Source organism: Rhodanobacter umsongensis, assembly GCF_042654965.1.
Lineage (GTDB): Bacteria > Pseudomonadota > Gammaproteobacteria > Xanthomonadales > Rhodanobacteraceae > Rhodanobacter > Rhodanobacter umsongensis.
On sequence record NZ_JBHSMK010000004.1, the window covers coordinates 112,832 to 343,517 of the forward strand.

195 protein-coding genes, 1 tRNA gene, 2 pseudogenes and 1 riboswitch (2 of these 199 cut by a window edge) are annotated in these 230,686 nt (G+C 67.3%); of the genes and pseudogenes, 115 read left to right on the forward strand and 83 right to left on the reverse strand.

Annotated elements, in window-relative coordinates; genetic code table 11:
- Positions 1-905: the 5' portion of a signal peptide peptidase SppA gene (gene sppA / locus ACFPME_RS07900; RefSeq protein WP_377303897.1), read on the reverse strand. The gene continues 970 nt to the left of window position 1, outside the view; 905 of the gene's 1,875 nt are visible here — the first part of the coding sequence; it begins with the start codon at positions 903-905; its stop codon lies off the left edge, out of view.
- 37 nt (positions 906-942) lie between these two features.
- Positions 943-2,325 (reverse strand): MATE family efflux transporter, encoded by a 1,383-nt coding sequence (locus ACFPME_RS07905; RefSeq protein ID WP_377303899.1) that lies wholly within the window; start codon positions 2,323-2,325, stop codon positions 943-945.
- A 109-nt stretch (positions 2,326-2,434) separates the two neighbouring features.
- Here ACFPME_RS07905 and ACFPME_RS07910 point away from each other — a divergent pair, with 109 nt between their 5' ends.
- The 5 genes from ACFPME_RS07910 to ACFPME_RS07930 all read left to right on the forward strand — a co-directional run bounded on the left by ACFPME_RS07910 (position 2,435) and on the right by ACFPME_RS07930 (position 10,250).
- Positions 2,435-3,634 (forward strand): DUF3667 domain-containing protein, encoded by a 1,200-nt coding sequence (locus ACFPME_RS07910; protein WP_377303901.1) that lies wholly within the window; start codon positions 2,435-2,437, stop codon positions 3,632-3,634.
- A 397-nt stretch (positions 3,635-4,031) separates the two neighbouring features.
- Positions 4,032-6,206 (forward strand): primosomal protein N', encoded by a 2,175-nt coding sequence (locus ACFPME_RS07915; protein WP_377303903.1) that lies wholly within the window; start codon positions 4,032-4,034, stop codon positions 6,204-6,206.
- 149 nt (positions 6,207-6,355) lie between these two features.
- Complete coding sequence (locus ACFPME_RS07920; RefSeq protein WP_377303905.1) at positions 6,356-8,029, forward strand: serine hydrolase domain-containing protein; 1,674 nt, start codon at positions 6,356-6,358, stop codon at positions 8,027-8,029.
- Between the two features lie 198 nt (positions 8,030-8,227).
- Positions 8,228-9,481: a sensor histidine kinase gene (locus ACFPME_RS07925; RefSeq protein ID WP_377303907.1), complete on the forward strand. Its 1,254-nt coding sequence runs from the start codon at positions 8,228-8,230 to the stop codon at positions 9,479-9,481.
- Positions 9,474-10,250 carry a LytR/AlgR family response regulator transcription factor gene (locus ACFPME_RS07930; protein ID WP_377303909.1) on the forward strand — a complete coding sequence of 259 codons (777 nt, stop codon included), beginning with the start codon at positions 9,474-9,476 and terminating at the stop codon, positions 10,248-10,250. The genes ACFPME_RS07925 and ACFPME_RS07930 overlap by 8 nt, the downstream gene beginning before the upstream one ends.
- 102 nt (positions 10,251-10,352) lie before the next feature.
- Here ACFPME_RS07930 and tatC read toward each other — a convergent pair whose 3' ends face one another.
- From tatC to ACFPME_RS07950, 4 genes and pseudogenes are all read right to left on the reverse strand, one after another.
- Positions 10,353-11,135: a twin-arginine translocase subunit TatC gene (tatC, locus tag ACFPME_RS07935; protein ID WP_377303911.1), complete on the reverse strand. Its 783-nt coding sequence runs from the start codon at positions 11,133-11,135 to the stop codon at positions 10,353-10,355.
- A complete protein-coding gene (tatB, locus tag ACFPME_RS07940) occupies positions 11,122-11,559 on the reverse strand; it encodes a Sec-independent protein translocase protein TatB (RefSeq protein WP_377303913.1) in 438 nt (145 codons plus the stop codon). Before tatB ends, tatC begins: the two co-directional genes overlap by 14 nt.
- 24 nt (positions 11,560-11,583) lie before the next feature.
- Complete coding sequence (locus ACFPME_RS07945; protein WP_377303915.1) at positions 11,584-11,841, reverse strand: Sec-independent protein translocase subunit TatA; 258 nt, start codon at positions 11,839-11,841, stop codon at positions 11,584-11,586.
- Between the two features lie 69 nt (positions 11,842-11,910).
- Positions 11,911-12,594, reverse strand: a pseudogene (locus tag ACFPME_RS07950) (lipid-binding SYLF domain-containing protein); the annotation flags it as partial.
- Positions 12,595-12,693: 99 nt separating this feature from the next.
- On the opposite strand from ACFPME_RS07950, the gene hemH reads away from it, so the two are divergent.
- Both hemH and ACFPME_RS07960 read left to right on the forward strand, forming a co-directional pair.
- Positions 12,694-13,830 (forward strand): ferrochelatase, encoded by a 1,137-nt coding sequence (gene hemH / locus ACFPME_RS07955; protein ID WP_377303919.1) that lies wholly within the window; start codon positions 12,694-12,696, stop codon positions 13,828-13,830.
- Positions 13,814-14,656: an alpha/beta fold hydrolase gene (locus ACFPME_RS07960; RefSeq protein WP_377303921.1), complete on the forward strand. Its 843-nt coding sequence runs from the start codon at positions 13,814-13,816 to the stop codon at positions 14,654-14,656. Before hemH ends, ACFPME_RS07960 begins: the two co-directional genes overlap by 17 nt.
- Positions 14,657-14,660: 4 nt before the next feature.
- On the opposite strand, the gene ACFPME_RS07965 is transcribed toward ACFPME_RS07960, so the two are convergent.
- Positions 14,661-14,978 carry a hypothetical protein gene (locus ACFPME_RS07965; protein WP_377303923.1) on the reverse strand — a complete coding sequence of 106 codons (318 nt, stop codon included), beginning with the start codon at positions 14,976-14,978 and terminating at the stop codon, positions 14,661-14,663.
- Positions 14,979-15,259: 281 nt separating this feature from the next.
- Positions 15,260-17,005, reverse strand: a complete 1,746-nt coding sequence (locus tag ACFPME_RS07970; RefSeq protein ID WP_377303925.1) for a dipeptidyl-peptidase 3 family protein — start codon at positions 17,003-17,005, stop codon at positions 15,260-15,262.
- Between the two features lie 154 nt (positions 17,006-17,159).
- On the opposite strand from ACFPME_RS07970, the gene ACFPME_RS07975 reads away from it, so the two are divergent.
- From ACFPME_RS07975 to ACFPME_RS07985, 3 genes are all read left to right on the forward strand, one after another.
- A complete protein-coding gene (locus ACFPME_RS07975; protein WP_377303927.1) occupies positions 17,160-18,494 on the forward strand; it encodes a TCR/Tet family MFS transporter in 1,335 nt (444 codons plus the stop codon).
- Complete coding sequence (locus tag ACFPME_RS07980; protein WP_377303930.1) at positions 18,491-18,997, forward strand: DUF1993 domain-containing protein; 507 nt, start codon at positions 18,491-18,493, stop codon at positions 18,995-18,997. Before ACFPME_RS07975 ends, ACFPME_RS07980 begins: the two co-directional genes overlap by 4 nt.
- Before the next feature lie 176 nt (positions 18,998-19,173).
- Positions 19,174-19,398: a hypothetical protein gene (locus ACFPME_RS07985; RefSeq protein WP_377303932.1), complete on the forward strand. Its 225-nt coding sequence runs from the start codon at positions 19,174-19,176 to the stop codon at positions 19,396-19,398.
- A 21-nt stretch (positions 19,399-19,419) separates the two neighbouring features.
- On the opposite strand, the gene ACFPME_RS07990 is transcribed toward ACFPME_RS07985, so the two are convergent.
- Entirely contained in the window at positions 19,420-19,575 is a 156-nt protein-coding gene (locus ACFPME_RS07990) for a hypothetical protein (protein ID WP_377303934.1), read from the reverse strand.
- Here ACFPME_RS07990 and ACFPME_RS07995 point away from each other — a divergent pair.
- Positions 19,574-21,238 (forward strand): NAD(P)/FAD-dependent oxidoreductase, encoded by a 1,665-nt coding sequence (locus ACFPME_RS07995; RefSeq protein WP_377303936.1) that lies wholly within the window; start codon positions 19,574-19,576, stop codon positions 21,236-21,238. The two genes, ACFPME_RS07990 and ACFPME_RS07995, sit on opposite strands and share 2 nt — an antisense overlap.
- A 75-nt stretch (positions 21,239-21,313) precedes the next feature.
- Positions 21,314-21,964, forward strand: a complete 651-nt coding sequence (locus ACFPME_RS08000; RefSeq protein ID WP_377303938.1) for a DsbA family oxidoreductase — start codon at positions 21,314-21,316, stop codon at positions 21,962-21,964.
- 6 nt (positions 21,965-21,970) lie between these two features.
- On the opposite strand, the gene ACFPME_RS08005 is transcribed toward ACFPME_RS08000, so the two are convergent.
- Positions 21,971-24,928 carry an EAL domain-containing protein gene (locus ACFPME_RS08005; protein WP_377303940.1) on the reverse strand — a complete coding sequence of 986 codons (2,958 nt, stop codon included), beginning with the start codon at positions 24,926-24,928 and terminating at the stop codon, positions 21,971-21,973.
- Positions 24,929-25,195: 267 nt separating this feature from the next.
- On the opposite strand from ACFPME_RS08005, the gene dinG reads away from it, so the two are divergent.
- From dinG to ACFPME_RS08030, 5 genes are all read left to right on the forward strand, one after another.
- The gene (dinG, locus tag ACFPME_RS08010) at positions 25,196-27,316 is read left to right on the forward strand and encodes an ATP-dependent DNA helicase DinG (protein ID WP_377303942.1); all 2,121 of its coding nucleotides are present in this window, start codon (positions 25,196-25,198) and stop codon (positions 27,314-27,316) included.
- Positions 27,313-27,873: a HutD/Ves family protein gene (locus ACFPME_RS08015; RefSeq protein WP_377303944.1), complete on the forward strand. Its 561-nt coding sequence runs from the start codon at positions 27,313-27,315 to the stop codon at positions 27,871-27,873. Before dinG ends, ACFPME_RS08015 begins: the two co-directional genes overlap by 4 nt.
- Before the next feature lie 98 nt (positions 27,874-27,971).
- Positions 27,972-28,169, forward strand: coding sequence for a hypothetical protein (locus ACFPME_RS08020; protein WP_113723606.1), 198 nt, complete (start codon positions 27,972-27,974; stop codon positions 28,167-28,169).
- Between the two features lie 17 nt (positions 28,170-28,186).
- Positions 28,187-28,783 carry a DUF938 domain-containing protein gene (locus ACFPME_RS08025; protein ID WP_377303946.1) on the forward strand — a complete coding sequence of 199 codons (597 nt, stop codon included), beginning with the start codon at positions 28,187-28,189 and terminating at the stop codon, positions 28,781-28,783.
- A gap of 56 nt (positions 28,784-28,839) precedes the next feature.
- Positions 28,840-29,241: a YchJ family protein gene (locus ACFPME_RS08030; RefSeq protein ID WP_377303948.1), complete on the forward strand. Its 402-nt coding sequence runs from the start codon at positions 28,840-28,842 to the stop codon at positions 29,239-29,241.
- 158 nt (positions 29,242-29,399) lie between these two features.
- On the opposite strand, the gene ligB is transcribed toward ACFPME_RS08030, so the two are convergent.
- The 5 genes from ligB to ACFPME_RS08055 all read right to left on the reverse strand — a co-directional run bounded on the left by ligB (position 29,400) and on the right by ACFPME_RS08055 (position 40,974).
- Positions 29,400-31,091, reverse strand: coding sequence for an NAD-dependent DNA ligase LigB (gene ligB / locus ACFPME_RS08035; RefSeq protein ID WP_377303950.1), 1,692 nt, complete (start codon positions 31,089-31,091; stop codon positions 29,400-29,402).
- 106 nt (positions 31,092-31,197) lie between these two features.
- Complete coding sequence (locus ACFPME_RS08040) at positions 31,198-31,971, reverse strand: NRDE family protein (protein ID WP_377303952.1); 774 nt, start codon at positions 31,969-31,971, stop codon at positions 31,198-31,200.
- 9 nt (positions 31,972-31,980) lie between these two features.
- Positions 31,981-33,420, reverse strand: a complete 1,440-nt coding sequence (locus ACFPME_RS08045; RefSeq protein WP_377303954.1) for an FAD-dependent oxidoreductase — start codon at positions 33,418-33,420, stop codon at positions 31,981-31,983.
- Positions 33,417-37,871, reverse strand: coding sequence for a glutamate synthase large subunit (gltB, locus tag ACFPME_RS08050; RefSeq protein ID WP_377303956.1), 4,455 nt, complete (start codon positions 37,869-37,871; stop codon positions 33,417-33,419). Before gltB ends, ACFPME_RS08045 begins: the two co-directional genes overlap by 4 nt.
- A 253-nt stretch (positions 37,872-38,124) precedes the next feature.
- The gene (locus ACFPME_RS08055) at positions 38,125-40,974 is read right to left on the reverse strand and encodes a TonB-dependent receptor plug domain-containing protein (protein ID WP_377303958.1); all 2,850 of its coding nucleotides are present in this window, start codon (positions 40,972-40,974) and stop codon (positions 38,125-38,127) included.
- Positions 40,975-41,385: 411 nt separating this feature from the next.
- Between ACFPME_RS08055 and ACFPME_RS08060 the strand changes: the two genes are divergently transcribed.
- From ACFPME_RS08060 to ACFPME_RS08070, 3 genes and pseudogenes are all read left to right on the forward strand, one after another.
- A complete protein-coding gene (locus tag ACFPME_RS08060; protein WP_377303960.1) occupies positions 41,386-42,618 on the forward strand; it encodes a murein hydrolase activator EnvC family protein in 1,233 nt (410 codons plus the stop codon).
- A gap of 141 nt (positions 42,619-42,759) precedes the next feature.
- Complete coding sequence (locus ACFPME_RS08065; protein ID WP_377303962.1) at positions 42,760-44,166, forward strand: S41 family peptidase; 1,407 nt, start codon at positions 42,760-42,762, stop codon at positions 44,164-44,166.
- A gap of 63 nt (positions 44,167-44,229) precedes the next feature.
- Positions 44,230-44,616, forward strand: a pseudogene (locus ACFPME_RS08070) (FAD-dependent oxidoreductase); the annotation flags it as partial.
- 125 nt (positions 44,617-44,741) lie between these two features.
- Here ACFPME_RS08070 and rpoH read toward each other — a convergent pair.
- Positions 44,742-45,605 carry an RNA polymerase sigma factor RpoH gene (rpoH, locus tag ACFPME_RS08075; RefSeq protein WP_377303964.1) on the reverse strand — a complete coding sequence of 288 codons (864 nt, stop codon included), beginning with the start codon at positions 45,603-45,605 and terminating at the stop codon, positions 44,742-44,744.
- A gap of 193 nt (positions 45,606-45,798) precedes the next feature.
- Positions 45,799-45,899: riboswitch (TPP riboswitch) on the forward strand.
- Positions 45,900-45,973: 74 nt separating this feature from the next.
- Here rpoH and thiC point away from each other — a divergent pair.
- The 7 genes from thiC to thiD are packed head-to-tail and all read left to right on the forward strand — an operon-like array spanning position 45,974 to position 52,128.
- Positions 45,974-47,815, forward strand: a complete 1,842-nt coding sequence (gene thiC / locus ACFPME_RS08080; protein ID WP_377303966.1) for a phosphomethylpyrimidine synthase ThiC — start codon at positions 45,974-45,976, stop codon at positions 47,813-47,815.
- Positions 47,816-47,819: 4 nt separating this feature from the next.
- The gene (thiO, locus tag ACFPME_RS08085) at positions 47,820-48,809 is read left to right on the forward strand and encodes a glycine oxidase ThiO (RefSeq protein WP_377303968.1); all 990 of its coding nucleotides are present in this window, start codon (positions 47,820-47,822) and stop codon (positions 48,807-48,809) included.
- Positions 48,794-48,991, forward strand: a complete 198-nt coding sequence (thiS, locus tag ACFPME_RS08090) for a sulfur carrier protein ThiS (protein ID WP_377303970.1) — start codon at positions 48,794-48,796, stop codon at positions 48,989-48,991. Before thiO ends, thiS begins: the two co-directional genes overlap by 16 nt.
- Before the next feature lie 3 nt (positions 48,992-48,994).
- Positions 48,995-49,765, forward strand: a complete 771-nt coding sequence (locus ACFPME_RS08095) for a thiazole synthase (protein ID WP_377303972.1) — start codon at positions 48,995-48,997, stop codon at positions 49,763-49,765.
- On the forward strand, positions 49,762-50,388 hold the full coding sequence (locus tag ACFPME_RS08100; protein ID WP_377303974.1) for a thiamine phosphate synthase: 627 nt from the start codon (positions 49,762-49,764) through the stop codon (positions 50,386-50,388). Before ACFPME_RS08095 ends, ACFPME_RS08100 begins: the two co-directional genes overlap by 4 nt.
- Positions 50,381-51,367: a ThiF family adenylyltransferase gene (locus ACFPME_RS08105; RefSeq protein ID WP_377303976.1), complete on the forward strand. Its 987-nt coding sequence runs from the start codon at positions 50,381-50,383 to the stop codon at positions 51,365-51,367. The genes ACFPME_RS08100 and ACFPME_RS08105 overlap by 8 nt, the downstream gene beginning before the upstream one ends.
- The gene (thiD, locus tag ACFPME_RS08110; RefSeq protein WP_377303978.1) at positions 51,364-52,128 is read left to right on the forward strand and encodes a bifunctional hydroxymethylpyrimidine kinase/phosphomethylpyrimidine kinase; all 765 of its coding nucleotides are present in this window, start codon (positions 51,364-51,366) and stop codon (positions 52,126-52,128) included. Before ACFPME_RS08105 ends, thiD begins: the two co-directional genes overlap by 4 nt.
- Positions 52,129-52,134: 6 nt before the next feature.
- On the opposite strand, the gene ung is transcribed toward thiD, so the two are convergent.
- The 5 genes from ung to ACFPME_RS08135 all read right to left on the reverse strand — a co-directional run bounded on the left by ung (position 52,135) and on the right by ACFPME_RS08135 (position 57,497).
- Positions 52,135-52,863: a uracil-DNA glycosylase gene (gene ung / locus ACFPME_RS08115; protein WP_377303980.1), complete on the reverse strand. Its 729-nt coding sequence runs from the start codon at positions 52,861-52,863 to the stop codon at positions 52,135-52,137.
- Positions 52,860-53,702: a response regulator gene (locus ACFPME_RS08120; protein ID WP_377303983.1), complete on the reverse strand. Its 843-nt coding sequence runs from the start codon at positions 53,700-53,702 to the stop codon at positions 52,860-52,862. The genes ung and ACFPME_RS08120 overlap by 4 nt, the downstream gene beginning before the upstream one ends.
- A gap of 136 nt (positions 53,703-53,838) precedes the next feature.
- Positions 53,839-54,813, reverse strand: a complete 975-nt coding sequence (gene ftsX / locus ACFPME_RS08125; RefSeq protein ID WP_377303985.1) for a permease-like cell division protein FtsX — start codon at positions 54,811-54,813, stop codon at positions 53,839-53,841.
- A 2-nt stretch (positions 54,814-54,815) separates the two neighbouring features.
- Positions 54,816-55,514 (reverse strand): cell division ATP-binding protein FtsE, encoded by a 699-nt coding sequence (gene ftsE / locus ACFPME_RS08130; protein ID WP_377303987.1) that lies wholly within the window; start codon positions 55,512-55,514, stop codon positions 54,816-54,818.
- 231 nt (positions 55,515-55,745) lie between these two features.
- Positions 55,746-57,497, reverse strand: coding sequence for a DEAD/DEAH box helicase (locus tag ACFPME_RS08135; protein ID WP_417715023.1), 1,752 nt, complete (start codon positions 57,495-57,497; stop codon positions 55,746-55,748).
- Positions 57,498-57,882: 385 nt separating this feature from the next.
- Here ACFPME_RS08135 and trxA point away from each other — a divergent pair, with 385 nt between their 5' ends.
- The 5 genes from trxA to ACFPME_RS08160 all read left to right on the forward strand — a co-directional run bounded on the left by trxA (position 57,883) and on the right by ACFPME_RS08160 (position 62,657).
- Complete coding sequence (trxA, locus tag ACFPME_RS08140) at positions 57,883-58,209, forward strand: thioredoxin TrxA (RefSeq protein ID WP_077515629.1); 327 nt, start codon at positions 57,883-57,885, stop codon at positions 58,207-58,209.
- Positions 58,210-58,663: 454 nt separating this feature from the next.
- Positions 58,664-60,217: a transcription termination factor Rho gene (gene rho / locus ACFPME_RS08145; RefSeq protein WP_377303990.1), complete on the forward strand. Its 1,554-nt coding sequence runs from the start codon at positions 58,664-58,666 to the stop codon at positions 60,215-60,217.
- Positions 60,218-60,340: 123 nt separating this feature from the next.
- Positions 60,341-60,481 (forward strand): hypothetical protein, encoded by a 141-nt coding sequence (locus tag ACFPME_RS08150; protein ID WP_377303992.1) that lies wholly within the window; start codon positions 60,341-60,343, stop codon positions 60,479-60,481.
- Between the two features lie 27 nt (positions 60,482-60,508).
- Entirely contained in the window at positions 60,509-61,141 is a 633-nt protein-coding gene (locus tag ACFPME_RS08155; RefSeq protein WP_377303994.1) for a hypothetical protein, read from the forward strand.
- Between the two features lie 148 nt (positions 61,142-61,289).
- Positions 61,290-62,657, forward strand: coding sequence for a glutamate--cysteine ligase (locus ACFPME_RS08160; RefSeq protein ID WP_377303996.1), 1,368 nt, complete (start codon positions 61,290-61,292; stop codon positions 62,655-62,657).
- 79 nt (positions 62,658-62,736) lie between these two features.
- On the opposite strand, the gene pyrC is transcribed toward ACFPME_RS08160, so the two are convergent.
- On the reverse strand, positions 62,737-63,789 hold the full coding sequence (pyrC, locus tag ACFPME_RS08165) for a dihydroorotase (protein WP_377303998.1): 1,053 nt from the start codon (positions 63,787-63,789) through the stop codon (positions 62,737-62,739).
- A gap of 320 nt (positions 63,790-64,109) precedes the next feature.
- Between pyrC and ACFPME_RS08170 the strand changes: the two genes are divergently transcribed.
- A complete protein-coding gene (locus tag ACFPME_RS08170; protein ID WP_377304000.1) occupies positions 64,110-64,490 on the forward strand; it encodes a tautomerase family protein in 381 nt (126 codons plus the stop codon).
- Positions 64,491-64,967: 477 nt separating this feature from the next.
- Here the strand turns inward: ACFPME_RS08170 and hemB are convergent, their stop codons facing one another.
- On the reverse strand, positions 64,968-65,960 hold the full coding sequence (gene hemB, locus ACFPME_RS08175; protein WP_377304002.1) for a porphobilinogen synthase: 993 nt from the start codon (positions 65,958-65,960) through the stop codon (positions 64,968-64,970).
- 199 nt (positions 65,961-66,159) lie between these two features.
- On the opposite strand from hemB, the gene glk reads away from it, so the two are divergent.
- From glk to ACFPME_RS08195, 4 genes are all read left to right on the forward strand, one after another.
- On the forward strand, positions 66,160-67,176 hold the full coding sequence (glk, locus tag ACFPME_RS08180; RefSeq protein ID WP_377304004.1) for a glucokinase: 1,017 nt from the start codon (positions 66,160-66,162) through the stop codon (positions 67,174-67,176).
- A gap of 54 nt (positions 67,177-67,230) precedes the next feature.
- Complete coding sequence (locus ACFPME_RS08185; RefSeq protein ID WP_377304006.1) at positions 67,231-68,466, forward strand: hypothetical protein; 1,236 nt, start codon at positions 67,231-67,233, stop codon at positions 68,464-68,466.
- Positions 68,467-68,488: 22 nt separating this feature from the next.
- Positions 68,489-69,172, forward strand: coding sequence for an HAD family hydrolase (locus ACFPME_RS08190; RefSeq protein WP_377304008.1), 684 nt, complete (start codon positions 68,489-68,491; stop codon positions 69,170-69,172).
- Between the two features lie 102 nt (positions 69,173-69,274).
- Entirely contained in the window at positions 69,275-69,598 is a 324-nt protein-coding gene (locus ACFPME_RS08195; protein WP_377304010.1) for a hypothetical protein, read from the forward strand.
- Between the two features lie 42 nt (positions 69,599-69,640).
- Here the strand turns inward: ACFPME_RS08195 and ACFPME_RS08200 are convergent, their stop codons facing one another.
- From ACFPME_RS08200 to secB, 3 genes are all read right to left on the reverse strand, one after another.
- Positions 69,641-72,658, reverse strand: coding sequence for a DEAD/DEAH box helicase (locus tag ACFPME_RS08200; RefSeq protein WP_377304389.1), 3,018 nt, complete (start codon positions 72,656-72,658; stop codon positions 69,641-69,643).
- 108 nt (positions 72,659-72,766) lie between these two features.
- Positions 72,767-73,792 (reverse strand): NAD(P)H-dependent glycerol-3-phosphate dehydrogenase, encoded by a 1,026-nt coding sequence (locus ACFPME_RS08205; RefSeq protein ID WP_377304012.1) that lies wholly within the window; start codon positions 73,790-73,792, stop codon positions 72,767-72,769.
- Between the two features lie 7 nt (positions 73,793-73,799).
- On the reverse strand, positions 73,800-74,318 hold the full coding sequence (gene secB, locus ACFPME_RS08210; RefSeq protein ID WP_377304014.1) for a protein-export chaperone SecB: 519 nt from the start codon (positions 74,316-74,318) through the stop codon (positions 73,800-73,802).
- Positions 74,319-74,638: 320 nt separating this feature from the next.
- On the opposite strand from secB, the gene rpmB reads away from it, so the two are divergent.
- The 4 genes from rpmB to ACFPME_RS08230 all read left to right on the forward strand — a co-directional run bounded on the left by rpmB (position 74,639) and on the right by ACFPME_RS08230 (position 76,152).
- Positions 74,639-74,875 carry a 50S ribosomal protein L28 gene (gene rpmB / locus ACFPME_RS08215; protein WP_072759006.1) on the forward strand — a complete coding sequence of 79 codons (237 nt, stop codon included), beginning with the start codon at positions 74,639-74,641 and terminating at the stop codon, positions 74,873-74,875.
- 10 nt (positions 74,876-74,885) lie between these two features.
- Entirely contained in the window at positions 74,886-75,053 is a 168-nt protein-coding gene (gene rpmG / locus ACFPME_RS08220) for a 50S ribosomal protein L33 (protein ID WP_072759007.1), read from the forward strand.
- 144 nt (positions 75,054-75,197) lie between these two features.
- The gene (locus ACFPME_RS08225) at positions 75,198-75,746 is read left to right on the forward strand and encodes a DUF4166 domain-containing protein (protein WP_377304017.1); all 549 of its coding nucleotides are present in this window, start codon (positions 75,198-75,200) and stop codon (positions 75,744-75,746) included.
- On the forward strand, positions 75,736-76,152 hold the full coding sequence (locus ACFPME_RS08230) for a thiol-disulfide oxidoreductase DCC family protein (protein WP_377304019.1): 417 nt from the start codon (positions 75,736-75,738) through the stop codon (positions 76,150-76,152). Before ACFPME_RS08225 ends, ACFPME_RS08230 begins: the two co-directional genes overlap by 11 nt.
- Here the strand turns inward: ACFPME_RS08230 and ACFPME_RS08235 are convergent.
- A complete protein-coding gene (locus ACFPME_RS08235; protein WP_377304021.1) occupies positions 76,142-77,254 on the reverse strand; it encodes a saccharopine dehydrogenase family protein in 1,113 nt (370 codons plus the stop codon). The genes ACFPME_RS08230 and ACFPME_RS08235 overlap by 11 nt on opposite strands.
- Before the next feature lie 82 nt (positions 77,255-77,336).
- Positions 77,337-78,530, reverse strand: coding sequence for a DesA family fatty acid desaturase (locus tag ACFPME_RS08240; RefSeq protein ID WP_377304023.1), 1,194 nt, complete (start codon positions 78,528-78,530; stop codon positions 77,337-77,339).
- Between the two features lie 190 nt (positions 78,531-78,720).
- Between ACFPME_RS08240 and ACFPME_RS08245 the strand changes: the two genes are divergently transcribed.
- The 7 genes from ACFPME_RS08245 to ACFPME_RS08275 all read left to right on the forward strand — a co-directional run bounded on the left by ACFPME_RS08245 (position 78,721) and on the right by ACFPME_RS08275 (position 85,278).
- Complete coding sequence (locus tag ACFPME_RS08245; RefSeq protein ID WP_377304025.1) at positions 78,721-79,467, forward strand: ABC transporter ATP-binding protein; 747 nt, start codon at positions 78,721-78,723, stop codon at positions 79,465-79,467.
- Positions 79,464-80,219 carry an ABC transporter permease gene (locus ACFPME_RS08250; protein WP_377304027.1) on the forward strand — a complete coding sequence of 252 codons (756 nt, stop codon included), beginning with the start codon at positions 79,464-79,466 and terminating at the stop codon, positions 80,217-80,219. The genes ACFPME_RS08245 and ACFPME_RS08250 overlap by 4 nt, the downstream gene beginning before the upstream one ends.
- Positions 80,219-81,574, forward strand: a complete 1,356-nt coding sequence (locus ACFPME_RS08255; protein ID WP_377304029.1) for a GldG family protein — start codon at positions 80,219-80,221, stop codon at positions 81,572-81,574. The genes ACFPME_RS08250 and ACFPME_RS08255 overlap by 1 nt, the downstream gene beginning before the upstream one ends.
- A 3-nt stretch (positions 81,575-81,577) precedes the next feature.
- Positions 81,578-82,069: a hypothetical protein gene (locus ACFPME_RS08260; protein ID WP_377304031.1), complete on the forward strand. Its 492-nt coding sequence runs from the start codon at positions 81,578-81,580 to the stop codon at positions 82,067-82,069.
- Positions 82,070-82,184: 115 nt separating this feature from the next.
- Entirely contained in the window at positions 82,185-83,594 is a 1,410-nt protein-coding gene (gene gndA / locus ACFPME_RS08265) for an NADP-dependent phosphogluconate dehydrogenase (protein ID WP_377304033.1), read from the forward strand.
- Between the two features lie 6 nt (positions 83,595-83,600).
- Positions 83,601-84,428: a bifunctional DNA-formamidopyrimidine glycosylase/DNA-(apurinic or apyrimidinic site) lyase gene (gene mutM, locus ACFPME_RS08270; RefSeq protein WP_377304035.1), complete on the forward strand. Its 828-nt coding sequence runs from the start codon at positions 83,601-83,603 to the stop codon at positions 84,426-84,428.
- Between the two features lie 250 nt (positions 84,429-84,678).
- Positions 84,679-85,278, forward strand: coding sequence for a nitroreductase family protein (locus ACFPME_RS08275; protein WP_377304037.1), 600 nt, complete (start codon positions 84,679-84,681; stop codon positions 85,276-85,278).
- Positions 85,279-85,439: 161 nt separating this feature from the next.
- Here the strand turns inward: ACFPME_RS08275 and ACFPME_RS08280 are convergent, their stop codons facing one another.
- The 3 genes from ACFPME_RS08280 to ACFPME_RS08290 form a co-directional block, all read right to left on the reverse strand.
- Positions 85,440-86,210, reverse strand: coding sequence for a hypothetical protein (locus ACFPME_RS08280; protein ID WP_377304039.1), 771 nt, complete (start codon positions 86,208-86,210; stop codon positions 85,440-85,442).
- 43 nt (positions 86,211-86,253) lie between these two features.
- Positions 86,254-86,886 carry a thymidine kinase gene (locus ACFPME_RS08285; protein ID WP_377304041.1) on the reverse strand — a complete coding sequence of 211 codons (633 nt, stop codon included), beginning with the start codon at positions 86,884-86,886 and terminating at the stop codon, positions 86,254-86,256.
- Positions 86,887-87,044: 158 nt separating this feature from the next.
- Complete coding sequence (locus ACFPME_RS08290) at positions 87,045-88,376, reverse strand: NAD(P)/FAD-dependent oxidoreductase (protein ID WP_377304043.1); 1,332 nt, start codon at positions 88,374-88,376, stop codon at positions 87,045-87,047.
- Between the two features lie 105 nt (positions 88,377-88,481).
- Here ACFPME_RS08290 and ACFPME_RS08295 point away from each other — a divergent pair, with 105 nt between their 5' ends.
- Positions 88,482-90,464: a UvrD-helicase domain-containing protein gene (locus ACFPME_RS08295; RefSeq protein WP_377304045.1), complete on the forward strand. Its 1,983-nt coding sequence runs from the start codon at positions 88,482-88,484 to the stop codon at positions 90,462-90,464.
- A gap of 19 nt (positions 90,465-90,483) precedes the next feature.
- Here ACFPME_RS08295 and gltS read toward each other — a convergent pair whose 3' ends face one another.
- The 6 genes from gltS to ACFPME_RS08325 form a co-directional block, all read right to left on the reverse strand.
- Positions 90,484-91,704 (reverse strand): sodium/glutamate symporter, encoded by a 1,221-nt coding sequence (gltS, locus tag ACFPME_RS08300; protein ID WP_377304047.1) that lies wholly within the window; start codon positions 91,702-91,704, stop codon positions 90,484-90,486.
- A 77-nt stretch (positions 91,705-91,781) separates the two neighbouring features.
- The gene (gene dgcN / locus ACFPME_RS08305; protein ID WP_377304049.1) at positions 91,782-92,831 is read right to left on the reverse strand and encodes an N-acetyltransferase DgcN; all 1,050 of its coding nucleotides are present in this window, start codon (positions 92,829-92,831) and stop codon (positions 91,782-91,784) included.
- A gap of 176 nt (positions 92,832-93,007) precedes the next feature.
- The gene (gene ggt, locus ACFPME_RS08310; protein WP_377304051.1) at positions 93,008-94,729 is read right to left on the reverse strand and encodes a gamma-glutamyltransferase; all 1,722 of its coding nucleotides are present in this window, start codon (positions 94,727-94,729) and stop codon (positions 93,008-93,010) included.
- A gap of 187 nt (positions 94,730-94,916) precedes the next feature.
- Entirely contained in the window at positions 94,917-97,406 is a 2,490-nt protein-coding gene (locus ACFPME_RS08315; RefSeq protein ID WP_377304053.1) for a TonB-dependent receptor plug domain-containing protein, read from the reverse strand.
- Between the two features lie 325 nt (positions 97,407-97,731).
- Positions 97,732-98,634, reverse strand: a complete 903-nt coding sequence (locus tag ACFPME_RS08320; RefSeq protein WP_377304055.1) for a LysR family transcriptional regulator — start codon at positions 98,632-98,634, stop codon at positions 97,732-97,734.
- 144 nt (positions 98,635-98,778) lie between these two features.
- Positions 98,779-99,825, reverse strand: a complete 1,047-nt coding sequence (locus ACFPME_RS08325; RefSeq protein WP_377304057.1) for an AI-2E family transporter — start codon at positions 99,823-99,825, stop codon at positions 98,779-98,781.
- Positions 99,826-99,949: 124 nt separating this feature from the next.
- Between ACFPME_RS08325 and ACFPME_RS08330 the strand changes: the two genes are divergently transcribed.
- The 6 genes from ACFPME_RS08330 to ACFPME_RS08355 all read left to right on the forward strand — a co-directional run bounded on the left by ACFPME_RS08330 (position 99,950) and on the right by ACFPME_RS08355 (position 106,592).
- Positions 99,950-100,837, forward strand: coding sequence for a 5'-nucleotidase, lipoprotein e(P4) family (locus ACFPME_RS08330; RefSeq protein WP_377304060.1), 888 nt, complete (start codon positions 99,950-99,952; stop codon positions 100,835-100,837).
- Between the two features lie 295 nt (positions 100,838-101,132).
- The gene (locus ACFPME_RS08335) at positions 101,133-102,050 is read left to right on the forward strand and encodes a hypothetical protein (protein ID WP_377304062.1); all 918 of its coding nucleotides are present in this window, start codon (positions 101,133-101,135) and stop codon (positions 102,048-102,050) included.
- Between the two features lie 25 nt (positions 102,051-102,075).
- Positions 102,076-104,784 (forward strand): glycerol-3-phosphate 1-O-acyltransferase PlsB, encoded by a 2,709-nt coding sequence (gene plsB / locus ACFPME_RS08340; protein WP_377304064.1) that lies wholly within the window; start codon positions 102,076-102,078, stop codon positions 104,782-104,784.
- A gap of 46 nt (positions 104,785-104,830) precedes the next feature.
- Entirely contained in the window at positions 104,831-105,601 is a 771-nt protein-coding gene (gene ubiE, locus ACFPME_RS08345) for a bifunctional demethylmenaquinone methyltransferase/2-methoxy-6-polyprenyl-1,4-benzoquinol methylase UbiE (protein ID WP_377304066.1), read from the forward strand.
- Positions 105,602-105,697: 96 nt separating this feature from the next.
- Positions 105,698-105,964 (forward strand): DUF2249 domain-containing protein, encoded by a 267-nt coding sequence (locus tag ACFPME_RS08350; protein WP_377304068.1) that lies wholly within the window; start codon positions 105,698-105,700, stop codon positions 105,962-105,964.
- A gap of 13 nt (positions 105,965-105,977) precedes the next feature.
- Positions 105,978-106,592, forward strand: a complete 615-nt coding sequence (locus tag ACFPME_RS08355; protein WP_377304070.1) for an FmdE family protein — start codon at positions 105,978-105,980, stop codon at positions 106,590-106,592.
- A gap of 35 nt (positions 106,593-106,627) precedes the next feature.
- On the opposite strand, the gene ACFPME_RS08360 is transcribed toward ACFPME_RS08355, so the two are convergent.
- Both ACFPME_RS08360 and ACFPME_RS08365 read right to left on the reverse strand, forming a co-directional pair.
- On the reverse strand, positions 106,628-106,927 hold the full coding sequence (locus tag ACFPME_RS08360) for a cupin domain-containing protein (protein ID WP_377304072.1): 300 nt from the start codon (positions 106,925-106,927) through the stop codon (positions 106,628-106,630).
- 10 nt (positions 106,928-106,937) lie between these two features.
- Positions 106,938-107,858 (reverse strand): DMT family transporter, encoded by a 921-nt coding sequence (locus ACFPME_RS08365; protein WP_377304074.1) that lies wholly within the window; start codon positions 107,856-107,858, stop codon positions 106,938-106,940.
- Positions 107,859-107,980: 122 nt separating this feature from the next.
- Between ACFPME_RS08365 and ACFPME_RS08370 the strand changes: the two genes are divergently transcribed.
- The 3 genes from ACFPME_RS08370 (at position 107,981) to pip (ending at position 111,352) form a co-directional block, all read left to right on the forward strand.
- Positions 107,981-108,475: an Lrp/AsnC family transcriptional regulator gene (locus ACFPME_RS08370; RefSeq protein WP_377304077.1), complete on the forward strand. Its 495-nt coding sequence runs from the start codon at positions 107,981-107,983 to the stop codon at positions 108,473-108,475.
- Between the two features lie 189 nt (positions 108,476-108,664).
- Positions 108,665-110,371: an acid phosphatase gene (gene acpA, locus ACFPME_RS08375; RefSeq protein WP_377304079.1), complete on the forward strand. Its 1,707-nt coding sequence runs from the start codon at positions 108,665-108,667 to the stop codon at positions 110,369-110,371.
- A gap of 27 nt (positions 110,372-110,398) precedes the next feature.
- Complete coding sequence (gene pip / locus ACFPME_RS08380; RefSeq protein WP_377304081.1) at positions 110,399-111,352, forward strand: prolyl aminopeptidase; 954 nt, start codon at positions 110,399-110,401, stop codon at positions 111,350-111,352.
- A 14-nt stretch (positions 111,353-111,366) separates the two neighbouring features.
- Here pip and ACFPME_RS08385 read toward each other — a convergent pair whose 3' ends face one another.
- Positions 111,367-113,535, reverse strand: coding sequence for a hypothetical protein (locus ACFPME_RS08385; protein WP_377304083.1), 2,169 nt, complete (start codon positions 113,533-113,535; stop codon positions 111,367-111,369).
- A gap of 233 nt (positions 113,536-113,768) precedes the next feature.
- On the opposite strand from ACFPME_RS08385, the gene ACFPME_RS08390 reads away from it, so the two are divergent.
- The 4 genes from ACFPME_RS08390 to ACFPME_RS08405 all read left to right on the forward strand — a co-directional run bounded on the left by ACFPME_RS08390 (position 113,769) and on the right by ACFPME_RS08405 (position 118,290).
- Positions 113,769-114,410, forward strand: a complete 642-nt coding sequence (locus tag ACFPME_RS08390) for a glutathione S-transferase family protein (RefSeq protein WP_377304085.1) — start codon at positions 113,769-113,771, stop codon at positions 114,408-114,410.
- 74 nt (positions 114,411-114,484) lie between these two features.
- A complete protein-coding gene (locus ACFPME_RS08395) occupies positions 114,485-116,341 on the forward strand; it encodes a M1 family metallopeptidase (RefSeq protein WP_377304087.1) in 1,857 nt (618 codons plus the stop codon).
- Positions 116,342-116,596: 255 nt separating this feature from the next.
- The gene (locus ACFPME_RS08400) at positions 116,597-117,541 is read left to right on the forward strand and encodes an alpha/beta fold hydrolase (RefSeq protein ID WP_377304391.1); all 945 of its coding nucleotides are present in this window, start codon (positions 116,597-116,599) and stop codon (positions 117,539-117,541) included.
- Between the two features lie 206 nt (positions 117,542-117,747).
- Entirely contained in the window at positions 117,748-118,290 is a 543-nt protein-coding gene (locus tag ACFPME_RS08405; protein ID WP_377304090.1) for a sterol desaturase family protein, read from the forward strand.
- Positions 118,291-118,335: 45 nt separating this feature from the next.
- Here the strand turns inward: ACFPME_RS08405 and ACFPME_RS08410 are convergent, their stop codons facing one another.
- The 4 genes from ACFPME_RS08410 to ttcA form a co-directional block, all read right to left on the reverse strand.
- Positions 118,336-119,106, reverse strand: a complete 771-nt coding sequence (locus ACFPME_RS08410) for a M48 family metallopeptidase (RefSeq protein ID WP_377304092.1) — start codon at positions 119,104-119,106, stop codon at positions 118,336-118,338.
- A 115-nt stretch (positions 119,107-119,221) separates the two neighbouring features.
- Entirely contained in the window at positions 119,222-120,139 is a 918-nt protein-coding gene (locus ACFPME_RS08415) for a recombination-associated protein RdgC (RefSeq protein WP_377304094.1), read from the reverse strand.
- Positions 120,140-120,234: 95 nt separating this feature from the next.
- The gene (locus tag ACFPME_RS08420; RefSeq protein ID WP_377304096.1) at positions 120,235-121,437 is read right to left on the reverse strand and encodes an amino acid aminotransferase; all 1,203 of its coding nucleotides are present in this window, start codon (positions 121,435-121,437) and stop codon (positions 120,235-120,237) included.
- 34 nt (positions 121,438-121,471) lie between these two features.
- A complete protein-coding gene (ttcA, locus tag ACFPME_RS08425; RefSeq protein WP_377304098.1) occupies positions 121,472-122,335 on the reverse strand; it encodes a tRNA 2-thiocytidine(32) synthetase TtcA in 864 nt (287 codons plus the stop codon).
- Positions 122,336-122,494: 159 nt separating this feature from the next.
- Between ttcA and ACFPME_RS08430 the strand changes: the two genes are divergently transcribed.
- A complete protein-coding gene (locus ACFPME_RS08430; protein ID WP_377304101.1) occupies positions 122,495-122,650 on the forward strand; it encodes a DUF465 domain-containing protein in 156 nt (51 codons plus the stop codon).
- Between the two features lie 23 nt (positions 122,651-122,673).
- Positions 122,674-123,291: a GNAT family N-acetyltransferase gene (locus ACFPME_RS08435; RefSeq protein ID WP_377304103.1), complete on the forward strand. Its 618-nt coding sequence runs from the start codon at positions 122,674-122,676 to the stop codon at positions 123,289-123,291.
- 55 nt (positions 123,292-123,346) lie between these two features.
- Here the strand turns inward: ACFPME_RS08435 and pssA are convergent, their stop codons facing one another.
- The 3 genes from pssA to ACFPME_RS08450 all read right to left on the reverse strand — a co-directional run bounded on the left by pssA (position 123,347) and on the right by ACFPME_RS08450 (position 128,315).
- Complete coding sequence (gene pssA / locus ACFPME_RS08440; RefSeq protein ID WP_377304105.1) at positions 123,347-124,747, reverse strand: CDP-diacylglycerol--serine O-phosphatidyltransferase; 1,401 nt, start codon at positions 124,745-124,747, stop codon at positions 123,347-123,349.
- Between the two features lie 166 nt (positions 124,748-124,913).
- On the reverse strand, positions 124,914-125,315 hold the full coding sequence (locus ACFPME_RS08445; protein ID WP_377304107.1) for a DUF4156 domain-containing protein: 402 nt from the start codon (positions 125,313-125,315) through the stop codon (positions 124,914-124,916).
- Positions 125,316-125,432: 117 nt separating this feature from the next.
- Complete coding sequence (locus tag ACFPME_RS08450) at positions 125,433-128,315, reverse strand: M16 family metallopeptidase (protein ID WP_377304109.1); 2,883 nt, start codon at positions 128,313-128,315, stop codon at positions 125,433-125,435.
- A gap of 270 nt (positions 128,316-128,585) precedes the next feature.
- Here ACFPME_RS08450 and ACFPME_RS08455 point away from each other — a divergent pair, with 270 nt between their 5' ends.
- From ACFPME_RS08455 to ACFPME_RS08485, 7 genes are read left to right on the forward strand one after another with little or no spacing between them, the layout of a single operon-like run.
- Positions 128,586-128,789 (forward strand): hypothetical protein, encoded by a 204-nt coding sequence (locus ACFPME_RS08455; RefSeq protein WP_377304112.1) that lies wholly within the window; start codon positions 128,586-128,588, stop codon positions 128,787-128,789.
- A gap of 42 nt (positions 128,790-128,831) precedes the next feature.
- Entirely contained in the window at positions 128,832-129,302 is a 471-nt protein-coding gene (gene trmL, locus ACFPME_RS08460; protein WP_377304114.1) for a tRNA (uridine(34)/cytosine(34)/5-carboxymethylaminomethyluridine(34)-2'-O)-methyltransferase TrmL, read from the forward strand.
- Positions 129,303-129,329: 27 nt separating this feature from the next.
- Complete coding sequence (locus tag ACFPME_RS08465) at positions 129,330-129,980, forward strand: ubiquinone biosynthesis accessory factor UbiJ (protein ID WP_377304116.1); 651 nt, start codon at positions 129,330-129,332, stop codon at positions 129,978-129,980.
- Positions 129,977-131,623, forward strand: coding sequence for a ubiquinone biosynthesis regulatory protein kinase UbiB (gene ubiB / locus ACFPME_RS08470; protein ID WP_377304118.1), 1,647 nt, complete (start codon positions 129,977-129,979; stop codon positions 131,621-131,623). Before ACFPME_RS08465 ends, ubiB begins: the two co-directional genes overlap by 4 nt.
- A 49-nt stretch (positions 131,624-131,672) precedes the next feature.
- The gene (locus tag ACFPME_RS08475) at positions 131,673-132,413 is read left to right on the forward strand and encodes a pseudouridine synthase (protein WP_377304120.1); all 741 of its coding nucleotides are present in this window, start codon (positions 131,673-131,675) and stop codon (positions 132,411-132,413) included.
- The gene (arfB, locus tag ACFPME_RS08480) at positions 132,407-132,829 is read left to right on the forward strand and encodes an alternative ribosome rescue aminoacyl-tRNA hydrolase ArfB (protein ID WP_377304124.1); all 423 of its coding nucleotides are present in this window, start codon (positions 132,407-132,409) and stop codon (positions 132,827-132,829) included. Before ACFPME_RS08475 ends, arfB begins: the two co-directional genes overlap by 7 nt.
- Positions 132,826-133,422 carry a 1-acyl-sn-glycerol-3-phosphate acyltransferase gene (locus tag ACFPME_RS08485; protein WP_377304126.1) on the forward strand — a complete coding sequence of 199 codons (597 nt, stop codon included), beginning with the start codon at positions 132,826-132,828 and terminating at the stop codon, positions 133,420-133,422. Before arfB ends, ACFPME_RS08485 begins: the two co-directional genes overlap by 4 nt.
- A gap of 347 nt (positions 133,423-133,769) precedes the next feature.
- On the opposite strand, the gene ACFPME_RS08490 is transcribed toward ACFPME_RS08485, so the two are convergent.
- Positions 133,770-134,798, reverse strand: coding sequence for a LysR family transcriptional regulator (locus ACFPME_RS08490; protein ID WP_377304128.1), 1,029 nt, complete (start codon positions 134,796-134,798; stop codon positions 133,770-133,772).
- Between the two features lie 120 nt (positions 134,799-134,918).
- Between ACFPME_RS08490 and aceB the strand changes: the two genes are divergently transcribed.
- Together aceB and aceA are read left to right on the forward strand one after the other, a co-directional pair.
- Positions 134,919-136,532: a malate synthase A gene (aceB, locus tag ACFPME_RS08495; protein WP_377304131.1), complete on the forward strand. Its 1,614-nt coding sequence runs from the start codon at positions 134,919-134,921 to the stop codon at positions 136,530-136,532.
- Positions 136,533-136,641: 109 nt separating this feature from the next.
- On the forward strand, positions 136,642-137,937 hold the full coding sequence (aceA, locus tag ACFPME_RS08500) for an isocitrate lyase (protein WP_377304133.1): 1,296 nt from the start codon (positions 136,642-136,644) through the stop codon (positions 137,935-137,937).
- A gap of 55 nt (positions 137,938-137,992) precedes the next feature.
- Here the strand turns inward: aceA and ACFPME_RS08505 are convergent, their stop codons facing one another.
- The 4 genes from ACFPME_RS08505 to ACFPME_RS08520 form a co-directional block, all read right to left on the reverse strand.
- Positions 137,993-138,526, reverse strand: a complete 534-nt coding sequence (locus tag ACFPME_RS08505) for an rRNA large subunit pseudouridine synthase E (RefSeq protein ID WP_377304135.1) — start codon at positions 138,524-138,526, stop codon at positions 137,993-137,995.
- Positions 138,527-138,563: 37 nt separating this feature from the next.
- Positions 138,564-139,472: a class I SAM-dependent methyltransferase gene (locus tag ACFPME_RS08510; protein ID WP_377304137.1), complete on the reverse strand. Its 909-nt coding sequence runs from the start codon at positions 139,470-139,472 to the stop codon at positions 138,564-138,566.
- Positions 139,473-139,677: 205 nt separating this feature from the next.
- Positions 139,678-140,796: an S-(hydroxymethyl)glutathione dehydrogenase/class III alcohol dehydrogenase gene (locus tag ACFPME_RS08515; protein WP_377304139.1), complete on the reverse strand. Its 1,119-nt coding sequence runs from the start codon at positions 140,794-140,796 to the stop codon at positions 139,678-139,680.
- Between the two features lie 61 nt (positions 140,797-140,857).
- On the reverse strand, positions 140,858-141,778 hold the full coding sequence (locus ACFPME_RS08520) for a LysR substrate-binding domain-containing protein (RefSeq protein ID WP_377304142.1): 921 nt from the start codon (positions 141,776-141,778) through the stop codon (positions 140,858-140,860).
- A 102-nt stretch (positions 141,779-141,880) separates the two neighbouring features.
- Between ACFPME_RS08520 and ACFPME_RS08525 the strand changes: the two genes are divergently transcribed.
- Both ACFPME_RS08525 and ACFPME_RS08530 read left to right on the forward strand, forming a co-directional pair.
- Positions 141,881-142,063: a hypothetical protein gene (locus ACFPME_RS08525; protein ID WP_377304144.1), complete on the forward strand. Its 183-nt coding sequence runs from the start codon at positions 141,881-141,883 to the stop codon at positions 142,061-142,063.
- Positions 142,064-142,148: 85 nt separating this feature from the next.
- Entirely contained in the window at positions 142,149-143,093 is a 945-nt protein-coding gene (locus tag ACFPME_RS08530) for an aldo/keto reductase (protein ID WP_377304146.1), read from the forward strand.
- A 51-nt stretch (positions 143,094-143,144) separates the two neighbouring features.
- Here ACFPME_RS08530 and ACFPME_RS08535 read toward each other — a convergent pair whose 3' ends face one another.
- Both ACFPME_RS08535 and ACFPME_RS08540 read right to left on the reverse strand, forming a co-directional pair.
- A complete protein-coding gene (locus ACFPME_RS08535) occupies positions 143,145-144,167 on the reverse strand; it encodes a TraB/GumN family protein (RefSeq protein ID WP_377304149.1) in 1,023 nt (340 codons plus the stop codon).
- 161 nt (positions 144,168-144,328) lie between these two features.
- Positions 144,329-146,557: an NADP-dependent isocitrate dehydrogenase gene (locus tag ACFPME_RS08540; RefSeq protein WP_377304151.1), complete on the reverse strand. Its 2,229-nt coding sequence runs from the start codon at positions 146,555-146,557 to the stop codon at positions 144,329-144,331.
- 352 nt (positions 146,558-146,909) lie between these two features.
- Here ACFPME_RS08540 and ACFPME_RS08545 point away from each other — a divergent pair, with 352 nt between their 5' ends.
- Positions 146,910-150,320: an SNF2-related protein gene (locus tag ACFPME_RS08545; RefSeq protein WP_377304153.1), complete on the forward strand. Its 3,411-nt coding sequence runs from the start codon at positions 146,910-146,912 to the stop codon at positions 150,318-150,320.
- A gap of 78 nt (positions 150,321-150,398) precedes the next feature.
- The gene (locus ACFPME_RS08550) at positions 150,399-150,782 is read left to right on the forward strand and encodes a hypothetical protein (protein ID WP_377304155.1); all 384 of its coding nucleotides are present in this window, start codon (positions 150,399-150,401) and stop codon (positions 150,780-150,782) included.
- Between the two features lie 57 nt (positions 150,783-150,839).
- Here the strand turns inward: ACFPME_RS08550 and ACFPME_RS08555 are convergent, their stop codons facing one another.
- The 5 genes from ACFPME_RS08555 to ACFPME_RS08575 form a co-directional block, all read right to left on the reverse strand.
- Positions 150,840-151,376 carry a hypothetical protein gene (locus ACFPME_RS08555; RefSeq protein ID WP_377304157.1) on the reverse strand — a complete coding sequence of 179 codons (537 nt, stop codon included), beginning with the start codon at positions 151,374-151,376 and terminating at the stop codon, positions 150,840-150,842.
- 33 nt (positions 151,377-151,409) lie between these two features.
- Positions 151,410-151,712, reverse strand: coding sequence for a LysM peptidoglycan-binding domain-containing protein (locus ACFPME_RS08560; protein WP_377304159.1), 303 nt, complete (start codon positions 151,710-151,712; stop codon positions 151,410-151,412).
- 176 nt (positions 151,713-151,888) lie between these two features.
- On the reverse strand, positions 151,889-152,719 hold the full coding sequence (locus tag ACFPME_RS08565) for a transporter (protein WP_377304161.1): 831 nt from the start codon (positions 152,717-152,719) through the stop codon (positions 151,889-151,891).
- A 91-nt stretch (positions 152,720-152,810) separates the two neighbouring features.
- The gene (locus tag ACFPME_RS08570; RefSeq protein WP_377304163.1) at positions 152,811-153,551 is read right to left on the reverse strand and encodes a hypothetical protein; all 741 of its coding nucleotides are present in this window, start codon (positions 153,549-153,551) and stop codon (positions 152,811-152,813) included.
- Positions 153,552-153,803: 252 nt separating this feature from the next.
- Complete coding sequence (locus ACFPME_RS08575) at positions 153,804-154,382, reverse strand: DNA-3-methyladenine glycosylase I (RefSeq protein ID WP_377304165.1); 579 nt, start codon at positions 154,380-154,382, stop codon at positions 153,804-153,806.
- Between the two features lie 80 nt (positions 154,383-154,462).
- Here ACFPME_RS08575 and ACFPME_RS08580 point away from each other — a divergent pair, with 80 nt between their 5' ends.
- Positions 154,463-155,350 carry a DMT family transporter gene (locus tag ACFPME_RS08580; protein ID WP_377304167.1) on the forward strand — a complete coding sequence of 296 codons (888 nt, stop codon included), beginning with the start codon at positions 154,463-154,465 and terminating at the stop codon, positions 155,348-155,350.
- Between the two features lie 24 nt (positions 155,351-155,374).
- Here ACFPME_RS08580 and ACFPME_RS08585 read toward each other — a convergent pair whose 3' ends face one another.
- A complete protein-coding gene (locus ACFPME_RS08585) occupies positions 155,375-156,322 on the reverse strand; it encodes a pyridoxal-phosphate dependent enzyme (RefSeq protein ID WP_377304169.1) in 948 nt (315 codons plus the stop codon).
- Positions 156,322-157,332: an aldose 1-epimerase gene (locus ACFPME_RS08590; RefSeq protein ID WP_377304171.1), complete on the reverse strand. Its 1,011-nt coding sequence runs from the start codon at positions 157,330-157,332 to the stop codon at positions 156,322-156,324. Before ACFPME_RS08590 ends, ACFPME_RS08585 begins: the two co-directional genes overlap by 1 nt.
- Positions 157,333-157,399: 67 nt before the next feature.
- Between ACFPME_RS08590 and pepN the strand changes: the two genes are divergently transcribed.
- Positions 157,400-160,054, forward strand: coding sequence for an aminopeptidase N (gene pepN / locus ACFPME_RS08595; protein ID WP_377304174.1), 2,655 nt, complete (start codon positions 157,400-157,402; stop codon positions 160,052-160,054).
- Between the two features lie 63 nt (positions 160,055-160,117).
- On the opposite strand, the gene ACFPME_RS08600 is transcribed toward pepN, so the two are convergent.
- Positions 160,118-160,303 (reverse strand): hypothetical protein, encoded by a 186-nt coding sequence (locus tag ACFPME_RS08600; RefSeq protein WP_377304176.1) that lies wholly within the window; start codon positions 160,301-160,303, stop codon positions 160,118-160,120.
- Here ACFPME_RS08600 and ACFPME_RS08605 point away from each other — a divergent pair.
- The 5 genes from ACFPME_RS08605 to ACFPME_RS08625 all read left to right on the forward strand — a co-directional run bounded on the left by ACFPME_RS08605 (position 160,302) and on the right by ACFPME_RS08625 (position 168,052).
- Positions 160,302-160,580, forward strand: coding sequence for a hypothetical protein (locus ACFPME_RS08605; RefSeq protein WP_377304178.1), 279 nt, complete (start codon positions 160,302-160,304; stop codon positions 160,578-160,580). The two genes, ACFPME_RS08600 and ACFPME_RS08605, sit on opposite strands and share 2 nt — an antisense overlap.
- A 324-nt stretch (positions 160,581-160,904) precedes the next feature.
- Positions 160,905-162,782, forward strand: coding sequence for a tRNA uridine-5-carboxymethylaminomethyl(34) synthesis enzyme MnmG (gene mnmG / locus ACFPME_RS08610; RefSeq protein ID WP_377304180.1), 1,878 nt, complete (start codon positions 160,905-160,907; stop codon positions 162,780-162,782).
- A gap of 80 nt (positions 162,783-162,862) precedes the next feature.
- Positions 162,863-163,633 (forward strand): RDD family protein, encoded by a 771-nt coding sequence (locus ACFPME_RS08615; protein WP_377304182.1) that lies wholly within the window; start codon positions 162,863-162,865, stop codon positions 163,631-163,633.
- Positions 163,634-163,782: 149 nt separating this feature from the next.
- Positions 163,783-166,113, forward strand: coding sequence for a Tex family protein (locus tag ACFPME_RS08620; RefSeq protein WP_377304184.1), 2,331 nt, complete (start codon positions 163,783-163,785; stop codon positions 166,111-166,113).
- Between the two features lie 97 nt (positions 166,114-166,210).
- Complete coding sequence (locus ACFPME_RS08625; RefSeq protein ID WP_377304187.1) at positions 166,211-168,052, forward strand: autotransporter domain-containing protein; 1,842 nt, start codon at positions 166,211-166,213, stop codon at positions 168,050-168,052.
- A 70-nt stretch (positions 168,053-168,122) separates the two neighbouring features.
- Here the strand turns inward: ACFPME_RS08625 and ACFPME_RS08630 are convergent, their stop codons facing one another.
- The 7 genes from ACFPME_RS08630 to ACFPME_RS08660 all read right to left on the reverse strand — a co-directional run bounded on the left by ACFPME_RS08630 (position 168,123) and on the right by ACFPME_RS08660 (position 177,672).
- Positions 168,123-168,998: a YbaY family lipoprotein gene (locus ACFPME_RS08630; protein ID WP_377304189.1), complete on the reverse strand. Its 876-nt coding sequence runs from the start codon at positions 168,996-168,998 to the stop codon at positions 168,123-168,125.
- A gap of 208 nt (positions 168,999-169,206) precedes the next feature.
- Positions 169,207-170,490 (reverse strand): phosphoribosylamine--glycine ligase, encoded by a 1,284-nt coding sequence (gene purD / locus ACFPME_RS08635; protein WP_377304191.1) that lies wholly within the window; start codon positions 170,488-170,490, stop codon positions 169,207-169,209.
- Between the two features lie 80 nt (positions 170,491-170,570).
- Positions 170,571-171,941, reverse strand: coding sequence for an AMP-binding protein (locus tag ACFPME_RS08640; protein WP_377304194.1), 1,371 nt, complete (start codon positions 171,939-171,941; stop codon positions 170,571-170,573).
- 134 nt (positions 171,942-172,075) lie between these two features.
- On the reverse strand, positions 172,076-172,648 hold the full coding sequence (gene tsaC / locus ACFPME_RS08645) for an L-threonylcarbamoyladenylate synthase type 1 TsaC (RefSeq protein ID WP_377304196.1): 573 nt from the start codon (positions 172,646-172,648) through the stop codon (positions 172,076-172,078).
- Complete coding sequence (locus ACFPME_RS08650; protein WP_377304198.1) at positions 172,649-175,147, reverse strand: DNA topoisomerase I; 2,499 nt, start codon at positions 175,145-175,147, stop codon at positions 172,649-172,651.
- Between the two features lie 121 nt (positions 175,148-175,268).
- Entirely contained in the window at positions 175,269-176,450 is a 1,182-nt protein-coding gene (gene dprA / locus ACFPME_RS08655; RefSeq protein WP_377304200.1) for a DNA-processing protein DprA, read from the reverse strand.
- Between the two features lie 94 nt (positions 176,451-176,544).
- Positions 176,545-177,672 (reverse strand): LysM peptidoglycan-binding domain-containing protein, encoded by a 1,128-nt coding sequence (locus tag ACFPME_RS08660; protein ID WP_377304202.1) that lies wholly within the window; start codon positions 177,670-177,672, stop codon positions 176,545-176,547.
- Between the two features lie 189 nt (positions 177,673-177,861).
- Here ACFPME_RS08660 and def point away from each other — a divergent pair, with 189 nt between their 5' ends.
- Genes def through rsmB form a run of 3 tightly spaced genes read left to right on the forward strand, consistent with a single transcriptional unit; the run spans position 177,862 to position 180,688 of the window.
- On the forward strand, positions 177,862-178,371 hold the full coding sequence (gene def, locus ACFPME_RS08665) for a peptide deformylase (RefSeq protein WP_377304204.1): 510 nt from the start codon (positions 177,862-177,864) through the stop codon (positions 178,369-178,371).
- Entirely contained in the window at positions 178,368-179,309 is a 942-nt protein-coding gene (fmt, locus tag ACFPME_RS08670) for a methionyl-tRNA formyltransferase (protein WP_377304206.1), read from the forward strand. Before def ends, fmt begins: the two co-directional genes overlap by 4 nt.
- Positions 179,306-180,688 (forward strand): 16S rRNA (cytosine(967)-C(5))-methyltransferase RsmB, encoded by a 1,383-nt coding sequence (rsmB, locus tag ACFPME_RS08675; protein ID WP_377304208.1) that lies wholly within the window; start codon positions 179,306-179,308, stop codon positions 180,686-180,688. Before fmt ends, rsmB begins: the two co-directional genes overlap by 4 nt.
- A 250-nt stretch (positions 180,689-180,938) precedes the next feature.
- Here the strand turns inward: rsmB and ACFPME_RS08680 are convergent.
- A tRNA-Arg gene (locus ACFPME_RS08680) sits at positions 180,939-181,015 on the reverse strand.
- Positions 181,016-181,185: 170 nt separating this feature from the next.
- Complete coding sequence (locus ACFPME_RS08685) at positions 181,186-183,084, reverse strand: M61 family metallopeptidase (protein WP_377304210.1); 1,899 nt, start codon at positions 183,082-183,084, stop codon at positions 181,186-181,188.
- Between the two features lie 339 nt (positions 183,085-183,423).
- Here ACFPME_RS08685 and ACFPME_RS08690 point away from each other — a divergent pair, with 339 nt between their 5' ends.
- Positions 183,424-184,506 (forward strand): GGDEF domain-containing protein, encoded by a 1,083-nt coding sequence (locus ACFPME_RS08690; protein WP_377304212.1) that lies wholly within the window; start codon positions 183,424-183,426, stop codon positions 184,504-184,506.
- A 9-nt stretch (positions 184,507-184,515) separates the two neighbouring features.
- Here the strand turns inward: ACFPME_RS08690 and ACFPME_RS08695 are convergent, their stop codons facing one another.
- Positions 184,516-186,027 (reverse strand): amino acid permease, encoded by a 1,512-nt coding sequence (locus ACFPME_RS08695; RefSeq protein ID WP_377304214.1) that lies wholly within the window; start codon positions 186,025-186,027, stop codon positions 184,516-184,518.
- A gap of 116 nt (positions 186,028-186,143) precedes the next feature.
- Between ACFPME_RS08695 and ACFPME_RS08700 the strand changes: the two genes are divergently transcribed.
- A complete protein-coding gene (locus tag ACFPME_RS08700) occupies positions 186,144-187,028 on the forward strand; it encodes a class I SAM-dependent methyltransferase (RefSeq protein WP_377304216.1) in 885 nt (294 codons plus the stop codon).
- Between the two features lie 9 nt (positions 187,029-187,037).
- Here the strand turns inward: ACFPME_RS08700 and ACFPME_RS08705 are convergent, their stop codons facing one another.
- The 3 genes from ACFPME_RS08705 to ACFPME_RS08715 form a co-directional block, all read right to left on the reverse strand.
- On the reverse strand, positions 187,038-188,306 hold the full coding sequence (locus tag ACFPME_RS08705) for a sterol desaturase family protein (RefSeq protein ID WP_377304219.1): 1,269 nt from the start codon (positions 188,304-188,306) through the stop codon (positions 187,038-187,040).
- 149 nt (positions 188,307-188,455) lie between these two features.
- Positions 188,456-188,704, reverse strand: a complete 249-nt coding sequence (locus ACFPME_RS08710; RefSeq protein WP_377304221.1) for a hypothetical protein — start codon at positions 188,702-188,704, stop codon at positions 188,456-188,458.
- 164 nt (positions 188,705-188,868) lie between these two features.
- Entirely contained in the window at positions 188,869-190,581 is a 1,713-nt protein-coding gene (locus tag ACFPME_RS08715) for a sulfatase-like hydrolase/transferase (protein WP_377304223.1), read from the reverse strand.
- Between the two features lie 188 nt (positions 190,582-190,769).
- Here ACFPME_RS08715 and ACFPME_RS08720 point away from each other — a divergent pair, with 188 nt between their 5' ends.
- The 4 genes from ACFPME_RS08720 to ACFPME_RS08735 all read left to right on the forward strand — a co-directional run bounded on the left by ACFPME_RS08720 (position 190,770) and on the right by ACFPME_RS08735 (position 195,408).
- Positions 190,770-192,767 carry a bifunctional 2',3'-cyclic-nucleotide 2'-phosphodiesterase/3'-nucleotidase gene (locus ACFPME_RS08720; protein WP_377304225.1) on the forward strand — a complete coding sequence of 666 codons (1,998 nt, stop codon included), beginning with the start codon at positions 190,770-190,772 and terminating at the stop codon, positions 192,765-192,767.
- A gap of 53 nt (positions 192,768-192,820) precedes the next feature.
- Positions 192,821-193,942: a sensor histidine kinase gene (locus tag ACFPME_RS08725; RefSeq protein ID WP_377304227.1), complete on the forward strand. Its 1,122-nt coding sequence runs from the start codon at positions 192,821-192,823 to the stop codon at positions 193,940-193,942.
- A complete protein-coding gene (locus ACFPME_RS08730; protein WP_377304229.1) occupies positions 193,939-194,700 on the forward strand; it encodes a LytR/AlgR family response regulator transcription factor in 762 nt (253 codons plus the stop codon). Before ACFPME_RS08725 ends, ACFPME_RS08730 begins: the two co-directional genes overlap by 4 nt.
- A 186-nt stretch (positions 194,701-194,886) precedes the next feature.
- Positions 194,887-195,408 (forward strand): nuclear transport factor 2 family protein, encoded by a 522-nt coding sequence (locus tag ACFPME_RS08735; protein WP_377304231.1) that lies wholly within the window; start codon positions 194,887-194,889, stop codon positions 195,406-195,408.
- Positions 195,409-195,462: 54 nt separating this feature from the next.
- On the opposite strand, the gene ACFPME_RS08740 is transcribed toward ACFPME_RS08735, so the two are convergent.
- Complete coding sequence (locus ACFPME_RS08740) at positions 195,463-195,777, reverse strand: hypothetical protein (protein WP_377304233.1); 315 nt, start codon at positions 195,775-195,777, stop codon at positions 195,463-195,465.
- Positions 195,778-195,921: 144 nt separating this feature from the next.
- Between ACFPME_RS08740 and ACFPME_RS08745 the strand changes: the two genes are divergently transcribed.
- From ACFPME_RS08745 to ilvA, 14 genes are all read left to right on the forward strand, one after another.
- Positions 195,922-197,067: a homoserine dehydrogenase family protein gene (locus ACFPME_RS08745; protein ID WP_377304235.1), complete on the forward strand. Its 1,146-nt coding sequence runs from the start codon at positions 195,922-195,924 to the stop codon at positions 197,065-197,067.
- Entirely contained in the window at positions 197,064-198,056 is a 993-nt protein-coding gene (locus tag ACFPME_RS08750) for a homoserine kinase (RefSeq protein WP_377304237.1), read from the forward strand. The genes ACFPME_RS08745 and ACFPME_RS08750 overlap by 4 nt, the downstream gene beginning before the upstream one ends.
- Positions 198,053-199,369 (forward strand): threonine synthase, encoded by a 1,317-nt coding sequence (thrC, locus tag ACFPME_RS08755; protein ID WP_377304239.1) that lies wholly within the window; start codon positions 198,053-198,055, stop codon positions 199,367-199,369. The genes ACFPME_RS08750 and thrC overlap by 4 nt, the downstream gene beginning before the upstream one ends.
- Positions 199,370-199,489: 120 nt before the next feature.
- Positions 199,490-199,627, forward strand: coding sequence for a hypothetical protein (locus tag ACFPME_RS08760; RefSeq protein WP_377304241.1), 138 nt, complete (start codon positions 199,490-199,492; stop codon positions 199,625-199,627).
- A 112-nt stretch (positions 199,628-199,739) separates the two neighbouring features.
- Positions 199,740-201,344 carry a 2-isopropylmalate synthase gene (locus ACFPME_RS08765; protein ID WP_377304243.1) on the forward strand — a complete coding sequence of 535 codons (1,605 nt, stop codon included), beginning with the start codon at positions 199,740-199,742 and terminating at the stop codon, positions 201,342-201,344.
- Entirely contained in the window at positions 201,341-202,342 is a 1,002-nt protein-coding gene (locus tag ACFPME_RS08770; RefSeq protein WP_377304245.1) for a branched-chain amino acid transaminase, read from the forward strand. Before ACFPME_RS08765 ends, ACFPME_RS08770 begins: the two co-directional genes overlap by 4 nt.
- Complete coding sequence (leuC, locus tag ACFPME_RS08775; RefSeq protein WP_377304247.1) at positions 202,339-203,754, forward strand: 3-isopropylmalate dehydratase large subunit; 1,416 nt, start codon at positions 202,339-202,341, stop codon at positions 203,752-203,754. The genes ACFPME_RS08770 and leuC overlap by 4 nt, the downstream gene beginning before the upstream one ends.
- On the forward strand, positions 203,751-204,332 hold the full coding sequence (gene leuD / locus ACFPME_RS08780; protein ID WP_377304249.1) for a 3-isopropylmalate dehydratase small subunit: 582 nt from the start codon (positions 203,751-203,753) through the stop codon (positions 204,330-204,332). The genes leuC and leuD overlap by 4 nt, the downstream gene beginning before the upstream one ends.
- Positions 204,329-205,426 (forward strand): 3-isopropylmalate dehydrogenase, encoded by a 1,098-nt coding sequence (leuB, locus tag ACFPME_RS08785; protein ID WP_377304251.1) that lies wholly within the window; start codon positions 204,329-204,331, stop codon positions 205,424-205,426. Before leuD ends, leuB begins: the two co-directional genes overlap by 4 nt.
- Positions 205,427-205,600: 174 nt before the next feature.
- Positions 205,601-207,307: a dihydroxy-acid dehydratase gene (gene ilvD / locus ACFPME_RS08790; RefSeq protein WP_377304253.1), complete on the forward strand. Its 1,707-nt coding sequence runs from the start codon at positions 205,601-205,603 to the stop codon at positions 207,305-207,307.
- Positions 207,304-208,320, forward strand: coding sequence for a ketol-acid reductoisomerase (ilvC, locus tag ACFPME_RS08795; RefSeq protein ID WP_377304255.1), 1,017 nt, complete (start codon positions 207,304-207,306; stop codon positions 208,318-208,320). Before ilvD ends, ilvC begins: the two co-directional genes overlap by 4 nt.
- A 140-nt stretch (positions 208,321-208,460) precedes the next feature.
- On the forward strand, positions 208,461-210,254 hold the full coding sequence (gene ilvB / locus ACFPME_RS08800; RefSeq protein WP_377304393.1) for a biosynthetic-type acetolactate synthase large subunit: 1,794 nt from the start codon (positions 208,461-208,463) through the stop codon (positions 210,252-210,254).
- Positions 210,255-210,266: 12 nt separating this feature from the next.
- Complete coding sequence (ilvN, locus tag ACFPME_RS08805; RefSeq protein WP_377304257.1) at positions 210,267-210,515, forward strand: acetolactate synthase small subunit; 249 nt, start codon at positions 210,267-210,269, stop codon at positions 210,513-210,515.
- Positions 210,512-212,077, forward strand: a complete 1,566-nt coding sequence (ilvA, locus tag ACFPME_RS08810; RefSeq protein ID WP_377304259.1) for a threonine ammonia-lyase, biosynthetic — start codon at positions 210,512-210,514, stop codon at positions 212,075-212,077. The genes ilvN and ilvA overlap by 4 nt, the downstream gene beginning before the upstream one ends.
- Positions 212,078-212,082: 5 nt before the next feature.
- Here ilvA and ACFPME_RS08815 read toward each other — a convergent pair whose 3' ends face one another.
- Positions 212,083-213,198 carry a GGDEF domain-containing protein gene (locus tag ACFPME_RS08815; RefSeq protein ID WP_377304261.1) on the reverse strand — a complete coding sequence of 372 codons (1,116 nt, stop codon included), beginning with the start codon at positions 213,196-213,198 and terminating at the stop codon, positions 212,083-212,085.
- A gap of 367 nt (positions 213,199-213,565) precedes the next feature.
- Between ACFPME_RS08815 and ubiA the strand changes: the two genes are divergently transcribed.
- Positions 213,566-214,459 carry a 4-hydroxybenzoate octaprenyltransferase gene (gene ubiA, locus ACFPME_RS08820; protein ID WP_377304395.1) on the forward strand — a complete coding sequence of 298 codons (894 nt, stop codon included), beginning with the start codon at positions 213,566-213,568 and terminating at the stop codon, positions 214,457-214,459.
- A gap of 3 nt (positions 214,460-214,462) precedes the next feature.
- Here ubiA and ACFPME_RS08825 read toward each other — a convergent pair whose 3' ends face one another.
- Together ACFPME_RS08825 and ACFPME_RS08830 are read right to left on the reverse strand one after the other, a co-directional pair.
- Positions 214,463-215,176, reverse strand: coding sequence for a ComF family protein (locus ACFPME_RS08825; RefSeq protein ID WP_377304263.1), 714 nt, complete (start codon positions 215,174-215,176; stop codon positions 214,463-214,465).
- 13 nt (positions 215,177-215,189) lie between these two features.
- Positions 215,190-215,396, reverse strand: coding sequence for a hypothetical protein (locus ACFPME_RS08830; protein ID WP_377304265.1), 207 nt, complete (start codon positions 215,394-215,396; stop codon positions 215,190-215,192).
- A 150-nt stretch (positions 215,397-215,546) separates the two neighbouring features.
- Between ACFPME_RS08830 and bioB the strand changes: the two genes are divergently transcribed.
- From bioB to bioC, 5 genes are all read left to right on the forward strand, one after another.
- Positions 215,547-216,596, forward strand: a complete 1,050-nt coding sequence (bioB, locus tag ACFPME_RS08835) for a biotin synthase BioB (RefSeq protein WP_377304267.1) — start codon at positions 215,547-215,549, stop codon at positions 216,594-216,596.
- An 86-nt stretch (positions 216,597-216,682) separates the two neighbouring features.
- Positions 216,683-217,951, forward strand: coding sequence for an 8-amino-7-oxononanoate synthase (gene bioF / locus ACFPME_RS08840; RefSeq protein ID WP_377304269.1), 1,269 nt, complete (start codon positions 216,683-216,685; stop codon positions 217,949-217,951).
- A 28-nt stretch (positions 217,952-217,979) separates the two neighbouring features.
- Positions 217,980-218,756, forward strand: coding sequence for a sulfurtransferase (locus ACFPME_RS08845; RefSeq protein WP_377304272.1), 777 nt, complete (start codon positions 217,980-217,982; stop codon positions 218,754-218,756).
- On the forward strand, positions 218,753-219,538 hold the full coding sequence (gene bioH / locus ACFPME_RS08850; protein ID WP_377304274.1) for a pimeloyl-ACP methyl ester esterase BioH: 786 nt from the start codon (positions 218,753-218,755) through the stop codon (positions 219,536-219,538). Before ACFPME_RS08845 ends, bioH begins: the two co-directional genes overlap by 4 nt.
- Positions 219,535-220,416 carry a malonyl-ACP O-methyltransferase BioC gene (gene bioC, locus ACFPME_RS08855; protein WP_377304276.1) on the forward strand — a complete coding sequence of 294 codons (882 nt, stop codon included), beginning with the start codon at positions 219,535-219,537 and terminating at the stop codon, positions 220,414-220,416. Before bioH ends, bioC begins: the two co-directional genes overlap by 4 nt.
- Positions 220,417-220,637: 221 nt before the next feature.
- On the opposite strand, the gene ACFPME_RS08860 is transcribed toward bioC, so the two are convergent.
- The 3 genes from ACFPME_RS08860 to ACFPME_RS08870 all read right to left on the reverse strand — a co-directional run bounded on the left by ACFPME_RS08860 (position 220,638) and on the right by ACFPME_RS08870 (position 228,594).
- Positions 220,638-223,781, reverse strand: a complete 3,144-nt coding sequence (locus tag ACFPME_RS08860) for an efflux RND transporter permease subunit (RefSeq protein ID WP_377304278.1) — start codon at positions 223,779-223,781, stop codon at positions 220,638-220,640.
- 233 nt (positions 223,782-224,014) lie between these two features.
- Positions 224,015-227,254, reverse strand: a complete 3,240-nt coding sequence (locus ACFPME_RS08865) for an efflux RND transporter permease subunit (RefSeq protein WP_377304280.1) — start codon at positions 227,252-227,254, stop codon at positions 224,015-224,017.
- 107 nt (positions 227,255-227,361) lie between these two features.
- Positions 227,362-228,594 (reverse strand): efflux RND transporter periplasmic adaptor subunit, encoded by a 1,233-nt coding sequence (locus tag ACFPME_RS08870; RefSeq protein ID WP_377304282.1) that lies wholly within the window; start codon positions 228,592-228,594, stop codon positions 227,362-227,364.
- Between the two features lie 507 nt (positions 228,595-229,101).
- On the opposite strand from ACFPME_RS08870, the gene ACFPME_RS08875 reads away from it, so the two are divergent.
- Positions 229,102-229,623, forward strand: a complete 522-nt coding sequence (locus tag ACFPME_RS08875) for a c-type cytochrome (RefSeq protein WP_377304284.1) — start codon at positions 229,102-229,104, stop codon at positions 229,621-229,623.
- 258 nt (positions 229,624-229,881) lie between these two features.
- Here ACFPME_RS08875 and ACFPME_RS08880 read toward each other — a convergent pair whose 3' ends face one another.
- On the reverse strand, positions 229,882-230,475 hold the full coding sequence (locus ACFPME_RS08880) for an acyl carrier protein phosphodiesterase (protein ID WP_377304285.1): 594 nt from the start codon (positions 230,473-230,475) through the stop codon (positions 229,882-229,884).
- 48 nt (positions 230,476-230,523) lie between these two features.
- On the opposite strand from ACFPME_RS08880, the gene ACFPME_RS08885 reads away from it, so the two are divergent.
- Positions 230,524-230,686 carry the 5' end (the start) of an alpha/beta hydrolase gene (locus ACFPME_RS08885; protein WP_377304397.1) on the forward strand. It continues 527 nt past the right edge of the window, so the window shows 163 of its 690 coding nt (coding positions 1-163); it begins with the start codon at positions 230,524-230,526; its stop codon lies off the right edge, out of view.

Below are 230,686 nucleotides of genomic sequence, written 5' to 3' on the forward strand. Positions count from 1 at the left end.
ACGCCTTCCTTGCGCATCATCGCGATCAGCTCGGCGCGGGTGGCCAGGCCGTCGACGAGATGCTGGTTCAGGTCCAGCTGGGCCAGGTCGCCACCGGTGCTGGCGATGTGCGCCGGCAGGTTGTCGATGTCCTCGCGCAACACCGCAGGGTCGAGCTTGCGCAACGCCGCCACCTCGGCGAGATAGCCGTCCCACAAGCCGCCCATCCAGTAGCGATCGGCCTCTTTCGATTCAGCCGATGCGTGGTCGAGGATGTACGGCTCGGCCGCACTCTTGAACTCGCCCACACGGAACAGGTGCACGTCGACGCCGAGCTTGTCGAGCAGGTCCTTGTAGAACAGTCGGTAGTTGGCCAGTCCGGTGATCATCACGCCGCCTTGCGGATCCATCAGCAGGCGGTCGGCATGCGCGGCAAGGTAGTACTGGCCCTGATCCAGGTTCACCGCCCACACGATCACCGGCTTGCCCGCCGCACGGAAACGGTCCAGCGCCGCGCCCACCTCGCGCAGGGCGGCAAATCCGCCGCTCTGCAGTTCATCCGGCAGCAGCAGGATGCGGGTGATGCGCCTGTCCTTGGAAGCCGCGTCGATCGCACCGACAAGGTCACGCAGCTGCACCTGGCGGGGTGGCTCGCCGGACAACCCGGCCAGCGCCCGCTGCAGCGGTTCGATGCTGTATTGCTCGACCAGCTGTCCCCGCGGCTTGATCACCAGCACGCTGTCGCTCTGCAGCGCGCGCTGCATCCGGCTGCCAGCCACGCCAGCGGTCAGCAGCAGCAACAGCACGAACAGCACGCCGAAAAACACCAGGTTGATGATCAGCAGCCTGGCCACGTTGATGCCGCGCCCAAACGTGCAAAGGAAGGCCCAGAAGCCGTTGCGGCGGGGCGGGAGCGGTGGCGTCATGCGTGCGATTCCGGGATCGTGGAGCCGGGTCCGGCCATCAGGCCAGCGCGGCAACGGGAGAAGGACGCCAGCGCTGTTTCCACGCGCTGCGCCAGAAACGGGTGAACAACATCGCGGCCGCGACCGACAGGCCCGCGATCAGGCCGATCCACATGCCGCGCGCACCCATCCCGTGGTGGAACGCCAGCCACCAGCCTACCGGCATGCCGATGACCCAGTACGCGAACAGTGTGATCGCCATCGGTACGCGGGTGTCCTTGAGGCCGCGCAGCGCGCCGTTGGCGGCCACCTGGATGCCGTCGGAAAACTGGAACAGACCGGCCAGCATGATCAGCTGTGCCGCCAATGCGATCACCTTCGGATCATGGGTGTACAGCGCCGCGATGTAATGCGGTATTCCCAGCATCAGACCGGCCGACAGCAGCTGGGTGACCAGGGTCAGGCCGATGCCGCAGAAGCCGGCATAGCGCACGCCGCGCTCGTCGCCGCGGCCCACCGCGTTGCCCACGCGCACGGTGATCGCCATGGCCAGGCCGAGCGGGATCATGAAGAACAGCGACGCGATGTTGATCGCCACCTGGTGGCTGGCGATCACGTCCTCGCCCAGCGTGGCGATGATCAACGCGGTGGCCACGAACAGCCCGGCCTCGGCCAGCAGGGTCACCGCCATCGGCAGGCCGATGTGCATCAGTTCGCCGATCCGGCGCAGGTGTGGCCGTTCGAAGCGATCGAACAGGCCCAGCCCGCGATAGTTGCGCCGGCAGATCACGTACACGGCGAAGGCCAGCATCTCCAGCCACAGCACGATCGCGGTGGCCACGCCGCAGCCGTGCGCACCCTGCGGCGGGATGCCCAGCTTGCCGAACATCAGCACGTAGCCCAGCGGCACCAGCAGCACCAGCCCGCCGAGGCTGAAGTACATCGAAGGGCGGGTCAGTGACAAGCCTTCGGACAAGCCACGCAACGCGAAATAGCAGGTCAGCGCCGGCGCGCCCCAGCTGATCGCAAGCAGGAAGCGCTGCACGTCATCGCGCAGGCTGGGCGTGACCCCGATCAGGTCGATCAGCGGCGCCGCGTGACGTACGGCGAACCACAACGCCACGCCCATGCCGAGCGCCAGCCACAGCGCCTGGCGGAATACCGCGCCGACTTCGTGGCGGCGACCGGCGCCATCGAGCTGGGCCACCGACGGCGGCACCGCCATCATCATGCCGATGCCGCTGACGATCGCCAGCGACCAGATGCTGGCGCCCACCGCCACCGCGCCCAGCACGTGGGCGCTGACGTGGCCCGCCAGCACCGCGTCGATCACGTTGCTGCCGACTGCTGCCAGCTGCGCACAGATCAACGGCAACGCGAGGCGCACGGTCGCGCGCATCTCGTGCACGAATCGAGCGCGTTCGGGACGGAAAGGCTTCATCGACACAGCAGACTCCAGGGCCGGCCATTCTACCTGAGCCACAAGTCACGCCTGCTACTCGCAGCGGGCGTATGCGAAGATCGCCCGCTGCAACGGACCGGGATCCACGATGAAGCCGCTCACCAGCTACGACGGACTGCACTGCACCAATTGCGGCGCACTGATGCAAGGCGAGTTCTGCCATCACTGCGGCCAGTCGATCCACAGCGTGCTGCAGCCGATGCATCACATGCTGGAGGAAACCGTCGAAACGGTGCTGCACATCGACGGCCGCATCGTGCATACGCTGCCGCCGCTCCTGCTCAAGCCCGGCTTCCTCACCATGGAGTACTTCGGCGGCCGGCGGGTGCGCTACATCGCGCCGTTCCGGCTGATGTTCGTGTTGTGCCTGTTGTCGTTCTTCCTGATCCATCTGGCTGTCGACCAGATCGCCACCAGAGCCAGCAAGCACAGTCATCCATTGGTGCCCGTGACCAGCGGCATGATCGAGCATGCCGCCACTCCGGCCGAGGTGCGCAAGGCCTTGCAGGAAGAGCTGAGCGGCCTGCAGAGCGCCCGCGATACCGGCCTGCTGGCGCGCAGTGCGCTGGACCAGGCCGACGTCGCAGGAGAACTGCGCCAGAAGGCCAACCAGCGTCTGATCGCGCTCGGTGCGGCACCCATGCCGGCGACCTCTCTCGCCGCGCCAGCGGCAGCCGCGACGGTGAACGTCGCCGGCGACGCCAAGCCGGGAGACGCCCTGCACAAGGCGGCCGAGGGGGAGTCGAAGCCCGTCCAGATCGGCTGGTTGCCGGATGTGGTCAATGCGCGGCTGACTGCGCTGGGCCGGCAGATGCAGCGGAACTGGCGAGCCGTCAAGCATGGCGACCCAGCGGCCAGCGCGGAAGCGAAGCAGCGGATGATCAACGGGGTTTTCGGCGTTCTGCCGCCGATCATGTTCGTGATGATTCCGTTGTTCGCGGTCCTGCTGAAGCTGTTCTATATATTTCGCCGGCGGCTGTACATGGAGCACCTGATCGTCGCCCTGCACAGCCATGCCTTCCTGTTCCTCTGGCTGCTGCTGTGCACGCTGCTGGCCGCATTCGCCCATTGGCTGGAGCCGCACGCGTTATGGACCACCTCGCCGCTGAACTGGCTGGAACGGATCCTGGTGCTGTGGGCGCCGATCTACCTGCTGCTGATGCAGAAGCGTGTCTATCGGCAAGGCTGGCCAATGACCCTGCTGAAATTCTGGCTGGTCGGCTGGTGCTACTTCTGGTTGCTGGCCATCGCGCTCATGGTGGCGGCGGCCTTGGGCATGGCTAATTGACAAGGCATTTCGACGACTTCGGCGATGGTTTTGCACAGCGTCATGAACCTGTCAAGGCAACTGGCGCCTGCTTGGCAATTATGTGAACTGCAACCGGGCGCCATTTGTAAATCGTTGAAGATAAATGGCTTTTTTCCGTGACCAAAACGTCGTCAGACTGTCGTGAAGGGCGTCACGACGCGCTTTGGAAGCCTACTTCCCCGCTGCATCCACAGACTTATCCACAGCTCTTGTGGATAAACGTAAAAACGTCCCGGGGATAGCCACTTATCCCCGATTCCTCGATAGCCGGGCAGCAAGTTCGCGCAACTCGTGAAGCGGTGACCTGCCCCGACATCGAGGCACCGATGTGTGAGCCATCTCGGCGCAGTTACACTGGCCGGCCATGAGGTAATCCATGCCCGCCGTACTCCGCGTCGCCCTGCCCGTACCCCTGCCGAGCCTGTTCGACTACCTCCCCCCCGCCACCGGGGTGGCCTGCGTGGGCAGCCGTGTGCTGGTGCCGTTCGGCCGCCACAAGCTGGTCGGCGTAGTGGTGGCGATCGGCGCCGAGGCGGCGGTCGGCAGCAGCCGGCTGAAGCAGGTACTGCGCTTGCTCGACGACGGCGCGCTGCTCGACCCCGAACTGATGCAGACCCTGGCCTGGGCTGCCGACTACTGGCTGGGTGCGCCGGGCGAGGCCTACGCCAATGCCTTGCCGCTGGCCCTGCGCGAGGCGAAGCCGCTGCCGCCGATCGGCGATGAATACTGGTCGCTCAGCGGCGCCGGCCGCAGCGAGCATGACGCCGGCAGCCGCCGCGGCGGCAGCAAGGCCTTGCTGGATTTGCTGGCTGCCGGCGCATTGAGTGCGCAGGAGTTGAGCGAGCGCCAGCCGGGCTGGCGCGACGCGGCGCGCCGGCTGGCCGCAGCCGGCCTGCTCGAACGCAGCGAACGGCCGCCGCTCGATCGTCCGCTGCCGCCCTCGCTGGCGCCGCAACTCAGCGACGAGCAGCAGCAGGCGGTGGCCGCGGTCGGCGCCGACCTCGGCCAATACCAGCCGTTCCTGCTCGATGGCGTCACCGGCAGCGGCAAGACCGAGGTCTACCTGGCGCTGATCGAACAAGTGCTGGCGCAAGGCAGGCAGGCGTTGCTGCTGGTGCCGGAGATCGGGCTTGCCCCGCAGACCGTGCGGCGCCTGCGCGAGCGGCTCGGGGTGATCGTCGAGGTGCTGCACTCGAACCTGTCCGAAGGCGACCGCGCGCGCGCCTGGCTGCGCGCCCGCGCCGGCAGCGCACGGGTGATCCTGGGCACCCGCTCGGCGGTGTTCACGCCGCTGCCGCAGGCCGGCCTGATCATCGTCGACGAGGAACACGACAGCGCCTACAAGCAGCAGGAAGGCTTCCGCTACCACGCCCGCGACCTGGCCCTGGTGCGCGCCCGCGCGCTTGGCGTACCGGTGCTGCTGGGCTCGGGCACGCCATCGCTGGAATCGCTGGCGAACGCCGAGGCCGGCCGCTACCGCACCCTGCACCTGCGCGCGCGCCCCGGCGCGATCCGGCCACCGCAGGTGCAGATCATCGACATGCGCGCGCAGCGGCTGGAACACGGCATGTCGCCGGCACTGCTCGGCGCCGTGGCCGATACGGTGGCGCGTGGCGAACAGGCGCTGGTGTTCCGCAACCGCCGCGGCTACGCGCCGGTGCTGCTGTGCCATGCCTGCGGCTGGCACGCCGGCTGCCCGCGCTGCGACCGGCCGCTGACCCTGCACGCGGGCCGGCGCCAGCTGATCTGCCATCACTGCGACTATCGCCAGCGCGTTCCCGCCGTCTGCCCGACTTGCGGCGCCGGCGACCTGAAGCCGCAGGGCCAGGGTACCGAGCGGCTGGAGGAAGCGCTGCTCGCGCAATTCCCGCAGGTGCCGGTGCTGCGCGTCGATCGCGAAACCACCCGCCGCCGCGACGCGTTCGAGCAATTGCTGGCAACGCTCAGGGACGACCAGCCGGCGATCCTTGTCGGCACCCAGATGCTGGCCAAGGGCCACGACCTGCCCAACCTTACCCTGGTCGCCATCGTCGGCGTGGACGAAGGCCTGCACAGCGTGGATTTCCGCGCCGGCGAACGGCTGGCGCAACTGGTGGTGCAGGTCGCCGGCCGCGCCGGCCGCGCGCGCAAGCCCGGCCGCGTGCTGCTGCAAACCCACCAGCCGGAACACCCGCTGCTGCGCAGCCTGCTGGCGCACGGTTACGCCGCCGCGGCGCGCGAGCTGCTGGCCGAGCGCCGGCTGATCCAGCTGCCGCCGTACAGCCATCAGGTATTGCTGCGTGCCGAGGCGCCGCAGCGCGAACAGGTCGATGCGTTCCTTGCTGCGGCGCACGCCGCGCTACCGGTCAACGCGCAGCTGCAGATCGCCGGGCCGATGCCTGCGCCGATGCCGCTGCGCGCGGGCCGGCATCGCGGCCAGCTGCTGCTGGAAGCCAGCAACCGCAGCACGCTGCATGGCATGTTGCGCTCATGGCAGCTGGCGTTGATCGCGTTGCCGTCGGCGCGCAAGGTGCGCTGGTCGCTGGATGTCGATCCGATCGACCTGTACTGACGCGGCCACATTCAAGCCCGCGGTTTCGTCGCGTCGCACCCACCGTTCGTCGGCGCATACCGAGCTCCATCGCAAGCCTCGCCCAGCCAAGCGCACCCGTGGATATTCTCGCCGTCCACCAGGAACGCCCATCCAGCCGAGGAAAGACAATGCGCCCATTGCTCCTGTTCGTCGCCATCGCCACTGCCTGCCTGCCGCCCACGTCGGCGTGGGCAGGAGCTTCCGCGACCAAAGCCCGCGTCACCCGATATGCCGAGCACATGATGGGGGAGTTCTACCGTCCGGACGCCCCCGGCGCAGCGATACTGATCGCCCGCGGTGATGAGATCCTGTATCGGGGCGCCCGTGGCCTTGCCGATGTCAAAACCGGCACGCCGCTCACGCCGGATTCGGTGTTCCGGATCGGTTCGGTCAGCAAACAATTCGCCGCCGCAGGCCTGCTCAAGCTGGTCGAGGCAGGCAAGCTCTCTCTCGACGATCCCTTGTCGAAATATGTCCCCCACTTTCCGAACGGTGAGCACATCACCGTGCTCGAATTGCTCAACCACACCTCGGGCGTGAAGGATTACACGCACATCGCCGCCTGGCGCGATGGCCCGATCGAAAAGGATCTGAGCACCGCCCAGCTGATTGCGACATTCAAGGACGCCAAGCCTGATTTCGCGCCAGGCGAAGACTGGGCGTATGACAACTCGGGTTACGCGCTGGTCGGCGCGGTGATCGAAGCCGTCAGCGGGCAGCCGTGGCATGCGTACCTGCGCAGCGCCTTGTTCGAGCCACTGGGCCTGACCCATACCGGCTACGGCGCCGATCCGCAGTTCGCTGCGCAGCAGGTACACGGCTATTCGCTGGAAGATGGCAAAGTCGTCCCGGCGAAAGTCATCAGCATGACTATCCCGAATGCCGCCGGCGCCCTGGTCTCCACGGTAGGCGACTTGCTGAAGTGGAACCGCGCCTTGCACGAAGGGCGCGTACTCAAGTCCGAGACTTACAGGCGGATGATCACCCCGGTCGGCAAGGCCGTCGAGGCGAAATACGGCCTCGGTATCGAGCTGGCGACCGTGCAGGGCCGGCTCATGCTCGACCATAGCGGCGGCATCTTCGGCTTCGAGTCCATGCTCGAATACGTGCCGGGGCCGGATATCAGCGTGGTCGTGCTGCAGAACAACGACAGCAACGACGACGACAAGGGGCCGGACATGATCGCGCGCAAGTTGGCCGCAGCGGCCTTGGGAGAACCCTATCCCGAGTCAACGGCCATCGCGGTCGGCGCGACCACACTGAAGCGGTTCGAAGGGGTGTATCGGATCGACGATCACAATGCGCGCGTACTGCGCGTGGTCGATGGCAAGCTCACGGCACAACGCACCGGGGGGCAGCGCAGCATCCTGCTGCCGATCGCTGCCGACGAATTCCTCTACGGCAATGGGCTGGATCGTTTCACCGTGCAACGCGATGCGGCCGGCACGGTCACTGGCATGCGTTTCTTCGCGAATGGCGAGCCACCCGGCGTGCTGGTCGCACGCACCCGGGAACCGTTACCGTCCGAGCGGCAGGAAGTGCCGCTGTCACGCGCGGCGCTCGATCGTGTTCTCGGAACCTATGCGGCTGGCGAGATGAAGATGAAGGTGTTCATGGACGGCAATCGGCTCAAGGCGCAGATGGGCCGGCAAACGCCAGTCGAAATCTTTGCCGAATCGCCGGATCGGTTCTTCATGACTGTCGTCGATGCAGCCCTCGCGTTTGCGGCCGGCAAGGGTAGTCCGAGCGCGGTCACGCTCAGCCAGGGCGGCCACACGATGGTGTTCCGACGTCTGCTGTAGGCATCGTCCAACGGCTACGTCTCTTCTGGCAGGTGCATTGCGATCCGCCAGGGACGGCTGCCTGGCTCGATGGCGGTCCGGCTTTTGTGCCGCTGCGACCGGGTTTCGTCGGCGCATGCCGGCTTGCGTCGAAAGCCCCGACCACCGCGAGCACACCGGCGATATGCTTGCTCCCCATCAGCAACCAATGGAACCAACGTGATCAAAGGCCTGCTCTTCGTGCTGCGCATCGCCATTGCCTGGTTCCTGGTGGTCGTGCTCGCCGCGTTGGCCTGGAGCGAGATTCCATGGCTCGGCAGATTCGATTGGCCGGTCACGGTTGCGGGCATTCTTACCATGGCGTTGGTCGTCGCCGGCGCGCTGTCGCATCTGGCCCGTGTGCGGCTGATCGCTGGCCGCCTCGACAACGGCGCGCTGGCTAACCGGCAGCACCGGCAGATCGAAATTCCCCTGGAAGCCGGCGAAGCCTTCGATCTGCTCGATGCCGCCATCCGCGAGCTGCCGCGCGTCGAGCAGGTTGAAAGCGCGCGTGGCAGCTTGCTGGTGCATGCCAAGGTGCGGCGGGCCACCAACCAGGGCGAGTCTCCGCTGGGCCGCTGGAATCCCCTGTCGTGGTTTGAAACGCCGCGCAACCAGTTGCAGGCCACCGTGACAGCCAGCCACGGTGGCGGCAGCGTGACGCTGATCTGCGAACCAGCCACCCCGGCATGGAGTTACTGGTTCCTGTTGGACGGCGGCAGCAATTTCGAGCATGCCGAAGCCATCACCCGCGCGGTCAGTGAGCGTGTCGCCGCATTGCGCCGTGCCGAAAAAGCCGCCGCCACGCAGACCGAGACCGAGAAGGCACTCACCGTCGCCAAGCTCCGCCTGCTGCATGCTCAACTGGAACCGCACTTCCTCTACAACACCCTGGCAAGCGCGCAGTTGCTGACGCGCAGCGATCCGCCGCGCGCCGACGAGATGCTCGGGTATCTGATCCACTACCTGCGTCATTCGCTGCCGCGCTCTGATGATGAAATCTCGACGCTGGACGCGGAACTTGAACGTGCGGTTGCCTATATGGAAATCCTCAAGATCCGCATGGGCCCGCGCCTCGCAGTGCAGGTCGACGTACCCGAATCGCTGCGCGCCACGCCGCTGCCAACGATGATGCTGCAGACGCTGGTCGAGAACGCGATCAAGCACGGGCTCGAACCGCGGATCGGCGGCGGTACCGTCTGGATCCGGGCACGCCGCAGCCGCGACACCGTGGCGGTGACCGTGGCCGACGATGGCGACGGTTTCAACGCCAGCACCAGTGGCACCGGCATCGGCCTGAAGAACCTGCGCGAGCGGCTGCACCTGGTCTACGGCAGCCAAGCCACACTGGCGGTCGTCGCCAACTTTCCCACCGGCGTCGCGGCAACGATCACCATGCCGGCCGAGTTCGTCCGGGAAAGCCAGCATGTCTGATGCCATCCGCACCTGTGTTGTCGCCGAAGACGAAGCGCTGCTGTGCCAGGCGCTGCTGGACCAACTCGCGCACACGTGGCCGCAACTGCAGATCCTCGCTGCCTGCGAGGACGGCGCCAGCGCCCTGGAGGCACTGGCAGAACACCAGCCCCACGTCGCCTTCCTCGACATCCGGATGCCGGGCCTGAGCGGGCTGGAGGTCGCCGCCGCCGCCGCGCAGGTCAGCCCGGGCACGCAAATCGTCTTCGTCACCGCCTACGACCAGTACGCCGTCGACGCCTTCGAGCGTGGCGCGATCGATTACCTGCTCAAGCCGATCATCGCCGAGCGCCTGGCAGCGACCGTACAACGCCTGCAGGCGCGCACCGTCCGCTCGGATGCCGACGCGCTGGCGACGATACTCGAACATCTCGGCAAACACCTTCCGCGCGTCGGCAGCCCGGAGATGTTGTCCTGGATCACCGCCAGCGCCGGCCGCGAGACGCGGTTGATCGCGATCGACGACGTCGCGTACTTTCGCGCCGACAACAAATACACCACGGTGGTGACTGCAGACGGCGAGGCGCTGTTGCGCACGCCGATCCGCGAGCTGCTGACCCTACTTGATACGAACACGTTCAAGCAGATCCACCGATCGACCATCGTCAACCTCAAGGCCATCGCAGGCATCGTCCGCGACGACAGCGGACGCGGCACCGTGCGCCTCAAGTCACGCCCGGAGACACTGGCTGTCAGCGTGCCTTACATGGCTCTGTTTCGTCATAGGTGAATGGGCCGATGCCATCGCCGTCGGCGCTCGCACCTGTGCGCGCCAAGCTGTTCAACAAGCAAACCGAATTAACCACTCACTGCACGCGGTATCGAGGAATGTTCAGCTCGCGTCGCGCCGCAGCGATCCCGGCTTCACCAGCCAGCGCACCGCCAGCACGCCCAGCTCGTAGAGCAGGCACATCGGGATACCCAGCATCAGCATCGAGGTGATGTCCGGTGGCGTGATCACCGCAGCGATCGCGAACGCGCCGACGATGGCGAACCGTCGCCCGCTGCGCAGCTTGTCCAGATCGACGATGCCGATGGCGGCCAGCACCACGACCGCCACCGGCACCTCGAAGCAAAGGCCAAACGCGAAGAACATCAGCATCACGAAATCGAGGTAGTGGGTGATGTCGGTCATCATCTCCACGCCCTCCGGCGTCACCGCGGTGAGGAAACGGAACGCCGCCGGCAACACCAGGAAATAGGCGAAGGCGCAGCCCAGATAGAACAGCCCCATCGCCGCGATAAGCAACGGCCGCGCCAGGCGCTTCTCGTGCTTGTACAGGCCCGGGCTGACGAAGGCCCACAACTGATAGAGGATCACCGGCATGCTGATGAAAAGAGCCGTATAGAAGGCCAGTTTCAACGGGGTGATGAACGGGCTGGTGACCTCGGTGGCGATCAGGTGCGCACCCTGCGGCAGGCGTGCCACCAGCGGCGCGGCCAGTTCGGAGTACAGGCGGTTCGCGAAGGGCACCAGCGCCAGCAGCACCAGCACCACCGCCGCTACCGACTTGAGCAGGCGCGCGCGCAACTCCAGCAGATGCGAAAACAACCCCTGCTGCAGGGCATCGCCAACATCTTCGGATTCGGGCGCGTCGGGTTCAGGCGTCGTCATGCGGAAGCTTTCTGCTGGATCGGGGCAGCACGGCGGGCTCGCCCAGCGGCAGTTCGGCCTGGAGACTTTCGGACGGCCCGTCGGGACCCATGGCGTCGTCGATGGATCCGGCGGCTGGCGTGGCGCCGGGCGCGTTCATCGCGGCCACAGCGGCCTGCTCGATCGGTTCGCGCACCTGCTGCAGGCCTTCCTTCATTTCGTTCTGCGCCGCCTCGGCGCGAGAGGCGGCCTCGCGCGCGGTGCGCTTGATCTGCTCGATCTCCAGCTCGCGCTCGACCTCGGCACGAACATTGTCCCAGCCACTGCGCACACGCCGTAACAGCGCACCGGCCGTGCGGGCGGCGCCGGGCAACTTTTCCGGGCCGAGCACGATCAACGCGATCAGGGCGAGCAGTACCAGTTTGCCGAGACTGATCTCGATCATCGCCGCGCTCCGCCCGCCGCGCGCCTACTTGGTTTCGCTGGAGTCGCGCTGACTCTGCGTCGTGGCATGGTCGGCCGGCGGATCGGCGCGCAGCTGCTCGGCCGCCTTGCGCTTGGCTTCCTCTTCCTTCTGCTTTGCGTCGTCGTCGCCGCTGAGGTTCTTCTTGAAGTCGCGGATCGCCGAACCGAGATCCGGCCCGAGGTTGCGGATCTTCTTGGTACCGAACACCAGCAGCACGATGACCAGCAGAATGGCCCAGTGCCAGAAACTGTCAAAACCCATAATCAACCTCTGGCCGGACTCCAGCCCAATCAGCATGGCGCGGATCGCGCCGGCAACGCGCGACGATTACCGCGAAGTGTACTCCTCAAGGCGGTCGCGGAAATCGACCACCGGCGTCGGCACGTTGCTCACGCCGCCTTCAAAAATGCGCCGCGGCGTGATGCCGGCGCCATACACGGCCTCGTTGGCGTCGTAGTCGATGCGCAGCGCAGCGCCGTCGATGGCCACGCCGGCAAACAGGCCGCGAGTGCGCGAATAGGAGTAGATCTCGGCCTTCAACTGGCCATCGGTGGCCGCCGAGGCGGTGCGTCCGACCGGGCCGGCCGCGGCCGACGCGTCGGCGCCGAGGGTGAACTTGCCGCGCACGATCGAATCCACGCCGCGCTGGGTGCGAAACACCAGCACCACGTCGGTCGAGGACACACCCGCCTGGAACCCCACGCTGCCGCCGGTCATGCTGATGAAACTGGGGTTGGACCAGGTGCCGTCGGGGCTCTTGATCGAGATCAGGCCCTCACCGCGACGGCCGCCGAAGATGAAGCCGGCCTTGATCATGTCGGGGATCACCGCAATCGCCTTGGCATCGCGCAGCAGATCAGTGGGGATCGCCTTGTCCGGCGCCTGCATGATGTCGTTCAGCACGCGCACCGCGTTCGTGGCGCGCACCAGCGGCGGATCCTCGGCATGCACGCTCATGGCCGGCAGCGACAACGCCAGGCCGATCAGCAGCAAACGATGCAGTGTCTTGAACATGGACAACTCCACTCAGGTTGGGGTGCGGCGTGACGACGCACAGGCGGCGCATGGCGCTTGTGGCAGACTGCACCGCCTGGGTTCAATCGCGATGCCACCATGCCACGCAGCGATCACTATACCGGCCTCGCCGGCGATTCCCACGGACCGCTCGTTCAGCCCGTTCAGGCGGCCGTGCTGCTGGTCAACCTGGGTACGCCGACCGCGCCCACGGCGAAGGCGGTGCGGCCGTATCTTGCGCAGTTCCTCGGTGATCGCCGGGTGATCGACTATCCGCGCTGGCTGTGGTGGCTGATCCTGCACGGCGTGATCCTGCGGGTGCGTCCGCCGCGCTCGGCGCGGGCCTATGCGAAGGTGTGGACCAGCCAGGGTTCGCCGCTGCGCTTCGGTAGCGAAGCGGTGGCCGAGGCGCTCCACCGCGAGCTTGCCCGGCAGCGTCCCGACGGACCGATCCAGGTGGCGCTGGCAATGCGCTACGGTGAGCCGTCGGTGGCGGCCACCATCGCGCGTCTGCAGCACGAGGGCGTGCGCCGGCTGCTGGTGTTGCCGCTGTATCCGCAGTATTCGGCAACCTCCACCGGCTCGGTCATCGATGCGGTCGCCGATGCGCTGAAGACCCTGCGCTGGCCGCCGGAGCTGCGCCTCGTCAACGATTACCATGACGACCCCGGCCATATCGCGGCATTGGCCAGCAGCATCGAGGGCTGGTGGGCAATCAACGGTCGCGGCGACAAATTGCTGCTGTCGTTCCACGGCATTCCCGAACGCTACGTACGACTGGGCGACCCGTACCTCGACCAGTGCCAGCGCACCGCGCGACTGCTGCGCGAGCATTTGCGTCTGGGCGAAGACGAGCTGGTGGTCAGCTTCCAGTCACGCGTGGGTCGCGAGAGCTGGCTGCATCCGTATACCGACGCCACCGTGCGCAGGTTGGCCACCGAAGGCGTGCAACGGCTCGACGTCGCCTGCCCTGGCTTCGCGGTGGACTGCCTGGAGACCCTGGAGGAAATCGCGATGCAGAACCGGGCGTTCTTCATCGCCGCCGGTGGCGGCGACCTGCGCTACATCCCGGCGCTGAACGACAGCGCCGGACAGGTCGACAGCCTTGCCGCGCTGGTCTTGCGCCATACCCAGGGCTGGCCGGAATTCGCCGCCGATTACGACGCGGAGGCCGCGCAACGACGCCAGGCCGATGCCCATCTGCGCGCGCAGCAGCCACGTGCACGCAGCGATTGAGCGACGCATCCAGCTGCCCCATCTGGCGCTTAGCGCGCTGACCTGGGGCGACGAGCACGCGCCCGCGCTGCTGGCGCTGCACGGCTGGCTCGACAACGCGGGCAGCTTCGCCCTGCTGGCTCCGTTGCTGGCCACGCACTACCGGGTGATCGCGCTGGACCTGCCCGGCCACGGCCACGCCGACCATCTGCCGCCGGGCAGCAGCTACCACTACGTCGACTACGTGCGCGCGGTGCTCGCCGCGATCGATGCCCTGCAACTGGATCGCCTCACCCTGCTCGGTCATTCGCTGGGTGCCGGCATTGCCGCGTTGGCCGCCATCGCCGCGCCCGAGCGGGTCGAGCGCCTGTTGCTGATCGAAGGCCTCGGACCGCTGGGCGACGACGGCTCGCATACCTTGCAACGCTTCCGCGACGCGCTCGCATCACGCCCGGAAGGCAGGCCGCTGCGGGTGTTCCGCAGCGTCGAACAGGCGACCAGCGCGCGCAGCATCGTCAGCGGCCTGCGTGGCGAACTGGCCTGGCCCATTGTCGAGCGCGCCCTGATCGAAACCAGCGGCGGCTGGCGCTGGCGCAGCGACCCGCGATTGACCCGCCCCACCCCCCTGCGCATGGCGGAAACCCAGATCCACGCCCTGCTGCACGGCATCACCGCACCCGCCGCCGTGCTACTGGCACAGCCCGCCACCGCCTACCTGCCCAGCACCCTGATGCAGACGCGCGCGGCCTGCGTGCCCACCATCACCGTCAGCCAGATGGACGGCGGCCACCATCTGCACCTTGAGCATCCGCAGGCCGTCGCCGAGTGGATCACGGCGGACGTATAGCGAATCACGGCACGCCACGCGCACGCTTGGCCCCATCCGTCCAGTCACCGAATCTCTCCGTGCGGATGAACTCGAGGAGAGAGTGAATGGATCGCGCCGACACCCGCGACATAGCCGCCCTGCTCGCTGCCACCGATGAGCGGGGCACGTGGCTCGGGTCGTTTTCGAGGCGCACCGGCTGATCCTGCACCACCAGCGCGGTGGCAGCCTCGACAGCGATGGCCCGATGCGCGCCGTGCACCAGCCGCTGCTTCACGGTTCGTCGGACAGAGATCGCCTGATCCGCACCATCGACGGGAACCTCGATACTCCGCTCGACCAACGACGCTTCCGTCAGTCGATGGACAAGTCGTACGTGCTCAACAGGGCCGCCCACGATATCGGGGCTGGCCTACGACGCGGTAAGAATCCGGTCGTTCGCGGCGACCAGGCCACCAGCGACAGGAATGCTTCGGCTTCCCGGGTTGACGCTGATGCGATCTCCATTCGTGAGTTGGTGATCCCGCAGTCTGGAAACGCGCCGGTGCTCGACGCCCCCGGTTGGATGAGGATAAGCGTCGTGAACGGGGGCGCTCCTGCACCTATCACCAACTGCGGGAAAGCTCAGCGCCGCTTCGGAACGGGCGCATCGAGCCCCAGCACGTCGAGCCCCTGCTCGAAGCGGATGTCGACCGGGATCTTCGCCTGGTCGAGTCGCTTCAGGTCGCCGGCCAGTTCGGCGTCGACGGCGCCCATCTGGTCGGTGAGCTGTTTCGCCGCTTCGTAGTCGCCGTCGCCCTGGATGGTCAGCAGCCTGGCCGACAGTGCGTTCATCGCCGCGGTCATCCTGTCGAAGTCGACGCGGTAGCGGCCGCTGTTTTCGTCGCGGCTGAATGCACCCTGCTGCTTGAAGAAGTTGAAGCGCACCATGTTCGCCTTGGCGTGCGCGTCGCTGGCGCCGAAGCGTACCGAGCGCAGGATGCCGGCGAGGAAGGTAACGTAGTTGTTCATCAGCCCCGACTTGTCCAGCTCGCCCTTCTCGGCCAGCCTGCTGACCATGTACAGGCCGAGGATGTCGGCCTTGCCTTCCTCGAAGCTGGAGGCCTGGTCCTTCAGCGCCTTGCGCACGGTGCCCTTGCCGTCCAGCGTGTTCTTGATGCCCAGCCCGTGCGCCACTTCGTGGAACATGGTGTTCTGGAAGAACGCGTCGAAGGTGAGATTGCGCTGCTGGTCCTCGGTGATCAGCTCTTTCGCGATCGGCAGCATGATCTTGTCGAACTTCGCCTGCATCACGTTTTCCAGCTGCAGCCGGCGCGTGCCCTTCTTCAGTTGCACCTGTTCGTCGTTGGGCAGGTTGATCGCGATGGTCTTGGCGCCGACGTTGGCGTCGCCGCCGTAGTAGATCGCGAAGTAGGCGTTGAGGTCGGCGTCGGAGCCGGGCTTTTCCGCCTTGTACCTGTCGGCCACCGGCAGGCCGCGCTGCAGTTCGGGCAGGTACTTGGCGAAGCGCGCCAGCTTCTTGCTCCATGCCTGGTCCTTGATCAGTACGTAGGATTCGTAGCTGGCCTTGTAGCCGTAGAGCTGGTCTTCGTAGGTCTCGATCGGGCCGATCACGATGTCGACCGGGTTGTTCTTCATGTCCATCCAGGCGAGGTCGCTGGCCTGGTAGTCGTCGCTGAGCAGCGCGTCGGCGCGCAGCGCCAGGTATTTTTTGAAACCGGGATCCCTCGCCAGCTTCGCGGCCTGGCGCAACAGGCCGGCGGTTTTCTGCAGCTCGGCCCTGTACGCCTCGTGGTAGGGCACGCTGATCAGCTGGCCCTGCGCGTCGCGGCGCAGCAGGGTGTACAGCGAGGTCTTGTCCTTCAGCGTGGATTTCTCGAACTCCTCCTTGCCCATGTCGGCCGGGTAGAACCGCGCACCGGCCGGGCGCGCGCCGACGCCGTCGACGAACGGGCGGTCGTTGTCCAGCCGGTTCCACGGGCCGTAGTTGAGTTCGGCGAACTCGCGCGTGGACGGGTCGGCGATCTTCTGCAGCAGCGCGTCCTTGTCGCCCCAAGCCTGCTGCCAGTAGATCGCGTTCATGCTGTCGGCCGCGTCGACCAGCAGGGCGATCATTTTCTTCTGTTTCGCGTTGAAGCCGGACAGGTCGGCGCTGAGTTTGACGCTGGCGCAGTCGGCCAGGCGCTGGTTGGTCGACGCGCCATCCACGCCCTCCACCGGCGTGCCGGCCATCGCGGCGGGCGCGCTGCTGGCGGGCGCCACGGGCGCCAGCTCCTCCTTCGATACGGGCGCCATGGGTGCAGCATCGTGGCCGGAGGAACAGCCAGCCAGCGCAACGATCAGGCAGAGCGGGAGCAGACGTCGATACATGGCGGTTCCTTGACGCGGGGATTGCCCATGGTATCGCGCCGTGCCTGCACCGGCCTGTTCGCGCCCGGCGGTGGTGCCCGATATCGGCGACTTCGCACATGCTGCGGCGGCGTCATTCGGCTATCGTGCACGCTTCCCCATCCCGCCGCGCCCCATGGATCAATCACTGTCCCCCACTGCACCGCACCGCCGCGCTGCGCTTACCTTCATCTTCGTCACCGTGATGCTGGACATGCTGGCATTCGGCATCATCATCCCGGTGCTGCCGCACCTGATCGTGGAGCTGATCGGCGGCAGCATCTCGAAGGCCGCGGTGTGGGTGGGCGCATTCGGGGCCCTGTTCATGCTGATGCAGTTCGTGTTCTCGCCGGTGCAGGGCGCGCTGTCGGATCGCTTCGGCCGGCGCACGGTGATCCTGATCTCCAGCTTCGGCCTCGGCATCGACTTCATCGCGATGGCACTGGCGCCGGCGCTGTGGTTGCTGTTCATCGGCCGCGCCGTGTCCGGCGTGTGCGCAGCGAGCTTTTCCACCGCCAATGCCTACATCGCCGACATCGTGCCGAGGGAGAAGCGCGCCGCCGCGTTCGGCACGCTCGGTGCCGCGTTCGGCATCGGTTTCATCGTCGGCCCGGCGCTGGGCGGCTTTCTCGGTGACCTGCATATCCGGCTGCCGTTCTGGGTCGCGGCCGGGTTGTCGCTGATCAACTTCTGCTACGGCTACTTCGTGCTGCCCGAGTCGCTACCGAAAGAAAAGCGCAGTGCGCGCTTCGACTGGCGCCATGCCAATCCATTTGGCGCGGTGGTACTGCTGCGGCGCTATCCGCAGGTGTTCGGCCTGGCCGCAGTGTTCTTCCTGATCAACCTGGCGCAGTTTTCGCTGAACTCCACCTACGTGCTGTACACCGATTACCGCTACGGCTGGGGGCCGCAGGCCGTCGGTTTCACGCTCGGCCTGGTCGGCCTGTGCAGTGGATTGGTGCAGGCGGTACTGGTGCGTCGGTTGATGCCGCAGCTGGGCGAGCGGCGGATGATTCTGGCCGGACTGGTTCTGTGCATCGTCGGCTACTTGTTCTTCGGCTTCGCCTCGCTGCCGTGGCTGTTCCTGCTCGGCATTCCGTTTCTCAGTCTCGGCGGCCTAGCAGGACCGCCGGCGCAGGCGATGATGACGCATCAGGTCGATCCGCATGAGCAGGGCCGTCTGCAGGGCGCGTTGACCAGCCTGGCCAGCCTCGCCGGCATCTTCGGCCCGGCGCTGTTCGCCAACATCTTCGCCTTGTTCATCAGCGACCACGCCCCGGTGCAGCATCTGCCCGGTGCGGCATTCGTGCTGGCCGCGCTGCTGCTGTTTGCCGCCGCGCTGACCGCGGTGCGCGTGATGCGCCACACACCAGCCGAGACGCCATCGGCATCCGCCGACATCGCTCCCCTGCCTTTCAACGAGTTCTCGCCCGAATCGATTCCCCACCTCCCACCGGAGCAATCCCCATGACACTGTCCATGTATCAGGCTGCCGTTCCCGTATTCGTTCGCGCACTCGGCAATCTCGCAGACGTGCTGAAGAAGGGCGAGGAACACGCCAGGTCGAAAGAGGTCTCCGATGAGGTCTTGCTGCAGACCCGGTTGATCCCCGACATGCTGCCCCTGGTCAGGCAGGTGCAGATCGCCTGCGACATGGGCGTACGCGGCACCGCCCGCCTGGCCGGTGTGGAGCCGATGTCGTTCGAGGACAACGAGACCACGCTGGCGCAGGTCTACTCGCGCATCGAACGCGCGATCGAGTACATCAACACGTTCAAGCCAGAACAGCTCGACGGCAGCGAAGGCCGCTCGATCGTACTCAAGATGCGTACCGGTGAAATGACCTTCGACGGCCAGGCCTACCTGCTGGGCTTCGTCATTCCGAACCTGTTCTTCCACTGCACCACCGCGTACAACCTCCTGCGCAAGGCCGGCGTCGGCATCGGCAAGACCGATTTCATCGGCGCCGCATGAGCTGCAGCGCTGGCGGCCGCGCGACCAGCGCCGCCAGCGCCCGGGGTTCGCGAATGCCCGCTGCCGTGCGCACATGTCCCGAACCGTGATGCACAACACATTTGCCCGATTTTGTTGGCCCATGGCCTGCTTGATGAAACTCGACCCCCACGGCTCCAACCATCGAGTGAATCCCCATGGCACCCATCTTTGAATGCATCATCGCCGGCGGCCCGCAGCATGGCCTGATCTGCCGCCGGCGCTGGGACTGCCGGCGCAGCGCGCCGCTGGCGGTGACCAGCGAGGACGGCCAGCTATGTCTCGCGGCAGCACGCAAGCACACCAGCGCCACCCACACCCGGATCATCCTGCTGCACCCGCACGCCACCGGCGAACAGTTTCTGACCCTGCTGGTGGCCTGAACTGCCCCGCAGCGTCAGCTGTCAAAACGCTGACGGGCGCTGAAAGACCGCCGCTGCAGCCGGGTGCGCCACCACCTCCTTGTGGCGCCGCACGATCACCTCGACAATGAACGGCCAGGCCTCGTGGCGACGCGCCTCGATGGCTTCCACCACGTTGATGTATGCCCGGACCCGCATGTTGCGATTGACCGACCTCAAGCTGCCGCTGGATCACAGCGAGGCCGAACTGACCGCCGCGATCCTCGGGCGGCTGGGCATCGAGGCTGCCGCGCTGACCGGCTACAGCGTGGCGAAGCGCAGCCACGACGCCCGCAAGCGCGGCGCGATCGCGCTGATCTACGCGCTGGATATCGACACCCCGCGCGAGGCCGAACTGCTGCAGCGCTTCGCCGACGATCCCCATGTGCAACCCTCGCCGGACACCGACTACCACTTCGTGGCCAAGGCCCCGCCGCGCATGGAGCACCGGCCGCTGGTGATCGGCTTCGGCCCGTGCGGGCTGTTCGCCGGGTTGATCCTGGCGCAGATGGGCTTCCGTCCCATCGTCCTCGACCGCGGCAAGGAAGTGCGCGAGCGCACGAAGGACACCTGGGACCTGTGGCGCAAGCGCCAGCTGCATCCCGAGTCGAACGTGCAGTTCGGCGAGGGCGGCGCCGGCACGTTTTCCGACGGAAAGCTGTACAGCCAGATCCGCGACCCGCTGCACCACGGCCGCAAGGTGCTGACCGAGTTCGTCAAGGCGGGCGCGCCGGAGGAGATCCTCTACGTCAGCAAGCCGCACATCGGCACGTTCCGGCTGGTCTCGATGGTGGAGAACATGCGCGCCACGATCGAGGCGCTGGGCGGCGAGATCCGCTTCAGCCAGCGCGTCGACGACCTGTTGCTGGAGTCGTGCGCGGATGGCCAGCGGCAGATCCGTGGCGTCACCCTGGCCAGCGGCGAGCAGCTCCGGGCCGACCACGTGGTGTTGGCGCTCGGCCACAGCGCGCGCGACACCTTCGAGATGCTGCACGCGCGCGGCGTATACCTGGAAGCCAAACCGTTCTCGATCGGCTTCCGCATCGAACACCCGCAGTCGGTGATCGACCGCGCCCGCTTTGGCCCGCAGGCCGGCCATACGCTTCTCGGCGCGGCCGACTACAAGCTGGTGCATCACGGCAAGGGAAATCAGGGCGGACGCGGGCGTTCGGTGTACAGCTTCTGCATGTGCCCCGGCGGCACCGTGGTCGCCGCCACCAGCGAGCCCGGCCGCGTGGTGACCAACGGCATGAGCCAGTACTCGCGCAACGAGCGCAACGCGAACGCGGCGGTGGTGGTCGGCATCGACCCGTCCGACTTCGCGCCGTACGACGCCAGCGGCAGCCCGCTCGCCGGCATCGCGTTGCAGCGCGCCCTGGAAAGCCACGCCTACGTGCTCGGCGGCGAAAACTACAGCGCTCCGGCGCAACTGGTCGGCGATTTTCTGGCCGGCCGCGCCTCGCGCGAATTCGGCGACGTGCAACCTTCCTACAAACCCGGCGTCACGCTGGGCAGCCTCGACAGCACCCTGCCCGACTACGCCATCGCCGCGATCCGCGAGGCGCTGCCCGCGTTCGAGCGGCAGATCAGGGGCTATGCGATGCACGACGCCGTCCTCACCGGCGTGGAGACGCGCACCTCCTCGCCGGTGCGCATCAAACGCGACGACAGCCTGCAAAGCCTCAACAGCCGCGGCCTGTACCCCGCCGGCGAAGGCGCCGGCTACGCCGGCGGCATCCTTTCCGCCGCGGTCGACGGCATCAAGGTGGCCGAAGCGGTGGCGCTGAGCATCGCCGGCAGCCGCGTTCCGACCGGTGGTTGATTGCGCCGCGTCGCGGCCGCATCTTGATCGGGTCCGCAGCACCCCTGCCGCCCGTCTCACGATGAAGGTATCCCGATGTCCGTCCCCGCCCCGCTCCGCATCGACTTCGTCTCCGACGTCTCCTGCCCGTGGTGCGCGATCGGGCTGGCCTCGCTGCAGCAGGCGCTGGCGAAGCTGGAGGATGAGGTCAGCGCGGAGATCCACTTCCAGCCGTTCGAGCTGAATCCGCGGATGACGCCGGAGGGCGAGGACTCCACCGAGCACCTGGTGCGCAAGTACGGCAGTTCGGCCGAGCAGATCGACGCGAATCGCGCGGTGATACGCGCGCGTGGCGCGGCGCTGGGTTTCACCTTCAACATGGACCGGCGCAGCCGCGTCTACAACACCTTCGACGCGCACCGGCTGCTGCACTGGGCCGGGCTGGAAGGTCGCCAGCTCGCGCTGAAGCAGATCCTGTTGCGCGCCTATTTCACCGACGGCGAGGACGTGAGCGCGCACGCCACCTTGCTGCGGCTGGCCGCCGAAGCGGGCCTGGACGTCGAGCGCGCGCGGCAGATCCTGGCCGGCCACGAATACGCGAACGAAGTGCGCGCGCAGGAGCAGTTCTTCCAGAGCCGCGGCATCCACTCGGTACCGGCAACCATCATCAATGGGCAGCACCTGATTTCCGGCGGACAGCCGCCGGAGGCTTTCGAGCAGGCCCTGCGCGAGATCGCCACCGCGTAGGTCCGTTCACGCGTCGACGGGGTGCGGCTCCCGCCACTGCGCGATCGGCGCGGGATGGCCGAGCAGGTAGCCCTGGCCCATCTCGCAGCCCATCGCCATCAGCGCACGGTACTGGATCTCGGTTTCGATGCCTTCGGCGATCACCTGGATGTTCAGCGCGCGCGCCAGCGCCAGGATCGCCGCCACCACCGTGGTGCTGTTGGTGTTGGCGCCCTTGTCCAGTTCCTGCACGAACGCGCGGTCGATCTTCAGGATGCGCAGCGGCAGCGAGTGCAGATAGCTGAGCGAGGAATAGCCCGTGCCGAAATCGTCCAGCGCCGCGCCCACGCCGATCAGGCGCAGCCGGTCGAGCGTGGCGCGCACGCGCTCGGGGTTGTCCAGCAGCGCGCCTTCGGTCACCTCGACCACCAGCCGCGACGGCGCCAGGCCGGTGTGTTCGAGCAGGCGAATCAGGCGCTCGTCGAAATCCGCGTAGCGCAGATGCAGGGCCGAGACATTCAGCGTCATGAAGGCGTCGGCGCGGCCATGCTGCAGCAGCAGCTGGCAGCTCAACTCGAACATGCGCCAGTCGATCGCCTCGATCAGCCCGCTGTCCTCGGCGATCTTCAGGAAATCGCCCGGTCGCAGCAGGCCTCGCTGCGGATGGTTCCAGCGGATCAGCGCCTCATAGCCCACCACGTGACCGCCATCGAGCCCGCAGATCGGCTGGAAGTACGGCTCGAACTGATCGTGCTGCAGCGCGTGGCGCAGTTCGCCTTCCAGCGCCAGCACGTCGACCACGTTCTTGGCCAGCGTCTCGTCGAATATCTCGAAGCGCTTGCGCCCCAGTTCCTTGGCCCGATACAGCGCGATGTCGGCGTCGCGCAACATTTCGTCGGCCACCTCGTAACGCGCATCACCCACGGCGATGCCCACGCTGGCAGTCACCTGCAGGTCCTTGCCGGCGACCGGCATGGGCTCGCGCAGGGCGTCCATCACCCGTTGCGCGACGAGGGTGGCGCTCGTCGTCAGATCCGCGTCCTCCAGCAGTATCGCGAACTCGTCGCCGGACAGTCGCGCCACCAGGTCGGGATGGCGCACGCAGCCGGCCAGTCGCGTCGCCACCTCTTTCAGCACCTCGTCGCCGGCCAGATGGCCGAGGCTGTCGTTGATGATCTTGAAGCGGTCGACATCCAGATACAGCAGCGCGCAATGACGCTGCGGCTCGCGCCGGATCGCGCCGAGCACGCGTTCGATGCGGTCGCGCAGATAGCTGCGGTTGGGCAGGCCGGTCAGCGAGTCGTGCATGACCTGATGGCGCAGCTGATCCTGCATGCGTTCGCGCTCGATGATTTCCTTGCGCAAGGCCAGAGTGCGTTCCTCCACACGATGTTCAAGCTGCTCGTACGCGCGCCTCAGCGACTCGGCGGAGCGGCGGCGGGTGAGGCTGTTGGCGATCTGCGAGGCGACGAAGGTGAGCAGTTCCTGGTCGGCCGGGCCGTACACAACGGTGGCCCGATAGCTCTGCACAGTGACCAGCCCGATCGCCTCGTCGCCCACAATCAGCGGCACGCCCAGCCAGCACATCGCCGGCGAACCCATGCGACCCGGCGCTATCTCGCCCAGGCGATCGAGCTCCTCGATGTCGGCATTGTCGGCGCGCAGCGCGGTGCCCCGGCGCAGCACGTACTCGCTCAGCCCGCGCCCAAGCGGGCGCTCGGCCGGCGGTGACAGTACGGCGTCCACCGAGTACGGAAACGTCAGGTGCTGGCGATCGTCCGAGAGCAGCGCGATGAAGAAGTTCTCCGCATTCAGAAGTTCGCCGACCACGGCGTGCACGCGCCGATAGAACGCATCCTGGTCGATATCCGCGGTGGCCAGCTCGGCGATCTGGAACAGCGCCGCCTGCAGATGTTCGGCGCGCTGGCGCTCCAGGATCTCCAGCTGCAGGCCGCGATTGGCCTCGGCCAGTTCCAGCGTGCGCAGCTGCACGCGCTGCTCCAGATCCTCCTTGCCCTGCTTGCGTTCCAGTGCAGTGAGGATGTGGCTTCCGACGAATTCCAGCAGGGCCAGATCCTCGTCGGTGAAGCCGATGTTCTGCTCGTAGCTCTGCACCACCAGCGCACCGCCGGGCTGACCGTCGCGCAACATCGGCACGCCGAGCCAATCGTAGCTGTCCGGGCCGATCAAGGTCACCGGCCCCCGCACCTGACTGCGCAACTCCTCGGCATTGCCCATGCGTGCCTTGCCGTCGCGCATCACGTACCAGGTCAATGTGTATTCGATCGCGCTCAGCGGCATGTCCTGGCCGTCGCCGGGCACAGCCGGATCCTTGACGTCGACGAAGTACAGGAACCGGATCGTGTCCCGCTCCGCGTTGTGCAGCACGATGAAGAAGTTCTCCGCGTACATCAGCGTGCTGACGATGGCATGGATGCCGCGCAGCATGTCCGGCATGTCGCGCTCGGAACCGGCCAGGTCGGAGATGGCAAACAACGCGCGCTGCAGCGTCTCGGAGCGCGCCAGCTGCTGATGCGCGCGCTGCAGTTCGATCCATTCCAGCGTCCGCTGCAGATGCTGACCGGCAAGCTGCAACGGTGCCGCCAGTTTTCCAGGAAAGCCGATGTCGTCGTGGTCGGTCTGCAAGGTCAGCAGCAGCAGTGCGGGCTCCGGCTGCCGACACAGGCGCAGCGCGATGCGGCGTTGATCCGCGGGATGTCGGCAGGGCTGGTCCGATTGGCCGGCACGGCGCAACCACGGCTCATCGGCAGGATCCATCCGGATCGGCGGCACGCTGTGATAACCGCCTGGCCGCTCCAGTCCCCACAACACGCAGGTGGCCTCACAGCCCAGCTCGGCCTGGGCCAGGTCCGCAATCACCGCGGCCACCTGGTCAGGCGTATGGGCCGTCGCAAGGCTGGCCAGCCATGCCAGTTGCAATGAGTCGTCGATCGACGTCGCCCCTACAACATCCGCGTCCTTCATCAACAGAGCTCCCCGTGGCAACGAGCGCACCTGCATCCGGGATCAGCATACGCTTTCGCGGCGCGCAACCTGCATCGGCCGGAGCCAGCGTGAACGCACCGCCGGGTGGGTGGGCGCGCAATACCGATAAACTAGCTCTTGGATCCAACCCCTTCGACCCGGCACGTACGCTCGACCCGGCCGCCGGAGCCTCCTGGGTAACGACGGTTTGCCGCCATCGCCACCCAGGTTTCACGCATCGCCCGCGCCACAGGTTCCCATTCATCCATGCTCGCCGACACCACCAAAGACGCCATCCGCGCCGCCTATGCGCGCCTGAAGGACGGGCTGCCGGGCTTTCGCGCGCGCGCCTCGCAGGGAAAGATGATCGCCGAGGTCGCCAAGGCGCTCGGCCAGACCGGCGGCGTGGCGGTGATCGAGGCACCGACCGGCACCGGCAAGTCGATGGCCTACCTGATCGCCGGCGTGGAAGTGGCGCGTTTCCAGAAGAAGAAGCTGCTGATCGCCACCGCCACCGTGGCGCTGCAGGAGCAGCTGGTGCAGCGCGATATACCGCTGTATCTCCAGCTCAACGGCATCGAGGCGAAGGTGGCCCTGGCGAAAGGGCGCGGCCGCTACCTGTGCCCGCGCAACATGGCGATGGCCGCGAACAGCATCAACGACACCGCACAGATGGGCCTGGCCGGCTTCGACGCGGACCTGGTGCTGTGGACGAAGCCGCCGCAGGCGCGCGACAAGCAGGCGCTGGCGAAACTGCGCAGCGCGTTCGACCGCAACGAATGGAACGGCGACATGGATACCGCGCCGGAGCCGGTCAGCGACCTGCTGCGGCCGATGATCACCACCAGCGCCGGCGGCTGCACCGGGCGCAAGTGTGGCCAGTTCATGATCTGCCCGTTCTTCGCCGCCCGCCGCGCGGTGGACGACGCCGAGATCATCGTGGCGAACCAGGACCTGGTGCTGGCCGACCTCACCATGCCGGGCGAAGACGATGGCGGCGGTGTTCAGGCATGGGGTGGAGTCATCCTGCCGCGGCCGGACGAGACGCTGTACATCTTCGACGAAGGCCATCACCTCGCCGGCAAGGCGATCGACCGCGGCGCGGCTGAAGTATTCATGAGCGCCACCGTGCGGCAGCTGAGCCGGCTCGGCCGGCAGGTGCATGCGGCGTATTCGCTGACCGACAAGCCGATGCTGGGCAAGCTGTCGCTCGATGCCGGTGACGCGAAACTGCAGGAGCTGAGCAATACGCTGGAGGAACTGGAGAAGGAAATCCGCCTCGGCTGGCTGCCGGATCCGGCCGAGACCGAGCCGATGTATCGCGGCTCGCTGGGCCAGCTTCCCGAATCGTGGGTGGAGCATGCCCGCGCGCTCGGCCTGTACACCGGCGAGGTGCAGCGATGGCTCACCGCGGTGCGTCGCGCGGTGGTCGAGATGACCGACGGCGGCCCGACGCAAGAGGCGCTGTCGCGCGAGCTCGGCATTGCGCTGGAGCGCATCGGCAAGCAGGCGGCCTGCTGGCGCGCGTGGTCCAGCGACGATCCCGACAACGCGCCGCCGCTGGCGCGCTGGGTCACCCTGGGCGCCGATCAGCAACTGGTCTGTCACGCCTCGGCGGTGTCCGCCGGCGGGCTGCTGCGCAGTGTGCTGTGGGGCAATGCCAGCGGCGTGGTGATGACCTCGGCCACCCTGAGCGCCGGAGGCAATTTTCGCGGTTTCGCCGATGCGGTGGGCCTGCCCGATGATGCGGTGACCCTGAGCCTGCCCTCGCCGTTCGACCTCGCCGCGCAGGCGCGGCTCGAAGTGCCGGCGATGCGCACGCTGCCGGACGCGCGCGAGGCGCACGCCGGGGAGATCAGCGAATGGCTGGCCGAGAACCTCGACTGGGACGCCGGCAACCTGGTGCTGTTCACCTCGCGCGCGAAGCTCGACCGCGTACTGCAGAAGCTGCCCATCGCGCAGGTGCGCAAGGTGCGCGCGCAAGGTGCGCTGGGCAAGTCGCAATTGATCGCCGAGCACTGCGCCGACATCGAGGCCGGCAACGGCAGCACACTGTTCGGGCTGGCCTCGTTCGGCGAAGGCCTGGACCTGCCGGGCAGGCTGTGCGAAACCGTGGTGATCACCCAGCTGCCGTTTGCCGTGCCCACCGACCCGGTCGGCGCCACGTACGCCGAGTGGCTGGAGTCGCGCGGGCGCAACCCGTTCATCGAGGTCAGCATTCCCGAGGCCACGCGGTTGCTCACCCAGTACTGTGGCCGCCTGATCCGCAACGAGACCGACCGCGGCCGCATCGTGCTGCTGGACCGCCGCGTGGTCACCAAGCGCTACGGCAGCGGCATGCTGAAGGCGCTGCCGCCTTTCCAGCGCGTCATCGAGAGGACCGCATGATCATTCGCCTGTCCGACTGTCCACCGCAGCCGTGGAAGAATGGCCTCGGCAACACGCGCCAGATAGCCGTCCATCCGGCCGAGGCGGGTGCCGACGATTTCGTGTGGCGTGTGAGCATCGCCGGGGTCGACAGCAACGCGCCGTTTTCGGCGTTTCCGGGCATCGACCGGCAGATCGCGCTGCTGGATGGCGACGGCTTCACGATGACGCTCGACGAGGACTGCATTCATTCGCTGACGACGCCGTTCGCACCTTTTGCATTTGCCGGCGAGGCGAACGTGGCCGTAAGCCTGGTCGGCGGCCCGACCCGCGATTTCAACCTGATGGTGCGGCGTGCCCGGGCCAGCGGCGAGATACAGGTGTGGGCCGAGCCGGGGAGCTACCTGCCGGATCCGGCGATCGTCCTCGTCCATGCCGCCAGAGGCGATATCGATACCCCCGAGGGCGTGCTTCACGCCGGGGACACGTGGCTCACGGCAGGTCCCGCCCGCGGCGATCACATCACATTGCGCGACCGCGCCGTGGCCTTGGCCATTCGCATCGCGCGCAAGGATTGAAACGCGGCGACCCGGCTGGCGGGATGGCAAGAGTCATCTACGCAGCCGCTGTTCACCTGCGCTAGAGTCGGCGCATTCAAACACCCGAGGACGTGGACATGGCCGCTTTCCTGCTCTGGTTGTTGCTGCTGGTGTTCTGCTGGCCGCTCGCGTTGCTGGCGCTGGTGCTGTACCCGATCGTGTGGTTGCTGGTGCTGCCGTTCCGGCTGGTCGGCATCACCGTCGGCGCCGTGTTCGCCTTTCTCGGCGCGCTGCTGATGCTGCCGGCGCGCGTGCTGCGTGGGCGACCGGCCTGACATTGTCGGATCCGCTCGTGGACAAACCCCACTCGCCCGCCTGCGAGCGCAACCGCGAACCGATCCTGGCCGTGCTGCGGGAGCATTTCGCCGATCGCCGGCGCGTACTGGAGATCGGCAGCGGCACTGGCCAGCACGCCGTGCATTTTGCCGCGGCGCTGCCGCACCTGGTCTGGCAGAGTTCGGACCGGGAGGACAATCTGCCGGGCATCCGCGCCTGGCTGGACGCCGCCGCCTTGCCGAACACCCCGGCGCCGCGGATGCTCGACGTCGCCGGCAACTGGCCCGCCGGGCCGTTCGACGCGGTATTCAGCGCCAATACGCTGCACATCATGGCGTGGAGCGAGGTACAACGGTTGTTCGCGCAACTGCCCGCGGTCACCACCGGCGACGCGCTCGTGATCATCTACGGCCCGTTCAATGACGAAGGCCGCTACAGCAGCGACAGCAATGCCGCGTTCGACCAATGGCTGCAGGCGCGCGGCGCACACATGGCGATCCGCGATGCCGGGGCGGTCGATGCCCTCGCCGGTGCCGCCGGCTTCATCCTGATCGACGATATTGCGATGCCGGCCAACAACCGCTGCCGCGTGTGGCGCCGCAGCCGCGATTGAACATCGACCTGCGCGACGAGCCTGCATGAGCGCGCCGAAGCGGGTACAAAGGCGCCATGGAATCGATCGACACGTTGACGCCATGCCCTTGCGGCAACCCGGCCGGCTACAGCCGATGCTGCGCTCCCCTGCACGACGGCTTGGCCGCGGCGACGGCGGCGCAACTTATGCGTTCGCGCTACAGCGCCTATGTCCTGAAACGGGAGGACTACCTGCTGGCCAGCTGGCATGCCGACACGCGGCCGGCGTGTTTGCGGCTGGCCGGGCAACAGCCGGCGCCGACCTGGCTGGGGCTGGAAATCCGTCAGCAGCGGCAGATCGACGACGATCACGCCATTGTCGAGTTCATCGCCCGCTACCGCCTCGGCGGTGGCCGCGCACAACGCCAGCACGAGACCAGCCGTTTCACGCGCGAAGGCGGCCGCTGGTATTACCTCGACGGCGAGCTCAAGAGCTGAAACCCGGAGTTGCACCTGGGCGACCGCCGGACGAGAGCGTCGCCGGGGCGCATGACGCGGTGCGTCGGGGCACTGCGGGAGCCCGGTGAACTTGTGCCCCGGACCTGACCGCATGACATCGCCGGACGGCCGTGGACGGGCGATTTCTTCTCCAGCTCTCAGAACCCCTGCACGCCGGCGACATGCAGGCGCGCGGCCAGGGCGCGTATCTGGGGATGGCTGAAGAACGCGACCAGCTGATGGGCGCGGCCGGCCTCGACGCCATCGAGCGCCTGCCAGTCGGCCGCGCCCCGGTCGCTCAACGCGGCCCAGCTGGACAGACCGTCGGTATCGGCGGACGGCATGCCGAGTGCGTGCAACCAGCGCGCGAACGGCCGATCGCGCGCAGCGGCGAATGCCTTCGCCAGGGCCGCGCCACGCGTGGCGCCGACACTTGGCAGCCCGGAAAGCTGCGCCGGCGTCAGGTCCATCCAGTCGAGCAGGTGGTGGATCAGGCCTGCGTCGACCAGCGCCTGCCAGGTGTCGGCGCCGAGGCCTTCCAGCTGCAGACCCTGCTTGCCGCCCAGCCACAGAAGGCGTGCGCGGAACTGCTGCTCGCAGCCAGGCGCGGCCTGCCAGCAGCTCCAGCGGTCGTGCGTCAACGGATCCGGTGGCGTCACCGTCGCACGTTGCTGCGTACGCCACGCCACCGACTGCAGGCGCGGAATGGTCAGGCCGGCCAGCACGACTTCCACCTGGTCACCGGGACGGATATCCAGTTGCTTCCAGCGCGCCAGCGAGCCCACGCTGACCCGCTGCACGCGGTGATCGTCCAGCTGCACCGGCTCCAGTTCCAGCACGGGCGTGATGCGGCCGCTGCGTCCCACCGTGAAATCCACTGCACGCACTTCGGCCAGCGCCGATGCGGCCGGATATTTCCACGCCACCGCCCAGCTCGGCGGCGCCGGCTGCCAGGTTGTGGCGGGTGGGCGATGGCCTTGCCGCACTACCGTGCCGTCAGCCGCGAACGGCATCGCACCGCGATACCACTGCTCGCGCCAATGTCGCACTTCGTCCAGGGTGCGCACCGGCTGGATGTAGGTGGCGCTGTCAGCCATGCCCATTGCCTGCAGCCCGGCCACGCGCGCGGGCATGTCGGCCGGGCCGCTGGGCCAGTCCCATACGAACAGGCCGATCTGCGCGGCGGTATCGCCATCCACATCATTGCGCGCCAGCGCGCCGGCCACCGCCGAACGGGCGTTGGCGCCGCCATCGTCGGCCTGCACATGGCCGGGCAGGCGCCAGTACAGCTCGCCTTGCAGCACCACGCGCACCGGCGCATGCGGCAGATGTTTGGGGATGGCGTCGATGCGCTGCGCCAGTGCCGTCCAGTCCGAACCATGCAGGCCGTCGCCGCGGCTGGTGGCCTGGCGCAAACGGCCGTCCAGATAGAGCAGCGTGACCGCCACGCCGTCGGCCTTCGGTTGCACCCACAGGTCGCGATTGCCGCGCTCGCGCATCCATGCCGCCAGTGCCGCCGCATCGGGCAGCTTGGCCAGGCCGGTTTGCGCGACCGGCGAAACGGCACCGCCACGGGCATCGGCCAGGTGCGCGAGCGTGGCCGGCGCCTGCGCCGGAAAGCAGCCGCGCCAGATTCTGAATCGCTGCAACGCCTGGTCGTAGACGGCATCATCGACGGGTGACTGGCCACTGACCCGATACGCGTGATTCCAGCCATCGAGCCGGTCGTGCAGCGCGCCCAGTTCCTGCTTCGCCCGGGCCACCGACCAGTCGGGGCAATCGGCCGCACGCACATTGCCGCCGACCCACGCCGCGATGCCGGCGAGCAACCACCATCCATTCCTGCGCATGAGCTGGTTCCTTCCGTGGACGTCGCAACAGACTAACCAACCCGCGTCAGCGCGTGCAGCCGACGATGCCGATGGCGCGCGTAGGCGCCGGGCGTCCAGCCCCGCGCTACGCCGCGGTCGCGCCGCCAAAGCGCAGCCAGGTCTCGCCCTCGAAGCGCCCGTTCGACCCGAAGCGCCGCTCCGCGATCACGCCGCGGCCGTCGTGGTCGATCGCCACCACGGTGCTGGCGCGGGTGCCGTACTGCTCGCCACGGATGAACGCCGACGACAGCCAGCGCTCGCGCTCCGGCCCCACGCCGGTGTCAGGCAACTGCGTCTCCGGCGCCTGCCGCTCGTCGGCGAGCGCCTCGAACAGCGGTGCGAAATCCGCGTCGCCGCCGGCATCGATCCACTGCTGCAGCCGCTGCATCAGCGCGCGGGTCTTCGGCCACGGCGTGTTGAAGTCGGCGTTCGACAGGCCGTGCACGCCGGGAGTCACCGCCTGCGCGCGCGGCTCCGGGCGGTTGCCCAGATAGAACGCCTCGCGCGCATCGAAGGTAAGCAGGTTGAACGGGCGATAGTCGGCGGCCGTGCGCAGCAGTTGCTGCGCGTGCGTGGAGGTATCGGCGTCGCCACGCAGATAGTCGGTGGCCAGCAGGCCGCGCGAAGTGCCGAGCTGCGGATCGCGCGGGTCGCGCACATTGGTCACCACGCAGCAGCGCCCGCCGTTGGTGACGCCGAGCCAGGTGCCGCCGGCCTCGAGGTCGCGCCCGCCGACGATCGACGCATCGTCCCAGCGCGCCAGCGCCGCACTGGGCCGCGCATGGGACTCGTCGCGATTGCCCGCCAGCAGCAGGCGCCAGCGTGGATGGGTATCCCAGGCGAACGCGATCAGGCACATGCGCAAAACCTACGCCATACAGGCCATCGCTTCCAGGGGAAGCTCGCTGAGCATCCGCGCGATCGAGGCCGCCGCCTCGCGTCCGTCGTGCACGGCACGCACGACGAGGTCGGCTCCACGCATGTTGTCGCCGCCGGCGAAGATCTTCGGATGGCCGGTCTGGAACGGCAGCCGGTCCGCACCGCCGGCGCGGATGCGGCCACTGGCATCCAGTTCGATACCGTACTCGGCGCACCATGCCGGCGGGCTGGGACGGAAGCCGAACGCCTGGATCACCACGTCGGCACGCAATTCGGTTTCGCTGCCCTCGACATGCTGCAGCCGCGCGCGGCCATGCGTGTCGGTACCCACCTCGGTATGGACCAGGCGCACGCCGCGCACCTTGCCCTGCTCGCCGAACAAGGCGAGCGGCTGGCGATGGAACAGGAAGTTCACGCCTTCCTCGCGGCTGTAGCCGACCTCGCGGCGCGAGCCGGGCATGCTGGCCTCGTCGCGGCGGTACACGCAGGTGACCGAGGCGGCGCCGAGGCGCACCGAGGTGCGGTTGCAATCCATGCCGGTGTCGCCGCCGCCGAGCACGACGACGTGCTTGCCGTTGAGGTCGAGCGCGGGCGGCACCGGCTGGTCGTCGAGCAGGCGGTTCGCGTTGGCGACCAGGAACGGCAGCGCGTCGTGCACGCCGTCGAGTTCGCGCCCGGGCAACTCGCCGTCGACGAAGGTGTAGGCGCCGGTGCCGAGGAAGACCGCGTCGTAGTCGGCCAGCAGCCGTTCGAAAGCGATGTCGCGACCGATCTCCACGTCGAGATGGAAGCGCACGCCCATGCCTTCGAGTACTTCGCGCCGGGTGTGGATCACCGTCTTGTCCAGCTTGAACGGCGGGATGCCGAAGGTGAGCAGGCCGCCGATCTCGCGCTGGCGGTCGAACACGTCTACCGCGATGCCGGCACGGCGCAGCCGGTCCGCGCAGGACAGGCCAGCCGGGCCGGCGCCGACCACCGCCACGCGGCGGCCGGTCTCGACCACGCCGGACAGATCCGGCCGCCACCCCTGGCGGAACGCCTCGTCGGTGATCGAGCGCTCGATGCTGCCGATCGTCACCGCGCCGAAGCCGCCCTGCTCCAGCGTGCAGGCGCCTTCGCACAGGCGATCCTGCGGACACACGCGGCCGCAGATTTCCGGCAGCGGGTTGGTTTCGTGCATCAGGGTGGCGGCTTCGAACAGACGTCCATCCTGCACCAGCTTCAGCCAGTCCGGGATGTAGTTGTGCACCGGGCAGGCGTGTTCGCAATACGGATTGCCGCAGTCGAGGCAGCGCTCGGCCTGGCCCACCGCCGCGGGGGGCGCGAAGTCGCCGCTGATCTCGCCGTAGCCGAGCACGCGGATCGCCACCGGCACGGCTTTCGGCGGCTGGCGGGGAAGGTTGAGGAACTGGAACAGCTTGTCGCTCATGCCGCCCTCCGCAATTCGTCGGCCAATGCGGCCAGGCTGGCCGCCTTCGGCTTGACCAGCCAGAAGCGCTGCAGCAGTCCACGGAAGTCGCCTTGCAGATGCTTCGCCCAGGCGCTGCCGGTGAGTTCGGCGTGGCGCGCGATCAGGCCGCGCAGGTGCTGCATGTGGTGTTCCATGCCTTCCGGCGTGATGCGCACGATGTCGACCAGCTCGTGGTTGTAGCAGTCCACGAAGTTGCGTTCGAGGTCGAGCACGTAGGCGAAGCCGCCGGTCATGCCGGCGCCGAAGTTGAGGCCGCAGGCGCCGAGCACGGCGACCACGCCCCCGGTCATGTACTCGCAGCAGTGGTCGCCGGCGCCCTCGATCACCGCCAGCGCGCCGGAGTTGCGCACGCCGAAGCGCTCGCCCGCGCGTCCGGCAGCAAACAGCTCGCCGCCGGTGGCACCGTACAGGCAGGTGTTGCCGAGGATCGCCGCGTCCTGGCTGGCAAATGGCGATTCCGGCGACGGCCGCACCAGGATGCGTCCGCCGGCCATGCCCTTGCCGACGCCGTCGTTGGCCTCGCCGGTGAGTTCGATCTGCACGCCGCCGGCATTCCACGCGCCGAGGCTTTGCCCGGCGCTGCCTTCCAGTTGCAGGGTGATCGGTTCGGGCATGCCGTGGTCGCCCCAGCGCCGCGCGACATCGCCGGACAATCGCGCGCCGATCGCTCGGTCGGTATTGGCGATCGCGTAGCGGAACGTGCCGCCGCTGCCCAGCTCGACCAGCGGCGCGGCATCGTGGGCGATGCGCGTGGCCAGCGCCGCCTCGTCGCGCATCGGGTTGCGCGGCAGCGTGCAGGCGTTGTCCACGTCGACACCCAGACCGTCGCTGGCGATGAGCCGCGACAGGTCGAGCTGCCTCTGCACCGGCGTGCTGCCTTCGGCCTGGTGCAGCAGGTCGCTGCGGCCGACCAGCTCGCCGAGGCTGCGCACGCCCAGCTGCGCCAGATGGCCGCGCACGTCCTCGGCGACGAAGCGGAAGTAGTTCATCACCATCTCGGGCAGGCCGATGAAGTGGTCCTTGCGCAGCGTCTCGTTCTGCGTGGCGATGCCGGTGGCGCAGTTGTTGAGGTGGCAGATGCGCAGGTACTTGCAGCCCAGCGCCACCATCGGGCCGGTGCCGAAACCGAAACTCTCGGCGCCGAGCAGCGCCGCCTTGATCACGTCGAGGCCGGTCTTCAGGCCGCCGTCGGTCTGCAGCCGCACGCGGCCGCGCAGGCCGTTGCGGCGCAGCGTCTGCTGCGCCTCGGCCACGCCCAGTTCCCACGGCGTGCCGGCGTACTTGATCGAGGTGAGCGGACTGGCGCCGGTGCCGCCGTCGTGGCCGGAGATGGTGATCAGGTCCGCACCGGCCTTGACCACGCCTGCGGCGACCGTGCCCACGCCGGCGTGCGAGACCAGCTTCACCGAGATCAGCGCGGTGGGGTTCACTTCCTTGAGGTCGTGGATCAGCTGCGCCAGATCCTCGATCGAGTAGATGTCGTGGTGCGGCGGCGGCGAGATCAGGCCGATGCCGGGCTTGGCGTAGCGCAGCCGCGCGATGGTGGCGTCGACCTTGTGGCCGGGCAGCTGGCCGCCCTCGCCGGGCTTGGCGCCCTGCGCGATCTTGATCTGCAGCACCTCGGCGTTGATCAGGTATTCGGCGGTGACGCCGAAGCGGCCGGAGGAGACCTGCTTGATCTTCGAGCTCTTCTCGGTGCCGTAGCGCGCCGGGTCTTCGCCACCCTCGCCGGAGTTGCTGCGGCCGCCGAGCCGGTTCATGGCGATCGCCAGCGCCTCGTGCGCTTCTGGCGACAGTGCGCCGAGCGACATGCCGGCCGAATCGAAGCGCTTGAGTATCGTCTCGACCGGTTCGACTTCGTCCAGCGCAATCGCGGCACCGGCCGCCTGCGGCAACAGCAGATCGCGCAGCGCGGACGGCGGGCGTGAATCGACGTGTTGCGCGTAACGCCGGTAGTCGTCCATGGCGCCGCTGCGCACGGCGGCCTGCAGCGTGTCGATCACGTCCGGGTTGTACATGTGGTATTCGCCGCCGTGGACGAACTTGTAGAGGCCGCCGGCGCGCAGCGGCTGCGCCTCGTTCCAGGCCTCGGCGGCCAGCAGGCGCGCGTCGTGCTCGAGATCGGCGAAGCCGGCGCCGCCGATGCGCGACGGCGTGCCGGCGAAGCACAGCGCCACCACGTCGGGCGCCAGGCCGACGATCTCGAACAGCTGCGCGCCGCGATAGCCGGCGATGGTGGAGATGCCCATCTTCGACAGGATCTTCAGCAGGCCCTTGCGGATGCCGCGCCGGTAGCTGCGGCCGATCTCGCGCGCCGTGCCGTCGCCGCGCTTGATGTGGCCGTCGCGGCCCAGCTCGAACAGGCTCTGGTAGGCCAGCCACGGGTAGATCGCGGTGGCGCCGAAGCCGATCAGGCAGGCGAACTGGTGCGCGTCGCGCGCGGTGGCGGTTTCCACCAGCAGGTTGCACTGGCAGCGCAGGCCGGTCTCGATCAGGTGCGCGTGGATCGCGCCCACCGCCAGCAGCGCGTGCGCCGGCAGCGTGTCCCGGTTCGGATAACGGTCGGTGATGAAGACCATGCCGGCGCCGTTGCGCACGCCCTGCTCCGCCTCGCGGCAGAACCGGCGCAGCGCCGCTTCCAGCCCTTCCTCGGGCGGGTAGCACAGGTCGATCTGCACGGTGGCATGGACGAACTGCGGCAGCGCCAGCAGCTGACGCAGCTTGCGTTGCGAGCAGATCGGCGAGTTCAGCAGGATCTGCTCCGCGTTGTCGGCCGACAGCTCGAACAAATTGCCTTCGCGGCCGAACTGGGTGACCAGCGACATCACCAGCCGCTCGCGCAGCGGATCGATCGGCGGGTTGGTGACCTGGGCGAAGCCTTCGCGGAAGCGGTCGAACAGCGGCCGCACCTGGCGCGACATCGCCGCCATCGGCGTGTCGTCGCCCATCGCGCCGGTGGCTTCGGCCTCGGTCTCGGCGAGCACTTTCAGCACGCTCTCGCGCTCTTCGCGGCTGAGACCGTACAGCTTCTGGTAACGGCGCAGCACTGGCGCCGGCAACGGTTCGGCGGCGAGGCTGGGATCGATCAGGTCCGATTCGAGATAGCTGACGCCGGCGCGCAGCCAGTCGCGGAACGGCGCGCGGCTCTTGTTGATCGCATCGATGTCGGCGTCGTGCAGCAGACGCTTGCCGGCGAAATCGACCGCCAGCATCTGGCCGGGCCCGAGTCGGCCCTTCGCCACCACGCGCGATGGCGGCACGTCCCACAGGCCGGCCTCGGAAGCGACGATCAGGTGGTTGTCGTCCGACAGCGCCCAGCGTGCCGGGCGCAGGCCGTTGCGGTCGAGCGTGCACGCCGCGTAGTGGCCGTCGCACATCACCAGCCCGGCCGGGCCGTCCCACGGCTCGCTGTGCAGCGCGTAGTACTCGTAAAAGCCGGCGAGGTCCTCGTCCAGGTCCTCGCGCGCCGCATACGCCGGCGGCACCAGCACGCGCATCGCGGTGAGCATGTCGAGGCCGCCGGCCAGCATCACTTCCAGCGCGTTGTCGAGGCTTTCCGAATCGGAACCGTCCTGGCGAACCAGCGGACCGATGTCGGTGAGGTCGACCCGCGACGAACGCAGCACCGCCTCGCGCGCCTGCATCCAGCGCCGGTTGCCGCGGATGGTGTTGATCTCGCCGTTGTGCGCGAGCAGGCGGAACGGCTGCGCCAGCCGCCATTGCGGCGTGGTGTTGGTGGAGAAGCGCTGGTGGAACACCACCGCATCGCTGGCCAATGCGGGATGCATGAGATCGGCGAACACTTCGCGCAGCCGGCCTGGCGCGGCCATCGCCTTGTAACCGATCACGTGGACGGACAGGCTCACCACGTAGAACTGGGGATCGTGGGCCAGCGCGGTTTCGGCGCGCCGGCGCGCACGGAACAGCGCGCGTTCGAACGCGTCATCGTCCATCCCGGCTGCGGCGTTCACGAACACCTGGCGCACGCGCGGACAGGTGGCGCTGGCCAGCGGGCCGCAAGCCTCGGTATCGATCGGCACGTCGCGCCAGCCGGCCAGGGTCAGCCCGGCCTCGGCCAGATGCCGCTCGAACGCGATCGCGTTCGTCTCGCCGCCGGTGGGATCGAGGAACACCAGCCCCGCCGCGAAGCGTTCGCCCGGCACGATGCCGTCCGCTGCCGCGAGCGCGCGCAGCCAGTCCGCCGGGCGATGGATCAGCACGCCGCAACCGTCGCCGCTGATGCCGTCGGCATTCACGCCGCCGCGATGGGAGAGTTTCGCCAGCGCGGCAAACGCGGTGTCGACCAGCGCGGCGCTGGCGCGCCCGTCGATCTGCGCAACCAAGCCGAAGCCGCAGCTGTCGTGCTCGAAAGCCGGGTCGTACAACGTCGCCAAGCCGCTTGCCGCCATCTCACCCCTCCGGGCTGCGCAGGTCGCCGCGATGCCGATGGCACCGTCGGTTTGCGCAGGAGCGACTCCGACTAGAGCACAATTGTTGCGCTGCGTCAAAGATGGTCGGAAAAGATGGATATGGACGTCTAGACTTCCAATCCCCCACTGGCGTCACGGATCACGGCACGCGCCGGCCTCAAGCGAGGCAATGCGCGCCGGGTGCGCGGCGCGCATTGCCTCGCAGGCCGGGGCCAGGTCCCGGCCAGACGACTTACATCTTGTACTTCACGCCCAGCGTGTAGAACCGGCCGACCATGCCCGCCTGCGCCCAGGTCGGGTTGTAGTTGTTGCCCGCGTAGTTGCTCGGGTCGAACGGTGCCTGGCGATTGAAGGCATTCAGGATCGATGCGGTCAACGCGAAGTGGTCGTTGAAGTCGTAGCTTCCGGTCAGGTCGAACGTGGTGAACGAGGCCACGTGGCAGCTTGGCGGGAACGGGTTGCCATTGTCGTCCACCGAGATGCAGCCCTCGCCGTTGTCCGGTGCGGTCATCGTGATGGCGCTGGTGTAGTAGAGCGTGCCGGTGATCGTTGCCTTGCCGAAGGTGAGGCTGTTCGACCACGAGGCGCGATCGCGCGGCGTACCCGCGCCCGACGACAGGGCGTACGGTCCGTGCGTACCGACGAAGCGCTGCACCGTGCCGTCTTGCAGGGTCAGGTTCCACTCGAAGATGCGCGTGGCGTTGAATTCGCTGCGCAGCTTGGCGCCGCCGCCGAGATCGAAATTGCCGATCAGGTCGAAATCGACGCCCTTGGTCTGCAGCGAGTTCTGGTTGACGTACGGCGCCATCACCACGACCGGCTTCGGCAGCAGCGTGGGATTTTCCGGGTCGGGCACGTCGGCGATGATGGCCGAGTTCGGTGGCAACGGCTGGCCGGCGAAATAGGCGTCGAGGACCGCCTGCGTATCCTGCTGACCGATCACGCCGGTCTTCTTGATGTCGTAGTAGTCCAGCGAGGCGCTCAGTTGTTCGATCGGCTGGTAGACCAGGCCAAAGGTCCAGCTCTTCGAGCGTTCAGGCTTGATGTTCGGATTGCCGATGGTGTCGTAGGCGAGGCCGTAGGGCCGCACATAGGCGTTGTTGCCGTGTGCGGCGGCGTAGTCGTCAGGCACCGTGTAGGTGGCGAATCCCTCCGATTCGCTGGATCCGTTCTCGGCGAAGCTCGGCGCACGGAAGCCCTTCGACCACGTGCCGCGAACCGCCAGCGATTCGATCGGCTTCCACTTGAAGCCGACCTTCGGCGAGAAGTTGTTGCCGAAGTCCGAGTAGTGGTCGAACCGACCGGAGACATCGACTTCCAGCGACTCCAGGAACGGCGCATCGAGCTCGGCGTAAGCGCCCGACACGGTGCGCTTGCCGAAGGTATGCGCCACACCCAGGCCCTGTGCCTGCAGGCCCGGGTTGAGGTCGGGATCCTTCTGCTCCTCGTGGCGCACATCGACGCCGGTGGCAAAGCCCAGCGAACCGCCGGGCAGGTCCATCAGCGGACGCGAGACATGGAAGTCGATCGACTGCAGGTCGGTGGTGGACTTCTTGTGCAGCACCGGCGCCAGCTCGGCGAGCAGTTGCGGCGAGTTCTGCGACGGATCGAGGAAGTTGTAGCTGCCGTCGTTCACGACCTGGACGAGCTTGTTGTAGTTGAGGAAGCCGTAGTTGTCGACGGTCAGCTCGTTGTGGTTGAACACCAGCGCGCTGTCGTAGTTCCAGTCGCCCATGGTGCCGTGGATGCCGCCGACCAGCCGCGTGTTGTTGTTGTCCTGCTTCGCTCCGCCCCGGATGCCGCCGAACGCATAGGTGATCAGCGCCGGCTGCGCGAACGGATTGTTCGGGTTGTCCGAACCGTCCGGCAAGGTCGCCGGCAGCACGATCGAACGCGTGTTGACCGGCGTGCCCGCGCGGATCTGCGGCGGCCCGCCGGCAACCTCGGTCTTGTTGCTGTACACGCTGCCGCTCACATAGGCCTCGCTGGTATCGCCGATCTTGATGGTCAAGCGGCCGTAGGCGCCGAGGCGTTTCTCCTTTGGCTGCAGGTCGGTGTACTGGCTGACGAAGTTCTGCTCGCAACCGCTGCCCAGGTCATTGGTCACCGGTGTCGTGTCCGGGCCGCAGGGGCGCAGCGGTTGCCACAGCGAGCCGTCGACCGCCGTACCGGTCAGCATGCCGCCCGGCCCGTTCGGGCCGGGCACGGCCGGCCGGACCATGCCGTAGATCGAGCCGGCGTTGAAACCGGGCTGGCCGTTCGTGGCGTCGCTGCCGCCGATCCGGCTGAGATCGGTGGAGTTGTACGGATAGCCGCGGTCGCGCGCCCAGATGCGGCTGTCGCTCTGCGCCTCGATGCTGCCGTAGGCATTCCAGCCATCCTTCGCGAGATCGCCGCCGCCGAACAGCAGGGTCGCGCGGCGGGTGGTGCCGCCGCCCCTCTGCGATGTGCCGATGTCGGCGGTGGCCTCCAGACCCTTGAAGTCGCGCTTGAGGATGATGTTGACGACGCCGGCGATCGCATCGGCGCCATACAGCGAGGAGGCACCGTCTTTCAGTACGTCGATGCGCTCGATTGCATTCACCGGGATCGTGTTGAGGTCGACGAACGTGCGCTGGCCGTCATCCGCCAATGGGTAGTTGGCCGAGCGGCGGCCATCGATCAGCACCAGGGTGGAGTTCACGGTGAGGCCGCGCAGTGCGACACCGGCCGAACCCGCGGCGAATCCCGCGGTAAACGCAGTGGGAATCGATCCGCTGTTGTCCGCGGAAATCGCACGAACCACGTCGTTGACCGTCTTCAGGCCGCTGCGCTCGATCTGCGCGGCGGTGATCACGGTAACCGGCGAGGGGGTCTCCAGATCGACGCGCGGCAACGCCGAACCGGTGACGGTGATCGCCTGCAGTTGCTGGACTTGTTTCTGATCGGGGGCCTGTTGGCCAGTCTGCTGGCCGGGGGCCTGCTGGTCGGGCGGTCGCTGGCTGGTATCGGCAGCGGAGGGTGGTGCGGTCTGTGCAATGACGGCGGCGACAGGCGTCAACAGCAAACCAGCCAGCGCCAAAGCGAGCTTATTCGGCTTCATCGACTTGTCCTCATTGTGGGGTGCAACGCGCTTGATGGAAGCGGCGGCGTCTGCCAGGCCCAAACAAGCGAGGGGAGTTGCGAGCGAAGTTTTTCACCATTGCGTGGCGACTTCAAGCATTTAATTTTCACGTGAAGCTTATGATTTGTTTCCACGAGAATGTGGCACGCCATATGCTTGATTTACAGGAGAATTGTCAGAAACTATCCTGTTCGCAACCGTATTTGTATGGACTTCTAAACGTCCATATTAGATCAATGGAATAGATGCCTCGGCACCATCAACGCCGCGTCGTGGACCAGCGACGGACGTCAAGGCCAACCAGCGACGGAACCGGCCTTCCTTCCGGTCGGCGCGCGGATGCCGCCCCGCCGTATCGCGCCGGCCGGTGCGCTGGGCGATAATCCCCGCATGCCCAGACCCATCCGCGTCGCCGTCCGCACCCTCCGCTGCCTGATCCTCACCGCAATGCTGGGTTGCCTGGCCATCGCTTCGGCGCAGGCGCGCCAGGACGTCGCGAGCAGGAACGAGCAGGCCGAAGCCAGACAGAAGTTGGCCGACCTTCGGGGGAAGATGGAAGCGCTGGCGAAACAGCAGGCCGATACCGCCGCACGCCGCGACAGCGTCAACGCGGTGCTGGCCCGGCAGGCGAACGCGCTGGCCGGCGCGGCCCGGGCGGTTCGCCAGACCGAAGTCGAACTGGCCGCCAAGCAGCAGCAACTGGAGCAGTTGCAGATCCAGCGCCGCACGCTCAAGCAGACCCTGGACAGCCAGCGCGCAGCGATCGCCGACCTGCTGCGCGCCACCTATGCGCTGGGTCGCGGCTCCGACCTGCGCCTGCTGCTGGGCGATGAGGACGTGGCGCGCATCGCGCGCGCGCTGGTGTATTCGAACTATTTCCAGCAGGACCGTGTGAAGCGGGTGCAGCAGTTGATGGCGGACCTGGCGAAGCTGCAGGAACTGGAGGCCTCGATCACGGCCGAGCAGCAGGCGCTGCGGGCCATCCAGACGCAACGTGAGCAACAGGCGCGGGCGCTCGCGCAGCAGCGCGCCGCACAGCAGAAGCTCGCTGCCGAAACCGACGCGCAGTACAAGGACCAGGCGCAACGACTGGCGGCGCTGAAACAGAACGCACAGTCGCTCAACAACCTGGTCGACAAGTTGCAGAAGGTGATCGACGAGGCCGCGCGCGAAGCGGCGACCCGCGCCGCCGCGAACCGTGCGGCCGCCGCCCGGCGCCCCGGCCACAGACCACCGCCGGCGCTCGAGGTGGGCTCGGCCACTGCCAATATCCGCGGCAATCTGCCGTGGCCGGCCAGGGGCGTGGTCAACAGCTATGGCAGCGGGGTGCTGATCAAGGCCAGCGGCGGCAGCGAAGTGCACGCGGTGGCGCGCGGCCGGGTGATCTACGCCGGCTTCCTGCGTGGCTACGGGATGCTGATCATCGTCAACCACGGCAGCGGCTGGATGAGCATGTACGGCAACAATGAATCGCTTTTGCACGGCGTGGGTGATCAGGTCGATGCAGGCCAGGCGATCGGCACCGCCAGTGCGCCCACCGGGGTGAATACCGGCGTGTATTTCGAGCTGCGCAAGGGTGGCCAGCCGGTCGATCCGCGCAGCTGGCTGAGCCAGCGCCATTGACGTGACCTTCGCCTCACCGCAGGCTGGATTCCTGCCAGGTGGACCCACATCTGGAATTACGACGCCATTCCGCTGTCCCAACCGAAGGTCCATTATTGGTGTCGCGATGTCGCGCGACGCTTTCGCCGTACGGAGTTCCGCATGCGTGTTTCCCTCCATGGCCCGTCCATCGGCCTGATTTCCCTGCTGCTGGCGGTGCCGCTGCTGCTGGCGACGCCAGCCGCCAGGGCGCAGCGCGCGCCGGCGTCGGGCTCCAGCACGGCTGCGCCGCCGGTCGATCTGCCGGCCACCGACAGCCGCGCCGGCGCGCCGGCCAGCGCCAGCTCCACGGACGAGCCGGTAAGCCTGGACGACATCCGGAATTTCAGCCGCGTCTACGAAGTGGTGCGCCAGGCCTATGTGCAGAAGGTCGACAACAAGACCCTGATGAAGGCGGCGATCACCGGCATGCTCAGCGGCCTGGATCCGCACAGCGAGTATCTGGACAAGGAAGGCCTGGCCCAGCTCAGCGAGGACACCACCGGCGAATACAGCGGCCTCGGCATCGAGGTGCTGCAGGTCGACGGCGGCCTGCGCATCGTCTCGCCGATCGACGACACCCCGGCCGCGCGCGCCGGCATCAAGCCGGGCGACAGCATCGTCAAGATCAACGGCACCCTGATCGACCCGCAGAACGTGAACGACATGTTCAAGCAGCTGCGCGGCAAGCCCGGCAGCAAGATCGCGCTGACCATAGCTCACCAGAACAGCGACAAGCTGATCGACCTGCAGCTGGTGCGCGAGAACATCTCGATCAGCAGCGTCAAGGTGCGCGAGCTGGAGCCGGGCTACGCCTATCTGCGGATCAGCCAGTTCCAGGACGACACCGCCGGCGACCTTGATCGCAAACTCGCCGCTCTGGTCAAGAACAGCGGCCCGCAAAAGGGTGCGGTGCTGGATCTGCGCAACAACCCTGGTGGCCTGCTCACCGCGGCGGTGGGCGTCAGCGACGATTTTCTCGACTCGGGCATCATCGTCACCACCCGCGGCCGGTTGCAGGATGCCAACATGAGTTTCAACGCGCACCCCGGCGACCAGCTCGACGGTGCGCCGATGATCGTGCTGACCAACAACGGTACCGCTTCGGCGGCCGAGATCGTTTCCGGCGCGCTGAAGGACAACCACCGCGCACTGATCATGGGCCAGCGCACGTTCGGCAAGGGCGTGGTGCAGACCGTCTTGCCGCTGGATGCCGACCATGCGGTGAAGATCACCACCGCGCGCTACTACACGCCGAACGGCACCTCGATCCAGGCGGAGGGGATCAAGCCCGACATCGCGCTGGCCGACCTCACCGTGAACAAGGCCGACAGCGCGCCGGTGCTGATCAGCTCCGAGGCGGACCTGCCGAACCATCTGGCCAACGAGCACGCCAGGGCCGGCGGCGACATCAATGACGATGGCAGCGCCGCGGACGGCAAGTTGGCCACCAGTGACTATGCGCTGTCGCAGGCGCTGAACGTGCTCAAGGGCATGGCCTTGCGCCAGCCGGCCAGCGTCAGGCGCTGACCCCGATGGGCCGTGCGCTGCCCGCGCGCTCTTCCACGTCGCCCGTGAGCCCTGATCTCGCCGGTGCCGCCTCCACCCCGCGGGTGGGTGATCCTGGGCGGCGGCTTTGGCGGCATGGCGGCGGCGCGGCGACTCGCCGGCGCGAGCGCGCAGGTCACCCTGGTGGATCGGCGCGATCATCATCTGTTCCAGCCGCTGCTTCATCAGGTGGCCACCGCGAGCCTAGAAGCACCCTCGATTGCCGCATTGCTGCGGCACAGGCTGCGTGGTCAGCGCAACCTCACCGTGTTGCTGGATGAAGTGACCGGCATCGACATGGCGGCGCATCGGGTGCAATGTGCACACGGTTCGCTGGACTACGATCTTCTGGTGGTGGCCACCGGCGCCACGCATGCGTATTTCGGACACGATGCCTGGGAGCGTTTCGCACCGGGGCTGAAGACGCTGGACGCGTCGCCTGCGCGGTTTTTCACCCGCGGGAATGACGGAAAAGGAAGACCGCCCCCGAATCCGGCCATCCACATGCAAACGGCCCCTGACGGGGCCGTTGCGGTTCACCGGGTTGAACACGCCGCTCAAGCGGTGGCGAACAGGCCGCGCATCTTCTTCATCGCGTTCGCTTCCACCTGACGGATGCGTTCGGCGGAAACGCCGTACTCATCGGCCAGATCCTGCAGCGTGGCCTTGTTGTCGTCGTCCAGCCAGCGGCGCTGGATGATGTCGCGCGAACGCTTGTCCAAATGGCTCAGCGCATCGGTCAGCGTCTGCATCTGATTGTCGGCGTAGTCCTCGTCGGACACGTTCTCGTACGGATCGGCGCCATCGTCGATCAGGAACGCCGCCGGTGCCGGCTTGGCATCGTCATCGGCATCGGCCGGTGCCTCGAAGCCGATGTCCCGGCCGGACAGGCGCGACTCCATCTCGCGCACGGTCGCCTCGGGCACGCCCAGATCCTTCGCCACCGTGCTCACCTCGGCCGCGTTCATCCAGCCCAGGCGCTTCTTGCTCTTGCGCAGGTTGAAGAACAGCTTGCGCTGCGCCTTGGTGGTGGCGACCTTCACGATGCGCCAGTTCTTCAGGATGAACTCGTGCATCTCGGCGCGGATCCAGTGCACCGCAAAGCTCACCAGGCGAACGCCCTGATCGGGGTCGAAACGCTTGACCGCCTTCATCAGGCCGATGTTGCCTTCCTGGATCAGATCGGCCAGCTGCAGGCCGTAACCGCTGTAACCACGCGCCACATGCACCACGAAACGCAGATGCGACATCACCAGCTTCTTCGCAGCGGCGAGGTTCGCTTCTTCGAGGTAGTCACGCGACAGCGCCTGCTCTTCTTCCGAGCTCAGCACGGGAATGCGGTGGACCGCAGAAATATAGGCATCCAGACTGCCCACTACGCTCGGCAGCGGAAAGTTGGCGGTCACCAAGGCTTGAGACATGGGTGGAACCTCCTGAATGACGTCAAAGTTTAGCACTCGGTGGTTTGAGTGCTAAAGCCCGGAATGGTTCCGAGCTTTAATGAACCAGATAGTACACATATCCGGCATCAATGTCCATGGCTTTGCGCCCAACGGCGCTGCAGCGGCCTTGGCGCAACCTTGACAGGCCCCATTCGTGGACCCCATCCTGCCCGGACATTCCGAGGGGTGCCCCGCAAGGGGCTGAGATAGCGCGAGCTGACCCTTGAACCTGATCCGGGTCATGCCGGCGGAGGAACGGGAATTGCGACGGTCGACTCCTTCGAGGCGTCCGTCCGCCCTTACATCGTCAATCCCGGATCTCCTGTTTTTGTCCCAGGAGGAGATCCATGAATATCCCTGCATCCTTGCCCGGCTCCGCGCCCGCCACGGTCACGACCGGGCCGATCGGCGGATCGAAAAAGGTCTACGTCGAACCGCCATCGCATCCTTCGATTCGAGTACCGTTTCGCGAGATCGCCCTCACCGATTCGCAGACGCCGACCATCCGGGTCTACGACCCGTCAGGCCCCTATACCGACAGCGATATCCGCATCGATCTTGCGGCCGGCCTGCCGCTGGTGCGTGAACCGTGGATCGAGCCACGGGGTTTCCAGGCCATCGAGGGCCGCACGGTACGCCCCGAGGACAACGGCGGCGCCGGCCCGGATCGTCTGGTCGCCCCGTGCCCGGCTCAGCGGACCTTGCGCATGGGCCAGCCAGGCGCGCCGGTCACCCAGCTGGAGTTTGCGCGCGCCGGGATCATCACCGAGGAAATGATCTACGTCGCCCACCGCGAGAATCTGGCGCGGGCCGAGGCGTGGAAAGGCGCGGGCACGCAGATCGCCGATGGAGAGGCCTTCGGCGCCGCCATTCCCGCGTTCGTGACCCCCGAGTTCGTGCGTCAGGAGATCGCGCTAGGACGGGCGATCATCCCCGCCAACATCAACCACGGCGAACTCGAGCCGATGGCGATCGGCCGCAACTTTCTGGTCAAGGTCAATGCCAACATCGGCAACTCGGCGATCTCCTCCGGCGTGGCCGAAGAGGTGGAGAAGCTGGTCTGGGCGATCCGCTGGGGCGCCGACACGATCATGGACCTGTCCACCGGGCGCAACATCCACAACATCCGGTCCTGGATCATCCGCAACTCGCCGGTGCCGATCGGCACCGTACCCATCTACCAGGCGCTGGAGAAGGTGGGTGGCGACCCGGTCAAACTCACCTGGGAGGTGTTCAAGGACACCTTGATCGAGCAGGCCGAGCAGGGCGTGGACTATTTCACGATCCATGCCGGAGTCCGCCTGCACCACGTTCCGCTCACCGCCAAACGGGTGACCGGCATCGTGTCGCGTGGTGGATCGATCATGGCGCGCTGGTGCCTTGCCCACCACAAGGAGAGTTTTCTCTACGAACGCTTCGACGAGATCTGCGACATCATGCGCCGCTACGACGTCGCGTTCTCGCTGGGCGACGGCCTGCGTCCCGGCTCGATCGCCGACGCCAACGACGAGGCCCAGTTCGCGGAACTTGAAACCCTGGGCGAGCTGACCAAGATCGCCTGGGCCAGGGGCTGCCAGGTGATGATCGAAGGGCCCGGCCACGTCCCGATGCACAAGATCAAGCTCAACATGGACAAGCAGCTGGCATGCTGCGCCGAGGCGCCGTTCTACACGCTGGGTCCGTTGACCACCGACATTGCGCCGGGCTATGACCACATCACCTCCGGCATCGGCGCGGCGATGATCGGCTGGTTCGGCACCGCCATGCTCTGCTACGTCACGCCGAAGGAGCACCTGGGCCTGCCCGACCGCGACGACGTCAAGACCGGCGTCATCACCTACAAGATCGCAGCCCACGCGGCCGACCTGGCCAAGGGCCACCCGGCCGCGCAGGTGCGCGACGACGCCTTGTCGCGGGCACGTTTCGAGTTCCGGTGGGAAGACCAGTTCAACCTTTCGCTCGACCCGGACACCGCGCGTGCCTACCACGACGCCACCTTGCCGAAGGACGCGCACAAGGTGGCGCACTTCTGCTCCATGTGCGGTCCCAAGTTCTGCTCGATGCAGATCACCCAGGACCTGCGCAGGGACGTCCTGGCGATGGAAGCGGCGGCACGCGCGGGCATGGCGACCAAGTCGCGCGAGTTCGTGGAGCAAGGCGCCCATCTCTACGTGCCGTCGGCGGAGTAAGTCCATGCGTGTCACCGTGATCGGAGCCGGCGTGACCGGTCTCGTGGCGGCGCTCGAATTGGCCGCGCGGGGCGCCCGCGTCGAGATCATCGAACGTGGCGCGCAACTGGGCGCGCAGGCGTGCAGCTGGTTTGCCGGCGGCATGCTGGCACCCTGGTGCGAGCAGGAAAGCGCGGAACGTCAAGTGGGCCGGCTCGGGCAGATGGCACTCGACTGGTGGCCAAGGCATTTCAGCGAAACCGTCGGCAACGGCACTCTGGTGGTGGCGCCGGCGCGGGACCATGCCGAACTCAGCCACTTCGGCCGACGCACCGAGCGCTTCGAACGGATCGGTGCCGAGCGCATCGCCGAACTGGAACCCGACCTTTCCGGGCGCTTCCGCGATGCGCTGTTCTTCGCCGGCGAGGCGCACCTGGACCCGCGCCGGGCCATGGCAGCGATGGCCGCCACGCTTGGCGACATGGGCGTCGCCATCCACTTCGGCGTGGACGTCACGTCCGTTTCGCCCGATGCGGGGCAAGTGCTGGACTGCCGCGGTTTCGCTGCACGCGACGCGCTGGATGATCTGCGCGGCGTTCGCGGCGAGATGCTGCTGGTCCGCAGCAGCGGCGTCACGCTTTCGCGTCCGGTGCGACTGTTGCATCCACGCATGCCGCTGTACGTGATACCGCGTGCCGATGGCCTGTTCATGATCGGCGGCACGATGATCGAAAGCGCCCATGCCGGCCCGGTCACGGCGCGCTCGGCGATGGAGCTGCTCAACGGCGCGTACGCGCTGCACCCGGCATTCGGCGAGGCGGAGATCGTCGAGATGGGCGTCGGCATCCGCCCGGCCTTCGCCGACAATCTGCCGCGGCTGGTGCGACGCGGCCACACCTGGCATGTCAACGGCCTTTACCGCCATGGTTTCCTGCTGGCACCGGCCATGGCGCATCAGGCCGCGCAGGCCATTCTCGGCACACCCTCCGGAGAGTCTTCATGCAGATCAACGTGAATGGCGTCGAGCAGAAGCTTCGCGCGGCCACACTGGCGCAGGCGCTGGACGAGCTCGACTACGGCGACACGGTCGTCGCTACCGCTCTCAACGGACGCTTCGTCGCCGCCGCCGGCCGCGCCTCGACCGTGCTGGCGAACGGCGACCTCCTCGAGATCCTTGCCCCGATGCAAGGCGGCTGAGCGATGAACCTCTACGGCACCGAAGTCGCCTCGCGACTGTGGCTGGGCACCGCGCGATACCCGTCCCCGGCGATCCTCGGCGACGCCGTGCGGGCGGCCGGCACCGACATCGTCACCGTGTCGCTAAGGCGCGAATCCGCCGCGCAACGCGGCGGCCAGGATTTCTGGTCGATCATCCGCGGACTCGGCGTCCGGGTGCTGCCCAATACCGCCGGCTGCCATTCGGTGAAGGAGGCGGTGACCACCGCGCAGATGGCGCGGGACATCTTCCAGACCTCATGGATCAAGCTCGAAGTGATCGGCGAGGTCGACACGCTGCAGCCTGACGTGTTCGGCCTGGTCGAGGCGGCCGGCGTGCTGTGCGCCGACGGGTTCGAGGTTTTCCCGTACACCACCGACGATCTGGTCGTCGCCGAACGGCTGCTCGAAGCGGGTTGCCAGGTGTTGATGCCGTGGGGCGCGCCGATCGGTACCGGCATGGGCCTCAACAATACCTTCGGCCTTCGCGCGCTGCGCGCCCACTTCCCGGAAGTGCCGCTGATCGTCGACGCGGGCATAGGCCGGCCATCCCACGCCGCCGCCGCGATGGAACTGGGCTACGACGGCGTCCTGCTGAACACCGCCGTGGCGATGGCCGGCGACCCGGTGGTGATGGCCGGCGCGTTTGCCAGAGCGGTCGAGGCCGGGCGGGCCGCGTTTCTCGCGCAGCCGATGGAGCCTCGCGACATCGCCACGCCGTCGACGCCGCTGCTCGGCAAGGCGTGGCTCGAATGAGCCGGCTAGCCCCGTTCTATCCCATCGTCGACAGCGCCGACTGGGTCCGGCGGCTGGTTCCGGTCGGGGTGAAACTGGTGCAGCTGCGGATCAAGCGACGCACTCCCGACGAGGTGCGCCGCGAGGTACGCGCCGCGCTCGCCATCTGCCGGCCCCGGCGCGTGCAGCTGGTCATCAACGATCACTGGCGCATCGCGCTCGATGAAGGCGCCGGTTTCATCCACCTCGGCCAGGAGGACCTGGCCGGCGCCGACCTGAGGGCGATCCGCGCGCGGCATGTGAAGCTTGGTATCAGTACGCACGACGACGCCGAGCTCGACCATGCGCTCGGCGTGTCACCCGACTATGTCGCGCTGGGACCGATCTACCCCACGAGCCTGAAGGCAATGCCCTGGGCGCCGCAGGGACTGGATCGCATCGGTGAATGGAAACGGCGGATCGGCCGCCTGCCGCTGGTGACGATCGGCGGCATCACGCTGGAGCGGGCCGCCGGCTGCCTCGCCGCGGGCGCGGATTGCGTGGCGGTGGTGAGCGACGTGACCGGCCACCCCACCCCGCTGGTCCGTGCCGCTTCGTGGATTACCTCGACACGGACACCTCCACGAGGGCTCCCGCATGAGTGATCGTTACGCTCGCCAGGTCGCGCTGGCGCATGTCGGCGCGGACGGTCAGGCCAGGCTGGCCGCAGCCAGCGTGCTGGTCGTCGGCTCGGGCGGGCTCGGCTGTCCGGTGCTGCAATACCTTGCCGCGGCCGGCGTCGGGCGCCTCGTCATCGTCGATCACGACGTCGTCGAGGCGAGCAACCTGCATCGCCAGCCCTTGTACAGCATGGACGATGTCGGGTCGCCCAAGGTCGCCGCGGCGCGCGCGGCCCTGTTGCAGCTGAACCCCACGATCACGGTGGAAACACTCGCCGGACGCGCAACGCCGGACAATGCCGCGCGCCTGGTCGCCGATGCCGACATCGTGGTCGACGCGGCCGACAGCCTGGCCACCACCTATGTGCTGAACGATGCCTGCCAGGCACTGGCACGCCCCCTGGTCAGCGCTTCGGCGCTCGGCCTGAGCGGCTATGTCGGTGCGTTCTGCGCGGGCGCACCGAGCTATCGGGCGGTGTTTCCCGACATGCCTGCACGCGCGGCGACTTGCAGCAGCGCCGGTGTGCTTGGCAGCGTGGTAGGCGTCATCGGCAGCCTGCAGGCGCAGTTCGTGCTGCAGCTGATCCTTGCCATCATGCCCGCGCCGCTTGGCCGGCTGGTAACCTTCGATGCCGCGCGACTCAGCTTCGGCGGCTTCGCTTTCCACGACGCAGCCGAACCGGACGGTCCCCTGCTGCGCTACATCTCGCCGCGCGAGGTGACGGCCGACGACGTGGTGGTCGACCTGAGGAGCCCGGACGAGGCTCCGGTGTCGCCCTTCGATCATGCGGTGCGGCTTGAAGTCGACATCATCGACACCTTGATGGACGATCATCCACCCTCCGCCGGCCGCATCGTGCTGTGCTGCCACAGCGGCCTGCGGGCCTGGCGTGCCGGCCGCCATCTGCGCGACCGCGGCTTTACCCGCCTTGCCCTCGTCGCCCTGGCGGACGGGACACCATGAGCGTGCCGCCGCGCGCGCCCCCGATGCCGACGGTGCTCTCCATTGCCGGCTCCGACTCCTGCGGCGGTGCAGGCATCCAGGCTGACCTGAAGACGTTCTCCGCGCTGGGTGCCGACGGCGCCACCGTGCTGACCGCAGTCACCGCGCAGAACAGTGCCGGGGTGAGGGCGATACAGATCATGTCCGCGGACATGGTGGCGGCGCAGCTGGACGCGGTGTTCGACGAACTCGATATCCGGGCCGTCAAACTGGGCATGCTCGCGGCGACCGCCACCGTGCTCGCCGTCGCCGACGGCCTGAACCGACGCCGGCCACCGCACGTGGTGCTCGATCCGGTGATGACCGCCACGTCGGGCGCGCTGCTCCTCAGCGAAGACGCCGTCGCTTCGATGCGCTCGCACCTGCTGCCGCTGGTCGACTGCCTCACGCCCAATCTGGCGGAGGCAGCGGTGCTGCTTGGGGTGCCATGTGCGACGGACGAAGCGCAGATGGCCGCACAGGGTCGTGCCCTGCTGGCCCTGGGGCCGCGCGCCGTGCTGATGAAAGGCGGTCACGCACCGTTGGCCGAAGCGGTCGACTTGCTGGTAACGCCCGCCGGCACGCAACGCTTTGCGGCGCGCTGGGTGGAAACCGGCAGACTGCATGGAACCGGTTGCATCCTGTCGGCCGCCATCGCGGCATGGCTCGCTCGCGGAGCCGCACTGGCTGATGCCGTCGCGCAGGCCAAGGCGCACCTGACCGCGACGCTCGCATGCCGATGACCCGCGCTACGCGCGGGCCCCGCGAAAAATTGCCGGCAGCGTGGCCGCGGGCGGTAGCGACCAGTCGATGGGCGCCTGACCATGCGACTCCAGATAGCGGTTGGCCGCGGAGAAATGCCCGCAGCCGATGAAGCCGCGGTGGGCCGACAGCGGCGACGGATGCACTGAAGTCAGCACGCAGTGGCGGCTGGTATCGATCAGCTGTCCCTTGCGTTGCGCGTACGAACCCCACAACAGGAACACCAGACCCTCGCGCTCGCGGTTGAGCGCGTCGATCGCGGCGTCGGTGAAGCCTTCCCAGCCCTTGCCCTGGTGCGAACCGGCACGGCCTTCCTCCACCGTCAGCACGCTGTTGAGCAACAGCACGCCGCGATCGGCCCACGCTGTGAGGCAACCATGGTCGGGACGCGGGATACCGAGGTCGCGCTGGATTTCCTTGAAGATGTTCTCCAGCGACGGCGGCACCCGCACGCCGGGGCGTACCGAGAAGCACAGGCCGTGGGCCTGGCCGGGTCCGTGGTACGGATCCTGGCCCAGAATCACCACGCGGACGGCATCGAACGGCGTGTGCTCGAATGCCGCGAAAATTTCCGGGCCAGGCGGATAGATCCGTTTGCCGGCTTGTTTCTCCGCGCGCAGAAACGCCGACAGCGCCTGCATGTCGGGGCGCTGCAGGTAGTCACCGATGCGAGCCATCCACGATGGCTCCAGCCTGATCCGTGTCGCGTCGTTCATGCCTCGGCCGCGTGCTCACGCAGATGACGCGCCACGCGCAACTGGAACAGCAGCTTGGTCACCAGCAGTTTCTCCTCGACCGGCTTCTCGACCAGGTCGTTGGCGCCGGCCCTGATCAGCGCGGCCTGGTTGGCCGGATTTTCGTCGCCGGTCATCACCAGCACCGGCAGCCGGCCCTTGCCATATCCGAATTCGCCACGGATGTGCTTGAGCAGATCGCCGCCGGTCAGCTCGCCCTTCAGGCTGACGTCGGTCAGCACCACGTCGGCGCCGACCCAACCCAGCGCCCGGTCGGTTTCCAGCATCGCCAGTGCATCCTCCACGCTGACCACATGACGCACGGTGAGGCCGATCTTCTCCAGCATGCGCCGGGTCGCCAATGCCACCACGCGGCTGTCCTCGACGTACAAGACGGTACCCTGGGCGGTCGTCTGCACGCTCACGTAGCCGCGAATGAACTCGGCCAGCGCCTGGAAGCCCAGCGCCTTGTCGAAATAATCGGTGACATGTTCGCCCAGCGAGCGCCGATGCAGGCGATCTTCGACATCGCCGGACACCACCACGATCGGCACGTAGATCTGCGGCGCCGATTCGCGCACGAAGCGCGCCAGCTCCAGCCCGTCCATGTCGGGCAGGCGCAGCGCGATGGTGATGAAATCGAACACGCCTTCGCCGAGCATCCGTTGCGCGTCGGCGCCCGTGCCGCAACCGACCACCTCGACGCCGGGCAACTCGGCCTGCAGCACGCGGGTGATCAACTGCCGCACCACGCGCGAACCGTCGACCACCAGCACGCGCGGCGCCTCGGTCAGCAGGCGGCTGCTGATATTTGTACTCATTCCTTAGCTCACCCACCGATCCGCGGCGATCCCTGCCCATCAACCCGCGGACGCACCCCCTGCATCCGCTTCACCGAGATAGTGCACCGACCGCGCCTTCAGCTGCTGCGGTTCACGTCACTCCGTCGAAAAGTCGCTACACCGCCTTGCGCAGTTGCCATGCGCTGACCAGCCGCGCACCCAGCCAGCCGAGTGCGGCAGCCGCCAACGGCACCGTCAGCAACAGCCACAGCGGCAAACCGCCGACTTGCAGTTTGCCATCATAGGCATGGCTGAGGCGGGCCATCGGCTCGGCCAGGGCCAATTCGATCGCGACCGCCAGCAGCGCCGCCAGCATGCCGCTGAAAAGACCGTACCAGAGGCCGGCATACAGATAGGGCCGCCGCACGAATGCGCCGCTGGCGCCGATCAGCAGCAGCACACCGATTTCCTCGCTGCGGCTGGCGATGTCGACCCGCACCGTGTTGCCGACCACCAGCAGGGCTGCCAGTGCCAGCAGCGAAGCAAGCACCAGCACGGCGCGGTTGCCGACCGCGAGCAGCGCATCCAGCCGCTGGCGCCAGCTGCCGGCATCCTGCACCAGGTCGACGGCGCGCATCGCGCGCACGTCGGCGACCAGCAGTTCAAGCGCCGAGGCACTCGCCTCCGCACGAGGCTGCAACTGCAACACGTACGGCAAGGGGTTGTTGTCCAGCGCTTCAAGAGCGCCGGAGAAGCCCTGCATCCGGGCCAGCTCGTCCATACCCTGCTGCGGCGTCTTCACCGTGACCGCGGCCACTTCGGGGCGGTCGGCGAGCTGGCCGGCGATCATCTGCGCCTGCTGCGCGGTCTGGCCCGGCTGCAGAAACACGCTGATCGCCTCGCTCTGGCCCAGCGCGTCGCCCAGTTTCTGCACGTTGCCCAGCAGCAGGAAGAAGGCCAGCGGCAGGGCCAGCGCGAGGCCCATCACCGCAATGGTCAGCAGGCTGCCGAGCGGTCGCGAAGCAAGCCTGCGGAAGCTCGCCGCGGCGCTCCAGCCGTGGTGCTCCTGCCAGCTGCCGAAACGGCGGCCATGGGTGTGTCCGTTGCGCGGCGAGGCATCCGCAGGCGCACGAATGGTTTCCGGCGGCATGTTCACAGCACCTCCTGCGCACTCAGATCGGCCACCAGCCGGCCATGATCCAGCACGATCACGCGCTTCTTCATGCGCTTGATCAGAGGCAGGTCGTGACTGGCGATCAAGACCGTGGTGCCAAGCTGCTGAAACTCGGCGAACAGGCCCATGATTTCCACCGCGAGCTGCGGATCGAGGTTGCCGGTAGGCTCGTCGGCGATCAGCAGGGTCGGCCGCGCCACGATCGCCCGGGCGATGCCGACGCGCTGCTGCTCACCGGCAGACAATGTGGCAGGCAGTTGTCGTTCGTAGGCGAGCAGGCCGACCTTCTCCAGAGCCGCGCGCACCCGGCGCGCGCGTTCCGGCCGCGCAATGCCGCCAATCACCAGCGGAAGCTCGACGTTCGCGAACACGGTGCGCTCCATCAGCAGCCGGTGATCCTGGAACACCATGCCGATCTGCCGCCGCCACTTGGGAATGCCGCTGCGGCGGATCTTCGCGAGACTCTTGCCGTCCATGCTGATGAGCCCGTGCGAAGGCCGCTCGATCAGCCCCAGCAACTTGAGCAACGTGCTCTTGCCGGCGCCCGAATGTCCGGTGATGAAGGCCATCTCGCCGGTCGGCACCTCGAAGGAAAGCTGCGAGAGCGCCTCATGGCCGCCCTCATAGCGCTTGCTGACTTGATCGAACTGGATCACTGCGTATCCCCGAGCCTGCATGCCGTCGTACCAGCGGCAAGGATAAGGGAAGCCGGCTGCGTTAGCTCTCTCTCCCGCGCGTAGCAGGCCGGGGCGAGGCCAATCTCGCGGCAGACCGTCCAGAATGCGCGCTTGCTCACGCAGCGATGGTGCGGACACCACGTCGCACCCGCCCTTCCGGCACCTTCCTCGCGCCCCGGCGGGCGCCGTCCATGGCGACCCCGCGTACTTCCTGGGGATTGAGCAACGAACCTATCGGCCGGTGAACAAGCGGGTCAGCCGGCGGAACAGGCCCGGCTTCTTCGGATGAACATGCTCGGTCTTGCCGGACGTCACCGCCACCTGGCGCGACGGCCGGTTGTGGGCGCCGCCGGCGGACTCGGCCGCGCTGCGTTCGCGCGGCGGACGACGCTCGCCCCGCGGCGCGCGATTGCCCTCGGTGGCGCCGGCATTCTGGCCGGGGGTCTCGACGCCGTCGGCGGGCGCGCCTTCGCGACGGCGATTGCGACCACCACGACGGCGGCGCGGCTTGCGCGCGCCTTCGACGTCGCTGCCGTCAGCCGCGGCAGCGGGTTCGGTCACGTGCACCGATACGGCGACCGGCTGCGCGGCCACCGCTTCGACGCCGCTGTCGACCACCGGCACGAACGGTTTGCGCTCGCGCGGCGGGCGCGAACCGCTGCGGCCGGAACCGCTGCGCTCGCCACTGCGGTCGGCACCGCCGGAACGGCGCGGCTTTTCACCGGGGCGCGGGGCCACCACATCGCCGAAAGCGGCGCTGTCGGCGGCGGCGTTCGCGGCGAACTCGGCATCGATCGCGCGCGGCTTGGGCATGATCAGCAGATCCGGGTCCATCTGCGCCACCGGGATGCTCTGGCCGATATAGGCTTCGATCTCCGGCAGCGACATCGCATACAGGTCGCAGGCGAAACTGATCGCGTCGCCTTCGGCGCCCAGCCGCGCGGTGCGGCCGATGCGGTGCACGTAGTCCTCGGCCTCGTGCGGCAGGTCGTAGTTGAAGACGTGGCTGACCGCGGGAATGTGCAGGCCGCGCGCGGCCACGTCGGTGGCGACCAGGATGTCCAGCTGGCCGTCCTGGAAGCGCTGCAGCAGCTTCTGCCGCTTCAGCTGCGGCACGTCGCCGGAGATCGCGCCGACGCGGCAACCGTGGCGCTTGACCCGCTCGGTGATGCGCTCGGCGGCGGCCTTGGTGTTGACGAAGATGATGCTGCGGCTCGACTTGGCGCGGTCGAGCAGGTTCAGCAGCAACGGCATCTTCTCTTCCTTGGCCGGGAAGTAGACCAGCTGGCGTACGTGGTCGGCGGTGACGTTGTCGCTTTCCACCACCAGCTTCTCGGCTTCGTGCATGTGCTCGTAGGCCAGCTCCAGCACGCGATGGCTCAGCGTGGCAGAGAACAGCAGTACCTGGCGCTGCTCGCGTGGCGGCAGGCGGCGGAAGATGAAGCGCACATCCTTGATGAAGCCGAGGTCGAACATGCGATCGGCCTCGTCGATCACCATCACCTCGACGCTGTTGAGGCTGAACACGCCTTGCTTGTGATAGTCGAGCATGCGGCCGGGGGTGGCGATGATGATGTCGCAGCCGTCTTTCAGCTGCTGGCGCTGCTTGTCGTAATCGACGCCGCCATAGATCAGTGCGGTCTTCAGACCGGTATGGCGCCCGATCGCCTGGGCATCCTTGTCGATCTGGATCGCCAGCTCGCGGGTCGGCGCGATGATCAGCGCGCGCGGGTCGCTGTCCTTGCGGTCGGCGACGGCCGGGGTGGTCAGCAGGCGGTTCATCAAGGCGACCAGGAACGCACAGGTCTTGCCGGTGCCGGTCTGTGCCTGGCCGGCGACGTCGCGCCCGGCCAGCGCCAGCGGCAGGGTCATCTCCTGGATGGGCGTGCAGCGGGTGAAGCCGCTGTCGTCCAGCCCCTGCTGCAGCAGCGGATGAAGATCGAAGTTGGTGAAGAAGGTATCGGTGAGTACGGTTTGTGACATATGCGGATGGTTGACCTTGCCTGACGGCGGCGTGATGCGCTGCACTCGATTCAGGCGCCGAACGTCGGCGGGAAACGGTGCAGGACGGGGTGCGCGATGCGCAGCGAAGCGGTTCAATCGTCAGGGTCAACAAGGTCGCGCCGCGGCTGGCGACGCCGTATTTGCCGGCGGTCTGACGGGCGGCTGTGCAAGCCGCCCTTGAATCGTGCCCGGAGTTGCGCTGGAATGAGGACCTGCCGCCATGGCACGGCCCCCGCCCCGCACAACCCGCGCTTCATGGGCGCCCGAGTGTAGCTGATGAGGGGCTGTCAAGTCGCCATCTCCTTGTTTTCCCCCGTTTGCCACCCCATTGTCTTGCACCCTGCCCCAGCCACGGAGATTCCCGGTGAGCGACCTGATTACCCATGTGAATGACGACGCCTTCGACGAGCAGGTGCTCAAGTCCGAAACCCCCGTATTGCTGGATTTCTGGGCGGAATGGTGCGGCCCGTGCAAGGCGATCGCGCCGATGCTCGACGAGCTGGCCGTTCAGTACGAAGGCAAGCTGCGCATCGTCAAGGTCAATATCGATCAGAACCAGCAGACGCCGCGCGCCTATGGCGTACGCGGCATTCCGACCCTGATGGTGTTCAAGAACGGCAAGGTCGAAGCCACCCAGATCGGCGCCGTCAGCAAGGGGCAGCTGACCCAGATGATCGACAAGGCCATCTGATCCACCCGTTGCAAATATGCTGCGCGGAGCCGGCTCGGCTGAGCACGGCCGGCTCATGAGGCTTTACGCCGCCACGCAGCGAGTGCTAGATTCAACGCGTCCGTCGGGACAGTCCTGTCCCCTTGCGCCTTCCGCGCGACGCACACCCTCCCTCCTGTAATTCAACGGCGCCCCGCGAGGATAGCCCGTGTCCGATACCGATAATAAAGTTCCGAACGACGCCAAGAGCGCCGATACCAAGCCTGCAGGCGAAGGCAAGGCCGAGCCACGTGCACGCGCGCCGCGTCGTACGGCGGCGGCCATCGCCGCGGCGAACGCCGAAAAAGCCGCTCCTGCCGACCGGCCGGCGCCGGCATCGGCATCGGCTGAACGACCGGCGCCGGTACAGGCCAGCCTGCCCGTGACATCGCCCCCGCAAGGCGGCGAATCATCGCCTCCGCACCACGGGTCGGAGATGCGTGAATCAAACGTGCAGCCGCAGCAGGGGCAGCAGCAAGAGCAGGCTTCGGGCCAGAACCCCGCGCCCACGCCGTCGAATGCGCCCCAGCAGCAGAGCCCTGGACAGAACCCGAACGCCGGGCAGAACAACGGCGGTCGCGAAGGTCGCGATGGACGTGGCCGGCGCCGGCGCAACGAGCGCGGCGGCAATCCCAATCCGCAGCAGCCACGCCCGCAACATCCGCGCCCCAACCCGAACGGCCTGCCGGTGGACGACGACAACGCCGATCCGGGCAGCAACGACCGCGTCATCAACCTCACCGAACTGAAGCGCAAGAACGCGATCCAGCTGCTGGAGTTCGCCGAATCGCTGGGCGTGTATGAAGGCGTGGCCCGTGCGCGCAAGCAGGACGTCATCTTCAACGTGCTCAAGGCGCACGCCCGCTCCGGCGGCGGCATCTGGGCCGAAGGCGTGCTGGAAATCCTGCAGGACGGCTTCGGCTTCCTGCGCTCGGCCGACGAGTCGTACCTGGCCGGCCCGGATGACATCTACGTGTCGCCCAGCCAGATCCGCCGCTTCAACCTGCGCACCGGCGACTACATCACCGGCCGCGTGCGCCACCCGAAGGAAGGCGAGCGTTACTTCGCGATGCTGCGCGTCGACGACATCAACGGCGATCCGCCGGAAGCGTCGAAGAACAAGATGCTGTTCGAGAACCTCACCCCGCTGTTCCCGCGCAAGGCCTTCAAGCTCGAGCGCGGCAACGGTTCCAGCGAGGACATCACCGGCCGAATCCTCGACCTGATTGCGCCGATCGGCAAAGGCCAGCGCGGCCTGATCGTCTCCCAGCCGAAGTCCGGCAAGACGATGATGCTGCAGAACATCGCCCAGGCCATCCAGTACAACCATCCCGAAGCGCATCTGATCATGCTGCTGATCGACGAGCGCCCGGAGGAAGTCACCGAGATCGCCCGCACCGTGCGCGCCGAGGTCATTTCCTCGACGTTCGACGAGCCGGCCGTGCGCCACGTGCAGGTCGCCGAGATGGTGATCGAGCGCGCCAAGCGCCTGGTCGAGCACAAGAAGGACGTGATCATCCTGCTCGACTCGATCACCCGCCTGGCTCGCGCCTACAACACCGTGATCCCCAGCTCCGGCAAGGTGCTAACCGGCGGTGTGGACGCCAACGCCCTGCAGCGTCCGAAGCGTTTCTTCGGCGCCGCGCGCAACGTCGAGGAGGGTGGTTCGCTGACCATCATCGCCACCGCGCTGACCGAAACCGGCAGCAAGATGGACGAGGTGATCTACGAGGAGTTCAAGGGCACCGGCAACATGGAAGTGCACCTGAGCCGCCGCATCTCCGAGAAGCGCGTGTACCCGGCGATCGACATCAACCGCTCCGGCACCCGCCGCGAGGACCTGCTGATCGAGCCGGACATGCTGGCCAAGATCTGGATCCTGCGCAAACTTCTGCACCCGATGGACGAGCTCTCCGCGATGGAGTTCATGCTCGACAAGATGAAGAACACCAAGTCCAACGACGAGTTCTTCAATTCGATGAAGCGCTGATCGGACGACCGCTTCCTCCTGCAAGGCCGGCACATTGCCGGCCTTGTTGCTTTGCGGGCACTTGCCGATCGCCGTCGCCTGGATTGAAATCGGCGGCACGCCATGCAAGCGAAGGAGACAAGGATGCTGCCACGTATCGCACTGCTCGCCGCCATGCTGCTGGCCGCTCACCCCGTGTCCGCCACGGATGACGTACCGTCGATGCCGACCTTGTGCCGCCAGAACACACCTTTGGTTCGCCAGCTATGGCAACAGGGCGCCTAAGACACATCCCCCGGCGCGGCCGCGCTGATGGTCGTCGCGATCGACGGCAAGCTACCGCAGGTACGCCAGCAACTCGTCGCACTGAAACCCGGCGATTTGGCATTCTGGCGCCAGACCGCGATGCTCACCGCCGTATGGGCCGGTCAGGCTGCCGTCGTGGACGGGCTGCTGAACGACGGCGCCGCTGTCGATGGCATGGGTTGGCTGCCTCCACTCAAGCACGACTTCTACCAGCAGACCGTGGGCACGATGGAGCAAGACCCGCGCTTCGGCGGTCCGGCAGCAGTGAACCAACTCGAGGCCGCCGGCCTCGTGAGCAATCAGCGCACGCAACTCGGACCCGCCTTGCCGATCGCCACCGAGTGCGGCGACGTGGCCATGCTGGATGTCCTGTTGCGCCATCATGCCGATGTGCAGGCGCGACAAGCTCCCAACACCGCCGACGCCCTGGACATGGCGACCGTAGAAGGTAATGCCGCCATCGTGCGGCGCCTGCTCGATCACGGCGCCAATGCGTGCACGCACGATCGTCTTGGACGAGAACGCATGCTCAAGGCCAGCCGCAAATTCATTCCACTCGCAGAGGTCGGCCGACGCGCGGGCCTGCCCGCCGACCTGGCCGCGCGGCTGATCTGCCCTGCCGTGGCGTCCACGCACTGAAGCAGTTTTTGGCGAGCTGGCCGGACAAGCCGTGCAGGCGATCACTCGGCCGCGGCTGTACCACTACGTACAATTATTTCCCGTCACCCCCTTTTCGTGGTCGTCCAACACCCCCATAGTGACTCGCTCACCCAGCGAGGCTTTGCCCGTGTCCATACCCAGTGCCGTCAAGAGCACCCCGATTGCGGGTCGCCAGCAACTGGCCGACTACCTCGCCGCCGGCGAGAAGCCACGCGAGGCCTGGCGCATCGGCACCGAGCACGAGAAGTTCGGTTTCCGCACCGACGATCTGCGCCCGCCCACGTTCGAGGGCGACCGCGGCATCAAGCTGCTGCTGGAGACACTGGCCGCCCGCTACAGCTGGGACGTGGCCCGCGAAGGCGAGAATCCCGTCGCGTTGTCACGCGACAAGGCATCGATCACGCTGGAACCGGCCGGCCAACTGGAACTCTCCGGCGCGCCACTGGAAACCGTGCACCAGACCTGCTGCGAAGTGAACCAGCACCTGGAGGAAGTACGCTCGATCGCCGACGGCATGGGCCTTGGCTTCCTCGGCATGGGCTTCCAGCCGAAGTGGCGCCGCGACGAGATGCCATGGATGCCGAAGGGCCGCTACAAGATCATGCGCGAGTACATGCCCAAGGTCGGTTCGCTGGGCCTGGACATGATGACGCGCACCTGCACGGTGCAGGTGAACCTGGATTTTTCCAGTGAGGCGGACATGGTGAAGAAATTCCGCACCAGCCTTGCGCTGCAGCCGATCGCCACCGCGCTGTTCGCCGACTCGCCGTTCACCGAAGGGCGTCCAAACGGCTATCTGTCCTACCGCTCGCAGATCTGGACCGATACCGACCCCGACCGCACCGGCATGCTCGACTTCGTCTTCGCCGACGGTTTCGGCTACGAGCGCTACGTCGACTACATCCTCGACGTGCCGATGTACTTCAGCTACCAGGACGGCCGCTACATCGACCTGGCCGGGCAGGACTTCAAGCGCTTCCTCGCCGGCGAGCTGCCCACGCTGCCGGGCGTCCACGCCACCATGAAGGACTTCGCCGACCACCTCACCACCGCCTTCCCCGAGGTGCGCCTGAAGCAGTACCTGGAGATGCGCGGCGCCGACGGCGGCCCGTGGAACCGGCTGTGCGCGCTGCCCGCGTTCTGGGTCGGCCTGCTCTACGACCAGCAGGCGCTGGACGCGGCGTGGGACCTCGTCAAGGACTTCAGCCGCGAGGAACGCCACGCGCTGCGCGACGGCGTGCCGAAGCACGCGCTGAAGCTGCCGTTCCGTGGTGGCACGGTGCGCGACCTCGCCGAGGAAGCGCTGAAGATCGCAGGCCATGGCCTGCGGCGACGTGCCCGCCTCAACAAGAACGGCGCCGACGAAAGCATCTTCCTGGAACCGATGATCGAGATCGTGCAGGCCAACCAGACCCCGGCCGAGCGCAAGCTCGAATTGTTCCATGGCGCGTGGAACGGCAGCGTGGATCCGGTGTTCCGCGAGTTTGCCTACTGAAGGCAGCTACTGCCCGCAATTTCCGAACTGCTCCAGCGGTCTTGCGACGCATGCGTCGGAAGACCTGGCTCCAGCCAAATCAGGGCGACGCCGTTTCCACGAGCGACCACGCAATGGACTCGCCAGCGCGCATCGGTTTGCAGGTGGATCCGGCCAACGGGTATTCGTCCGGCACGATCCACGGCATGCGTTCGAGCGCGACGCGTTCCTGGTTGCGCGGCAAGCGATAGAAGTCCGGGCCATGAAAGCTGGCAAACGCTTCCAGCCGATCCAGCCGGCCGACCTGATCGAAAGCCTCGGCATACAGTTCCAGCGCCGCATGCGCCGTATAGAGCCCCGCGCATCCGCAGGCTGTTTCCTTCGCCTCGCGGGCATGCGGTGCGCTGTCCGTGCCGAGGAAGAAATGCGCGTCGCCGCTGGTGGCTGCCTGCAGCAACGCCGCGCGGTGCGCCTCCCGCTTGAGGATCGGCGCACAATAATTGTGCGGGCGGATGCCGCCCTCGAACAGCGCGTTGCGGTTGAGCAGCAGATGGTGCGCGGTGATCGTGGCCGCCATGTTGGCTGGCGCCCCACGCACGAACTCGACCGCGTCGAGGGTGGTGATGTGTTCCAGCACCATGCGCAGCGCCGGAAACCGCTCACGCAGCGGCATCAGGTGGCGCTCGATGAATACGCGCTCGCGGTCGAAGATGTCGATGTCCGGATCGGTGACCTCGCCATGCAGCAGCAGCGGCAGTTCGTGCTTCTGCATCGCTTCGAGCACGGCATGCACGCGCGACAGCTCGCGCACACCCGAGTCGGAATTGGTGGTGGCCCCGGCCGGGTAGTACTTCACGGCAAACACGCTGTCGCTCGCCGCGGCGCGGACAATTTCCTCGACCGGCGTGTTCTCGGTGAGGTAGAGCGTCATCAGCGGCTGGAAGCGCGAGCCTGCCGGCAGGCTTGCCATGATCCGTCGCCGATAATCCTCGGCCTGCGCCACCGTGGTCACCGGCGGCTTCAGGTTCGGCATCACGATGGCACGCGCGAAGCGCTCGGCGGTATGGCCGATCACCGAGGCCAGCGCATCCCCATCGCGAAGATGCAGGTGCCAGTCGTCGGGGCGGGTGATTTCTATGCGCTTGGGGGGCATGGCTGGCGAACTCGGGCTTGCGGTCGGAGATGACAATGGTATCGCGCGAGCGTGGCTGGGGCCTTCGCTGCATCCCATCATGCTAAATAGCAGAGCTTTCACCCTCCTTCGGAGGGCGAGGTACTTCTCTTTTGCTTGTCCAAAAGAGAAGTACCCAAGAGAAAACGACACCCCGGGCGCCGCAGGCGCACGAAAGCTCTTGCTTCTGCGACGCATGTCGGGCCACATCACGATATCGCGAGCGTCGACTTCGGCAGGCTGGCGTTGGAGTTCGCACCGCTCACCCCATCTACCGTGCTTCATCCTCGTGGAGAATCCCCATGCCACTGGTTCGCATCTCGCTCCGCCGCGGCAAGTCGTCCGCCCACATCGCCGCCCTGCGCAACGGCATCTACCAGGCCATGCGCGAAAGCTTCAACGTGCCGGAGGACGACCGCTTCATCCTGGTCAGCCAGCACGACGCCGACGAGTTCGACTACGACCCGAACTATCTCGGTATCGCCCGCAACGACGATTTGGTGATCGTGCAGATCACCTGCAACAGCGGCCGCACGGTGGAACAGAAACAGGCGTTGTATCGACGTATCGCCGAGAATTTTTCCGTCGATCCGGGTCTAAGGCCCGAAGACGTGTTCATCAATCTTGTCGAAGTGGCGAAGGAGAACTGGTCGTTCGGCAATGGGATTGCGCAGTACGCATGAAGCGCATGCTCATCTGCCAGCGGATAACCACTTCCGACTACAAACGGACTTCAAATCACAGCCACGTATTTAAGGGCTCTTGGTCGAATCAAAGATCACTTCGCCTTTTGCAAAAAAAAATTGCAAGCATGGCGACGACGAACAAGAGGCCGCCGACTGCGCTCCCACATCTGCTTGGAGACCTCGGAACAAGTGCCATGAGAGCAGACAAAATAATGAGCGTTTCGGATGTACCCATTAACGGCGGAGGCGCCGCCATTCATATAGTTCACAATCCACGATGAGACAAAATTCAGCCCGGCAAGAACCACTGTGACGCCAACGATCCACTTCGCGCGCTTTGACTGACAACGAATGGTAAAGCTAGTCACAAATCCGGAAGGCATCTTGTCACCCATGGTGATTTAAATCTTCGCGGAGCCAATTTTTAGAGTAGCTATGCCGGGTCGAAAGCAGCCATAACAAAGCTGACCTCCCCTACTCCCCGCGCAACCATCGCGCCGCATCGATCGCATAGTAAGTAAGAATCGCATCCGCCCCCGCCCGCTTCATCGAAGTCAGCGACTCCAGCACCACGGCCTTCTCGTCCAGCCAGCCATTCTGCGACGCCGCCTTCAGCATCGCGTACTCACCGCTGACCTGATAGACGAAGGTCGGCACGCCGAAGGTGTCCTTCACCCGGCGCACGATGTCCAGGTACGGCAGGCCCGGCTTCACCATCACCGCATCGGCGCCTTCGGAGATGTCCAGCTCGACTTCGTGCAGCGCCTCGTCGCTGTTGCCCACATCCATCTGGTAGGTGTGCTTGTTGCCCTTGCCGAGGTTGGCCGCCGAACCGACCGCGTCGCGGAACGGGCCGTAGAACGCGGAGGCGTACTTAGCCGAGTAGGCGAGGATGCGGGTGTGGATGTGGCCGGCGTCTTCCAGCGCGTCGCGGATGGCGCCGATGCGGCCGTCCATCATGTCCGACGGCGCCACGAAATCCATGCCGGCTGCGGCCTGGGCCAGCGACATCCTGATCAGGGCTTCGACGGTGGGCTCGTTCATCACGTAGCCGTCGTCGTCGATCAGGCCGTCCTGGCCATGGGTGGTGTACGGGTCCAGCGCCACGTCGCCGATCAGGCCCAGCTCGGGATACTTCGCCTTCAGCGCGCGGGTGGCGCGGTGCATCAGGTTGTCGGGATTCCAGGCCTCGGCGGCATCGAGCGACTTCACGTCGGCACCGGGCGAGGGGAACAGCGCCAGTGCCGGGATGCCCAGGCGCACGCATTCGCCGGCCAGCTTCAGCAGCTCGTCGACCGACAGCCGGTCCACGCCCGGCATCGACGGCACCGGCTCGCGCCGGCCTTCGCCCTCGATCACGAACGCGACCATGATCAGGTCGCTCGGAAGCAAGGTGTGCTCGCGCATCAGCGCGCGGGAGAAGGCGTCGCGGCGCATGCGGCGCATGCGGGTGGCGGGAAAGCTCATGGCGGAATCTCGTGGGGCGATATCCGGACATTTTACGCCGCTGCATGCCGTGCCCGTCGCGGCCGGACACTTTGCCACGGTTCGGCGGCAGGCCAGCCCGCGGATACCGCGGCACATTCCACGCCGTACGGACGGCAAAACACTGGACTAACCGCTGTTACGTCGGCAGGCTTGGCGCTTCACGTCGCCAGGAAGTTACATGAGCCAGTCCAGCAGCGCCCCCACCTTGCTCGTCGATCTCGGTGGCACCAATGTCCGTTTCGGAGTGGCCGATCCGGCGCGCGACAAGCCGTTGCTCGGCGACAGCATCCGCCGCTATCGCGTGGCCGAGCACGAGTCGCTGGTCTCGACCGCGAAGCAGTATCTCGCCGATACCGGCCTGAAGGTGCACCGCGCCATCGTGGCCGCCGCGGGGCGCATCGTCGATGGCGAAACGGTCAAGGTCACCAACAACCCCTGGGCGATTTCGGCGCAGCAGACCGCCAGCGCGCTCGGCCTGGAATACGTGCACCTGGTCAACGATTTCGCAGCGCAGAGCATGGCGGTGACCCTGCTGCAGGGCGACGACCTGGTCGACGTAGGCAAACTGGCGCGACCGATCATCGGCGCCGAGGACGAGCAGACCTTCGCCATTGTCGGCCCGGGTACCGGCCTGGGTGTCGGCGGACTGCTCGTGCGGGGCGGACATTGCAGCGTGCTGCAGACCGAAGGCGGGCACGCCGGCTTCGCCGCCCATACGCCGGAAGACATCGCCATCCTCGGCTATCTCAACCACAAGTACGGGCGCGTCTCCAACGAACGGCTGATCTGCGGCCAGGGCCTGGTCAACCTGTACGACGCGATCTGCCATATCGTCGACGCCCAGCCGGACGACCTCAAGCCCGAGGACATCACCGCCCGCGCCAAGGACGACAGCTGCCCGCTGTGCACGCGCACGGTGGAAACCTTCGCCGGCATCTTCGGCAGCGTCGCCGGCGACCTGGTGCTCACGCTCGGCGCGTGGGATGGCGTCTACCTCACCGGCGGGCTGATCCCGATCCTGCTGCCGTGGCTGGAACGCGGCCGTTTCCGTGAACGCTTCGAAGCCAAGGGCCGCTTCCGCGACATCATGGAGAAGGTACCGACCCAGGCGATCATGAATCCCGAGCCGGGCCTGCTGGGTGCGGCGGCACTGGCGGTCCTGGAATCGGGGCGCTCGTTGTTGCCCTCGCGCTAGCCCGCTGACGCAACGGGCCGGCGCGGATCCTTTCGATGGAATGCGGGGAACGCTATGCCGTACACCACCATTGGCCGCCTGCTGTTCCTGCTGGCGCTGGCGCCGCCGCTGGCGGCATGGGCGGCGTCAGCGCCCGATGACGGCGTCACCCGCAACGCAACGCTGGCCATGCCGGCCAAGCCGATCACCTCGCGCGCGGAGCTGGATGCCTACCTGCGCGACACGCCGCCGGCAAACTCGCCGCTGAGCTGGCTCACGCCCGGCGCCAGGCGCCGCTTCCTCGACAGCCTGGTGTACGGCGAGCACGGCCTGGGCGGCATGAACCTTGGCGACCTGCGCTACGCGCTCACCCGCGAGCAGGCGTATACCTTGCTGCGCCTGTTCGGCGCGCAAGACTACGCCGTCGACCTGGATGCGCTGACCACGCCGCGCCCGGCCACGCATGATGACGCAAGCACGCTGGAAGCCGCCTACGATCGCCTGCTGGCCGCCGCCGAACACGCCGAGGGCGGCGCACAGGGACAAGCCATCTCGCGCAGCTACGCTGCCGACTTCGCGCCTGCGCAGACCGACGCACGACGCCATGCACTCGGCGACCGCGACGCGGAGTTCCTGTTCCGCGCGGCGACGCTGGCGTTCAACACCACCAGCCAGCAGGTCTACCTCACCGACCTGCGCCGCGACTTCGCCGAACTGGAGCGTCGCCACCGCGTCGACCGCCCGCACGCCAGCGACTTCCACGACGCCCTGCTCGTCGCGCACCGCGACGACGAGGCTCGCGCCCTGCTCGCCGCCTATCCCGTGGTCGAGCGCAGCCCGCCGCCGTTGATGCGTTCCTTCAGCCGCATCCGCAACGGCCAGCCCAGTCTGTGGGTGGTCACGCCCGGCACGCGCAAGCGCGAACTGGTGCGTTTCCGCTTCAATATCCGCGCCCCGGCGCAGGTGATCGTGCTGGCCTCGACCGGCTGCCATTTCTCCGCGAAGGCCGCGCGCGACATCGAGACCGATCCGCTGCTGCGCGACCTGTTCCGCGAGTACGGGCAATGGGTGGCTCCGCCCAGCGAGGTCACCGCCTTCGATGCCGTGCGCGAGTGGAACGAGGCGCATCCCGCACTGCGGCTCGGCATCGCCTACGACAACGCTGCGCTGCCGATGGTCGAGCGCGTCGAGACCCCGGTGTTCTACTTCCTCGACCACGGCACGGTCGTCGACACCGTGGTCGGCTGGCCGCCCGGCGGCAATCTCGACGCGATCCGGCGCGGCCTGCGCAAGATCGATCTGCTGCGCTGACGCAGCTTCCACGGAGAAGCCCATGCCCCGCCACGACACCGCCTTCCTGTTCGATCTCGACGGCACCCTCGTCGACAGCGTCTACCAGCACGTGCTGGCCTGGAAGGAGGCGCTGGATCGTGAAGGCGTGGAGCTGGCGGTGTGGCGCATCCACCGCAAGATCGGCATGAGCGGCGGCCTGTTTACGAACATCCTGTTGCGCGAAACCGGGCTGGAAATCAGCCCTGAACGCCTCGCGCGACTGGGCCAGTGGCATGCGGACGCGTTCAATCGGCTGCACGCCCAAGGCTCGGTGCGGCCGTTGCCGGGCGCGCGCGAACTGCTGGATTACCTGACCGAGCAGGATATTCCCTGGGCCATCGCCACCAGCGGACGCATGCAGACGGCCGCGGCCAATCTGGAAGCGCTGGGCGTCGATCCCTCGAAGGTCGCCGTGGTGACGCGCGACCAGGTGCGCCACGCCAAGCCGGACCCCGACCTGTTTCTCGCCGCCGCCGCACGGCTGGGCGTGGACATCCATCAATCGCTGGTGATCGGCGACAGCGTGTGGGACATGCTCGCGGCGCAGCGGGCGCGGGCGCTCGGCGTCGGCGTGCTGTGCGGCGGCTACGGCCGGGCCGAGCTGGAGCAGTCTGGCGCCTTCCGCGTCTATGACGATCCGGCCGACCTGCTGCGTCACATCGACGAGGTCGCCGCACGCGACTGAGCAGGCTCGTACTCCGCGCTGCAGCGGCGGCCGCACGAAAAATTAATCCCCCCCATTCGCGCAAGCGCTAGGCTTGATGAACCTCTCGTCCAGGAGCCCTCAATGCGCCGACTCGTCGCCAGCCTGCCACTCGCCTTGCTGCTCGCCGCATGCTCGCCCACCCCGGCGCCGCCGCAGCCCGCCACCGGCCAGGCCGCTCCCGCCGACGCCACGCTGGGCTCGGCGCAATGGTATGCGTGGGTCGATCAATCGTTGGGTATCGACGACAGCCAGGGCCACGACCCCGAACGCGGATCGCCCGCATGGAACCAGCTGGTGCAGCGCAAGCTGGGCCAGGAAGCACCGCAATCGAAACCCGGCTCGCCGGAGTGGCAGCAGTCGGTGGACGCACTGCTGCGCACGCGGGTAACCGCGCCATCGCCCTGAGCGACGCGTCGTTGCCGCGGGATGATCCGGCGCGGGCCGGCGTCAGCCCGGCGCCAGCAAGCTGTCCAGATCGACCTGATCGAAGCTGAGCTTCTGGCGGCTGCCGCCGCCTTCGAGTACCGCTGCCGCCAGTTCGGCCTTGCGCGCCTTGAGCTCCTCGATGCGCTCCTCCACCGTGCCGGAGGTGATCAGGCGGAACACGAACACCGGCTTGTCCTGGCCGATGCGGTGGGCGCGGTCACTGGCCTGCGCCTCGGCGGCGGGATTCCACCACGGATCGTAGTGGATCACGGTATCGGCGGCAGTGAGGTTGAGGCCGACGCCACCGGCCTTCAGCGAGAGCAGGAACAAGGGCACTTCGCCGTTCTGGAACCGCTGCACCGGCTCGGCCCGATCGCGCGTCTCGCCGGTGAGGGTCACGTAGCGGATGCGGCGGCGATCGAGTTCGGCGGCGATCAGCTTGAGCATGCCGGTGAACTGCGAGAACAGCAGTACCTTGCGGCCTTCATCGAGCAGCGCCGGCAGCATGTCCATCAGCAGTTCGAACTTGGCCGACTCGTGCACGCCGCGCGCCACCTCGAGTTTCACCAGCCGCGGATCGCAGCAGACCTGGCGCAGCTTGAGCAGCGCGTCGAGCACCACGATGCCGGAATGGGCAATACCGCGCTGGGCGATCACCTCGCGCAACTCCTCGGCCAGCGACAGGCGCAGGCCTTCGTACAGTTCGCGCTGACGGCCTTCCAGCACCACGCGGCGGGTGATCTCGGTCTTCGGCGGCAATTCCTTCGCCACCTGCGCCTTGGTGCGGCGCAGGATGAACGGCGCGAGGCGCAGGTTCAGTCGCTGCTGGCATTCCTCGTCGTGCTGTTTCTCGATCGGCACGCGGTAGTAACGGCGGAACGCGCCTTCATCACCGAGCAGGCCGGGCACGGAGAGATCGATCTGTGACCACAGCTCGCCCAGGTGGTTTTCCAGCGGCGTGCCGGTGAGGCAGACGTAACGCAGCGTGCGCAGGCTGAGCAGCGCGCGGCGGGCCTGCGTGCGGGGGTTCTTCACCTGTTGCGCCTCGTCCAGCACGATCAGCGCGAACTGCTGCTTTCTCAAGGTGACCACGTCGCGCGGCAACAACGCGTAGCTGGTCAGCACGATGTCCTGCGCGCCGAGCTGGGCAAACTCCTCGGCGCGTTGCGGGCCGTGCAGGGTCAGCACCTGAAGCATCGGCGCAAAGCGGGCAATCTCCGATTGCCAGTTCGGGATCAGGCTGGTCGGCACCACGATCAGCGCCGGCTGGGTCAGCGCGCCGCCCTGCTTCAGCGACAGCAGATGGGTGATCAGCTGCAGCGTCTTGCCCAGGCCCATGTCGTCGGCCAGCACGCCGCCGACGCCGGCTTCGGCCAGCGCGTTCAACCAGCGCAGGCCTTCGCGTTGATACGGCCGCAACTCGACGGTCAGGCCATCCGGCACCACGTCGCTGGCGCGTTCGGCGGCGTCGCGCAGGCGCGCGGCGAAGCCGAGCAGCGGTTCGGCCGCTTCCAGGGTGCTGCCGCCGGGCATGGCTGCCGCCAGCTCCTCCAGTCGACCGGCCTGTACCCGCGGCAGGTGGAGTGTCTTGCGGGGCTTCTCCAGGTATTCGGCCAGCGGCGCCAGCAAGCCGCGCAGTTCCTTCAGGCGCACTGGCACGCGCCGACGCGCATCGACCGGCGCATACCACACGGCGTCTTCCGGTTCGTTCGGCGCCGGGCTGAGGTTCAACTGATGCTCGGCCAGCGCCTGCACCACGGCCGGCAGCAGGTTGTGCCGCTGGCCGTCCAGCTCGATGCCGATTTCCAGATCGAAGGCGTGGTCGTCATGGTCTTCCACCGCCTGGCCGTACCAGCGCACCGGGCCTTCCAGCACTTCGAACGGAAAGCTCGGCGCGTACTCGACCTGGAAATTTTCCGTTTCGAGTTTCGGTCGCAGTGCCAGCCAGCGCGCGGGCGTATTGACCTCCAGCGCGCCGGCGTAGCCGGTGCCGGGAAACAGCCATGCGTCCTCGGGCAGGGTTTCGGCGACGTCCCACGGCAAGCCTTCGGTGTCCACGCCAGGCGTGAGGCCGGCGCGTTCGAGCTGCTCCATCGCGGTGAGTTCTTCGGCGCGGCGGCGGGTGATCTCGACCAGTTGGCCGTTGCGCACGCGCCGCACCAGAGGTTCGCCGCCGCGCCCGGGCAGGCGTTCGCCGGCGTAGTCGAAAGCGAGCCGTGCATAGCCCAGCGGCGGCGTGCCGGCGGCCAGCCGGGCGTGCCGGGTCAGCGCGTGCAGGGTCAGCACGGGCTTGGGCGCGAGTTCGGAGCGACGCACCTCGCCGAACACCTGTGGCAGGGGTACTCGCGTGGCCAGCCGGCTGCCCGGCAGACGGCTGCGCAGGCGGCGTCCGTGCTCGTGCTTCAGCGGCGGCAGTTCCAGCCAGCGGGTTTCCTCGGCATCGGCGTCGAACGGCCCGATCGTGACGCGCTCGGCATCGAGATACCACAGGCCATCGATGCGCAACAGGCGCTGGCTATGTGGCATCAACGGCAGCAGGCGCTGGCTGCCGTCAAGCTCCATCTGCCAATGCCAGTTGAGCTGATGCGACTTGCCGCGCGACAACCGCAGCCCGGCCAGGCCTCCGAGGAAACACGGGGCAGTGTCGAGGATCTCGGCCAGCAAGGTGTCGCCGACATGGCCACTGAGCCGCGCGTAGCTGCGGCCCTTGCGCACGCCCTGCGGCAAACCCAGCATCGTTGCGGCGAGTCGTTGTTCATGGGGTTGCAGTGGCGACTGCGCCAGATGCCGGCTGTCCAGCGGCACCGGCCGTGCATAGCGGCCGTGCTCGGCCACCGCCAGCAACACCGGCGCCACGTCGAGCCGCGCGAACGCAGCGCCCTCTTCGGGGATCACTTCCAGAAAGAACCCGAGCACGGCGTGGTCGTCGACCGCCGCCGGCTTGGGCGCGGCGAGCAAGCGTCGCCAGGCCAGCGGCAGACTTTCCTCCTCGCCGGAGGGCGGCGTGACGTCGCGCTGTTTCTCGTCCGGTTGCTGCATGCGCATGCGATCCGTGGCGACAACCAAAACACTGAGCTTAGCAGCGCCGGAGCGGCTTGCGACGCCGCCGCGCAGATGGGTTTGTGAAGCTCGCGCAACCGGCTTGATTCAGGCGTTGCCGAACAACCCTCGCGGATATTCCGGCTTCTGCTCGCGCGCCATCAGGGCCTTCAGTCCATCCGCCGGGGTAACCTCGCCGTGCAGCACCGCGCGCACGCCGGCACTGATCGGCAGATCGAGTCCGTGCTTGTCGGCCAGCCGCGCCACCTCGTCGGCGGTGAGCACGCTCTCCACCACCTGGCCGATCTGCCGCAACGCTTCGTCGATGGCGACGCCACGGCCGAGCGCCAGCCCGAGCCGGCGGTTGCGCGACAGGTCGCCGGTGCAGGTCAGCACCAGGTCGCCGAGGCCGGACAGGCCGATCAGCGTTTCCGGCCGCGCACCCAGCGCCACGCCCAGGCGCAGCATCTCGTTCATGCCCCGGGTGATCAGGCCGGCGCGCGCGTTCAGGCCCAGCTCCATGCCGTCGGCAATGCCGGTGGCAACGGCCAGCACGTTCTTCATCGCGCCGCCGAGTTCGGCGCCGAGCACGTCACTGCCGGAGTAAGCGCGCAGGTTCGGCGCGTGCAGCAGGCTGGCCAGCTGCTGGGCAAACGCCTCGTTGTCCGAATGCACGGTGACCGCACTGGGAAGGCCGGCGGCGACTTCCTTCGCGAACGACGGCCCGGTGACCACCGCCGCTGCGCGACCGGGCAGCCGTTCGGCCACCAGTTCGTGCAGGAAGCGGCCGGTGCCGGGCTCGAAGCCCTTGGTCGCCCACGCTATCGCGGTGCCTGCGTCGAGCAACGGCGCCAGTTCCTCCAGCATCGCGGCAAACGCGTGGCTGGGCACCACGATCAACACGATGGTGGCGCCGCGCACGGCGCTGCCCAGATCCGGTTCGTAGACCAGCTCGGCGGGCAGTTCGATGTCGGGCAGATAGCGCTGGTTGCAATGGCTTGCGGCCATCGCCGCAAGCGCCGCGGCATCGCGACCCCACAGTCGGGTCGGCACGCCGTTGCGCGTGCTCAGCGCCGCCAGCGCCGTGCCCCAGGAACCGGCACCGAGGACGGTCAGCGTCGGGTTGTCAGGCATGGCCGGCTCAGCTGTTGAGCGTGACCGGAGCCTCGTCGCCGCCACCCATCGCGCGGCGCTGCTGTTCGGCGAACAGTGCATCAAAATTGATCGGCTGCAGCAGGAACGGCGGGAAGCCGCCTTCCAGCACCAGCGACGAGATCACCTGGCGCGCGTACGGAAACAGCAGGTTCGGGCAATAGCTGCCGATGATCCCAGCGTGGTCCATCTCGTTGAAGCCGGCGATGCCGAACAGGCCGGCCTGCTCCACTTCAGCCAGATAGGCGGTGCGCTGGCCGATCGTGCAGGTCAAGGTGAGGCTGAGCACCACTTCATACATGTCGTTGCCCAGATCGGTGGCCTTCTGGCCCAGGTTCAGCTGCACCTGCGGCTGATCCTTCTCGCCGATGTCCTGGAAGATCTGCGGCGCGTTCGGCGCCTCGAAGGAAACGTCCTTCACATAGATCTTCTGCAGCATCAACTGCGGCTGACCGGCCTGGCCGTTGCCCTGGCCGTTGCCCTGGTCGTTGGTGATCTCTTGTGCCATCGGGAGTTCCTCGCGTCCGGGACGCAGCAGATAAAGAGGACGATTGTTCCATACATCCCCGCAGCACGCACGCCAGCCACTGCCCGGACGGACGGCAAAGATTGCGCACTGCGTTGTTTTTCTGCGAGAATGCGCGGCTCGCCTCTATCGACCCGGTGTTTCCGGGCGGTCCGCCACGCGGTACGGACCCAACGACATGCGCTGCAACAACCTCCAGCATCGCGTGGCGCACAGCGCCGCTGGGCCGATGTCACCCTGGCTAACGGGTGTTAACCGACTTTCAAGGCCACGGCTTCTGAAGTCATTCAACGGAGGTCCTCATGGCCCGTGTATGTCAAGTTACCGGTAAAGGTGTGCAGAGCGGCAACAACGTCTCGCACGCCAACAACCGTACCCGTCGTCGCTGGTTGCCGAACCTGCATGAGCGTCGTTTCTGGGTGGCCAGCGAGAATCGCTGGATCAAGCTGCGTGTATCCAACAACGCCTTGCGCACGATCGACAAGAATGGCATCGAAGCCGTGATTGCCGAAATGCGTGCCCGCGGCGACAAGGTCTGAGGAATAAATCATGGCTAACAAGACCCAAGACAAGATCCGCATGATCTCCTCGGCCGGCACCGGCCACTTCTACACCACGCAGAAGAACAAGAAGAACACGCCGGAAAAGTTCGAGTTCAAGAAGTACGATCCGGTCGTGCGCAAGCATGTGATCTACAAGGAAGGCAAGATCAAGTGACCAGCGGCCCACGCGCGCAGCGCGTGGCATGCCGTTGGCCATCCCGGCGAAAGCCTGGATCGAACGCCTCGAGAAAACCCGCCTTCGTGGCGGGTTTTTTTTTGCCTGCTTGCCGGAACGACGACCGCCCCGCATCATCGCCGGATGAGCATCGCCCTGTTCCCCGACCTGCTCGGCGACGAGACCTGGCAGTGTCTGCCGCCTGCCGTGCAGGCGATGCACGGATCCGCGCCGCGGCTGCATGCGAGCGGCATGGCCGACGTCGCCGGCAATAGCCGTCTGCCCGCACGCTGGTTGCGCCGGCTGCTCGGCCTGCCGTCGCCCGGAGCCGCGCAGGCGCTGGCGCTGACCATCGAACGCCGCGGCTCACGTGAGCTGTGGACGCGCCGCTTCGCCAACCGATGCATGCAGTCCGTGCTCGATCGCCGTACCGGTTCCGCATTGCTGTACGAGCGGCTGGGTCCGGCCACGCTGGGCTTCGCGCTATGCCGCGACGGCGACGCGATCGACTGGCAGCTGCGCAGCCTGCATGTGCTCGGCCTGCCATTGCCGCGCGCGTTGCACGGCAAGGTGCTGTCGCGCAGCGGCATCCGCGACGGCCGCTACCACTTCAGCGTCGACGTGCGTCTGCCATTGCTGGGGCAGCTGATCGGCTACCAGGGCTGGCTGGAGCCGCTGCCGGATGGCCGCTGAATCCACCGCACCGGTGATCGTGTTCGACGGCGTCTGCCTGCTGTGCAGCCGCTGGGTGCGTTTCCTGCTGAAACACGATCGGGCGGCGCGCTACCACTTCGCCTCGATGCAATCGGCCAGCGGCCGCGCCCTGCTGCTCGCGCACGGACTGGACCCGGATTCGCCGCTGTCCTTCCTGCTGGTGGAAGGCGGCCGCGGTTACACCGACAGCGACGCGATCGCCCAGGTGCTGCACGGCCTGGGCGCGCGCCGCTGGCGCTGGCTGGGCCGCGCAATGCGGCTGGTGCCGCGCTGGCTGCGCGACCCGATGTACCGCTTTGTCGCCCGCCATCGCTACCGCATCTTCGGGCAAAGCCGCGCCTGTTTCCTGCCCGCGCCGGAGCAGCGCGCACGCTTCATGCCGTAAGCACGTCCAGCTGCGTGCCGACCGCGAAATTATCGAGCGCGGCCAGGGCCTCATCCAGCGTGAACAGGCCCATGCACGGCATCGCGCCCTGCGCGGACAACACGCCTTCGGCAAGCTTGCGCGCCAACACCACCGCCGGCGTGGCGGGAATCTGCGGGCCATCCCCCGCCGCCGCACTCAGCGACCAGCGCAAGCGCAGCGGCTTGCCCTGCATGTCGCGGCCGGCCAACTCCACCACCATGCCGCCCACGTCGCTGCCGGCGCCGATAAACCATTCGCTGACCCGGCGCAAGCGCGGCGCCTGTCGCGCCAGATCGCGGATCAGGCCCAGCCGTACCAGCCACGCCGCGGCCAGCGTGCCGAAGTGCAAGCGGCGCAGTTCCAGCCCGGCGCGGAACGCCACCCCGCGCACACCGGGATAGCGCGGCGGAAACAGTTCAAGATCCGGCACGTCGCACAGGCCGACCCAACGCCGGCCAAACGGAAACGCCTGCCGGCGCGTCGACATCCAGCCATGGCCGCGCTGCCAGCGGCCGTCGCGCCACAGCCGCAGCGGGCGACCGCAATAGCCGAGGATCGCCGCTACCGTGGCATCGCCGCGCGGCGTGCGGTTGCCCGGGCTGATCGCATGTTCGATGGTTTCCAGCGCACGGAACCGCGGCAGCAAGGCATCCACCACCGCACTGCTGAACGCCGGTACCGTGGATGCACCACTGACCAGCAGCCGACCGGCCGCTCTCGCCTGGCCGTCCAGACGTCCGATTCCGCCGACGAAATCACGGCCGTCGGCGAGATCGACATAGTCGCTGCCGCAGGCAAGGCAGGCCTCGGCCACCCGATAGTCCTGCGCCTGGAACGGACCGGCGGCGTGGATCACCAGTTGCGGCCGCAGCGCCGCCAACGCCTCGGCCAGCCCGGTCGCGGCCACGTCGAGTGTGGCCAGCCGCACTGACGGATCACCCAGGCTTTCGCGGAGCGCCGCCAGGCTTGCCAGCCGCCGCCCGGCAAGCGTCAGCCGAAAGCGCGGATCGCCGGCCAGCTGGCGGGCAATGCGCGAACCGAATACGCCGCTGGCACCGATCAGCAGTACGCGCAGGCTCACCTACTTCCCCAGTCATTCAGGTCCCGGAAAACAAAACCCGCCATCGGCGGGTTCTGCTGGTGCTTGGACTGTCGCCGCGACGTCAGGCAGTCGCTACGGTGTAGCCCTTCAGCCGCTGCGCGAAATCCTGCAGGGCGCGAATGCCGCTTTCCTCCGCCTCATGGATCCACTGCTGCAGGCCCTTCAGCGCCTGCTCCGCGCCACGCTGCTCCATCAATGCCGCAAGACGGTTACGGAAATCGCACACGGTGCGCAGCGTGGGACGCTTGGCCAACACGGCCTGCATGCGTTCACGGCCTTCGTTGTCGAGCCAGCGACCGCCGTCGGCCATCGCCAGGCGGATGCGCCGCGGCATCGACTTCAGGCTTTCGCCGGCATGCTGTGCCTCGTCGCTGAGCGTCGGGATGATCACGCCGCGGTAGTAGTCGGTCATCGCCTGGAAGCGATGGGTGAGCACTGCCTTCAGCGTATCGGCGTCAGGCAGGCGCACGTTGGGACGCACGTCCAGCGACGGCGCCACGCGCAGCACCTTGGCCAGGCCGACCGCGCGCAGGCCACAGATCGCCGCCCAGCCGATGTCGAACTCCCACTTGCGCAGCGCGAACTTGGCCGAGCTGGGGAAGGCGTGATGATTGTTGTGCAGCTCCTCACCGCCGATCCAGAAGCCCCACGGGATCAGGTTGCGCGCGGTGTCGGCGCTTTCGAAGTTGCGGTAGCCGGCCCAGTGGCCGATGCCGTTGACGAAACCGGCGGCCCAGAACGGGATCCAGATCATCTGCACCGCCCACAGCGCCGCGCCGATCACGCCGAACAGCGCGATGCTGATGAACAGCATCAGGGTCGGGCCCCAATACGGATGCGCGCCATAGACCTTGTGCTCGACCCAGTCGTCCGGCGTGCCCCGGCCGTACTGCGCCATGTCCTGCTTCGACTCGCAGGCATCGCGGTACAACGAGACACCATCCCAGAACACCTTCTTGATGCCGTAGATCATCGGGCTGTGCGGGTCTTCCTCGGTCTCCACCTTGGCGTGGTGCTTGCGATGCACCGCCACCCACTCGCGGGTGACCATGCCGGTGGTCAGCCAGCCCCAGAAACGAAAGAAGTGCGCCAGCACCGGGTGGAAATCCACCCCGCGATGGGTCTGGCTGCGATGCAGGTACAGCGTCACCGTGAAGATGGTGAGCTGGGTCACCACCAGCATGTAGACCACGATCTGCCCCCAGCTTGCGCTGGTGACACCGTTGTTCAGAAAGTTGAGTACTGCATCGAGCATGGAAAGCACCGGATGGGAAACGGATGAAGTCTAATCGAGGGGTTTCCATACCCGCCAGCATGGCTGGCCCACAATACTAACAGGCCGTCAAGAGGGGAGCTGATCGCATGACAGTTCGCGGCGCCAGCGATCGCCTGTTGTTTAACAATGGGGGCGCCGTGACAATCAGGCAATGACCTTGCCAAATCCCATGAATGCCGAGCCCATACTGCAGCTGGACCAGCTGAGCCGTCGCCGCGCCGGCCGACCGGCCGTGCAGAATCTGAGCCTCCACTTGGCGTCTGGCCAGGTGCTGGGCCTGCTGGGCGTCAACGGCGCCGGCAAATCGACCACCTTGTCGATGATCGCCGGGGCGCTGCGGCCGGACAGCGGCAGCATCAGACTGAACGGCACCGATTTCCTGGAGCACCCGGAACTGGCGCGCCAGCTGATCGGCTGGTTGCCGGAACGTGCCCCGCTGTGGCCGGAACTGACCGTGAGCGAGCACCTGGTTGCGCATGGTCGGCTGCGCGGCCTGCATGGCGTCGCACTCAAGCAGGCGCGCGAGGCGATCATCGAGCGGCTGGAACTGCAGCCGCTGGCGCGCCGTCTGGCCGGCGTGCTGTCGCAGGGCCAGCGCCAGCGCCTCGGGCTCGCCTGCGCACTGCTGCATCGACCGGCGCTGCTGGTGCTGGACGAGCCGGCCAACGCGCTCGATCCCGTGCAGGTCGCCGCCCTGCGCACGCTGATCCGCGCAGAAGCCGCCGCTGGCACCGCGGTGATCCTGTCCACTCATCTGCTGGCCGAAGTCACCGCCGTCTGCGATCGTGTAGCGATCCTGCATGAAGGCACGCTGCGCCACGATGGCGTGGTGCAGGCCGACGATCATGCGGCACTGGAAAGAACTTTCTTCCAGGTCGCGATGCAGGGCGCCCCTCAACCGGCGCGGGCCGCATGAGCGTGCTGGCGGTGGCACGACTGGAATGGCGCCGGTTGCTGGTGCGTCCGCTGGCCTGGGTGCTGGCGGCGCTGACCCTGGTGTGGCTGGCGTGGAACTTCACCTTGCTGCTGGGCGGTTTCCTCGCCGGGCAGATCCAGAACGCCGCGCGGGCCGACGGTCCTGGTTTCACCGATCTGGTCGGCGTGCCGCTGCTGGGCCAGCTGGCCCAGCTGGCGTTTCTGGTGGTGCCGCTGCTGAGCATGTCGGTGATCGCCGGTGACCGTCGCAACGGCACACTGCCGCTGCTGTTCGCCGCCGGCGTGCCGGCCTCCCGCATCGTGCTGGGCAAGTATCTGGCCGTACTGGCCTGGCTGCTGCTGTGGTTGGTGTTGACGCTGGCGATGCCGCTGGCGCTCGCGCATGCCACCCATCTGGATTGGGGCAAGCTGGCCGCCGCCACGCTGGGCATGGCGCTGATGCTGGCGTCCCTGGCTGCGCTGGGCGTGGCCTGCTCGGCCTTCGCCTCGCATCCGGCGATCGCTGCGGCGGTCGCCCTGATCCTTGCGCTGGCGCTGTGGAGCGTGAACCTCGGTGCGCAGATGGCGGGCATCAACGGCGGCGCCATCAACTGGCTGGCCATGAGCACCCATCTGCAACCCTTGCTGCGCGGACTGGTGTCGAGCATCGACGTCGTATGGTTCGGGCTGGTGATCGCGCTGGCGCTGGCGTTGGCCACGCGCCGGCTTGGCGCCGACAGGGAGCGTGGCTGATGGGCCATCTATTCAGACGTCTGGACGGCTGGTTGTTCGCGCTGCTGCTGATACTCGCGGCCGCGGCGATCGGTTACCTCAGCACGCGCTACGCGCATCAGGCCGACTGGACCGCGAACGGCCGCACCAGCCTGTCGGCGGAAAGCCGCGCGGTGCTGGCCAGGTTCGACGGCCCGGTGGAAATCGTCAGCTACGCGAACCCGCAGGGCGACCTGCGCCAGACCGTGGCCGGTTTCCTGCAACGCTACCAGGCGGTGAAGAGCGACCTCACGCTGCGCTTCGTCGACCCCCAGCTGGACCCGGCGAAGATGCGCGAGCTGGGCATCACCGTCGACGGCGCGCTGATCCTGCATTACAAGGATCGCGAGCAGCGGCTGGACGAGTTGTCCGAGCGCAGCCTCACCAATGCGCTGGAACGGCTGCTACGCGGCGGCGACCGCATCGTCGCCTTCGTCACCGGCGACGGCGAGCGCCGCGCCGATGGCCAGGCGAATGCCGACCTCGGCACCTTCATCGGCCAGCTCGAAGCGCGCGGCATGCGCGCGGTGCCGCTGAACTTCGCCCAGGTCAGCGCGGTGCCCGAGCACACCGACCTGGTGGTGCTGGCCAGCCCCAGCCTGGCGCTGGCGACGGGCGCGGTACAGGCGTTGACCGGCTACGTGCAGAACGGCGGCAACCTGCTGTGGCTGACCGAGCCGGCGAACGACGACCTCGGCCTCAAGCCGCTGGCCGACGCGCTGGGCGTGCATGTGCTGCCGGGCGTGCTGGTCGACGGCAGCGGCACGGCGCTGGGCCTGCACGACCCGCGCATGATCGCGCTGGGCGATTACCAGCCGCAGGCGATCACGCAGGGCTTTGCGCTGACCACGCTGTTCCCGCAGGTATCGGCGCTGGCGCAGACAGCCACCTCCGGCTGGACGGCCACACCGTTCCTGCGCTCGGGCGTGCAAAGCTGGACCGAGTTCCAGCCGATCGACAACAGCAAACCGTCCGACATCCGCTTCGACGCCGCCGCGGGTGAATTGAAGGGGCCGCTCGATTTCGGCTATGCGCTGAGCCGCCTGTCGCCCAGCCCGGACAAGAGCGAGCAGCGCGCGGTGGTGATCGGCGACGGCGACTTCCTCTCCAACACCTTCCTCGGCAACGGTGGCAACCGCGCGCTGGGCGAACGCGTGTTCGACTGGCTGCTGGGCGACGACAAACTGGTCGATCTGCCGCCGCGCGGCGCCCCGGATCGCCTGCTGCAGATTTCGCAGGCCGAGCTGAACATGCTGAGTGTCGGCTTCCTGGTGGCGCTGCCGCTGCTGCTGTTGCTGATCGGCGGCCTGATCGTCTGGCGCCGGCGCCGGCACTGAACGATGAAACGAGCAACCTCTCGGCGCCTGCTTCTGCTGCTCGCCGTGCTGGCGCTGCTGGTGCTGGCCGGCTGGCAACTGCAGCGCGACGCGCGCGATGCAGCCGGTCCGCTCACATCGCTGGATCCGGCTGGCATTACGCGCATCTCGGTCGCCCTGCCTGGCACTCCCGTCATGCATTACGAGCGGCGTGACGGCCACTGGTGGCGTACCGATGGCGCTCCGGCCCGCGCCAACGACGCGCGGCTAAGCGACCTGGCCGACACCGCCGCGGCGCATGTACTGAGCTGGCGACCGGCCGGTGATTTCGATCCCGCGAAAATCGGGCTGGCACCACCGAAGGCCGTGCTCGGTCTGGACGGCCAGATGCTGGAGTTCGGCGAAAGCTCGGTCACCGGGCCGCAGCGCTACGTGCGCGTCGGTCGGCGGGTGGCCCTGGTGTCGTCGCGCTACATGCCGCGATCGCCGGCCACCCGGACTACCGAGCTGCACTGACTTCGGGGTCTGCGAACGATGGCGCCGTCATCACGCCCGGACGCGTATCCAGCATCCTGGATGGCATCTCCCGTCCTCATCGGTCTAGCATGGTTGCTCCCGGGAGTGGATCAAGATGAGTCAGCAAGCGATCGGCGTGGTCGGCATGGCCGTGATGGGCAAGAACCTCGCACTCAACATCGAAAGCCGCGGTCACGCGGTGTCGATCTTCAACCGCAGCAGGGCGAGGACCGACGAGGTCATCGCCGAGCATGGCGACAAGCGCCTGGTTCCCGCCTACACGCTGCAGGAGTTCGTCGATTCGCTGGAGAAGCCGCGCCGCATCCTGCTGATGGTGAAGGCTGGCGAACCGACCGACGACACGATCGAACAGCTCAAGCCGCTGCTCGACAAGGGCGACATCCTGATCGACGGTGGCAACACGAATTTCAAGGACACCATCCGGCGCAATCAGGAACTGGCAAGGATCGGCCTGCATTTCATCGGCACGGGAGTTTCCGGCGGCGAGGAGGGTGCCCTGCATGGGCCATCGATCATGCCCGGCGGCCCGCGCGACGCATATGACCTGGTGGCGCCGATCCTTGCCGAGATCGCTGCCCGCGCAGAAGACGGCACCCCGTGCGTGGCCTACATGGGCCCGGACGGCGCCGGTCACTACGTGAAGATGGTCCACAACGGCATCGAGTACGGCGACATGCAGCTGATCGCCGAAAGCTACGCCGTGCTCAAGCAGGTGCTGGGCCTGTCCAACAGCGAGCTGGCGAGCGTCTACAGCGACTGGAACACGGGGGAACTGGACAGCTACCTGATCGGAATCACGGCGAAGATCTTCAGCAAGAAGGATGAGAAGACCAATAGGGATCTGGTCGACGTCATTCTCGATCGCGCGGCGCAGAAGGGCACCGGCAAGTGGACCTGCCAGAGCGCCCTCGACCTCGGCGTGCCGTTGCCGCTGATCACGGAGTCGGTGTTCGCCCGCATGCTGTCTTCGCTGAAGGACGAACGCGTCGCCGCCAGCAAGCAGCTGGCCGGCCCCCGGCCAAAGGCGTTCGGTGGAGAACGCGATGCCTTCATCATCGCGGTAGGCCGCGCGCTGTACCTCAGCAAGATCGTGTCCTATGCGCAAGGCTTCGCCCAGCTGCGCGCGGCCTCCGGCGAATACGGCTGGGCCCTGGACTACGGCACCATTGCGCAGATATGGCGCGGCGGCTGCATCATCCGCGCGCGCTTCCTGCAGAACATCACCGACGCCTACGCCGGAGACAGCTCGCTGGCCAACCTGCTGCTGGCGCCGTACTTCCGCGGCATCGCCGCCGAGTATCAGTCGGCGTTGCGCGACGTCGTCAGCGCGGCCATCGCAGCCGGCGTTGCGGTGCCGTGCTTCTCCTCGGCCATCGCCTACTACGACGGTTACCGCAGCGAACGCCTGCCGGCCAACCTGCTGCAGGCCCAGCGCGATTTCTTCGGCGCCCATACTTTCGAGCGGATCGACGAGAAGGGCAGCTTCCACGAGGCATGGAACTGAGCCCGCGTGCCTGAACTGCCCGAAGTCGAAACCACCCGCCGCGGCATCGCGCCGTATCTGATCGGCCGGCGTGTGACCGGTGTGATCCTGCGCCGGCCCGACCTGCGCTGGCCGATTCCGCCGGAGATCGGTGCACTGTTGCCGGGACAGCGCATCGACGCGGTGGAACGTCGCGCGAAATATCTGCTGCTGCATACCGAAGCCGGCAGCGCGCTGCTGCACCTGGGCATGTCCGGCGTGCTGCGCGTGCTGCCGCCGGATGCGCCGGTGGGCAAGCACGATCATGTCGATATCGCGCTGGAACGCACGAGCACGCAGGCACCACGCATCCTGCGCTTCACCGATCCGCGCCGCTTCGGCTGCCTGCTGTGGCAGCCACCGGGCGAGACCCACGAACTGCTGGCGAAACTGGGCCCCGAACCGCTGACCGACGCGTTCGGCGGCGACCTGCTGTGGCGGCTGTCGCGCGGCCGCACGGCGGCGGTGAAGCTTTTCCTGATGGACAACGCGGTCGTGGTCGGCGTGGGCAACATCTACGCCAGCGAAGCGCTGTTCGCCGCCGGCATCGACCCGCGTCGTGCGGCCGGCGCCGTCGCGCGCGAACGCTACGTGCGGCTCGCCGGCGAAGTGAAGCGCATCCTGGCGTGGGCGATCGAACGCGGCGGCACCACCTTGCGCGATTTCCTCAGTCCCGATGGCCTGCCCGGCTACTTCTTCCGCGAGTTGAACGTATACGGCCGCGCAGGCGAACCCTGCCGCGTGTGCGGCACGCCGGTCCGCCAGGCCGTCCTGGGCCAGCGCTCGACGTTCTGGTGTCCACACTGCCAGCGCTGAAGCGGTGCCGGAATTTGCCATCCATCGTTTCCGCACGGAAACAGACTGACTTCATGTCGGCGGCTAGCCAAGTCGCCATGTGCGCCTAACATGGTTGCCATGAATCGCGATGCTGAGCGAACCGGGCAATCAGGCGAGAGCTCCCGACCGGCCATCCGGTAGAAGCCGGCCCGATGCCGACTGTTTCCTGAAACGCCCGTTCCCGCGCCGCGATGCCGACGTATCGAACCCACATGCCCGAGGTATCCCCATGAACAGCACCCTGATCGAATCGCTCAAGCAGCGCCGCACCCAATACGCGCTGGGCAGGAATGTGTCGCTGGACAACGACGCCCTCACCCACCTGATCAAGGAAGCGATCCGCCATACCCCGTCGTCGTTCAACTCGCAGAGCTCGCGCGCGGTGATCCTTTTCGGCGGGCAGAGCGAGAAGTTCTGGTCGCTGACCAAGCAAGAGTTGAGCACGATCGTACCGGCGGAGGCTTTCGCCCCGACCGCCGCCAAGCTGGACAGCTTCGCCGCCGGCGTTGGCACCGTGCTGTTCTACGAGGACCAGGCTGTGGTGGACGGCATGCAGAAGCAGTTCGCGCTGTATGCCGAAAACTTCCCGGTATGGTCCGAACAGTCTGGCGGGATGGCCCAGTTCGCCGTGTGGCTGGCGCTGACCGAGGCCGGCCTCGGCGCCAGCCTGCAGCACTACAACCCGGTGGCCGACGATGCGACCCGCCAGGAATGGAACGTGCCGGTGTCCTGGAAGCTGCGTGCGCAGATGCCGTTCGGCTCGCACGAGGCCGGCTTCGGCGACAAGGCCTTCATGGCGGACGAACAGCGCTTCATCGTCAAGGGCTGACCCTGCGCGGACGATCACGGACAGGGGGTGACCTGAAGGTGTCGCCCTTGGTCGCGCTGGCGGCGACCATGGCTTCGGCCCGTCGGGGCGGCGCCGACACCGTGCGCCGGCTCCCCGCCCGCCGCGATTCGCCCCGCCGGGGTGCGCGGCGTGACCGGCCCTTACTCCGGCCAGCGGAACGCGATGTGGGTGTTGTTGAACTCCGGATCGTCGAGGCTGCCGCCGGGCCGGGCCACCAGGCCCTCGGGCACGCCGTCGACCTCCAGCTTATGGCCGGCGCCGAAATTCGCACCCAGCGACAACAACTCGACCAGCCGTTCGCAAAGCACGCCGGCACGATCGACATCGCGCTCGGGCACGTGGTGCAGGCTGATGTCGGGACGGCCGAACTTGCGCATGCCGCGGGTGTGGACCCACGAACGGTCGGCGGCCTCTTCGCCGCTGCACAGGATCAGCACGTGGTTGCGCGGCGGTGCGCCGTCCTTCACCAGATAGTGCCGGCGCCACTGCTCCGCAGTGAACAGGGTCAGGATCTGCGGATCCAGGATCGCGGTGCCGCCCACGTCGAGCATGCCGGCCAGCACGCCCATGGTGTCGCGCAGGTAGTCGAGGCTGGCGCCATCCTTCAGCACGCCACGCACCACCAGCACCTCGGGCGCGATGCGCGCCTGTTCATACGTCCCGGAGGCATCCTCCTTGAGCAGGGCACCCAGCGCGCCATTCAGCGGATAGCCCTCCCACTGGCGCAGCACCGCGTTCTGGAAGCGCTGGATCTCGACGCCGGCGGGCAAACCCGGGCTGCCATAGCGCGGCGAAGGAATCAGCAGCTCCGCATCGAACTTGCCGAATACGTAGAACTGCAGCACGGCGTCTTCTTCACCAGGCTGCCAGTACGGCCGCGGCCAGCTGGCGGAGGGGGGGGTGTCGCTCATGCGGATTCCTTGTGGACCTTGACTGGATCGATGGACGTTCGGTTCATTCGCTCTCGCCGAGCGGCAGCACGGCTTGCTGCAGTTCGATGCGCCCGCTGCCTTCGCTGATCTTCTTGAACTCGGCGCGACTCACCGAGACATAGCGTTCGTTGCCGCCGATCTCAACCTGCGGGCCCTCGGTCACGGCACGGCCTTGTTCATCCACACGCACCACCATGGTGGCCTTGCGGCCGGTATGGCAGATCGTCTTGATCTCTTCCAGGTTGTCGGCCCAGGCGAGCAGGTAGCGGCTGCCTTCGAACAGCTCGCCGCGGAAATCCGTGCGCAAGCCGAACGCCAGCACCGGAATGTTGAGCTTGTCCACCACGTCGCTGAGCTGCCACACCTGCAACCTGGTAAGGAACTGCGCCTCATCGGCGAACACGCAGTGCAACGGGCCGTGCGCGGCGATGTCGGCCTCGACCAGGGCGAACAGGTCCTCATCGCCGCCGAAACGGCGGGCGTTCGCCTTCAGGCCGATGCGCGAGGCGACCACGCCCTCGCCATGACGGTTGTCCAGCGCCGGGGTGAGGATCAGCGTGCGCATGCCGCGCTCGTGATAGTTGTACGCGCTCTGCAGCAGGGTGGTGGTCTTGCCGGCATTCATCGCCGAGTAATAGAAATAGAGCTTGGCCATGGGCGTGCGTTCGGGTCGTGACCGTGCATGGTAGCGCGAGCACGCAGGGCAGAGCCGTGCAGCCGTCTTGCGCCAGCCCGCTGGCGGCAGGGCTCTTCGGGTTCCGGATCCCGATGCGAGGGCGACGCCCGCCAGCGGCTACTGCAACGGGTTGGCGCTCACGCCTTGTCCAGGGGCGTATTGCCGCCGGTGAATTGCGCGCGTGCCTGGGCCAGCCGGTACTTGTGCTCGGCGCGGCTGCGGCGCCAGTCGCGCAGCACGCTGATCGCGTAGACCAGCTTGAACAGGCGCAACTTGCGCAATACCAGCGGCGTGTCGAACAGGTCGCCGGCGAGCATCGAGATCACGCCCTGCTCCAGCTGCCAGGTGTTGCGCGGCTGGCGGAACATCTGCTGCATCACCGGCCCGTTGAAGCGGTAGATGAAGAACGAGAAGCGCGCCATCGCGGCGCGCTGGCGCTTTTCGAGCTTGCGCTGCAGCGTCGTCTCGCGACGCGGCTCGCGCAGGGCCTGATCGACCACCTCGACCGCCTGCTCCGCCCCGCTCATCGCCAGATACACGCCGGAGGAGAACACCGGGTCGAGAAACGCGAACGCATCGCCGACCAGGATCCAGCCGGGGCCGGCCATGCAACGCGAATCGTAGGAGTAGTTGCCGGTGACGCGCACCTCGTCGTCGATCAGCTCGGCGTGCTGCACGCGGCCCCACAAGGCCGGGCTCAGCTTCAGCGTGTCGAACAGGAACTCGAGCGTGCGGCCCTTGCGCTGCTTCAGGTAATCCGGTCGGCACACCGCGCCTACGCTCATCACGCCGTCGGGCAGCGGGATCATCCACATCCAGCCATGGTCGAAGCTGTAGATGCTGATGTTGCCGGCGTCCTCGCCCACGCGGCGCTCGGCACCGCGGAAGTGGCCGAAGATCGCCGCACTCTGGTGCTGGTCGTTCTTGCGGCGCAATTTCTTCTTTGCCGAAAGCAGCGCGTCGCGGCCGCTGGCGTCGACCACATAGCGTGCCTGGACGCGGTAACTGCGCCCGTCATCGGTTTCCACGTCCAGCCAGCTTTCGCGCGGGCCGCGCTGCTCGACCTGGGTGACCTCGTGTCCTTCGCGCGCATCCGCACCGCTTTCGCGCGCGTGCTGGTAGAGCATCCTGTCGAAATCCTGCCGCCACACCTGGTACGCATGCGGCGGGCTTTGGCCGATCGCGCGGGCGAACGCGTAGGTGTTGTAGCCGCGCTCGTTGTCCGCCTCGAAATCCGCGCCGGGCTTGAACACGCCGAGCGCACGCACCTTGTCCAGCACGCCGAGCCGCTCGAACACCGGCAGGTTCATCGGCAGCAGCGACTCGCCGATATGGAAGCGCGGGTGATGCGCCTTTTCCAGTGCGATCACCTTGTAGCCACGCCGCGCCAGCAGCGCCGCGGCGGTACTGCCGCCCGGGCCGCCGCCAATCACGGCCACATCGCACTGCTCGACTTCCTGCTCCGCCATGCCACTCCCCCGCTGACTGTCGTATGGCCGATTATGGCCGAAGCCGGCGAGTGCGCCAGCGGTGCTCTGTTACCATCGACCACCGCCTCGCCCGTCTTTCGATCCATGCTCAATCCGCAACAACTGGCCGCCGTCGAACATTGCGACAGCCCGCTGCTGGTGCTCGCCGGCGCCGGTTCCGGCAAGACCAGCGTGATCACCCAGAAGATCGCGTACCTGATCGCCCGCAAGCATCTGGCGCCCTCGAAGATCGCCGCCATCACCTTCACCAACAAGGCGGCGAAGGAGATGCGCGAACGCGTGGCCAAGCTGGTCAGCGCGGAGGACGCGGCTGCGCTCACGGTCAGTACGTTCCACGCGCTGGGCCTGAAGTTCTTGCAGATCGAGCACGCGCGCGCCGGCCTGCGCCGCGGCTTCTCGGTACTGGACGCGGACGACAGCGCCGGCATCGTCAAGGAACTGGCACCCAAGGGCATCAAGAACGACGTGCTGTTCGGTCTGCGCAACCTGTTGAGCCGCGCGAAGAACGGCGGGCTGTCGCCGGAGGAAGCACTGGCTGCGGCGCGCAGCCCGCGCGAACTCGAAGCAGCGACCATCTACGACCTGTACCAGCAGCGCCTGGCCGCGTTCAACGCGGTGGATTTCGACGACCTGATCCGGCTGCCGCTGCGCATCCTCGAGGCCGACGCCGAGTGCCGCGATGCCTGGCGCGAGCGTTTGCGCTATCTGCTGGTGGACGAGTACCAGGACACCAACGACGCGCAGTACCGCCTGCTGAAAGTGCTGACCGGCGAGCGCGGCGGGATCACCTGCGTGGGCGACGACGACCAGTCGATCTACGCCTGGCGCGGCGCCAACCCGGAGAACATCGACCAGCTCGGCCGCGACTGGCCCAGCCTGCGCGTGATCAAGCTGGAGCAGAACTACCGTTGCGGCAAGCGCATCCTGCGCGCGGCCAACGCGCTGATCGCGAACAACCCGCACCTGCACGAAAAGAAGCTGTGGAGCGAGCATCCCGAAGGCGCGCCGATCCGCGTACTGGAATGCAAGGAGGCCGAACACGAGGCCGAACACGTCGCCGCGATCGCCACCACGCTGGCGGAGAAGCACAAGGCGCGCTGGCACGACATCGCGATCCTCTACCGCGGCAACTTCCAGGCGCGTCCGCTGGAGAAGGCCCTGCGGCTGGCACGGATCCCCTATCACCTCACCGGCGCGCTGAGCTTCCTTGACCGCGCCGAGGTGAAGGACCTGTTGTGCTACCTGCGCCTGCTGACCAATCCCAGCGACGACGCCGCGTTCCTGCGCGTGGTCAACGTGCCGAAGCGGGAGATCGGCGCGACCACGCTGGAGAAGCTGGGCCAGATCGCGCAATCCCGTCAATCGTCCCTGCTCGATGCCACCCGCAGCGACAGTGTGCTGCGCCAGCTCACCCCGCGCCCGGCCGCCGCGCTGGCCTCGTTCGCCAACCTGCTGGATGAGCTGCGCAGCGCTTCGCTGCACGAGAACGCGGCCGACCTGGTCGAGCTGATCCTGAAACGCACCGGCTACGCCGCGCAGATCGCGGCCGGCACACCCGACGCCAGCGCGCGCGAGCGCAAACTGGGCAACCTGAAGGAACTGGCCGACTGGTTCCGTGCAATGCAGAAGGGCGGCAACAGCGCCGGCGACCTCGCTTCGCAACTGGCCCTGCTCAGCCACGCCGACCGCGACGAGCCGGGCAACGCGGTGCGCATGATGACCCTGCACGCGGCCAAGGGGCTGGAGTTCCGCTTCGTCTTCATCGTCGGCTGCGAGGACGGCACGTTGCCGCATGAAGGTGCGATCGACGAAGGCCGCATCGACGAGGAGCGCCGCCTGATGTACGTCGGCATCACCCGCGCGAAGGAACTGTTGACGTTGTCCTGGTCATCGAAAACCAAGCGCTACGGCGAAGTCCACACCAACCAGCCCAGTCGCTTCCTGCACGAGCTGCCGCAGGTGGACCTGCACTGGCAGGGCAAGGACCCCGAGGCGGACAAGGAAGTGACTCGCGAGACCGCGCAGTCGCACATGGCGAAGATCGCCGCGATGCTGGCGGGCGGGTAGGCGCCTTCGCCGTTGCGCCTCAGCTCCAGCCGTTGAGGAAGACCGTGATGACGATGGCGTTGGTGAAGTCGATCAGGAACGCGCCCACGATGGGCGCCACCAGGAAGGCGCGCGGCGCGGGCCCGAAGCGCTCGGTCAGCGAGCTCATCACCGCCACGGCGTTGGCCGTCGTGCCGAGCATGAAGCCGACGAAGCCGCTGGCCATGACGGCGGCGTCGTAGTCGCGCCCCATCAGGCGCAGCAGCGGCCAGCAACAGAACGCCATGACCACGATCGACTGCGCGCCGAGGATGACCAGCAGCGGCGTGGCCAGCCCGGCAAGATCCCACAGGTGCAGATCCATCAGGGCGACCACCAGGAACAGCGAGAGCGCGGCGCTGCCGATCACGTCGATGCTGCGCGGCGACAGGCCGAACCAGCCGAAGCGGTCGTCGACGTTGCGGATCAGCGCACCCACCAGCATGGCGCCGATGTAGCTGGGCAGGGTCAGCCCCAACGCGCCCAGCCCACCGCTGATCCACGCACCGATACCCATCGCCAGCAGGATGACCACGAAACTGCGGAGCCCGGCGTAGGCCTGCTCCTCGGCGCTAACGACAGGTGCCGTGACGGCGAGCGGCACCGCTTGCGGCGCCGCCGGCACGCCATCGGCGAGGTCCAGCGAGCGCGGCGTGCGCAACCTGAGGCGCTCGATCAGCATCGTGCCCAGCGGCGCGCCGATCACCGAGGCAAAGACGATGCCGGCCATCGCGTTGGCCAGCGCCACGCTCGGCGCACCTTGCACGCCGGCGGCGGTGAACAGCGGCGCGAACGCCAGGCCGGTGGCGGGGCCGCCGGCCAGCGTGACCGAGCCGGTGATCACGCCGAACAGTGGCGGCAGCCCGAACACCGTGGCCAGCGCCATGCCCACCACGTTCTGCACCACGGCGAGCGCGGTGGCGAGGCCGAGGAACAGCACGATCTGGCGGCCGCCGACCTTGAGCAGCGAGGTGCTCGCGTTGAAGCCGATGCCGGTGAAGAACGCAATCATCAACGGCTGCTTGAACGTCGTATCGAAGCGCACCGGGGTGATGTCCCACTGGCGGCAGACGAGCAGCGCCAGCGCCACCAGCAAGCCGCCGATCACCGGCGCCGGGATGCTGAAGCGCAACAGCAGCGGCACCCGCGCCCGGATCGCGTAGCCGACGATCAGGAACACGCCGCCGCAGGCCACGGTCTGGATGGGGTCAAGTGTCAACACGCTGATGCTCCCCTCGGCTGCGGCGGCTTGCCGTCGACGCGCGACCACCCGGGGTGCGCGTGTGCACGGCGATCATCTCATCCGCCCCGGAACGCCGGCGCGAGCAGGTTGTCCACGATGTCCTCGACGCCCATAGCGACCGGGTCCTGGCAGGGCAGCTGCAGCAGATCGCCGATCCGTTGACAGGCTGCCAGCGCCTCCGAGGCCGGCAGGCCGGAAGTGTTGAGCGCGACGCCGACGGCCTTGACCGCAGGGTTGGTCAGACGTGCTGCAACGAGGTTGGCCTCCAGACAGCGTTTCAGTTCCGGCAGCGGATAGCCGGACAGGCCGCGCATGTGGCGCCGGGTCGGCTCATGGCACAGCACCAGCGCATCGGGCTGGGCCCCATGCAGCAAGCCCAGCGACACGCCGGCGTAGGACGGATGGAACAGCGAGCCCTGGCCCTCGATCAGGTCCCAGCCGCCGTCGTTGCGGGCCGGTGAAATCCATTCGACCGCGCCGGAGATGAAGTCGGCAACCACCGCATCGACCGGCACGCCGGCACCGGCGACGAAGATGCCGGTCTGGCCGGTGGCACGGAAATCCGCCGGGCAGCCGCGCCGCCGCAGGGCGCGCTCCAGCGCCAGCGTGGTGTACATCTTGCCGACTGAACAGTCGGTGCCCACCGTAAGCAACCGTCGACCGGCGCGCGGACGGCCATTGCCGACCGGTATGCCGGGCGCCGGGTCGCGGGCATCGAACAACATGCGGCCGTTGCGTCGTGCCGCCGCCACGATGTCCGCGTTATCCCGCAGCTTCTGATGCAGGCCGGCGACCACGTTGAGGCCGGCGTCGAGCGCCGCGACGGCATCGGCCACGATGTCCGCCGCCATCGTGCCGCCGGCGTTCGCGGTGCCGATCATCAGGGTGTTCGCGCCCCGGGCCCTGGCTTCGGCCATGCCGATGTCGGGCAGGCCCAGCGTCAGCGCGCAGTCGCGATGGCGGTATTGGCCCACGCACCATTCGGGGCGCCAGAAAGCCACGCCTCTGGCCGTCTTGATGGCCAGATCGTCGGCCGGATTGCCCAGGTACAGCAGATAAGGCGGTCCCCAGTGGGCAGGCAGGGTCGCATCGCCATGGTTCGACATGAAAGAGGTACTCCACTTGACGGCTGCGCCGTCGAATAGATGAGGGATGTCGTGTCGACCGCCGTGCGGCAAGGCCGTGGTCCAACCGGACCGGGACCGAGCCGTGTCGGCGATCCGCAAGCCAGCCGGATCTCCGGTTTGCCGGACTCGGCCTTCCGGCACCGCCGGCCGATGCGTCAATGCATGGCTTCGACCTTGCCGAGGCCGGCGGGGTTGCGCGGATCGCTGGCGGCCGCCTTGATGTTCGTGGCCTTGTCCCACGTCACCACATTCATGTTGCCCCAGGTGTCCTTGTCGTTGATCTCGTAGCCCATGGCCTTGAGCTGGTCGACCACGCCGGCGGAAAGGCTGCCCGGCTCGATGTCCACGCGGTCGGGAAGGTACTGGTGGTGAAAGCGCTTCTGCGCGGTGATCTCGCTGGCGGTCTTGCCGTCGACGAACGCGAGAATGCCTTCCAGCACCTGGGTGATGATGGTGGAGCCGCCGGGCGAGCCGATCACCAGCAGGCGGTCCTTGCCGATCACGAAACTCGGCGACATCGAGGACAACATGCGCTTGCCGCCGACCGGCGCGTTGGCGGACCCGCCGATGAGGCCGAACGCATTCGGCTTGCCGGCGACCAGGGCGAAATCGTCCATCTCGTCGTTCAACAGCACACCGGTGGTTCCGGCGACGAACTTGGAGCCCAGCGTGGTGTTGACCGTGGCGGTCATGGACACCATGTTGCCGTCCTTGTCGATGATGGAAAAATGCATGGTGTGCATGCCCGGCTGCGGCGCATGCGCGGCCGGCAACCACGACGACTGGGTCGCCCGCTCCGGCAGGATGCTCTGCCGCAGGCCATCGGCGTAATACGGCGATAGCAGCATGTCCAGCGGCATCTTCACGAAGTCCGGATCGCCCAGGTATTCGTTGTGGTCGCGGAACGCGCGGCGCATCGCCTCGACGGTGTAATGGATCCGATGCACCTGATCCATGTTCTTCAGGTCGATGCCCGCCAGGATGTTCAGCATCTCCGCGATCGCCACGCCACCGGACGACGGCGGCGGCGCAGTGACGATCTTGTAGCCGGCGTACTGCAGCTCGATCGGCGCGCGCTCCCTGGCCTTGTAGCTGGCCAGGTCGGCCATCGTCCAGGTGCCGCCGGCCGCTTTCACCGCGGCGACCATTTCCGCGGCCACCGGGCCCGTATAGAAACCCCTGGCGCCCTGCTCGGCAAACGCCTTCAACGTGCGCGCCTGATCCCTGTCGCGGAACAGATCGCCGACCGCCGGCACCTGGCCGCCGGGCAGGAACTTGGCCGCCGATGCCGGATAGCGCTGCAGTACATCGCGGGTGTGCGCGATCGAATGCACCAGCGCGCCGGTCGGATGAAAACCATCCTCGGCGAGCCGGATCGCCGGACGCACGGACACGGTCAACGGCAGCTTTCCGTATTTCGCCGACATGAAGGCAAGGCCGGACGGCAAGCCCGGGATGCCGGCCGCCAACGGGCCATTGAGCGAGGTGTCGCGATTGGGGCTGCCGTCCTTGTTGACGTAGTCCGCGCTGCTGACGGCCTTGGGCGCCATCTCGCGCGCATCGATGAACGTGTTTTTCCCGGTGGCCGCATCGTGGATCAGCGCAAGAAAGCCGCCACCCAGGCCGGAGGCTTCGGGCTGCACCACCGACAGCGAGGTGGCCACGGCAACCGCGGCATCGACCGCGTTGCCGCCCTTGGCCAGGGTTTCGAAACCGGCCTCGGTGGCGAGGGCATTGGCGCTGGCGATCGCGGCGGTTTTCGATGGTGCGGCGTCGCGCGCAAACGTCAGCACGCTGAACGTCGCGATCGCCATCACCAGGACGGGCCGGCACCAGCGCAACGCGGGCCGGTGCGCGGTTGTCCGGCAGGCGCTCATGGCAGGGGATCGCGGCGTGTTTCGATCGGACATTCGTGCATCTCCACGGGATGGTTGAGCATAGTCACTGGTGGCCAGGCGCCACCAATGAAAAGACCGCTGCGTTGCATAACTGGCGGTTGTGAACGGCTGCAGGAAAGCGAAAGCCCCGGTATCGCCGGGGCTTTCATGGCGGGCGGACCCGGGCCTACCAGTGGTACATGACTTTGCCGTACACGAACGCGCCCTGGAAACCGAATGGCGAGCTCGACGAATACGGAAAGGCGCCGTTCTGATCGCTGTCCTGCCGGGTCTTCGCCGGGTAGGTGTCGAGCACGTTGTCGCTGCCGACGGTGAACGTCCACTGGTCCAGGTTGTAGTTCAACGCCAGGTCGATGATCCACTTGTGCGGATACACCTGATCGTTCAGATAGCTGGTCGAACCATACGAGGTGATGCGGCCGTATCGCGTGGCGGTGCCGGTCACGCCCCAGCGGCCGAAGTTGTAGGTCTCGGTCAGGATGACCTTGCTGCGCGGCGCGGTATCCGCCAGCAGGCCCTTGGTGGCGCTGCGGTTGAGGCGCAGGAAGATCGCACCCAGCGAATCGAGCACGGCCGGGTTCGGCCGCACGCCGGTGACCTTGTTCTTGTTGTACGTCGCCGAGAGTGTCGTCATCAGCGTGCCGCCGTTGCTGAAGTCGCTGCGGTAACTGGAGACCCAGTCGACGCCCTGGCTGCGCACATCGCCGGCGTTGGTGAAGTAGGCGATGCCGCTGTATTGCAGGTTGGTGACGCCGTTGGCGGCGAGATAGTCCTTCACCGCCGGCGTCGACGTGGAGATCGAGCTCGACAACGCGATGCGGTCGCTGACGCTGATCTGGTAGGCGTCGATGCTCAGGCTAAGCGCATCGCTCGGATTCCACACCATGCCGAAGGTGTAATTGCGCGATTTCTCGGGCTTCAGCGGTTCGCTGCCAAGCAGCACGGCGATGGGGTTGCCGACCGGCACCAGGCCGCGCAGGTAGATGCCCGGCGGCAGGCCCAGCGAATTGCCGGCGCCGAAGGAGGCCGAGGTGGTTTCCGAATAGTGCTGCTGCCCAAGCGTCGGTGCGCGGAAACCGGTCGAGGCGCTGCCACGCAGGGCGAACGTATCGGTGAAGTCGAAGCGGGCCGACAGCGCGCCGGAGGTGGTGGTGCCGAAGTCCGAATAGTCCTCGTGGCGCGCGGCCAGCGAAACGCCCAGCTTGTCCGTGAGGTTGGTTTCCAGTTGCACGTACTCGGCCAGATCCCTGCGCGCCACCGACATCGCATCCTGCGGACCCCAGCCGGCAAAGCCCTGCGCGCCGCCGCGCACGCCCGAGGTGCCGACGTAGTACGAGCCCGGCTCGCCGGCCTCGACGTTATAGGCCTGGCGCAACCATTGCGTGCCGAAGGACACGGTGACCGGGTTGGGCAACCAGCTGGCGCGCATCTCCTTGGAAATGTCGATATCGAACGTCTGCTGCGTTGCCGTCAGGGTGCCATCGTGGAAGCCGGTCGGGCTGCTGCCGAAATCGTTCAGCAGCGCGTAGTTGGTGGTGTTGAGGGTGCTGTAGAAGACCCGGTTGCCGCCGTAGTTCGCGCTGACGTCCCAGTGCCAGCCGTTCGCCACCCCGCGCAGCCCGGCGACCAGCGAGCGGTCGATCGAGACGCCGTGTTCCTTCGGCAGGAAGCCGTCCGGATAGACCAGCCCGATCAACGCGTTGTTCGGGCTCGGCGTATTGGTGCCGTAGCGGAAGAATCCGCGCGGTTCGCCGACGCGGCGCCCATAGTGTCCGAACGCGTAGAACTGCACGCCGGGGCTGATGTCGTACTGCGTGTTGAGCAGCAGGTTCTGGTTCTTGAACGACACCGCGCCGAACTGGAATTTCGGGCCCAGCTGGCTGAAGCCGGGGCGGCGGTCCACGCCGGCGCGATTGGTCGGGCTCTGGTTGCTCTTCTCCATGGCGAAGCGCATCCAGCCCTTGTCGCCGCCCAGCGGGAAACCGAGATTGGCCGAGCCCTGCCATTGCCGTCCGTCACCGGCCGAATACTGCCCGCCGGTGGCCTGCACGTCGCCGCCTTTGGCACCTTTCTTCAGGATGATGTTGATGACGCCGGCCAGTGCGTCCGAACCGTACTGCGCCGACGCGCCATCCCGCAGCACCTCGACATGATCGATGGCGGACATCGGGATGGTGTTGAGGTCGATGCCCTGCGAGCCCTGGCCGATCTGGCCGAGGCTCAGCAGCAGCGCGCCGGAATGCCAGCGCTTGCCGTTCACCAGCACCAGCACCTGGTCCGGCGACAGACCGCGCAACTGGAATGGCCGCTGGAACGCAAAGGTGTCCGAGGCTGGCGCAAACGGAAAGTTCAACGAGGGGATCGCGCGCGCAAGCGCCTGGGTGAGGTCGATCGTGCCGGTCTGCTTCAGCACGTCGGCGGAGATCACGTCGATGGGCGTCAGCGACGAGCTTTCCGTGCGGTTGCCCGCACGCGTGCCGGTGACGACCACCGGACCCAGGTTCCTCACCCTGGCCGGCGTTTCGGTCGGGGTCTGCGCAGGCACCGCGCCGGACGCCGGCGGACTTGCGTTCTGCGCCGCTGCGGGGCGGACGAGCGCAAGCAGCACAGCCGCAGCCAGCAAGGTCGGAGTGATCCGGCCGGGACGCTTGTTCATGGCATTCCCCCAGTGTTTTGCCGCTATGTCATCGTGGATCAGGGCGGTCGCCTGGCTCGGTCCGTCGACGAATATCCGCCTGCAGATCATCCCGAAGCCCCTTCGATGCTGCGATACGGTGAAGCCGTGCAGGGTGGCTCGCTCGTGGTCGCGGTGCGGTTCGGCCGGACATCCGCCCACCCCACGACCGCGGGTCGAGCATAGTCACAGGCGCGCGGGCGTCACCAATGAAAAGACCGGCACATTGCATAACTGAAGGTTGTGGGTGCGCTGCGGGTTTCTCGACGAGCCCCGCAGCATGGGCTGACCGGGGAAATGCATGCCTTCAGGCCGGCGCCAGCATCTGCAGGGCCAATTGGCGCACCAGATCGAGAAAATGTTTCTGCAACGGATTCAGCGGGCTGTCTTGCCGGTAGACCGCATAGAGCACGACGTCCAGCTTCAGCTTCAAGGGACGCGTCTGCACGATCTCCCCGCCACCGCGCGTTGCGGTGAAGGGGTCGACCAGGGCCAGGCCGGCACCTTGCGCGACGAGCGAATAGGCCAGCTGATAGGTCTGCACCCAGACCGAGGTCTGCGGCGCCGGAATCACCTGGGTCAGGTGGCTTTGCAGCATGCGGCCAAGCGCATCCTGCATCGCGATGCCGACCATGGGCTGGCCGGCCAGCGCGGCCACTGGCAACGGCTGCGCCAGCTCTTCGGCCGACCACCAGCCGGGCGGAGCAATGACCATGACGTGGCCGTGGCACAGCGGTTCCTGTCGCAGCCCCTGGTGACTGGCCGATTGCAGCGTGAGGCCGATGTCCGCCTCGTGCAGCATCAGCGATTCGCACATTTCCGCCGAGTGCTGGGTAAACAACTGGGCCGTGCTGCCCGGAAATGTCTTGCGCAACTGCGTCGTCGCATCGGGCACCAGTGCATGCGCCAGCGTGGGCGTGCAGGTCACCCGCAACGGCTCGCTTTCCGGACGGCCGATGTTGGCGGTGAGACGCTGCAGATCGTGCAGGTCCTGGATGATTCTCTCGACGCGATGGCGCAGCAGCAGGGCTTCCGGCGTCGGCTGCAGACGGCCGCGCACGCGACAGAACAGGGCAAAGCCAAGTTGCGTTTCGGCGTGCTGCAGCGCCTTGCTGGCCGCTGGCTGCGAAACATTCAGCAGATCCGCGGCGCCGGTGAGGCTGCCGGTGGTGAGCACGGCATGAAACAGCTCGATATGGCGCAGACGCATGTCGGGTTTTCGCCCCTCGAAAAGGCCTGAGTCATTTCGACGCTGGTGCCCGAGTGCACCATACGAGCCAGGGCGGCGCAAGTTTCGCGATGGCCGCGCGGCCAGCAGATGCCCGGCATGGCGCGATCGCGCGGATCGACCGCTCTACAACAGCCGCTCCGCTTCCAGTTCACTTTTCAGATAAGCGTAATAGATCGGTGCGGCGATCACGCCGGGCAGGCCGAAGGCGGCCTCCATCAGCAGCATGGCAACCAGCAGCTCCCACGCACGGGCGCGGATCTGCGTGCCGACGATGCGCGCGTTGAGGAAGTATTCCAGCTTGTGGATCAGGATCAGGAACACCAGCGCGGCGATGCCCACGCCCAGCGACACCGACAGCCCGGCGATCGCGATGGCCGTATTGGAAATCAGATTGCCCAGCACCGGCAGCAGCCCGACCACGAACGTCGCCACCACCAGCGTCTTGGCCAGCGGCACGTGAATGCCCAGCAGCGGCAGCAACACGAGCAGGAAGATCGCCGTGAACACGGTATTGATCAGCGAGATCTTGATCTGCGCGAACACGATGTTGTGGAACGCCACGGCCAGATGCTGGCAGCGCATGCCCAGCGCCATGGCGAGCGGGCCGACCTGGTGCGCCGGGCGCGCCCGGCTGAGCGCGATGATGGCACCCAGGATCAGGCCGATGATGATGTGCACGAACCCCCGCACCGCCTCCTTGCCGGCCAGTTGCAGTGTGCCGGCATGCTTGCGCATCAGCTCGGCGGCGCCCACCCGCAAATCCTCGACGCTGTCCGGCAGGTTGTTGACCAGCATCGGCGGCAATTGCTGGCGTGCCTTCTCCACCAGTGGCATCAGCTGTTGCTGCCACAGCAATTCGGGGTTGCCTATCTCGTTGTGGAAAAGGCTGATGGCGCCGAGGATCAGCAGGATCAGCAAACCCACCACGATCGCACCAAGCAACGCCACCACCACCACGCGCGCGCGCGCGCCGGAAATGCGCCGGCCCAGCAGGGGCGTCATCGCCCGCACCAGTTCGTAAACCAGCAGCCCGGCCAGCAACGCCGACAGCAGATGGATGGCGAGGATCGCCGTCAGGGCCAGCGCGGCCAGCACGTAGCTCGCATAGCGTATGGCGGGCGTGGGCTCGCTCGAAGCAGGGAAACTCGAGGCGGGCAAGGGAGAATCCATGCGGGCGGGACCGTGGGGCGGAAGCCGCAGTCTGTCAGCAGCACGCGAACGCTGCCAGCCCTGCCACACGGCTGTCGTAAACTCTGTTCATCGTTTCGCAACGCCCCGCTCAAAGGATCACTGCATGCCATTGCGCTTCTCCGCGATCCTGCTCGCGTTCGCCCTGTTGTCCGGTTGTGCGGCTGTGCCTTCCGGGCCCGTTGTTGCGCCCCGGACTGCCGCCGCACCGCTGGCTGCGGTTGCCGCCAATGACAATCTCAACGCCGTGCTCTGGACCCAGACTGCGATCGAGCACGACCTGATTTACCTGCAGACCTATCGCGACGCCCAGTCGCGTCTGCTGGCCGCCTTGAAGGACCCGCATTGGAACGCGCTGGCCGCTGACGACCGTGCACCGTCAAGCAGGCGTCTCAAGCCGGCGGTGGTGCTGGACGTCGATGAAACCGTGCTGGACAACTCGCCCTACCAGGCCGGGCTGGTCCGCAGCGGCGGCGAGTTCAACGAGGCCGACTGGGCGGCGTGGTGCAAGGAGGAGCGGGCTCGCGCGCTACCGGGCGCCGTCGAATTCACCCGGTTTGCCGCCAGCCATGGCATCGCCGTCATCTACATTTCCAACCGCGCGAAGGATCTGGATCAGGTCACCCTGGCGAACCTGCGCAAGGCCGGCCTGCCGGTGTCCGGGCCGGAGGCATTTCTGGGCCTCGGTACGTTCGTCGAAGGGTGCGAGCAGGTCGGCACGGAAAAAGGCTGCCGGCGCCAGCGGGTGGCCCGCGCCTACCGCGTGCTGATGCAGTTCGGCGATCAGATCGGCGATTTCGTGACGGTGACCGCCAATACCCGCGACGGTCGTCGCAAGGCGATGGCGCCGTATCTGGACTGGATCGGCACGCGCTGGTTCGTGCTGCCGAACGCCGCCTACGGCTCGTGGGAGCCGGCGTTGTTCGGCAACGACTGGAGCGCGACGCCCGAACATCGGCGCCGGCAAAAGATCAACGCGTTGCGCTACCCATAGAATGGTGGAATATTTCTCTTTTAAATCATTCAATTACAGTGCATAACAAAAGTATTGCCTTAATGTTAACGAACAAGTAATATTTCGTCTGCCAACACCTGCTGACCAACCTTTTTGCGGGCGAGGCCATTTCCCTTCCGGCTCTGCCGGATTTCCCCGCGCGGCCCAGGCCCGCGGGGTTTTCTTTTTGCGGCTTGCCCTGCGCTTGTTTCCGGGCCATCGTGGCGCTTACGCTGCGCGATCACGCCCCTGCGCGACCTCCGTCGCCATGCAGCCCATTACCGCGAGAACCCCCATGCGTCCTGCCCCCCTGCGACACCTGCTGCTGCCGCTGCTCGCCGCGCTGTTGCTGAGCGCCTGTCATGGCAGGGACGAAACCGCCCAGTCCGGTGGCAGCACGCCAGAGGCCGCGCTGCAGGCTTCGGTCGACCTGCTGAAGGCCGGAGACTTCAACGGCCTGTGGAAGCACGCGCTGCCGCCGGCCGACTACGCCAACCTGCGGGCCGACTGGAGCCGCCACCAGCGGGATCCACGGCCGATCTCCGCCGAGGATCGCGTCCGCTTCAGCGAGACGATGCAGAAGCTCACCGGGGCTGACGCCGAAGCCAAGCTGTACGCCGAATTGCAGCCGAAATTGGCCAGCATGCAGCAGCAGTATAAGGATCAACTGCCGGTGCTGGTCAGCGTGGGCGAAGCACTGGTGAAAAGCGGCGTGTCGCAGAGCAAGAGCCTCAGCGACGCACAGAAGGCGCAGGCCGGCAGCGTGATCGACGTACTCGCGCCGTGGGTACGCCAGACGCCATGGTTCGACCAGGCCAAGGCGAAGCAGGCCATCGGCGTGGCGGTGGCGACGGCGCGCAAGCTCGACCTGAAGACCCCGGAGCAGCTGCGCACGATGGATTTCGACGCCGCGATGGGCAAGTACGCCACCGGCTATGCGGGGCTCAAGCAGCTGCTGGGCATCTATGGCCTGCCAGTGGATGAGACGTTGAACTCGGTCCGGTTCACGCCCGTGTCCAGCGGACATGGTCACGCCGTGGTCAGGGTCGACTACACCTTGCTCGGCAAGCCGCTGTCGACCGAATCCAAGCTGGTGCAGCAGGATGGCCGCTGGTATAGCGAGGACATGCTGGACAACGCGCGCAAGGCACACCTGCAGGCGACCCAGCCGGCACCGGCCGGGACTGCCGGCAGCGCGGTCACCGTGGACTGAACGGCGCAACCGTTAGAATAGACGGATGCAAACAACCTCCACCGCGGATTCCACCGCCCGTCCACGCGCTCCCTGGTGGTTCAACCTGGCCGGCCAGTTGCTGCAGCCCTGGGTGCGCATCCGCCGCGACCCTGCGGAGCCGGCCACGTTGCTGCAGCCGGGCGTGCCGGTCTGCTACGTGATCGAGCGAGACGGCTTTTCCGATGCGCTGATCCTGCAGCGCGCCTGCCGCGAAGCGGGCCTGCCCAACCCGATGCGACCCTTGGCCGGCACGCGTCGGCGCCGCTCGGTATTCGCGCTGGCGCGGCGCGATGGCCGGCTGCTGGGCCGAAACCGCAAGCGCGCTCCGAACGAGCCGCTGCGGCAACTGGTGCGTTCGCTGGAAGGCATGCCCGAGCGCGACATCCAGATCGTGCCGGTGTCGATCTACGTCGGCCGCGCGCCGAGCCGCGACAGCGGCTGGTTCCGCGTGCTGTTCTCGGAAAACTGGGTCATGGTCGGCCGCTTCCGCCGGCTGCTGGCGCTGCTGTTGAATGGCCGCGACACCGTGGTGCATTTTTCCGCGCCGGTGTCGTTGCGCAGCGTGCTGGCCGAATCCGGCGAGATCGCGCCGGAACGCTTCACGCGCAAGATCGCCCGGGTACTGCGCACCCATTTCCACCGCATTCGCGCTGCAGTGATCGGGCCCGACCTTTCGCACCGGCGCACCGTGGTCGATGCCGTGCTGAATGCCGAACCGGTGCGCGCGGCGATCGCCGCCAGCGCGGCCAAGGAGAAGATCAGCCACGCCAAGGCCTGGCGCAAGGCGCACACGCTGGTGCTGGAGATTGCCGCGGATTACTCGCACCCGGTGGTGCGTTCGGTCTCGTTCCTGCTGGCGAATTTCTGGAACAAGCTGTACGACGGCATTGCCATGCATCATTTCGACAAGGCCCGCGCCGCCGCGCCCGGTCACGAAGTGGTCTACGTGCCCTGCCATCGCAGCCATGCCGACTATCTGCTGATGAGCTATCAGCTGCACGTGTCCGGCGTGGTGGTGCCGCACATCGCGGCCGGCGTGAACCTCAACCTGCCGATCATCGGACCGATCCTGCGCCGCGGCGGCGCATTCTTCCTGCGCCGCAGCTTCAAGGGCAATGCGCTGTATTCGGTGGTGTTCAACGAGTACCTGGCCCAGCTGATCGATCGGGGCGTGCCGATCGAATATTTCATCGAAGGCGGCCGCTCGCGCACCGGCCGGCTGCTGGCGCCGCGCGCCGGCATGCTGGCGATGACGGTGCGCGCATTCCTGCGCGCACCGCGCCGGCCGGTGCTGTTCCAGCCGGTCTACATCGGTTACGAAAAGCTGATGGAAGGCAAATCCTATGCGGGCGAGCTCAGCGGCCAGCCCAAGGAAAAGGAGTCCCTGCTCGGCCTGCTGCGCGGACTGAAAGTGCTGCGCCAGCGCTACGGGCATGTCGCGCTGAATTTCGGGGAACCGATCGCGCTGACGCCGTTGCTCGACGCGGCCAGCGCCGACTGGCGCGCGGCCAGTGCCGATCCGGATGCCAAGCCGGAGTGGCTCAACGGCGTGACCGATCAGCTGACCGAACAGATCCAGATCAACATCAACCGCGCCGCCGACGTCAATCCGATCAACCTGCTGGCCTTGGCCCTGCTGGCCACGCCCAAGCACGCGATGGCCGAAAGCGACCTGCTGACCCAGCTCGAACTGAGCAAGACGCTGCTGGAGGAACTGCCGTATTCCGATCGCGTCACGCTGACCCCGATGAATCCGGCCGCGATCATTGCCTACGGCGAACAGATGGGCTGGATCCAGCGCGTGCAGCATCCGCTGGGCGACGTGCTCACCGTGAGCGGCGAACAGGCCGTGCTGCTCAGCTACTTCCGCAACAACGTGCTGCACCTGACCGCCACTGCGGCGTGGGTCGCCTGCTGCTTCCTCAACAATCGGCGCATGGCGCGCGCCTCGGTCCTGCGGTTGGGCCGCATCATCTACCCATTCATCCAGGGCGAACTTTTTCTGCCGTGGGATGGCGAGGGCTTTGCCGCCCAGTTGCAGGCGACCATCGATTTCTTCGTGCGGCGCGGTTTGCTCGAATCGGTCAGCGAAGGCCGCACGCTGGAACGCAGCGCCGGCCAGGAAGACAGTGCATTCCAGCTCAAGGTGATAGCGCGCAGCCTGATCCAGGCGTTCGAGCGGTACTACATCACCATCGCCGCGCTGGCCAAGAACGGCCCGCACACGATGACTGGCGCGGAACTGGAGAACGCCTGCACGCTCACCGCGCAGCGGCTGTCCCTGCTAAACGAGCTGTCCGCGCCGGAGTTCTTCGACAAGGCGCTGTTCCGCGGCTTCATCCAGAAGCTGCGCGAGCGCCGCATCGTGTGGACCGATGACGCCGGCAAGCTCGACTACGACAGCGCGCTCGAAGGCATGGTGCGCGATGCGCGGGTGATTCTTTCGCGCGAGGTACGCCATTCGATCCTGAAGATCACGCCCGGCGGCAACGAGAAGGGAGCCGCGCCGGCCGAAGCCTCGAACGACGACATCCCCGCGGACGGCGCCCAGTCCCCGGCCATGCCGGGCCGCCGCAGCGGCGAGCGGCTGCCTTCGGATGCCTCCAGCGAGGACCTGCACCAGCGCCATGTCGATGCCGAGCATCAGCTGCATGCGCACACAGCCGCCACTGACGATGCCGAAGAGCCGCGGCAATCCGATCTTCCTCTCTGAAACCACGCCGGCCGGAACACGGCCGGCCATCCGGTAGCATGCACGCATGAGCGAACAATCCCCCAAGACCCCGTCGGACTCGACCACGCACTTCGGCTTCCGCGACGTGCCGGTGGGCGACAAGCAGAAGCTGGTCGGCCAGGTATTCACCTCGGTCGCGCGCAGCTACGACCTGATGAACGACCTGATGTCATTCGGCGTGCATCGGTTGTGGAAGCGCCACTTTGTCGCGGTCAGCGGTGTGCGCCGCGGCGACCGCGTGCTGGACCTGGCCGGTGGCACCGGCGATATCGCCGCGCTGCTCAGGCCCGTGGTGGGCGAGGAGGGCGAGGTGGTGGTCGGCGACATCAACGCGGCGATGCTCGGGGTCGGCCGCGATCGCATGACCGATCGCGGCCTGGTCGCCGGGCTGCGCTGGGCACAGCTGAACGCCGAGGCGCTGCCGTTTCCGGACAACAGTTTCGATGCGGTGACCATGGCATTCGGCCTGCGCAACGTCACCGACAAGGACAAGGCGCTGGCCGACATCTGCCGCGTGCTCAAGCCCGGCGGCCGCCTGCTGGTACTGGAATTTTCCAAGGTGCAGAGCGAGACGTTCGGCAAGCTGTACGACTTCCACTCCTTCAAGATCCTGCCCAGGCTCGGCCAGCTGTTCGCCGGCGACGCCGACAGCTACCAGTACCTGGCCGAGTCGATCCGCAAGCATCCGGACCAGGCGACCCTGAAAGGCATGATGGAACACGCCGGCTTCGGTCGCGTCGAAGTGCGCAACTTGAGCAACGGCATCGTGGCGATCCACCGGGCGTACAAGCTGTAGCGACCCAGCCGGCCGTTGCCGCGCGGCTGATCCAGATCAGTGGCCCGGCGAGGCCGGCGGCGTATGTTGGGGTTCCCTTCCCCAGCGAGTTTCGCCATGTCTGCCGACACCGTGATCGAACCCAACGTCCACACTTTCGACGCGCGCGGCGTGGCGCGGCGCTTCCGCCATTCGGCGATCTTCGGCGCGATCGACGTGCTGCGTTCGGGCGAAACGATGCGCTTCGTCAACGACCACGATCCGATCCCGCTGATCGCCCAACTGCGCGACCGGCTCGGTGAAAATCTCACGGTCACCTATCGTCAGCGCGATGCCGGCGCAATCGTGATCGACTTCGGCATCAACGGGCTTCCGGTCGAGTGATCCGGGCCTGCGCATGAACCATCCTGCGTTCTACGACCAGGCGCCGCGCATCGTGACGCGCGATCCATTGGCCGCCTTCCTCGGCGCCACCGGCGACGGCATGCTGGAGTACCGCTACATCGATGCGGTGCGGCTGGCTGGCCATTCCTGTCCCACGGTAGCCGGGGCCTACCTGATGGCACGCACCGCGCTGCGCGCGCTATATCCGGACGAACCGGCCGAACGCGGCGGCATCGCCCTGCGCATGCCGGCCGCCGAGGACGACGGCGTCACCGGCGTGATCGCGCAGGTGCTCACGCTGATCACCGGTGCCGCTTCGCGCAACGGCTTTCATGGCATCGGCGGGCGTTTCGTACGGCAGTCGCTGCTGGAGTTTTCGGACGCTGGAGACACTGCCGGCGTGCAATTCCGTCGTCGCGACAACGGCAGCGCAGTAGCGGTGGAACTGGACCTGACCACGGTGCCGGCGCCAGCGAACCTGCGCGAGCTGATAGGTGCCGCGCTCATGCCCGCTGCCACCGCCGAACAACGCGCGGCGCTGGCGCAGGCGTGGCAGGGCCGCGTACGGCGCCTGCTGCTGGATCATGCCGACGACCCCATGGTGTTGCGGCTGGCACGGCTGCACTGATCCATACAATGCGGCCGCGACGCGACGGCGCCCGCTCAGACGTCGAGGATCAGCAACGTGCCCTTGCTGCCTGGCGCCACCGCATGCGGCGTGCCCGCCGGCACCAGGTAGAACCCGCCCGCGCCGACCGTCACTATCCTTCCGGCCACGTCCAGGCGCAATTCGCCATCGAGCACAAGCAGGCCTTCTGCGTAAGCGTGCATCTCGGCCGGATAGGGCTGAGCATCCATGCGAAGCAGCTTGAGGTTGGCGTCGCCGATGCGCGCGACCAGCTTCGACCGCCATGCCTGGTCCAGCAGCGCGGCGCTTCGATGCAAGTCGACCGGGTCGCTCATCGCGTCGTCCTCAGCATCGTTCGCACGTGGCATCGACCTGCGCCACGGGCGGCCGCGCGGGTCGACGCCGCGCGTTCGCCAGCACCACCCCGGCTACCGTGATCACGCCGCCGACCAGAGTCAGCGCACCCGGCCGTTCGCCCAGCCAGAGCCAGCCTATGAGTACCGCGATCGGCGGCGAGAAGTAGATGAAGCTGGAGACCTGCGAGGCCGAGGCCTGGCGCAGCGCGGCGTTCCACGCGAGGTAGCCGACGAAGGTCGGCGCGATGCCCAGCCAGAGCAGCGCGGCGATGTGCTTCCACGGCGCGGCTTCCAGTGCCTGTGGCAGATGCAGTCCGAATGGCAGGGCGCCGAGCGTGCCCGCGAAGAACGTGAACGCGGTGACGCCAAGCATGCTGCTGCGTTCGAACAGTGGTTTCTGTCCGACCCAGTAGAACGCCGAAACCAGCACACTGACGAGTACCAGCGCCGCCATCGGCTCGAACCTCACCTGCTTGCCGCTCGCCAGCACCACCAGGATCACCCCGACCAGGGCGACGCCAAGGCCGGCCAGCATGCGCGGTGACAGCCTCTCGCCCACCCACACCGCCGACACCGCCGCGGTGGCGGCCGGTATCAGCGAGATCAGGATCGATGCGGTGCCGCTGGCGATGCGCGTTTCGGCGTAGTTGAGGCACAAGTGATACACGGTCAGGCCGGTCACGCCGAGCAGCGCCAGCTGCGGCCAGTCGCGCCGCGCGGGCAACGGTATCCGCCTGACAACCATCAGCGCGGCAAAGCACAGCGAACCGAGCGCAAGGCGCGCCAGCGCCACCTCGCCAGGCGAGAAGGAGGCCAGCGCGTAGGCGATCGCGGCGTACGCCGAGGACCAGGTCAGCAGGGCAATGCCGATGTAGCAGAGGGCGCGACCGTCGAGTCGGGCAGTATCCATGGGGACGGATCCTGAGATGGGAAGTGCGCATCCTAGTCTTGCCGATGGCGCTGGGGAATAATGGATCGAATCGTTTCCATGACGCTTCGCCGACGATCGAAATCTTCCACGAGGAGCCTGCCTTGGAATCGAAACCCGAGTTGGACGACAAGGACTGGCAGCTGCTGGAAGCGCTGCAACGGGATGCCCGCCTGGGCTATGCCGAGCTGGGGCGCAAGGTGCGACTGTCCGCCCCGGCGGTGGCCGAGCGGGTGAAACGGCTGGAGGAGGCCGGCGTGATCAGCGGCTACCGCGCCACCGTCAATCCCAAACGGCTGGGCTATGGCATCAGCGCCATGGTTCGATTGCGCTGCGACGGCATCACCTGCGCGCGTATCGGCGCGCTGGTGGAGGACATCCCCGAGGTGCTCGAATGCCGCCGCCTGGCCGGCGAGGACTCGGCGCTGCTGCACGTGGTGGCGATGTCGATCAGCCACCTGGAATCCGTGCTCGACCGCCTGCTGAAAACCGGCGCCAGCAACAGCACCACCACCCTGATCGTGCTGCAGACACCGCACGAGCACAGACCGCTGACGCGGGCGATGTGGAACGCGGCGGTGGCCATGTCGCGCGAATGATCGTCATGTCGGCGGGACAAGCTCCGCACCATTCGTCGCGATGGGCTGGAGCCCGATTTTCATTCGGGCCTATCATCGGCTTCGATCCGACGGCGCGGTAGCGGCGGCGGCGAATCCACGCATCGCGACGACGCCATCGCACGCCACCGAACGGCAATCCCGACACCCTTATCCCATTGACCGATGCCGATGACCGACCAACCGACCGACAAGCCAGCCGCGCCGCCCGCCGACGCCCCGCTCAACCCCGAACGCCGCCGCCTTCTCGGCGGCATGGCGATGGCCGGTGCCGCGCTCACCCTGGGCGCCTGCACGCCGCTCGATGGCAGCCGACCGGCTGCAGCCGGCACGCAGGAGCTGCCCGCCGCGGTGCTCGACGCGCTGCTGCGCCAGCACATCCAGCAGGTGGTGGTGCTGTACGCCGAGAACCGCAGCTTCAACAACCTGTTCGCGCATTTCCCGGGACTGGCGCAACCGCTGAAGAATCTCGACGCACCTGAATACCGCCAGCGCGATCGCGACGGCAGCCTGCTCGCCACCTTGCCGCCGATCTGGGGTGGCCTGGCGCCGCATGCGCAAACCGTCGATGGCCGGCATTACCAGATCGACGAGCAGGCGATCACCGGCCTGCCGAACCGGCCGTTCGCGTTGCACACCGCCGAAGGTGCACCGTTGCCACACGGCGTGGTCACCCGCGATCTGGTGCATCGCTTTTACGAAAACCAGTTGCAGATCAATGGCGGCCGCAACGATGGTTTCGTTGCCTGGGGTAACACCGGCGCGATGGTCATGGGCCACTACGCCGACGGCGCCGCGAACCTGCGCCTGTGGCAGCTCGCACAGCAGTACACCTTGTGCGACAACTTCTTCATGGGCACCTTTGGCGGCTCGTTCCTCAACCATCAGTATCTCGCCGCCGCCCAGCCGCCGTTCTATCCGGATGCCGACCGGAGCCCGGCCAAGATCCAGATCGCCGTGGTGGAAGGCGACGACCCCACCGGCATCCGTCCGAAACTGGCTGATGGCTCGCCGGCCAGCGCGATGCAGGGCCGCGCGGAGTTCGCCGCACCCGACGCGCTCACACCCGATTTCTGGGCTGTCAACACGATGGGGCCGGCCTACGCGCCGGCCTTCACCCACGACAAGCACGATCCGCTGCGCGCCGACGCCACCAGCCCGACCACCCTTCCGCCCCAGGCGCACCTCACCATCGGCGATGCGCTGTCGCAGGCCGGGGTCGACTGGGCGTGGTACGCCGGCGGCTGGCAGCTTGCGCTGGACGGCCACGGCGATGGCGACCACCGGGTGTTTCCGGAAGTCCCGAATTTCCAGATCCATCACCAGCCGTTCAACTACTTCCGCCAGTTCGCGCCGGGCACCTCGGCGCGGCAACAGCACCTGCGCGACGCCGGCGTCGGCAGCCGCGCCGACAGCAACCACTTCATCGCCGCGATCGAGACCGGCACGCTGCCGCCCGTGTCCTTCTACAAACCGCAGGGCGATCTCAACATGCATGCCGGCTATTCCAGCGTGGCAGCGGGCGACGAGCATCTGACGCAAGTGGTCGAAGCGCTGCAGAAGAGCCCGCAGTGGCCGCACATGCTGGTGGTGATCACGGTGGACGAGAACGGTGGCTGGTGGGACCACGTGGCGCCGCCCAGGGGTGATCGCTGGGGACCTGGCACGCGCGTTCCCGCCTTGATCGTGTCGCCTTTCGCGAAGAAGGGGTTCGTCGACCACACCATCTACGACACCGGCTCGATCCTGCGTTTCATCACCCGCCGCTTCGGGCTGAAGCAGCTGCCCGGACTCAAGCTGCGCGATGCCGCCATGATCGCCGCCGGCGGACCGCCACCGGGCGACCTCACCGCCGCCCTGCAGTTCGACGCCAGCTGATCACCCCACTCAAAGGACGACCTTCCGATGCGCCAGATGTACCCCGACATCGAGCCTTACCAGACCCACCGTCTCGCGGTCGATCCGCTGCATACGCTGCACGTGGAGGAGTGCGGCAACCCCGACGGCTTGCCGGTGGTGTTCCTGCACGGCGGCCCCGGCGCGGGGCTGGCCACTTACCACCGGCGCTTCTTCGACCCGTCGCGCTACCGCATCGTGCTGTTCGACCAGCGCGGTGCCGGCCAGTCCACGCCGTTCGCCGAGCTCGTCGACAACACCACGTGGCACCTGGTCGCCGACATCGAGAGGATCCGCGAACAGCTCGGCATCGAGCGCTGGGTGGTGTTCGGTGGTTCGTGGGGCTCGACGCTGGCGCTGGCCTATGCACAGGCGCATCCCGAACGCGTGCTCGGCCTGGTATTGCGCGGCATCTTTCTGGGTCGCCCGCAAGAGCTGCGCTGGTTCAACGAAATCGACGGCGGCGCCTCGCAGATTTTCCCCGAGCGCTGGGCCCGATTCCTCGATTTCATCCCGCACGGGGAGCGCGAGTCGATGCTGGACGCCTACTGGCGCCGCCTGACCAGCAATGACGAAGCGGTGCGTCTTGCCGCCGCAAAGGCGTGGAGCGCATGGGAAGGCGGCAGCACCACGCTGCTGCACGATCCCGACGGCAGTGGCGATTTCGAGGACCCGCACAAGGCGGTCAGCCTGGCCGTGATGGAAGCGCATTATTTTCGCCATGCGATCTTTCTCGAACCCGACCAGCTGCTGCGCGGCATCGATCGTATCCGGCACATCCCCGCCACCATCGTGCATGGCCGCTACGACATCATCTGTCCGGTGCGCAGCGCGTGGGACCTGAGCCGGGCGTGGCCGCAAGCGACCCTGCACGTGGTGCTGGCCGGCCACAGCGCGGCCGACCCGGCGATCGTCGACCAGCTGGTGCGGGCCACCGATCGGCTGGCCGATCGCTACGCCTAGACCGGCCCGCGCGCTCACGGCGCCGAGGTGGCTTCTGCCGGAAGCAGGTCCGGCTGTGCCTGGTACCAACGCCGGGCATGCAGCAGATGGAAGTGGCGCTTGCCGTCGGCCAGCGCCACGCCAAGGCCCAGCACGCCCCAGCGCGCATACAGATCCCCACTGGGCTTGCCGTCGCTCACGCGCAGATGCGCAAACACGTCGATGCGCTCGTTGCTCCCCACCAGATGATCGAGGATGAAATCGCCACGCTGCGCTTCGACCCGGGCATGCGCAGTGGCCTGGCCGACGTTGATCAGGTTGGCGATCCATGAGGGGAACGCACTGCGATCGGCGAACAGCGAAAGCAGCAGGCTGACATCCTTCATCACCAGCGTGGCGCTGCCGCGCAAACGCATGGGGTGATCCCAGTCCAGGCGCCCCTGCTGCAGGGTCACCCTGGCCCACCACGGCGGCGCGCTGGAACCCTCCACACGCACGCCATCCAGGTTCAGCGTGAAATTCTTCAGCTCGAAGGCATGGCCGGCGCGCTGGGCGCGATCGATCCGCGTATCCATCGTGAGCTTGCCGGCCAGCCGCGATACGCCGAGCGCCAGTCGTGCGGCGGCGCTGCTCATCTGCATGCGGCCGGCACTCACATCGCCGTGGCCATCGATGCTGAAGTCGGTCGACATGCGGCCGGTACCCTGCAGGAAATACAGGCTCTTGCCGGGCAAATAGCGGTTGTAGGCGCGCAGGTCGGGAATATCCGCATCGGCAAAGTGCAGCCGCGCCGTGAACGCTTCGCGGAACCTGGCCAGGTCATCCGACGACTGCAGGTTCACCTGCAGCGCGCGGCCGCGCAGATAGGCCTGGCCTGCCGCCATTCGCGGGGCCAGCGTGAAACGCTCCACGGCGAGATCCGCCAGCAGCCGCGCGCCACCCGCGCCGGCCACGACACGAGCGCGCGCCTGCGCAGCGCCGGCGAACACGTTGTCGAGGATGTTCGCCACCAGTGCCGCCTTCGGCACGTCGACACGCGTGCCAGGCGCCAGCCGCCCGGCATCGATCCGCAAGGCGCCGACGATATCGCCTGCGCCGTCCAGTCGCAGCCAGGGCCTGGACATCGCCAGCGGCGTCAGCCAGCCCAGCGAGGCGAAGTGCCAGCGGCCCTCAACGCTGCCGGAAAGCAGCCGCAGCACCTCGCTGGCCGAACGCCGCGGGAACACGTGCCGGCTGGCAAACTGCAGGTGCGCTTCCAACTGGTTCGGCGCCGTGGCGCCGCCGGGGCCCGCGGGTGGCGGAATCCGCGCGTCGACCATCACGGCAGCGGCCTGCACTGCAAGATCGAGCTGACCGCGGCGCTGCTGCTGGGTTCCGTCGGCATCGGTGATGGCTACCGGCGCGTTCCATTGCAGGCGTCCGCCTGGCGCCAGGGTACCGTGATCCAGCAACAAATCCGCGCTCAGGTGACCGCCCTGCGACGACCGCCTGGTCGCGAGCGCAGCGGCCTTGTCGGCACCCAGCGCGATCGCCGGCGTGGTGCCTTCGATCACGGCATGGATCTTCGCGCGCTCGAGTTTCTGCCAGCCCGGCAACTGATCGTGGGTGAAGGGATCGAACGCAAAATGGACGTCCAGCCTGGCATCGCGCAGCAGCTCCCGTCGGGCGTAGTGCACGCGCGCGTTCGGCATCAAGACGTGCGAAGGGAAAATGGCCGTCGAACCGCCGCGCAATTGATGGGTGAAGCCGAGCTCGGCCTCGCCGTCACCCTCGGCGACCAGGGCACCCAGGCGCACCTGTCGCAACGACAGCGTGCTGACGCGATCGGCCGTGATGCGCCACGCATCGCGCCGCCATGGCGGCGGCTTGAGATCGATCGTGGTCGGCTGGATGTCGAGGCTCACCGCCGAGGTGCGGACCGGGCCAAGGCGCAATTGATGCCGAAGCAGTGGCCACAGCATGATGCGGCCGCTCGCTGCATCGCCTTGCGCGCTCCACAGCAATTGTCGCGCCTGGCCATGCAGCCGCAGACCATGCGCATGGATATCCCCCGGCCACAGCGTCCACGCCCAGGTCCACTGCGCATGAAAGACTTCCGGCTTGCGGTTGACCTCCGCCGAAGCCAGTGGACTATTGAGAAAGAGATTGCCGCCGATCAGATAAAGCGCATACAGCACACCCAACAGCCACAGCAGTCGACGCATGGGTGCAGACAATGTGCGCATCAGACTCGGTTCGCGGCGTGGACGGTCCAGCATGGCGAGCTTCGCGTGATGGCGTGGTGGAGCGGGCGGTTCCCCCGTGCGGAGTGCCAACAGGCCCGTTGGAAACCCGGCGATTGATCACGGCGACGTTGGACCGGCGCAAGAAACGGATGGCTCGGAACGATGGCGCCATCCACACTGGCCCCAACTTCTTCTAAACGGGAATGCACGCCATGCTGACGCTGTTCGACTACCTGCCCTCGCAGAATGCATGGAAGGTACGCCTGCTGTTGAGCCATCTCGGGCGACCCTACCGAACCGTGCCGGTCAGCATCTTCGAAGGCGAAGGCCAGACCGCGCAGTACCGGCGCATCAACCCGACGGGCACGGTGCCGGCGATCCAGCTGGAGGACGGCCGCGTGCTGGCCGAGTCGAATGCGATCCTCCTGTACCTGGCCGACGGCACGCCGTACCTGCCAGCCGATCCGTTCGGGCGCGCGAAAGTGCAGCAATGGCTGCATTTCGAGCAGGAGCGGGTGGAATCGGTGATCGGCTCGCTGCGTCACTGGACGATGACCGGCAAGCTGGCGCGTCGCTCGCCGGAGATGATCGAGGCCAAGCGCAGCGGCGCCGTGCGATCGCTGGGCATCCTCGAAAGCGAACTGTCGACACGGCCGTTCATTGCCGCCGACCGCTACACCATCGCCGACATGGCGGTATTCGCCTATGCCAGCCGTGCGGAGGAAGCCGGCCTGTCGCTGGATATGTACCCGCACTTTCGTGCGTGGATCGCGCGGGTCGAGGCCCAGCCGGGCTTCCTAGCCATCACGCATCCGTATTCGATCGATCCGTACTCGACGCTCGAGCTGAGCTGACCCGGGGCTTTCGCCACGGGCGACGGCAGCGGCGCCGATGGCATACTCGGCGCTTTCCGGCCCGAGAGTTCCCCATGCGCCTGCTCCCCGCCCTTGTCTTCGGCATGCTGATGCTGCCTCTGGCCGCCTATGCCAACGATCCGGACTCCTACGCCCAACCCGACCAGGTGCGCGTGACCCATCTGGATCTCGATCTGACCATCGACTTTCCGCACAAGCAGCTCGACGGCCTGGCCACGCTGAAGCTGGACTGGATGAACCCGAAGGCGCAATCGCTGGTACTGGATACGCGTGACCTGAAGATCGCCAGGGTCGAGGCGCTGGCCGCCGACGGCAAGGCCACGCCGCTGAGTTATGCGCTGGCGCCACGCGACAAGCAGCTCGGCAGCAAGCTGACCATCGTCACGCCGAAGCATCCGGCGCAGGTGCGCATCGTCTACACCACCTCGCCCGAGGCATCCGGCCTGCAGTGGCTGACGCCGGCGCAGACCTCCGACAGGAAACTGCCGTTCATGTTTTCGCAATCCGAATCGATCCACGCGCGCTCGTGGGTGCCGCTGCAGGATTCGCCGGCGATCCGTTTCACCTACCACGCGCACGTCCGCGCGCCGACGGACGTGCGCGTGGTGATGAGCGCGATCAACGACGCGAAGCATCCGTTGAACGGCGACTTCAGCTTCGACCAGCCGCACCCGATTCCGTCCTACCTGCTGGCGCTCGGCGCGGGCGACATCGCAGTGAAGGAAACCGGGCCGCGTTCGGCCGTCTATGCAGAGCCGTCGGTGGTGGCCAAGGCCGCGCATGAATTCGAGGACACCGAGAAGCTGATCGCCGCCACCGAGCAGCTGTACGGCCCGTACGCCTGGGACCGCTACGACATCCTGGTGCTGCCGCCATCCTTCCCGTTCGGCGGCATGGAGAACCCGAACATGACCTTCGCCACGCCGACCGTGCTGGTCGGCGACAAAAGCCTCGTCTCGCTGGTCTCGCACGAACTGGCGCACTCGTGGTCGGGCAACCTGGTGACCAGCGCCGCCTGGCGCGACATCTGGCTCAACGAGGGTTTCACCACCTACGTGCAGGGCCGCATCACCGAGGCGGTGTATGGCAGGGCGCTGGCCGACGAGGAGGCGCTGCTGTCGGCGCACGCGTTGCAGAAGAGCATCGGTGCGATGCCGGCCAACGCGCAGAAGCTGGCGCCCGATCCGCGCGGCATCGGCGCCGACGATGCGCTGTCCGACGTGGCCTACGACAAGGGCTCGTGGTTGTTGCGCACGTTGGAACAGCGCTTCGGCCGCGACAATTTCGACGCGTACCTGAAGGGCTACTTCCGCCACTTCGCGTTCCAGAGCATCACCACCGAACAGATGCTCGGCTACATGAAGCCGAACCTGATCGAGAAGTACCCGGGCAAGATGGACATGGAGGAGGTCAAGGCCTGGGTATACGGCCAGGGCATCCCGAAGAACGCGCCGTTGCCGGACTCGCCGCGCTTCAACGCGATCGACCGCGAACGCACGGATTTCCTCGCCGGCAAACTGGCCGCCGACAAGCTCGACGCCAAGAGCTGGAACACGCAGGAGTGGATGTACTTCCTCGACCGCCTGCCCGACGTGGCACCCCTGGACAAGCTGCAGCAACTTGATGCCGCCTGGCACCTCACCGGCACGCCGAACGCCGAGATCGGCATGCGCTGGTACAGCCATGCGATCGCCGCTGGCGACAAGGCCGCATGGCCGGCGGCCGCCGAACATATGGTGCGCATCGGCCGCTTGTATCTCACCACACCGCTGTACAAGGCGTTCGTGAAGACCCCGGAAGGCCTGGCCTACGCCGAGCAGGTCTATGCCAAGGCGCGGCCGGGGTATCACCCGATGACCCAGCAGGCGGTCGAAGGCATCCTCGCCAAGGCGAAGGCCGCCAAGCACTGAGCTGGCCGCAGCGCCCGGCCTCACCGTTCGCGCCGCGAGAACGTAGCGCGGCGCGCGCGGGGCGGCCAAGGATGGCGCTGCTTGAGGGCCATGGGGGCTGCGGGGCCACCCCTTCGCCGCGGCCCCGCGGCCGCCCGTCGCGCCCAGGTCAGGGCCGAACAGTGACGTTCCGTCTCCCCCGTTTCCGTCTCCACACCACCGGTCGACATCCACATGCCCCAAGCCATCGACGCCGCCACCCCGCTCTGGAAACGCATGCTGTTGCGCCGACTGAAATTCCTGGCGTGGCTGGTCGCGTTGCTGGCGATCGTGCTGGGCGGCAGTTATCTGTTTGCCCCACAATGGCTGATGCAGGCGAACTTCAAGCGCGAGGCGATGGCTGCGCATCTGGAAGCGCACTCGGTGCAGGCAGGCGACACCCGCTGGGCCTATTACGAAGGTGGCGACGGCCCGACCATCGTGCTGCTGCACGGTTTCGCCGCGGACAAGAATGTGTGGCTGCCGGTGGCCCGATGGCTCACGCCGCATTTCCACCTGATCATTCCAGACCTGCCTGGCTGGGGCGAGTCCTCGCGCGTGGCAGACGCCAGCTACACCATCGATGCCCAGGCCGCCCGGCTGGATGCGTTCGTGCAGGCGCTGCGGCTGCCGCGCTTCGTGCTGGTCGGCCACTCGGTAGGCGGCGCCATCGCCGCGGCGTACGCCAGCGACCATCCCGAGCACGTCGCCGAACTGGCGCTGCTGGACAGCTTCGGCCTGAAGGCCAGGTCGAATGCATTCGATCGCGCCGCGCTGGCCGGCACGAACCCGTTCGTCTACGACGACCGCGCCGGCTTTGCCCGCGCCACCGCGCTGGCGTTCAACCAGCCGCTGGATCTTCCCGGCCGTTTTGTCGACGTGCTGGTCAAACGCAACCAGCAGGACCACGCCTTCATCCGCCGCAGCTTCAGCGAGCTGCGCGAGCCATCGCAATACCTCGCCGTGCAAGACCGGCTTGGCCAGCTGGGCATGCCGGTGCTGGGATTGTGGTGCCATGACGACCGGATCGTCGACATCTCCGCGCTGGACAGCCTGCGCAACGGCCTGAGCGCCGCCAGCGCGATCAGCACCAGCGTGATCAATGGCTGCAACCACATGCCGATGCTGGAAAGGCCCGAGCAGACCGCGCAGATCCTGACCGGGTTCGCGCTGTCGCATTGAATCCGGGACCAGCCCGGCCGGCCGCGGTAGCCGGTCACGTGCGAGTCAGCTGTCCCGAGCACATCATTGTGAATTGCGGGTGACAACATGGGAGAATGGAATCCGTTGCCTCAGCAACCAGCCCTGCTTCCTTGCATGAAAACGGAACGATGCAGCAACCGATGAAGCAAAGCTTTATACGTTCAGGCGTTGACGCGATCGTGCGGATGTCGCGCACCCGCACCAACTACTGGGCTGAGCTCGGCGTGGATACCATGCTGGGTGGGCTGCTGGTGGTCGAGGGCTGGCGCCTGCACGCGGGCAGCCGCTGGACTGCCTTGCTGGCCGTCGGACTGGGCCTGTTCGCCTTCAGCTTCATCGAGTATTTCTTTCACCGCTGGATGTTCCACACGCGCGTTCCGCTGTTCGAGCAGGGCCACCGCACACATCATGAGCAGCCGCTCGGCTACGACTCGCTGCCGTTCTTCCTGCCCGCGGTGGTGCTGCTCACCCTGGCCGGCATGTTTGCACTGGTCATGCCCACGGGCTTTGCCTTGCTGATGGCCGGCGCGATCACCTTCGGCTACATCATCTACGGGCTGAGCCACTTCATCATCCATCACGTGCGCTTCAAGCAGCCATGGTTGCGTCGCTGGGCCGGCGCGCACCACGTGCACCACTATCACCCTGACAGCAACTTCGGCCTCACCACCCCGCTCTGGGACGTGCTGTTGGGTACGCGTTACGTGCGGCAGGCCCGCAAGCACTGACCGAAGCGCCGTTCCAGGGCGGTTGTTCCTGCCGCCGCTTCGCGATCAGTCGGCGACGTCATCGATCAGGCGATCGAGTTCCGCCTTGAGGATGGCGCCATGCTGGCGCAACCAGTTGCGTTGCTCACGCCAGTCCGGGAACAGATGTTCCACCTGCGTCCAGAATCGCGGCGAATGGTTGCGCACCTTGAGGTGGCACAGTTCGTGCACCAGCACATAGCGCAACGCGGGCGGCGGAGCCAGCGCCAGCGCCAGATCGAGGTTGATGCGGTCACGGGTATCGAGGCTGCCCCACAGGCTTTTCATGGGACGGATCCTCAGCGCGGTGGGCGCCAGGCCCAGCTGGGGCACGTAGCTGGCCAGCCAGCGCGAGACGTCGCGGCGGATCAGCGCTTCCAGGTGCGAGGCGAGCAGGCCGCGGGCAATCGGCAGCGCCCGGGTATGCGGGCGCGGGATCACCAGGGTCAACCCGGTTTCATGCGATTCGATCTTTGGATAGGCACCCTCGGCCCAGTCCAGCTCGGCCAAGTCGCCACGCAGCGGAAACGTGCACGCATAACCCACGCGCAGCGGCGGCAACGGCTTCACGATCAGGTTCAGCTCGTCGAGCTTCTGCTCCAGCCAATCGGCGTGAGTGCGCAGGAACGCGCTGACCTGCGCCGGATGGGTGCCGTTGGGGTAGGTCACCCGGGCACCCTTGGCCGTGATGGTCAGGCGCAACCGGCGCGCGCGCGGATGGGCGGCTTTCAGCACCCGGATGATGCTGCCGCCTACGGTCGCCAGTTCCAGCCAATCGCCTTCCAGATGCTGCGCCATGATGCTGCCGGTCGGCACCTCGCCGTGGTTCGTGGGGACGGAATCCGAACCGCCTGCGAACGGCCGGACTCCCAGTATGGCGCGGCCGTTGGTGAAACGGGAATGGATTTCTCGTTCAGCTATCGGCTGGACGCGGCAGCCCGAACCATTCTTCCAGCTTGCCCAGCAGGCGCTCCAGCTCCAGCGTCAGCAGCGCAAAACTGGCGTCCAGCTCGGCCTGGGCGTCCTGCTGGCTGTCGCCCAGCTCGTCCATCACCACGTCGAGGAACTTCAGCTTGCGGATGACCAGGTCCTCGCCCAGCACGAAGCTGATGCGGTCGTCGAAGGTCAGTCCCAGCAGGAATACCTGCTTGCCGTTGCGCAGGTGCTCCTTGACCTCCTCGGCATCGAGATCCTGCCGGCGGCAGCGGGCGATCGCGCCGGTGGCGGTGGCCGGATCTCGCAGTTCGCATTCGTCGCCCAGAGTCAGCCCGGCCGGCAGGTTGCCGGTGGACAGCCAGTCGGTCATCAGCACGCGCGGACCTTCCTCCGGCGCCAGCGGTACCGCCGGGAAGCTGCCGAGCGCCTCGCGGATCTGGGTCAGCGCATTCTCGGCCGACTTGCGGCTGGACGTGTCCAGCACCAACCAGCCGTTTTTCTTGTCGACGTAGGCCGACATCCGCGAGTTGCGCACGAAGGCGCGCGGCAGCAACTCGTTGAGCAGATCCTCCTTGATCCGCTTGCGCTCGCGGCCGCCGACCTTGCGGCCCTCCTCTTCGGCGATCTTCTGCACCTTGCGATGCAGCTCGTCGTTGATCACCGCGGCCGGCAGCAGTTTGTCCTCGCCGCCGACGGTGAGCAGGATGCACTGCTTCACCGTATGCGTGAGCGGCTCGGCCTCGCCGCGGCCGACCGGCGGCACGAAGCCCTTGGTGAACATTTCCAGTGGCCCGCATGGCCGCAGCCGGTGTTCGGCCAGCGCGTCGTCGAGGCGGTTCAGATCAGTGGCTACGGTGGGGGAAAAGCGGAACAGCGTGAGATTGCGAAAAAACATTCAATGTCCGGATGAGGTGCGGCCCGAAGGCGGGGTTTGCTTGATGGTCACTCCGGCGCAAGCCGGAATGACGACGTATGACTGGCCTGCCGCGATCAGCCGCTGACGGCCGCCACCGCGGCGGCCACGGCGTCAAGATTGCCGCGGTTGAGTGCGGCTACGCAGATGCGGCCGCTGTCGAGCGCGTAGATCGCGTACTCGTCGCGCAGCCGGCGCACTTGCGCCTCGCTCAGGCCCGAGTAGGAGAACATGCCGGCCTGCTTGTTGATGAAGCTGAAATCCGGCGCTCCGAGCGCGGCGAGCTTGTCGACAAAGCCCGCGCGCATCGCGTGGATGCGCGCGCGCATCTCGCCCAGCTCCTGTTCCCAGCGCGCGCGCAGCTCGGTGCTGCCGAGCACGCCGGCGACCAGGGAGGCGCCGTGCGCGGACGGGCTGGAATAGTTGGCGCGAATGGTCTGCTTGATCTTCGACAGCAACCGTGTTGCCTCGCCACGGTCGGCACCGATCATCGACAGTGCGCCAACCCGCTCGCCGTAAAGCGAGAACGACTTGGAGTACGAATTGGCGACCACGAATGCCTCGCTGCCCGAGGCGGCCAGCAGGCGCACCGCGGTGGCGTCTGGCTCGATGCCCTGGTCGAAACCCTGATAGGCCATGTCGATGAACGGCAGCAGCCGGCGCTCCTGCAACAGCGCGATCACCTGCTGCCATTGCGCCGCATCCAGGTCGACGCCGGTGGGGTTGTGGCAGCACGCGTGCAGCAATACCACGGTGCCGGGCTCCAGTTTCCCCAGATCCTCCAGCATGCCGGCGAAGTCCAGGCCGTGGCTGGCCGGATCGTAATAGCGGTACTGCAGCAGTTCGAAACCGGCGGTGCGGAACACCGCGTGGTGATTGCCCCAGCTGGGGTTGCTGATCGCGATCCTCGCGCCGGTACCGGCCACCTGCTTGAGCAGGTCGGCCGCCACGCGCAATGCGGCGCTGCCGCCGATGGTCTGTGCGGTGGCCACGCGTCCTTCCGCCAGCAGCGGCGATTCGGCGCCGAACAGCAATTGCTGGGTGAGCTGGTTGTAGGCCGGCAGACCGTCGATCGGCAGGTAACCGCGTGGCCTGCCCGCCGCCACCAGTGCCTGCTCCACCTCGTGCACGGTCGGCAACAACGGGATGCGGCCCTGCTCGTCGACATAGATGCCCACGCCCAGGTTGATCTTGCCCGGGCGCGAGTCGGCCAGATAGGTCTCGGTGAGGCCCAGGATCGGATCGCCCGGGGCCATTTCAACGGATGCAAAGAAGGACACGGCGGTTACTCGACAGAGGGTGGGGACGAAATGTTCAAGCTTGCCTGGCCGCGGTCTCATCCGTTGCGTCGGCCAGCCAGGCAGGCGACGCAACGGGCTGCGCGCCCAGCGTGAAATCGAACAACTGGCGATCGGCCAGCTGCGAGGGTGACACATGGCCGAGCGCGCGGAAGATGTTCTCGCTGCGCCCGGGCTGCTGCTGTTCCCATTCGGCCAGCATGCGCCGCACCGCCTTGCGCTGCAGATGGTCCTGCGAGCCGCACAGGTTGCACGGGATGATCGGGAAATGTTCATTGAGCGCGTGGGCGGCGAGGTCGCTTTCGCGGCAATACGCCAGCGGCCGGATCACCACGTGGCGTCCATCGTCCGAACGCAGCTTGGGCGGCATCGCCTTCAACTGCGCCTGGTAGAACATGTTGAGGAAGAACGTGGCGAGAATGTCGTCGCGATGATGGCCCAGCGCGATCTTGGTGATCCCGTTGGCGGCGGCCCAGGTGTAAAGCGCACCGCGACGCAGCCGCGAGCACAGGCTGCACATCGTCTTGCCGGCAGGAATCACCCGGGTCACCGTGCTGTAGGTGTCCTGTTCGATGATGTGGAACGGCACGCCGCGCGCCGCCAGATAGTCGGGCAGCACGTGCGCGGGGAACCCCGGCTGCTTCTGGTCCAGGTTCACCGCGATCAGGCCGAACCGCACCGGCGCCCTCGCCTGCAGCTGCAGCAGCAAGTCCAGCAAGGCGTAGGAATCCTTGCCGCCGGACAGGCACACCATCACCTTGTCGCCGTCTTCGATCATGCCGAAATCGCCGATCGCCTGGCCGACCTGCCTGCGCAGGCGGCGGGCCAGTCTGTCGGCCTCGGCGGCCGGCGTGTGGACAGGTTCGGGCTGGACGGACATGGACGACCGATCGGGCAGAAGGACCGTCATTGTAGCGGCCCGCCGCCCGGCTTCGAACCGGCAAACGGCGTTAGACTAGAAGAACCGCCCCAAGCTGCCGCTATCGCCATGCAGGTTCAGGATCACGCCGAAATCGTCCATCTTCTGGCCGAGCTGCGGATGGAGCATCGTGATCTGGATACGGTGATCATGCAGCTGACCAGCGTGATCGGCCGCGACGAGCTGCAGCTGACGCGGCTGAAGAAACGCAAGCTGCTGCTGAAGGACAATATCGCGCGGCTCGAGAGCAAGCTGATCCCCGACCTCGACGCCTGATTCCACGCCACCGCGGACGCTCGATGAACCCGATCACTCCGATCCGCCTGCAGGACGACTACGTCGTGCTGGAACCCCTGAGCCTGGACCACGCACCGGCACTGGAAGCGGCCGCCGCCGACGGCGAACTGTGGAACCTCGCGGTCACCAGCGTGCCTCCGCCGGGCCGCGCCCGCAGCTATATCGAACAGGCGCTGCAGGGCCAGGCTGCGGGAATCATGCTGCCGTTCGCCGTGAAAGAGGCCGGCAGCGGCGAGATCGTCGGCAGCACCCGCTATTACGAGATCGACGCCACGCTGCCTCGCCTGGCCATCGGCTACACCTGGTATGCCAGACGCTGGCAGCAAACTCATCTCAATACGGCGTGCAAGCGCCTGCTGCTGGAGCACGCTTTCGAGACCTTGCAATGCGTGGCGGTGGCGTTCCACACCGATGAGCGGAACGAGAATTCGCAACGCGCGATCGAGCGCCTTGGCGCGCAGCGCGAAGGCGTGCTGCGCGCCCACAAGCGCCGCACCGACGGCAGCCTGCGCAACACCGTCTGTTTCAGCATCCTCGCCGAGGAATGGACAAACGTGGCGAACTGGCTGGACATGCGGCTCAGCCGCCTGGCCACGAATCGGCAGGAGCGCAACGGATGAGCGAATGCTCTGGTGCGCCGGCCAGGCCAACGGCACTCGCACACCGGGTGCGCCCCTAAAGCAGGCGGTTGACCAGCCTGTCGAGCCGCGTACGGTTCAACCGCCGCAGCAGTTTGCGCACCTCGGCCGGGTAATTTCGCGGGCTCTCCAGCGCGCGGTAGTCCGGTAGTCGCGTGGCGTGCTCCCGCAACGCCGCCCACTCGGCTTGATGCTTCGCCTGCAGCAACCGCTCGGGGTCGCGCAGCACCAGCCCGTTTTCCAGATCCAGCGTCCACGCGCGCGGGTTGAGGTTGTTGCCGGTCAGCACCGCCACGTCGTCATCGATGAACAGGCCCTTCAGGTGATAGCTGTTGTCCCCGTCGCGCCACAGGTGGATGTTCAACTGGCCGCTGGTAATATGCGCGTGGTGCGCGCGTGCGAAGCGCCTCAGGTTGTTCTCGTACAGGTAGGGCAGCAGGCCGATCGTCTTGAACGGCTGCCCCGGCGGAATATAGAAATCGTTGGCGGTCTTGTCGCCGACCATGAGGTCGATCAGGCAGCCGCGGCGCAACAGCAGGCCCAGCACCGCGCGCACCGGCCGGGGCAGATTGAAATACGGCGTCAGCAGGATCAACCGTCCACGCGTGGCGCGCAGCAGCGCCAGCAGTACGTCGTTGAGCGCGTTGTCGCTGCCGCCGAACCCCAGCAATGGCGTCACCGCCACGTCAGTGGGCCCCAGCGTCGCGTCCGGAACGTCGTAGCGGGCGCGTTGCAGATCCTGGCGGAGCTCGCGTATCGCCGGCTGCAGCGTGCGCGTAGCCGGCACGTCGGCCACGTTCAAGCGGCGCACCGCGTCGCTGTCCACGAAATGGCGCTGCACGAAGTCCGCCATGGCATCGGCCAGCCCGCGATGGTGCAGCACGTGATAGCGGTCGAGCCGGTAGCGGCCGTGGCGCATCAGATAGACGTCGTTGAGGCTGGCGCCGCTGTACAGCACGGCGTCGTCGATCACGAAGCCTTTCAGGTGCAGCACCCCTAACAATTCGCGGTTCTGCACCGGCACGCCGTAGATGTCCACGCCCGGGCCGAGCCGCGCAGCGTAGTCGCGGTACATGCCTGCATTGCCTTCACTCTTCTGCTTGCCGATCAGCCCGCGCCGCGCACGATGCCAATCCACGAACACCGATATCTGCAGCGATGGCCGACGCGCCTTCGCCGCATACAGCGCGTTGAGCACCTCGCGACCGCCGTCGTCGTCCTGCAGGTACAACGTGACGATCACGATACGTTGGCTGGCCTGGGCGATCAGCCGCAGCAGTTCGCCGCGGAACGCGGCCGAATCGCGCAACACCTCGATCGCATGGGCGGGCACCGCGAAAAACGGCAACGCCTCCAGCGCCGGGGACGTCTTTGGCTGGCGGCGGAAGGGCAGCATGCGCCGCGCGAGGCGGGCGGGAGCGGTGATCAGTGTGTTCATGGCGACATCGAAGGGTGCAGCGCCCATCATCGCAAACCCGCGCGGATGCGCCTACCGCTATGGCGTGGGATCAGCCGCCGAGCCGATGGCCCGGCAGGCACGGCGTCGCGGGCGGAACGAAAAGAGCGCTCCGAAGAGCGCTCCGGGAAAGGCGAAAGCGCTGGTTTCATCGCACCGGAAAGGTCTGCGCGTTGCCGGGGGCGCCCGGCGAGTTGGCCGGTCGGTTGTTCGAGGAAGGCGCGGGCGCGATCTGGCGACCGCACTGATAAGCGCCCCAGGGCTGGGAGCCGTCGACGGGTTCGGCCAGCGGCTTGATGGTGTCGGCGTGCATCTTGGCCGCCTCGTTGCGGGCCAGCACTTCCAGTTCGTCGCGCACGGTGATGGCATTGCGGTCGACCGGGCCCACGTGATCCATCACCGACACGGTGACCTTGCCCAGATCGCGGCAACTGGAAACGTCGCCGCTCCAGACCGTGCGCACATTCTTGGCGGCATCGTCCATGGTGATGCCCCAGCTGCAGGCACTCAGCAGCAGAACGGGGATGAGCAGTGAAAGGATCTTGCGCATGGGCGACTCCGCGGCGGTGGCTTGAAGGAATGCCTTCATCCTAACGCGCGGACACGGCGGCGTCCCCAACGGATCCGGAACGCGCAGCGGCGGGGTCGCCCGCCGCTGCGCGCGGCTTCACTTCGGCGTACGGGCGGTTGCAGCGGCTGGCTGGCCATCGGCATCGAGCACTTGCACGTCGCCGAGCTTCAGCGCGCGAACCGGCGCTTCGATGGTCTTCAGGTCGCCGACGATGACCCAGGTCAGCTGGTCGGGATGGATGATCTCCCTGGCCGCCGCCTCCACCGATGCATCGCTCTGCGCTTCGATGCGCGACTTCAACGTCTGCACGTAATCGTCCGGGCGGTGGTACTGCACGATGCCCTGCAGCGCGCCCATCACGGCCGAGGTGGTCTGGTAGGCGCCGGGCATGCTGCGCACGTCGCCGACCTTGATCTTGCTGATTTCTGGATCGATCAGCGGTTGGTCGCCGATCACGCCCTTCGCTTCCCTCAGCATCTCCGCCACGGAGGCGGCGGTCTTGTCGGTCTGCACCGGCGCGTACAGCATGAATGGCCGCTGCCCCAGCGCTGGCCGCAGGAAGCTGAAGGCACCGTACGCCCAATGCTTGTCCTCGCGCAGGTTCATGTTGAGACGCGAGGTGAAGGTGCCGCCGAAGGCACCGTTCATGGTCTGGATCTCCAGGTCGTTCGGCGCCTCGGTCGAGGGTGCCAGGCTGCCGGCGAGGATCAGGCTCTGCTGCGCACCGGGCCGGTCGACCAGGTACACGCGCACCTGTTGCGGCGGCGCGACCTTGCCGATGTTTTTCTGCGGGAGCTTGCGGGCCGGCGCCTTCCAGTCACCGAAGGCCGCGTTCAACTGGGGGATGATCTTGTCCAGCGTGGTGTCGCCGGCAACCAGGATCTTCAGGTTGTCCGGGCGGATGAAGTCTCCCATGAAGGCGCGCATGTCGGCGGCGGTCAACGACGAGATCGACGCTTCGGTGCCCGTGCCGGTGAACGGGATCGCGTAGGCATGGCCCTTGCCGTACAGCAGCGGCGGCAAGGTGCGCAGCGCGATGCCGGTCGGCTGGCTCTTTTCCTGCGCTATGCCGGCCAGCCACTGGCCCCGCAGCCGGCTGATGTCGGCTTCGCGGAACGCCGGGTGGCGCACGATGTCGGCGAACAAGTCCAGCGATGGCTTCAGCTGGTCGTCCAGCGCATTCAGCGAGGCGTTGCAGTAGTCCAGCCCGCAGCCGGCGGCAATCAGCGCACCGAGACGCTGCTTGCGCCTGGCGATCTCGACCGAGTCCAGCGCCTTGCTGCCCTCGTCGAGCATCGCCATGCTGAAGCTCGACGTGCCCAGCTTGCGGCCCTGGTCCGCCGCGTAGCCGGCGTCGAACAGCAGCTGCAATTGCACCGCCGGGACCGTATGGCGTTCGGCCAGGATCACTTCCACGCCATTGGCGAGATGGCCGCGCTGCAGGGCGGGGAAACTGAGATCCGGAAAGCTGCTGATGGCCGGCAGGCCCTTGCTGCGGTCGACGTCGCTCTTGACCGTGGCGTAGTCGCCCTGGGCCGACAGCACCGCGGCCGGCGCGCCGGGCGCCGCGGCGCGGCCAGCGGCGGTGGCGGCATCGGTGGCGTCGACCTTGCCCGGCACCACGGTCAGCGTGTAGTCGCCCTTGGCGATCCACTTGCCGGCCACGGCGCGAACAGCAGCCGGCGTGGCCGCCATGAACTCGTTGAAGTCTTCCAGATAGGCGCCCGGATCGTTCCGGTAGAGCTGCCCTTCGGCCAGGATCGAGGCCTGGGTGCTGACGTTTTCCAGCCCGCGCACGAACGACGCGCGGGTCTGCGTCTTCACCCGTGCCAGCTCATCCGCACTCGGCCCGTCCTTCAGGAAGCGCCGCCATTCATCGGCAACCGCTGCATCGACCCTGGCCGGATCGACACCTTTCTTCACGTCGACCTGCAACTGGAACAGGCTTGCCAGCACGTGTTGTTCCACGCCGACCGACACGTCGTCAGCCAGCTTGTCCCGATAGACCAGCCGCTGGTACAGCCGCGAGGTCTTGCTGCCGCCCAGCACGGCCGCGGCCAGCTCGAGCAGGTTTTCATCGGTGGTGCCGCGGCCGGGGGCGTTCCACTCGCGATAGATGCGCCTCTGCGCCACGTTGTCGGTCATCGAGCCGCGGCTGGCGGCATCGCGCGGCGCCACCCACGGCTGCGGCCGCGGCACGCGCGGTCCGGCGGCGATGTCGCCGAAGTACTTCAGCATCTTTTCCTTCGCCACCGCCGGCGTGATGTCGCCGGACAGCACCACCACCGTGTTCGCCGCACCGTAGTAGTCGCGGAACCACTGCTTGACGTCAGCCAGCGAGGCGGCATTCAAATCGGCCATCGAGCCGATGGTGTCGTGGTGGTACGGGTGGTTGGTCGGAAAGGCCTCGGCCTGGATCAGCTCGCTGGCGCGGCCATAGGGCTGGTTCTCGCCCTGGCGCTTCTCGTTCTGCACCACGCCGCGCTGTTCGTCCAGCTGCGGTTGCCCGATCGCGCCGAGCAGGTGGCCCATGCGGTCCGATTCCATCCACAGCGCCATGTCCAGCGCGCTGGTCGGCACGGTTTCGAAATAGTTGGTGCGGTCCAGCCAGGTGGTGCCGTTCTGGTCGGTGGCGCCGGCCAGCTCGAACGGCTTGAAGAACTCGTCCTTGTGATTCTCCGAGCCCTGGAACATCAGGTGCTCGAACAGGTGCGCGAAACCGGTCTTGCCCTCCGGCTCATACGACGAGCCGACGTGGTACCACACGCTCACCGCCACCACCGGCGCCTTGTGATCCTCGTGCACCACCACGGTAAGGCCGTTCGGCAGCATGAACCGGCTGTAGGCGAGGACGGGGATCTGCTGTGTGGCCGGGGCCGCGGCCGCGACCAACGTCTCGGCTGCAGCCGGCGCCAGCGGCATGCCTCCGGCCAGGGTGAGCAGGCCGGCGATGAGCAGGGCTAGCGGTTTCTTTGCCACGGGTGAACCTCCTGTTTCACGAATGAGAACCCGCAGGCTAGCGGGTGCGGGGACGCCATCGCAAATGACTGGCGGCACCGCCGCGCCGGGTCGTGCCGGCGATCTGTCCGGCTGTCCGGCAGCGTGCGGCCGGGTGTCCGCGGACAGCGAAAGTGCAGCGGCGGCCATCGCCCCAGGCCATGAAAATCAAGGCCTTGCCGACGCGCAACCGTTTGGCACAGGGCTTGCTGTATCTGCAGCACAGGGCACTTTTTTTACGGAGACATGATCATGAAATTCGAGACATTGATGTTGCGCGGCCTGTTCATCGCCTGCATGGCCGTTTGTGGATTGATCTTCGGCGCCATGCTGACCACCACCCCCGCCTCGGCGCAGCTCGCCGCCAACCCCACCGTCAGCGCGATCCTGCTGTCCTCGCCGAGCACCTGCGCGCTGCCGCCTGATGGCGTGGTGTGCCCGCAGCCGCGCAGCTGAGCGTGATCGCGCCGGACAGCCCGATCACGCGATAATCGGCGGATGCTGCATGTCATCCTGTTCCGTCCCGAGATCCCGCCGAACACCGGCAACGTGATTCGCCTGTGCGCGAACACCGGCGCCGCGCTGCACCTGATCCGGCCACTCGGCTTCGAACTGGACGATGCCCGGCTGCGCCGCGCCGGACTGGACTACCATGAACACGCCAGCGTCGCGGTGCATGACGACCTCGCCCGCTGCCTCGAAACGATCGGCACGCCACGCGTGTTCGCCTTCACCACGCGCGGCCGGGTTGCCCACGTCGATGCACGTTTTGCCGATGGCGATGCCCTGCTGTTCGGCTGTGAAACCGCCGGCTTGCCCGGCGACGTGCTGGACGCGATTCCCGCCGAGCAACGTCTGCGCTTGCCGATGCGCCCGGACAGTCGCAGCCTGAACCTGTCGAATACCGTCGCCGTGGCCGTCTACGAGGCCTGGCGCCAGTTCGGTTTCGGCGGCGCAGCGGACCCGTAGCCCGGTCGGCGCAGCTACAATCGGCGGATGAATGCCGCCACTCCCAACGCCTGGATGCCGCAACCGCTGCGCAAGCTCGCCGGGCGCGCGCTGGAAAGCGCACTGAACCACACGCTGTCGCTGGATCCCGATACGCAGCAGCGGCTCGCCGCGCTGGACGGTCGCAGCGTGCAGCTGCATCTGCGCGGGCCGGAGATCGCACTGGCCATCAGCGTCGACGGCACGCGCCTGAAGGTCGGGCCGCCGCAGGACGACAGCCAGCTGAAGGTCGCCGCGACACCCGGCAGCCTGCTGGCCATGATGTTCCGCCGCGACGACGACGGCATCGCGCCGGGCAAGGTGGAGATCGCCGGCGATGCCGAGCTGGCACGGCGGCTTGAGAAGCTGGCCGGCAAGTTCGCCCCGGATTTCGAAGAAGCCTTCGCGCGCAGCTTCGGCGACGTACTCGGGGTTCCGCTGGCGAAGGTCGTGCGCAAGGCCCTCCTGCATGCGCGCGAAACTGCCGGTCACCTCACCGACGATACCGCCGACTGGCTGCGCGACGAGGCCCGCGTGGCCATGGCGCCGGGCGAAGTCGAGGGCTTCCTCGACGGCGTGGATCATCTGCGCGAACGCAGCGAACGCCTGCAGGCGCGCGTGCAGCGGCTGGCCCAGCGCATTCAGGGCAGCGCCGCGTGACGCCGCTGAAAGTGGTGCCGCGCCTGCTGCGGGTCGCCTCGGTGCTGCTGGCCTATCGTCTCGACGAGCTGATCGACGCCACCCACCTGTACCGCCCGCTGAAGCTGCTGCGGCCGCTGGTGGCGCGTCCACGCATCGACATCCGCGGGTTGTCCGGCGGCGAACGGCTGCGCCACGCACTGACCGAGCTGGGCCCGATCTTCGTCAAGGCCGGCCAGGTGCTGTCGACCCGGCGCGACCTGGTGCCGATCGACATTGCCGATGAGCTGGCCCTGCTGCAGGACCAGGTCGCGCCGTTTCCGGGCAGCGAGGCGCGTGCGATCGTCGAACGCGAGCTGAAGTTGCCGATTGGCCGTCTATACGCCCAATTCGATGAAGTGCCTCTGGCCTCCGCCTCGATCGCCCAGGTGCATGCCGCCACCCTGCACGACGGCCGCGAGGTGGTGGTGAAAGTGTTGCGCCCCGGCATCGATGCACAGATTTCCCGCGACGTGAAACTGCTTCGCTCGCTCGGCGAACTGGCCCAGCGCTGGCATCCGAATGCCGACAAGATCCGGCCGCTGGATGTCGTGGCCGAAGTCGAGAAGATGCTGGAGAACGAGCTGGACCTGCAGCGCGAAGGCGCCAGCGCCAGCCTGCTCAAGCGCAATTTCGACAGTGGCGTGGATCTCTACGTGCCGGCCGTGCACTGGGAGTTGACCAGCGCGCGCGTGCTGACGCTGGAGCGCGTCCACGGCATCAGCAGCGACGACATCGCCGCCATCGACGCCGCCGGGCTCGATCGCAAGGCGCTGGCCGCCAAGGGCGTGCGGGTGTTCTACGAGCAGGTATTCCGCGACAACTTCTTCCACGCCGATGCACACCCGGGCAACATCTGGGTCGACCCGACGCGCACGGGCGAGCCGCGTTTCATCGCGCTGGACTTCGGCATCATGGGTTCGCTGCCCGAAGCTGACCAGTACTGGCTGGCGCAGAACTTCATCGCGCTGTTCGAGCGCGATTACGCGCGCATCGCACAACTGCATGTAGCCGCCGGCTGGATGCCCGCCGACGTGCGGCTGGACGAACTGGAAGCCGCGGTGCGCACCGTGTGCGAGCCCTACTTCACCCGCCCGCTGTCGCAGATCTCGCTGGCCGAGCTGGTGGTGAAGCTGTTCCAGACCGCGCGCCGCTTCGAGCTGACCTTGCAGCCGCAGCTGATCCTGCTGCAGAAAACCCTGCTCAACATCGAAGGCGTCGGCCGCATGCTCGACCCGGGCATCGACATCTGGGCGGTGGCGCACCCGGTGCTCAAGCGCATCCTGCGCGAACGCTACAGTCCGCGGCGCACCTTGCACGACATGCGCAAGCGCCTGCCCGAATGGCTGCACAACGCGCCGCAGTTCCCCGAGCTGGTGCGTGACGCGCTGCGCCAGGTCGCGCGGGGCGAACGGCGCAGCGTGAGCGATCCGCAGATGCTCAAGCTGCTGCAGGAGAACGCTGGACGCCAACACCGGTTGCTCGCCTGCGGGTTGCTGGGCGGCGCCTTGCTGATCGGCGCCGCGCTGCTCGGGGCACTGGCACCGCAGCACGGCATCTGGCCGCCAGCCGTCATCGGCATCGCCGGTCTGCTCGCGTTCGTGTCCGGCTGGCCACGTCGTTGATCCCCGGCTCCGCTCCCCGCCGAAGGGTGGAGGGATTCACGGCACCGCCATGACACCGATCGAGATTCTCTATCAGGACGACGCGCTGCTCGCGGTGAACAAACCCGCCGGACTCGCCGTGCACCGTTCGAAGATGGTGGGCAACGCCGAGGAGTTCCTTGTCGACCTGTTGCGCGAGCAGGTGGGCGACAACGTGTATCTGGCGCATCGGCTCGACCGCGCCACCAGTGGCGTGCTGCTGGTCGCTCGCGGCAAAGAGGTTGCTGCCTCGCTGGGCGAGCAGTTCATGGGGCGATCGGTGCGCAAGCAATACCTCGTCGTGGTGCGCGGCTGGCCGGAACAGGGACAGAACCTGATCGATTATGCGCTGCCCGGCTCGCGCGGGACCGGTCCGCGGCGCGAGGCGCGCACGCATTACCAGCGTCTGGCAACGGTCGAGGTTCCGATCGCGCTCGGCCGGTATCCGCAGCAGCGTTATGCCTTGCTGCAAGCCGAACCGGAAAGCGGCCGCTTTCGCCAGATCCGCAAGCATCTGGCGCATATCCATCACCCCGTCGTTGGCGACTGCCAGCACGGTCGCGGCGATCACAACCGGCTGTACAAGCAGTACTTCGGTTGCCATCGCATGCTGCTGCACGCCTGGCGGTTGCGCTTCGCCCATCCGCTGAGCGGTGCGCCAATGCTGGTCGAGGCGCCGCTCGACCAGGCATACACGGCCCTGCTCGATCGCTTCGGCTGGCCCCGACCGCCGTTCGACGATGGCGTGCCGGTTAGACTGCCGCCATGTTGATCGTCAGCCCCGGCATCAGCCTGCCCGAGTCCGAACTGGTCGAGCGCTTCCTGCGCGCGGACGGACCCGGCGGCCAGCATGTGAACCGCACCCAAAGCGCGGTGGAGCTGCGCTTCGACGTGGTCCACTCGCCGTCGCTGCCGGAGGAAGTCCGCGCGCGCCTGCTGGCACGACGCGATCGCCGGCTCACCGCCGAAGGCGTGCTGGTCATCCAGGGTCGCCGCTTCCGCGATCAGGTGCGCAACCGCGACGACGTGCGCGAGCGACTGGTCGAGATCATCCGCGGCGTGCTGGTGCCTCCGAAGAAACGCGTCGCCACCAAACCCACTAGAGCGTCGAAGGAACGTCGGCTGGTCGGCAAGCAGCAGCGCGGCAAGGTCAAGCAGAACCGCTCTCGCAAACCGGATCTCGAATGAAGGGACACCTGCTGACGCCCGCCCAACTGCCACCGCAGATGCCGAAATTGCCCGACGGCTGGCAACGCCGTGCCTGCCGTGGCGTACTTCGGCTTGGTGGTTGGAGCCTGACCGGGGAGTTTCCGGATGTGCCGCGGCTGGTGTTGATCGCCGCACCGCATTCGTCCTGGTGGGACGGCGTGTGGGGCTTGCTGATCAAGGTGGCGATCGGGGCCGACGTGCACTTCATGGCCAAGCAGGAGCTGTTCCGCTGGCCGCTGGGGGGACTGCTGCGGCGACTTGGCGGCATGGCGATCGATCGCGGTGCGGCCAAGGGCGTCGTCGAGCAGATGATCGATCAGTTCCATCAGCGCGAAAGGCTTTGGCTGGGCATCGCGCCGGAAGGCACGCGCAAGCCCGTGGAACGCTGGAGAAGCGGCTTTTGGCACATCGCCCACGATGCCGGCGCGCCCATTTTTCCGGTTGCGTTCCACTACCCCGACAAGACCATCCAGCTCGGTCCGCTGTTCGACACCAGCACCGACATGGGCGCCGACCTCGCGCGGTTGCGCGCGTTCTACCTTCCATTCAGAGGCAAGCACCGCGACGTCTGAGCAAGTGGCGCGCCGTTTTGGGTCTTGTGAGACGACGCCTTGACTCTTGCAGCAACAGGTACTCGCCGTCCTTGCCGTAACGCCCAGGCTTCCTGCCCACCTTCGCGCACAGAGAATCGCCGCAACGGACAATGGTGCCGCGCTGCATCGCCTGCACGAGGCCCTGGCCGAACTGGGCCTGGGCCATCTGCTGCATGCTGCGGTGAGTCATCCAAGCCGCGCCACCGGCGGCCAGCAACGAGCACGGTTTATACCGGCTTTCGATCTGGGGCGATGTCGGCACGCATCGCATCCTGCGACGGTCATCGATTAGCGGCTGACAGTGGACGCCGACCGCCCTGACCACCTCAACGCTGCGAATGCCCCGGATCATCGTGCTCACGATGCGTCAGCAGCCCCGGCCGGATCAGGTCGATGAACGCACGCGCCTCGGCGCTGAGAAACTTGCCTTTGCGCATCACCACGCCGTAGCTGCGCTGCGGGAAGTACTGCTTCATGTTGCGGACGGCCAGACGGCTGTAGTCGGTCTCGGCGATGCAGATGCCGGTGACGATCGAGATGCCCATGCCCATCGCGACGTATTCCTTGATCACGTCCCAGCCACCCACCTCGATCGCCACGTGGTAAGGCACCTGGCTCTGCTGAAATACCAGGTCGACCAGTCGGTAGGTGGACAGCCGCTGCGGCGGCAGGATCAGGCCGTACGGTGAAATATCCTCCAGCGTGATCTTGTCCTTCGCCGCCAGCGGATGATCGGGCGGCATGATCAGCATCGGGTCGTAGTGGCGCACCGGCTCCCAGGCGATGTCATGCGGCACGTCCAGCATCGAGCCGACGGCAAAGTCGGCCTCGTCGGCGCGCAGCAGGGCCATGCCATCCTTGCCGGTGACATTGGCCAGTTGCAGCCGCACGGCCGGAAACCGTTCGCGGTAGCGCCGAACCAGCTCCGGCAGGAGGTACTGGATGGTCGAGGTGCCCGCCGCAATGGTCAGGCGTCCGGCCTGCAGGCCTTTCGCCCGCGCCTGGAAGTCGCGATCGAGCGTGTCCCAGCCTTCGATCAGCGGCCGCGCCAGTTCGTACAGCGCCTCGCCGGCATCGGTGAGGTTGATGCGCCGTCGGCGGCGCTCCAGCAGGATCACCCCGAGTTCCCGCTCCAGCGCCTGCAGTTGCAGGCTGATCGTCGGCTGCGACACGAACAGGGCTTCCGCAGCGCGGGTCAGCGTGCCCAGCTTCACCACGCTGACGAATGCGCGCAGCTGCTTGTGGCGGTTGCCCTTGTAGTAGAAGCGGCCGCCGGCTTCGGCGGCGGCGCGCGTGCCGACGCCGCCGAGGCGCGACTTTCCGGCTTTCCTTGACGAAACGTCGGTTTTTTTCATTCCAAATTCAAATTGTTGTAGATGTTATGTAGTTTGCTCATGATAACGATTGAAACATTCACTTTGTCAAACATGATTTGCCTGGCGTAGCTTCGAGTCTCCACCCCACGGAGCGAGCCCATGGCTGTACCGCAGGAACGAGTCGGCATCGACGCCGTCGATGTGCATGCCGACCAAGCCGGCTACGAGGCCATCCTCACGCCCGCCGCGCTGGGTTTCCTGGCCCGGTTGCACCGGCGGTTCGATGCCAGCCGGCTGCGGCTGCTGCGGGCTCGGCGGGAGCGCCAGGCGGGGTACGACGCCGGGGGGCTGCCCGACTTTCGCGCCGACACGCTGGCCATCCGCGAATCGGAATGGACGGTGGCGCCGATTCCCGCCGCACTGCAGGACCGCCGCGTCGAGATCACCGGCCCGGTCGAGCGCAAGATGATCATCAACGCGCTGAACTCCGGCGCGAAGGTGTTCATGGCCGACTTCGAGGATTCCTCGGCACCGACCTTCGCCAACCAGCTCGATGGCCAGGTCAACCTGCGCGATGCGGTGAACGGCAGCATCGAATTCCGCTCGCCCGAGGGCAAGCGCTATCGGGTCAACGATAAACCGGCGGTGCTGGTGGTCCGCCCGCGCGGCTGGCATCTGCATGACAAGTTCTTCTGCGTGGATGGCGAGCCGATGGCCGGCGCGTTGGTCGACTTTGGCCTGTTCGTGTTTCACAACGCCCGCGCGCTGCACAGCCGCGACCGCGGCCCGTACTTCTACCTGCCCAAGCTCGAAGCGATGGAAGAAGCCGCGCTGTGGAACGAGGTGATGGCCGCGGCCGAGGAAGAACTGCAACTGCCGACAGCCACCATGAAAGCCACGGTGCTGATCGAGACGCTGCCGGCGGCGTTCCAGATGCACGAGATACTGCACGCGCTGCGTGATCGCGCAGTCGGCCTCAATTGCGGTCGCTGGGATTACATCTTCTCGTATCTGAAAACCCTGCGTGGTCATCGCGATCGGCTGCTGCCGGAACGGGGCCAGGTGCAGATGACCGCGCCCTTCCTGAAGGCCTACTCCGAGTTGTTGATCCAGACCTGCCATCGTCGCGGCGCGTTCGCGATGGGCGGCATGGCGGCGCAAATCCCGATCAAGGGCGACGCGGCCGCGAACGAAGCCGCATTGGCCAAGGTGCGCGCCGACAAGCTGCGCGAGGTGCAGGCCGGTCACGATGGCACCTGGGTGGCGCACCCGGCACTGGTGCCGGTGGCGCAGGAGATCTTCGACCGGCACATGCCGACACCGAACCAGCTCGGCGTGCTGCGCAAGGACGTGGCCGTCACCCGCGAGCAGCTGCTTGCCGCGCCCAACGGCACCATCAGCCGCGCCGGCTTCGACAACAACGTCGAGGTCTGCCTGCGCTACACCGCCGCCTGGCTTGACGGTCTCGGCTGCGTGCCCATCCACCATCTGATGGAGGACGCCGCCACCGCCGAGATAGCCCGTGCCCAGTTGTGGCAGTGGTTGCATCACGCCGAGGCACCGGGCGCTGGCGAGCTGGAGTTCCCCGACCACGCGCCGATCGACTTTGCCCTGTTCGACCACGCGGTTGCCGCGCATACCCATCGCCTGCGCGGCAGCCAGCACCCCGGCGCGGCCCGCGCCGACGAAGCTGCCGCCCTGCTCATGGCGATGACCCACGCCGATCAACTGGGCGACTTCCTCACCTTGCCCGCCTACGAACGACTCGCTTGACCAACCTCATGCAGGACGCGCCGGGTGCGCGATGCTTTTCGCAGATCAGTTCCACAGCGTGCCCACCCGACGCACTCCTGACAACGACGCCGAACCACGGAGCCACGCCATGAAGACCACCCTGCCTACCGCCGAACAGATCGCCCTGGACTGGAACAACAACCCCCGCTGGGCCGGCGTCCAGCGCAACTACTCGGCCGAGGACGTGGTGCGACTGCGCGGCACCGTCGCGGTGGAGCATTCGCTGGCCCGCCGCGGCGCCGAGCGGCTGTGGAAGTCGCTGCACAAGGAGGACTTCGTCAATGCGCTCGGTGCTCTCACCGGCAACCAGGCGATGCAGCAGGTCAAGGCCGGCCTGCAGGCGATCTACCTCTCCGGCTGGCAGGTTGCCGCCGATGCGAACGTGGCCGGCGAGATGTATCCCGACCAGTCGCTGTACCCGGCCAACTCGGTGCCGCTGGTGGTCAAGCGGATCAACAACACCTTGCTGCGCGCCGATCAGTTGCACCACGCCGAAGGCAAGGACGACTGCGACTGGCTGGTGCCGATCGTGGCCGATGCCGAGGCCGGCTTCGGTGGCGTGCTGAACGCGTTCGAGCTGATGAAGGCGATGATCGAAGCCGGCGCCGCCGGCGTGCACTTCGAGGACCAGCTGGCCGCAGTGAAGAAGTGCGGCCACATGGGCGGCAAGGTGCTGGTGCCGACCCGCGAGGCGGTCGACAAATTGAACGCCGCGCGCCTGGCCGCCGACGTCGCCGGCGTGCCGACCCTGCTGGTGGCGCGCACCGACGCGGACGCCGCCGACCTGCTGACCTCGGACATCGACGGCAACGATCAGCCGTTCGTCACCGGCGAACGCACCGTCGAGGGCTTCTACCGGGTGCGTCCGGGCCTGGACCAGGCGATCAGCCGGGGCCTCGCCTATGCGCCATATGCCGATCTGATCTGGTGCGAAACCAGCAAGCCGAATCTCGACGACGCACGCAAGTTCGCCGAGGCGATCCACGCGAAGTTCCCCTGCAAGATGCTGGCCTACAACTGCTCGCCCAGCTTCAACTGGAAGAAGAACCTGGACGACTGCACCATCGCCAACTTCCAGAAGGAACTGGGCGCGATGGGCTACAAGTTCCAGTTCATCACGCTGGCCGGCTTCCACAGCCTCAACTACGGCATGTTCGACCTCGCCCACGGCTACGCCCGCCGCCAGATGACGGCGTTCGTGGAGTTGCAGGAAAAGGAGTTCGCCGCCGCCGAGCATGGCTTCACCGCGGTGAAGCATCAGCGCGAAGTCGGCACCGGCTACTTCGATGCCGTCACCCAGGCGATCCAGCAGGGTCAGTCGTCGACCACCGCGCTGAAGGGCTCGACCGAGGAGGCGCAGTTCAGGCAAGCCTCGGCGGCCTAGGCTCGCGCGTGATCGGCGATGCTCGATGGAACCTTGGGCATCGCCCGCCGGGGCGCTACAGGAGCTGGCGGGTTTCGCCGGGCGCCAGGCCGTCCAGCGCATACTCGCCGATGCGTACGCGGATCAGCCGCAAGGTCGGGAAGCCGACTGCGGCAGTCATCCGCCGCACCTGCCGATTGCGGCCCTCCCGCAGGCTCAGGCTGAGCCAGCTGGTGGGGATGTTCTTGCGAAAACGGACCGGCGGATCGCGCGCCCATAGCCAGGCCGGCTCATCAACGGGCATCGCCTCGGCCGGCAGGGTCGGGCCGTCGTTCAACGACACGCCGCGGCGCAGTGCCAGCAATGCCGCCTCGTCGATCCGGCCATCGACCTGCACCAGGTAGGTCTTGGCCTGCTTGTGGCGGGGGTCGGTCAGCTGGTGCGCCAGCGCCCCGTCGTCGGTCAGCAGCAGCAAGCCCTCGCTGTCGTGGTCCAGCCGTCCAGCCGCATAGACGTCCGGTTGGCGGACGTACGCCGCCAGCGTGGGGCGTCCTTCCGGGTCGGTGAACTGGCACAGCACGCCATACGGCTTGTTCAGCGCAATCAGCATCGCGGCATCACTGAAAGCGCCGGCACCGGGCGACGGCTCAATGCGACGCTTCGCTCGCCGCAGCGGGCTTGACGAAACGCAAGGTCATCCGGTCGGACTCGCCAATCGCCTGGTATTTCGCGCGATCGTGCTCACCGAGGGTGAACGTGGGCGGCAGCGTCCAGACGCCCTTCGGATAGTCCTTGGTGTCCTTCGGGTTGGCGTTGATCTCGCTGCTCTCATCCAGGATGAAGCCCGCATCGGTGGCCAGCTTCACCACATAGCGCGTCGGCAGGTAGCCGCTCTGCTTCACGCTGTCCAGCGAGGCGCCGTCATCGGCCCGGTGATCGACCACGCCCAGTACGCCTCCGGGCCGCAGCACGGCAAAGAAGGCCTTGAACATCGCCGGCGCGGTGTCCGCCATCACCCAGTTGTGCACGTTGCGGAACGTCAGTACCCGGTCCGCCGATGCGGGCGGGCCGAATACCGGCGCCTTGGGATCGAAGGCGACAATGCGGGCCTTGCCGTACCGCGCCGGGTCGGCGGCGAATTTCCCGTGCAGCGCGCTGTCGTCGCGGCGGTCTTCGCCGTCGCGCGCCGATGCGGCCACGGCGGCAATGTAGTGACCGTTGTCGTGCAGCAGCGGCGCAAGGATCTCGCTGTACCAGCCGCCACCGGGAGTGATCTCGATCAGGGTCTGATCCGGCCGCACGCCGAAGAACTGCAAGGTGGCCTTGGGGTGGCGGTAGACATCGCGGGCACGGTTGGATTCCGAGCGCCAGCTGCCGGCCAGCACGCTATCCAGTTGCGTGGCAGTGAAGTCGCTGGCGCTGGTCGGCGGCACCAGCATGTCGGCCGGCTGGTCAGGTTCGGTCGATGCGGCAGGCGCCGCCTGCACGCCGGCAAAGGCCGGCGCCGCCGCCAGCAGCAACGCCACAGTCAGTCGCATCGTTCCGATCTTTGCCATGTTCATTCCGCGATTCATCGAGACTCCCCTCGGCACCCCGGCCGTCCAGACCGACGCAATATGGTGAAGACAATGTGCAGATCCGGTGGATGCCCGGCCGATCCATTTTAGCCGACACACGCCCGGGCAAGGGCTGAATCATGCCATCCATGCAAAGGCCGGGACGCGCGGGCGCGCATTTCTCGGCGGCCCCGATGCCGCAACATCAGAGCCGATAGTGAATGACCGAGCGGATCGCCTTGCCCTCGTGCATCAGGTCGAACGCCTCGTTGATGCGTTCAAGTGGCAGCACCTCGGTGATCATCTCGTCGATCCTGATTTCGCCGGCCAGGTAACGCTCGACGTAGCCCGGCAGCTGCGAGCGGCCCTTCACGCCGCCGAACGCCGAGCCGCGCCAGACCCGGCCGGTGACCAGCTGGAACGGCCGCGTGCAGATCTCCTGGCCCGCGCCGGCGACGCCGATGATGATCGACTCGCCCCAGCCCTTGTGGCAGCACTCCAGCGCCGAACGCATCACGTGCACGTTGCCGATGCACTCGAACGAATAGTCCACGCCGCCGTCGGTGAGCTCGACGATGACCTGCTGGATCGGCGTGTCCGGGTAGTCCTTCGGATTGATGAAGTCCGTCGCGCCGAGCAGTTTCGCCATCTCGAACTTCGCCGGATTGGTGTCGACCACCACGATGCGCCCGGCCTTCGCCATCACCGCGCCCTGCACCACCGACAGGCCGATGCCGCCCATGCCGAACACCGCCACCGTTGCGCCCGGCTCGACCTTGGCCGTGTTCAGCACCGCGCCGATGCCGGTGGTGATGCCGCAGCCGAGCAGGCACACCTTCTCCAGCGGCGCCGCCTTGTTGATCTTCGCCACCGAGATTTCCGGCAGCACGGTGTATTCGCTGAACGTGCTGGTGCCCATGTAGTGCAGCAGCGGCTTGCCGTTGAGCGAGAAGCGCGAGGTGCCGTCCGGCATCAGGCCCTGGCCCTGGGTGATGCGGATTTTCTGGCACAGGTTGGTCTTGCCGGAGCGGCAGAATTTGCATTCGCCGCACTCGGGCGTGTACAGCGGAATCACGTGATCGCCGACCTGCAGCGAAGTGACGCCTTCGCCGACTTCCTCGACGATGCCGCCACCCTCGTGGCCCAGGATCACCGGGAACCGGCCTTCCGGGTCGTCGCCGGACAAGGTGAACGCGTCGGTATGGCAGACACCGGTGGCCACGATGCGCACCAATACCTCGCCGGCCTTCGGCCCGGCCACGTCGACCTGTTCGATGCTGAGCGGCTTGCCTGCTTCCCAGGCGACGGCGGCGCGCGACTTCATGATGCGGACTCCTCGATGCGATACGGATACGTTGAACGTCTCATGGTACCCGCTCGCCGCATCAGCCCTCGACCGCGCCACACTCGCCCATGCCCGGCATCTGCCGGCAGTACTCGTCCGCCTCGGCCAGCAGCCACGCGCGGAACACCTGCAGGCCGCGGTGCTCCTGCGAGCGCGGCGGATAGACCAGCCAGTACGCTTCGGGCACCGGCAGATAGTTGTTGCCCAGTACCTGCAAACGGCCGGCATCGATCAGCGACTTGGACGTCACCATCCGCCCCAGTCCCACGCCAAGCCCCTCCAGGGCTGCATGCCGCAGCGCATCGACGCTGTCGAAATGCGCCACATAACGCTTCGGCGGCGTGCCGCCGTAGCGGGCAAACCAGTCGAGCCAGCGATTCCCCGGATTGGGGTCGCCAAGCAACGGCCAATGCGAGAGATCGCCCGGATCGGCACCGCCCATTTTCGCCACCAGCTCGGGCGCGGCCACCGGCGCGATCCATTCGCCGAACAGGCGCTCGCTGCGCAGGCCAGCCCACTCGCCTCGGCCGTAGCGCAGCCCGGCATCCACCGGCTCTCGCGCGAAATTCACCAGCGCCGAACCCGACTGCAAGGTGATCTCCAGTTCCGGATGCGCGGCAACCAGCCGCGGCAGCCGCGGCACCAGCCAGCTCGACATGATGCCGGGGCTGGCGCTGAGCGTGAGCGCATCGTGGTGGCGCGTGCGGTAGTGCGACAGCGCGTGCTCGATGCCGTCGAAATGTTCGCCGACCGCTTCCAGCAGGCTGCAGCCTTCGACCGTCAGCGTCACCCCGCGCGGTCCGCGCTCGAACAGACGCCGTTCCAGGCGTTCTTCCAGCTGGCGCATCTGGTGGCTGAGCGCGCTGACGGTAAGGTTCGCCTGCGCCGCCGCGCGCGACAGGTTGCCCAGCCGGGCGACCAGCACGAACTGTTGCAGCAGCGCCAGCGGCGGCTTGCTCATAGTGAATTTTCCTCAAGTCTGGCTTGCGAATATATCGCTATTTCGGGGCCTGCCGTGCGCGTACCTTGAGCGCACCCCAAGCCACCCCCCGGAGATTTTCCCATGAATTCGATCTGGAAAGACCTGCTTTTCCTGCACGGCCATCTCGTGCACAAGGAGGATTTGACCTGGAGCGCGGAGGCAGACACCGAAGCGGATCGGGACAAGGCCCGCGCCAGTCAGGTCCAGGCGGCTGTCGTGAAATGCTGCATGTCGGTGTGGCCGCGCCTGGTGGGGCCGCGCTGAGCCAGAGGCCTCCCAATGGGGGCATTACGCTGCTTTGCCCAGACGGGTGCATGCTTGCCGCTTCCATCCTCCAAGGTGATCCGTTGTGCACAAGCGTCCACTGGGCAATTCAACGCTTTCGATCGCCCCGCTCGCCTTCGGCGGCAACGTGTTCGGCTGGAGCGTCGATGAAAAGCGCTCGTTCGAACTGCTCGACGCATTCGTCGACGCCGGCGGCAACCTGATCGACACGGCGGACGTCTACTCCGCCTGGGTGCCGGGCAATCGGGGCGGCGAATCGGAAACCATCATCGGCCGCTGGCTGAAGCAAGGCGGCAAACGCGCACAAGTGGTGATATCGACCAAGGTGGGCAAATGGGTGCAGCAGCCCGGGCTGTCCCCGGCGAACATCCAGCAGGCGGTCGACGGTTCGCTCAGCCGCCTGCAGGTCGACTGCATCGACCTGTATCAGGCGCACGAGGACGACGCCAGCGTGCCACTGGAAGAAACCCTGGACGCGTTTGGACGGCTGATCGACCAGGGCAAGGTGCGCGCGATCGGCGCTTCCAACTACGGCGCCGCGCGCTTCGCCGAGGCGCTGGCCGTGTCCAGGAAGCATGGACTGCCACGCTACGAAAGCCTGCAACCGGAGTACAACCTGGTCAGCCGCGCCGGCTACGAAAAGGAGCTGGAACCGCTGATCCGGCGCGAGAACATCGGCGTGATCAGCTATTACGCCCTGGCCAGCGGCTTCCTCAGCGGCAAATACCGCAGCACCGCCGACCTGGCCAAGAGCGCGGCGCGCGGCGGCGCGGTGAAGAAATTCCTGAATCCGCACGGCTTGCAGGTACTCGCTGCGCTCGATGCCGTGGCCGCCGCGCACCATGCCACCCCGGCCCAGGTGGCCCTGGCGTGGCTGATCGCCCGGCCCGGCCTCACCGCGCCGATCGTGAGCGCCACCAGCGTCGGACAATGGCAGGAACTGCTGGGCGCCACGACGCTGGAGCTGGATCCCGACGAGATCGCACGACTGGATCTGGCCAGCGCCTGATCGACCCCACGTTCAAGAATCTGCGGCAGGTGTCTGGGAGATCGATGCGCGCTACTCGGGCGCCTCGACTTCGTAGCCCTCGGCCCGCAGCTTCGCCAGATAGCCATCCGGCTTCAGCAGTTCTTCCATCGGCAGTATCGCGAACGTCTGCGCATTGCCCGCCAGGGCCTTGCGCGCGGCGGCAAGCCACAGCGCGGCCTGCCTTGCCGGCACGTCGTCGAGCCCCAGACTCTGCGCAAAACCCGCGTCGATGAGCGAACTGATGCAGGCCTCATGGCGGGCGCTGTCCGGCAACGCGCGCAGTTTCTGCAGATCGCCGGTGGCCCATGCGTTGGCGCGCGCCTTCATGGCAGGCATGTCGTGCTCGATGCTGTCCAGCGTGCGGATGAAGCACGTGGTGTCGTGTGGCGCGGAAGCCTTGAATGCCTTGATCGCCGCACGCGGATGTTCGATCACCACCTGATAACTGGTCGGCACTTCGGTGACGGCGTGACGCGAGGCCAATGCGTCGATGCTGGCCTGCACGCCGCCGCTGCGGCTCAGGTCGTTGGCCTTGATCGCCTTCCTGTAAAGCTCCTGAGCCGCGAAGATCGGCCGCCAGCGTTCGATGCCGCGATCATCGGGGAGGTACTTCTGCTTGAGCACCTGCCAGCGTGCATACACCGGTGGTGGCAGCACCTGCTGCAGGGTTTGCCCATCGCTGTTCTTGCGTGCGCTGTACGCCGACGGCAGCAGGAACAGCTTGCCGAGGAATCCCGCGTCCGCCTTGACCTTCACCGACGGCGGCAGCAGCACTTGCTGCGACCCGCCGATCACCTGCTCCAGTTCGCGCGATTGCCATTGCATGCCACGCGGCAACGGCGACAGCGTGCCCAACACCCACATCACATGCTCGCCGGTGGCGGGATCGCGTCTGGATACCCGCCACAGCCCGGGGCCCGGCTGCGCGCCGGTAACCACTACCGCGGCAAGATCGGCCACCGGCGGCGCGGCGCGGGCAGCCTCCGATTGCGCCGCGGCAACCTGCACGAGGCCGCACCATATCGACAACAGCATCGCTAACCGCAGGCGCATCGGGATATTCCGGTGGGACGAGGCCACCATGGTGGCAGGGCTCGTCTGAGCCGCAGGCTGCTGCCGTCCCGGCCACGCTTGAACTTTCCCGATGCCAACAGGTACGAGGCAGCGCAGCCCTGCTTCTGTCTGGCCGCATGGACGGCCCCTGCGAGAAACCATCAACGCCCGGCAAGCGCCGCCAGGGCCGCATTGAAGGTTGCGCTGGGACGCATGGCCCGGCTGACCTTGGACAGGTCGGGGTGGTAATAGCCGCCGATGTCCACCGGCTTGCCCTGCACGCCGGCAAGTTCGCCCACGATGGTTGCCTCGTTCTCCTGCAGCGCCTTGGCCAGCGGCGCGAACTTCGCCTTCAGCCCGGCGTGCGTGTCCTGCGAGGCCAGCGCCTGCGCCCAGTACAGCGCCAGATAGAAGTGGCTGCCGCGGTTGTCGATGCCGCCAATCTTGCGCGAGGGCGACTTGTCGGTGTCGAGGAACTTGCCGTTGGCCTGGTCCAGCGTCTTGGCCAGCACGTCCACCTCGGTGTTGCCGTAACGGTTGCCCAGGTGTTCCAGCGACGCAGCCAGCGCGAGGAACTCGCCGAGCGAATCCCAGCGCAGGTAGTTCTCTTCCAGGAACTGCTGCACGTGCTTCGGCGCCGAGCCGCCGGCGCCGGTCTCGAACAGGCCGCCGCCGGCCATCAGCGGCACGATCGACAGCATCTTCGCGCTGGTGCCCAGTTCCATGATCGGGAACAGGTCGGTGAGGTAGTCGCGCAACACGTTGCCGGTGACCGAGATCGTATCCAGGCCCTGGCGGATGCGCTCCAGCGAGAACTTCGTCGCGGCGACCGGATCCATGATGCGGATGTCCAGGCCGCTGGTGTCGTGGTCCTTCAGGTAGCGCTCGACCTTGGCGATCACCTGCGCGTCGTGTGCGCGGGCCGGATCGAGCCAGAACACCGCCGGCGTGTGCCGCGCGCGGCTCACTGCCAGCTTCACCCAGTCCTGGATCGGCGCGTCCTTGGTCTGGCACATGCGCCAGATGTCGCCGGCTTCCACGTCATGCTGCAGCAGCACCGTGCCGGCTTCGTCGAGCACCTTGACCACGCCGTCGCCGGCGATCTGGAAGGTCTTGTCGTGCGAGCCGTACTCCTCGGCCGCCTGCGCCATCAGGCCCACGTTCGGCACGCTGCCCATGGTGGCCGGGTCGAACGCACCGTGCGCCTTGCAGTCCTCGATGGTCGCCTGATAGACGCCGGCATAACTGCGGTCGGGGATCACCGCCTTGATGTCCTGCAACTGGCCCTGCGCGTTCCACATCTTGCCGGAGTCGCGGATCATCGCCGGCATCGACGCATCGACGATCACGTCGCTGGGCACGTGCAGGTTGGTGATGCCCTTGTCCGAGTTGACCATCGCCACGCCTGGGCGCTGTGCGTACTCGGCGTCCAGGTCGGCCTTGATCGCCGCCTGCTGCGCTTCCGGCAGCGAGCCGAGGCGCGCGTACAGGTCGCCGATGCCGTTATTCGGATTGAAGCCGATTTGCTTCAGCGCAGCGGCGTGCTTCGCCAGCACATCCTTGTAGAACTCGCCGACCACCACGCCGAACATGATCGGGTCGGAGACCTTCATCATGGTCGCCTTCAGGTGCAGCGAGAACAGCACGCCCTGCTGCTTCGCGTCCGCGATCTGCGCGTCGACGAACGCAGCCAGCGCCCTGCGGCTCATCACCGCGCCGTCGATGATCTCGCCGGCCAGCAGAGCGGTCTTCGGCTTCAGCACGGCGTGGCTGCCATCCTTGCCGAACCATTCGATGCTGACGCTGCCGGCCTTCGGAACCAGCGCGGATTTCTCGGTGCCGTAGAAGTCGCCGCCGTCCATGTGCGCCACGTGGGTCTTCGAATCCTTGCTCCACGCGCCCATCTTGTGCGGATGCTTGCGCGCGTAGTTCTTCACCGAGATCGGCGCGCGGCGGTCGGAATTGCCCTCGCGCAGCACCGGATTCACCGCGCTGCCCTTGACCCGGTCGTAGCGCGCCCTGACGTCTTTCTCGCCGTCGTCCTTCGGCGCATCCGGGTATTCCGGCAGCGTATAACCCTGGCCCTGCAGCTCCTTGATCGCCGCCTTCAGCTGCGGCATCGAGGCACTGATGTTCGGCAGCTTGATGATGTTCGCCTCCGGCGTGGTCGCCAGCTGGCCCAGCTCGGCCAGGTCGTCGGCCAGTCGCTGGCCTTCCTTCAGCGCTTCCGGGAACAGCGCGATGATGCGCGCCGCCAGCGAGATGTCGCGCGTTTCCACCGCGACGCCGGCCGTGCCGGTGAACGCGGCGACGATCGGCAGCAGCGACTGCGTGGCCAGGAACGGGGCCTCGTCCGTCAATGTGTAGATGATCTTTGGCGTGTTGGACATGGTCGGTGCGAGCCTCTTTGGCGACAACATTGATGAAGGTGCTGCCGCCGGGAACCGGCCATCCGCCCGTTGCCGTCATCTCCGCGCAGGCAGGAAGCCAGCGACTTCAGGCGGCACTGGAGCCGTGCCTGCGCAGGGATGACGAGCCGGCGTTCGACGATTCCCATCGCGGCGACTTCTCGATCGCGGCCCCACCGAGGCAAGGCCGCTGGCACATCCCTCCCAGTATATTTCGTCAGGCACCCCTTGTCCGGACGAGCACGCCTTTGCGAGACGGGCCGACAAGGCCGTCCGGGCCATCCGGCCACGGCATGCGAGAATACGCAGTTGCCTCGGTCGTCGCCCGCTTTCCATGATCCCGGATCGTCTGCACCAATTGCTGCAACACGCCGAATGGGTCTCGAACTTCGACGCGCGCACCTTGCAGCGGGCAGCCGACTATGCGCGTCGGCAACGGGTGGTCGCGATCCAGTTCACGCCCGGCGACCACGCCGACAGCTGCACCCTCGAGGGCGACATCCGGGGCAGTGCGCGCCAGCCCTACCATTGCCGCGTCGACGTGCAGGCCCGCGACGCCTCGCTGACCCTGGACACCCACTGCAGCTGTCCGATGGATGTGGACTGCAAGCATGCCGCCGCGATGCTGCTGCTGGCGGCGAACCTGCCACCGTCGACGTGGCCAGTCAGCGCCAGCGCCCGCCAACCATCGCCCGGCCGCCGCCCCGCGACGACGCCGCGCCCGGCAGCGGCCTGGATGCACGAACCCCATGCCACCAACACCAGCATGCACGCCTGGTCGCAATGGCTGCAACGGCTCGACTCGCCACCCGGCCAGGTCGCCACCGTGGTCGACCCGCAACGCGAATTCGGGGTGCTGCTGCGCGGTGACGCCCATGGCCAGTTGCTGATCAACCCGGTATGGATGCGCCCCGGCAAGACCCGCCGCGCCGCGCTGGTCGATCCCCAGCCACTGCACTTGCACGAGCGCGCCGGCCCGTTGCCGGCTCCGGACGGCGGCTGGCCGAACGGGGTCGCCGGCGCACTGGCCGTGCTGCTGCATCAGCAACACACCCGTATCGGCAACCAGCACTGGACGACCATTCACGCCTCACATCAGGAACAGGCGCTGGAAACCGTACTCGCCCACTACCCGGTCTATTTCGAGAAGGGTTCGGCACCGCTGTCACGCGGACCGGACCTGCCGCTGCGGATACGCTGGCTTGGTCGCTCCGACGGCAGCCAGCAACTGGTGGCCAGCGTCGATGAAGGCGAAGCCCCGTTGCTGCTGCGCGGTGCCGGTCTCTGGTACGTGCTGTCCCTCTCGCAAACCTGGGGCCGGGTCGAGGGCGCCGCTCAACTGCTCGACAGCATCGCGCACGCGCCGCCCGTATTGCCCGAGCAGGTCGACGCGCTGCGCCGGCAACTGCGCGAACACAAAGGCACCTTGCTGATCCCGCTGCCCGACGAGCGCGCACCGGTGCAGATCGTGCAGGCGACGCCGCAGCCGCTGCTGCAACTGCGCGTGATCGAGCTTTCGATCCAGCACACATGGAGCGGCCCGCGCATGACCACCGCGCTGGGCTGCGCACGACTGGCCTACGACTACGGCGGCCACCTCCTGGCGCCCGATCCGGATGCCCGCGCTCCAACCACCCGCATCATGCGCGGCGACCAGGTGCTGGAGATCGTGCGCGACCTGGACGCCGAGAAGCACGCCGAGGAGCAGCTCGAAAACCTCGGCATGGTCGAGGCCGTCCTGTACGCCCGCGAACAGGGCCTGCGCCGGCAACCGCTGGACGAAAACGACTTCGTCCTGCAACCGCACGAACGCCAGCCGCCGCTGTGTCCGGAGGACTGGAAGCCGGCACTCGACGTGCTCGCCGACGCCGGCTTCCGGCTCGACTACGACGCCAGCTTTCCGCACGACGAACTGGTCGACATCGACCACTGGCACGCCGACCTCGAACCCAGCGGCACGCAATGGTTCGACGTCTCGCTGGGCGTGGATGTCGGCGGCCAGCGGATCGACCTGCTGCCGGTGTTGCGCCGGCTGCTGGCCGACCCCGGCTTTCCGCGCCACCCGGCCAAGGGCGAAAAGAAGAACGCCAGCTGGCGTGTGCTGCTGGACGAAAAGCGCAGCGCCGAGATTCCGCTGAGCCGCCTGCGCACGCTGATCGAGCCCCTGCTGGAATGGCTCGAAGGCGACGGCGAACTGCGCCTGCACCGCAGCCAGGCGCCGCTGCTCGCCACGCTGGACGAACACCTGCACTGGCACGGCGGCGAGTTGCTGCGCGCCCACCTCGACGCATGGCAGAACCTCAAGCGCAGTGTCGACGCACCCAGGGGTTTCCAGGCCACCTTGCGTCCCTACCAGCGCGATGGTCTGGCCTGGCTGGACTTTCTCGGCGCGGCCGGGCTCGGCGGCATCCTCGCCGACGACATGGGCCTGGGCAAAACCGTGCAGGTGCTGGCGCACATCCTCGGCGAAAAGCAGCGCGGCCGACTGGAGCAACCCGCGCTGGTGGTCGCCCCGACCAGTCTGGTCGGCAACTGGCAAAGCGAGGCCGCGCGCTTCGCGCCCGCGCTGAAGGTGCTGGTGATCCACGGCGCCGCGCGCGCCGACCGTTACGACGAGATCGCCAGCCACGACCTGATCATCACCACCTACCCGCTGCTGCCGCGCGATCGCGAACAACTGCTCGGACAATGCTTTGCGCTGCTGGTGCTGGACGAGGCGCAGGCGATCAAGAACGCGCAGAGCCAGGCCGCGCGCGTGGTGCGCGAAATCCCCGCCACGCGCCGGCTGGCGATGACCGGCACGCCGCTGGAAAACCACCTGGGTGAGCTGTGGGCGCAATTCGACGCGGTGGAACCGGGCCTGCTCGGCTCCCAGCGCCAGTTCACCAGGCTGTATCGCACGCCGATCGAAAAACATGGCGACGTCGACCGCCAGCAACGGCTCAACCGGCGCATCGGCCCGCTGCTGCTGCGCCGGCGCAAGGACGACGTGCTCACCGACCTGCCGGCCAAGACCGAGATCGTGCGCACGCTGGAACTGGAAGGCGACCAGCGCGCGCTGTACGAAACCCTGCGCCTGGCGCAGCACGAGCGCGTGCGCCAGGCGGTGAAGGAGCGCGGCCTGGCACAGTCCGGCATCATCGTGCTCGACGCCCTGCTGAAGCTGCGCCAGGCCTGCTGCGATCCACGGCTGGTCAAACTGGCCAGCGCGAAGAAGATCACCGCCAGCGCCAAGCTCGACGCCCTGCTCGAACTGCTCGACGGCCTGCTCGGCGAAGGCCGCCGGGTGCTGCTGTTCTCGCAATTCACCGAGATGCTGGCGCTGATCGAGACGGCGCTGATCAAGCGCGGCATCGAACACCAGATCCTCACCGGACAAACCCCGGCCGGCCAGCGCAGCGCCCTGGTGCGCCGCTTCCAGGGCGGCACCGTGCCGGTGTTCCTGATCAGCCTCAAAGCCGGCGGCGTCGGCCTCAACCTCACCGCCGCCGACGCCGTGATCCACTACGACCCGTGGTGGAACCCGGCCGCCGAGGCGCAGGCCACCGACCGTGCCCACCGCATCGGCCAGGACAAGCCGGTATTCGTCTACCGGCTGATCTGCGCCGGCACCGTCGAGGAGAAAATCCAGGCGATGCAGGGCCGCAAGGCCGAGCTGGCGCGCGCCGTGCTGGAGGGCGGCGGTGCCACCACCCAACTGCGCTTCAACGAAACCGACCTGGCCGAACTGTTCGCGCCGTTGTAACGGGCGGCCACACCGGCGCTCGGCCGTTGCCCCGTGCTGCACCACCCACCACCCACCATCCACCGACAGGGAAACGTCATGAGCCACCTGAGCCAGTCGATCGTCGATTTCATCGCCCAGCTTCTGCCCCTGTATACCTGTCAGCACGCCGATGGCCATGAGTGCGCCTTGTCGCTGCTGGACGGCACGCTGATCCTGCCGGTGGACGAATCGCATGCCGCCGAAGAAGAAGGCTGGGTGGCGGTGTTCTGGCAGGGCGACAGTCACCGCCGCTCCGAAGTGATCGGCACCCAGCTCGCCAGCCTGGCGGTGTGCCGGCACGTCGAACTGGTGGGCGCCGGGCTTGCGGCGACGGAACGGGCCGCACACCGGGCGCATCTGGCCGAGCGGTTCTACCGCCGCACGGGCCTGCCGCTGCAACCGCAAGCCGCGGCGTCGGCGCCTTGGGTTTCGACCGGCTGAAACGGCAAGGGTGCGGCATGGCCGCACCCTTGCCCCGTGACAGATCGCCCGGGCGATCTACTTGACGGTGAAGTCCTTGCTGGCGACCTGATTGCCGTTCAGCGAGATGGCGACCTTGTAGCTGCCCACCGGCAGTCCGCCAGGCTTGCTGATCATGAACGCGGTGGTCTCCGGGCCTGCGGCATTGATGGTCTTGCTGTCCTCGTGCACGGTCTGGCCGTCCTGATAGGTCCACTTGGCCGCCACCGTGGCGGTGCCGCTGCCGCTGGTGTCAACCGACGCGTAGATGGTGTCCTTCGGCGCGAAGCTGGTGCCGCTGGCGAGAATCTTGTTGTTGGCGTCCACGGTCGATCCCAACTCCACCGCGTTGAGCGTGACCGCAGCCGCGGTGCCGCTGCTGGCCGGGGCCATCATGCCTGCGGTGGAGGCCGGTGCCGGCGCCATCGTCGGCGCGCTGGCCGAGGGCGGTGGCGTGCCGGGAATCGACGAGGCCGATTCGTCCTTCTTGCCGCAGGCGCTCAGCGCCAGAGCGGAAGCCAGCGCGGCGGTCAGGATCAGGGGTTGGCGGATCTTTGTTGCATGGGTCGTCTTCATGAGGCATCTCCTGCTTCGGAACGTGAGGGGACTTCAGGACTTGGCGGGGATCTTCAGCATCTGGCCCGGCTTGATCCGGTCCGGATCCGTGAGCTGGTCGCGATTGACATCGAAGATCGTCTTCCATGCATTCGCGTTGCCGTAGAACTTCGCGGCGATGGCGGACAGGCTGTCGCCAGCCATCACGGTGTAGATGGCGGCCTCGTCCACGGTCGAACTGACGTGCGATTGCACATCACTGAAATCGGCCTTGGCGGCGGGCGGCATGTCAGCCGCGGTGGACGCCACGCCACCTCCCACCCCGGAGAAATCCGACTTGTTGTTTTCATCACCCATCGAACCGTCTCCGTCTCGGAAGGAGCCTCAGTGATAACCACCTTCCGGTTAACGGGTTGTGAGCGAATTGACGAGGCATTCAGTTGGGTGGGGTGCACGCGACGGTTCGCGGATCGCGGCGCGATCAAGGCGTGCCGACCAGAGCTCCGTGCGATATCGCGCACGGAGCCGGACGATCAGTAGCTGTACTTCAACGATGCACCGACGCCGTAGTCCGGGCTGCCGTCGGCAAAGCCGGCCAGCGCATAGGCCTGCACACGCAGGCTATCGTTGAACTTGTGGTTCCAGTAGCCGGTGAGCTCGCTCTGCGAAGCGCCGGTATCGGCGATCCGCTCGCGGTAGTAGTAGTACGCGCCGATGCTGTTGACCGGGTTCAGTTTGTAATCGGCGCCGACGTTCGCGTTGAAGCCGTTCTTCAACTGGATGTACTGCGAGCTGCCATATTTCATCCAGCCGACGCCGCCGAACGCGGTCCAGGCGCCGGCCACCCTGTAAGTATCCAGCGCGATGCCGTAGTCGTTCTGGCCCGTGCCGAGACCCTTGTCGGCATCGGCGGTACCGAATTTCACTTTGCCGGTGAGATCGAGCCCGAACGTGCGGTCGGCGCTGCCGAACAGCTCGTAGCCGACCGAGGCCGTGACATCGCCCAGACCGGAGGCCGATCCGCTGCTGACGCTGGACGGCACCGGAACATTGCCGCCATTGCCGTGGCCGCGACTCTTCGGATTGCCGTTCTTCACCTTGCCCACGCCGGGAATCACGTTGCCGGCGCCGCTGATGTTGATGTACGGCACGATCACCTTGAACGTCCAACGATCGGTCTGATACGCCGCCGTCACCGGCACCGACCAAATGTCGGTGGTGGTGTCGGTGCCGTACTTGCCACTACTGTAATCGGCGCCAGCGGAGACGCTGAACTGGTCGCCGTCCGAAGTGGCGGCGTGAGCCGCCGGTGCACCGACCAGCAGCAGACCGCCGACGATCAACCAGTGTTGTGGGTTACGCATCAAGGTGTTTCCTTGCAGGTATGGGAAATAGAGCAGGCCCGGCATCACACCGGACCTGTTGAGTACAGTCACGTCGCAGAGAGTGGTTGGCTCAGCCGCCCGGACGACCGCCGTGATCGGGATGATCGGGGCGCTCGGGACGATCCGGCCGGCTCGGACGATCGGGGCGATCCACCTTGCTCACGCGATCGGGTTTGGACGGCCGGTCGATACCATGCGCCTTGGCCAGTTCGACGTGCTCCACGTGGGCGTGTGCATGTCCGCTCGCGGCGGAACTGCCCACCGCCTTCGGCGAACGCATGACATCGCCCAGCTTGAAGCCATCGGCCTTGGCGATCTGACCCCAGCCTTCACCGGCGGCGCGCTGGGCCAGCACGCCGTTCAGGTCGACGCTGGTGCCATCGGCCAGCACCAGCGTGCCGCCGTTCAATGCGGCGGCCAGCTCAGCCGAGGTAGGGTCGGTGATGCCGGCCTTGGCGAGCGTCGCGTCGGCCAGCGACAGTGCGATCTTCACATTGCCGTAGCCCATTTTCCCGGTGGCGGGCTGGAAGGTCATCGGCGTGGTGGTCGTGGTGCCGTCGGCATTCTGGGTCGCCTCGTCGAGCGTGATCGCAGTGCCATCGCGCAAGCCGTCGACCAGCGCCCGTGCATTGGCATCCGAACCGGCGAGGTCTGCGAACTCGGTGCTCAACCGGGCCGATTCGTGGTTTGTGGTCACCGTGGAAACAGGTGGGTCGGCTGGCGAGCCGCTCTGCGCCATGACGGGTGCTGCGCACAGTGCACCGAACACGGCGATGCTGATCAACGTGGATCTGAGATGACTGGAATTCACGGGGTACTCCTGGAGATGCAGCAAAAGCGGAAGGCCTGACGAGACGATACCGTGTGTTGCACGAGTGACGTCTTCGCAGATCCTTCGTCATCCCTGTTCGGCGCACAAGTATCGGAGACATGTCTGTTCAGCACGCGTTTCGCAGGCTGCACGGCATTGACGATTCCGTTGCTTGATTGCGTGAGCGAGTCGACACTTGCAGCGTGTCGCGCACCACATTCGACGCTGATCGAAAGTTGCTGCGGTGCCGGTCTAACGCGTCTCCCCGTGCCGGAAACAGCTGACCAGATGGTCGTTGACCATGCCGGTCGCCTGCAGCAGCGAATAGCAGATGGTGGTGCCGACGAAGCGGAAGCCGCGTTTCTTCAGCGCTTTGCTCATGCGGTCGGACAACCCGGTACTGGCCGGCACGTCGCCCTGGTCGCCCCAGCGATTGATCATCGGCGTGCCGTCCACGAACGACCACAGATAGACGTCCAGACTGCCGAACTCGCGGATCACGTCGAGTGCGGCGACGGCGTTGTCACGAGCGGACGTGACCTTCAGCCGGTTGCGGATGATGCCGGGGTCAAGCAGCAGCTTTTCCAGCTCGCGATCCTTCATGCCGGCGACCCGGGCGATGTCGAAGCCATGGAACGCCTTGCGGTAGTTGTCGCGCTTGGCCAGCACGGTGCGCCACGACAAGCCGGCCTGGGCGCCTTCGAGACAGAGGAACTCGAACAACGCATTGTCGTCGTGCAGCGGCACGCCCCATTCGGTGTCGTGGTAGTCACGCAGCAGCTGGTCGCTGGCGGCCCAGTGGCAGCGCTGCAGGTCGGCGGTCTTGGGCATTGCGGGAGGCCGGTCATGCGGTGCCGCACACCGTAGCGGACACCGCTAGACTTGTCGCCCCCATCCTGGTCCGGCCCCCTATGTCGCCTCCATCGCAACCATCGCGCGGCGCGCTGTTCGCGCTGCTCGGAACCGTTCTGATCTGGGCGTACAGCTGGATCGTGATGAAGCAGGTCCTGGCACACGCCGGACCGTTCGATTTCGCGGCGCTGCGCTACCTGATCGGCGCGGCCCTGCTGTTTGGGGCGCTGCTGCTGAGGCGACAGTCGCTGCGGCCACCGCCGTTGCTGCCGACGATCCTCATCGGCCTGTGCCAGACCGCCGCGTTCCAGGGACTGGAGCAGTGGGCGCTGCTCGATGGCGGTGCCGGCCATGTCGCGCTACTGGCCTACACCATGCCGTTCTGGGCGGTGCTGCTGGCGTGGCTGCTGCTGGGCGACCGCCCGACCGGGCGGCACTGGCTCGGGCTGGCGCTGGCCGCACTCGGGCTGCTGTGCATCATCGAACCCTGGCATGCGATGGGCAGCGTGCCGAGCACCGCGCTGGCCGTGGCCGGCGGCATTGCCTGGGCGGCCGGGACGGTACTGAGCAAGCGCATGTTTCGCCGGCATGCGCCTTCGGTGCTCAACCTCACCGCATGGCAAATGTTGATCGGCGGCATCGCGCTGGGCATCACCGCGCTGGCGGTGCCCCAACGCCCGATCGAATGGGATTGGCCGTTCATCGGCGCGCTGGCCTATAGCGCGGTGCTGGCGTCCAGCGTGGCGTGGTGGCTGTGGTCGATCGTGCTGCAGCGGTTGTCCACCACGGTGGCCAGCGTCTCCAGCCTGGGCGTGCCGATCGCCAGCGTGCTGCTGGCGTGGCTGATCCTGCATGAACAGCCATCGATGATGGAGCTGCTCGGCATTGTGCTCGTTCTGCTGGGCCTCATCGCGGTCAGCGGCGTCGGTCGGCGGCGACGCCCGTGACCGGTGCAGGCGGGCAACGAACTGTCACCACGGCAGCGCACCGAGATCCACGTTGCCGCCGGTCAGCACCACTCCGACGCGGTGGCCGGCAAAGCGCTCACGCTGCTTGAGGATCGCCGCCAGCACGGTGGCGCTGGACACCTCGACCACCTGTTTCAGCTCGGACCACAGCAGCTGCATCGCCGCGATGGTTTCGGCGTCGCTGACCGTGATCACGTCGACCCGATGCGTGCGCAGCGCGTCGAGGTTGCGCTCGCCAACCAAGGCGCGCAGGCCGTCGCATACCGTATCGGGTACCACCGTGGTAACCCGCGCATGCTGTGCCAGTGACTGCGCCGCGTCGTCGGCACCCTGCGGCTCGGCGCCGAACAGCGACAGCGCCGGATCGATCGCATGCGCGGCGATCGCCACGCCGCTGGCCAGGCCACCGCCGCCGATCGGGGTGATCAGCGCGCTCAGACCGTCCACTTGCTGCAGCAGCTCCAGCGCCAGCGTGCCTTGCCCGGCCATCACCCGGGTATCGGCATACGGGTGCACCATGATCGCGCCGGTGGCCCGCTGCACCTCGGCGGCCATCGCCTCGCGGGCCATCTGGTTCGGCGCGCAGCGGTGCAGGATCGCACCGGCACGCTCGATCGCCTCGACCTTGGCGCGCACCGCGCCTTCGGGCACCACCACGTGCGCGGCGATGCCGCGCGTCGCGGCGGCCAGTGCCAGGGCGTTGCCGTGGTTGCCGGAGGAGTGCGTGACCACGCCGTGCGCGGCCTGCTCGTCGCTCAATGCCCACACCGCATTGCAGGCGCCGCGGAACTTGAATGCGCCGCCTCGCTGCAGGTGCTCGCATTTGAAATACAGCTCGGCGCCGACGAGCGCGTCCAGCGCCGCGCTGCGCAGCACCGGCGTCACCCGCGCATGCGGCGCGATGCGGGCGGCGGCATCGCGGATCTGTTCGGGGCTCGGCAAGGTATCCATCACGACTCGACCTCCACGCCGCAGCGGAAACGGCGTTCGGCGCCGGGCTCCAGCCGAATCGCCTGTGCACAATCGGGCCGGTTGAAGGCGTCGGCCATGCACTCCATCGGTTCCAGCGCGATCGCCCGGCGAGCGTCGCGGCTCGCCGTGTCCGCGGTGAACGCATGCATCACGCCGCGCTCCTGCCACACCGCGATGCCAAAGCCGCTGGACGGATCGCGCAGGCGGGTGCGGATGCGGCCATCCGCATCGGCCTCCAGATCGGCGTAGCCCTGGTCGAGGATGCTGCCGCCGAGCCGGCGCGGTTCGCGAAAGTCAAGCGCTGGCGCATCGTCCAGCGCCACGTGCGCCGCCGCGCCGGGCAGCGCCATCAGATCGGCGTTGGTGCGGATCAGGGTCTGCGCGGGTATCTGCAATTGCCAGCCATCGACCATGCTGTCGGCCAGCCGGAAATACGGATGCCAGCCGAAGAAGCATGGCGCGGCATGCGTGCCGACATTGCGCATGCACGCTTCCAGGGCAAGCCCGCCAGCATCGAGGATGAACGTCACCTCGAGATCGATCGCGTACGGGTAGCCGGGCTGCGGACGGATGCTGGCGGTGCGCAGGGTGACCCCGGCGTGGCGGTCGTCCGCCCTCAACGCGGCGATGTCGAAATCCGCATCGCGCACAAAGCCATGCCGACTGGTGCGGGCGGCGCCGGTGGCGCCCGGTTGCAGGTCCTGCGCGTGACCATCGAACTCGTAGCGCGCATCGGCGATGCGCCCGGCAAACGGCACCATGATCGCGAAGCGCGAGCCGGCGCGAGCGATCACCTCGGCGCCATCGCGATAACCGTCGGCGAGATCCTGCGTGGCGTCACCCCGCGGCACGTCGAAGCCGAGCAGGGCGGCGCCATGTTGCGCAATGCGCACGCGCCGGTGGCCGGCGTGATCGCTCAGCATCACGATGGGCTGATCGTCCAACCTGCCCCGTTCGGCGCCGTAAGGCGCTGCGTTGGCTCTGGCCATGGCTTGCTGCTCCTGCCGTCGAATCGCCCCATGTTAACCTCAACGGTCCCCACCCACTGTCGTCCCCATGCACGCACTGCCAGAGCAAACCCCCGCGCTGATCCGCCTCCGTGACTACCGCGCGCCGGCGTGGCGGGTCGAAACGGTCGAGCTCGATTTCGACCTCGGTATCGAAGCAACCGAACTGAGCGCGCGCCTGCTGCTGCGGCGTGACCCGGCTCAGCAACTGCCACTGCAACTGGATGGCGAGAACCTGCAGCTGCTGTCGATCGCGCTGGATGGCGTGCAACTGCCGGCCACCGCGTATCGCTACGCCGGCAACGTGCTGGAGGTCGATGGCGCCCGCGACGGCAGCGTACTGGAGACCCGCGTGCGGTTGCGTCCCGCGGCGAACACGGCGCTCGAAGGTTTGTACCTTTCCGGCTCAGATGAAGCGGGTTTTCTGCTCACCCAGTGCGAGGCCGAAGGTTTCCGACACATCACGTTCTTTCCCGATCGACCCGACGTGCTGTCGTGCTACCGCGTCACCCTGCGCGCCGACCGCGCGCGCTTTCCGGTGCTGCTGGCCGGTGGCAACCCCGACGGCAGCGGCGAGCTGGAGGGCGGCCGGCACTGGGCGTGCTTCGTCGATCCACACCCGAAACCAAGCTATCTGTTCGCGCTGGTCGCCGGCCGTCTGGAGAAGATCGAGCGCAACTACGTCACCGCCAATGGCCGAACGGTACAGCTGAAAATCTGGGCCGAGGCGGACGCCATCGATCGCTGCCACTACGCGATGGATGCGCTCGAACGCTCGATGCGCTGGGACGAACGGACCTACGGCCGCAACTACGACCTGGATGTGTTCCACGTGGTCGCCACCCACGATTTCAACATGGGCGCGATGGAGAACAAGGGCCTCAACATCTTCAACGCCAAGTGCCTGCTGGCCGATCCGGACTCGACCACCGACGAAGAATATCGCCACGTCGAGGCAGTGGTCGCGCACGAGTATTTCCACAACTGGAGCGGCAACCGGGTGACCTGCCGCGACTGGTTCCAGCTCAGCCTGAAGGAAGGGCTCACGGTGTTCCGCGAACAGAGTTTCTCGGCCGACATGAACTCCGCGCCGCTGAAGCGCATCGAGGACGTCTCGCTGCTTCGCCGCGCGCAGTTTCCCGAAGACGCGGGTCCGCTGGCGCATCCGGTGCGACCCGCGCAGTACAGCGAGATCAACAACTTCTATACCGCCACGGTGTACGAGAAGGGTTCGGAGCTGGTGCGCATGCTGGCCGGCGCGCTGGGCCAGGCCGGTTTTCGCCGTGGCATGGATCTCTATTTCGAGCGCCACGACGGACACGCCGCCACGCTGGAGGATTTTCTCGGCGCGCTGGGCGATGCCAACGGCACCGACCTGACGCCGTACCTGGCCTGGTATGGCCAAGCCGGCACGCCACGGCTGAAGGCTCGCGGCCATTACGATGCGGCGCGGCAGGAATACACGCTGACGCTGGCGCAGCCCGCTCCGGGCAAGGGCACGGCTGAGCCGCGGCCGCCGTTGCCGATCCCGGTCAAGCTGGCGCTGTTTGATCGCGAAGGCACCATGCTTCCGTTGCGTCTGGACGGCCAGACGTCCGAACCTGCCAGCGAGATCGTGGTCGTGCTGACACAGACGGAACAGCATTTTGTCTTCGGCCATGTCGCGTCGTCGCCGGTGCCATCGCTACTGCGCGGATTTTCCGCGCCGGTGATCCTGGAGTGTGATTACACGCCGGACGAACTGGCGCTGCTGCTGGGCCACGATCCCGACGGCTTCAATCGCTGGGAGGCTGGTCAGCAGCTGGCCGTCCGCGCCTACGAAGAGCTGCGCGATGGCGCCGCAAACTCCCATGCGCTGGACGTCTGGCGTGCTGCGCTGGCATCGTTGTTCCATGACACCGCCATTGATGACGCGTTGCTGGCCGATCTGCTGACCCCGCCGGGCGAGATCGAACTGGCGGAGCGTGAAACGGCGGTCGACCCGCAACGCATCCACCAGTTGCGCCAGCGCCTGCAGTGGGTGCTGGCCGAGCGACTGGGCGGCGAAGTGCTGCATCGGCGCTATCGGGAGCTGGCTGCGCACACCACCATCGACATGGATGCGATCAGCCAGGCACGACGCCGGCTCAAGCGCCGTGTGCTGGAGTTGTTGAATCTGCTGGACAGTGCCAGTGCGGGCGAACTCGCCGCCGCCCAGTATCACGACGCGCCGGGCATGACCGACCGACTCGCCGCGTTGACCGTACTGCTGCGCGGTGACGCCCCACAGGCCGCCCTCGCGCTGCTCGATTTCCGCGCGCGTTATGCGGACAACGCCTTGGCGCTAGACAAGTGGTTTGCGGTGCAGGCGCAAGTGCCTGGCGAGCGCGCGCTGGATGGCGTCCTGATGCTGGAGCGCGATCCGGGATTCACCCTGAAGAACCCGAACCGGGTTCAGGCACTGCTTGGCGCGTTCGTGCGCGGCAACCCCAGCGGCTTCCATCGCATCGACGGCGCGGGATACAGGCTGCTGGCCGAGCGGCTGGTCGCCCTGGATGCGTTGAATCCGCAGGTGGCCGCACGCCTGGCAACGGCGTTCAACGGCTGGCAGCGGCTGGAATCGCAACGCCGCGACGCGGCGCATGCGGCCATCGTGACGCTGGCCGCACGCACCGGGCTTTCCCGCAATCTGGCCGAGATCATCGGCGGCGTATTGAACCATTGATTGGCGACGCGACCTTCGCAGAGGCCGGCGGGCCAGGGGCGGGGCCGCATGACGGCTAGCCGTTCAGACGGCCAGATGGTCGAGCGCCTCAAGCAGGCTCTGCAGGCGTGATTCCAGTCCCGGCTGCAGTTCGCCGCGTTCGCTGTCTTCGCGCTCGCTCAGGCCATCGATCGCCATTTCGACCTGGCCCAGTTCGATCATCAGATCGTGGCGGGGATACACCGGTTGAAAATCGAAGCTCATATCCATGACTTGCTCCATCGAGTTGGGTAATGGAACAGATGCAACCGTCATGCCAGAACGTGATGCGCATCACAGCCATTTTGAGCTGAAAATCACGCGACTGACGCAGCACGTCATCTGCTGCCGCGGATCGGCACAAAATCACTTTTCAGTCACCGACCGTTCACGCGAATGCGGTAACTATCCACCCGCATTCAAGGACAACGGCGACGCTGTCCGCGCCAGTGGTTCCCGGTTTCTGGCGTCCGGCAACACGGTCATCCTGGATTCCCCCTGTTCCTGAGACCGCCGGGCGCCAGATCTGAAAAAGCACAAGGCCCCGCGGCCGGAAAGCAGCGGGGCCTTGTCTTTGCGGGTTCCGGGAAATCGCCCGGAGCACAAATGGCGACGGCACCCCGAAGGATGCCGTCATGCTTCCTTTCCCGGTACGCGATCGAACCCCTGTCCGTCCGATCTCGGCGCGCAATGGTTGCCGCAGCGTCTGCCCTTGAAAGTGCCCGACTTTCCAAGCAGGAAACATGCCAGGCATCCCGCCGGGCTCGCAAGGCATTGATGGCGCTACCATGGCGCCCTGTTTCGTCACTTTTTGCACGCTCAGGGCAGATCCATGCGCTACCCGACCCACTACGACGTCATCGTGATCGGCGGCGGTCACGCCGGCACCGAGGCGGCGCTGGCCGCTGCGCGCGCGGGTGCGCGCACCCTGCTGCTGAGCCACAATATTGAAACGATCGGGCAGATGAGCTGCAACCCTGCGATCGGCGGAATCGGCAAAGGTCATCTGGTCCGGGAGATCGACGCGCTGGGCGGCGCGATGGCGCATGCCGCCGACCGTGCCGGCATCCAGTGGCGCACGCTGAACGCCTCCAAGGGCTCGGCCGTGCGCGCCACCCGCTGCCAGGCCGACCGCGCGCTGTACAAGGCGGCGATCCGACGCATCGTGGAAACCCAGCCGAACCTCGAACTGTTCCAGCAGGCGGTGGACGACCTGATCATCGAGCGGGGGCGTGTCTGCGGCGTGGTGACCCAGATGGGCCTCTCGTTCGGCGCAGCGACCGTGGTGCTTACGGCGGGCACCTTTCTCGCAGGCAAGATCCATATCGGTCCGGCGCAGTACGCCGGTGGCCGCGCCGGTGATCCACCGGCCAGCACACTGGCCTCGAGGCTGCGCGAGCTGCCGGTCGCTGCCGATCGGTTGAAGACCGGCACGCCACCACGCATCGACCTGCGCAGCATCGACTTCAGCGGTCTGCAGGAGCAACCAGGCGATTCGCCGGCGCCGGTGTTCTCCTACCTCGGCTCGCGCGACGAGCACCCGCGCCAGGTCAGTTGCTGGATCACCCATACGTCGGAGCAGACGCACGAGCTGATCCGCGGCGCACTGCACCGGTCACCGCTGTACACCGGCCAGATCGAGGGCGTAGGCCCGCGCTACTGTCCGTCGATCGAGGACAAGGTGGTGCGCTTCGCCGAGAAGCCGTCGCACCAGATCTTCATCGAGCCGGAGGGGCTGGACACGTTCGAGATCTATCCGAACGGCATCTCCACCTCGCTGCCGTTCGACGTGCAACTGGCGCTGGTGCGCTCGATCAAGGGGTTCGAGCAGGCGCACATCACGCGTCCCGGCTACGCGATCGAGTACGACTATTTCGATCCGCGCGGGCTCAACCCGTGGCTGGAGACCAAGGCCATCGCGGGCCTGTACTTCGCCGGCCAGATCAACGGCACCACCGGCTACGAGGAGGCCGCCGCGCAAGGGCTGATCGCCGGCCTCAACGCTGCGCTGGCAGTGCAGGGCAAGGCGCCCTGGCATCCGCGCCGCGACGAGGCGTACATCGGCGTGCTGATCGACGACCTCACCAGCAACGGCACCATCGAGCCGTACCGCATGTTCACCTCGCGCGCGGAATACCGCCTGCACCTGCGCGAGGACAATGCGGACTTGCGGCTCAGCGAAACCGGCCACGCGCTTGGCGTGGTGCCGCAGGCGCGCTACGACGCGCTGAGGGTCAAACGCGAAGCGGTCGAGCGCGAGCTGCAGCGGCTGGCCGGCTTGTGGGCCACGCCTGGCAACGCCATCGGCGCCGCGGCGGAGCGTCAGCTCGGCATCGCGGTGAGCCGCGAGACGAACGCGATGGATCTGCTGCGCCGGCCCGAGATCGACTACGCGCAGCTCACTTCGGTGGCCGGGCTCGGGCCGCCGGTGACCCGCGACGACGTCGCCGCGCAGGTCGAGGTGCAGGTGAAGTACGCAGGTTATCTCGAGCGCCAGCGCGAGGAGATCGAGCGCCAGCGCCGCCACGAGCACACGGCCATACCCGCCGGCTTCGACTACGACAAGGTGCGCGGGCTTTCGTCCGAGGTGCTGCTGAAACTGAAGCGCACGCTGCCGGCAACGCTCGGCCAGGCGGCGCGGGTGAGCGGCGTCACCCCCGCTGCGATCTCGCTGTTGCTGGTGCATCTGAAACGTCGCGACGCGGCCTGAGACCCGCCAGGGCGCGCGCCTGTCCGCGCCGGAGCCTGCATGGCATCATGCGCACTTTAGATCTGCACGGGGAATGCGCCATGGAAATCTGGATCGGCCGCGACGGTGAGCGACATGGCCCGTACAAGGAAGAAGACGTCCGCCAATGGATGCGCAACGGCCAGGTCAGCGTGAAGGATCTGGCATGGTACGAAGGCCTCGCCGACTGGCAGCCGCTGTCGGTGCTGTTTCCGGATGAAGCGGTTCACGCCGCGGCACCCGCCAATCCTTACGCCGCGCCTTCCGCGCCGCTGCTGCCGCAGACCACCACCGCCGCACTGGAAGACCAGGCCGGTTTCTGGAAGCGCGTGGCCGCCTATATCCTGGATGCGATCATCCTGTACATCCCCCAGCTGATCATCCAGAAGGCGTTCGGTGTGGATGCGGCGCAGGCCGCGCTGAAGGAGGCGGCTGTCAATGCCGCCGGCAACATGCAACTGGTGCTCGCCGCGCAGGAGCGCTTCTATGCCGCGATGTGGCCGGCCATCCTGCTCAGCTTCGTGGTGGGCTGGCTGTATTTCGCCTTGTGCGAAAGCTCGGCGTGGCAGGGTACGCTCGGCAAGCTGGCGCTGGGCATCCGGGTGACTGACCTGGAGGGCAGGCGGATCAGCTTTCCGCGGGCGCTGGGGCGTTATGCGGCCAAGCTGCTCAGCTTCATCATCATGGGCGTCGGCTTCTTGATGGTGGCCTGGACCCGGCGCAAGCAGGGTCTGCACGACATGGTCGCCGACACCCTGGTGCTGAATGGTCGCGCCAGCGAGTTCAAATCGAACCCGGCCGCGTCCGGCAAGAACAACTCCTTCAGCGCCTGATTCGGCGTTATGCATCCACGGCGCCGCGGTTCGACCGCGGCGCTGTTCGTGTTGTTGCCGGCCAGGCGTCGCCTGGCCGCTTGTTATGATGGGACGATTGTCTTTTTTCATCCGGCCCGTTGCGCCACCGTCAGGAATCGATCACCCCCATGCTCAGCATCGAACAACGCATCGCCCACGATATCGCCGCCACGAACGAGCAGGTGCGTGCCGCCGTCGATCTGCTTGATGGCGGCGCCACCGTGCCGTTCATCGCGCGCTACCGCAAGGAAATCACCGGCGGTCTCGACGACACCCAGCTGCGCCTGCTGGAAGAGCGCCTGCGTTATCTGCGCGAGCTGGAGGAGCGCCGCGCGGCGATCCTCGCCAGCGTCGAGGAACAAGGCAAGCTTGACGATGCGCTGAAGGCCGACCTGCTCGCCGCCGACACCAAGGCGCGGCTGGAGGATCTGTACCTACCGTTCAAGCCGAGGCGCCGCACCAAGGCGCAGATCGCACGTGAGGCGGGACTGGAGCCGCTGGCGCTGGGTCTGCGCGAAGACCCCACACTATCGCCGGAAGCCTTTGCCGCATCCTTCGTCGATGCGGAAAAAGGCATCGTCGACGTGCGTGCCGCGCTCGACGGCGCGCGCGCGATCCTGATGGAGTCCATCGCCGAGGACGCGCACCTGGTCGGCGAGTTGCGCGACTGGCTGTGGTCACAGGGACAGATCCGCGCGAAGGTGGTCGAGGGCAAGGAGAATGAAGGCGCGAAGTTCCGCGACTACTTCGATCACGTCGAGCCGATCGGGAAGATTCCCTCGCACCGCCTGCTCGCGCTGATGCGTGCGCGCAACGAAGGCGTGCTTGAACTGGAGCTCAGCCCCGCAGCCGACAGCGAGCAAGGTCATGCCGAGGGCGAAGGTCGTGTCGCGGCCCGCGCGGATATCCACCACCGTGGCCGGGCGGCCGACGCGTGGCTGCGCGAGACGGTGCGCCTGACCTGGCGCGTGAAACTGCATCTGCACCTCACGCTCGACCTGTTCGGCCGCGTGCGCGAGGGCGCGGAGGACGAGGCGATCCGCGTGTTCGGCGACAACCTCAAGGACCTGATGCTGGCCGCGCCGGCCGGCGCCAAGACCGTGATGGGACTGGACCCCGGCATCCGCACCGGCTGCAAGGTCGCGGTGGTCGACGCCACCGGCAAAGTGTTGGCCACGGACGTCATCTATCCGCTGGAACCCAAGCGGCAGTGGAACGAGTCGCTGGCGTCACTGGCGCGGCTGTGCAAGCAGCATCATGTCGACCTGATCTCGATCGGCAACGGCACCGGCTCGCGCGAAACCGACAAGCTGGCCGGCGAGCTGATCAAGGGTCTGGCCAAGGCGGATGCTGCGCATGTGATCGCCAAAGTCGTGGTGAGCGAAGCGGGCGCCTCGGTCTATTCGGCCTCCGAAACCGCCGCGAAGGAATTTCCGAATCTGGACGTGACCCTGCGCGGCGCCGTCTCGATCGCGCGGCGGCTGCAGGATCCGCTGGCCGAACTGGTGAAGATCGAGCCGAAGGCGATCGGCGTGGGCCAGTACCAGCACGACGTGAACCAGATCAAGCTGGCGCGCGCACTCGACGCCCGCGTCGAGGATTGCGTCAACGCCGTCGGCGTGGACGTGAACACTGCTTCGGCCGCGCTGCTTTCGCGCGTGGCCGGGCTCAGCGCCGGCGTGGCCGAAAACGTGGTGAAGCACCGCGATACCAACGGCCCGTTCGCCAACCGCAAGGCGCTGCTGAAAGTGCCGCGGCTCGGCGACAAGGCGTTCGAGCAGTGCGCCGGCTTCCTGCGCGTATCCGACGGCGACAACCCGCTGGACGCCAGCTCGGTACATCCGGAAGCGTACCCGGTGGTCGAGCGGATCATCGCCCAGTGCGGCCGCGAAGTGCGCAGCGTGATCGGCGACGCCAGCTTTCTGCGCAGCCTGAAACCGGAGCAGTTCACCGACGAAAAATTCGGGGTGCCAACCGTGCGCGACATCCTCAAGGAACTGGAAAAGCCCGGCCGCGATCCACGCCCCGAGTTTGTCGCCCCCAGCTTCGCCGAAGGCGTCGAGGACGTGAAGGACCTGAAGCCCGGCATGATCCTCGAAGGCCGCGTCACCAATGTCGCCGCCTTCGGCGCGTTCGTCGACATCGGCGTGCACCAGGACGGGCTGGTGCACGTCTCGGCGTTGTCGCACACGTTCGTCAAGGACCCGCGTGACGCGGTGAAGGCCGGCGACATCGTCAAGGTCAAGGTGATGGAAGTCGACCTGCCGCGCCAGCGCATCGGCCTCAGCATGCGGCTGGATGACGAACCGGGGCAGGTACGCGGCCGGGCGGGCGGCACGGGCGGTGGCCAGCGCGACGGTCGGCCGGGGCGCCCGGCGGCTCCCTCCAAAACCGCAGCCGCCGCCGCGCCCGCCAACAACGCATTTGCCGATGCGTTGGCCCGGGCGCGCCAGCGCTGATGGGGCCAAACGGTCATGCACTGCAGCATGCGCTTCCGTATGGTTTGGATTAACGTAACGAAGTCATAACAAGCTCATCTTTCCAGGAGTGCTACCCATGCCGCGTAACCGCTATCTCGCTGGCGCAATCACCGCCGCCCTGCTGTTTGGCGCCAGCGCCAGCGCCACCGACTTCAGCAACGTCATCGTGTTCGGCGACAGCCTCAGCGACAGCGGCAATATCGCCCTGGCGAGCGGCTCGCCCGTGCCGATGCGCTTCACCACCAATCCCGGCACGACCACTGCCGAGAACGTGGCCGCCGGGCTCGGCTTCACGCTGGCGCCATCGCTCGCCGGCGGCACCGATTACGCCTTTGGCGGTGCCGGCCTGGTCAACAACGTGGCGGCCGTGCCGACCCTGCCGCAGCAATTGCAGATGTATCTGGGTGCCAACGGCGGCAAGGCCGACTCGCGAGCGCTGTACCAGGTCTGGGGCGGCGCCAACGACATCTTCTACCTGAGCGGAACGCTGACCGATCCGAACGCGATCGCGGCCGGCGCAGCCAACGCGGCCCAAACCGAACTCGGCCTGCTCGGCGGGCTGCAGGCGGCCGGCGCCAGATACGTGGTGGTCTACAACCTGCCCGATCTCGGCAAGACGCCCTCGGCCGCCGCCGGCGGCGCCGCGGCGCAGGCCGGCGCCACCCAGCTTGCCGTGCTCTACAACGGCGTACTCAACAGCGGCATCGCGCAGCTCAGCAACAACGGGCTCAACGTGATTCCGGTGAATACCTATACCTTGCTCAATGAAGTGATCGCCAACCCTTCCGCCTACGGGTTTGCGAACGTCACGGCACCGGCCTGCACCGGCGGTAGCGGCAGCTCGATCCAGTGCGGTCCGCAGGGCTCGGGCGCGCCGGTCACGTATGCACCGGGCACGGAGCAGACCTATCTGTTCGCCGACGGTGTGCACCCGACCACGGCAGCCCACGCGATGCTCGGCCAGTACGTGCTGTCGGTCATCCGCGCGCCGGAACAGATCTCGCTGCTCGGCGAAGCACCGCTGGCGACCAATGCCGCGCAGACTCGCGCCATCCGCAACCAGATGCTGGTCGACGCGGCCGGCGGCGAGACGCGCACCTTCGTCAACATCGACTATGCGCGCCAGCGCTTCGACGCCGGCAATGGTTCGCCGAGAACCAACAGCGACAATTACAACTTCACTCTGGGCGCGGCCGTGCAGGCCAGCGATCACGTGGCGGCCGGCATCGCGCTGGGCGTAGGGCAGTCCAACGCCAGATTCTCCGGCGGCGGTGGCTACAAGCTGCAGGACATCAGTGGGCTGGGCTACGTCACCTATCACGCAGGCGGCGGCTATATCGGCGGCTACGCCAACTTCGGCCAGTCCAACTTCAAGGACATCGAGCGGCGCATCGACCTCGGCGCGATGCACCGCACCGAGACCGGCAAGGCCGACGGCTCGCATCTGGGTGCAGGCTTCACCGGCGGCTGGTGGTTCGACTTCGACAGCCTGCGCACCGGCCCGTTTGCGAACCTGGAATGGCAGACCGCCAAGATCAACGGCTACAGCGAAAGCGGCAACGACAGCACCGCGATGTGGTTCGGCAAGCAGCAGCGTGATGCGCTGGTTGCCACGCTGGGCTGGCGCCTGCAAGGCCACTGGGACGTCGGCAACACGGTGCTTTCGCCCTACGCCGAGCTGGCATGGAACCGCGACGACAAGGCCGATCCGCGCATGATCAGCGCCGGCCTCAACAGCATGAACGGCACCTTCGCGATGACCGGCTTCACCCCGGACAAGAACTGGGGCACGGCCGAGCTGGGCGTATCCGCGAAGCTCACCCCGAGCATGACCAGCTGGTTCGGTTACAGCGGCCGCTTCAGCGACACCAGCCAGAAGTACAACAGCTTCAACATGGGCTTCAAAGTGATGTTCTGAACGCGTCGACGCACAACAAAAAAAGCCGCCGGTCGCCCGGCGGCTTTTTTTATATGGACGTCTGGACCGCTTACTTGTTCTTGCCGCCAGTCGCAATACCGAGGATTTCGACGGCCTGCTTCTTAAGCTTGGCCGCGGCGGCCGGATCGAGCGCCTGCACATCGCCGCCGACCTCATGCTGCTTCAGCACCAGGGAACCGTCGTCGGCCCAGCCGGCACGATCGATCGCGCTCGGCTTCGCTTCGCGGCTGGACTTGGTTTCCTGCACGATGGCCCAGGGCTTGCCATCCTTGTACGCATAATCGGTGCTGGTGTAGCCCTTGTCACCGTAGTCGACTTCCTCACGGATGAACTTCACCTGGCCCGCCTCGCGGAACAGCTGCCAGCCGCGCGAATCGTCCTTTTCCAGCTTGGTGCCATGGCTGATTTTCATGCCACCGATCAGCTTCTGTTCGGCGAGGAAATCGGCGAGCACTTTCTCGCCGGGGGTCTGTTCGGCCACCAGCTCGATCGTCACGGCGTCGTTCTTGCTGCCCTTGGCCAGCACAGGCGCCTGCATCGCCATCGAATAGTGGCGCTCGCCATCGGTGAGGATCGCCTGCACGACGTACAGGTCGTTCGGCTTCACCTCGGCCGGGTTGAACGTCAGCTTGAAGGACTGCGGAAACGTGCCCGCCGGCGCGGTCTTGCTGGCCAACGGCGCCGAACCCACGGCATTGGCCGACACGTCGACCAGATTCAGTACCAGCGTGGCGTCGGCCGACGGCTGAACCGGGCCGCGCACCGAAATGGTGCCGCTCACCTCGCTGACCGTCTGGCTGGCCGCGACGGCGGTATCTGCCGATGCCGGCGTGCCGCTGCCAGCCTGCTGCGACGGATGGGGAGCATTGCAACCAGCCAGGCCCAGGGCCGCGACCGACATCAGCGACAAAACCGTCTTGCGCATGGAGAAACCTCGTCAACGTGGAAACAAGCACGAAAGCGGTCAGGCGCTGTGCGCCGCAGCTTTACGCGGGGGAAGTTCCAAGCATAGCCCAAAAGTACCGGTGCGGAAAAGTCAAGCCGATTTGCGGCCAGACATGCGCAGGCGTACGCATTCCGGTAGTACACCGCCTGCATCGCAGCACCCGGCGCGGCCTGGCATCTCGATACCCTCAATGCCGCCGCAATGCCCGATGCGCGATGTCGCGCCGGTAGAACGCGCCGTCGTAGCGGATGTGGCTGGCTGCGGCGTAGGCCTGTTCGCGTGCCGCGGCTATGTCCTTGCCCAGCGCACATACGGTCAGCACGCGGCCTCCCGCGGTGACCGCACGGCCCTCGGCGTCCAGGCGGGTGCCGGCATGAAACACCTTCACGTCGGCGTCGACCTGCACATCAAGACCTTCGATCAGGTCGCCACTGCGCACCTTGCCCGGGTAGCCGCTGGCCGCCATCACCACACCGATCGCCGGGCGCGCATCCCAGCGGGCCCTGCTCTGGGCCAGCCGGCCGTCCAGTGCGGCGTCGATCAGCTCGACCAGATCGGATTTCAGCCGCAGCATGACCGGCTGGGTTTCCGGGTCGCCGAAACGCACGTTGAACTCGATCACCTTCGGCGCGCCGCTCGCGTCGATCATGAGACCGGCGTAGAGGAAACCGATGAACGGCGCTCCTTCGGCCGCCATCCCGCGCAAGGTCGGCTCGATCACTTCTCGGAGAATGCGCTGCTCGACCTGGGGCGTGACGACGGGCGCCGGCGAGTACGCTCCCATGCCGCCGGTGTTGGGGCCGAGATCGCCCTCGTCGCGGCGCTTGTGGTCCTGGCTGGAGGCCATCGGCAAAGCGTAGCTGCCATCGCTCATCACGATGTAGCTGGCTTCCTCGCCATCGAGGAACTCCTCGATCACCACCCTGGCCGATGCGTCGCCAAAGCTGTGTGCGCCGAGCATGTCGTGCAGTGCCAGTTCCGCATCGGCCAGGGTCAACGCGACCACTACGCCCTTGCCGGCGGCGAGGCCGTCGGCCTTGATCACGATCGGCGCACCGTGCTGGCGCACGTATGCCAGCGCCGGATGCAGATCGGAGAACACCGCGTAGTGCGCGGTGGGAATGTTGTGCCGCTGCAGAAAATCCTTGGCGAAAGCCTTGGAGCCTTCCAGCTGCGCGGCGATCGCGCGCGGCCCGAAGATGCGCAGGCCGGCGGCGCGAAACCGGTCGACCACACCGGCTACCAGCGGCACTTCCGGGCCGACCACGGTGAGCCCGACCTTCTCGCGCCGGGCCAAGGCGAGCAGGCCATCGAGGTCGTTCATCGCGACGGCGGCATTGCGCACGCCCGGCTCGCGCGCCGTACCGGCATTGCCGGGCGCCACGATCACCTCGTCGACCTGCAACGATTGCCTGAGCTTCCACGCCAGAGCGTGTTCGCGCCCGCCGCTGCCGATGACCAGAACCTTCATGTCTGCACTCCCGTGCGCCACGCGGCGCAGGCGCGCATTGTAGCGGCTGCAACCGAGGGCTCGTGCAGAATTGGGAGCGGCTAGTCGTGCCGGTGCAGCAATTCCAGCAGCGCCGCGCGCGGCAGCTTGCCGGTCTCGTTGCGCGGCAGGGAATCGACCAGTTTCAGCGGGCGCGGCAGGAACAGCGGATCGACAGCGCGGCGCAGCGCGTCGAGTATCGCGTGCCCGTTCAACCCCGGCGCCACCGCCAAGGCAGCGATGCGATGCACGCCGAGGGCGTCACCATCATCGAGCTGGAACACCACGCCATCCTGCACGCCGGGTATGGCCAGCAGGCGTCGGCTGAGGTCGGCAAGCGACGCCCGCTTGCCGGCAATTTCCAGCATGTCGGCATGGCGACCACGCAGGCGGAAACGCCGGCCGCCATCGGACAGGCTGACGATATCGGCCAGCGTGATCGGTGCTGCCAGTTGCGGCGCTTCGACTGCAGTGCCGTCCGGCTGCGGGTGCAGGGTCACCCCGTCGTACAGCGACCAGTCCGCGTTTGCGGTGGGGCGGCGGCTGGCGAACACGCAAGTTTCGGTGGAGCCGAATACCTCCAGCACGGGTGCGCCGAAACGCTGCTCGGCAGCCTGCGCCAACTCGAACGGCAAGGGCGCGGTGGCCGACAGCATCGCGGCGACCGGCGGCAGCGCGATACCCGATTCCACCAGTGCCCGCAGATGCACCGGTGTGGTCACCAGCAGGCGTGGCGCCTGCACCTCGGCCAAGGCGGCTGCCACATCGGCCGGGAAGAACGGCCGCCCCGCGTGCACGCCGACCTCGCCCAGCAAGGGCAGCAACACCGACATCTCCATGCCGTACATGTGCTGCGGCGGTACGGTCGCCACGATGTCGAACTGCGGCCCGATGGCCGCCTGCAACATCGCCAGGTTGCCGGCGTTGCTGGCGTGGAAACTGCCCCAGGTTTTCGCGTTCGCGCTCGGCGTACCCGTGGAGCCGGAGGTATAGCCGATCGCCACCACCTGGCCGATCGGGATCAACGGCCAGGGCGCGTCGTTGCCGACTGGAGCGGCATCCAGCGGCGGCATCTGCCGATAGCCTTGCGGCGCCGGATCAAGCACCTGCTCGCCCAGCGCGTAGCAGCCCGGATGCGCCGCCATCACCTCGTCCACCGCCTGCGGCGCGCGCGACGACGGCAACAGATTGGTCTGCCCGCGCAGCACGATCGCGCAGAACGCCACCAGGAACGCGTACCGGTCCTCGCATAGATTCACCGCCGCGGTGGCGGCCGGAAGGCCGGCGGCCACCGCCCGCACCTGTGCCATGAAGTGGGCGGCGGTCACCGGTTGGCCGTGGCGCCGCGCAAGCACCCGCGACGGATCTGCCCAGCCGAGCAACGGCAATCGCTGCGGCGCTTCACGCTGATAGGTGTCGTAAACGATGGCCAAACGCAATCTCCTGGATCCCTCAATTCGCCGTGGCAGCATCGCCCCGGCTGATTCACGCCGGCGTGAACGGTCGCTGCCCGTCGCGCGAGGCGAGCCGCCGCAATGAGCTTTTCGTGTGCGCGCCCGTCGCACGCTCAGGCGCGGATGATAGCGCCCGACAGTGCATCGCGAATCATCGTCGGATGGCTCTGACCGCCCAGCGGCGCATCCAGCACCCCGTCCAGCCCGCCCCCGAAATATTCCGTGACCGTCTGCGCCGTGCGCGCCGGCGGCTGACCATGCGGATTCGCACTCGTCGATACCAGCGCGCCGCCAAATGCGCGGCACAGGGCGGCAGCAGGTTCGTGGGCGGTCACCCGCAACGCGATGCCGGCATGCGCGCCGGCGATCCACGCAGGCACTTCCGCCGAGCGTGGAAAGATCCATGTATAAGGGCCCGGCCAGCTGGCGCGCACCTGCTGCAGTACTTCACCGGGCACGTCGGCGAGCTCGATATACCGCTCGACCTGGGCGAAATCCGCCGCGATCAGGAGCACGCCCTGGGTAGCCGGGCGCTGCTTCAACGCGAACAGCCGCTGGAACGCGAGCTGGTCATGCGGGTCGCAGCCCAGGCCGAACACCGCCTCGGTTGGATAGGCCAGCACGCCACCGGCGTGCAGCAGTCCGGCGGCGGCGTCAGCCTCTGCGAGCGTGAAGCGCCGAAGCATTCAGGCCTCGACGTTGCTGCTGGGCGGCTTCTTTGCTGCCGTCTTCTTCGCCGCGGTTTTCTTGGTCGCCGTCTTCTTCGTTGCGGACTTCTTGGCGGCACTTCTCTTGGCGGCGACCTTCTTCACCGCCACTTTCTTGACCGGCGCCGCCTTCTTGGCGGCAGCCTTTTTGGTCGCCCCCTTCTTGCCGAAGCGGCCTTTGCGCACCGGCGCCGCCGCGAGCAGCTCGAGGCACTGCTTCTCGGTCAGCTCTTTCGGCTCCTGTTCCTTCGGGATGCGTGCGTTCTTTTCGCCGTCGGTGATGTAGGCGCCATAGCGGCCGTTGAGTACCTGCACGCCGTTGCCGAAATCGAGGATCAGCCGGTTCGCCAGCATCTCCTGTTTTTCCCGCACGATCTGCAATGCGCGCGGCAACTCGATCGTGTACGGATCGTCTTCGGGTTTCAATGATGCGTAGGTGCTGCCCTGCTTCACGAAGGGTCCGAAGCGACCCACGCCGACCATTACCTCGTCACCGTTTTCGGCCACCCCGAGCTGACGCGGCAGCTTGAACAGCTCCAGCGCCTCGGCCAGCGTAAGTGTGTGCATGCTCTGACCGGGACGCAGCGAGGCGAAGGTCGGCTTGTCCTCGTCGTCCTTGGTGCCGATCGCCGCATACGGCCCGAACCGGCCCAGCCGCACTGACACCGGCTTGCCGGTTTTGGGATCGCTGCCGAGTTCGCGCGCGCCGGTGGCCTCGTTGCGGTCGACCGACTCGGTCTTCTCATCGACCTGCTGCTTGAACGGCAGCCAGAATCGCTCCATCAGCGGTACCCAGGCTTCCTCGCCGCGACTGACGGCGTCGAGTTCGTCTTCCATCTTCGCGGTAAAGTCGTAATCGACATAGCGCGTGAAATGCGCGGTGAGGAACTTGCTGACCGCGCGGCCGACGTCGCTGGGCTTGAAGCGTCGATTGTCGAGGAACACGTACTCGCGGTTCTGCAGCACCTGGATGATGCTGGCGTAGGTCGATGGGCGGCCGATGCCGTGCTCTTCCAGGGCCTTGACCAGGCTGGCTTCGGAATAGCGCGGCGGCGGCTCGGTGAAGTGCTGGTCGGCGGCGATGTCATGCAGCGGAATCTGCTCGCCCACGGCCATGCGCGGCAGGCGGCGCCCCTCGTCATCGTCATCGGCCTTCTTCTGGTCGCTGCCTTCCTCGTACACGGCGAGAAAACCCGGATCGATCACGGTGGTGCCGCTGGCGCGGAACGAGGCATCGCCACCGGCGACATCGCGCAGGGCAAATTCCACCGAGACGGTGTTCAAGGTGGCGTGGATCATCTGACAGGCGACCGTGCGTTTCCAGATCAGCTCGTACAGCTTGCGCTGGTCGTCGTTGAGGTGCGCCGCCACCGACTTCGGCGTGTACATCGCCGAGGTCGGGCGGATCGCCTCATGCGCTTCCTGTGCGTTCTTCGATTTGGTCTTGTAGACCTGCGGCGCATCCGGGAGCGCATGACCGCCGAAGTCGCGGGCGATCAACTGGCGCAGTTCGGCCACGGCATCGTCGCCGAGCATGGTGGAGTCGGTACGCATATAGGTGATCAAGCCGACATTGCCCTCGTCACCGAGCGCCACGCCTTCGTACAAGCCTTGCGCCACCTTCATCGTGCGGCTGGTGGTGAAACCGAGCTTGCGTGCGGCCTCCTGTTGCAGGGTGGAGGTGGTGAATGGCGCGGCCGGGCGGCGCTTGCGCTCCTTCGAACCCACTTCGCTGACGGTCAGGCGACCGTGCGCGGCCTGTTTCAGCGCGGCACGGGCGGCCTGCGCTTCGGCTTCGTTGGTGAGATCGAACTGTTCGAACTTCTTGCCGTTGAGCCTGGACAGGCGTGCGGTGAAGTCACCCTCGGCGTGTTTGAGCTGGGCTTCGATGGTCCAGTACTCGCGCGCCTTGAACGCCTCGATTTCCTCCTCGCGCTCGACGATCATGCGCAGCGCGGGCGATTGCACACGGCCGGCGGACAACCCGCGCTGCACCTTGCGCCACAGCACCGGCGACAGATTGAAGCCGACCAGATAATCCAGCGCGCGGCGGGCCTGCTGCGCGTCGACCAGGTCGTGCGACAGCTGCCGCGGGGCCGCCACCGCGGCCTTGATCGCCTTGGGCGTGATCTCGGAGAACACCACCCGGTGCATGCGCTTGCCCTCGGTGAGGCCGCGCTCTTTCAGGATCTCGCTGATGTGCCAGCTGATCGCCTCGCCTTCGCGATCCAAATCGGTCGCCAGATAGATGTCGTCGGCCAGCTTGGCGGCCTTGGCGATCGCGTCGACGTGCTTCTCGTTGCGCTCGATCACCTCGTAGGCCATCGTGAAACCGTGCTCGGTGTCGACCGCGCCCTCCTTCGGTTTCAGGTCACGCACGTGGCCGTAGGAAGCGAGGACCTGGAAGTCCTTGCCGAGATATTTGTTGATCGTCTTGGCCTTGGCCGGGGATTCGACGATGAGGAGGTTTTTTGCCATGAAGCTGGATTTCCGCGAGTGAACCACCGGCGCTTCCGTGCCGGACATATATATATAGTTGAAACCATGCCGCGCCGGCGGCTGTCAAGCCCGGATCGGCAAAACGCGGCAGCGTGTCAGGTCAGCGAGCATCGGGCAATCGCTGGTAGCGGTTGCCCGGCAAGCTCTCGATCCTGGCGTCGAGTTCCAGCATCAGCAAGGTCGAGGACAGCACGGCGGTCGAATGCCCGGTGCGCCGCGCAAGTTCGTCCAACGTCGCCGGTTCATGACCAAGTTCGCGCAGAACCCGGCGTTGCGGGGAATCTTCCCGGTCGTCCGTCTGATCGGACGAGCCGCCCGCGATACTCTCGACTGCAGGTTGTCGAGCCGCCCCGGTGTCGAGCCCGCGGTGCAGCCGCACAGCCAGCTCGCCGCCAAGCATGCGCGCTGCCGGCGCCAATGTCTCGATAATCTCTGCTGCGCTCTCCACCAGCCGTGCGCCATCGCGGATCAGTCGATGGCAGCCATGCGCCAATGGATTGTGGATTGAACCGGGCAACGCGAACACTTCGCGCCCCTGTTCGACAGCCAGCCGGGCAGTGATCAGCGAACCCGAACGCAGGCCGGCCTCGATCACCAAAGTGCCGAGCGCCAGCCCGGCGATGATCCGGTTGCGCCGCGGGAAATGGTCCGCGCGCGCGGCGGTGCCGGGCGGGAACTCGCTCACCACCACGCCGCATTCGGCGATCCGGCGGGCCAGCGCATGATGTTTGCGTGGATAGACCCGATCCGGTCCGGTACCGATTACCGCCAGGGTGGCGGCGCCGGCATCCAGCGCTGCCGCATGGGCGGCGCCGTCGATGCCATCGGCCAACCCGCTGGTGATCGCGAAGCCGGCCTGCGCCAGCGCCCGCGCGAACGCCCGCGCATGCGCAAGCCCGCTGGCGCTCGCACCGCGCGCGCCGACGATCGCCACCTGCGGGTACAGCAGCAGGCTGGCGTCGCCCACGGCAAACAGCGCGGCGGGCGGTTGCGGGATATGTTCCAGTTGGGGCGGAAAATCCTCTTCGGTACACCGCAGCAGGCGGTGGTTCGGTTCGGCCAGCCACGCCAGATCGCTGGCCAGCAACGCCTCGTCAGGCCGGGTGAGCCAGGCCTGCGCCGGCTCGCCCAGCGACCCCGGGTGTCGGCGCAATCGGCCCACCACCTTCTCGATGTTGCGGCCGGCTGCATCCAGCCGCTCGCGCAACCCGCCTGGGCCGAGGCCCGGCGTGCGCAGTGCGATCAGCCAGGCGCGCAATTCGTCCATATCGTCCATGTGCATGGGTTGCAGTTTACGGAGCTTGCGCAAACAGAAACGGCGCGGTGATGGCCGCGCCGTGCTGTAGGCAGAAACTGATATGGCGGAACGGTCGGGGCTATTCCGGCATGCGCAGACGGCCGCCGATGTGCACCGGACGCAGGCCGTCCATGACGAGGCCATAGCTGACCCGGTCGAAGGTGCGGAACACCATCACGTGCCCCACATACTCGTCCGGCAACGTAACCGTCTCGCCCACCCCACGCCGCCAGCTATTGCTGGCCACGTCGTCGTGGATGGTCTCGCCCGGCTCGTAGATCGTGAAGGTCTGGCCGTTGTCGACCCCGTCCTTGGCGCCGATCGACAACATCACCACCTGCCGCGAGCCCGCCGCATCCAAGGCGTCGGCAAACCCGTTGACGTGAGCATTGGCCGGCACCGATTTCGGCGCATGCGGGTAGTAGAACGCGTCGTACGGGGAGTCGTCGACCGGCATGATGCGGTCGCCGCTGCGGATTTCCTGCGTCGAATTGAGCAGCAGCAAGGTGGACGGATCGCCCATGCGCAGTGTCTCGGCAGTGCCGATCACGCTGACTTCGACACCCAGATCGTCGCCCTTGCCGTAATGACCGTCGTTGCGGGAATCCTCGCTCCACGGCGCGTTGACCATGGCCGCATTGCTGTCCAGATCGTGGCTGGCGATGTCGTTCTCGGCGTCATGCGGGTCCTGCTGCTCGAAGCCGCGGAACACGTGGGTGGGCCGCACGATCGCCCAGCGCTGGCCCGGCGCGCCTTGCAGGCCGCGCACGTAGATGTTCTGGCCGACCGCACCGCGCAGGCGGGCTTCCTCCAGACCCACGACATACGGCGCGGAGCTCACCGCGTTCGAATCCATCACCCGCATGTCCTTGAGGAACATCCTCAGCTCGGACAACGGAATCGCGGTTACCGCGTCGCCTTCCGGATGCACCTGCGGCTGCAGGCGCAGGCGCGGTCCATTGATGAAGGCCAGGTTGAGCACGTCCCCGGGATAGATCAGGTGCGGGTTGCGGACCTGGGGATTGGCCTGCCAGATCTCGGGCCACAGCCACGGTTTGGACAGGAACTTGGCGGAGATATCCCAGAGTGTGTCGCCCCGGCGCACGGTGTAGCTGTCGGGATGATCGGCCCGCAGTTGCGCACCGGCAGCATAGACAGCCACGGTGACCAGCATGCCGGCCAGCAACACGATAATTTTCTTGATCATTGGTGGGAATCCCCCTTCCCCAGATGCTCGGGCGAGTGTAACCGAAAGGTTAACGCGCGCAACAGGCGCGAGTTGGCAAAAATCGTCTGTACTCGTGTGTTTGCCGACGTACAATGATGCACATTCTAGATCGCGTCGACGGCGGCTTTTTACCAAACCGCCCGCAGTTCCGACGCCAAGGCGAATTTCATGTCCATCCTGTCCATCCTCGAATTTCCCGACCCCCGGCTGCGCACCCGCGCCGAGCCGGTTCGCACCTTCGACGCGCCGCTCAAGCAGTTCGTGGCCGACCTGTTCGAGACCATGTACGCCGCCAACGGCGTCGGTCTGGCCGCCACCCAGGTCAACGTGCATCAACGCGTGCTGGTCGCCGACATGAGCGACGACCGCAAGCAGCCGCTCGCGCTGATCAACGCGCAGATCCTGGAGAAAAGTGGCTCGCAGGTCTATCAGGAAGGCTGCCTGTCGTTTCCCGGCCTGTATGCCGACGTGACCCGGGCATTGAGCGTGAAGGTGCGCGCGCAGGACGTCGAAGGCAACGAGATCATCGTCGAGGCCGAAGGCCCACTGGCGGTCTGCATCCAGCATGAGATGGATCACCTGGAAGGCAAGGTATTCGTGGATTACCTGTCATCGCTGAAGCGCGCGCTGCTGCTGAAGCGGCTCGACAAACAGCGCAAGCAGGCGGCGAGTGCTTGAGCGGCGCAGGCCTGCGGCTGGTCTTCGCCGGCACTCCCGAATTCGCCGTACCGTGTCTTGAAGCCTGCCGCGCCAGCGGCGCCGAGATGGTGGCCGTCTACACCCAGCCCGACCGCCCCGCTGGTCGCGGTCGCAAGCTCACGCCCAGCCCGGTCAAGCAGGCGGCGCTGGCGGCCGGCATCGCGGTCGAACAACCCGAATCGCTGAAGTCCAGCGAGGCGCAGCGTGTGCTTGCCGCGTACCGGCCGGACTTGCTGGTGGTCGTGGCCTACGGCCTGATCCTGCCGCGCAAGGTGTTGGCCATGCCGCGGCTTGGCTGCTGGAACGTGCACGCCAGCCTGCTGCCGCGCTGGCGCGGAGCGGCGCCGATCCAGCGGGCGATTCTTGCCGGCGACAGCGAAAGCGGCGTGGACCTGATGCAGATGGAAGCGGGCCTGGATACCGGTCCGGTGTTATTGCAGCGACGCACGCCGATTGGCCGCGAAGACACTGGCGGCTCACTGCATGATCGCCTCGCCGGGCTGGGCGCCGAGGTGCTGGCGGAAGGTTTGCGCCGCACGCTGGCTGGCGAGGTGCTCATCGCCACGCCGCAGGCGGAAGATGGTGTCACCTACGCGCACAAGCTGGACAAGGCCGAGGCGAAGCTCGATTTCGGCCGCTCCGCGCTGGAGCTGGAGCAACAAGTGCGCGCATTCGATCCCTGGCCCGTGGCCGAGGGCGAGATTGCCGGCGAGCCGTTGCGGATCTGGGCTGCGCACGCCCTCACCGTCGATCATCGCAGCACACCGGGCAGCGTGCTGGCCGCCGGCCGCGACGGCATCGATCTCGCCTGCGGCGTCGGCGCTTTGCGGGTCACCGCGGTGCAACGCGCGGGCGGCAAACGCATCGGTGCGATCGACTACCTCAACGCCCGCCCCGAATTGCGCCAGCTTCGATGAAAGCCGCGCCGACAAGGTCCGGCCCGACGAAAGCCGATACCCGCGCCCTCGCCGCCAAGGGGCTCGCCGAGGTCGCACTGAGGGGTGCTTCGCTGCGTGATGTGATGGAGCGCTACGCGCCGCGCCTGTCCGATCCGCGCGACCGTGCCCTGCTGATGGCCCTGCTCAGCGAAGGGGCGCGCTGGTGGCTGCGCTTCGATGCCGCCATCGACGGCTTGCTGGAGAAATCCCTGCGCCACAAGGATCCGGCCATCCATGCCCTGCTGGTGCTCGGACTGGTGCAGCTGGAGATTCTCGAGCTGCAGGATTACGCCGCCGTGGCGGCCACCGTCGAGGCCGTCCGTGCCTTGCAGCGACCGCAACTGGCGGGACTGGTCAATGCCGTGCTGCGGCGTTGGCAGCGCGAGCGTGTAGCGCTGATCGCCAAACTGGATGCCAGACCACAAACCCGCCACGCGCATCCGGCGTGGCTGGCCGCGGCGTTGCAGCGCGACTGGCCGGCGCAAGCCGAGGCGGTGATGGCCGCCGACAACCGCGAGCCGCCCTTGATGCTGCGCGTCAATCGCCAACGCGCCGAGCGCGACGTGCTGATCGGGCAATGGCAAACAGCCGGCTATACGGCCGAAATCCATCCCTGGCTCAGCGACGCGTTGGTGTTGCCGCATAGCGTCGACGTCACCCGCATGCCCGGTTTCGAGGACGGCCGGTTCGCCGTACAGGACGGCGCCGCCCAGGTGGCGGCTGACCTGGCCGATCTGCACGATGGCCTGCGCGTACTCGATGCCTGCGCCGCGCCCGGCGGCAAGGCCTGCCACCTGCTCGAACGCGCCGACATCGATCTGACCGCGCTCGAAATGGATGCCGCCCGCGCCGAGCGCATCCGGCAGAATTTGATGCGGCTGCGGCTCAACGCAAAGATCGTGATCGGCGACGCCGGCGCGCCGAAGGGCTGGTGGCATGGGCAACCGTTCGACCGCATCCTGATCGATGCGCCGTGTTCGGCCACCGGCGTGCTGCGCCGGCGACCGGACGTCCGGCTGCACCGACGCGAAAGCGACATCGCCGCCATGCACGCACAGCAGCGACGCATCCTGTCTGCGCTGTGGCCCCTGCTGGCGCCGGGCGGCCGGCTGATCTACATCACCTGCTCGGTGCTGCGTGCGGAGAACGAGGCCATCGTGGCGGAACTGTTGAACGACCAGCCCGACGCGCATGCCGTGCCATTCGCATTGCCCGCCGGTCAGGCCGCCGCGATCGGCTGGCAGATCCTGCCTGGCGACGGCGACCTCGATGGCATGTACTACGCGGTGGTTCGGAAGGATCCGCAGCCAGGATCCCCTGACGGGACTGCCCCGGCGGCCATCCGCCCGGCCTCGTGACAGCCGGAACCTGATGAAGCATGGCCGCGGCGTGCGACCTCGGCCCGAGAAGGTCCCGTCGGCCGCACCCGGCACCGGCGACGCCGCGATATCGATGGATGAAGCCAGCCGAAGCGGCACGCGGGAGGACTCCCGTGAACGCGCCCGACACGCGATGCGCATTCCGGAATGGAAGTGCCGATGTGTGCGCGAGCGCCTTCCAGCCCGCCCGGTGGGAACCTGCCCGCTGAGCTGCTGGCACGTGCTTGATTGGTGCGCCCGGCGGGATTCGAACCCACGACCCCTGCCTTCGGAGGGCAGTACTCTATCCAGCTGAGCTACGGGCGCATGCATGCCGCGCGCTGCCAAGCCAGGGCCGGCAGCGCGGGGAGCGCAGTATAGCCGAGATGTCGCGGGGCGGGCATGCGGCTGGGCCGGCCTTTCCGTTGCAGCCCGACATGCGCGCCCGCCCTCACCCCTCCTTCTGCCCTGCGGGAGAAGGAGGGGAAAACCGTGGCTCAGCGTGCCTTGAGCAGCGTGGTCAGCGTGTCAGGCCTGCTGGTGTCGCGGACCAGGTGCGGGTACTTCAGGCCGTCGTGGTAGTCGATGCGTACGGTCTTGTACTCGTTGAAGTTCTTCACCAGCAGTTCGATCGGCTGGCTCTTGTCTTTGGCGGCAGCGGTGACGGCGTCTTTCAAAGCATCGGCGTCGTAATCCTGGCTGTTCACCGCGACCACGGTCATGCCCGGCGAGATGCCGGCCTTGAACGCCGGGCCGTCCCACAGCACGTCGCCGATGGCGCCTTCCTTGCCGATCGAGAGGCCGAGCGAATAGGTCAGATCGGCGGTGTGGCGGCGCGACTCGATCGCCTTCACGGCATCAGACGGCTTGTCGGTGTAGACCAGCTTCCAGCCATGCGACTCGATGCCGCCCGTGAGCGGGCCATGGCCGTCCAGACGCGTGCGCAGATATTTCGTCCAGTCGTACGGCGCGATGTCGTTGAGCGTCTTGACCACGTCCTCGAAGGTGTAGGTGTTGACGTCCCACTTGCCGTTCTCCATGCCGAAGAACGCCTTGCCGAAATCGTCGATGCTCTTCTTGCCGCCACTGAGCTCGCGCAGCTTGCCGTCGACCTCGAGCCAGATCATCTGGCCGGCAGAATAGTAGTCTTCGCTGGCCTGGTAGTTGCGATACGGCAGTGGCGCGCGCTGCGCGATCACCGGATCGTTGGTGGTGTCCTGCACATTGCGGAAACTGGCCAGGCCGGGGCGGCCCTTGTCGTAGGTCGCGGCGGTGAACGCCCACATGTCGTGCGCCTGATCGGCATCCCACAGGCCCGAGCGCGCGGCCATCACCTGACCCCAGAACTGCGTCTGGCCCTCGTACACCCACAGCAGGGTGTCGCTCATCGGCACGTTGAAGTTGGGCGTGGCCAGATCGGCGCCGCGGCGGTACTTGCCATCCCACGAATGGTTGAACTCGTGCGAGAACAGGTCGCGGGACAGAGCGTTCTTCTTCCACTCGGTGAAGAAGTCGGCCGAGGTACCGTCCTCGCTCGAGCGGTGATGCTCCAGGCCGTTGCCGCTCATCTTGTCGCTCAGCGAGACCAGGAAATCGTAGTGGTCGTAATGGTGCGCGCCGTACATCTTGTACATCTGCTGCACCAGGTTGCGGAATGGCTTGATCTGCTCCGGCTTGATCTCCAGGTACTTCGCGTCGTCGGCCACGATGCTCAGGTACACCGGCGCCTTGGCGCCCGGGTCCAGATCCACGCGCTTGAAGTACTTGCCCGCATAGATCGGCGAATCGACCAGGTCGTCGTAGTTGATCGGCTTGAAGTGGAGCGTGTCGCCATCCTTCGAGGCCACTTCCAGCGCAGTGCCTGCCTGCCAGCCGGACGGCAGCTTCACGCTGGCCTCGGTGTTGATCTGGCGGGCGTAATGGCCGGCCGGATACATGGTGACCGCGTTCCACTGCATGTTGAGCATTTCCGGGGTCATCACCACGCGGCCCTGATTGCGATCCTGCGGCGACAGGAACTGGAACGTCACCTCCACGCTGGACGCGCCTTGCGGGACGTCGATATGGAACGCATAGACATTGAGCGGATCGCGCGTCCACGGCAGCACCTGGCCGTTCGCCTTCACCACCAGGCCAGCCATCTTGTCGATCGGGCCGGTCGGCGAGTGGTTGCCCGGCAGCCACTGCGGATACAGCAGCGTGAGGGGTCCGGCCGCCACCGGCAGCGTTTCATGCACGCGGAAGATGCGATGCGTCACATCCGTGGCGTCCACGCTGATCTTCAGGGTGCCCTGATACGGCACATCCTGCGGCGCCGGGACATCGGCAAGCGCGGCGAAACTGGCCAGCCCCAGGGCAGCGGTGGCAAGGGCGGTAGCGAGGCGGGTGGCTTTCAATGCGTTCTCCGAGGGGAAAGGTGGGCGCGGCGAGCTCTGCCGCACGAGCCGCAGAAAACGACGGCGCGAATCGAACGAGGCCCGGTGGGCTGCGGAAATCCACACCACCACAGGCTGTCGCGGCATGAATCCAGACGGCGATGCTAGACCGCCGGGCCCGCGCTTAACCCATGCCGAAGGTCATGACCGTGAACCGCAACCACTCCCGCTGCGGACAGGCCGCGCGCTCATGGCACCCATCTTGCTCGGCTCACGGCAAGCCGGCCGACTGAAGCTGATCGAATGGACGCCGATCACGTGGAAGCCGGGCCCGTTCCCGCCCCTGTCCCCGAGATCCGTATGTATCTGCTGTTTCCCGAACACCGGCGGCGTCCCCCCGCCCCCGATCAACGCCGCCAGTACCGCCATTACCTGGCGCAGCAGATGGGGCCGATGATCCATGCGCTGATGCTGATGGCCACGCTGTGCTATGGCGCGGCGGCGGTCGCCAGCACCTTGATACACAGTTCGCCGATACCCCTGCTGCTGCGGTTGTCGTTGCTGCTGCCCCTGCTGCTGGTGGCCGCAGCCGCCAGAAAAGCGCGGCGGCCGCGGCTGCTCAGCGGGCTGGCGCTGCTGTGCGTGCTGCTGCTGGAAATCGGGATCAACCTCAACAGCGCCGGCCGTGCGCCGGGACAGCCATGGGTCATCCCGGGCTTGCTGCTGCCGGTGGCGTCGTCGGTCATCTGGCTGGAGCGTTGGGATTTCGCCATCGCCATGGCTCTATGCGCGCTGGGCCCGCTGCCGGTGCTGCTGTTCGGCGCCGCCACCAGCGTGCACATCGTGCAGTATCTGGTTTACATGGCGATCGCCATTTCACTGTCTGCGGTGCTGCGCGCGTTCATGGCGCGCACGCTGTTCGAGCAGTTCCGACTGGAGCGGCAACTGCGCGAGCAGGCCAATACCGACGGTCTTACCGGCCTGCTGCTGCGCAACCGCTTCCTGGAACTGGCGCGGCTGGCGCTGGGCGCCATCCACAGTCAGCAGAAGCCGGTGTGCATGCTGTACCTGGACGCCGACCACTTCAAGCAGCTCAACGACGACCATGGTCACGCCGCCGGCGACGCAGCGCTCATTGCGCTGGCCGCGACCCTGCGCGCGCAGACGCGCCCGGGCGATCTGATCGGCCGCATCGGCGGCGAGGAGTTCGCACTGCTGCTGCCAGGCATCGATCAGCTGCAAGCTCAGCAGCGCGGCGAAAGACTGCAACTGACCATACGCACGATCCAGCGCCCCGACGGCCCGCTCACCGTCAGCATCGGCATCGCCGAATGCCGTGACGCAGATGAAGGCCTCGAAGCGCTGCTGGCGCGCGCGGATCAGGCCATGCGCAAGGCCAAGCGCGAAGGGCGCGACCGCATCGTCTGCGCTGCCGGCGGTTGACGGGCGCCTTTACGCCCCGCCCGCCTGCGCCAGCTTGCTGTGGCGGATGCCGTAGGCGAAATAGATCACGCAGCCGATCGCCATCCAGAGGATGAAGCGCTCGTAGGTGATCCACGGCAATCCATAAATCAGCACGGCGGAAAACACGATGCCCAGCGGTGCGGTGAACCACACCGCCGGCGTACGGAAATTGCGCTGCAGCTCGGGACGGCGCACGCGCAGCAGCATGATCGAGCCACAAATGATGATGAAGGCGCTTAGTGTGCCGATGTTGACCAGCTCGGCTACCTCGCCGATCGGCAACAGGCCGGCTACCAGTGCCGTAAACAATCCCAGGATCATGGTTGGCCTTGCCGGCGTGCCGAAGCGCGGATTGACCCTGGCGAACCACGCCGGCAGCAGGCCGTCGCGCGCCAGCGCGAACCAGATCCGCGCCGCCCCCAGCATGAAGGCGAACAGCACGCTGGTGACGCCGATCACCGCGGCGACCGCGATGATGATGCTGATCCAGTGCAGGCCGATCGACTCGAACGCATCGGACACCGACGCCTCACCACCGAGCGTGCCGTACGGCACGATGCCGGTGAGCACCAGCGACACCGCGATATACAGCACCATCGCGATCGCCAGCGACAGCAGCACCGCGCGCGGCAGGTCGCGCTGCGGGTGTTTCGATTCTTCCGCCGCGGTGGTCAGCGTGTCGTAGCCGAACACCGCAAAGAACACCACGCTGGCGCCGGTCAGCACGCCCTGCCAGCCGAAATGACCGATACCGGTGGTGGTGTCGACGACGCGCGCGGGAATGAAAGGATGCCAGTTCGCCGGATTGATGTAGAACACGCCAACCAGCACCACCAGCAGCACGCCGATCACCTTGATCGCCACCACCGCCGTGTTGAAACGCGCGCCCCATTCGGTACGCACCGTGAGCAGGATCGCCACCGCCACCGATACGCCAGCGGCTATCACGTTGAAGCGATGGCCATCGCTGGGCGCGGCGATCGCGCCGCCGCCATGCGTCCCGAAGAACTGCTGCAGGTAGTACTGCATCGTCTGGGCGCTCATGCTCTGCTGGGCCCACTCCGGCAAGTGCACGCCGGACGAGTTCAGCAGCACCTGCACGTAGCCGGACCAGCCGATCGCGACCACCGCGACTACCAGTGCGTACTCCAGCAGAAGGTCCCAGCCGATGATCCAGGCGACCAACTCGCCCAGCACTGCGTAACCATAGGTATAGGCGCTGCCGGTGACCGGGATCAGCCCGGCGAACTCGGCATAGCACAGCGCGGCGCACGCACTGCCGAGGCCGGCGATGATGAAGCTCAGCGCCACCGCCGGGCCGGCATTGGTCGCCGCCTGCTGGCCGGCCAGCACGAAGATGCCGACGCCGATGATGCCGCCGATGCCGATCGCGGTGAGTTGCCACAAGCCCAGCACGCGACGGAAATCGCCACGCGAGCCGACCTCTGCCTGCAGCTGCTCGACCGTCTTGTGGCGCACCAGCTTGCTGAAGAAACTCATCGCATGACCCCTGGAAGCAAGCGGCGATCATAGCGAATACGCTCGGTTTTGCCTCCACGCCTTGCGCCCCTGTCGGGGACTATACTTTGCGGTTTATTTCAGCGAGGACGCGATGCGTGAATTCTCTTGCCGGCAAACTGCGCAGGAAGCTCAGGGCACTGAAGGGTGCTTTAGCTACCCATCCGAGCTTCTACTCGCCCTTGGTTGACGTGATCGACGTCATCCAGCGAGGCGATACATTCTGGCACCCGGACCCGCAAGATATCGGCATCAACTTCCATGCTCACGAACAAGCCGCGCTGCTTGCAGCGTGCGCACCCTTCCTCGCCCAATACAGCTATCCGGCAAAGGGTACGGCCGATGCGAAGCTAGATGAGTTCTACGACGGCAACAGCCAATTTGGCCATCTGGATGCCCGCATGCTTTTTGCGCTGATGCAGCTATGGCGGCCAGCCCGCATCATCGAGGTCGGCTCGGGCTATTCGACATTGCTGATGGAAGACGTCAATCGGCGCCTGCTCGGCGGCGCCACCCAGATCACCTCGATCGAACCGTATCCACGGTCGTTCATGCGGCGTCTGGGTACGCGTGGCATCACGCTGATCGAACAGAAGGCACAGGATGTTGCCTCCGGCCACTTTGCCGATTTGCAGGCGGGCGACATTCTGTTCATTGATTCGTCTCACGTGGTGAAGACCGGCTCGGACGTCAACGCGCTGGTGTTCGACATTCTGCCGCGCCTATCGGCCGGGGTGCGCATCCACTTCCACGACATCTTCCTACCACATGAATACCCGAAATCATGGGTTTGCGAAGGCCGCTCATGGAACGAGCAGTACCTGGTGCGCGCGTTGCTACAGTTCGGTGCCAACCATTTCCGCGTACTTTTCGGCAGCGCCTATGCCTCCATCTGCCTGCCACACGCGGTGACGGAGGCGCTGGGCGGTACCCTGCTGACTGGTGGCAGCCTCTGGATCGAGAAGTTATCGCCGCCCCAGTGAGCCGCGCGCTCAACCGTGGGCAGATTTGTCAGCGAAGCTACCAGCGCGCTGCGCGTCGAACACACAGAACAGCGCCAGTGCACTGAGGCCGAACACCGCGGCGATCGCCAGCGCCACAGGGCCGTCCAGGTGGCTGATGCCGAACCAGCCACCGCTGAGCAGGGGCACCGCGGCCGTGGCGAGTACGCGCACAGCCTCCGCCCATCGCGCCAGCGGACGCGCCTCCATCAACGCTCCAAGCACACTCAGGCCAGCCACCAGATACGCCGCGTAGGCCAGCAGGGCCGGCAGGCTGGCCGTGCTGGCCATACCGAGGAACTGCGTGGCCATGCCCAGGAGCAGCGCGAACTGCAGCAGCACATAGAGCTTCATCGCCGGCCACAGCGGCGGATCGAAGCGCTCCACTGGCATCACGAAGGCCGGTTGCGGAAAGCGCGCCGCCACGTCCGCCGGCCGCCAGCCCGGTGGTTTCAGCCACACCAGAAGTTTGTCGCGCCAGCGCCGCGCGCGCCACGCATCCAGCGCCGTCTTCCAGTACACCTCGGCATTCGCCCACAGCGGATTCCAGCTGCGCAGCGGCGAGCGTGTGCCGTACACCGGCGGGTCGCTGTCGTCTTCCTCGACGAAGCTGCCGAACAAGCGGTCCCACACGATCAGGATGCCGCCGTAATTGCGGTCGAGGTAGCGGTCATTCACCGCGTGGTGCGCGCGATGGTTGGACGGCGAGCAGAACACGCGATCGAACCAGCCGAGCCGGCCGATCTGCTCGGTGTGCACCCAGAACTGGTACAGCAGGTCGACCAGCGCCACCACCACGAACACCTTCAGCGGTACCCCGAGCACCGCCATCGGCAGGTAGAACAGCCAGCCCAGCAACACGCCGCTGCCGGTCTGGCGCAACGCGGTGGACAGGTTGTAGTGCTCGCTCTGGTGGTGCACCACGTGCGCGGCCCAAAGGATGTTCACCTCGTGCCCCATGCGGTGCAGCCAGTAGTAGCAGAAGTCGTACAGCAGCAAGGCGCCGGCCCATACCCACAGACTGTCCGCTGGCAGCGTGAACAGCGCCAGATGCTCGACGCACCATGCGTAGATGCCCAGCGTCAGCAGCTTGCTGAACACGCCCACGACCTGCGAGATCACCCCCAGCCCGATGCTGCTGACCGCATCGCCACTGGCGTACGCGTGCCGGCCGCGCAACCTTGCCACCAGCAGCTCGATCCCGATCAACAGGAAGAACACCGGCGTGGCCCAGGTGATGATGAGTTCCTGCGTATTCACTGCGCTGCGCCTCGATCAGCGTGGTCGCGCTGCACCAGGCACGCGATCCACCACCGGTCCCGATCATACGTCGGCGGCATCCTCGCCACCACGAAATCGCCGTACGGAAGCGGCTCCCCGTCGCGGCTGGGCCGGCGCGCTGGCGATCCTCAATCCGCCCTGTACATCTCGCGATACACCTGACTGATCCGCTGCTCCAGCCCACCACCCTGGCGGGCCAGGTTGAAAGCCTGGTTGAGCTGTTTCTCGGCCACATGCAGATCGCGCAGGAAGCGCCGGGCTCCGCTGGAGAGCCCGAGTTCACGCATCCGCCGCTCCAGCGCTGTCTCGTCCAGCGGTGGCCGGCAACGCTCCGGCCCGTCTTCGGTGGACACGGGGTGATGGAATGGGTGGTTCATGCAGCAAGGCCAAGCAAGACGCCTGCCAGTGCCGCGGGGCGCCCGGCGACCGGCTTGACCCGGCGGTCACCGGGAATGCCCGCCGCCGCCACGAACCGAACGAGGCAACAACTGACCCTGCCGGTCATTCCAGAGGATCGGCTTTCCGCGCTCTGGCGTCATCCTCACTGATAGACGTGCAGCCGGCCGATCGTCCACGCATGGTAGGACGCCAGCAGGCCGGGCACGGCGCAATCGTCGTACAGGCCATTGCAGCGCGAGCGCAGCGCGGTGGCCGCGGAGAAATACGGATCGGTCGGCACGCCGGCCGCCTGCAGCACCATGCTCGGCAGGAAGGCGATATCCAGCATCGGGTAGTTCGGGATCGGCGTGCCGACGAAGTTGCTTTTCAGCATGTAGTAGGTGAGGTAATCGTGGTACGGCTGCAGCGCAGGCGGCAGCCTGCGCTGCAGCTTGCGGATCTGTCCGTCGAACGACGGCTGGTGATCGCCGAAATGCAGCAGCACGGTCGACTGCGGCCGGTCGAGGAAATCGTGTTCCAGCCCGCGCATGGCGATGTCGGAATCGTGCAGCCGCGACAGGTAGGTGTCGAAGTTGAGCGCCGCGCCGGGTGACAATCCGCGCAGCAGGTTGCGGAACGGCTTGCGCAGTTCCGACATCGGGTCATTGTCGTGCGGACCATGCTGGTTCAGCGTCAGGATCATGATGAATACCGGCTGCCCCGGCTTCCTGATCTTGTCGTAGACGCGTTTGGCCGCGCCGAACATCTGCGCGTCGCTCTCCTCCCACTCTTCCAGCCCCAGCTCGCTGGCGCCGTACAGGTGATCGAAACCGTAGGCCTGATACGCGTTGCTGCCGTTGATGAAACTGGCTTCGGTGGGATAGATGCCGATCGTCAGGTAACCGAGCCGGCGCAGCTGCAGCGCCAGCGCGTCGTGCACCTTCGGCGCCAGCACGTAGGGCGCATACATGCCGCCGGGGCCGAAGATGTCCTGCGGCATGCCGGTCAGCGCGGCGAACTCGCTGACCCAGGTGCCGCCGCCAAACGTGTGCACGCGCAGCACGCCGGACGCGCGGGTTCGCGCATCCGGCTGGAACATCGCCACCCGGCACTGCGGCACGTTGCAGGCGGTATAGAACGACGGATCGAAGGTGCTTTCCTCCAGCACCTGCACGATGTCCGGATACGCCGCCCGCGCGATGCCGGGCGTACCCGCCGCCGTGGTGCCCCACGCCTGCTCGGCTTCGGCATCGCTGCTCATGTCCGGCAGCTGCACGTCCGAGTCACGGAAATTGACGAAGAAGTTCGTCAGCTGCGCATCGTCGGACAGCTTCTCCCACACGTTGCGCGAATGCACCTGCGCAAACAGGCCGGTGGGCAGCATGCACAGCCAGAACGCCAGCGCGCTGAGCGCGATGCCGCCGATGCGCACGCCGGTGGCCACCGGCGGCCGCAGGCCGGCCAGCACGCGCCAGTCCCAACGCCATACCAGGTACAGCAGCGGCGGCATGAGCACGCACAGGCCGATGCCCAGCGAGTACATGTGCGGGTAATGCCGCAGGGTGTCGACCAGGCTGCTGCGTACGTAATAGATGAAATCCGATGGCATCAGCTGCGAATCGAGGTAGCGCAGCTTCATCACCGAAATGAATTTCAGCGCCACGAACAGCGCGCCGCCGACCAGCAGCGCCGTGGCGAACCGCGCCAGCACGAACAGCAGCGCGCCAAACGTGCACAGCATCAGGCCGACGATGAAGGCGCGCTGCATCGGAAACGGTTCCTGCCAGGCCGTCAGCGCGATGCAGCCGGCGAAAAAGGCCACCGCACAAAGCGACACCGCGGTAACCCGGACCTGGCTTGTAGACAGTCGACGCATGATGGAGAGCCCCCCTGCAGGACCCGATGTCACTGGAATGCCATCTTACGGTCTTGCGCCGGCAGCAGACAGGCGCGTCCGCCACGCCGTTCCACTGGCGTTGGGCATCGAGGCGGCGGACGAGACGCAAACGGGCGGCCCGATCTGCTAGCTTCCGCGGTCTGAACCTGCATGCCCCCGGAATCGCCATGTCACGCCCAACCCCGTTCGCCGCCCTCGCCTTCGCCCTGCTCGCCGGCTGCGCGGTGCAGCCCTGGAAACTCGGCCAGACGCCGGACGGCGCCCGCGCGAAGGTGGCGATCCTGGAGACTACCGACGTTCATTCCAACGTGTTGAGCTATGACTACTACAAGCTCAAGCCGGACGACTCGCTCGGCTACGAGCGCACCGCCACGCTGATCCGCCGCGCCCGTACGGAATTCCCCAACAGCTTCCTGTTCGACAGCGGCGACACCATCCAGGGCAGCGTGCTGGCCGACTACCAGGCCCTGGTGAAGCCGGTCGCGTGCGATCAGGAGCTGGCGATCTACAAGGCAATGGACGCGATCGGTTACGACGGCGGCACCGCCGGCAACCACGAGTTCAACTACGGCCTGGGCTTCCTGTCGCAGGTCACCGGCACGCCGATGAACGTGGACGGCGGCCGTGAAACCCGCTGCGCCGGCCCGCATTTCCCGCTGGTGCTGGCCAACGTCTACAGCGCGCGCGACGGCAAGCCGATCTTCAGGCCGTGGACCATCGTCACGAAGAACATCGAGGCGTATACCGAGGACGGCAGCAGGATTCGCGTGCCGCTGCGCGTAGGCATCATCGGCTTCACGCCGCCGCCGATCATGGACTGGGACAAACAGAACCTCGCTGGCAAGGTGACCGTCAGCGGCGTGGTCGAGGCGGCCAGGAAATACCTGCCGGAGCTGCAGGCGCAGCATCCGGACCTGATCGTGGCGATCCTGCACGGCGGCCTGGACACCGCGCCCTACACGCCGCGGATGGAAAACGCCGGCTGGTACCTCGCCGGCGAGCCCGGCATCAGCGTGCTCCTGCTGGGCCATTCGCATACCGAATTCCCCGGCCCGCACTACGCCGGCATGAAGGACGTCGATGCCCACCTCGGCTTCGTGCGCAACGTGCCGACGGTGATGGGCGGCTTTTTCGGCAAGGACCTGGGCGTGATCCAGCTGGTGCTGAACCGCCAGCAGGGCCGCTGGGTGGTCGACCTCGACAACACCCGCAGCGAGGTGCGCCCGATCTGCCCGATCACCGTGGGCAAGAACAAGGGCCCGTGCGCGCCGGCCGATCCCGCCATCGCTCCGCTGGTGCAACAGGCCCACGAAGCCGCCATCGCCTACGTCAACACGCCGATCGGCGAAAGCACGCTGCGCCTGAGCAGCTATTTCGCCGACGAAGGCAACATGACCGCGCTGGCGCCGGTCAACGCGGCCCAGGCCGACTATGTGCGCACCGAATTGCCGCGGCTGCGCCCGGAACTGGCCGGCGTGCCGGTGCTGTCCGCCGCCGCCGCGTTCCGCACCGGCTTCGGCGGCCCGGACGACTACACCGACGTCGCGCCCGGCCCGCTCACCCTGCGCAGCGCCGCCGATCTGTACTTCTATCCGAACACCCTGGCCGCCGTGAAGACCGACGGCGCCGGCGTGAAAGCCTGGCTGGAAAAATCCGCCGAACGCTTCAACCGGATCGATCCGGCGAAGGCGGGCGAACAGGCCCTGATCAACGCCCGCTTCACCGGCTACAACTTCGACCAGATCCAGGGCGGCATCCGCTACGTCATCGACGTCTCGAAGCCGGTCGGCCAGCGCATCACCACGCTGACCTTCCATGGCAAGGCGGTCGAGCCGACCCAGCCGTTCATCGTGGTCACCAACAACTACCGCGCCAACGGCGGCGGGCACTTCCCCGGCCTCGACGGCAGCAACATCGTGCTGGCCGCCCCCGACGGCACCCGCGAGATCCTGGCGAAGTGGCTGGAACGTCGGCACCGGATCGGCACCGGCGACCTCGAACCGACCCCATGGGCATTCGCGCCCTTGAAGGCGCGCGGCCCGATCGTGTTCACCGCGGCCAGCGGCAAGCAGGACCTCGCACGCGAGGCCGGGCTGCACAACATCCGCCAACTCAAGGATCACGGCGACGGCACCGCGACCTACGAAATCCAGCTTTCGCGCTGATGGCGTTACCCACCTTCCGTTTTCGTGACGAAGCGGCCGAACGCGCACGCGCGATGGGTCGGGAGATGAGCATCCCCTCAGGCGCGCCAAAGGCGCTCCCGCCGCTGCGGCTGATCCTGCTGATCGGCTGGAGCCCGATCGTGCTCGGCAGCGCCATCGCCGCGATGACCGTGTTATCCCATCCGGACAGGATGCTCGCGCACGTTTTCTTCGTCCTGATATGTGTGCTGCCTTCGATACCGCTGGGGCTGGTTCAGCGCAGCCTGTGGCAGCGTCGTGCCTCGTGGAAAGTCAGCGTCATCGTGTTGCTCGCCCTGTCCTTTCTCATGGCCCTGGGCAGTGCCAGCGTCGGCATCTTGTTGATGACGCAGTTTGCAGGCCTGCCAGGCGGCTTCCAGTGGCGCAGCGTGCTGGGGAGCATGGATGTCGTGTGGTTCGTGCTGCTCGCATTCTGTGCGATGCACATGGTGATCGGATATTACGTCTCGATGAAAGAGGAGAGTGAGCGCGCCCTTGCAGCCGTCGCGCTGACACGCGACGCCGAATTGCGCGCGCTGCGCTATCAGCTGCACCCGCATTTTCTGTTCAACACGCTCAATGCGATCTCGACGATGGTGGTTGAGCAGCGCACTCGGGATGCCACTCGAATGATTGCTCGGCTGGGGGACTTTCTGCGCGCCACGCTCGAAGGGGATGGTCCGCACGAAGTCACGTTGGCGGACGAGCTCTCGCTGACCGAGCACTACCTGGATATCGAGAGGGCGCGGCTCGGCGATCGGTTGGCCATCCGCATGCAGGTGGGTCCCGACACCCTGCGCGCAGCGGTGCCCTACCTGCTGTTGCAGCCGCTGGTGGAGAACGCGATACGCCACGGCATTGCAGCTCGCGGCGAAGGCGGTCGCCTGGACATCCAGGCGAGCCACGTCGCCGGGCGGCTGCATATAGGTGTGCGCAACGACGGGGTAGACCCCGCCGCCGGCCAGCCATCGGCCAACCCCACGGATTCGTCATCGCTCGGCTTGCGCAACGTGCGTGAACGATTGCTGCGGCTGTATGAGGGCGACCATGAGTTCGGCCTGACTTTGGCTGGCGACGGCACCTGCCAGGTTCTCATCGATCTGCCGTTTCGCCGCATGCCCGCACCGGCGATCGAACCATCGGCGGTATCGGCGTGACCGTTCGGGTGCTGGTGGTCGACGACGAGCCGCTGGCCCGCCGCGGCGTCATCAAGCGCCTCGCTGCCCACAATGACATGCAGGTGGTCGGCGAAGCCGGCGACGGCAAAGCGGCGCTGTCCGCCATCCTCGACACCACGCCGGATCTGGTTTTCATGGACGTGCAGATGCCCGGCATGGGCGGACTGGAAGCACTCGGCACGCTGTCGCCGCGCGAACGGCCGATGACGATCTTCCTTACCGCTTACGACCAGTTCGCCCTGCGCGCATTCGAGGTGCAGGCACTGGACTATCTGCTCAAACCCATCGACGACGAACGCTTTGCCGAAGCACTCGACCGGTCCCGCGAGACACTGGCCACACGCCGCGGCCGCAGCACGGCATCAGGCCTTCAAATGCTGCTGGCGGCGCAGCGAGGTACCCCGGACTACGCGTCGCGCTTTGCCGTCCGCATCGGCAACCGCGTCGCTTTCATCGATGCCGCCGACATCGACTGGATCGAAGCCATGGGCGATTACGCCGGACTGCATGTTGGAAGCAAGGTGTACCTGTTGCGCGAGCGGCTGCACCAGCTGTCCCGCCGGCTCGATCCGACGCAGTTCATGCGCATCCATCGTTCGACCATCGTGCGCGTGAATCGCATTGCGGAGATGGAGGCGCTATCGAACCGCGACAGCCTGCTGCGCCTGCACGACGGCACCCCGCTACGCGCCAGCCGCACCTATGGCGAAGCGCTGCGCGCGGCACTTGCCGGATAGCCGTGGCGGGGCCCCGTTCGCACGCCTCTCGCGTCGGCATTACACGGTTCATCGCATCGATCCACCGACTCGACGCAGCGCGCAGCCGCAGGGCGTCAAGCCAACCCTATAGTCAGGGCGAGCCGCGCCTGTCGCCGCTTTACTGCGCATCCGTCACGGCCGTTGCCACTTTCAGGAGTTGCCCACATGAAGATCCTGCTGCTCGCCACCATCAGCCTCGCCGTGATGGCGGGATCGGCGCATGCCGCCGCCACATCGAACATCGCCGCCGGCGATGCCGGCGTCGCCAGAGGCCAGATCGAACTGGTGATCGCGCGCTTCCAGGCCGCCATCATCAGGAAGGACAAGGCTGGCCTGAGCGAGCTGTTCCTGCCCGCGAACAACTCCTGGATCGCCGTGCCGACGGAAGCGACTTACCGCATCGTGCATGCCAGACATCCGAAGGCGCGACGTTTCATGCCAGGCAGCTACGCCGAGTTCGCCAGCTTCATCAGCGCCAGCCCCGAGCGCATGGAGGAGAAGTTCTCGAACGTGAAGATCGAAACCGACGGCGCCGTGGCTTCGGTATATTTCGATTTCGTTTTTCTCAGCAATGGCGAGCAGCAGAACCGTGGCAGCGAAACCTGGCAGCTCATCAACACGGGCAGCGGCTGGAAGATCAACGCACTCGTCTACAGCATCAACCTCGACCCTGCCCAGGTGAAGTGAGCGGCAAGGGCACGCCCATCCGCCGCCCTTGCGCGCATCGACGGCGCTGCTCCATCAAGCGAATGTCCCCATGGCAGGGGGCGTGACGGCCCCGCCTCCATCCGGCAGATCCCCAGCCATGCCATTGCTTTCGACCACGGCGCCGCGGCGGAGCGGGCGGGCAGCGCGTTCATGGCCGTGGCGCCGGGGCCGAACAGCGGAAAGTTGCAAATGAATCTGTTGACCGCAGCGCAACATCCCCTCTAAGGTCGAACGCATGTCGCCGCTTTCCACGCCAGCACGCACGCACTCCGCCCCGGTTTCCGCCGGGTGTGCGCCGTTGCCGGCCGGCGCCATCAGCCGTTCCTTCGCCACCACCACCACGACCACGATTACCACTCGGTCGGGGTGGGTGTCCGTGCGCGACTAGGTTCTTCACTACGCAACGGCCCCGCCCTCGATCGAGGCGGGCCGGTGCACTCCCCAAGCACAAGCCGATCCGCCAGCGAGCACGGGCCTCACCAGGAGGTCATCGTGAACATCTGTGCGCCCCAACTTGCCGATCTGCCGCCGTCGCGCGGTTTCGTCGTGCCGTCCCCGCGGCGGCCACGCGTGCTGGCAGTCGGCGTGATCGGCCCCGGCCGCGTCGGCAGCGCCCTGCTTGGACAGTTGCGTGCCGCGCAGCCGCGGCTGGCGCGCGACAGCGGACTGGAGCTGAAACTCTGCGGCGTGGTGGCCAGCAAGCGCATGTGGCTGGACTGCGACGACGCCGAACTCAACGGCCGCCACGGCGGCGCGCAGATCTGGCGACCGAACGACCTGGACGCGTTCGCCGAACACGTGCGCGGCGGCGACGGCCGGCATGCGCTGCTGATCGACTGCAGCGCCAGCGACGAGGTGGCCGCGCACTATCCGCGCTGGCTGGCCGCCGGTCTGCACGTGGTGACGCCGAACAAGCTCGCCGGCAGCGGGCCGCTGTCGCGCTGGCAGGCGATCCGCGCCGCCTGCGCCAGCGGCGCGCGCTTCCGCTACGAGGCCACCGTGTGCGCCGGCCTGCCGGTGGTACAGACCTTGCGCGACCTGCTCGACACCGGCGACGAACTGCTCGCCGTGGAAGGCATGTTCTCCGGCACGCTGGCCTGGCTGTGCAACCGCCACGACGGCTGCCAGCCGTTCTCCGCGCTGGTGCGCGAGGCGCATGCACTGGGCTATACCGAACCGGATCCGCGCGACGACCTGTCCGGCCTCGACGTGGCGCGCAAGCTGGTGATCCTGGCGCGCGAGGCGGGGTGGCCGTTGTCGCTGGAGGATGTCGCGGTGGAAAGCCTGGTGCCGCGCGCGCTGGCCGGCTTGACTCTCGAAGCCTGCATGGAGCGGCTGCACGAACTGGACGCGCCGATGGCGGCAAAGCTGGTCGAGGCACAGGCCACCGCCGGCGTGCTGCGGCATGTCGCCAGCCTGGACCGCCATGGCCGTGCCCGCGTCAAGCTGGTCGTCCTGCCCGCGAAACACGCGTTCGCGCATACCCGGCTCACCGACAACATCGTGCAGTTCACCACCCGCCGCTACTGCGATAATCCGCTGTCGGTGCAAGGCCCCGGCGCCGGTCCGGAAGTGACCGCCGCCGGCGTGTTCACCGACTTGCTGCGCATCGCCGAGTCGCTGGAGGCACGCGCATGAACTCCTCCTTGCCGGAACCCGTCATGGCCTCACCGCGCCGCGCCAAACCCCCGCAAGTCGCCTGCGCCTTCGCGCCCGCAAGTGTCGGCAACGTGGGGGTCGGCTTCGACCTGCTCGGCCACAGCGTGGCCGGCGCCGGCGACCGCGCCGAGGTGCGCCGCATCGACGAGCCTGTGGTGCGCATTGCGGCGATCCGCGGCTGCGTCACCGACCTGCCCACCGATCCTCGTGCGAACACCGCCGGCACCGCGCTGCTCTCGCTGCGCAAGGCGCTCGGCCTGCAGCACGGCTTCGAGCTGGTGCTGCACAAGGGCATCGCGCTGGGTTCGGGCATGGGCGGTTCGGCCGCGTCGTGCGTGGCCGCACTGGTCGCCGCCAATGCATTGCTGGCGCAACCGTTGCCGCGCGAAGCGCTGTACGGTTTTGCACTGGACGGCGAAGCCGTGGCCAGCGGCAGCCGCCACGGCGACAACCTCGGCTCGATGCTGCTCGGCGGCCTGGTGCTGGCCACCCACGAACGGCTGCTGCGCATCGACGTGCCGGCCGCCTGGCACTGCGCGCTGGTGCACCCGCACGTGGTGCTGGAAACGCGCAAGGCGCGCGCGGCGCTGGCTGGTCACTACGAACTCGGCGAGTTCGTGGCGCAGAGTTCGAACCTCGCCCTGGTGCTGGCCGGCTGCTACCGCGGCGACGCGGCACTGGTGCGCGAGGGCCTGAAGGACGTGCTGGTGGAACCGCGCCGCGCGCCGCTGATCCCGAACTTCGCCAGGGTGAAGCAAGCTGCGCTGGACCATCGCGCGCTCGGTGCCAGCATCTCCGGCGCCGGCCCCAGCGTGTTCGGCTGGTACGACAGCCGCAGCGATGCCGAAGCGGCGAGCGTGGCGATGCAAGCTGCGTTCGCGGAGGCCGGGCTGGACAGTGACGCGTGGGCCTCGCCGATCAATGGGCCGGCTGCCGCATTGATCGACTCGATCGAGGCTGCCGCATGAGTGCCGCCGATCCCTTGCAATATCACAGCACCCGCGGCGGTGTTCCGGCCGTGCCGATCAGCCAGGCGATCGCCGCCGGACTGGCGCCGGACGGCGGGCTGTACGTGCCCGAAAGGCTGCCCACGCTCGACCCGGCCGCGTTCGACCCGCACGGTTCGCTGGTCGACACCGCGGCTACCCTGCTGATGCCGTTCTTCGCCGGCGATGCGCTGGCCGACGAACTGCCTGCGATCTGCGCCGAAGCGTTCACCTTCGACGCGCCGCTGCGCGCGCTGCCGGCGCATCCGGCCACGCTGATGCTGGAGCTGTTCCACGGCCCCACCTCGGCGTTCAAGGATTTCGGTGCGCGCTTCCTGGCCGCCTGCCTGCGCCGGTTGCCGCGTGGCGACGCGCGGCCGCTGACCATCCTGGTCGCCACCTCGGGCGACACCGGCGCCGCGGTGGCCGCCGCGTTCCACCGCCAGCCGAACGTGAACGTGGTGATCCTGTATCCGGACGGGCTGGTCTCGCCGCGACAGGCGCACCAGCTCGGTTGCTTCGGCGACAACGTCACCGCACTGCGCGTGGCCGGCCGCTTCGACGACTGCCAGCGCATGGTGAAAGCCGCGCTCAACGATGCGTCGTTGCAGGCGCAGCGACCGCTGTCCTCGGCCAACAGCATCAGCCTGGGCCGGCTGCTGCCGCAGATGAGCTACTACGCGCACGCCGCGCTGGGCTGGTGGCGCGAACACGGCACGCCGCTGAATTTCGTCGTGCCCACCGGCAACCTGGGCAACGCGCTGGCCTGCCTGTGGGTGCGCGAGCTGGGCCTGCCGGTCGGCGAAGTACGGCTGGCCTGCAACGCCAACGCCACCCTGCCCGACTATTTCGCCGGCGCCGAGTACGCGCCGCGCGACGCGATCGCCACCCTGGCCAACGCGATGGACGTGGGCGCGCCCAGCAACTTCGAGCGGTTGCGCTGGACGTTCCCCGACGAAGCCCACCTGCGTCGCCTGCTGCGGGTGCAAAGCGTCGACGACGCCACCATCCGCCGCACCCTTGCCGATCACGCACGCGCACACGGCGAAGTGTTCTGCCCGCACACCGCCACCGCGATGCACCTGCTCGACCAGCTGCGGGCGGACGGCGACGCCGCGCCATGGGCGGTGGTCGGCACCGCCCATCCGGCCAAGTTCGAGAGCGTGGTGGAGCCGCTGGTCGGCCACCCGGTCGAGGTTCCCGCCGCGCTGGCCGCGATGCTCGCGCGCGACACCCGCGCCGAGCCGCTGGCCGCCAGCGACACGACCCTGCGCGACTGGCTGATGCTCTCGTGAAGCACCCCACGCCGTGCCCGGCAAAACCGTCTGGACATCTGGACGTCCAAAACGAGTCGATCGACTGATTTCAGATGAAACTGTTGACGCCGCCGTGCGAAGTACCCTAAGGTCGATTCCATGTCGCAGCGCAGCAGCCATTCCCGCACCGCCGAAATGAACCGTCTCGCGACGGTCGACGGCCTGCTGCAGCTCGGCGGCACGCTCCTTATTACCCTCGTACTCGTACTCCTTATTACCAACGGAGGTGCGGGCTGAGGGCATGTATCCAGGTAGCTAGAAAAACCTGAAAACACCCAAAGAACCCCGCACCCGGTAACGGATGCGGGGTTTTTTTTGTGCCTTCGGCGCCGCCCACAGCGGAGCCATGATGAAAAACCCCGACCAGCACAACGCCCCGATCAGCGACGACGACGTAGTCGCCGAACGCGTGCGGATCTTCGACACCACCTTGCGCGACGGCGAGCAGGCGCCCGGTTTCTCGATGGACCGGCGCGCGAAACTGCGCATGGCGCAGCAGCTCGAGGCGCTGGGCGTGGACATCCTCGAAGCGGGTTTTCCGCAGGCTTCGCCGGACGATTTTGCTGCAGTTGCGGAAATCGCCGGCACGCTGAAAAGCACCACGGTGTGTGCGCTGGCGCGCTGCCAGGACGGCGACATCGACAGCGCCGCCCGCGCACTGAAGACGGCGCGCCATTCGCGCATCCACCTGTTCCTGTCGACCAGCCCGCTGCATCGCGAGCACAAGCTCGGCATGAGCAAGGCGCAGGTGCTGGACACGGCGGTGCGCGCGATCGAACGGGCCCGCGGCTTCTGCGACGAGGTCGAATTTTCCGCCGAGGATGCGCTGCGCACCGAACCCGAATTCCTCGCCGAAGTCTTCAGCGCCGCGGTCGACGCCGGCGCCGGCACGCTCAACGCGCCGGACACGGTGGGCTACACCACGCCGAGCGAGATCGTCGAGCTGTTCCGCTACCTGCGCCAGCACGTGCGCGGTGCGGACAAGGTGATCTTCTCCAGCCATTGCCACGACGATCTCGGCATGGCGGTGGCGAACAGCCTGGCGGCGGTGAGCGCCGGCGCACGCCAGGTGGAGTGCACCATCAACGGCATCGGCGAGCGCGCCGGCAACGCCGCGCTGGAGGAGGTGGTGATGGCGCTGAAGGTGCGCGCGCCGCACTTCGGCGTCGGCACCCGCATCGACACCCGCCAGCTGTACCCGAGCTCGCGCCTGCTCACCGAGCTGACCGGCCAGGCGGTGCCGCGCAACAAGGCGATCGTGGGCGCCAACGCGTTCGCGCACGAGTCGGGCATCCACCAGCACGGCATGCTCAAGCATCGCGGCACCTACGAAATCATGCGGCCGCAGGACGTCGGCATCGCCGCGACCAGCCTGGTGATGGGCAAGCATTCCGGCCGCGCCGCGCTGCGCCAGCGCCTGCAGGCGCTGGGCCATACGCCGGACGACGCCGCGCTGGACGACATCTTCATCCGCTTCAAGACGCTGGCCGATCACGGCCGCGAGCTGCACGACGAGGACCTGGAAGCGCTGGCGCTGGGCCACGACCCGCACGCCGCCGGCCCATGGCACCTGGTGCAGCTGCACACCAGCTCGCACCTGGGCGGCAGCGGGTCGGCCTCGGTGAGGCTGGCCCACGACGACGGCCACGAGATCGGCGAGGCGGCGATCGGCGACGGCCCGGTCGACGCCGTGCTGCGCGCGATCGAGCGCGCCACCGGCACGTCGCTGGAACTCACCCGCTTCCAGATCGACGCGATGAGCGAAGGCGGCGACGCCCAGGGCCACGCCCAGCTGAGCGCACGCCACGCCGCCCGCGACTGGCGCGGCCACGGCACCAGCACCGACATCGTCGAAGCCACCGCGCTGGCCGCGCTGGCCATCGTCAACCGGATCGCCCGCCAGGCGCCGGCCACCGCCGGCACCGCCACGCACGCCAAGGGAGTCACCGCATGAGTACGCCATTCGTCTGGCACAACGGTCGCATCAAGCCGTGGGCCGAGGCCAACGTCCACGTCAGCACGCACGCGCTGCACTACGGCTCCTCCGTGTTCGAGGGCGAGCGCGTGTACGCCACGCCGCGCGGCCCGGCCTACTTCCGCCTGGCCGAGCACACCCGCCGGCTGTTCGAGTCGGCGCGCGTGTACGAGATCGAGGTCGGCTACAGCGAGGACGAGATCAACGCCGCCTGCCTCGAGCTGATCCGCGCGAACCGGATGCCTTCGGCCTACGTGCGGCCGATCGTGTTCCGCGGTGCCGGCGGGCTGGGCGTGCTGGCAAAGGACGACGCGCCGGTGGAGGTGGCGATCATCGCGCTGAACTGGGGCGCGTACCTGGGCGAGGCGGCCGAGCGCGGTGCCGACGTCTGCGTGTCGTCCTGGAACCGCCCCGCGCCGAACACCATCCCCAGCTGGGCCAAGGCCGGCGGCAATTACCTGTCGAGCCAGCTGATCGGGCTGGAGGCACGCCGCAACGGCTACGACGAGGGCATCGCGCTGGGCCACAACGGCCTGCTCAGCGAAGGCGCCGGCGAGAATCTGTTCCTGGTGAAGCGCGGCAAGCTGCTCACCCCGCCGTCCAGCGCCGGCATCCTGGCCGGCATCACGCGCGACGCGGTACTCACCCTGGCTGCCGATCTCGGCATCGCGGTGGAAGAGCGCGACCTGCCGCGCGAGGCACTGTATTCCGCCGACGAAGTGTTCATGACCGGCACCGCCGCCGAGATCACCCCGGTGCGCTCGGTCGACCGCAAGGCAATCGGCAAGAGCGCGCCCGGTCCGGTCACCAAGGCGTTGCAGCAGGCGTTCTTCGGCCTGTTCGACGGCCGCACGGAAGATCGCTACGGCTGGCTGAGTGTGGTTGATGCGATCGTCTCTGACCGCAAAGATCAGGAACCGGCCATCCATGGCCGGACTCCTCATCAACAGCCCGCTACCACGGAGGTCGCGGCATGACCTCACGAACCCTCTTCGAGAAAGTCTGGGACGCCCACGTCGTCGTCGCCGAAACCGCCGACACGCCCGCGGTGATCTACGTCGACCTGCACCTGGTGCACGAAGTCACCTCGCCGCAGGCGTTCAGCGAGCTGCGCGAGCGCGGCCTGAAGCTGCGCCGGCCAGACCGCATGCTGGCCACGCTGGATCATTCCACGCCGACCCTGCCCACGAATGCCGACGGCAGCCGCCCGTATGCGAACGCCGAGGCGCAGGCACAGGTCACGCAGCTGGAAGCGAACTGCCGCGAGTTCGGCGTCGAGTTGCACGGCTGGGACAGCGCCGACCGCGGCATCGTGCACGTGATCGGCCCCGAGCTGGGCGCGACCCAGCCCGGCATGACGATCGTCTGCGGCGACAGCCACACCTCCACGCATGGTGCCTTTGGAGCCTTGGCGTTCGGCATCGGCACCACCGAGGTCGGCCACGTGATGGCCACGCAGTGCCTGCTGCAGCGCAGGCCGAAGACCATGGCGATCCACGTCGACGGCCAGCTGCCGCCGGGCGTGGGCGCGAAGGACCTGATCCTGCACATCATCGGCACGATCGGCGTCGATGGCGGCACCGGCTACGTGCTGGAGTATCGCGGCGCGGCGATCGAGGCGCTGTCGATGGACGAGCGCATGACCGTCTGCAACATGTCGATCGAGGCCGGCGCGCGCGCCGGGCTGATCGCGCCGGACGAGACCACGTTCGCCTGGCTGGAAGGTCGCGCGCGCGTGCCGCAAGGCCCCGCGTGGGACGCGGCGGTGGCGAAGTGGCGCGCCTTGCGCAGTGACGATGGTGCGCATTACGACCGCGAGGTGCGCATCGACGCCGGCGCCGTGAAACCCACCGTCACCTACGGCACCCATCCGGGCATGGCAATCGCCATGGATGCGCCGGTACCGGCGGCGACCAATGCGCAGGAACGTCGCGCGCTCGACTACATGCAGAGCAAGCCCGGCCAGCCAATGCAGGGCACGCCGGTCGATGTGGTGTTCGTCGGCAGCTGCACCAACTCGCGCCTGTCCGACCTGCGCGAAGCGGCGCGCGTGCTGCACGGCCGTCGCATTGCCAGTGGCGTGCGCATGCTGGTGGTGCCCGGTTCCGAGGCGGTGCGCCGCGACGCCGAGCGCGAAGGCCTGCACCACGTGTTCACCGCCGCCGGCGCCGAGTGGCGCGTGCCCGGCTGCTCGATGTGCATCGCGATGAACGGCGACCTGGCGCAGCCGGGACAGCTGGTGGTCTCCACCTCCAACCGCAACTTCGAGGGCCGCCAGGGCAAGGGCGCGCGCACCGTGCTGGCCAGCCCGGCCACCGCCGCCGCGTCGGCGATCGCCGGGCGCATCGCCGATCCGCGCGAGTACACGACGCAGGAGCAAGCCGCATGAAACCGATCAGCCGCCTCCACTCCCGCACCGCCGTGCTGGCCGACGAGAACATCGACACCGACCGCATCATCCCGGCGCGCTTCCTCACCACCACCACGCGCGAGGGGCTGGGCCAGCTGTGCTTCCACGACTGGCGCTACCAGGCCGACGGCAGCGACAACCCGGCGTTCCCGCTGAACCGGCCCGAGGCACGCGGCTGCGCGATCCTCATCGCCGGGCGCAACTTCGGCTGCGGCTCCTCGCGCGAGCATGCGCCATGGGCCTTGCTGGATTACGGCATCCGCGCGGTGCTGTGCAGCGAGATCGCGGACATCTTCCGCGGCAACGCGCTGAAGAACGGCCTGCTCGCCATCGCCATCGACGAGCTGGAGCACCGCTGGCTGCTCAAGCACCCCGGCATCGAGCTGGCGATCGACGTGCGCGAGCAGTACATCGCGCTGCCCGACGGCGGCCGCATCCCGTTCCGTCTGGAACCGTTCGCGCGGCACTGCCTGCTCAACGGCGTCGACCAGCTCGGCTACCTGCTGCAACACGCCGACACGATCACTCATTACGAACACCAGGAGCAAGCGGCATGAAGGCACGCATCGTTACCCTGCCCGGCGACGGCGTCGGCCCCGAAGTCACGGCCGCCGCGGTGGCCGTGTTGAAGACCGTGGCCGCGCGCTACGAACACGTGTTCGCGTTCGAGGAACAGCTGATCGGCGGCATCGCGATCGACGCCACCGGCGAACCGTTGCCGGCCGCCTCGCTGGCGGCGTGCCAGTCCGCCGATGCGGTGCTGCTGGGTGCCGTCGGCGGTCCGAAGTGGTCCGATCCGAACGCACCGGTGCGGCCCGAACAGGGCCTGCTGGCGCTGCGCGCTGCGCTCGGCGTGTACGCGAACCTGCGCCCGCTGCAGGTGCATCCGGCGCTGGCCAACCTGTCGCCGCTGAAGAACGACAAGCTGAAGCACGTCGACGTGCTGTTCGTGCGCGAGCTCACCGGCGGCGCCTATTTCGGCGCGAAGACGCGCAGCGCCGACGCCGCCACCGACGAGTGCAGGTACACCGTGGCCGAGATCGAGCGCGTGGTGCGCCGTGCGTTCGATCTGGCGCGCGACCGCCGCCGCCATGTCACCTCGGTCGACAAGGCGAACGTGCTGGAAACCTCGCGGCTGTGGCGCAGCACGGTGCAGCGCATCGCCGCCGACTACCCCGACGTGAAGCTCGAACACCAGCTGGTCGACTCGATGGCGATGCTGCTGCTGACCCAGCCGAACCGCTACGACGTGGTGGTCACCGAGAACCTGTTCGGCGACATCCTCACCGACGAGGCCGCCGCGCTGGCCGGCTCGCTCGGCCTGCTGCCGTCGGCGTCGCTGGGCGACGGTCGCCGTGGACTGTACGAACCGATCCACGGCTCGGCGCCGGACATCGCAGGGCTAGGCGTGGCCAATCCGGTCGGCGCGATCCTTTCCGCCGCGCTGCTGCTGCGCCACTCGCTGGGCCTGGAAGCCGAAGCGGTGGCGATCGAATCGGCGGTCGAGCAGGTGCTGCGCCACGGCCCGCACAGCCGCGACATCGGCGGCAGCGCCGGCACCGATGAAGTGCGCGATGCCGTGCTCGCGGCGATCGAGGATCACGCCGACAACGCCGCCGCGTTCTTCTGCGGAGCACGCGCATGCGGCTGATGCAGCCAGGGTTTCCCCGGCGGGCACACGGACGTGCCCGCATTTTCTGCCGCCCCCTGCGTGCTTCCGGCACCGGACGGTTCGTGCACGCCGCGATGGCGCAGCCCCCGTTCCGTCCTGCCACCTCCCTCGCACGCAGGGGGCGCTTTTCTTTCTTCACCCAGCGGAACCGTCATGCGCAGTGATCTGATCAAGAGCGGCCCCGACCGCGCACCCGCCCGCGCCATGCTGCGCGCCACCGGCCTCGACGACGAGGCGATCGCACGGCCGCTGGTCGCGGTGGTGCACACCTGGTCGAACGTGAGTCCGTGCAACCTCAACCTGCGCGAGCTGGCGGTCGAGGCCGCGGCCGGCATCCGCGCCGCCGGCGGCACGCCGGTGGAGTTCAACACCATCGCGGTCACCGATGGCATCGCGATGGGCACGCCGGGCATGCGCTCGTCGCTGATCAGCCGCGAGGTGATCACCGACTCGATCGAGCTGGCGGTGGACGGCCACTGCCTCGATGCGATGGTGGTGCTGTGCGGCTGCGACAAGACCATCCCGGCCGCCGCGATGGCGCTGGCACGGCTGGACATCCCCGGCGTGGCGCTGTACGGCGGCAGCATCGCGCACGGCACCCACGACAACCATCCGATCACCATCCAGCAGGTGTTCGAAGCGGTCGGCGCGCACGGCGCGGGCAAGATCAGCGACGAGGAACTGACCGCGGTGGAACGCGACGCCTGTCCCGGCGCCGGCGCCTGCGGCGGCCAGTTCACCGCGAACACGATGGCGATGGTGCTGTCCACGCTGGGCCTGTCGCCGCTGGGCTACAACGACATTCCCGCCACCCACCCGGCCAAGGGCGCGGCCGCGTTCCGCTGCGGCGAGCTGGTGATGGAATGCCTGCGCGAGAACCGCACGCCGCGCGAGCTGATCACGCGCACGTCGATGCGCAACGCCGCGCGCATGGTCGCCGCCACCGCCGGCTCCACCAATGCGGTGCTGCACCTGCTGGCGATCGCGCGCGAAGCCGGCGTCGAATGGTCGCTGGAGGATTTCGAACCGGCCTCGGCGCACACCCCGGTGATCGCCGACCTGCTGCCCGGCGGCCGCTACACCGCGGTGGAATTGTTCGGCGCCGGCGGCAGCGCGCGGGTGGCGCAGGAGCTGATCGCCGCCGGCATGCTGGAAAACACGCCCACCGTCACCGGCCGCAGCCTGTTCGCCGAAGTCGCCGCCGCGCCGCGCGCCGAAGCGCAGGACGTGGTGCATCCGGTCGCCGCGCCGCTGAAACCGCGCGGCGGCTATTCGATCCTGTACGGCAACCTCGCCCCGGAAGGCTGCATCCTGAAACTTGCCGGCAAGGGCGCCACCCACTTCGAAGGCCGCGCCCGCGTGTACGAAGGCGAGGAGCAGGCGTTCGCCGCGGTGCAGGCCGGCGACATCGCCAAGGGCGACGTCATCGTGATCCGCAACGAAGGCCCCGCCGGCGGCCCCGGCATGCGCGAGATGCTCGGCGTCACCGCCGCGCTGATCGGCCGCGGCCTAGGCGACGACGTGGCGCTGATCACCGATGGCCGCTTCAGCGGCGCCACCCACGGCTTCATGGTCGGCCACATCGCGCCGGAAGCCGCACGCGGCGGGCCGATCGCGCTGCTGCATGAGGGCGACCGCATCGTGATCGACGCCGCACGCCGGGAGATCGCCACCGACGCCGACCTCGCCGCACGCCGCGCCGGCTGGCAACCGCCTGCACCGAAGGTCAGCCGCGGCGCGCTGGCCAAGTACGCGCTGCTGGTCGGCTCCGCTTCCGACGGCGCCACCACCCATCCCGACACCACCGTCTCCACACCCAAGCACATCCATACCGAATCCAACCAGGGAGTCACCGCATGAGCAGCAACAACACCCTCGCCCAATCCCGCATCGCCGTGCTCGGCTACGGCAGCCAGGGCCGCGCGCACGCGCTGAACCTGCGCGATTCCGGCCTCGACGTGGTGGTCGGCCTGCGCCCGAACGGGCCGACCTGGCACAAGGCGAAAGCCGACGGCTTCAAGGTGGCCGAGCCAGCCGAAGCGGTGAAGGGCGCCGACCTGGTCGCCGTGCTGACGCCGGACATGGTGCAACCGACGCTGTACCGGGAGTCGATCGAGCCGAACATCAAGCCCGGCGCGGCACTCTTGTTCGCGCACGGCTTCAACGTGCATTTCAAGCAGATCGAACCGCGCGCCGACATCGACGTGATCCTGGTCGCGCCGAAGGGCCCCGGCGCGCTGGTGCGCAGCGAGTACGAGCGCGGCCGCGGCGTGCCGTGCATCTGGGCGGTGCACCAGGACGTCAGCGGCCAGGCCGAGGCGAAGACGAAAGGTTACGCCGACGGCATCGGCGGCGGCCGCGCCATGATCATCCAGACCGACTTCAAGGAAGAGACCGAGACCGACCTGTTCGGCGAGCAGGCGGTGCTGTGCGGCGGCGCCAGCGAGCTGGTGCTCAAGGGTTTCGAGACCCTGGTGGAAGCCGGCTACCAGCCGGAGATCGCCTACTACGAGGTGATGCACGAGCTGAAGCTGATCGTCGACCTGTTCTACGAGGGCGGCCTGGCCAAGATGCTGCAGTTCGTCTCCGAGACCGCGCAGTACGGCGACTACGTCAGCGGCCCGCGCATCGTCGACGCCGGCACCAAGGCGCGCATGAAGGAGGTGCTCACCGATATCCAGGACGGCACCTTCGCGCGCAACTGGATCGCCGAATACCAGGCCGGCCTGCCGAACTACAAGCGCCTGAAGCAGGCGGATCTCGAGCATCCGATCGAGGTCGTAGGCGCGAAATTGCGGGCGCGGATGCCATGGCTGCAGCCGACCACCGCCGCGGCGGCAGCTGCCGCTCCGTCGCTCAAGAAGGTTGGCTGAGCGCCGCGCTTGAGACCTCTCCCCCGCGCTGCGGAGGAGAGGTCGTTTGCTCCCCCGCACCGTTGAAGGATTCTGTAGTGAATGCGCAACCACTGAAAGCCGAAACCACCACAGACCGGCATCCGCTTGCCGGCCAGGCGATGAGCGGCGCCGAAGTGATCGTGCAGGTGCTCGCCGACGAGGGCGTCGGCGTGATGTTCGGCTATTCCGGCGGCGCGATCCTGCCGGTGTACGACGCGGTATTCCGCTACAACGCCGAGCACCCGCGCGCCGACGGCGGCGAAGCGATGCCGCTGGTGGTGCCGGCCAACGAGCAGGGTGCGGGCTTCATGGCGGCGGGCTACGCGCGTGCGTCCGGCAAGGTCGGCGTGGCCATCGTCACCTCCGGCCCCGGCGCCACCAACATGGTCACGCCGGTGCGCGACTCGATGGCCGACTCGGTCCCGCTGGTGGTGATCTGCGGCCAGGTCGGCACCGCGGCGATCGGCAGCGACGCGTTCCAGGAGGCGCCGATCAGCAACATCATGGGCGCCTGCGCCAAGCACGTGTTCCTGGTCACCGATGCGGCGCAGCTGGAAGCGACCGTGCGCACCGCGTTCACCCTCGCCCGCAGCGGCCGGCCCGGGCCGGTGGTGGTGGACGTGCCGAAGGACGTGCAGAACACCGCGCTGTCGTTCCGCGGCGCCGGCGAGCTGGCGTTGAGCGGCTACCGCACGCGGCTGCGTGCGGTGGAACAGGCGACGCTGAGCGACGCCGATTGCGCGACGTTCTTCCACGCGCTGATGCAGGCGCGGCGCCCGCTGATCTATGCCGGCGGCGGCGTGATCGCCGCGGAGGCATCCGCGGCGTTGCGCGCGTTCGTCGATGCATTCGGCCTGCCGGTCACCACCACCCTGATGGGCCTGGGCGGTTTCGACAGCACCGATCCGCTGGCCCTGCACCTGCTCGGCATGCACGGCACCGCCTACGCGAACTACGCGGTGGAGGACTGCGACTTCGTGCTGGCGCTGGGCGCGCGCTTCGACGATCGCGTGGCCGGCGTGCCGCACAAGTTCGCGCCGCGCGCGAAGTTCATCGCGCAGATCGACATCGACCCGTCCGAGATCGGCAAGGTGAAGCCGGTCGGCTGGCACCACATCGGCCCGCTGCAACGCGCACTGGAACGGCTTGCCGCCTGGGGCCGCGCGCACGGGTTCAAGCCGCAACTCGCCGAGTGGCATGCGCACGTGGCGGAACTGAAGCGCGCGCACGCGATGAACTACGACCGCGAAAGCGCGCTGATCCAGCCGTACGCGGTGCTGGAAGCGATCAACCGCCGCACCCGCGGCCGCGCGATCATCAGCACCGGCGTCGGCCAGCACCAGATGTGGGCGGCGCAGTATTTCGACTTCCGCGCGCCGCGGCATTGGCTCACCTCCGGTTCGATGGGCACGATGGGTTTCGGTCTGCCCGCGGCGATCGGCGCACAGTTCGCGTACCGCGACAAGCTGGTGATCGACATCGACGGCGACGCCAGCATCCGCATGAACATCGGCGAGCTGGAAACCGTCACCACCTACGGCCTGCCGCTGAAGATCGTGGTGCTCAACAACGTCGGCGACGGCATGGTGCGGCAGTGGCAGAAGCTGTACTTCAAGGGCCGCTTCGCCGCGTCCGACAAGAGCCTGCACAAGAAGGACTTCGTGCGCGCCGCGCAGGCCGACGGATTCGAATGGGCGCGGCGACTGGACCGCGTGGACGAGCTGGAAACGACGATTGCCGACTTCCTCGCCTTCGACGGCCCCGCCTTCCTCGAAGTGATGATCGACCCGGATGCCGGCGTGTACCCGATGGTCGGCCCCGGGGCCAGCTACGCACAGATGATCACCGGCGATTTCATCGCCTCGCGCGCGGCGCCCGCCGCGCACGAGGCGACCACCCCGCACATGTTCTAGGAGACCGCCACCATGCAGCACACCCTGTCCATCCTGTTGCAGAACGAGTCCGGCGCGCTGGTGCGCGTGGCCGGGCTGTTCGCCGCGCGTGGCTACAACATCGACACGCTGACCGTTGCCGCCACGCATGACCCGGCGGTGTCGCGCCTGACCCTGAGCCTGCAATGCGACGACGACGCGCTCGGCCAGATCCTGCAGCAGACGCGCAAGCTGGTCGACGTGCTGCAGGTGGCGCATCCGGCGACGGCTCTCGCTGCATGAATGCCGTTGCGCAGCAGCTCACCGACGGCGATGCGATGGCGCACGGCGACCTGCTGGCACAGATCCGCGCCGCGCGCGTCTACGAGGTGGCGCACGAATCGGCACTGGAAACGGCACCGCTGCTCGGTGCGCGGCTGGGCCAGCGCGTGCTGCTCAAGCGCGAGGACCAGCAACCGGTGTTCTCGTTCAAGCTGCGCGGTGCGTACAACCGCATGGTGCAGCTGGATGCGGCACAGCGCGCGCGTGGCGTGATCGCCGCCTCCGCCGGCAACCATGCGCAAGGCGTGGCGCTGGCCGCTGCGAAGCTGGGCATCCGCGCCACCATCGTGATGCCGGTGACCGCACCCCAGCTGAAGGTGGACGCGGTGCGCCGCTTCGGCGGCGCGATGGTGGACATCGTGCTGGCCGGCGATTCCTACAGCGACGCACAGGCAGCGGCCGCCCAGTTGCAAGCCGCACATGGCGCCGTGTTCGTGCACCCGTTCGACGACCCGGCGGTGATCGCCGGCCAGGGCACCGTCGCGCTGGAGATCCTGCGCCAGCATCCCGGCCCGCTGCAGGCGGTGTTCGTGCCGGTCGGCGGCGGCGGCCTGCTCGCCGGCGTGGCCGCATGCATCAAGGCGCTGCGGCCCGAAATTCTGGTGATCGGCGTGCAGGCGGCGGATTCGGACGCGATGGCGCGCTCGCTCGACGCCGGCGAGCGCGTCGTGCTGGACGAGGTCGGCCTGTTCGCCGACGGCACCGCGGTGAAGCAGGTCGGCGCGCTCACTTTCGCGCTGTGCCGGCAGCACGTGGACGCGATGCTGCGGGTGGACACCGACGCGATCTGCGCCGCGATCCGCGACATCTACCAGGACACCCGCAGCGTGCCGGAACCGTCCGGCGCGCTGGCGCTGGCCGGACTGAAGCAGTACGTTGCCACGCACGGCGCCGGCGATGGCGCGCTGGTGGCGATCGTCTCCGGCGCGAACATGAATTTCGACCGCCTGCGCTTCGTCGCCGAACGCGCCGAGGTCGGCGAGCAGCGCGAGGCAGTGTTCGCGGTGACCATCCCGGAGGAGCGCGGCAGCTTCCGCCGCTTCTGCGCCGCGCTGGGCCGGCACGCCATCACCGAGTTCAACTACCGCATCGGCGACGCGCGCCACGCGCATCTCTTCGTCGGCGTGCAGATCGCCAGCCGCGACGGGCGCGAGGCGCTGGCCGCTGCGTTCCGCGCGCAGCAGTTCGACGTGCTCGACCTCACCGACGACGAGCTGGCCAAGCTGCACCTGCGCCACATGATCGGCGGCCGCTCGCCGCTGGCGCAGGACGAGCTGCTGTACCGCTTCGAATTTCCCGAACGCCCCGGCGCACTGACCTGCTTCCTCGGCCAGCTGCACCCGGACTGGAACGTCAGCCTGTTCCATTACCGCAACCATGGCGCCGACCACGGCCGCATCCTGGTCGGCATCCAGGTGCCGCCGCACGAGCGCGCGCTGTTCCAGCCCTTCCTCGAATCACTGGGCTATCCGCACGTCGATGAAAGCAGGCATCCCGCCTACCGGCTGCTGCTGCAGCACTGACCGGCTCAGAACAGGTCGATGCTGCCGGGCGCCATCGCCTGGGTCAGCAGGCCCTGGGCAGCCAGGCTCTCATAGCCATGGATGCGGTCGCGGCCGTGCTTCTTGGCGAAGTACAGCGCCTTGTCGGCGCGATCCAGCACCGTGGCCGGGTAGTCGTTGTGGCCGATGCGCGCGTAGCCGATGCTGACGGTGATGTGCTCGACCTGAGGAAAGATCTGCTCGGCGATGCGTCGGCGGAAACGCTCCAGCGCCGCATGCACGGTCGATTCGGCACTGGCACGCAGCAGCACCACGAACTCTTCGCCGCCGAAGCGGAACAGCACGTCGGCATGACGGAAGCTGGCGCGCATCTGCTGCGCCAGCAGCAGGATCACCTCGTCGCCGTAGATGTGTCCGTAGCTGTCGTTGATGCGCTTGAAATGATCGATGTCGAGAATGGCCAGCCACACCTGCGGCGCCGCCGCCGGCATTCCGTCCGTCGTGTCTAGCCCGCTCAACAGGCGCTGCAGGTGGCGCTCGAATGTGCGCCGGTTGTACAGGCCGGTCAGCTTGTCGCGCTCGCTCTCGTTGAGCAGGGCGGTGTAATTGGCGTAGATGCGGGCAAAGCCTTCCACCAGCGGCCGCGTGGCGCTCGACGGCGCTTCGCTGTCGAGCTGCAGGGCGCCGATCGCGTGACCATCGCAGAGGATCGGTACCACCAGTCGATGCATGCCCGGGCCGATGATCTGCGCCAGCACCTCCGGCTGCCCGATGCATTGCCGCATCGAGGCGAACGCGAGATCACGCTCAGCCGGCTTGATCACCCGCAGCTCGTAATGACCCTGCGCGTCGGGCGCGCAATGCACCACGCTTTCCAGCTCGCCGCCGCCGTCGACGGCGCGCTTGGCCAGCGATACGCTGCGTGCCGAAGCCAGTTCGGCCAGCGACAACGCCAGGCTGTGATCTAGCGCATCGACGTCGCGGTGATGGGTGAACGCGGCCACCGAATCGAGCAAGCGCGAATGGGCCAGTATGCCGGCGGCATTCGTCGGGGGTGGCGCGCGCAACACCGGCACGGTGCCCGCCACCGGCTCGGCATGCGGTGGCGTGGGGTAGTCACGGGTGGTTTCGCACTGGACCATTGGTATTCCGGATGGCGTCGACGTCCCCGTCGGCGCCCCATGCATGGAACTGCCCGATCGGGCACTCCTGTCAGCGTATCGGCCTTGCCGATACAAGCTTTAGCACGGCCGCTGGATGGCTCCGGAGGATGCCGGCGACGCGGCGGCCGCGGGCGGAACGTGTCGTGGTCGACGCTATCGCGGCGGCATCCGCGGGCGTGCCATCGGCTGCGGCCGCTCACGCTAAACTCGGCCGATGGCCACCTCGCGTAAACGCCAACCCCGCAAGCCCACCCCTTCGCCCGCCACGCGGCCGCGGCCGGGCGCCCCGAAGCCCATCGCCAAAAGCCTGGCCGGACCGGCCGACAGCTCCACCCGCGCCACCCGGATACTGGCCTGGCTGCTGCGCAAGCTGCCGGAGCAGCAGCGCCGGAAGGCGCTGGACTACCTGGTGCTGACCCGCATGGATCGCCCCATCGGCGCACTGTTGTTGCTGTGGCCGACGTGGTGGGCGCTATGGCTGGCCGCTGGCGATTTTCCGCCGTGGAAGCCGCTGATCATCTTCACCCTGGGCGTGTTCGCGATGCGTGCGGCGGGCTGCGCGATCAACGACTACGCCGATCGCAAGCTCGATCCGCAGGTGGCGCGCACCGCCGGCCGGCCGATCGCGGCGGGACGGGTGACGCCGCGCGAAGCGCTGGCCGTGTTCGCCGCGCTGCTCGCGTTCGCCTTCGTGCTGGTGCTGTTCACCAACCGCCTGACCATCGAGCTGTCGTTCGCCGGCGCCCTGCTGGCGGCCCTGTATCCCTTCACCAAGCGCACCACCTACATGCCGCAGGTGGTGCTCGGCGCCGCGTTCGGCTGGTCGATTCCGATGGCGTTCGCGGCGGTGATGAACACCGTGCCGCCGGTGGGCTGGCTGCTGTTCATCGGCAACATCATCTGGTCGGTGATCTACGACACCGAGTACGCGATGGTCGACCGCGAGGACGACATCAAGGCCGGCGCCAAATCCACCGCGGTGCTGTTCGGCGACGCCGACCTGCCGATCCTGGGTGTACTGATGGGCACGTTCCTGCTGACCATGCTGTTCGTCGGCCAGCGCGCCGCGCTGGGGTGGCCGTACTGGCTGGGCCTGCTGATCGCCGCCGGGCTGTTCGGCTATCAGCACTGGCTGATTCGCGACCGGCTGCGCGGCGCGTGCCTTGCCGCGTTCCGCCACAACAACTGGCTCGGCCTGGTGGTGTGGATCGGCATGGTGCTGGCGCTGGCGCTGCGCTGAACGTCAGCCGCGCGGCGACGGCGCCCGCGCCAGCGACCACACATCCACCCGCGCCACCCCCGCGCGCCTCAGCACGCGGGCGCATTCGGCCAGGGTGGCGCCGGTGGTCATCACGTCGTCGAGGATCGCCACATGCGCGGGTGGCGTCGCGCCCTCGCGCAGGGCAAAGGCGCCATGCACATTGCGGCGGCGGGCGGTGGCGTCCAGTTCGGTCTGCGCCGTGGTGGGGCGACGGCGCAGCAGCAAGTCGTGGCGCAACGGCACGCCGGCCGCGCGCGCCAGCGGGCGGGCCAGTTCCAGTGCCTGGTTGTAGCCGCGCCGACGCAGCCGGCTGCGATGCAGCGGTACGCTCAGCAGCAGTTGCGGCAGCCTGATCGGGCATGGCTCGCGCAGCCACAGCATCGACAACACCCGACCGGCGGCGAGATCGGCGCCGAACTTGTAGCGCGACTCCAGCCGGTCCAGCGGCCAGCCATAGCGGAACGGCGCCCACGCCGCGTCCCACGGTGGGGCGCGGCGCTGGCATTCGCCGCACAATGCCGCCGCTGTCGCCAGCGGCAGGGCGCAGCGCGCGCAACAACTGCGGTTGCGCGGCAGTTCGGCCGCGCAGTCGGCGCACAGGTCGATGCCGTCGGCGCCGCGGGCCCCGCACAGCAGGCAGCGCAGGGGCAGCATGAAGCGCTGCAGCCGCTGCCACGAACTGACCAGCGCGTCCATGCCGATGCCGCCCTCAGCGCTTCGGCTTGAACAGTGCGGCGTCGAGAATCGACCACAAGTGGATCAGCCAGCCCAGCATCACGATCCACAGCGCGGCAGCCAGCACGAACATGATGATCGCCATCAGCAATCTTCCCTGCACCAGCTGGCCCAGCCCCGGGATGAAGAAACTGCAGATGGCCGCCAGCACGTTGCCGCTGCTGCCCTGTCCTTCGCTCATGGATGATCCGCCCAGTTTGTGCCGACAAGAAGGCGATGGTAGCGGCAGCGCCGCGCACGTGCGCGCGTCAACCGCGACGAGCCGGATCGGGTTGACACCTCGCGGGACCGCTTCCACACTCCCCCGCTTTGCCCGAGGAGCATCCGTTTCATGGTCGACACCGCCATCCGTCACGACTGGAGCCGCGCCGACGTGGTTGCGCTGTTCGCGCTGCCGTTCAACGAGCTGCTGCATCGGGCGCACTCGCTCCACCGGCAGCATCACGATCCCGACGCGGTGCAGGTATCGACCCTGCTGTCGATCAAGACCGGTGGTTGCCCGGAAGACTGCGCGTACTGCCCGCAGGCGGCACGTTACGACACCGGCGTGCAGGCGCAGAAGCTGATGAGCGTGGAAGCGGTGCTGGAACAGGCGCAGGCGGCGCGTGATGCCGGCGCCAGCCGCTTCTGCATGGGCGCGGCATGGCGCGGGCCGAAGGATCGCGACGTGCTGAAGGTGGCCGAGATCGTGCGCGCGGTGAAATCGCTGGGCCTGGAAACCTGCGCCACGCTGGGCATGCTGAGCGGGCCGCAGGCCGCGACGTTGAAAGCGGCCGGGCTCGACTATTACAACCACAACCTCGACACCGCGCCGGAGTTCTACGGCGAGGTGATCCACACCCGCCAGTACCAGGATCGCCTCGATACGCTGGCGCACGTGCGCCAGGCCGGCATGAAGACCTGCTGCGGCGGCATCGTCGGCATGGGCGAATCGCGCGACCAGCGCGCCGGACTGCTGCAGACGCTGGCCACCCTGCCCGAGCATCCACAGTCGGTGCCGATCAACCAGCTGGTACAGGTCGAGGGCACGCCCCTGAACGGCACCGCGGCGCTGGATCCGTTCGAGTTCGTGCGCACGATCGCGGTGGCGCGCCTGCTGATGCCGGCCTCGATGGTGCGGCTGTCGGCCGGCCGCCAGCAGATGGATGACGCGGTGCAGGCCCTGTGCTTCTTCGCTGGCGCCAACTCGATCTTCTACGGCGAGAAGCTGCTGACCACCGGCAACCCGGACGTGGAACACGACCGCGCACTGTTCCGCCGGCTCGACCTGCACCCGCTGCAGGTGATCGAGGAGGCCAGCACCGCACATGCGAGTATCCTCGATCACGCCGACGCGAACGGAGGTTGCGGCTCGAACTGTGGCTGCGGTGTCGCGGCATGAAGCTCCCTCTCTCCCAGTCGCGCCTGGGAGAGAGGATTGGGCGAGGCGGTAAATCTTTTCGCCCTTGCCTTCGATGAGTGGCCAACATGCAAAAGCTCCCCCTCACCCCGACCCTCTCTCCCAACGGCGACGCCGCGGGCGGCGGGAGCGCATGGCGGGCCGATCTTATCGGCCGTCTGGCCGTCCAGACATCCGAACGTGGCCGGGAGCAACTGTTGCGCCGGGTGCGCACGATCGACCGCGCCGATGGGCCCTGGCTCGACGTCGGCAACGGACGGCTGCTGTCATTCTGCGGCAACGATTACCTCGGACTGGCGCAACACCCGCAGCTGGTTGCGGCACTTGCCCGCGCCGCGCGCGAACAGGGCGTGGGCAGCACCTCGGCCCATCTGATCTGCGGTCACCGCACCGGGCATGCCGAGCTGGAGGAGGCGCTGGCCGCATGGACCGGACGCGAGCGCGCACTGCTGTTCCCGGCCGGTTACATGGCCAACCTCGGCGTGCTGCAGGCCTTGCTCGCGCGCGGTGACATCTGCGTCCAGGACAAACTCAACCATGCCTGCCTGCTCGATGGCGCGAAACTTGGCGGGGCCGAGCTGAAGCGCTATCCGCACGCCGACGTGGCCGCGGCAGCACGGCAACTGGCATCGCGCGCCGGCGCGGCGGCGTTGCTGGCCACCGATGGCGTGTTCAGCATGGACGGCGATGTCGCGCCGCTGCGCGAACTGGCAGCCTTGTGCGCGCAGCAGCGCGCCACCTTAATGGTCGACGATGCGCACGGCCTGGGTGTGCTCGGCCCGCGCGGTGCGGGCAGCGTCAGCGGGGCCGGACTCGGCCAGGACGAAGTGCCGGTGCTGATGGCCACGCTGGGCAAGGCGCTCGGCTGCATGGGCGCATTCGTTGCCGGGCCGGCCGCGCTGATCGAGGGGTTGACCCAGTTTGCACGGCCGTACATCTACACCACCGCGATGCCGCCGGCGCTGGCGGCCGCCGCCCTGGAGGCGGTGCAACTGGCGCAGGCCGATGCCTGGCGCCGGGAAAAGCTGTTCGCGCTGGTCGCGCGCTTTCGCAGCGGCGCCGCCGAACTGGGACTGCCGCTGGCGGCGTCGGCCAGCGCGATCCAGCCATTGCTGCTGGGCAGCGCCGCGGCGGCGCTGGACGCGGCGCAGGCGCTGGAGCGGCGCGGCCTGCTGGTCAGCGCGATCCGGCCGCCGACCGTGCCGCAGGGGCGGGCCCGGTTGCGCATCACCTTGTCCGCGGCACACGAGGAAGCCCACGTCGATCGCCTGCTGGACGCGCTGGAAGCACTGCGTCTGCCGCCCGCGTCGCGGGCGGCAGCGGACGACCACGTATAATCGCCGTCTGCTTCGCCGATCTCCCCGCATGTCGATCGTCAATATTTCCGCCTACAAGTTCATCAGCCTGGACGAATTGCCTGCGCTGCGCGACCAGCTGCTCGAACGCTGCGAGTCGCTGGCGCTGAAGGGCACCATCCTGCTGGCACCCGAAGGCATCAACCTGTTCCTGGCCGGGAGTCGCGCAGCGGTCGACGGCTTCATGGCCGCCTTGCGCGAGGACGTGCGCTTCGCCGACATGGAGCCCAAGGAATCGTTGTCCGACGAGGTGCCGTTCGCACGCATGCGGGTGCGCCTGAAACGCGAAATCATCACCATGCGGCTGCCGACGATCCGCCCCGAGGGCGGCCGCGCGCCCGCGGTGGACGCATCCACGCTGCGGCGCTGGCTGGATCAAGGCCACGATGACGACGGCCGCGAAGTCGTGCTGCTGGATACCCGCAACGACTACGAGACGGACGTGGGCAAGTTCCGGCAGGCGGTCGATTACCGCATCGCCAGCTTCGCCGAATTTCCCGCGGCGATCGCCGCCGATCGCGCGCGCTACGAAGGCAGGACCATCGTGTCCTATTGCACCGGCGGCATCCGCTGCGAGAAAGCCGCGCTGCACATGCAGGACCTCGGCATGCCGCACGTCTACCAGCTCGAAGGCGGCATCCTGAAGTACCTGGAGCAGACCGGCGGCACGCACTGGCGCGGCGACTGCTTCGTGTTCGACGGGCGCGTCGCCGTGGACCGCGCGCTGACCCCGGCCGGCATCCCGATGCCTGCACCGCGCGCCAGGGGCCAGGACCCCGACGCATGAGCCTGCACGTGGAAACCCATGGCCGCGGCCCCGTGCCGTTGGTGCTGCTGCACGGCTGGGCGATGCATGGCGGCGTGCTGGCGCCGCTGATTGACGCATGGGAAGCACAGTGCACGATGTACGTGGTCGACCTGCCCGGCCACGGCTATTCGCGCGACTGCGGACTGCCGCTGGAACCGCGCGCGTGCGCTGCGGCGATTGCCGAAGTGACGCCGCCGGCGATCTGGCTTGGCTGGTCGCTGGGCGGCATCATCGCGTTGACTGCCGCGCTGGAGATGCCGCGACAGGCATGCGGCCTGGCGATGTTGTGCGCCACGCCGAAGTTCGTGCGCGATGCCGGCTGGCCGTTCGGTGCCGAGCGCAAGCTGGTGCACCAGCTCGCCACCGACCTGGAAACCGATTACCACGCCACCATCGAGCGCTTCCTCGCGCTGGAGGCGATGGGCAGCGCCGACCCCCGCGCCGAACTGCGCCATCTGCGCACCCTGGTGTTCGCCCGCGGCGAACCCGACCTGCGCGTGCTGCAGGAAGGCATCCGCATCCTCGAAACCGCCGACCACCGCGCGGCCTTGCCGGATCTGCGCGTGCCCAGCGCATGGATCAGCGGGCACCGCGACCGGCTGGTGCCGCCGCAAGCCATGCAATGGTCGGCAAGCCAGTGCGGCGGCGGCTACGAGGATATCCCGCAGGCCGGTCATGCACCGTTCTTCGGCCATGCCGACGCCGTCGCGCGGGCCTTGCAGCCACTGCTGACGTCCACCCACCCAGAGCAGGCCCGATGAGCGATTTCCAACTCGACAAGCACCAGGTGTGCCGTCATTTCGGCCGTGCCGCCAGGAGCTACGAACAGCACGACGTGCTGCAGCGCGAAGTGCAGGCTGCCACGCTCGATCGCCTGGACTTCTATACGTCCACACCGATGCGAGTGGTCGACGTGGGCGCCGGCACCGGCCGGGGCAGCGCGCAGCTCAAGCAACGCTATCCCAAGGCCGAGGTGATCGCGGTCGACCTGGCGTTGCCGATGCTGCGCGCCGCGAGGCGGCACAGCAGTTGGCTGAGGCCATTGATTCGCGTGTGCGCGGAAGCCACCGCCCTGCCGCTGGCCGATCGCAGCGTCGACGTGCTGCATTCCAACCTGTGCTTCCAGTGGGTCGACGACCTGCCTGCGCTGTTCGGTGAGTGCGTGCGCGTGCTGAAGCCCGGCGGGCTGCTGGCATTCTCGACATTCGGACCCGACACCCTGAGGGAGCTGCGCGCCGCGTGGGCCGAGGCCGATCAGCAACCGCACGTCAGCCGCTTCCTGGACATGCACGACGTCGGTGACGCCATGCTCAACGCCGGCCTGCGCGATCCGGTGCTCGACGTGTTCCGCTACACGCTGACCTACAGTGAGCCACGCAAACTGCTCGACGAGTTGCGAGGCCTGGGCGCGACCAACGCCGACCACGCACGCGAACGCGGGCTGACCGGCAAGACGCGCTACCGGCGCATGCTCGCCGCCTACGAGGCGATGCGCGTGGACGGCCGCATTCCGGCCACCTGGGAAGTTGTCAGCGCACACGCCTGGGGTCCGCCCGTGGGGCAGCCGCGACGCGGTGCCGGCGGCGGCGAGATCGCCAGCTTCTCGATCGACAGCCTGCGTGGATCGCGGCGCACGTAGGGCAGCTCTGGCGCCGCGGAAACGGACGCCTTTGTCCCGGGGATCCCTCCATCCCGCCGATGACGCTGGCTGACCGCTGTCGGCCACGGCCATGAGCGCGTCGCCGGGTGTCTCCGGCTCGCCCGGGGACGCCGCGTGGAATGGCATGGCGAGCTATCCCGGGCCTGTCCGGCGGCGCACTCGCGCCGCTCGGAAACCGCCCCGGCGGCGGCGAGCAACGCTCAGATGCGCGCCAGTCGCTCCCGGCGGCGTGCCGCCTTGCGGTCGCGTTGGCGGGCCCACCAGGCTCGGCGCCGCTCGGCCAGGCACGAGAAGATCACGTACAGCGCCGGCGTGCTGAGCAAGGTCAGGCTCTGCGAGATCAGCAGGCCACCGATCAGCGCGATGCCGAGGGGGCGGCGCAGTTCGCTGCCTTCGCCCAGGCCGATCGCGATCGGCAGGGCAGCCAGGATGGCGACCATGGTGGTCATCATGATCGGCCGGAAGCGGACGATGCAGGCTTCGCGCGCGGCCTCCAGCGGGTTCTTGCCGTGTTCGCGTTCGGCGACCAGGGCGAAGTCGATCATCATGATCGCGTTCTTCTTGACGATGCCTATCAGCAGCACCAGCGCGATCTGCGCCACCACCGACAGTTCCGTGCCGGTCAGCCACAGCGCCAGCAGCGCGCCGGCACCGGCGGCCGGCAGGGTGGACAGGATGGTGATCGGATGCACCAGGCTTTCATACAGCATGCCGAGCACGATGTAGACGGTGAGCACGGCGGCCAGGATCAGCCAGCCCATGCCGCTCTGCGTTTCCTCGAAACGACGGAAATCCCCGCCCATGTTGAGCTTGATGTCGCCCGGCATGCGCATGTTCTGCACGGTGGCCTGGATGATCGCGGTGGCCTCGCCCATGCTCACGTCGGGCGCGAGATTGAAGCTGAGATCCATCGTGGTGTACTGGTTCTGGTGGCGGATCTGCGAAGGCGCCAGCCCCGCCTGCTGGTGGGCGAACGCGGTGATCGGGATCATCTTTCCGCTGCTCGAACGCACGTAGATGCGGTTGAGCGCCGCCGGCGTGGCAGTCTGGTCGGGCAAGGCGTTGACCACCACCTTGTACTGGTTGGTGTCCGAATAGATGGTGGACACCTGGCGCTGGCCGAATGCGTCGTACAGCGCGCCGTCGATGGTGCCGATCGACACGCCCAGGCGCGCGGCCTTGTCGCGGTCGATCACGATGTTCTGGCGCAGGCCGGCTTCGTCGACGTCGGTACCCACATCCATCAGCTTGGGATTCTTCTTCAGCTCGGCCTGCAGTTTCGGCAGCCATGCCTGCAGCCCGGCCAGGTCGTTGCCCTGCAGCGATACCTGATATTGCGCGCCCTGGCTGGTGCCGCCCCCGCCGCTGGGCAGGTCCTGGACCGGGCGCAGGCGCAGGTTGAGATCCGGATAATTCGCCGCCTTGGCGCTCAGCCGCGCCAGCACGGAGAAGGTGTCGTCCTTGCGGCCATCGGCGCGGGTTTTCAGGTCGATGTTGAACGAGCCGCTGGTGCCCTGCCGGCTGCTGCCCAGGCGCGAACCCACGGTGGCCACGTCCGGGTCGGCCATCAGCATGGCGGTGAGCCGCTGCAGGCGCTGCCTGCTCTCGGCGAACGAAACGGTGGCGCTGGAGTTGGCGCGACCCCAGATCAGCCCGGTGTCCTGCGCCGGGAACAGGCCGGTCTTGACCACGCCGAACAGGTAGAACGTCGCCACGATCAGCGCCAGCGGCGTCAGCGAGAACAGCAGCGCGTGGCGCAGCGAAAAGTTGAGCGCGCGGCTGTAGACACGCAGCATGCCGGCATGGAAGTTCTCCAGTGCCATACCGAGCTTCGAGGGCGGACGCGTGATAGGCACGCGGTCGTGGTGGCCGCGCAGGAAGTGGCCGCACAGCGCCGGCGTCAAGGTCAGCGACACCGTGGCCGACACCACGATCGCGGCCACCAGCGTCACCGCGAACTCGTGCATGAACATGCCGGTCACGCCACCGGCGAACAGCAGCGGGATGAACACGGCGATCAGCGAGGCGGTGATCGAGACGATGGTGAAGCCGATCTCGCGCGCGCCGGCCAGCGTGGCCTGCATGCGCGACATGCCCTCGTCGATGTGGCGGATGATGTTCTCGATCACCACGATCGCATCGTCCACCACGAAGCCTATGGCGATCACCAGCGCCAGCAGGGTGAGGTTGTTGAGCGTGTAGCCGAGCACGTACATCACCACGAACGCGCCGGCCAGCGACAGCGGCACCGCCACCGCGGCGATCAGCGTGGGCGCCAGCCGGCGCAGGAACAGCGCCATGGTCAGGATCACCATCGCCAGCGAGATCAGCAGCGTCGCCTGCACCTCGTGCAGCGAGGCACGGATGGTCGGCGTGCCATCGAAGAACGGAGTCAGCTCGGTGCCCGGCTGCAGGTATTCGCGCAGCAACGGCAGCTGGTCCTTGACCAGGTCCACCGTGGCGATGACGTTCGCGTCGGCCTTCCTGTAGACGTACATCAGCACGGCCGGCTTGCCGCGGAACCAGGCCGCCTGGTACGCATCCTGCTGGCCGGCGTAGACCTTCGCCACGTCGGACAGCCGCACCGGCGTACCGTCGTGGCTGGCGACCACCAGCTGGGCGAAATCATCCGCGCTGAGCAGTTGCGTGGTGGCACTGATCGACATGGTGGTCTTGCCGTTGGACAGGAAGCCCTCCGGCGACGTCACGTTGGCCGCGCTCAGCGCATTGCGCAGCTGGTCCGGCGACAGGCCCATCGCGTTCAGCGCGCGCAGGTTCACGTCGACGCGGATCGCCGGCGTGGCCGCACCGGCGATCTCCACCGACGACACGCCAGGCTGCTGGCGCAGCCGCTGCGCCAGCAGCGAGTCGGCAGCGTTGTAGAGGTCGGCGGCGGACTGGGTGTCCGAGGTCAGCGCCAGCGCGATGATCGGGTCGTCGTTCGGGTTGGCCTTCTCATAACTCGGCGCGCCGTTGAGGCCGCTGGGCAGGTCCGGCGCCGCCGCGTTGATCGCCGCCTGCACGTCGCGCGCGGCCGCGTCCAGATCGGTGCCGGTCTGGAACATCATGAACACGAACGTGCTGCCTTCGGAGCTGGAAGAGCGCATGGTGTCGATGCCTGGCACCTGGCCCAGGTGCCGCTCCAGCGGCGCGGCCACGGTCGAGGCCATGGTGCTGGCGTCCGCGCCGGCCTGGCTGGCCTGCACGAAGATCGCCGGGAACTGCATGTTCGGCAGCGCCGCCACACCAAGCAGGGCGTAACAGATCATGCCGACCGCGAACAGCCCGATCGCCAGCAGCGACGTGCCGATCGGACGGCGGATGAAGGTGCCGGAGATGTTCATGGGGTCGACGCGGGCGGGAAGCGCGGAGCGGGCGGGCGGCGGGCGGGAAGTGGACGGATCATCCCACCCTCAACGTCCGAGTCGCGAAAAGGTTGATCGGCTGGCTGCGCCCGGGCAGCAACCCTTCCCTACCTGCGCAGGGAAGGCGGCCATGCTCCGTTCAATCATTTCCGTTCTGCTGCGGGACGACGCCGGAAGGAAGTGCTTGTGACCGGCCAGCCGGGCGCGGCGGCTCACACCGCGCCGTCTGCCCGGGCCCGGATCAACGCACGCTGTTCGCGGCGCACGGCCAGCCAGTCGGAGAAACGCTCCATGTACAGGTAGATCACCGGCGTGGTGTACAACGTGACCAGCTGCGACAGCAGCAGGCCGCCCACGATCGACACGCCCAGCGGACGGCGCAGCTCGGCACCGATGCCGTTACCCAGCGCAAGCGGCAGCGCGCCGAGCATGGCCGCGGCGGTGGTCATCATGATCGGCCGGAAGCGCAACAGGCAGGCGCGGCGGATCGCGTCGCGCGCGTTCATGCCGGTGCGGCGTGCCTCGATCGCGAAGTCGATCATCATGATCGCGTTCTTCTTGACGATGCCTATCAGCAGCACGATGCCGACGATGCCATCCACCGACAAACTCATGCCGCACAGGATCAGCGCCAGCAGCGCGCCGACGCCGGCGGGCGGCAGGGTGGAGATGATCGTCAGCGGGTGGATGTAGCTCTCGTACAGCACACCCAGCACGATGTAGATCACCACGATCGCGGCCAGCAGCAGCAGCACTTCGTCGCCCAGCGAGGAGGTGAACTCGGCGGCCTTGCCGACGAATTCGCCGCGCACCTGCGGCGGGAAGTTCAGCTGCGCCTCGACCTCGTGGATCGCCGACACCGCATCGGACAACGAGTAGCCCTGCGCCACGTTGAACGCCAGCGTCACCGCCGGCAGCTGCTGCTGGTGGCTGACCACCAGCGGCGCGCTGGTGACCTGCGCACTGACCAGCGAGGACAGCGGGATGGTGCCGCCGCCACCGAGCTGGAAGCCCACGTTGCCGCTGTTGCCGATACCCGATGGCGTCGCCGAATTGCTCGATTTCAACTGGCCGAAGCTGGTCGCATCGCTGCCGGTCAGCGCGCCGTTGCCGTTGCCGCGCACGGTCAGCTTGTTCAGCAGGTCGTCACTGGAGCGGAATTCGGGCGCCACTTCCAGCACCACGCGATACTGGTTGAGCTGGGTGAAGATGGTCGAGATCTGGCGCTGGCCGAACGCGTCGTACAAGGTGTCATCGATGCTCTGCACCGGCACGCCGAGGCGGCTGGCCTTCTCGCGGTCGATGGTCAGTTTCAGCGCGTTGCCGTTGTCGGCCAGGTTGTTGTCGACATCGGACAGCTCCGGCCGCTGGCGCATCGCCTGGGTCATCTGCCCCGCGTACTGGGCCAGCTCGGCCGCGTTCACGTCCGACAGCGAGTACTGGTACTCGGTGGCGGCCACGCGGCTGTCCAGCGTCACGTCCTGCACCGGCTTCAGGTACAGCGCCACGCCCGGTATGCCGGCCACCGTCCGCTGCAGGCGCGGCAGCAACGCGTCCAGGCCGTCGCGGTCGCCGCGATCCTTCAGCACGATGCTGAGCTGGCCCTGGTTGAGCGTGGGATTGATCGTGCCGGCGCCGATGAAGGCCGCCACGCCGGCCACGGCCGGATCCTTGCGCAAGGCCTCGGCGACCGCCTTGGTGCGGTCCTCCATCTGCGGGAACGCGATGTTGTCGTCGGCCTGCACCACGCCGGTGATCAGGCCGGTGTCCTGCTCGGGCAGCAGGCCCTTGGGGATCACGATGTACAGGAACACGGTGAGCACCACCGCGGCGCCGGCCACCAGCATGGTCAGCTGGCGATGGTCCAGCACCCAGTCCAGCGTGCTGGCGTAGAGGTCGACCGTGCGCGTCCACAGGTCGCGCTTGCCGCTGGCAGCTTGGCGCTCGTGGGTATCGTCGCCCGGTGGCAGCTGATCGGGCTTGAGCAGATAGGCGCACATCATCGGCGTCAGGGTCAGCGACACCAGCATCGAGATGGTCACCGCGATCGTGAGCACCCAGGCGAATTCATGGAACAGGCGGCCGGTGACGCCGGGCATCAGCAGCAGCGGCAGGAACACCGCCACCAGCGACACGGTCAGCGACAGCACGGTGAAGCCGATCTCCTTGGCGCCGAGCTCGGCCGCCTCCTTGCCGCTCTTGCCCTGCTCGATGTAGCGCACGATGTTCTCGATCATCACGATCGCATCGTCGACCACGAAACCGGTGGCCACGGTGAGCGCCATCAGCGAGAGGTTGTCCAGCGACATGCCGGTGAACGCCATCACGCCGAACGTGCCCATCAGCGACAACGGCACCGCCACCGACGGAATGATGGTGGCCCAAAGCCGGCGCAGGAACACGAAGATCACCGCCACCACCAGGAAGATGGTCAGCAGCAGGGTGAACTGCACATCGTGCACCGAGGCCTGGATGGTCACCGTGCGATCGGCGAACACGTCCAGGTGCACATCGGCCGGCAACGCGGCGCGCAGCTCGGGCAGCACCGCGCGGATCTGCGCCACTGTCTGCACGATGTTGGCGCCGGGCTGGCGGCGCACGTCCAGCAGCACCGCCGGCCGGCCGTTCGCCCACGCGGCGAGCTGGTCGTTCTCGACGCCGTCGACCACGCTGGATACGTCGGACAGCCGCACCGGCGAGTTGTTCTTGTAGCTGATGATGGTGTTCTTGTACTCGGACGCATCGGAGAGCTGATCGTTGGTGCCGATCGAGTAGCTCTGCGTCTTGCCGTTCAGCGTGCCCTTGGGTGCATTGACGTTGGCCTGGGTCAGCGCCGAACGCACGTCTTCCATGGTGAGGCCGAGGTTGGACAGCTGCGCCGGGTTCACCTGCACGCGCACCGCGGGGCGCACGTTGCCGGCGATCGAGACCAGGCCCACGCCCTGCACCTGCGACAGCTTCTGCGCGATGATCGAGTCGGCCAGGTCGTTCACCTCGCGCAGCTGGTGGCTGTCGGAAGTGAGCTTGAGGGTGAGGATCGGCGCGTCGGCCGGGTTCACGCGGTTGTACACCGGCGGATACGGCAGGTTGCCCGGCAAAGTGCCCTTGGCCTGGTTGATCGCCGCCTGCACGTCCTGCGCGGCGATGTCGATGTCGCGATCCATCGCGAACTGCAGGATGATGGTGGACAGCCCGGCGGAGGAATCCGAGCTCATCATGGTCAGGCCGGAGATCTGCCCCAGGTTGCGCTCCAGCGGCGTGGTGATCAGCGACGCCATGGTGCGGGCGCTGGCGCCGGGATACTGCGTGCTCACCACCAGGCTGGGCGCCTCGATCTCCGGCAGGGCGGACACCGGCAGTTGGCGATAGCCGAGGATGCCGAGCAGCAGCACCGCCACCATCAACAGCGAGGTGGCGATCGGCCGGCGAATGAAGAGGGTCGAGAATCCCATGGCTATCCGTAACGTGTAGGTGCGGCATCAGCCGCGATCAGGGCCGCATCACGGCCAGCTTCAGGGCGATCGCGGGCCGGTGCGCCACTCGGCGCACCGGTCTTTCCTCAGTGGCGGCGACCGCCGCCGCGGGTGTTCTTCTTAGCTTTCTCCAGCTCGGCCGCGGTCGGCGCCGCCGGCACTTCGCCGGGCTTGAGCGCGTTGACCTTGCTGCCCGGCTTGAGCCGGAACTGGCCTTCGGTGACGACCCGGTCGCCCGCCTTCAGGCCGCTGCCGATCATCACGTGGCTGTCGCCCACTTCGCCGGCGACCACCACCGGCTGCATCTTGACCGTGCTGTCGCCCTGCACCTGGTAGACATAGTCGCCATCGGGCCCGCGCTGCACCGCCTGCGCCGGAATCACCAGGCCGCCATCGACGGTGTTCACCAGCAGCTGCACGTTGACGAACTGGCCAGGCCACAGCTCGTTCCTGGCGTTCGGGAATTCGGATTTGAGGCGGAACGTGCCGGTGGTGGTGTCGATCTGGTTGTCGATCACCTTCAGCACGCCGCCGCTGGCGATCGGGTGCGAATCGGTGCGGTCGAGCGCGGTCACCTGCAGCGCCGCGCTGTCGCGAGTCGCGGCGGCGCGCACCATGTCGAGGTTCTGCTCGGGCAGGGTGAACATGATGTTGATCGGCTGCAGCTGGGTCAGCGTGACAATCGCGGTGGACGTGGTGATCACGTTGCCCGGATCCACGCCGCGGATGCCGGCCAGGCCATCGATCGGAGAGATCACCTTGGTGTAGGCCAGTTTCACCTGGCTGTCGCGGATGTTGGCCGCGTCGGCCGCCACCGCGGCCTGGTACTGGGTGGCCGTGTTGCGCAGCGTATCCAGATCCTGCTTGGAGATATAACCCTTGGTGATCAGATCCTGGTTGCGCGACAGGTTGCTATTCGCGGTGTCCAGCAGCGCCTGATCCTGATGCTGCTTCGCCAGCGCCTGGTCATAGGCCGCCTGGTAAGTGCGCGGATCGATCTGTGCCAGTACCTGGCCCTTCTTCACCGGCTGGCCTTCGGTGAACTCCAGGCTGAGCAGCTGGCCGCCCACCTGCGGGTTCACGGTGACCGTGTTCAACGCCTGCACCGTGCCCAGTGCGGTCAGGTAGACCGGCACGTTCTGCTTGGCCACCGGCACTACGGTGACCGGCACCGGCGGTGTCGCATCCTTTCCATCCTTGCCCTTGGCCGCGGTTTGCGCCGCGGCCGGGTCGGCCGGCTTGTGCAACAGACGGAAACCCACGGCGGCCACGACGATCACGACAATGACGATCAACGCGATCTTCCAAAAACGCGACATGTAAAACTCCTGGACTGAACGGTGCGGTCAACCGGTAATCGGCAACGCGGCAAGCGTCTCTCTCGATGGCTGCTTCCGCCGGGCTTGCACCCGTGCTGAACGCTGCCGGCAAACGCCTTTCTGAAGCGAAAGCATAGGGGCAGTTGAACGAGATTGAACAATGCCGGTTGACATGGTCAGGGTATGACCGATGGCATAGCCACCCCGCGATCGCAGCGCCAAGTCCCGCCGGGGGCGGCCTGCGGCGCCAACGCGTCGTCCACCGCACATCGGCGCGGCGCACTGAAACTTGCCGCGCGCTTCGTTTATAATCCGCGACTGTTGCCCGTCACGCACCCAAATCGGGATCTGGCGGCAGTGACATGCGTGCCGTGCACCAGCCACGGCAACCCTCGCCGGAATGATTCGCCAGACCGGTGCGACAGTACAGGCAATTCAGACAGGTCGGGCTGCCATCGTGGCCTCCCGGCTTGTCCACTCGACAGGAGTACGTGCGTGAGCGGTCCCATGAGCAAATCCGATCAGAGCGTCTTGCGCCAGTTTTCGATCATGATCGGCGGTCTGGCGGTACTGACGGTGGTGCTGATTTTCGCGGCACTGGCGATCCACGAGCACGAGCCCCAGGAAAGCAACCCGAACCAGGCCTCGGCGACTTCGGCACGGATCGCGCCGGCCGCTGCGGTATACGCCGGCAACACCGGCCGCGCCGCCATGCAGGCGGCCGCCGACGCCGCGGCCAAGGCTGCCGCCTCGCAGGTCGCCTACGGCGGCACCACGGACGGCAAGGCGATCTTCGATCACCTGTGCACCAGCTGTCACACCTCCGGCGTGGCAGGCGCACCCAAGGTCGGCGACAAGGCGATGTGGAGCCCGCGCATCGCGCAGGGCATCGATACCTTGGTCAAGCACGCGATCGAGGGTTACCACGGCCCGGACGGCAACTTCATGCCGGCGAAGGGCGGCAACCCGGCGCTCACCGACGAGCAGGTGACCAATGCCGTGCACTGGATCGTCGACCAGGCGAAGTAGTTCGTCCCGGTCCACCAGGCTTCGCCAGCGCCCTTCGGGCCGATGCCAGTCAGTTGAGCTGACTGGCATTTTTCGTGGGGTATTTGTAGGGACGTCGTTTGACTTCCCGGGACATCGCCGTCGTCGTGCTGGCCATGGTTGGGCGCGTGCTCGCTGTCGGAGCCAAGCGGATCGTCTGAGAAAGTCGCGGGGCGTATCGCAGCTCGGCGACGATGGCGCGTGGAAACCCCTGGAAGCCGAGTCGGCAATCCACTTCGCCTAGCCTCGATGCCGCGCGATCCAGTCCTGCGCAAACTCCTTCAGCCTCGGAAAGAACGCCTCGAAGTGCGGCTGCAGCAACGCGTCGCGCTGCGCCAGCACCGGCAGCGCCACATCCAGCGGATTGGCCCGGCTGAGCCGCTGCCCGATGCCGGTCAACGCCTTGCCCAGGGTCGTGCGATCGGCATAGCCGGCGGGCAGGTCATGTGCGTCCATGTAGCCGCGAAACCGCCGCAGTGCCGGCGGCAACAACGCGTCCTGCCGATGCAGCAGGGCACGCAAGGCCGCCGAGTAGTCATCCAGCGGCCCGGCGGCCCAGCGCGAAAACTCGCGCGCCAGGCAATGATCGAACCACATGTCCAGCAGGATCCCGGCGTAGCGCCGGTACGGCGGCGGCAGCAACGCCTTGGCCGCCAGCACCTCGGGATGTCCATCGGTATACACGTCGATCGCACGATGCAGGCGGATGCCGTCGATCACCGGCCGGGGCAGCAAGATCGTCTCCGCCCGGCCGTGCAGGAAGTCGCCCAGCATGCCGCCCAGTTGCAACTGCTCGTCATCGCCGGCCAGCAATGCATGCGCCAGGTGGTTCACCGGATGCGCCTGCGGCGGCAGATCGCGGTGGCGGTTATCATCATGTGCATGAACCCCATCGAGCTTCCCGCCGCCCCTGCCAGCTTTCCTGATGTCGCCGCCAGTTTCATGCTGGATGGCCCCGCCGGCAAGCTCGAAGCCATCAGCGACATCGCCGAACCGGCCTGCGCGCGTGGCGCCGTGGCGGTGATCTGCCATCCGCTGACCCCCG

Excerpts from the sequence above, each read along its gene's own strand:
- ACFPME_RS08275 (WP_377304037.1), top strand. The coding sequence starts at position 84,679 with ATGAACAGCACCCTGATCGAATCGCTCAAGCAGCGCCGCACCCAATAC.
- plsB (WP_377304064.1), top strand. The coding sequence starts at position 102,076 with ATGCAAACAACCTCCACCGCGGATTCCACCGCCCGTCCACGCGCTCCC.
- ACFPME_RS08760 (WP_377304241.1), top strand. The coding sequence starts at position 199,490 with ATGTCGCAGCGCAGCAGCCATTCCCGCACCGCCGAAATGAACCGTCTC.
- ACFPME_RS08000 (WP_377303938.1), top strand. The coding sequence starts at position 21,314 with ATGTCCGTCCCCGCCCCGCTCCGCATCGACTTCGTCTCCGACGTCTCC.
- ACFPME_RS08390 (WP_377304085.1), top strand. The coding sequence starts at position 113,769 with ATGCTGACGCTGTTCGACTACCTGCCCTCGCAGAATGCATGGAAGGTA.
- hemH (WP_377303919.1), top strand. The coding sequence starts at position 12,694 with ATGCCACGCAGCGATCACTATACCGGCCTCGCCGGCGATTCCCACGGA.
- ACFPME_RS08575 (WP_377304165.1), bottom strand. The coding sequence starts at position 154,382 with ATGCCCAAGACCGCCGACCTGCAGCGCTGCCACTGGGCCGCCAGCGAC.
- ACFPME_RS08870 (WP_377304282.1), bottom strand. The coding sequence starts at position 228,594 with ATGTCGCGTTTTTGGAAGATCGCGTTGATCGTCATTGTCGTGATCGTC.
- ACFPME_RS08250 (WP_377304027.1), top strand. The coding sequence starts at position 79,464 with ATGAGCGTGCTGGCGGTGGCACGACTGGAATGGCGCCGGTTGCTGGTG.
- ilvA (WP_377304259.1), top strand. The coding sequence starts at position 210,512 with ATGAATGCCGTTGCGCAGCAGCTCACCGACGGCGATGCGATGGCGCAC.
- leuC (WP_377304247.1), top strand. The coding sequence starts at position 202,339 with ATGACCTCACGAACCCTCTTCGAGAAAGTCTGGGACGCCCACGTCGTC.
- purD (WP_377304191.1), bottom strand. The coding sequence starts at position 170,490 with ATGAAGGTTCTGGTCATCGGCAGCGGCGGGCGCGAACACGCTCTGGCG.
- ACFPME_RS08455 (WP_377304112.1), top strand. The coding sequence starts at position 128,586 with ATGAAATTCGAGACATTGATGTTGCGCGGCCTGTTCATCGCCTGCATG.
- bioC (WP_377304276.1), top strand. The coding sequence starts at position 219,535 with ATGAGCGATTTCCAACTCGACAAGCACCAGGTGTGCCGTCATTTCGGC.
- ACFPME_RS08245 (WP_377304025.1), top strand. The coding sequence starts at position 78,721 with ATGAATGCCGAGCCCATACTGCAGCTGGACCAGCTGAGCCGTCGCCGC.
- ilvB (WP_377304393.1), top strand. The coding sequence starts at position 208,461 with ATGAGCGGCGCCGAAGTGATCGTGCAGGTGCTCGCCGACGAGGGCGTC.
- ACFPME_RS08330 (WP_377304060.1), top strand. The coding sequence starts at position 99,950 with ATGCCATTGCGCTTCTCCGCGATCCTGCTCGCGTTCGCCCTGTTGTCC.
- ACFPME_RS08325 (WP_377304057.1), bottom strand. The coding sequence starts at position 99,825 with ATGGATTCTCCCTTGCCCGCCTCGAGTTTCCCTGCTTCGAGCGAGCCC.
- ubiE (WP_377304066.1), top strand. The coding sequence starts at position 104,831 with ATGAGCGAACAATCCCCCAAGACCCCGTCGGACTCGACCACGCACTTC.
- ACFPME_RS08395 (WP_377304087.1), top strand. The coding sequence starts at position 114,485 with ATGCGCCTGCTCCCCGCCCTTGTCTTCGGCATGCTGATGCTGCCTCTG.
- ACFPME_RS08100 (WP_377303974.1), top strand. The coding sequence starts at position 49,762 with ATGAGCCGGCTAGCCCCGTTCTATCCCATCGTCGACAGCGCCGACTGG.
- thiC (WP_377303966.1), top strand. The coding sequence starts at position 45,974 with ATGAATATCCCTGCATCCTTGCCCGGCTCCGCGCCCGCCACGGTCACG.
- rpoH (WP_377303964.1), bottom strand. The coding sequence starts at position 45,605 with ATGTCTCAAGCCTTGGTGACCGCCAACTTTCCGCTGCCGAGCGTAGTG.
- pssA (WP_377304105.1), bottom strand. The coding sequence starts at position 124,747 with ATGAACACACTGATCACCGCTCCCGCCCGCCTCGCGCGGCGCATGCTG.
- ACFPME_RS08095 (WP_377303972.1), top strand. The coding sequence starts at position 48,995 with ATGAACCTCTACGGCACCGAAGTCGCCTCGCGACTGTGGCTGGGCACC.
- ACFPME_RS08060 (WP_377303960.1), top strand. The coding sequence starts at position 41,386 with ATGCCCAGACCCATCCGCGTCGCCGTCCGCACCCTCCGCTGCCTGATC.
- dgcN (WP_377304049.1), bottom strand. The coding sequence starts at position 92,831 with ATGTCGAACCATGGCGATGCGACCCTGCCTGCCCACTGGGGACCGCCT.
- pip (WP_377304081.1), top strand. The coding sequence starts at position 110,399 with ATGCGCCAGATGTACCCCGACATCGAGCCTTACCAGACCCACCGTCTC.
- rpmG (WP_072759007.1), top strand. The coding sequence starts at position 74,886 with ATGGCTAACAAGACCCAAGACAAGATCCGCATGATCTCCTCGGCCGGC.
- ligB (WP_377303950.1), bottom strand. The coding sequence starts at position 31,091 with ATGCGCAGGAATGGATGGTGGTTGCTCGCCGGCATCGCGGCGTGGGTC.
- tsaC (WP_377304196.1), bottom strand. The coding sequence starts at position 172,648 with ATGCTTCGGCGCTTCACGCTCGCAGAGGCTGACGCCGCCGCCGGACTG.
- ACFPME_RS08385 (WP_377304083.1), bottom strand. The coding sequence starts at position 113,535 with ATGCGTCGACTGCTGTGGCTGTTGGGTGTGCTGTATGCGCTTTATCTG.
- rsmB (WP_377304208.1), top strand. The coding sequence starts at position 179,306 with ATGAAAGCCGCGCCGACAAGGTCCGGCCCGACGAAAGCCGATACCCGC.
- ACFPME_RS08490 (WP_377304128.1), bottom strand. The coding sequence starts at position 134,798 with ATGAAAAAAACCGACGTTTCGTCAAGGAAAGCCGGAAAGTCGCGCCTC.
- ACFPME_RS08205 (WP_377304012.1), bottom strand. The coding sequence starts at position 73,792 with ATGCCTGACAACCCGACGCTGACCGTCCTCGGTGCCGGTTCCTGGGGC.
- dprA (WP_377304200.1), bottom strand. The coding sequence starts at position 176,450 with ATGCACATGGACGATATGGACGAATTGCGCGCCTGGCTGATCGCACTG.
- def (WP_377304204.1), top strand. The coding sequence starts at position 177,862 with ATGTCCATCCTGTCCATCCTCGAATTTCCCGACCCCCGGCTGCGCACC.
- ACFPME_RS08155 (WP_377303994.1), top strand. The coding sequence starts at position 60,509 with ATGGTCGTCGCGATCGACGGCAAGCTACCGCAGGTACGCCAGCAACTC.
- ACFPME_RS08555 (WP_377304157.1), bottom strand. The coding sequence starts at position 151,376 with ATGAAGACGACCCATGCAACAAAGATCCGCCAACCCCTGATCCTGACC.
- ACFPME_RS08020 (WP_113723606.1), top strand. The coding sequence starts at position 27,972 with ATGGCCGCTTTCCTGCTCTGGTTGTTGCTGCTGGTGTTCTGCTGGCCG.
- ACFPME_RS08045 (WP_377303954.1), bottom strand. The coding sequence starts at position 33,420 with ATGAGCGACAAGCTGTTCCAGTTCCTCAACCTTCCCCGCCAGCCGCCG.
- ung (WP_377303980.1), bottom strand. The coding sequence starts at position 52,863 with ATGAACGACGCGACACGGATCAGGCTGGAGCCATCGTGGATGGCTCGC.
- ACFPME_RS08285 (WP_377304041.1), bottom strand. The coding sequence starts at position 86,886 with ATGGCCAAGCTCTATTTCTATTACTCGGCGATGAATGCCGGCAAGACC.
- ACFPME_RS08120 (WP_377303983.1), bottom strand. The coding sequence starts at position 53,702 with ATGAGTACAAATATCAGCAGCCGCCTGCTGACCGAGGCGCCGCGCGTG.
- ACFPME_RS08320 (WP_377304055.1), bottom strand. The coding sequence starts at position 98,634 with ATGCGTCTGCGCCATATCGAGCTGTTTCATGCCGTGCTCACCACCGGC.
- ACFPME_RS08415 (WP_377304094.1), bottom strand. The coding sequence starts at position 120,139 with ATGTTTTTTCGCAATCTCACGCTGTTCCGCTTTTCCCCCACCGTAGCC.
- ftsX (WP_377303985.1), bottom strand. The coding sequence starts at position 54,813 with ATGCCGCCGGAAACCATTCGTGCGCCTGCGGATGCCTCGCCGCGCAAC.
- ACFPME_RS08630 (WP_377304189.1), bottom strand. The coding sequence starts at position 168,998 with ATGCGCAAGACGGTTTTGTCGCTGATGTCGGTCGCGGCCCTGGGCCTG.
- ACFPME_RS07970 (WP_377303925.1), bottom strand. The coding sequence starts at position 17,005 with ATGTATCGACGTCTGCTCCCGCTCTGCCTGATCGTTGCGCTGGCTGGC.
- aceA (WP_377304133.1), top strand. The coding sequence starts at position 136,642 with ATGAAGACCACCCTGCCTACCGCCGAACAGATCGCCCTGGACTGGAAC.
- ACFPME_RS08255 (WP_377304029.1), top strand. The coding sequence starts at position 80,219 with ATGGGCCATCTATTCAGACGTCTGGACGGCTGGTTGTTCGCGCTGCTG.
- ACFPME_RS08280 (WP_377304039.1), bottom strand. The coding sequence starts at position 86,210 with ATGAGCGACACCCCCCCCTCCGCCAGCTGGCCGCGGCCGTACTGGCAG.
- tatC (WP_377303911.1), bottom strand. The coding sequence starts at position 11,135 with ATGACGACGCCTGAACCCGACGCGCCCGAATCCGAAGATGTTGGCGAT.
- ACFPME_RS08200 (WP_377304389.1), bottom strand. The coding sequence starts at position 72,658 with ATGCAGCAACCGGACGAGAAACAGCGCGACGTCACGCCGCCCTCCGGC.
- ACFPME_RS08355 (WP_377304070.1), top strand. The coding sequence starts at position 105,978 with ATGAACCATCCTGCGTTCTACGACCAGGCGCCGCGCATCGTGACGCGC.
- bioB (WP_377304267.1), top strand. The coding sequence starts at position 215,547 with ATGGTCGACACCGCCATCCGTCACGACTGGAGCCGCGCCGACGTGGTT.
- ACFPME_RS08290 (WP_377304043.1), bottom strand. The coding sequence starts at position 88,376 with ATGGCGGAGCAGGAAGTCGAGCAGTGCGATGTGGCCGTGATTGGCGGC.
- ACFPME_RS08360 (WP_377304072.1), bottom strand. The coding sequence starts at position 106,927 with ATGAGCGACCCGGTCGACTTGCATCGAAGCGCCGCGCTGCTGGACCAG.
- ACFPME_RS08170 (WP_377304000.1), top strand. The coding sequence starts at position 64,110 with ATGCCACTGGTTCGCATCTCGCTCCGCCGCGGCAAGTCGTCCGCCCAC.
- ACFPME_RS08650 (WP_377304198.1), bottom strand. The coding sequence starts at position 175,147 with ATGGCAAAAAACCTCCTCATCGTCGAATCCCCGGCCAAGGCCAAGACG.
- bioH (WP_377304274.1), top strand. The coding sequence starts at position 218,753 with ATGAGCCTGCACGTGGAAACCCATGGCCGCGGCCCCGTGCCGTTGGTG.
- bioF (WP_377304269.1), top strand. The coding sequence starts at position 216,683 with ATGCAAAAGCTCCCCCTCACCCCGACCCTCTCTCCCAACGGCGACGCC.
- ACFPME_RS08865 (WP_377304280.1), bottom strand. The coding sequence starts at position 227,254 with ATGGGATTCTCGACCCTCTTCATTCGCCGGCCGATCGCCACCTCGCTG.
- ACFPME_RS08365 (WP_377304074.1), bottom strand. The coding sequence starts at position 107,858 with ATGGATACTGCCCGACTCGACGGTCGCGCCCTCTGCTACATCGGCATT.
- ACFPME_RS08585 (WP_377304169.1), bottom strand. The coding sequence starts at position 156,322 with ATGGATACCTTGCCGAGCCCCGAACAGATCCGCGATGCCGCCGCCCGC.
- ACFPME_RS08620 (WP_377304184.1), top strand. The coding sequence starts at position 163,783 with ATGCTCAGCATCGAACAACGCATCGCCCACGATATCGCCGCCACGAAC.
- ACFPME_RS07910 (WP_377303901.1), top strand. The coding sequence starts at position 2,435 with ATGAAGCCGCTCACCAGCTACGACGGACTGCACTGCACCAATTGCGGC.
- ACFPME_RS08560 (WP_377304159.1), bottom strand. The coding sequence starts at position 151,712 with ATGGGTGATGAAAACAACAAGTCGGATTTCTCCGGGGTGGGAGGTGGC.
- ACFPME_RS08735 (WP_377304231.1), top strand. The coding sequence starts at position 194,887 with ATGAAGATCCTGCTGCTCGCCACCATCAGCCTCGCCGTGATGGCGGGA.
- ACFPME_RS07930 (WP_377303909.1), top strand. The coding sequence starts at position 9,474 with ATGTCTGATGCCATCCGCACCTGTGTTGTCGCCGAAGACGAAGCGCTG.
- ACFPME_RS08015 (WP_377303944.1), top strand. The coding sequence starts at position 27,313 with ATGATCATTCGCCTGTCCGACTGTCCACCGCAGCCGTGGAAGAATGGC.
- ACFPME_RS08770 (WP_377304245.1), top strand. The coding sequence starts at position 201,341 with ATGAGTACGCCATTCGTCTGGCACAACGGTCGCATCAAGCCGTGGGCC.
- ACFPME_RS07945 (WP_377303915.1), bottom strand. The coding sequence starts at position 11,841 with ATGGGTTTTGACAGTTTCTGGCACTGGGCCATTCTGCTGGTCATCGTG.
- aceB (WP_377304131.1), top strand. The coding sequence starts at position 134,919 with ATGGCTGTACCGCAGGAACGAGTCGGCATCGACGCCGTCGATGTGCAT.
- ACFPME_RS08540 (WP_377304151.1), bottom strand. The coding sequence starts at position 146,557 with ATGTCCAACACGCCAAAGATCATCTACACATTGACGGACGAGGCCCCG.
- ACFPME_RS08615 (WP_377304182.1), top strand. The coding sequence starts at position 162,863 with ATGGAAATCTGGATCGGCCGCGACGGTGAGCGACATGGCCCGTACAAG.
- ACFPME_RS07920 (WP_377303905.1), top strand. The coding sequence starts at position 6,356 with ATGCGCCCATTGCTCCTGTTCGTCGCCATCGCCACTGCCTGCCTGCCG.
- ACFPME_RS08535 (WP_377304149.1), bottom strand. The coding sequence starts at position 144,167 with ATGCGCCTGCGGTTAGCGATGCTGTTGTCGATATGGTGCGGCCTCGTG.
- ACFPME_RS08590 (WP_377304171.1), bottom strand. The coding sequence starts at position 157,332 with ATGGCCAGAGCCAACGCAGCGCCTTACGGCGCCGAACGGGGCAGGTTG.
- ACFPME_RS08190 (WP_377304008.1), top strand. The coding sequence starts at position 68,489 with ATGCCCCGCCACGACACCGCCTTCCTGTTCGATCTCGACGGCACCCTC.
- ACFPME_RS08765 (WP_377304243.1), top strand. The coding sequence starts at position 199,740 with ATGAAAAACCCCGACCAGCACAACGCCCCGATCAGCGACGACGACGTA.
- ACFPME_RS08525 (WP_377304144.1), top strand. The coding sequence starts at position 141,881 with ATGAATTCGATCTGGAAAGACCTGCTTTTCCTGCACGGCCATCTCGTG.
- ACFPME_RS08315 (WP_377304053.1), bottom strand. The coding sequence starts at position 97,406 with ATGAACAAGCGTCCCGGCCGGATCACTCCGACCTTGCTGGCTGCGGCT.
- ACFPME_RS07905 (WP_377303899.1), bottom strand. The coding sequence starts at position 2,325 with ATGAAGCCTTTCCGTCCCGAACGCGCTCGATTCGTGCACGAGATGCGC.
- ACFPME_RS08710 (WP_377304221.1), bottom strand. The coding sequence starts at position 188,704 with ATGAACCACCCATTCCATCACCCCGTGTCCACCGAAGACGGGCCGGAG.
- ACFPME_RS08400 (WP_377304391.1), top strand. The coding sequence starts at position 116,597 with ATGCTGTTGCGCCGACTGAAATTCCTGGCGTGGCTGGTCGCGTTGCTG.
- thiO (WP_377303968.1), top strand. The coding sequence starts at position 47,820 with ATGCGTGTCACCGTGATCGGAGCCGGCGTGACCGGTCTCGTGGCGGCG.
- ACFPME_RS08825 (WP_377304263.1), bottom strand. The coding sequence starts at position 215,176 with ATGGACGCGCTGGTCAGTTCGTGGCAGCGGCTGCAGCGCTTCATGCTG.
- ACFPME_RS08430 (WP_377304101.1), top strand. The coding sequence starts at position 122,495 with ATGGAGCATCGTGATCTGGATACGGTGATCATGCAGCTGACCAGCGTG.
- ACFPME_RS08135 (WP_417715023.1), bottom strand. The coding sequence starts at position 57,497 with ATGTCACAAACCGTACTCACCGATACCTTCTTCACCAACTTCGATCTT.
- leuD (WP_377304249.1), top strand. The coding sequence starts at position 203,751 with ATGAAACCGATCAGCCGCCTCCACTCCCGCACCGCCGTGCTGGCCGAC.
- ACFPME_RS08445 (WP_377304107.1), bottom strand. The coding sequence starts at position 125,315 with ATGCGCAAGATCCTTTCACTGCTCATCCCCGTTCTGCTGCTGAGTGCC.
- ACFPME_RS08105 (WP_377303976.1), top strand. The coding sequence starts at position 50,381 with ATGAGTGATCGTTACGCTCGCCAGGTCGCGCTGGCGCATGTCGGCGCG.
- thiD (WP_377303978.1), top strand. The coding sequence starts at position 51,364 with ATGAGCGTGCCGCCGCGCGCGCCCCCGATGCCGACGGTGCTCTCCATT.
- rho (WP_377303990.1), top strand. The coding sequence starts at position 58,664 with ATGCGTGAATCAAACGTGCAGCCGCAGCAGGGGCAGCAGCAAGAGCAG.
- ilvN (WP_377304257.1), top strand. The coding sequence starts at position 210,267 with ATGCAGCACACCCTGTCCATCCTGTTGCAGAACGAGTCCGGCGCGCTG.
- ACFPME_RS08515 (WP_377304139.1), bottom strand. The coding sequence starts at position 140,796 with ATGAAGTCGCGCGCCGCCGTCGCCTGGGAAGCAGGCAAGCCGCTCAGC.
- ACFPME_RS08040 (WP_377303952.1), bottom strand. The coding sequence starts at position 31,971 with ATGTGCCTGATCGCGTTCGCCTGGGATACCCATCCACGCTGGCGCCTG.
- dinG (WP_377303942.1), top strand. The coding sequence starts at position 25,196 with ATGCTCGCCGACACCACCAAAGACGCCATCCGCGCCGCCTATGCGCGC.
- ACFPME_RS08435 (WP_377304103.1), top strand. The coding sequence starts at position 122,674 with ATGAACCCGATCACTCCGATCCGCCTGCAGGACGACTACGTCGTGCTG.
- ftsE (WP_377303987.1), bottom strand. The coding sequence starts at position 55,514 with ATGCAGGCTCGGGGATACGCAGTGATCCAGTTCGATCAAGTCAGCAAG.
- ACFPME_RS08510 (WP_377304137.1), bottom strand. The coding sequence starts at position 139,472 with ATGGCAAAGATCGGAACGATGCGACTGACTGTGGCGTTGCTGCTGGCG.
- ACFPME_RS08230 (WP_377304019.1), top strand. The coding sequence starts at position 75,736 with ATGGCCGCTGAATCCACCGCACCGGTGATCGTGTTCGACGGCGTCTGC.
- ACFPME_RS08195 (WP_377304010.1), top strand. The coding sequence starts at position 69,275 with ATGCGCCGACTCGTCGCCAGCCTGCCACTCGCCTTGCTGCTCGCCGCA.
- ilvC (WP_377304255.1), top strand. The coding sequence starts at position 207,304 with ATGAGCAGCAACAACACCCTCGCCCAATCCCGCATCGCCGTGCTCGGC.
- ACFPME_RS08815 (WP_377304261.1), bottom strand. The coding sequence starts at position 213,198 with ATGGTCCAGTGCGAAACCACCCGTGACTACCCCACGCCACCGCATGCC.
- ACFPME_RS08660 (WP_377304202.1), bottom strand. The coding sequence starts at position 177,672 with ATGATCAAGAAAATTATCGTGTTGCTGGCCGGCATGCTGGTCACCGTG.
- ACFPME_RS07980 (WP_377303930.1), top strand. The coding sequence starts at position 18,491 with ATGACACTGTCCATGTATCAGGCTGCCGTTCCCGTATTCGTTCGCGCA.
- gltB (WP_377303956.1), bottom strand. The coding sequence starts at position 37,871 with ATGGCGGCAAGCGGCTTGGCGACGTTGTACGACCCGGCTTTCGAGCAC.
- ACFPME_RS08715 (WP_377304223.1), bottom strand. The coding sequence starts at position 190,581 with ATGCGTCGACTGTCTACAAGCCAGGTCCGGGTTACCGCGGTGTCGCTT.
- ACFPME_RS08690 (WP_377304212.1), top strand. The coding sequence starts at position 183,424 with ATGTATCTGCTGTTTCCCGAACACCGGCGGCGTCCCCCCGCCCCCGAT.
- gndA (WP_377304033.1), top strand. The coding sequence starts at position 82,185 with ATGAGTCAGCAAGCGATCGGCGTGGTCGGCATGGCCGTGATGGGCAAG.
- hemB (WP_377304002.1), bottom strand. The coding sequence starts at position 65,960 with ATGAGCTTTCCCGCCACCCGCATGCGCCGCATGCGCCGCGACGCCTTC.
- thiS (WP_377303970.1), top strand. The coding sequence starts at position 48,794 with ATGCAGATCAACGTGAATGGCGTCGAGCAGAAGCTTCGCGCGGCCACA.
- mnmG (WP_377304180.1), top strand. The coding sequence starts at position 160,905 with ATGCGCTACCCGACCCACTACGACGTCATCGTGATCGGCGGCGGTCAC.
- ACFPME_RS08465 (WP_377304116.1), top strand. The coding sequence starts at position 129,330 with ATGAATGCCGCCACTCCCAACGCCTGGATGCCGCAACCGCTGCGCAAG.
- ACFPME_RS08725 (WP_377304227.1), top strand. The coding sequence starts at position 192,821 with ATGGGTCGGGAGATGAGCATCCCCTCAGGCGCGCCAAAGGCGCTCCCG.
- ACFPME_RS08580 (WP_377304167.1), top strand. The coding sequence starts at position 154,463 with ATGTCGCCTCCATCGCAACCATCGCGCGGCGCGCTGTTCGCGCTGCTC.
- ACFPME_RS08240 (WP_377304023.1), bottom strand. The coding sequence starts at position 78,530 with ATGCTCGATGCAGTACTCAACTTTCTGAACAACGGTGTCACCAGCGCA.
- ACFPME_RS08185 (WP_377304006.1), top strand. The coding sequence starts at position 67,231 with ATGCCGTACACCACCATTGGCCGCCTGCTGTTCCTGCTGGCGCTGGCG.
- rpmB (WP_072759006.1), top strand. The coding sequence starts at position 74,639 with ATGGCCCGTGTATGTCAAGTTACCGGTAAAGGTGTGCAGAGCGGCAAC.
- ACFPME_RS07985 (WP_377303932.1), top strand. The coding sequence starts at position 19,174 with ATGGCACCCATCTTTGAATGCATCATCGCCGGCGGCCCGCAGCATGGC.
- ACFPME_RS08475 (WP_377304120.1), top strand. The coding sequence starts at position 131,673 with ATGACACCGATCGAGATTCTCTATCAGGACGACGCGCTGCTCGCGGTG.
- ACFPME_RS08055 (WP_377303958.1), bottom strand. The coding sequence starts at position 40,974 with ATGAAGCCGAATAAGCTCGCTTTGGCGCTGGCTGGTTTGCTGTTGACG.
- ACFPME_RS08505 (WP_377304135.1), bottom strand. The coding sequence starts at position 138,526 with ATGCTGATTGCGCTGAACAAGCCGTATGGCGTGCTGTGCCAGTTCACC.
- ACFPME_RS08410 (WP_377304092.1), bottom strand. The coding sequence starts at position 119,106 with ATGGCGCAGCATCTGGAAGGCGATTGGCTGGAACTGGCGACCGTAGGC.
- arfB (WP_377304124.1), top strand. The coding sequence starts at position 132,407 with ATGTTGATCGTCAGCCCCGGCATCAGCCTGCCCGAGTCCGAACTGGTC.
- ACFPME_RS08005 (WP_377303940.1), bottom strand. The coding sequence starts at position 24,928 with ATGAAGGACGCGGATGTTGTAGGGGCGACGTCGATCGACGACTCATTG.
- ACFPME_RS08485 (WP_377304126.1), top strand. The coding sequence starts at position 132,826 with ATGAAGGGACACCTGCTGACGCCCGCCCAACTGCCACCGCAGATGCCG.
- ACFPME_RS07975 (WP_377303927.1), top strand. The coding sequence starts at position 17,160 with ATGGATCAATCACTGTCCCCCACTGCACCGCACCGCCGCGCTGCGCTT.
- ACFPME_RS08695 (WP_377304214.1), bottom strand. The coding sequence starts at position 186,027 with ATGAGTTTCTTCAGCAAGCTGGTGCGCCACAAGACGGTCGAGCAGCTG.
- ACFPME_RS08600 (WP_377304176.1), bottom strand. The coding sequence starts at position 160,303 with ATGGATATGAGCTTCGATTTTCAACCGGTGTATCCCCGCCACGATCTG.
- ACFPME_RS08150 (WP_377303992.1), top strand. The coding sequence starts at position 60,341 with ATGCTGCCACGTATCGCACTGCTCGCCGCCATGCTGCTGGCCGCTCAC.
- ACFPME_RS08260 (WP_377304031.1), top strand. The coding sequence starts at position 81,578 with ATGAAACGAGCAACCTCTCGGCGCCTGCTTCTGCTGCTCGCCGTGCTG.
- pepN (WP_377304174.1), top strand. The coding sequence starts at position 157,400 with ATGCACGCACTGCCAGAGCAAACCCCCGCGCTGATCCGCCTCCGTGAC.
- thrC (WP_377304239.1), top strand. The coding sequence starts at position 198,053 with ATGAGTGCCGCCGATCCCTTGCAATATCACAGCACCCGCGGCGGTGTT.
- ACFPME_RS08565 (WP_377304161.1), bottom strand. The coding sequence starts at position 152,719 with ATGCGTAACCCACAACACTGGTTGATCGTCGGCGGTCTGCTGCTGGTC.
- ACFPME_RS08520 (WP_377304142.1), bottom strand. The coding sequence starts at position 141,778 with ATGAGCAAGCCGCCGCTGGCGCTGCTGCAACAGTTCGTGCTGGTCGCC.
- ilvD (WP_377304253.1), top strand. The coding sequence starts at position 205,601 with ATGCGCAGTGATCTGATCAAGAGCGGCCCCGACCGCGCACCCGCCCGC.
- glk (WP_377304004.1), top strand. The coding sequence starts at position 66,160 with ATGAGCCAGTCCAGCAGCGCCCCCACCTTGCTCGTCGATCTCGGTGGC.
- ACFPME_RS07995 (WP_377303936.1), top strand. The coding sequence starts at position 19,574 with ATGTTGCGATTGACCGACCTCAAGCTGCCGCTGGATCACAGCGAGGCC.
- leuB (WP_377304251.1), top strand. The coding sequence starts at position 204,329 with ATGAAGGCACGCATCGTTACCCTGCCCGGCGACGGCGTCGGCCCCGAA.
- ACFPME_RS08605 (WP_377304178.1), top strand. The coding sequence starts at position 160,302 with ATGACTTGCTCCATCGAGTTGGGTAATGGAACAGATGCAACCGTCATG.
- ACFPME_RS08295 (WP_377304045.1), top strand. The coding sequence starts at position 88,482 with ATGCTCAATCCGCAACAACTGGCCGCCGTCGAACATTGCGACAGCCCG.
- ACFPME_RS08875 (WP_377304284.1), top strand. The coding sequence starts at position 229,102 with ATGAGCAAATCCGATCAGAGCGTCTTGCGCCAGTTTTCGATCATGATC.
- ACFPME_RS07990 (WP_377303934.1), bottom strand. The coding sequence starts at position 19,575 with ATGCGGGTCCGGGCATACATCAACGTGGTGGAAGCCATCGAGGCGCGT.
- ACFPME_RS08550 (WP_377304155.1), top strand. The coding sequence starts at position 150,399 with ATGAGCCACCTGAGCCAGTCGATCGTCGATTTCATCGCCCAGCTTCTG.
- secB (WP_377304014.1), bottom strand. The coding sequence starts at position 74,318 with ATGGCACAAGAGATCACCAACGACCAGGGCAACGGCCAGGGCAACGGC.
- ACFPME_RS08860 (WP_377304278.1), bottom strand. The coding sequence starts at position 223,781 with ATGAACATCTCCGGCACCTTCATCCGCCGTCCGATCGGCACGTCGCTG.
- acpA (WP_377304079.1), top strand. The coding sequence starts at position 108,665 with ATGACCGACCAACCGACCGACAAGCCAGCCGCGCCGCCCGCCGACGCC.
- ACFPME_RS08845 (WP_377304272.1), top strand. The coding sequence starts at position 217,980 with ATGTCGATCGTCAATATTTCCGCCTACAAGTTCATCAGCCTGGACGAA.
- ttcA (WP_377304098.1), bottom strand. The coding sequence starts at position 122,335 with ATGTCCGTCCAGCCCGAACCTGTCCACACGCCGGCCGCCGAGGCCGAC.
- trmL (WP_377304114.1), top strand. The coding sequence starts at position 128,832 with ATGCTGCATGTCATCCTGTTCCGTCCCGAGATCCCGCCGAACACCGGC.
- ACFPME_RS08405 (WP_377304090.1), top strand. The coding sequence starts at position 117,748 with ATGTCGCGCACCCGCACCAACTACTGGGCTGAGCTCGGCGTGGATACC.
- ACFPME_RS08335 (WP_377304062.1), top strand. The coding sequence starts at position 101,133 with ATGCGTCCTGCCCCCCTGCGACACCTGCTGCTGCCGCTGCTCGCCGCG.
- ACFPME_RS08830 (WP_377304265.1), bottom strand. The coding sequence starts at position 215,396 with ATGAGCGAAGGACAGGGCAGCAGCGGCAACGTGCTGGCGGCCATCTGC.
- ACFPME_RS08750 (WP_377304237.1), top strand. The coding sequence starts at position 197,064 with ATGAACTCCTCCTTGCCGGAACCCGTCATGGCCTCACCGCGCCGCGCC.
- ACFPME_RS08545 (WP_377304153.1), top strand. The coding sequence starts at position 146,910 with ATGATCCCGGATCGTCTGCACCAATTGCTGCAACACGCCGAATGGGTC.
- ACFPME_RS08350 (WP_377304068.1), top strand. The coding sequence starts at position 105,698 with ATGTCTGCCGACACCGTGATCGAACCCAACGTCCACACTTTCGACGCG.
- ggt (WP_377304051.1), bottom strand. The coding sequence starts at position 94,729 with ATGAGCGCCTGCCGGACAACCGCGCACCGGCCCGCGTTGCGCTGGTGC.
- ACFPME_RS08225 (WP_377304017.1), top strand. The coding sequence starts at position 75,198 with ATGAGCATCGCCCTGTTCCCCGACCTGCTCGGCGACGAGACCTGGCAG.
- ACFPME_RS08625 (WP_377304187.1), top strand. The coding sequence starts at position 166,211 with ATGCCGCGTAACCGCTATCTCGCTGGCGCAATCACCGCCGCCCTGCTG.
- tatB (WP_377303913.1), bottom strand. The coding sequence starts at position 11,559 with ATGATCGAGATCAGTCTCGGCAAACTGGTACTGCTCGCCCTGATCGCG.
- ACFPME_RS07915 (WP_377303903.1), top strand. The coding sequence starts at position 4,032 with ATGCCCGCCGTACTCCGCGTCGCCCTGCCCGTACCCCTGCCGAGCCTG.
- ACFPME_RS08065 (WP_377303962.1), top strand. The coding sequence starts at position 42,760 with ATGCGTGTTTCCCTCCATGGCCCGTCCATCGGCCTGATTTCCCTGCTG.
- ACFPME_RS08720 (WP_377304225.1), top strand. The coding sequence starts at position 190,770 with ATGTCACGCCCAACCCCGTTCGCCGCCCTCGCCTTCGCCCTGCTCGCC.
- ACFPME_RS08030 (WP_377303948.1), top strand. The coding sequence starts at position 28,840 with ATGGAATCGATCGACACGTTGACGCCATGCCCTTGCGGCAACCCGGCC.
- pyrC (WP_377303998.1), bottom strand. The coding sequence starts at position 63,789 with ATGCCCCCCAAGCGCATAGAAATCACCCGCCCCGACGACTGGCACCTG.